Here is a 225,306-nt window from a genome sequence, read left to right as displayed (position 1 = left end):
ACCAGAGCGGTGATCATCTGGTTGTCCGACAGCACACCCTGTTTCTTCGTCCCGGCTTCGAACCGCGCGATCGACTCTTTTGCCTGGCGCTCGGCCTCGACGATCGCGTGGTCGATCACGTCGCCGGCGATGCCGCCCATCGCGCCCGCAGGAATCGCCGGCTCCAGTGCAAACGCGATGCCGGTGAGATGTGCACCAAATACGCTCGCCAGCGAGATGGCATAGTCCGCGGCCGGGTCCTGCGGCCGGCCGGGTGTCAGGTTGACGACGATGTCCTTCGGCATGAAAAGCTCCTCTGCGCCTCTATTCATATGGCGGGCAGCTTTTCTGATGTTGACGCAAGTCAACCGCGGAAGGCCTCAGCCTTTCTGCGGGCCACCGCCGGGCAGGTCGTCATCGTCGAGAACGCGGTGCGCGGCGCCCTCGAGATCCTCGTATTGACCGCTGCGCAGCGACCACAGGAATGCAGCCAGGCCGGCAAGGCCCAGCGCCAGCGCCATCGGCACGAGATAGACCAGGACGTTCATGTGGGCCGCGCTGCCGGAACGACGGGGAGAGTCTGTTCGATGGTGTCCTGGGATTGCGCGTTGTTCTTTGTTCGCGCGCGAAGGGCATTCAGCGTCACCAGAACGGAGGATCCGGACATCGCCGCTGCGGCGATCAGCGGGGTCACAAGGCCGGCAATTGCGACCGGAATGGCAATCGTGTTGTAGCCGATGGCAAGCCACAGATTCTGCCGCATGATCGCGCGCGCCCGGCGCGCGGTCCGAACCGTCGACAGGACCGGATTTAAACTGGTTCCGAGAAACACGGCGTCGGCCTGCGCCTGCGACAGGTCGGCGGCGCTGATCGGCGATATCGAGACACTTGCCGCCGCCAGCGACGGCGCGTCATTGAGGCCGTCGCCGACCATCAGCACCTTGCGGCCTTCGCTCTTCCAGGTCTCGATCATTGCGACTTTGTCGGCGGGGGTCAGTCCGGCGCGCCAATTGGCGATCCCGAGCGATCTTGCGATCGGTTCGACCGCCTGGGGGCGATCGCCGGACAGGATGTGAACTGCCAGTCCGAGTTGCACGAGGCCATCGACGGCTTTGGCGGCGTCCGGGCGCAGCGCCTGATGCACCACAAAGACGGCGTGGCGATCGCCGTGCCGGAAAGCGATCAGCGATGCCTGCGGATGCCGCTCGATGAGAGCGCTCGGCACCTCGACCGAACAAAAGGCCGGACTGCCGAGCCGGGCTTCGACACCATCGACGATCCTGCGTACGCCGCGGCCATATTCCTCGGTGACATCGTCGAGAGGCTTTGCGCCGGTTTGCCGGCGGGCCAGTGCGGCGGCGAGGGGATGACGGCTGGATAATGCAAGTTGTCCTGCAAGCGCCAACGACTGCGGGTCGACGTCGGCGGCATTGATGACATGCGGTTCCGGCAGGGTCAGCGTTCCGGTCTTGTCGAAGACGACGACATCGGCTTCAGCCAGCCGTTCGATTGCATCGCCTGCATTCAGGAACACGCCGGAGCGGAACAGCGCGCTTGCCGCCACCACCTGAACGGCTGGTATAGCGAGCGCCAAGGCGCATGGGCAGGTGATGATCAGCACGGTGATGGCCGTCACCACGGAGGCATGGACCGACTGTCCGGCCAGCATCCATCCGACAAAGGTCAGTGCCGCGGTGGCGTGAACCATGGGCGCGTAATAGCGCGCGATGCGGTCGCTCAGCTTGACGTAACGCGACCGCGCATGGACGGCCTTGTCGAGGAGACGGTCGATGTCGTCGAGGAAGGTATTTTCGCCGGCGGCGGTAACACGAATGGTCAGGGCACCGTCGAGATTGATGCTCCCGGCATAGACCTGCCGATCCGCCCGCGCCTTTGAAGGCGTGGTTTCGCCGGTGATGAGGCTCTCGTCGAGATGCGCGTGGCCGCTGACCACGACGCCGTCTGCCGCGATCCGCTCTCCCGCGCGGACCAGAATGCGGTCGCCGACCCGCAGCACGGCGGACGGCACCTGAACCAGTTCCCCGTTGTCCATCAATCGGAAGGCGGTGTCGGATTTCAGCGCCGCGAGGTTGCCTGCTACGGCGCGGGTCCTGCGCCGCATCATCTGGTCGAGGACGCGCCCGCAAAGCAGGAAGAAGATCAGCATGATCGCGGAGTCGAAATAGGCGTGCTCGGCGGAATGCGCGGTCTCATAGAGCGACAGGCCGAGCGCCAGCAGGATCCCGAGTGAAATCGGGACGTCCATGTTGGTGTGGCGCGCCTTCAGAGCGGACCATGCGCTGCGGAAGAATGGCTGCCCCGCATATGCGGCAGCGGGGAGGGCGATCGCCGCCGACAGCCAGTGAAACAGGTCGCGGGTTTCCGGCGTGATGTCGGTGACGTTCCCAGACCAGACCGACACCGACAGCAACATGATATTCATCGCGGCGAAGCCCGACACCGCGAGGCAGCGCAACAGGAACTTCGACTGGACGGCTTCCTGCTCTTCAACCGATTGAAGGCGGAACGGATTGGCATGGTAGCCCATGCCCTCCAGCAGCCGGATGGCTTCGCCTGGATCGAAGGCGGGATCGCTCCAGGTGAGCGTCAGCCGCCGGTTGGTGAAATTGAGGCGGGCATCGGACAGGCCCTGAACCGTCTTCAATGAGCGCTCGATGCGGCCGATGCACCCGCCGCAATGGATGCCGTCGACGACCACGTCCATGGTCGCGGCTCCGTCGGAGCCACGGCGCGTATAGTGAGAATAATCGAGACGCCGGGTGACGGTCACTGCAGCACCACACGGCTCTTGGTGCGGTACACGCGCTCGCCCGCGCGCGCCACCTCGACAATGAGCGTCCATTGTCCTGCGGTCGCTTCGGTCGCGCCGCGGAAGCCGCTGTCCGACATCCGGGAGAGCGCGATATCGTGGTCAAGCCGCGCATTCAGCGGGTGCGTGAGGCGTGCGGTCACATCGATGCCGTGCACCGGCGCCAGCTTTGCGTCCTTCACGCTGACCGTCAGAACCGCTTCGCCCGCCGGGTTCCGGACGATCCGTCCATCGACCTGCCAATTGAGCGCGGTTTGCGCGACGGCGGCCGCTTCTTCCTGCTTGTAGGCAAGTCCCGCCTTGTAGGAGGACGACGTCTCGGTTCCGGCGAATGTCGTGATCGCAGCGTACATCATGATCGCGTTGACGATTGCGACGATGCCGAAAAATCCGACAAAGCAGACGAGCACGGTCGTCCCGGTCACTTTGCGCGCTGTTTTCGGGGGAACTGCCCTGGATGTCATTTTGCTCGCTCCGGTGCTCGGAAATGATCCCGCGCCTGCGCCCATTCACGCGACTCAAGATCGAGGACGTGGAATACGATCGGCGTGGAAGCCGGCGGGGCGAACTCGTAATTGTTGACCAGCACGCGGAATTCGCGCGACTGATCCGGCCCGACCTCTACAATCCGCTCTGAGCCAAGCGGTAGTCCGACGATTTCAACAACGGCCGCCGGCACACCCTCGACAGACACCGCAAAGCGGCGAGTTTCGAAGCGCTTGTTGAGAATGCGCATGGTATAGCCGTTGCGGATCGCGCCGTCGGCCATCCGGACGAAAACCGGATTGCGGTCGTGGATGACATTCACATCGAAGGCGTGGCGGGTCAGCAGCGCATACAGCATGATGCCGCCGACCGCCGCGATGATCAGCGCGTACATGACGGTGCGGGTGCGCACGATCTTCTGGACCGGAGCCTCACCTGCAATCCGCCGCTTCAGATTGACCTCGCTGTCGTAGCCGATCAGCCGGGTAGGCCGGCCGATCTTCTCCATAATGTTGTCGCAGGCGTCGATGCAGAGGCCGCACTGGATACATTCGAGCTGCGAGCCGTTGCGAATATCCACTCCGGTCGGGCAGACATTCACGCATTGCCGGCAATCGATGCAGTCGCCGGCGGGCAGGCCTTCCAGCCGCAGTTGCTCGCTCTTCTTGACAGAAGCGCGCGGTTCGCCGCGGTCGAACCTGTAGGCGACATTCAAAGCATATTCGTCGGTGAGCGCGGCCTGGATGCGCGGCCACGGGCACATATAGGTGCAGACCTGCTCGCGCATGTGGCCGGCGAGTGTGTAAGTCGTGGCCGTCAGCAATGCGATCCAGCCATAGGCGATCAGCGGCGCATGCCCGGTTGCAAGATCCTTCACTAGCGTCGGCGCATCGGCGAAGTACAGAACCCACGCGCCGCCGGTCCACCACGCCACCATCAGCCAGAGGAAGTGCTTTGCGCCCTTGCGTGCGATCCGTTGGGCCGTCCATGGACCGGCATTGGCCTGAATCTGTTCGCGGCGGTCGCCCTCGACGAAGCGCTCGATGGCGAGGAACAGGTCCGTCCACACAGTCTGGGGGCAGAGATAACCACACCAGACGCGGCCGGCCACGGCGTTCAAGAGAAACAGCGCCATCGCCGCGATGATCAGAAGCCCGGTGAAGAAATAGACTTCCTGCGGCCAGATCTCGATGAAGAAGAAATAGAAACGCCGCCCCGGAAAGTCGATCAGGACCGCCTGATCGGGCGCATCAGGGCCTCTGTTCCACCTGACGAAAGGCAGGAAGTAGTAAATCGCGAGCGTGACGACGAGCACAGCCCATTTGATGCGCCGGAATGTGCCGTGGACGCTCTGCGGATAGATTTTCCGGCGCGCGGCGTAGAGTGGCGGCTCGATCTCGTGCGAGTCATCGGCAGGCGGCTGAGGCGCGTTCCCGGTCGGTCCGGGTGAGGCCTTTGCCTTCTGCCGATGATCGATGACGAGCTCAACCATGATGGCTACTTCTGACCGCCACCGAGTGTGTGGACATAGACCGCGAGCGATTTGATCGTGGTGTCGTCCAGCCTCGGCGCCCAGTGCGGCATCATCGCGCCGCGGCCATTGATCAAGCCTTCGACGATGACATCCTGGCCTGACCCGTAAAGCCAGATCTGGTCGGTCAGGTCGGGTGCGCCGATCTCACGGTTACCCTTGCCGGCGTCGCCATGACAGGCCGCGCAATTGTCGGCAAAGACCTTTTTACCGCGTGCAAGGTCGGCTCCGGCCGCGACCGGCAAGCCCGACAGCGAGCGGGTGTACTCGGCGACGGCGAGAATGTCCGGACGCTCCAGCAGCTTGTCGCGTCCAAAGGCCGGCATCGACCCCTGGCGGGACTTTTCATCGGTCGACCGGACGCCATGACGAATGGTGTAGACGATATCGTCGAGGGTGCCGCCCCAGAGCCAGTCGTCGTCGTTGAGATTGGGATATCCCTTCGCGCCGCCGCCGCCGGCGCCATGACAGGGTGCGCAATTGTCGGCGAAGGCCGCCCGGCCCTGCGCGCGCGCGAAGTCGAGCATCTGCTGGTCGGCCAGTATCTCTTGCAGCGGCGCTGCCGCTATGCGGCTTTCCATCGCTGCGCGCTTCGCGCGCAGCGCCGCAAGGTCTTCTGCAACGGCCGTTCGCGAATTCCAGCCCAGCGCGCCTTGCGTATAGTTGGTCAGAAGCGGCCATGACGGGTACACGATCCAGTAGCCGATCGACCAGATGATCGTCAGGTAGAATGTCCACAGCCACCAGCGCGGCAATGGATTATTCAGTTCGCGGATTCCGTCCCATTCGTGCCCGGTGGTTTCAACGCCGGTGACTTGGTCGATGTCGCGCTTGGCCATGTCAGTCGTCCTCACGCAGGGGCATGCGCGCAGCCTCGTCGAACTTCTTCTTGTTCGACGGCCAGAACGCGTAAACAATAACGAGCAGGAACACCGCCACGAAATAGACGAGGCCCCATGTCTGGGCGAATTCGGCGAGCGTCTTGTAGGTTTCGGCCATCTTTGCCTCAGCGGATATTGGCTTTGTTGTCGTAAAGCTTGAAGTCGACCAGTGTGCCCAGCATCTGCAGGTAGGCGATCAAAGCGTCGGCTTCCGAGATCGCGCGCGGATTGCCGTCGAAATCGCGCGCCTGAACATTCGGGTATCGCTTCTGCAACGCATCGGCATCCGGATGGTCTGCGGCCGCCTGCGACCGCAGGTCGCTAGCGGCATTGGCGATCATCTCCTTCGAATAGGGGACGCCAAGAACCGCCTGCACCTTCAGGTCATCGGCGATGTGCGTGTAATCGAGCTCGTTGCGCGCGAGCCATGGGTAAGCCGGCATGACCGTGCCGGGGACGACCGATTTCGGAGACTTGAGATGGTCGCGGTGCCATTCGTCGGAATACTTGCCGCCGACCCGCGCGAGATCTGGACCCGTGCGCTTCGACCCCCACTGGAACGGCCGGTCATACATGCTCTCGGCGGCAAGAGAGTAATGACCGTAGCGCTCGACCTCGTCGCGCATCGTGCGGATCATCTGCGAGTGGCAATTGTAACAGCCTTCGCGCACATAAATGTTGCGGCCGGCAAGTTCGAGCGGCGTATAGGGCCGCATGCCGGATACCTTTTCGATGGTGCTCTTGAGGTAGAAGAGCGGCACGATTTCGACGAGGCCGCCGATCGAGATGACGATCAGAACGCCGATCAGAAGGACGAGCGAGTTCTTTTCGAAGATGGCGTGTTTCGACCAGAGAGACATGTGAGTTTACTCCGCCGGGACCAGTGCGGCCGAATCGGTTTCCGTGGATTGGGGCGCTTCCTCGCCGGAAGCGACCGTCATCCAGAGGTTGAAGGCCATGATCAGCGCGCCGGCGAGGAACAGGATGCCGCCGATGGCGCGGATAACGTAGAAGGGATGCATCGCCTCGACCGTCTCGATGAAGGAATATTCGAGGAAGCCGAGGCTGGTATAGGCGCGCCACATCAGGCCCTGCAGGATGCCGGACACCCACATCGCCGAGATGTAGAGCACGATGCCGATGGTCGAGATCCAGAAATGCCAGTTGACGAGCTTGAGCGAGTAGAGCTCGCGTTTGTTCCAGAGCCAGGGCACGAGGCAGTAGATCGCGCCGAAGGAGACGTAGCCGACCCAGCCGAGTGCGCCGGAATGCACGTGGCCGATGGTCCAGTCGGTGTAATGCGACAGCGAGTTGACCGCCTTGATCGACATGAGCGGACCCTCGAAGGTCGACATGCCGTAGAACGCCACCGACACCACCAGCATGCGCAGCACAGGATCGGTACGCAGCTTGTCCCATGCTCCCGACAGCGTCATCAGGCCGTTGATCATTCCGCCCCATGACGGCATCCAGAGGATGATCGAGAACGTCATGCCGAGCGTTTGCGCCCAGTCGGGCAGGGCTGTGTAATGCAGGTGATGCGGCCCGGCCCAGATATAGAGGAAGATCAGCGCCCAGAAGTGGATGATGGAGAGCCGATAGGAATAGATCGGCCGGTCCGCTCGCTTCGGAATGAAGTAGTACATGATCGCGAGGAAGCCGGCGGTGAGGAAGAAGCCGACCGCGTTATGGCCGTACCACCATTGCACCATGGCATCCTGGACGCCGGACCAGACGATGTAGGATTTCGGCGAGAAGACGGAAACCGGGATCGCGGCATTGTTGCCGAGATGGAGGACCGCGATGGTTACGATGAAGGCGATGTAGAACCAGTTGGCGACATAGATATGTGGCTCGGAACGCCGCATCAGCGTCACCAGGAACACCATCAGATACGCGACCCAGACGATGGTGAGCCAGAGGTCCGCGTACCATTCAGGCTCGGCGTATTCCTTGCCCTGGGTCACGCCGAGCAGATAGCCGGTGCCGGCGATCAGGATGAAGAAGTTGTAGCCGAGCACGACGAACCACGGCGCAAGGTCGCCTGCCAGCCGTGCGCGGCAGGTGCGCTGTACGACATAGAATGACGTTGCGAGCAGGACGTTGCCGCCGAAGGCAAAGATCACCGCGGACGTATGCAGGGGCCGGATGCGGCCGAACGTGAGCCAGGGAAGATCGAAATTGAGAACGGGGAAGGCGAGTTCCAGCGCCGCCCAGACACCGACGGCAAAGCCTGCGATTCCCCAGAACATGGCGGCGACGGTCGCAAACTTGACCGGGCCCATATTGTAATTCGGCTTGCCGTCGATGGTCAGCGGCGCCCGCGCCGCCGGCCGGTTGAAATAGCGCTCGACGATCGCGAAGACCGCAGCCGCGCTTCCCGCCGCGAACAGCGAGGCATGGAAGGCATATTCCGGTGTATGCGCCATCGCTGCGATGAAGAAGGATAGGAAAGCCGTCGCCGCAAAGGTGAGCGCGAGCGCGCCTTCGCCGATGCTCATCGACTTCAAGGAGCCAGCATGTGTCTGTGGCATGGAAACCTGCGCTGAACGTCATGATCCGCTATGGCCTACGAATGATGGGTTGCGAGGTGTTCCATGTTGATCGAAGTCAACGAGAAGCGGAAAAAAGCCGTGCGCGACGTTGATCAAGCTCAAGGCCGGCACTTCGGAACGCTGTCAAAAGACTGGCAGCATCAGGATCAGGAGGTGCCTATGACCATTCAATCAGGCGCGGACAATTCGGGACTTTTTCATGCGATAGGGCAGGCTTGGAGGCGGTATCGCCAGCGGCGAATGGCCATGGCGGAATTGCAGGCACTCGGCACGGCCGAACTGGAGCGCATGGTGCACGATGCAGGGCTGACTTTCGGCGACGTTCTGGAACTTGCCAAGCAATCCGGCGATTCGGCATCGTTGCTTTATCGCCGGCTCGAACAGGCAGGCATCGACTTTCGGGCGATCGATTCGGGCTTGTTGCGCGACATGCAGCGGTGCTGTTCCTATTGCGAGAGCAAATCGCAGTGCGCCCACGAACTGGATGACAAACCGAAGGCGGCGAGCTGGCCGCAATATTGTCCGAATAAGTTGACGATCGAAGCGCTGGGCTCCGCGAAATGCCATTGAGTTCGGACAGGTCCCGTTCCCTTTCCGCCTCGGCGGGTCTCGCCGGGGCGGTCGTGATGGCGACGCTGGCGACGTCTGCGGCCTTCGCGCAAAATCCAAGTGCTCAGCGCGGCGTCGTGATCGCGCGAACCTATTGCGTCGGATGTCACGCCATCGACAAAGTGAGCCCAAGTCCGCTTCAGGCCGCGCCGCCGTTTCGCGACCTCCACAAGAAATATCCCGTTGAGAATCTGCAGGAAGCGCTGACCGAGGGTATCGTCACCGGGCATCCGAGCATGCCGGAATTTCGCTTCGACACGGGGCAGACCGCGGACTTTATCGCCTTCCTGAATTCACTCCGCTGACACTGTCGGCAAACGATCCTGCCCGAAACGGAACCGATACGAAAAGAGCGGCCGGAAGGACCGCTCTTTTTCTTTGTTCAGGTTGTCCGTTAAGGATTGCTGTCCGCTCCTGCGGCTTGGCTAGACTGACTCCACCGAGATGACGCGGTAGGTGTGCGTCGCATCCGCTTCGCGGACCGAGACATATTCGCCGACCTCGAAGCGCTCGTCCTCAAAGCGATATCCGGCTTCGTCGTCTTCATCGCCGCGAATGTCGTATCGGAAGGCCCAACTCCCACCCGGCCGGTGTACCAGATGGCCGATGTCGTCATTCTCACCCGAGCGGAAGCGCACGACCCGGCAGGAATCCCGGTGTTCTTTCCAGGCGGCGGCATCGAAGCGGCGATCATGATCCAGCGGCGCGACGATGATGTAGCCACGCCCCGCGCTGCCGGCGGGATGTCCCTTTTCGCGGGCAAGTTCCAGCCGGATCTTTCGGAAGCCGCGGGGCAACATGTGCGTCGGCGAAGTCATGATCGCTCCCATGGTGCTGGTCTCACGAGTCGAGATTGATCAAGGCCTGACGGTTGCGCAGAATCATCCTACGCGAAGTCGCCAGTTCGATGGCGGACGTCTGCTGGAACTGGGTGAGCGTGCGCGACACTGTCTCGATCGTCAGACCGAGGAAATCGGCGATGTCCTGGCGCGACATCGGAAGCTCGACCGATTCGCCCGAGAGTCGATTGGAGATGTCGATCAGGAAGGATGCGACGCGCTCCTGGGCAGTCTTCACGAGCAGCATGGCATGGCGGCGAGCCTGCTCAAGCTCTTGTGCCGTATGAGCCCAAAGTTTGTTCGCGACGTCCGGGTTTTTCGCGACGGCGGCGAGCAGGGTTGCGCGCCGGACGACCGTGATGGTGGACGCGGAGATGGCCTCCGCCGAAGAGGCATGATGCGAGCCCAACTCCATGCCGAAGATATCGCCCGGGAAGTAGAAGGCTTCGATCTGACGCCGGCCGTCGTGCAGGATCTTGTAGACCCGGACAGTCCCGGTCAGAACCTTGTAGACATAGTCGGCCGGTTCGTTTTCGCCGTAGATTTCGACGTCCTTGGCGAACGACATCCGCGCGCCGACCAATTCGATCGCCCCGAACAGTGGCTGTCCCGATTGATCCGGCGGGATATGGAAAGCGGGAGCCCGGTTCAGATTGTGCTGGCGGGTGGCTGCCTCGGCGTGCATGGCGTGCTCCTGAAATCAAGGTAGGCTCTTGGTTAAGGTGCATGGACGCCGGGGAAAATTCGGATATTCCACCTAAGGGGAATCCCGGAGGTGGCGCGTCGGCCGGGAATATCGCTAGGTTGCTGTTATTGAAGAGGACTTCTCCAAATCATGCCGGCCGTTAGCTCTCCGAAATGGGTCGTCTACGGCTTTGCGGCGGCCCTGATCGTGGGGGCGCTGGTTGCGCGTGCGATCCTGTTCCCCCAAATCGATGGCGGATCGGTCTACCTGTTCTTGCTGCCGGTCGTGTTGGTCGTCAGCGCCCTAGGGGGGCCTGTTCCGGGTTGCGTCGCCACCGGCCTGATCGTGGCAATCGAAAGCTGGGTGTCGGTCAGAGGATTGTCACAGGCCAGTATCGTCGACGCGACTGCCTTTCTTGCGGTCGGATTCGGCCTTGCCTGGCTGGGCGGCCGCGTTCGGCGGGCGCGACTGGCTGTTGAAGCGACCAATCGCGACCTGGTTGCGCGCGAGGCGCATTTAAAGTCGATCCTGGATACGATCCCGGATGCGATGATCGTGATCGATCCGAAAGGACATATCCAGTCCTTCAGTTCCGCGGCCGAAAGGCTGTTCGGCAGGCAGGCTGACGACGTGGTCGGAAAAAACGTCAGCATCCTGATGCCGTCGCCCTATCGCGAAGGACATGACGGCTATATCGAGCGCTATTTGCGAACCGGAGAACGCAGGATCATCGGTGTCGGCCGGGTGGTCGTCGGCGAACGCAAGGACGGCTCGACGTTCCCGATGGAGCTCGCGGTCGGAGAAATGAAATCGAACGACCGGTTATTCTTCACCGGCTTTATCCGCGACCTTACCGAGCGGCAAAAGACCGAAGGCCGGTTGCAGGAATTGCAGTCAGAACTTATTCACATCTCGCGCCTGACTGCGATGGGCGAGATGGCGTCGACGCTGGCGCATGAACTGAACCAGCCGCTCGCGGCTATCTCGAACTATCTCAAGGGTGCGCGCCGCATACTTGACGGGCCGACCCAGAATGCCTCGGCACTCGTGGCTGAGGCCTTGGACAAGGCGAGCGAACAATCGCTGCGCGCCGGACAGATCATTTCGCGGCTTCGCAATTTCGTCGCGCGCGGGGAGGCCGAACGGAAGGTCGAGAGCCTGTCGAAGCTGCTCGAAGAGGCGAGCGCCCTGGCGCTGGTCGGCGCCAAGGATCAGGGCGTCAAGGTGCGTTTCGATCTCGATACCGAGTACGATCTGGTTTTTGCAGACAAGGTGCAGGTGCAGCAGGTGGTGCTCAACCTGATCCGCAATGCGATCGAAGCGATGTCCGACCTGCCGACGCGGCAATTGGTTATCTCGTCGACCGCCGACGGGCCGTCGATGGTGCGCGTCAGCGTATCCGATACCGGAACCGGATTGTCTCCTGACATTCTCCCGCAGTTGTTTCAGCCGTTTATGACAACTAAGAAGCATGGCATGGGCGTCGGTCTGTCGATCTCCAAGACCATCGTCGAGGCGCATGGCGGACGATTGTGGGCCGAGGCGAATCCGGGAGGCGGAACGGTTTTCCATCTGACACTCAGGCTCGCGGCCAGCGAGGACCTTGGCAATGTCTGAAACACCTCTGGTGCATGTGATCGACGACGACGATGCGGTCCGGGATTCGCTTTCGTTTCTGCTGCGGGCAGCAAATTTCGACGTCGTCACCTATCAATCGGCGACGCATTTCCTGGATACGCTCACCCGGGAGATCAATGGCTGCGTGATTACCGACGTGCGGATGCCCGATATTAGCGGTCTCGAACTACTTAAGCGCCTGCGTGCCAGATCCTGCATCATTCCAGTGATCGTGATGACCGGACACGGCGATATCCAGCTTGCGGTCGAGGCCATGAAAGCTGGCGCTGCCGATTTTCTGGAAAAGCCGTTCGATGACGATCGGATGCTGGCCGCCGTGCGATCCGCCCTGGAGGCGAAGCGCCTGGAAGGCGAGCGCGTGGCCCTCCGCAACGAGATCGAGGAGCGGCTCGAGAGCCTGTCGCAACGCGAGCGCCAGGTGCTCGACGGACTCGTTGCCGGCTCCCCGAACAAGACCATCGCTCACGATCTCGGTATCAGCCCGCGGACCGTGGAAGTTTATCGAGCCAATGTGATGACCAAGATGCAGGCCCGAAGCCTGTCCGATCTGGTGCGCATGAGCCTGCTGGTGCAGACATCGTGACGCTGCGGTGGAAAAGTTGATCCTGATCAAGGCCGGTTCCGGAAATCCGGTCAGTTTTTGCGGATGAATCAGGAGTTGCCGCCGCTAAGGCCTTGTCCGCGCTGCAGGATTACCATGCAGGCCGAACGCTCGAACGCGGCGTCCGGCTACGATAAATTTTCATGTCTGCGGTGCGACCTGGTGCTGTCCTACAGGCGGCCTGACGGTTTCGCGAACCCCCCAAAACAAAGTGGCGAGTTGCCCTGACGGATCGCAGGGCGCTATCTCGACGGCGGGCACAGGGCGCTTCGGCCGCGCCTACCCATTCCGCCCGCTCCCGCGCTTCTAATCAAAGGTTTTCGGCGCTTCGCCCGCCCAGGCCGCCGCAATCAGGGCCCGCAAGGATGTCCGCTCGATCGGCCGTGGATTCCAGTAGGGATTCTGCACGGCGAGATCGGCGGCGCGATCGATGCCGGATTCCGGCATGCCAAGCGATTTCAGACTGCGTGGGCTGCCGAGCCGTCCCGCCAGCTCGATGAGTGCGGATGTCCCGTCGCGGCCGCCGAGCGTCCGCGCGATTGCCGCATCGGCATGCGGTGCGGCTTTGGCGTTATAGGCCATCGCGTATGGCAGGATCACGGTGTGGGTGTCGGCATGCGGCAGGTCGAAAGCGCCGCCGATGACGTGGCAAAGGTTGTGATGCAGCGCCATGCCGACCGATCCAAGGCAGACGCCGCAAAGCCAGGCGCCGTACAACGCCTCCGAGCGCGCGTCGCGATCCTGCGGATTGGCAACGATTGCAGGCAGTGCGCGCCCCATGGCGCCGATGGCCTGCTCGGCCATCATCGAGATGACCGGATTTCGATCCTCGGCGTAAAGCGCCTCGACGGCGTGCGCGATGGCATTGGTGCCGGAGGTTACCGAAAGCCGCTGCGGCAGGCCGACGGTGAAGTCCACGTCGTAGATGACGATCTCCGGGAGCACCTTCAGGGTCCGCTGGGTTACTTTCACGCCGTCCTTGGTTTCCCCGATGATCGGCGTCACCTCCGACCCGGCATAGGTTGTTGGCACGGCGATCTGGGTGAGGTCGGTGCGCAACGCGATCGCTTTGCCGAGGCCGGTCGAGGAGCCGCCCCCAAACGAAATGGTACAGTCTGCGCTGCACTCCAATACCTGTTTCAGCGCGCGTTCGGTCACGTCCGTCGGCGTATGCATCGTTGCTTGGGTGAACGTGCCGGCGGCGAGTGGCCCGAGCGATCGGGCAATCTGGTGAAGGCTTTCCGCCTGTTCCGATGTGCTAAGCAACAATGCCCGGCGGCAGCCTGCGCGCTCGACCTCGGACTTCAGCTTCGAAATGGTCCCGCTGCCGAAAATGACCCGCGACGGAAGGGCATTGTACGTAAACGACTGCATGACGTCTTCAACCTCTGCTGGACGCACAATGTCTCCCCTAACTTTGACGCTTAGTCAAAATCGGGGCGACGTGGCGCCGTGCCGACAAAATTCGCGGGCCGCGATCCCGGCTGTGATTAGCAATTCTTTGAATCGGGCTGGTGCAATGTAGCGGCGTAAGAGCGCCGACTCGCTTATGAATCGTTGTTGCAACGTTCTGCATTCAGGGCACACGGAGAGGTTGCGCATGACGACGGCCACAATGAGCAAACCGGACGGTGATGTGCGCCGCGTGCGAGCGGTAGCTGCCGCGTCGATTGGCAACGCGCTCGAGTGGTTCGATTTCATCATCTACGGTTTCTTCGCCGTTTTGATGGCCAAACTATTTTTCCCCGCGGGCGACGAAACCGTGTCGCTCATGTTCGCGTTGGCAGCGTTCGGTGTTCCTTTCTTCATGCGGCCGCTCGGCGCGATCGTCATGGGCAATTATGCGGATCGCTACGGACGCAAGGCTGCCTTCTCGCTCACAATTCTGATGATGATGGCCGGCACCGCGATTATCGCCACGGCGCCAACCTATGCGACTGCCGGGCTGCTCGCACCATTTCTCATTGTGCTGGCACGATTGATCCAGGGTTTTTCCGCCGGCGGCGAATTCGGAAGCGCGACTGCGTTTCTTGCGGAACAGGATCCGACGAAGCGCGGGTTTTTCGCAAGCTGGCAATTTGCGAGCCAAGGGCTCACCACCGTTCTCGCCACCTCGATCGGCGTAGCCCTGACCGCGACCCTGACAACCGCACAGCTGGAAAGCTGGGGTTGGCGGATTCCCTTTATCATCGGTCTGCTGATCGGACCGGTTGCCTGGTACATCAGGCGCCATGTCGATGAGACGATGGAATTCAAGACGATGCAGCCCAGCGCTTCGCCGCTGAAGGAGGCTTTGTCCGACGGAAAGAAGCGGCTTCTGGTTTCGCTTGGAGTCGTCGCGCTCTGCACGGTGTCCATGTATACTGTTGTATTGTTCATGCCGACCTATGCGACGCGGCAATTCGGGCTGACGACGTCGGTCGGCTTTCTTGGCGGATTGCTGGTCGGTGTTATCCAGCTCGCACTGATCCCGGTCTTTGGAGCGGTATCCGACAAGTTCGGTCGCCGGCCGATCATGTTCGCGTCGGCCGCTGCGATGCTGGTCGTGTTCTATCCGCTGTTCGCCTGGCTTGCCGCTGCTCCCACCTTGCAGACCTTGCTGATCGTTCAGGCGATCATCGGCGTACTAATGGCCGCCTATATGGGTCCGCTTGGCGCTCTGATGGCCGAGCTCTTTCCGGCGCGGATGAGGACCACCGGTTTGTCGATCAGCTATGCGTTTGGGGTCGCAATCTTCGGAGGACTTGCCCCGTTATTCAATACCTGGATCATTTCGGTCACGGGTAACAAGCTGGCGCCGGCTTTCTATCTGATCCTGGCGGCTGCCGTTAGTCTGGTCGCTCTTGCGTTCGCGAAACGGCTCGGTTCGAAATAGGGAAGGCGGCCTTCCCGCACGGGCACGGTGGCGCTGTGTCACCGCGGCACAACCGTATAATACCAAAAGTTGCGTGCAGCACTGCAACGATCTCGGCGCGAGACGGAGGCGTGCTGCAACCTCCCCGTTTATCCGATAACCATCTGTTTTCCGATTCCGGGAACTGCCGGGCTGTGGCGCGCGGCGGATGCCGTCTTTACTGCTCCGAAAGGGCTATTCCTTAACAAATTCAACGAATAGTGCCGTGATGACAGGGGCATATCGGCCCGACCAGGACCTTTGATGAGGCTTGCGGCCGCCATAACGCGCTTCGTGGACCGCCTGAATGGTTCGGTCCCCGACCCGGTGCTGCATTTCGAACTCGTCCGCGCATTGTATGGCGCGACGAGCACGGCGAAGCCTTTGTTCGTGGCCACTGCGGCGGCAACAGCCGTTACGGCCATTGCCGGCCTGCTCAGCGGCGATGTCGTGTTCGCGTTCATCTCCGCTGGCTTTTTGCTGATCGGCGTCGCGCGCGCCGTGGCCGCAAGCTTCTATCATCGCGTCGACCATGATCCGGACGACATCGCTGCCTTGAAGCGCTGGGAATTGATCGCACTCATCGGCGCCTGGGCGTTTTCGGGCCTGGTCGGAATCGCCGGAGCCTATGCGGTCATGTTCCATGCGGGCACCGACGTCGAGATTCTCGTTGGCTGCTGCGTCATTGGCTACATTGCAGGGGTGTCGTCCCGCAATGCCAGCCGGCCGTTGATTACCATCGGTCAGGTCAGCTTCACATGCCTGCCGTTCACGCTGGCATTGATCTTCCGCGCCGACGTCGCTCATCTGGTTCTCGCGACTTTCATCGGTGCACTCTATGTCGGCACGATCATCATCTGCCGGAGCGTGTACGACAACCTCGTGTCGCGTCATCAGGCCTTTCGCCGGATCGAAACACTTGCACAACGCGATTCGCTAACAGGGCTTTGGAACCGTTCAGCGTTTCTCGGTTCGCTCGAAGCAAGATTTTCAGCACCGGGCAGAGACGAAATCGCGCTGATCGCGATTGATCTCGACCGGTTCAAGGACATCAACGACACGCTCGGTCATCCGGTCGGTGATGCCGTCCTCAAGGAGGCCGCGGACCGTATCCGCTCCGCGTTGGTGCCTGGCGATGAGGTGTCGCGTGTCGGCGGTGACGAATTTCTTGTCATGCTGGTTGGACAGCGCGCCCTTGATATGGCCGCGGTTGCCCGGGCGATCCTGGCGAGGTTCTCCGATCCGTTCAAGATCGAAATGACGCGGAGTATCTGCGGGGCCAGTCTCGGTTGCGCCCTGGCGCAGCGCGAAACGACGATGGACGTGCTCTTTCGCAACGCCGACCTGGCGCTCTATGAGGCCAAAAAGCGCGGCCGCAGCCAGATCGTCGAATACACAGCGGAACTGTCCCGCGAATACGAGAGCCGGGTGGCGCTGGAGCAGGACCTGCAGCGTGCGCTCAGCCGCGGCGAGCTCGACGTTGTGTATCAGCCGATTGTCGATCCGAGATCCGGCCGCGCCATTTGTTGTGAGGCGCTGCTTCGCTGGAATCATCCAGAACTTGGTCCGGTGGCGCCGGATGTGTTCATTCCGATTGCCGAAGCGACCGGGTTGATTGTTTCGATTGGGTCCTGGGTTCTGTCCAAGGCCTGCCTGGAGGCAACCCAATGGAATCCTGACATCAAGGTTGCCGTGAATCTGTCGCCTGTGCAGTTTAGACATGGCCGCGAGATTGTCGACAGGGTGAGCGCCGCGCTTGCAGAATCAGGCCTTGCGGCGAGCCGTCTGGAACTCGAGATCACCGAGTCCGTCTTCATCGATGACAACGCGGCAACGCTTGGCATCCTCGAAGAGTTGCGGCGGATGAACGTCGGCATTTCGCTGGACGATTTCGGAACCGGCTATGCGTCGCTCGCCTATTTGAACGACTTTCCGTTTTCCAAGATCAAGATCGACCGGAAATTCTCGCAGAAGGTCGACGAGTCGCCGCGCACCTCTGCGATCGTCAATGGAACGGCGCAAATTGCCCGCGATCTTCGGATGGAATGCGTCGCGGAAGGCGTCGAAACCGAGGTGCAGCTCGAGCGCCTGCGCAGTTTCGGCATCAACGCAATCCAGGGCTACCTGTTCAGCAAGCCGATACCGGCCCGCCAGCTGCGCAATTTGATCAACAATCCAATCTTCCCGGCATCGATCAAGCTTATCGCCAAGAACCCCGATTCGATCGCACAGAAGCGCCGCAAGGTGGCCTCGTAAACCGGCGATCGACCCGGTTGCGGCTCGCTAGTTCGCGTTCAGCAGCCGCTCCAGCACCGCCATCCGCATGAATTTCGAGAGGCGAACCTGCTCGAAATACATGGCATTCGGCAGGGAGTCGCACGACGGATCGATTTCGTCGAAACGCGGCAGGGGATGATAGAGCAGGGCCTTGGAGTTCAACCGCTCGATTTTCTCCGCGGTGATGGCGAAGTGCTTCGGCGTGAAGTGAGGTGACACGTAGTCGGACGCCGGCGGCTCGCCGATTGCCGACATATCGTAAGGCGCCATCATCACTGCGTCGGATTCCACCAAAGCAATGTCGATATCCGCAATGATGCGCAGGCGAATCTGATGGTCCGAGAGCGCCTGCACCAGGTCTTCCGGCACTTCGTAATGCGGGGGCGGGCAGAACAGGATTTCGCGCGGTCCCTCGAAGCGCAGCAACTGGATCAGAGAGCGCACCACGCGTCCACGCGGATCGCCGCCGAAGGCGATGCTCTTGCCGCGCAGGGTGCCGAGGCCGCGGCGCATCGCGTGTATGTCGATCAGGGCTTGGCTGGGATGCTCGTTCCAGCCATCGCCTGCGTTGATCACGGGCACGATCGACGTTGCCGCCATACGCGCCGCTGCGGAGCATTCGTGATGCCGAACCACAATGGCGTCGGCCAGTCGCGATACGACGGCGGCGCAATCCTCGATCGTCTCTCCTATGCTCGCATTGGTACGCGAGGCCGACATATCCTCCATGCCGATGCAATGGGCCCCGAGCGCAACCGAGGCAGATTCGAAGCCGAGCCGGGTGCGGGTGCTGGACTGGAAGAAGAGCAACGCGACGGTGCGCCCGAACAATTGCTGGCGCGGTGCGAGGCCGGATTCGAAATCGTCCGCGGCCTGGCAGAAGTCGTCGACGTCGTCGAGGGTGAGATCACGCGCACTCAGGAGATGCCGCAGCCGACCCGAACGAGTTCGTTCACGCCGGCTCTGAAGTGCCGGCGACGCAACAGAGAGGTACGCCATTGGTTACAGCCCCACCGCATTTGAGGTAAGGAATTGTTAACCTATCCCGTTCGCCAAGTAAATTTACGTTCAAGCTTGCACATGCGGTGCGCTGACGCTGCAGATTCAGACCACGTGATTTCGGTGCGAATTGTTTTTCCTTCTATTGCAGAGAGTTAAGTTGTCGTGGACAGGAAACGCGCGCATGCGTTTCAATCTTGTGTGTTAACCAAGCTGACAAAGTTCCACGCGAGCCGGCGCCTCCGGCACGTGCTTCGCCGAGCTTTCTATTTGTGACAGATCAATCCGGCGGTATTCGAGTATATGAACTCTGTCACCCAGAGCGTGCTAACTCATGCAAGCGCGTCGGTCCGGGACGTGCGGCTTTTCAGCAGCGGCAGACCGAGGAGGGCGAGCACGAAGAGGCCGGTGAGAAGCTTGAGGTCGGACGGCTGCATGCCGAGCGCCAGGGCGAAACTGACCACCTGATAATAGACGATGGCGCCGACCAGCGGCGCGCCGAGCTGGCGCGCGAGGGTCTGTCGGCCGATCAGTTGTTCGCCGACAATGAGCGATGCGAGGCCGTTGACCAAGACGCCGAAGCCCATATTCACGTCGGCAAAGCTCTGGTTCTGCGCCAGGATCGACCCGCCGAGCGCACTCAATGCGCCGGCAATGCCGATGCCGAGCACCACGTAGTAAGAGATCGACAGGCCTTGCGCCCGCGCCATGCTTTGCGAGGCGCCGACAGCGCGCAGGGCAAGCCCCATTTCCGTCTTAAGGAAGCAATAGAGCGCGACTGTGCAGACAATGGCAATCGCGCTGACGAAGGCAATGCGTGCGCCGAGTGAACGCGACCAGCCGCCCAGGAAAATCGAGAACAGGTCATCATAGGTGAACAACGGAATGTTCGGCTTGCCCATGATGCGGATATCGATGCTGTAGAGCATGGTCACGACAAGGATGCCGCACAGGAGGGTATTGAGCCGGAAAATGCGATGGATCAGCGCGGTGGTCGCGCCGGCGGCAAACCCTGCGACGATCGCCATCGCCGTTGCCGATACCGGGTCGCCGCCCGCAGCCAGAACCGCGGCGGATACGCTGGCACCGAGCGGGAACGAGCCTTCCGCGGTCAGATCGGGAAACGACAGCAGCCGGAAGGGGATCATGATCCCCAGCGCAACGAACGCGTAGATCACGCCTTGCAGCAGCGTGACCGGGATCAGGTTGTAATAGGCCTGCAAAATCGCCATCACGTCAGCCCAGCACCATGCGGTCGCTCGTGATGTGAAATCGCTTGATCAGGTGGTCGATGGTCAACGCGGCTTTTTCGGCGCCTTCGGATTGATAAACGATGCGCCCCGCCATCATCATGATCAGGCGGTTTCCGAACTCGATCGCGTGTTGCATGTTGTGGGTCACCATCAGGGCGGTAAGCTTCTCGCCGCTCACGGCTCTCACGGTTTCCTGCATCACCAGTTCCGCGGTCTTCGGATCGAGCGCGGCGCAATGCTCATCCAGCAGCAGAAGTTTCGGTGACGTCAGGACAGCCATCGCAAGCGCCAGCGATTGCCGCTGCCCTCCGGAGAGGGAGCCCACCTTCTGGTCGAGCCTGTTCTCCAGTCCGAGGCCCAGAGCGGCGACGCGGTCCTGATAGCGCTTGCGACTTTCGGCGCTGAGTCCCCAGCGCAGTCCGCTGCGTTTACCCCGGCGCTCCGCAATCGACAGGTTCTCTGCGACCGTCAGCGTGCCTGCTGTTCCCGCCAGCGGATCCTGAAACACGCGTGCAATCCAGGCCGCCCGCACATGCGTCGGCTTGGTCGTGACATCGATATTGTCGACACGGACAGTCCCGGAATCCGCGAGCACCTCGCCCGAAATCGTGTTGAGCAGGGTCGACTTGCCGGCTCCGTTGCCGCCGATCACGACGGCAAAGTCTCCCGGCCGCAGCGTGAGCGATACACCGTCGAGTGCGGCACGCCGGTCCGGCGTGCCCTGGTGAAATGTCTTGTGCAGCCCATCGAGCGCGAGCATGGACGGGACGATGGGCTGCATGTCCGTCATTCAACGACGCATTTGCAGTCGGCGAGGGCGGCCGGAAGCGGCTTGCCGGTCTGCTTCAGCCGGCGGCCGCTGATGACCGCGGTATGGTCCTCGGCGGCAGGCTTATAGTTCGTCAGTTCCGAAGGCTTCTTGCCGCCGAGAATCTCAGCCGCGCGGAGGCCGGCCTGATAGCCGACCTTGCTCCAGGACACCGACATTGCGGCGAGCACGACATGGTCCTGCGCGCCTTGCGGCGAGGAGGAGATGACCGGGATATTCATCCGGTCGGCGGTCGATGCGATCGCCGGCAGGGCAGGCATCAGCAGGCTCGAGGGAATCGCATAGATGAAGTCCACGCCCTGAAGCGCGGCGGCCCGCTGGCCGATATCGCCGACGGCGTCGACCGCCACCGCCTTGAACTCGACTCCCGCCGCCTTGGCCGCCCTCTCGGCCAGGTTCTTGTTGGCGACATCGTTGGCATCGCCCGGATTGTAGAGCATGCCGAAGGATTTCACATTGCCGAGCAGCTTGCGCGCGAAGTCGAGTACGGCCTCCACCGACTGCATGTTGGAGGCGCCGACGAAGCGGGCCGACCCATGCTGCCAGTCCGGAACCAGGCCGGCGGCGACCGGATCGGTGACCGGCGCGAACACGATCGGGATCGATTGGTCGCGCACGATCTTGACCGCGGCCTGGGTCATCGGCGTCGTGATCGTTACCATCAGATTCGGCTTGCCGGCCTCGAGCTTGCTCAGCACCTGCGGCACCAGCGAAGGATCGAAATTGCAATGGCTGTAGTCGTAGGTGACATTCTTCCCGTCGACAAAGCCCTTGTCGGCGAGCGCCTGTTTGAAGCCGGCAATCACCTGTTCGAGGGAGCCATGCGGACCGAAATTGGCGATGGCCACCTTCTTGGTCTGAGCGAATGCGCTGGTCGTGGCCAGCATGGCAACGCCAAAGATGGCGGCGATCGTAAGGGTCTTGCGCATTGGTTTACTCCAGGCCGGCCGGGTTAAGGGATGTCGTGAAATGCGAGGGTCTTGTCATACGAAGTCCAGTGACTGCAGGTTTCCGGTCGCCTTCTGCACCGACCGCAGGGTGGATTGAAACATTTCCGTTCCGGACACGCCGACCGCAGGCTGCCGCTTCACCGTCTGCAGATACGAGCCATCGGTTCCGAAAGCTTCCACTTCCGCAACCGCATGATCGAGGCGCGGATCGGCAATCAGCCGCGCGCGACAGCAGTCGAGCCCGATGGTCGCGAGCGCGCAGGTGACCATGGTGTTGACGTTGCGCGGATAGTCAGCGGCGATTCCGCGAACCGGCCCATCGTACAATACGAGTTCCTCGACAATGCTGTCGGCCGTCCGTCCCGTCCGGCTGAGATCGAGGTTTCGCGGATGCTTGCGGAAGGTGATGGTGACGTCGCGCCACATGTGACGCCACGAGAACAGACTGTCCATGCCGACCAGCGCGCCGCGCGGCAGCAACAGCCGGTGGCCGCTCGCGCCCGCAGCCGCAACGAGTGTCTCGCGGACTGAGTCTTCGGCCAGTGCGGTGACCGACAGCGGCATGTAATCGCTGTGCGCGAGGAAGCCCGCGCCATATTCGACGCTGATGTCCGGATGAGCACATTCGACAATCAGGTCGGGGCGACGGTCTGCTGCGCGCGACAGGTCGTCCAGAATGATCTCGGAGGGAAGCCCGGCGAGCTTGTCGGGTGTCCGGTTGGAGACGAAAGCGACCTCAAGACCAGCGGCCTCATGCGTCTCGATCGCGCGATAAAGCGATGCGCCGATAAATCCGAAACCGATGATACCGACACGTTTCATGCGGGGGTCCGGTGCGAGCATGTTGTCTGGCCGCCGGAATTTAGACTAGCTCGATCCGAAAATATTTTCTATATAGAAAATTATCGCAATAGCGGAGAATTTGGGCATGTCTGCTCCGGCCGCCGTGACGCGGGCCATGGTGATCGAAATGGACCGCAACGACCAGCTGCGGCCGCTTCGCGATGCATTCGTTGTTCCGGACGGTATGATCTATCTGGACGGCAATTCTCTTGGGTTGCTGCCTGTGGCAGCGGCGCGCCGCGCCCGCGAGGTGGTCGAGAACGAGTGGGGCGGCTCGGCGATTTCGGGCTGGAACGATCATCACTGGATCGACCTGCCGCACAGGGTCGGCGCGAAGATTGCGCCGCTGATCGGTGCGGAAGACGACGAAGTGGTCGCCTGCGACTCGACATCGGCCAATCTGTTCAAGGTGCTCGCGGCTGCGCTCTCGTTGCGGCCGGGCCGCCGCACCATCGTCACCAATCGCGGCAACTTCCCAACCGACGTCTATATCGCGGAGGGGCTTGCGGCGTTCGCGGGACATGGTTGTGAGGTCCGCTATGCGGAGCCGTCCGATTTGGCGGCGGCACTCGACGACAATGTTGCGGCCGTGAGTTTCACCCATGTCGATTACAAGTCGTGCCGGATCGAGGACATGGTCGGTATCACTAAGATCGCGCATGAAGCCGGCGCGCTCGCGGTCTGGGATCTGGCGCACAGTGCCGGCGCCATCCCGGTTGCGCTCAACGCGGCGCGTGCCGACTTCGCGGTCGGCTGCGGCTACAAATATCTCAATGGCGGGCCCGGCGCTCCGGCTTTTCTGTTCGCGGCGCGGCGCCATCATGCGCAGATGACACAGCCGCTGACCGGCTGGATGGGGCACGCCTCGCCCTTCACCTTCGATCATCGCTACCAGCCGGCCCCTGGAATTGGCCGCATGCTGACCGGCACGCCGCCGGTGGTGGCGCTGTCCGTGCTGGAAGAATCCGTGGGCCTGATGTTGGATGCAGGCATCGCGCGGCTGCGCGACAAAGGCAAACAGATGACGGCGCTGATGATGGCCCTGATTGAGCGCGAATGCGCCGGCCATGGCCTGGAACTTGGGACGCCTGAAAATCCCGAGGAGCGCGGTAACCACGTCATTTACCGTCATCCGGAAGCCTATGCCATCGTCCAGGCTTTGAAGGCGCGTGGCGTAGTCGGGGATTTTCGCAACCCCGATTGCATCCGGCTCGGGATCGCGCCGATCTATCTGTCGTACGCGGATATCTTCGACGCCGTGCAGCATTTGCGCGAGGTCATGAATAACCGCGAATATGAGCGCGAGTCGTTTCGCGTGCGCGCCGCGGTGACCTGAGGCTTCAGCATGAACGCGCCATTGCAGATTTTCCGCGAGAACGGCGGTCAGGACATTCCGGGCAGCACGCTCGGCGTGCGGCTCGCCGAAATCCGCCGCAGTCGCGGTCTCACCCTCAAGGAACTCAGTGCAAGCACGGGTATCCCGGTCTCGACCCTGTCCAAGGTGCAGAACAGCCAGGCGACACTGTCCTACGAAAGCCTCGTCAAATTGTCGGTCGGACTCGGCGTCGATGTCGGAGAGTTCTTCAGGCTGCATCCGAATGAATTGCGGACGACGCGGCGTGCGATCGAACGCAAGGACCAGGGCCGGCGCGGCTCCGGCGAGCGTTACAGCTTCGAAATTCTGGCGACCGAACTCGCCCGCAAGCGGATGGTGCCCGGCATCCTCACTGTCACCGCGACCTCGCTGGAGGAGATCGGCGGTCTCAGTCGTCACGAGGGCGAGGAATTCATCTACGTGCTGTCCGGCACGCTGCGGCTGCACACCGAGTTCTACGAACCCGCAACACTCAAGGCCGGCGACAGCGCCTATATCGACAGCACCATGGGGCACGCCTATGTCGCCGTCCGCAAGGGCCGGGAGCCGCCGGCCCGCATTCTCGCGGTCTGCTCGCACGCATCCTATTAGGCGGCGCGTCCCGGCTTGACGGTCTGCCGCACCTCGAAGCCTTCGAATTTCGGATGCGACAGATAAAGCGAACCGGTGCTCTCGTTGCCGGCGCGCGCATGCGCCTTGCGAAACGCCTCCGAGCGGGTCCAGTCCTCGAACGCATCGCGATCGCGCCACACCGTATGCGAGGCGTAGAGCGTATGGTCCTCGGCCTCCGGACCCTTGACCAGATGAAACTCGACGAAGCCCGGCACCTCGTCGAGGAGCGTATCGCGCGTCAGCCAGACCTGCTCGAACGCGGCCTCCGAACCTTTCTTCACCTGAAAGCGGTTCATTGCAATGAACATTCGAGACACTCCTTACGCAGCACCGAATTTCACATTCGCCGTCTTGGCATACCAGTCGAGCATCTGTTCGCCGTTCCAGTGCAGGACGCCGTCGAACTTGCTGATATGCTCGTAGATACGCTCCAGCGGACCGATGCGGAACGGCTGTCCGCTGATATAGGGATGGATCGCGATCGCCATGAATTTCGCGCGATGCTCGCTTTCGGCATAGAGCCGCTCGAAGCTCTCCACGGCACGCTTGTAGAGGTGGTCGCTCTCGTGGTGCTGCACCAGCATCATCGGGATGTCGTTCAGTTCCACGGTGTAGGGCAGGGTGACCAGCGGCCCTTTGGCCGTGCGGATCACGGTCGGTTCGTCGTCATAGGCAAAGTCGCCGGTATAGCGGATGCCGGCATCGACCAGATGTTCCGGCGTTTCGAAGGTCTGCGTCAGGCCCGGCCCAAGCCAGCCGACCGGGCGCTTGCCGGTGAATTTTTCGATGATGTCGCAGGAGCGGAAGATCATGCCGCGCTGATCCTCCACCTTGTGGATCGGACCCTGGTCATAGGCGTGGCCCATGAATTCCCAGCCGAGATCCTTGCACTCCTGCGCCACGCGCGGATAATCCTCGCAGACGCGCGCGTTGATCGAGACCGTGGGCTTGATGCCGAGGCGCTTGTAAAGATCGAAGAAGCGCCACACCCCGACCCGCATGCCGTATTCGTGCCAGCTCCAGTTCGGCACGTCGGGCAGCATCGGCTGGCCGGTGGGCGCGGGGAGGACCTGCCGCGCCATCGGGCGGGCGATATCCCAGACCTCGAGATTGACGATGGTCCACACCACCATGCGTGCGCCGCCCGGCAGTTTCAGCGGCGGGCGATCGACGATCGCGGAATAGTCGGCGCGTTGACTCGGTATCATGCTTTCGGTCATTGAATCCTCTCGTGCGGCGGCGCGCATACTAACCTCAGGACCCGGCACGGCAAGGTGCGAGCATGAAACTTCCGCTGACCGGAGGCTGCCAGTGCGGCGCGCTCCGCTACGAGATCCGCGCAGAGCCGTTCTCGGTCTATGTCTGCCATTGCACCGAATGCCAGCGACAATCCGCCTCGGCTTTCAGCATGTCGGTGATGGTGCCGCGGGACTCGCTGGTCTACACCAAGGGCGTGCCGCGCCGCTTCGAGCGGACGGCCGATAGCGGTCGCGTCATTGCCAGCGACATGTGCGAGACCTGCGGCGTGCGGCCGGTCAATCATCCGCTGGCGAACGACAAGGTATCGATCCTCAAGCCCGGCACGCTCGACGACACATCCTGGCTGCACCCGGTCGGACATATCTGGACCAAGAGTGCGCAACCGTGGGTGCCGATCCCGCAGGGTGCCGTGATTCATGAAGGCCATCCTGCTGATGTGAGCGGGCTAATCGCAGCGTGGAGCGCGTATCGCGAAGGGATGCGTCGCGCGGGCACCTCAGGGTGACGGATTTGATATCGCGTACAAACAGACAAAGCTCCGCCGTCCCTGTTCTTTAGCCGGCGCGGGCGCGCCCTTAGTCCCAATTCGCATTCCTTCCCTCAGGTAAACCCAAGGGCGCGCGGAACGCCGGGCCTTCAGCCAAGCCCATGGCCCCATGCGCAAGTGTGTGAAGCGCATGAGATCGTAGTCGCCACGGACCGCCGAAAGGCATCGGCGTTCCGCGCGCGGTGTGAGTGGCTTGCTCTGCGACAACCCCGGAGGACAGACACCGTTGACCGGCATCGCCGGGCGGACTTTCTTGATATCCTCCGCTGGTGACCCACGGCCGGTGAGCCGGATCATCGCAGCTTGGGCCTCCGCTGCACGACGCACGTCTTGCGCCTTACAACGGCCACCGCATCCCGCCCCGCGTCTCATGACGCTGATCAGACGCCCCTTGGACGAGGCGGGATATGAAGACTATATTCCTAAAAGCATAGAAAGTCAAGTGGTGTTAAGACAGCACAGCAGCGTCCGCATGCGGACGGAGTTGTAGTGCCGAGGGGCGGTTTTTCACGCCCGCGCCCTCAATCAGAACAGGTTCATCTCGCGGTTGGTATTGCAGGAGGCGGGCCGGGCTTCGCGTCCGGTTTGTCGTCGTCGGCTTCGTCGTCGGGCTGGTTCTCGGTCGAGAGGAAATCCGAAATCGTCGTCAGTCCGTCGATATGGCTGCAGAAGATCTTGACCGCCACCATCAGCGGGACTGCGAACAGCATGCCGACTACGCCCCATAACCAGCCCCAGAAGGCGATCCCGAGGAACAGCGTCACCGGGTTGAGCGCCAGCCGCCGTCCGACCAGGACCGGCGTCACCACCTGGCCCTCGATGGTGGTCAGCGCAAGATAGGCAAGCGGGGCGAGCAGCGCGTGCGACAACGTCGGCAAGGTTCCGAGCGCAATGGTCCCCACCAGCGCAACCCCGACCAGTGAACCGATATAGGGGATGAAATTCAGCACGCCCGCGAGGACGCCCCAGAGGATTGGATTGGGAATTCCGATGAGCCAGAGCGCCAGGCCGACGCAGATGCCAAGTCCGGCATTGATGAGCGTGATGGTGCCGAGATAGCGCGACAATTCGCGCTCGATATCGAGCGCGATGCCGAGGGCTTTTTTCTTGTCGCCGAATGTCGGCATCGCGCGCACGATCTTGGCGTAGAACAGATCGCCCGACGACAACAGGAACAGCAGCAGCACCAGCGCAAAGATCCCGCGCGCGGCCGCGTCCGGCGCATTCGCCGCGACCGATGATAACAGTCCCGGCTGCGCCACCTCGACCTTTTGCACCTCGGTCGGACTGGGCGTGTCCTGCTTGCCAAGATTTTCGATCTTTTCGGTGACAGCCTGGATATGCTCGCTGGTGGTCCTGAAATCGATCAGCTTCACTTCGATTTCGTTGGCGATCCGTGGAAGATCGGTCAGAAGCGCGCTGAGCGGCGCACTCAGAAAGTAGAACCCAAGTCCGGCGGCTGCGAGCACCCACAGGACCAGCCCGAGTGCGGTGAGAAACTCAGGCACGCGGCGTCGCGCCAGATAGCGCACGACAGGCCGCAGGATCAGCGCCAGCATGAACGCGAACAGCACCGGCAGAAGGAAAGCTCTCGCATATCCCAGCGCGCCGATCAGCGCCAACAGGAACAGGCCGATAACGGCCCATCCGTATGAGACGTGACTGCGCTGGGATACGTCCACATTAGCCTCGCCGCCGGCAGGGAGGCTATTCGGCGCCGATTGAGATGGCCGGTCGCTCACAGCTCGATCGGAAGGCGTCGCATGTCCGCGCAGCGACCGCTACCGGAGCCCGAAAAACGCCAGCACGGCGAGTACGACCACCACCAGTCCGACCAGATAAATGATATTGTTCATGGTACCGCTCCTTGGGTTTCAATCGGTCAACAAAGCCCTCCCTCTCGAAAAGTTCCCTCGTCGCACATGCGGTGGTTTGCGGGATCAGACGCCGCAGCAAAATCTGCGGCGATCCTGCGCTCGGTGCGCGAAACGGTGTCGTGTTGCGGCGTATCGCTCGCGTGAGCGCTTAACGCGCGGACTTGCGATCCGCCTGATGCGCGAGATAGGCGATCACCGCATCGATCTCGCGGTCGCTCATCTGGTCTTCGGCAAAGCCCGGCATGATCTGGCCCGGCCAGCTGCGCACCGCTTTCGGATCGCGGATCAGCGCGTGCAATCCGGCATGCGTCATATAGGCGGTGGGATTCATCGGCCGGTTGAGGTCGGGGCCGACATCGCTGGAGCCTGCGCCGTCGAGCATATGGCAGGGCAGGCACTGGGTGATGAACAGCGTTTGCCCGGCGCGCGCGTCATGCGCTGCCGGCAAGGCGGGATCGACGGCAAGCCGCGGCCAGCGCGCCAGCGGCGACAACTGGCTTTCAAGCCTGGCGAGCTGATAGGGCCATTGCTCGCTGCTGATGGTGTTGGCAATCGGGCCGGTCCAGACAACGTAGAACGGCCCCGCACTCGATGGCTTGCCGGGAAGCGGCGGCCACGGCGCGCCAGGCGGTTCGATCGCGAGCCAGGCGATCGGCTTTGCCGGATCGGTGTTCATCACCAGATCGAGCGGGAGGTGCGCGGCGAAGCCGTCGACTGCGACGGATTCGATGACGCTGCCCTCCGGCGCGCGAAACGGCGCGAGCAATGCGGCCAGCGGGATCGCGCGAAACCGCATCGGCTGTCCGTATGCAATGTCGGCGGCGATATCGACGTCGGTTAGGTCCGGCCGCGCCAGCAGCGCATCGCGCGAGAATGTGCGGGTCTCATCGCCGATGATGACGGTGAGCACCGGGTTTGCGGCGGCGTTCGGCGGTCCCGGCGAAAGCATCATTGCGACGACGAATAGGCCTGCGACTCGTCTGGCCCATCGCGGGATGATCATCGGGAGGTCTCGTGGCAGGTGCGCTCGCACGCGATGCTACCGGAAACGGGGCGTCCGGAACAGGCAGCGGTCACTGGCGTCGAGATTCGCATGCCCGCGGCGCGCGGGCAGACCACTTAGGCGATCGGTGTCGCCGTCAAGCCGCCCTGGCGCGGCGAGGCTGAGCCGCCACCGCGCGCCGGCGCGCTGCGTCGGCGAAATGCGCGTCGAGATCGGCATCGGCGCGGCCGAACCGCCAGCCGCGGACCCGCTCGTCCCAGTCCAGCGCGCAATGCTCGCAGCGGCCGTCATGCAGCCGGAGCTCGGCGATGGTGAGTTCAACGCCGCAGCCATCCATGGCCACGACACCGGTGCAGACAAATCGGCCAGCATTTTTCATGGCGAAACCCGATGCCCAAAACGAATCACTTCACGGTTTTGAGTCTAACCGGAATTGTGAACGAAAAGGGTACGGCTTCGCCTTTTTCCCCGAGCGGCTGGCGACGGGTTCCGCCGTCTTCGGAACGCTACTCCTCGATCCTGAAGCCGGTCGATTTCACCACCGGCGTCCATTTGTCGATGTCGGCGCGCAGCCGCTTGACGAATTCGGCCTGCGAGCCGCCGGCCGGGATATAGGCGAGTTGCGTCAGCCGATCGCGGATCGCGGGCGCGGTCAGCGCCTTGCTGATCGCGGCATTGAGCTGCTCGACGATCGGCATCGGCGTGCCGGCCGGGACGAACATGCCGAACCAGTCTTCGACCACGATCCCGGCGGCGCCCTGTTCGGCGAAGGTCGGCACATCGGGGAGATATTTCGAGCGATCCTTGCCGCTGACCGCGACCGCACGCAGCTTGCCGCCCTGGATATGCGGCAGCGAGTCCGTCACGGTGGTGACGGCGACCGCGACCTGTCCGCTCAGCGCGTCCTGCAGCATCGGTGGCGCGCCGCGATAGGGGATATGGGTGAGGTCGAGCTTGGCGTGATCGGCCAGCATCGCGCCGATGAAATGCATCGGCGAGCCGGCGCTGCCATGGGCGTAGGATCCTTTCGACGGGTTCGCCTTGTACCAGGCGATCAGGTCGGCCAGCGTCTTGACGTCCTGCGGCACCGCGCCGGTGACGATCAGCGAGAATTCCAGCGTGACCAGCGGCGCGACCGGGACGAAGTCCTTGATCGGATCGTAGTTCAGTTTCGAGAAGATCAGCGGATAGAGCGTCATCATCGCCGCCGGCGTCACCAGGATGGTGGTGCCGTCCGGCGCGCTGGCTTTCGCCCGTTCGATGGCAATGCGGCCGCCGGCGCCGGAGATATTTTCAACGATCGCGGTGATGCCGAGATCGGCGCGCATTTGTTCGGCGACAAGCCGCGCCACCATGTCGACAGAGCCGCCGGCGGGAAAGCCGACCAGGAAACGGACCGGCTTCGACTTGTCGATCGTCTGCGCGAACAGCGCCGAGGTGCCGACAAGCGGGGCGGTGAGTGCGCCTGCGATTGTGAGAAGAGCTTCGCGGCGATTGATCTCGCGATTCATGGTGCGTCCTCAGTGTTTCTTGTTCTCAGAATCCGTAAAGCCCGGCCGGATTGTCGACCAGGATGCGCTTACGTTTTGCTTCATCGGCGCCGATGCGCGGCAGCCAGTCGAGCAACTCGTGCGATTGCGGCATGTTGCCGTCCCAGCAACCGACATGCGGCCAGTCGCTCGCCCACAGCAGACGCTCAGGGACTTCGGCCACCAGCGCCTGGCCGAACGGGATCAACGCCGGCCACGGAAAAATCTCGCGGGTGGAACGATGCATCGCGGACAGCTTCAGGAACGCGCGGCCCGATGACAGCAATGCGAGCAGCTCGCTAAAGCCGTCCTGATCGATGCCGCGCGCCGGGTCCCAACAATGCCCGGCCAGATGGTCGAGCACCACCGGCACCGCCAGCGTGGTGCTGGTGCGCGCGATCAGCCGCAATTCGTCGAGGCTCGAAGGCCAGATCGCGATATGCCAGCCGAGATCGGCGACGCGTTTCCCGGCGTTTTTCAGCGTGTCCTCGGTGACGTCATAGCCGAAGGCATGAGAGAGCCGGATCCCGCGGATGCCCTGCGCGTGGAATTGTCTGAGATCGGCATCCGTCATCGACGGCGTCAGCATGATGGTGCCGCGCGCTGCGTCGCCGATCTCGCGGATCGCATCGAGCGTGACCCGCAGATCGGTGCCATGCGCGGAGACATGCGCGATCACCGCGCGTTCCAGCCCCATAATGCGCAGCATGTCGAGAAAGACAGGGAGTGGGGCTTCCGGCGCGGTATAGGCGCGCTGCTCCGCCAGCGGATAGCGGTCATAGGGGCCCATGACATGGACGTGGCAGTCGGTGGCGCCCGCGGGCATTTCGAATGACGGCGCGGTGGCGCTCGGCGCCCCGGGACATGGCTTGGTCAAGCGTTCCTCATATTTCGCTATGGCGAAAATATTATCGTTATAGTGAAACCATATAAATCACGTCGCGCGCGGTCAATCCTTTGCCGGTTTAGTCGCCGCAGCGTCACACGCATCGCGTCGCCTTGCGTCTCGCGCGCGGAGCTTTGGACGGAATCCGTCCCTTCATCGTCAAGTCATCGCTCTGTCATTGCGCGGCTCTCATATCCGCGCCGCTGGCGGGCAGGGGGCCCGTCGGCCGCCTTGCGTCAGGCCAATGGGGAGCGCGCATGTCCATCCAGATCGACGGCATCACAATTCAGAACAACGCCGATTCAACGTTAGCGGGCTCGCTGACGACTCCCACAGGGACGAACGCGCTCAACGTCACATCGATCGGCGCCTATGCCAGCGGCCTCGGCGAGGAAACTGCAGAAGTCGTGGTCTACGACAAGACGCAGCAAAAGCTGTTCGTGATGGCGAATTTCGAGGATGCCGGGACCCCAGGCGACGACGGTCTCGTCCAAATTGTAGATTTCTCCAATCCGGCCGCGCCGACGCTGCTGGGTAATATCGACGTCGACGCCGTCGTCCCCGATTTCGGCGGCATCAACTCGCTGGCCGTGTCGAACAACGTGCTGGCGGTTGCGGTCGAAAACGCGGTCAAGAGCGACAATGGATTCGTCGCGTTCTTCGACGCCACCACCGGCGATCTGCTCAACATCGTCGAGGTCGGTGCGCTGCCGGACATGCTGGTGTTCACTGCCGACGGCCAGAAGCTGCTGGTCGCCAACGAGGGCGAGCGCGATACCGACACTGGTATCGATGCCCCGGGCTCGGTGTCGCTGATCGACCTGTCGGCGGGCGTGGCAAACGCCTCGGTCTCAACCACGGGCTTTGCGGCGTTCGACGGACAGGAAGCGGCGTTGCGCGCGCAGGGCGTGCGCATCACGCCCGGCAAGGACGCCTCGGTCGATCTCGAACCGGAATACATCACGATCTCGAAGGACGGCACCACGGCTTTCGTCACGCTGCAAAAAGCCAACACCGTCGCGCAATTCGATATCACCGGCACCACGCCGTTGCTGGAGCGCTTCGTGCCGCTCGGCTATGTCGACCACGCCATTGCCGGTAACGAAGGCGATTATTCCGATCGCGACGGCGCCGGCTCCGGCGGTTCGAGCCTTGGCGCGATCCAGCCAAGCCTGGCCCCGATCAAGGGCATCCTGATGCCGGATGCGATCGCCACATGGACGATCGGCGGCACCACCTATTTTGCCACCGCGAACGAGGGCGATGCCCGCAGCGACGACAGCGACATCGCGCGCCTGTCGACCCGTGATCTGAACAACGATGTGTTCGGTGCGAACGAGGCGTTACTCAAGCACGAGGATTTGGCGGGGCGCCTCAACGTCTCGACCATCGATGGCGATACGGACGGCAATCCCGCCAACGGCCTCGAGGAAATTTATGCCTTCGGCGGCCGCGGCTTCACCATCTTCAAGCAGGAATCCGACGGCGACGTCGTCAAGGTGTTCGAAAGCGGCGGCGAATTCGAAAAGATCATCGCCGAGCAATATCCGACGCTGTTCAACAACAACCAGACCGGTGACGCCTCGACCTTCGATGCGCGCTCCGACGACAAGGCAGGCGAGCCGGAAGGCATCACCGTCGCCAATCTCGGTGGACGCTTCTACGCCTTCGTTGCGCTGGAGCGGCAGGGCGGCGTGATGGTGTATGACGTCACCAATCCCGACAGCGCGGAATTCACCACGTACCTGCCGTCGTCCACGGTCCACCTTGGACCGGAAACCGTGCAGTTCATCGAGGCGGTCGACAGCCCGAACGGCAAGGCGCTGCTGCTGACCACGAACGAGATCTCAGGGACAGTCGAAGTGTTCGAGATCGAGCCGCAGCGCTACACGCTGCAGCTGCTGCATTTCGCCGACGCCGAGGCTGGACTTCTGGCCTCGACGACCGCGCCCAATCTCGCTGCGCTGGTCGATGCGTTCGACGACGATTTCTCCAACACCCTCATTCTCGCAGGCGGCGACAACTTCCTGCCGGGACCGTTCCTCGCGGCCGGTACCGATCCGAGCGTGGCCGCAGCGATCAATGCCACCACCGGTTCGACCATCGGCAGCACGGTGCCGATCGGCGCGGCCGACATCGCGATCCACAACATCATCGGGGTCGAAGCCTCGACCATCGGCAATCACGAATTCGACCTCGGCTCGAATGCGTTCGCCGCGACCTTCACGCCCGGCAGCGGCTGGGTCGGCGCCGCCTTCCCGTACATGTCCGCCAACCTCGATTTCTCCGGCGACAGCGCGTTGAACCCGCGCTTCACCAACACGCTTGACGGCGCCGGCAATCCGACCGCGACGGATGTCGCGGAAGCAAGCACGCTGAAGGGCCGGATCGCGCCCGCGACCGTGATCGAGAAGGGTGGCGAGAAAATCGGTCTCGTGGCCGCGACCACGCAGATTCTGGAGGCGATCTCGTCGCCCTCCGGCACCGAGGTGAAGGGCTTCCCGACCGGCCCCGGCGCCAATGGTGAAACAGACGACATGGACCTTCTGGCGGCGCAGCTGCAGCCGATCATCGACGAGCTGATCGCCGAGGGCATCAACAAGATCATCCTGATGGCGCATCTGCAGCAGATCGGCAACGAGCAGTTGCTCGCGTCCAAGCTGCGCGGGGTCGATATCATTCTCGCGGCCGGCTCCAATACCCGGCTCGGCGATGATGACGACGAAGCGGTGGCCTTCCCCGGCCATGACGATGTGTTCCAGGGCGACTATCCGCTGACCGTCACCGATCTCGACGGCAAGACCACGATGATCGTCAACACCGACAACGAGTTCACCTATCTCGGCCGTCTGGTGGTCGATTTCGATGCCAACGGCGACATCATCCTTGACAGCATCACGGCGAATGAGGCGATCAACGGCGCCTATGCCTCGACCGAGGAGAATGTCGCGGAAGCGTGGGGCGTCGATGTTGAGGATCTCGACACCACGGCCTTTGCCGACGGCACCAAGGGCGGCGACGTCAAGCTGATCACCGATGCGGTGCAGGGTGTTATCGACGACAAGGACGGCAACGTTTTCGGCTTCACCGATGTGTATCTCGAAGGCGAGCGCGCCTTCGTCCGCAACGAGGAAACCAATCTCGGCAACCTCTCGGCGGATGCCAACGCCTATGCTTTCAAGCAGGCGAGCGCGGGCGACGACACCTTCGTGGTATCGCTGAAGAATGGCGGCGGCATTCGCGCGCAGATCGGCTCGCTGTCGCTGCCCGATCCGGTCACCGGCGACATCGACAAGCTGCCGCCGGCCGAAAATCCTGGCGTCAAGGATGAAGGCGGCGTCTCGCAGCTCGATATCGAGAATTCGCTGCGCTTCGACAACAAGCTGATGGCGTTCGACACGAATGCGCAAGGGCTGAAGGCCATCCTCGAACACGGCGTTGCACTCTACGGCAATCAGGGTCGCTTCCCGCAGCTGGGCGGCGTCAAGTTCTCGTTCGATCCAACCGCGCCCGCCGGCAGCCGCGTGTCCGACATCGCGCTGATCGACGAGAATGGCCGGGTCATCGCCAAGCTGTACGACGATGGCGTGCTGCTCTCGGGCACACCGTCGGTCATCACCGTCGTCACGCTCTCGTTCCTGGCGCAGGGCGGCGACGGCTATCCGATGAAGGCGAACGGCTCGAACTTCCGTTATCTGCTCGAGGACGGCACGTTGTCGGCGCCGGTCGACGAGGCGCTCGACTTCACGGCGGTCCTGCCGGGCAATGCGCTCGGCGAACAGGACGCTCTTGCGGCGTACATGCAGGAATTCCACGGCACCGCGGAAACCGCCTTCAACGACGCCGACACGCCGGTGAATCTGGATACCCGCATCCAGAATATCACCCAGCGCGAGGAGGACGTGTTCGCGTCGGCACCCATCATCGGAACCAGCGGCAAAGAAGCTCTTGTCGGCGGCATCGGCGACGACACGCTCGATGGCAGCGTCGGCAAGCACAAGATGACTGGCGGCGATGGCGACGACACCTACATCGTCGGCAAGGGCAGCAAGGTGATCGAACTGGACGGCGAAGGAGTCGACACTGTCCAGACAGCGATCAACTTCCAACTGCCGAAATTCGTCGAGAACCTGATCCTGACCGGGAATGCCGACCTCAAGGGCACCGGAAACAGCGAAAACAATGTCATCACCGGAAATGCCGGCAACAACAGGCTGCCCGGCGGTAACGGCGACGACACGCTCGACGGCGGGATCGGCAACGACAGGCTCGACGGCGGCAGGGGCAACGACATCCTGACCGGCGGCGAGGGGGCGGATCGCCTGGACGGTGGCGCGGGCGACGACACCCTGCAGGGCGGAGCGGCCAACGACATCCTCACTGGCGGCTCGGGCAACGACACCCTCGAGGGCGGCCTTGGCGACGATGTCCTGAAGGGCGATTCCGGCGATGACACGCTGATTGGCGGCGCTGGCGACGATGTCATGACCGGCGGCTCCGGCAACGATACCTTCGTGTTCGCGCCCGGTTTCGGCAATGACGAAATCAGGGATTTCCGGGGCTTCATGAAGGGCGGTGGCGACGTGATCCAGTTCGACTCATCGATCTTCGCCGATTTCAATGCCGTGCTGGCCGCGACCACAGACAATGGCAACACGCTCACCATTGCCGCGGGTGCGGATTCGATCGTCCTGAAGGTCAAGGATGTCTCGCTTCTGCACGTCGACGACTTCACCTTCGTGTAAGCGTCGCGGCGTTACGGAACGACCGAACGGGCCGGCCTTGCGCCGGCCCGTTCTATTTTCTGGAAATCGGGGGACGAAATTGCGCCGCAGCGCGGGCGGAGCGGTCTAGATCCCGCGTTGCTTTTTCAGCCGGTCAATATGCGCGCCGACATCGGCCGGCAGCGTGCGTACGCCCTGTTCGCCCGCGGCCGCGAGCAGCGGTCGCAACTGCGACTGGGCGAGCCATGCCGGCTCACGCTTCGGCGGAATGATGCGCTCGAAGATCAGCACCATCAGCACGGCCAGCAGCAGAATTCGCACCGCACCCAGAACCGCTCCGGCGGTGCGGTCGGGCACGCTGACATCGTCGCCGGCGGCGAGCCCCACCGCGTTGCGCAGCAAGGCCGCTGTCACGAAGCCGACGCCCAGAAAAACCGCGGCGAACAGCGCGATGCCCGGCCCGTCCGTTGACAGCGGCTGCGTCATGATCAGCGGCGCCAGTTTCGGGGCGACCACCACGGCGACCGGCGCCGCCAGCAGATATCCGAAGATTGTCGCCAGGCTGCGCAACAGCCCGGATCGATAGCCCATGACGACGGCAACAAGCGTTGCGCCGATGACGATGGCATCGAAGATGTTCATGCGCCGCCACGCTAGCGCGGCAGCGTAAACATTCCGCTTAATCGGCTCGGTCAAACGATTCCGCAAAGATTGATCGGGCCCGGCTTGATTATCGGGCGGCGGTACTCAATCTTAACGCCGGAGCGGCATTGTTCCCGCTCGGGAGACGCCAATGCCGCTTCTGTCAATTCTGCTGAATGTGCTGTGGATCGTGTTCGGCGGCCTGTGGATGGCCATCGGCTGGTGGATCGCCACCATCCTCATGGCGATCACGATCGTCGGCCTGCCGTGGGCGCGCGCCGCTTTCAATATCGGCTTCTATGCGCTGCTGCCGTTCGGGCAGAGGGCTGTGTCGCGCGACGAGTATCTGGGCCGGGAGGATGTCGGAACCAGCGGGTTCGGGACGCTCGGCAATATCATCTGGTTGCTGCTGGCCGGCTGGTGGTTGGCGCTCGGGCATGTGATCACCGCCATCGGGCTTGCGATCACCATCATCGGCATCCCGTTCGCATGGGCGCATCTGAAGCTGGCCGGCATCGCGCTGTGGCCGATCGGCAAGATGATCGTACCGGCCGACTGACAGCGGCGAAAGCTGCGAACCCGCAGTGTCGCGTCGTGATAGTATAACAGCGCGCCCCTTTGCTAGCGTGATCCGACTCACACGATGCGGATCACGCGGAGGTTCAAATGGCACCGGTCGACGTTACGATGGTCAAATGCGCATGCAGCGATTGCATCTGCGTGGTGAACACCAAGGCGGCCGTCACCAAGAACGAGCGGCTTTACTGCAGCAAGGAATGCGCGAACCATCACAAGGACGGCGCCGGCTGCCACCATGCCGGCTGCACCTGCCACGGCTGACGAATATTACGCCTGCAGAGGCCGCCCCTGATCAGAACGCGGCGGGATAGACTCCGCCGTCGATCAGGAGGTTTTGCCCGGTGATGTAGCCTGCCTGCTCGGAACACAGGAACGCGCAGGCGGCGCCGAATTCCTCCTTGGTGCCGAAGCGCTTGGCCGGCACGCCGTTCATGCGGTTCACCCGTGCCTGCTCGTAAGACAGGTTCTGGCGCTTGGCATTTCCTTCGAGATTGGAGACGAGTCGGTCGGTATCGAAGGTGCCGGGCAGGATGAAGTTGATCGTCACATTTGACGCCGCGACCGAGCGCGCAACGCCCGCCAGAAACGCCGTCAGTCCCGCACGCGCGCCGGACGACAGGTCGAGCCCGGCCAACGGCGCCTTCACCGTAGCCGAGGTGATGTTGACGATGCGGCCGAATTTCTTGGAAATCATCGGGTCGATCGCCTTCTGGATCAGTTCGATCGCCACCACCATGTTGGCGACCACGCCGTCGATGATCTGCTCGCGCGACAATTCGCGGAAGTCGCGCATCGGCGGACCGGCATTGTTGTTCACCAGGATGTCGGGCTCGGGGCAGGCGGCGAACAGCGCCTTCTGGCCGTCGGGAGTCGCGACATCGGCGGCCACAGGGATGATTTTCGCGCCGGTGGCCTTTGCGATCTCGTCGGCGGCCGCCGCGAGCCGCGCCACGTCGCGGCCGTTGATCACGACCTCGCAGCCTTCCTGCGCCAGCGCCATGGCGCAGCCATAGCCGAGCCCGCGGCTCGAGGCACAGACGATGGCCTTGCGGCCGGCAATTCCGAAATTCATTCCGTGTCTCCGTGTCATCGCCCGCCAACGGGTCCGCGCGAAGCGCGGCCCGTGACAGGCTCCGGCGGGCGATCCAGCACTGATAGCACTTAAGCTGTGCTACTGGATGCCCCGCCTGCGCGGCGCATGACAAGAAGAAATGTGACGGGGCAGATCCGCGCGGCGATTGAACGCAGCTCGTGAGCGCGACTACGACAGCCTCGCGCCCTCGACCGCGCGCATGTCGTTGCCGCGCCATTCGAAGCCGCGGCCGAGCCAGGCATTGACGTAGAGCACCGGCAGCATCAGGTCGCGCAGCATGTAGCTTGCGATCGACCAGCGCGAGACGTGCCAGCCGGCTTTCACTGACAGCATCCATTCGGCGCCATACCAGACCGCCAGGAAAGCCAGTGCCGGCAGAAACGCCGGCAGCCCGGCCAGCAGCGCCGCCGCGACCAGCGCCGTGAGCGGGGCGAGCGAGCCGGAGACGATTTCGATCGAGAAACAGAGCGGGAAGCTTGCGCGTCGCAACCGCGCCCAGCGCCGCTGCCGCTTCCAGACATCGACCGCACGCCGATAGCCGAGCGGCTGGCGGACCGGCGGCTCCATCAGCCGCACCCGCAAGCCGAGATTGCGGACGATCTTGGTGCAGGCCGCGTCCTCCGCCGATTCGGCACCCAGTGCGCGGATGCCGCCGGCGCTCTCGAGATCGCTCTTGCGCCAGAACAGCGTCTTGCCCTGTGCGAAGCCGAAGCCGACGGAGTCGGCGAAGCATTGCCAGCGAGCCTGGTAATTGTTCAGCATCGCGCATTCGACTTCGGCGAAAAAGCCGTCGGGGCGGCAGCCGATCGGCGGCGAGCAGACGAGGCCGGTCTGCGGATCGAATTTCGACAGCAAGCGCTGGATATAGTCACGCGGCAGCAGCACGTTGCTGTCGCAGATCGCGACGAACGGATAGGTGGTCTCGCGCCAGCCCTTGAAGACGTTGTTGAGCTTGGGGTTGTCGCTGATCCGCTCGTCGCCGATGAGCAGACGCGCATCGATCCAGGGATGGTCGGCCATCAGCCGCTGCACCAGCGGCACTGCGGGATCGTCCGGGCGCGCCGCGCAGATGATCAGTTCATAGCGCGGATAGTCGAGCCGGAAGGCCGAGCGCAGCGTATCCTCGATGTAATTCTCGATGCCGCAGACCGGCAGCACGATGCTGACCGGCACCGAATCGTGCGGGGCGTCGAGGACTGGCTGATCGGGCCGGCACTTGCGCATGGCGACCGCCACGCTCGCGAGATGAAGCGCCAGCGCAAGCGCTGCGAACAGGGCCAAAGCGGGAATGACAATGCTCATTCGGTGAATTCTGCCGGGAGGCGATGACATGCTGATGACGAGTCTCAGGCATTGCGCGTAGCGCGTTGTCATCAAACGGCAATGACAATGTGAGACGAGGCGCATAACGAAACGCGAACGGCATTCATGTGCTGATGACACCGACCCGGCCGCGACACTACCGCGCGCTCTTCATTTCCGACGTGCATCTTGGCGCCCGCGGTTGCCAGGCCGGCAAGCTGCTCGACTTCCTCCGCTGGCACGAGGCCGACACGATCTACCTGGTCGGCGACATCATCGATGGCTGGGCGCTGAAGTCGAACTGGTACTGGCCGCAATCGCATAACGACGTGGTGCAGAAGCTCTTGCGCAAGGCGCGCAAGGGAAGTCGCATCGTCTATATCCCGGGCAACCACGACGAGTTCCTGCGCGGCTATTACGGCACCCATTTCGGCGGCATCGATGTGGTCGAACACGCGGTGCACAAGGGCGCGGACGGGCGCAATTACCTGATCGTGCACGGCGACCATTTCGATCTCGTGGTCACGCAGGCGCGCTGGCTCGCATTGCTGGGCGACAAGGCCTACGATTTCGCACTCACCCTCAACCGGATCCTGAACGAAATCCGCCGCGCGCTCGGCCTCGGCTATTGGTCGCTGTCGCAATGGGCGAAGCTCAAGGTCAAGAACGCGGTTTCCTATATCGGCGAATACGAGCGGGCGCTCGCGGCGGACGCGAAGAAGCACGACGCGCAGGGAGTGGTTTGCGGCCACATCCACCACGCCGTGATCCACGACGATTTCGGCATCCGCTACGTCAATTGCGGCGACTGGGTGGAAAGCTGCACCGCGGTCGCCGAGCACCATGACGGACGGCTGGAAATTATCCACTGGACCGAGGAAACGCCCTCGGTCGATATTCCCGAACTCGCCGAGATTCGGGCGGCCTGACGTCCGGAACTCGGCTATGATGGCGGACTTGATTTCCAGCCAATTGCCAGGCCGCATGCTTGGCCGATCGCCGACTTAGGTTCCCGCGAGAGTGATCCCCGATGGATGTTCGGTCCGCCCTGAGCCCCGGTGACCCGGTTGGCGGCGCGTTGCGCGATATCGCCGCCGGCGCCGTCGCTCAGGCGCAGGCGATCCTGACCGATCCGGATCGCGACCCGACTACCAAGGTGCATGACATCCGCCGTGCCCTGAAACGCTGGCGTGCGCTCCTGCGGATGATGGCCCCGCATCTCGGCGAATCCGGGCAGGCTCTGCGATTCCAGGCGCGCGACCTGGCGCGCCGCCTGACGGTGGCGCGCGATGCGCAATCGGCGATCGATGCGCTGGACGATGCGATCGAAGCCAGCGCCGGATTGCCGATCGCGCTGCCGGCGCGGTCATGCGCCACCATCCGCGGCCGGCTCGAAGCGTTGCGTGCGGAAAACGAGCGCAACATCTGGACCGAGGACATCCAGCAAAACCTGTCGGACTACCTGACCGCCGCGTCCTGGCAGGTGTCGCAGTGGGATCTTGACGCGCTCACCTTCGCCGATCTCGCCGACATGCTGACCACGACCTATCGGCGGGCACGCCGGACCTTTCCGCGAAACTGGAGCGAGGCCGAGGGCGAGGATCTGCACGATCTGCGCCGCCGGGTGGTCGAGCACCGCTATCAGATGGAACTGATCGAGCCGGTCTGGCCGCGTTTTGCGCGCCTGTGGGTGGACGAGGCGCAGCGGTTGCGGACACGGCTCGGCAAGTATCAGGATCTCGAAATGCTCACCGCGAAGGCTGAGCCGCACCAGCCGCTGGCGCATTGGCGGTCGAAACTGACGCCGATCATCGCGCACCGGCAGGCCGAGCATGTGCAGGCCGCACGGCGCCTCGCGACCCGGCTGTTCGCGGAACCGCCGAAAGGGTTCCGGCGGCGGCTCGAAGCGCTGTGGGATGCGCAGGAGGACGATTGAATTGCGCGCGGTGCGCGTTACCTTGACGCGATGGACGCCATCACTGCCGCCGATATCGAGAGCGCCGCGGGCCGGATTTCGGGTGTGGCGGTTCGCACTCCGCTGATCCGCTCGCCGCTGCTCGACGAGCGCGTCGGCGCCAGCGTCTATCTCAAGGCCGAAATTCTGCAGCGCATGGGCTCGTTCAAGTTTCGCGGCGCGTATAACCGCTGCGCGACGATCCCGTCCGAAGGCCGCCGCGCCGGCGTGGTGGCCTATTCGTCTGGCAATCATGCGCAGGGCGTTGCGGCGGCGGCGAGGCTGCTCGGGATGCCAGCAGTGATCGTGATGCCGTCCGATGCGCCGAAGCCCAAGCGCGAGCGCACCGCGGCGCTCGGCGCCGAGGTCGTGCTGTATGACCGCAACACCGAGGACCGCGCAGCGATCGCGCAGAAGATCGCCGACAGCCGCGGCGCCATCATCGTGCCGCCGTTCGACGACCCGATGGTGATTGCGGGGCAGGGCACGGTCGGGCGCGAGATCGTGCAGGACCTCGATGCGCTCGGCCTCAAGCCGGATGTGGTGGTGGTCGGCTGTTCCGGCGGCGGACTGGCCGCCGGGATTTCACTCGCGATCAAGACCATGGTGCCGGACGCCGATTTCTATACCGCCGAACCAGACGGCTTCGACGACATGGCGCGTTCGTTCGCGAGCGGGCAGCGCGAACGCAATGCGCGACTGAGCGGCACCATCTGCGATGCGCTGATGAGCAATACGCCGGGCGAACTCACCTTTCCGATCACGCAGCGGCTGATCGGCAAGGGCGTCACCGCAAGCGACAGCGAGGTCGAGGCGGCGGTGGCGTTCGCCTGGCGCGAGCTGAAGCTCGTGGTGGAGCCGGGCGGCGCGATCGGCCTGGCGGCGCTGCTGGCTGGGCGGCCGGATGTGAAGGGCAAGGTGGTGGTCGCGATCCTGTCCGGCGGCAATGTCGACCCGGACCTGTTCTCGCGCATCATCGCGGCTTAGCTCAGGTAAACAGCGCGATCTTTTCCTCGTTGGACAGCGCGTAGAAGTCGGCAAACGGGTCGCGCGGTTCTGTCTTGATGCGTTCCGCCGGCGCCGCAGCGCCGGCCGGTGCCGCGGAGTCCGGCAATTGAGGCGCCGGATATTCGATCGCGGCGGCCCGACATTCCGTAATCTCCACCGAGACGCCGTCAATCTCCGCGACGTCTGCCGATGCGACCTCGATCCGCAGCATCTCGGTTGCGAACGTCCCGGACTGCGGGGCTTCGGAGGCTGACGTCGGCTCGCCTTCTACGCTGCCGGACATCATCGCGCGGTCTTGCGATGCGGCTTCCACAAGCGGCGCATTGTCCGCCGGGGCGATATGACTGACCCCGGTCCCGTTCTCGTTTTGGGGTTGGTCCGGTTCGAGGCTTCCGGCTGTCAAAAGTCCCTCGATCCGCCGGATCGCCGTCAGCAGCGACGTGGTGTCGGCGCTCCGGTTTCGCTGCAGGAATTCCTGCAGGAACGCCCGGCCGCGCGCGCTTTCCGTCAGCGCGGTGAGAATTGTCTCATAATCCGAATCGCCTTGCGGCGAATCGTTCGGTGCCGGGGCATGATTCGCGAGCATGATTGACAATACGCGATCCCGCGACGGTTTTGCCCTGAGGGCCGCATTTTTCTACGCCGCGTCCTACGTTTTGCTCGGGGTGCATCTGCCGTTCTTTCCGGTCTGGCTGCAGGCCAGCGGCTTCGATGCCGGACAGGTCGGCGCGATCCTCGCCGCCACCGCGTTGCTGCGGGTTATTTCGGTGCCGGTCGCGACCGGCGCCGCCGACGGGCGGCTCGGCCTGCGGACCGCAATCATAACCTCGGCGATGGCGACCGCGCTTGGCTTCACCGCGCTCGGGCTGGCTTCGTTGCCATGGCTGATCGTGGCGCTGGCAGTGTTCACGGCTTTCGTCCATGTTCCGTCGGCGGCGCTGATGGATGCCTACACGCTGCGCGGATTGCGCGCGCGGGGCGCCGCCTACGGACCGGTCCGGCTGTGGGGTTCGATCTTCTTCATCCTGGCCAATCTCGGGGCGGGCGTAGCGTTCGACCTGATCGATGCCCGCAACCTGATCTGGCTGATCGCGGTCCCCGCGATGGCGGCCGCCGGCATTTCGCTGATACTGATGCCGCAGCCACCGATCGCCCCGCGCGCCGCCGGCGCCGAACCCGATCGACCGCTGTGGCGCAATCCGCGCTTCGCCGCGATTGTCGTGGCCGCGAGTCTGATCCAGTCCAGCCATGCGGTCTATTACGGCTTCTCGACCATTGCCTGGAAAGCCGCCGGCTTCGACGGCGTGGCCATCGGCGCGCTCTGGGCGCTCGGGGTGACCGCAGAAATCCTGCTGTTTGCGTTGTCGGGCCGCCTGCCGCCGCGCTTCGGGCCTATTCCGCTTTTGATCCTTGGCGGAGCGGGAGCGGCCATCCGCTGGGCCGGACTGGCCTTCGATCCGACCGGCTGGACGCTGCCGCTGCTGCAATTGCTGCACGCCCTGTCGTTCGGCGCCACCCATCTCGGCGCCGTTGCCTTCGTTGCGCACGCGGCGCCGGAAGGCCGCGGCGCAACCGCTCAGGGCTATTTCTCGGTGATGCAGGGCATCACGCTCAGCGCCTCCATGCTGCTCGCCGGCATGTTATATGAGGCGGCCGGCGTCGCGAGCTACGCGGCGATGGCGGTCATTGCGGCGATGGGCGCAGCGATTGCGGTCGTGGTTTGGATGCGGATGCCGGAGACGAGGGGTTAATCTATTCGCACGGGCGATACATCGACATCAGCTCGGAACCCGAAAGATAGACCATTTTCGGTTTCAGGCCGCCGCGCCGCTTCAGCCAGGTGCGGATTTCGCCCGGATAAATGTCCCACAGCGCCTTGGTGCCGGCCTGGCTGAGCACCGGGCGGCCGTTCCGACCGGGATTCCAGGCGGCGTGAAAGCCGAGTTGCGCCCGCTGGGTTACGCAGATGCGGTCGCGCGGCAGGACGCCCAGCACGATGGTGCAGGCCGACAGGCACGGCCCGTCGATCATGACGCGCTGGCCGGTTTTGCGAAGACTGACATACGCGTCGAGATAGGGACCGATCTGCCCGCCCTTGTCGTTGGAAATGCGGACAAGTGCGTGGGCATCCGCAGTTAACACGGCAGCGAATATTGCGCCGCAGATCGCAGCACGCAGCTTCATTCCCCGCGCTCCCAAAAGGTCCCGGGCAAAAGTTAGACGGGAATGGAGCCGGTTGCCAAGCGGTTAAAGGCAATTGCGCGGCCGTGTGCACAATCGGCAACAATGGCGATGGATCGCCTGGTTTCGCCTTACGCGGAGCCAAGCGCCCGGCGCAGCGCGCGCTCCAGATCGCTCAATGCAAACGGTTTTTGCAGGATCGGAACCGCGTTCAATCCGTCCGGAACACTGCTTGCGCCATAGCCTGTGGCAAAGACGAAAGCGATGCCGCGGGCCTTGATCGCTTCCGCGATCGGAAACGTGCGCAGTCCGTTCAGATTGACGTCGAGAATTGCGACGTCGAAGGACAGGTCCTTCGCCTTCGTGAAAGCGTCGTCGAACCGGGTGGCCACTCCGGCAAGCTCGCAGCCGAGATCGGCAAGCGCGTCCTCGACCAGCATGACGATCAGCGCCTCGTCCTCGACCAGGAAAACCCGCCGTCCCGCGAGATCGGGCAATGTGTCGATCACAACCGCTCCTGTCGGGCCAGCCGCTTCAATGCGAACCGGAGATTTCTTGCAATGGAGCGTCGATGGCGCATTCGAGGCCGGCATCGTTGAACGTCAGACGGGCCTCGCCGGCAATATCCTGCGACAGGCCGCGTTCGACCAGGCGCGATCCGAAGCCGCGGCGGGCGGGCGGTTGCACCGCCGGACCGCCGCTTTCCCGCCAGCGCAGCTCGAAACGCTGCGCTTGCGGATCGACGCGCCAGTCGAGCGAAACCCGGCCGCTATCGTTCGACAGCGCGCCGTATTTGACCGCGTTGGTGGCGAGTTCATGGAATGCGAGCGACAGCGCCAGCACGGCTTTCGGCCGCAGCCGCAACCGCTGGCCGTCAACACTGAAACGATCCTGTCCGGAACGGCCGCGATAGGGCGCGATCGCGCCATTCACAACGTCCACAAGGTCGGCGCCTTCCCAATGCTGACGCGTCAGAACGTCGTGCGATTTCGACAGCGCGATCAGGCGCGCCTCGAATGCGGCGCGTCCCTCGGGCAAGCTGTTCGCGTTGCGCAGGCTTTGGGTGGCGAAGGATTGCACGGTGGTCAGCGTATTCTTGACCCGGTGGTTGATCTCGTCGACCAGCAGCTGTTGCCGCCGCTCGGCGACCTTGCGCTCGGTGATGTCCTGAATGAGCTTGATCAGATGCAGCGGCCGGCCGGCCTTGTCGTGGGTGAGGGACACGCTGTTCTGGACCCAGATCACTGAGCCATCTTTTCTCAGGTAGCGCTTTTCGATCACGAAATCGGAGCGGTCGCCATGCTGGAGATCCGCGAGCAGCGCGTTCATGGCGGCACGATCGTCCGGATGGGTCAGTTCCAGCGAATTGAGCGTGCGCAATTCGGCGGCGTCGTAGCCGCACAATTCGCTGAAGGCGTCGTTGCATTCGATGAAGCGCCCCTCGGGTTTCAGGACGGCGACCCCGATCGCGGGTGACTCGAACACGCCGCGCAGACGCTCCTCGCTCTGACGCAGCGCCTCCTCGGCGGCCTGGCGGCGTTCGTCACTATCGGCCCGCTCCAGGCTGAAGCCGAGTTGGCGCGAGACGATGACGGCGAGATCAATCCGGCGCCGGTCGAATTGCTGCACATTGTCGTAATAGGCCATGAACTTGCCGCACAGCGTGCCGCCGCAGGTGAGCGGAAGGAATGCGAGCGCGCGGATGCCTTCGGATCGCAAAGTGTCCCGCAATGCGTCCGGCAAATCGGACTGGTCGATATCGGCGACGAAAATCGGCTCGGGTTCGGTTTCGCCTTGAGCCCATGGCGAGTGGCCGTCGACCGCGTTGCGGTAGCTGTCCGAAAGTCCGCGCCACGCAACAAAACGCATCACGCCATCGCGGTCGAACCGCAGGATGGACGCGGCCTTGCAGTCCAGCGTGTCGATAATGGCATCGAGCCCCGCATCGTAACTGTCGTCCAGCGAGCCCGCGCGGTAGAGCCTGTCGGTGAAGCGGAACAGCGCTTCCTGTTCGCGCGCGCGCCGCGCCAGCGCCCCTTCAGGCTGGTCGGTTGGACCGGCTGCTGAGTTTTCCGAGGGGGCAGGGGACGGTTCTGGATCTGCTGCTGAATTGCGGGGGTCCAGCATCGCTGGCCATTCTCTCCCGTCTTGTTGTGAAACCGGTTTTACGGTCTGTGCCGGTTGACGACACCGACGCGTGACGCTCAAACGCCTAACCCCGGTAGTGGTTCCAATCTACCTTTAACTTCCTCGCCCTTCATCCCCAAAGTGTGGGTGACGCGGGATACACTACGCTGCCCTGATAGACGAGTCCGTCCGGCCGGTCGCGGGCCAGCAGCAGCGGACCGTCGAGATCGACGACGCGCGCGGTCTGCGCGATCAGGATCGCGGGCGCCATCGATAGCGAGGTCGCGACCATGCAGCCGGCCATGATGTCGAGCCCGAGCCGCCGCGCTTCCGCCGCCATGCCGAGCGCTTCGGTCAGCCCGCCGGTCTTGTCGAGCTTGATGTTGACGGCGTCGTATTTGCCGATCAGCGCTGCAAGCGAGGCGCGATCGTGCGCGCTCTCGTCGGCACAGACCGGAACGGGGCGGGCGGTGCCGCGCAACGGTTCGTCGGCATCCGCCGGCAGCGGTTGTTCCACTAGCGTGACCCCGGCTTTCGCACAGGCGTCGAGATTGGCGGCCAGATTGTCCGGGCGCCATCCTTCATTGGCGTCGACGATGAGTTCCGTCTGCGGCACCGCATCGCGGATGGCGGCGATGCGCTCGCCATCACCATCGGCGCCGAGCTTGATTTTCAGAAGCGGGCGCGCGCCGGCATCGCGCGCCGCGTTCGCCATCGCCTCGGGCGTGCCGAGCGAGATCGTGAAGGCGGTGGTCAGCCGATGCGGCGCTGCCAATCCGGCCAATGCCCAGGCCGGTTGTCCGGCCCGCTTCGCCGCCAGATCCCAATAGGCGCAATCGAGCGCATTGCGTGCGGCCCCGGCGGGCATCGCCCGCTGCAGATCGTCGCGGGTCAGCCCGTCCGCCACGCTTTGGACCATGTGTTCGAGCGTTGCTGCGACGTTTTCCGGGCTCTCGCCGTAGCGCGCATAGGGAACGCACTCGCCGCGCCCGAGCAAGCCGTTCTGCGAAAGTTCCGCGACGACGACCCTGGCCTCGGTCTTGGCGCCGCGGCTGATGGTAAACTGTCCCGCGATGGGCCAGGTTTCGATGCTGATTGTGAGCTGTGGCCCGGCAGGGTTAACCATGTGTTTAAGGCTTTGTTAACGTCTCTCGACAGCCGGAGGCGCTCTGTTAAGTATGTGACGGAAATGCGGTTTTTCTCAAGGTGGCACAAGGGGCGGCCGGACGCGGGGCCGCGACGTCAGGCTGCCTGGAGCCGTCCGGGGCTTGCGGGGCGGGGAGTACGATGAGTTCTGAAGCTTTGCTCGCCGCGTCGGTAAGCGGCGACCGGCTGGACCTGTTGGCAGGGGGCGACTGGACCGCGGATCGTGCAAACGATCTGGAACGTCTGGTCATGGCAGCGGCATTGCCGCCGAATACGCCGATCAAGACCGTTCGCGTCAACATGCGGGATGTCGCCAAGCTCGACACCTATGGCGCCTGGCTGCTGGAGCGGCTGCTGCGCGGTTCGCGCGAGCGGGGCGCGGCGACCGTTGTGATCAATCTCGCCGACCAGTTCCGCACCATCGTCGAGACCGTACATCAGACCACGGAACTGCCCGATCCGGAGCGGATCAGGCGCAAGAGCGTGACCGACTGGCTCGCGACCGTCGGCGAGAATATCGCCGAAGTCGGCACGTCGGCTGTCCTTTTCGTGCAGATGCTGGGCGCGGTCGCATTCGCGTTCCTGCGGATATTCTGGCGGCCGCGCACCTTCCGCTTCACCTCGCTGGTGAACCAGATCGACCTGGTCGGCTGGCGCGCGGTGCCGATCATCGTCCTGATCACCTTCCTGATCGGCGCGATCCTGGCGCAGCAGGGCATCTTCCATTTCCGGCGCTTCGGTGCAGACATTTTCGTCGTCGATATGGTCGGCATCTTGGTGCTGCGCGAAGTCGGCGTGCTGATCGTCTGCATCATGGTCGCCGGCCGGTCGGGATCGGCCTACACCGCCGAACTTGGCTCGATGAAGATGCGCGAGGAGATCGACGCGCTGCAGACCATGGGCTTCGACCCGATCAGCGTGCTGGTGCTGCCGCGCATCCTGGCGCTGGTGATCGCGGTTCCGATCCTGACCTTTCTCGGGGAAATGTCGGCGCTCTATGGCGCAGGGCTGGTCGCTTCGCTGTATGGCGGGATCCAGCCGGAAGTCTTTCTGCAGCGGCTGCGCGAGGTGATCTCGCTCAATCACTTCATGGTCGGCATGATCAAGGCGCCGTTCATGGCGATGGTGATCGGCATCGTTGCCTGCGTGCGCGGGCTGGAGACCAAGGGCTCGGCGGAATCGCTCGGCGCCCAGACCACTGCGGCGGTGGTGCAGGCGATCTTTCTGGTGATCGTGCTGGACGGCATCTTCGCCGTGTTCTTCGCTGCGATCGACAAATAGGCGAGGGGAACCATCTCGATGTCAGATACCGGCTTCGATATCCTGTCGCTGTTCGACGACGGCCCGGAGCCGCAACTCGACATTTCGCAGGACATCGCGCTGCGGGTGCGCAACCTGCAGGTCAAGTTCCGGCGCCAGCATGTGCTGAAAGGCGTCAATTTCGACGTCAAGCGCGGCGAGGTGCTGGGATTCGTCGGCGCATCCGGCGCCGGCAAGTCGGTGCTGCTGCGGACCATGATCGGCCTCATTCAGCCGACCTCCGGCACAATCGAAGTGTTCGGACAGGAATTCTCCAAGGCCAAGGAATTGCGCGAGCAATTGATCGAACGGCATTGGGGCATACTGTTCCAGCACGGCGCGCTGTTCTCGGCGCTGACGGTGCGTCAGAACGTGCAATTCCCGATGCGCGAATATCTCGACCTGTCGCCGCGACTGCTCGACGAGGTCGCCGCCGCCAAACTCAAGATGGTGGGCCTGCCGCCGGAAGCCCTGAACAAGATGCCGTCGGAACTTTCGGGCGGCATGATCAAGCGCGTGGCGCTGGCGCGGGCGCTGGCACTCGATCCGGCGATCGTTTTTCTGGACGAGCCGACATCCGGCCTCGATCCGATCAGCGCCGGCGAATTCGATAACCTGATCAGGACGTTGCAGCGCACTTTGGGGCTCACCGTTTTCATGGTAACGCATGACCTCGACTCCCTGCATTCCGTCTGCGACAGGATCGCTGTTCTGGCCGACGGCAAGGTGATTGCCGCAGGGCCGATGTCGACAATGCTGGCCTCGGAACATCCGTGGCTGAAGGCTTACTTCCGCGGCAAACGTGGCCGTGTCGGCTCAACGATGTGAGGTTGGCGTATGGAAACCCGGGCAAATTACATCCTGATCGGCTGCTTCACGCTGGCAGTCATTCTGGGTGCGTTCGGCTTCGTGTACTGGTTCCATCATGTCGGCGGCACCGGCGAACGCATGACCTATAACGTGGTGTTCAATGGTCCGATCGGCGGTCTGCGATCCGGCGCGTCGGTGACCTTCAACGGCATCCGCGTCGGCGAAGTCACCGCGCTATCGCTCGACCCCAAGGATCCGAAAAACTCCGTCGCCACGATCTCGATCGACACCACGACGCCGGTCCGCGCCGACACCGAGGTGTCGCTGGATTCCCAGGGCCTGACCGGCATTTCGGTGCTGGCGCTGCGTGGCGGATCGTCGACCGCAGGACCGGTCACCGCGAAGCTCGACGACGTGCCGCTGCTGACCGCTGGTTCCAGCGCGTCGCAGGACATGATGGCGGCCGCGCGCGACGTGGCGCGGCGGATCGATACGGTGCTCTTGGAAAACCAGCAGGCGCTGAAGAACTCGCTGAAGAATATCGAGACCTTCACCGACATGCTGGCGAAGAATTCGGACTCGCTGTCGAAGTCGGTGAAGAACATCGAGTCATTCACCAACGCGCTGTCGAAAAATTCGGAGAAGGTCGACGGCATTCTCGCCGGTGCTGACCGCGTTCTCGGCAATTTCGAAAACCTCACCGCGGAGAAGGGCGACGTGCCCGAAGCGGTTCGTGCGTTCAAGACGCTCGCGGAGAATCTCGACAAGCGGCTCGAAGGCCTGATCGTCGACGGTCGCCGCACGCTGAATACGGTCGATCGCGCGGTGCGCAATTTCGACGAGAACCCGTCGCGCATTATCTTCGGCGGCGGCAGACCGGCGACGCCGCAGCCGCGGCGGCAATAGACTACGCAGCAGCGTTTACACCGACAGCGCAGGGCGAAAGGCCGGCCGGATTCTCATCCGGCCGGCCTTTGCCTTTTGCGTCTGGGCGGCGCGGGGCATGCGGTGCGTCCGCTTGACCGCTGCTGCGGCGCTCCACTACGATTCGCACAACCGGCCAATCTTACGCCGTAGCGAAAAATAGCAGCCGCGTCAGGCGGCTGCGTGGGGAGGACGCTCATGGTCTCTGCCGCATTGCGTGCAATCGCTTCCGCTGTCGTAATGTTCGCCGCACCTTTTGCGGCAAGCGCGCAGGACTTCCCGACGCGTCCGATCACCATCGTGCTGCCATATCCGCCGGGCGCGTCGACCGAACAGGTGGCGCGCATGGTGCAGCCGATCATGCAGGAGCGGCTGAAGCAGCCGATCGTGATCGAGAACAAGCCCGGCGGCAATGGCAGCATCGGCACGCTTGCGGTCGCGCGCGCGGCGCCGGACGGTTACACCATCCTGCTCACCACCAATGCGCTGATGACGATCGTGCCGAATGTGCAGACCATGCCGTTCGACCCGCTGAAAGACTTCGCGCCGCTGACGACCGCCATTCGCGGCATTCTCGGAATTGCCGTCAACCCGAAGGTACCGGCGAACAATGTCGCCGAGTTCATTGCCTATGTGAAAGCCAATCCGAAGAAGGTGCATTACGGCACCGCCGGCATTGGTAGTCCGCAGCATATGGCCGGCCTGTTGCTGAACCGCGAAGCCGGCACCGATCTGATCCATGTGCCCTACAAGGGCGGCGGCCCGGCGGTGAACGATGCCATGGGCGGACATGTCGAGGCGGTGATTGCGACGATCTCATCCACTCTCGGGCAGCACAAGGGCGGATTGCTGCGGATCATCGGCATCGGCGAGAAGGAGCGGTTCGCCGGCCAGCCGGATATCCAGGCGATCGCCGAGACGGTGCCGGGCTTCGAGGCGACGTCGTGGCTTGCCTTCTATGCGCCGGCCGGTACGCCGAAAGCCGCGATCGACGTGCTCAACCGCGAACTGGTTTACGCACTGAATACGCCCGAGGTGAAAAAGAAGCTGTTCGATCTCGGATTGCCGGTGGTCGCCGACACGCCGGAGGAACTTGGACGCCGCACCCGCGACGAACTCAAATTGTGGGGCGATGTCGCCCGCGCCATGAACGTGCGGGTGGAGTAGGGCGAGCCGGACGGGTCGCGGCCAGGGGGCCGTTTCTCGCGCGACGAAGACTTCCCGCTGCAAACGAAGAGGGGCGCGTCCGAAGACGCGCCCCTCCTGCCGACTCTCAAGGGGAAATCCTGCTCAGTCGAACCGACCCGCCGCGTGTGCCAGCATGGTGTAGACCTTGCCGGTTTCCGAAATGAGATAGGTCCGGACCATCGCCTGACCGCCGCGCTCGTCGCGCGACACGTCTTCCAGCAGCCGCTCGAACTCCGAGATATAGCGGTCGACCGTCGCGCGGAAATTGCGATCCGCGCGGTAACGGTTGCGGATGTCGTCATAGGTGCGCTGACCGTTCATCGTGTAGAGCTGGCGGGTGAAGGCGCCGCGCTCGCCGCGATTGTAGCGATCCCACATGTCGATCGCCGCCTCGTGTTCCACCAGCCGCGCAATGTCGGCCGACAATGCGTCGAGCGAGTCGAGCGGCCGTTGCGGCGCGGCAGGCGGAAGCTGACGGCCGGGTGGCGGGGCCACCGGCGTCTGGCCGTCATCGGCCCGCTGCAGAAGATCCGACAGCCAGCCGCTCTGGTTGTTACGTCCCGCCGGCGCGCTCTGCGGATAGCTTTCGCCACGGGGGGCAGGGGGCGGCGGGGGTGCCGTGCGGACCGGTGCCTGCGGTTGCTCGGGCAGGCGCGCTTGCGGGCGCGCGGGCTCGGCGCGGCCGCCGCCGACCACGGCCAGGACCGGCTCCGACGCGCGGCGCGGTTCGGTCGCCTCGATGCTGCGGCCGTGCCGGCTGACGATGCGATTGAGTTCCGCCAGCGCCTCGATCTGGTCGACGATCACGCGACGCATCTGCGCGGCGTTCTCGGCGGTTTCCTGAGGCAATTCGAGAATGCCGCGACGCAATTCGGCGCGGGTCTGTTCGAGCTGCGCCTGCATCTCGGCAGCCATTTCCTTCATGCCGCTGAGCGTTTCGGCGAAGCGCTCGGTCGACTGCCGGAAGTAATTGTCGGTCTCGCCGATCGACTGCTCGTAGATTTCGCGCATCAGGTCGCTGGTGCGCTTGCTGTCCTCTTCGGTCGCGGCACGAACGAGCTCGAATTGCTCCGCGATCGTGCGGGTGCCGGTGGTGGAGCTTTCCGCAATCATGCGGCCGATTTCGCGGGCGCGGGATTCGGCTCCGTCCAGCGACTGATCGAGCAGTGCGGTGAAGCGCTGCAGCCGCTGCTCCAGGTCCTCGGACTTCATGTCGAGCGTCGTCACCAGCGCTTCCAGCGTGGCGCGGCGTTCCGACACGGTCTCCTCGGTGCGCCGGTTGCTCTTCTCGACCGAATCCACGGCCTCGACGAGCATGCGACCCTGCTGCGCGAATTGCGCCGCAAGTCCGGACAGGTTCTCCAGCACCGCGGTGGTGTCGCTGCGGAACGACTCGACATGGGCGTTGATCTGTTCGCCCACGGTGCCGCTGCGAGCGGTGACGTCGTTCATCGCGTTGGCGAATTCCGTCACCCGGCTGGTCAGCGAATCCTCGATGATCGCCATGTTCTCGTGCGCGCCGGTCAGCACCTCGTGCAACAGCACGTTCGCCTCCCGCATGCGTTCGAACAGGGTCGTGGATTCGCCGCGCAGACGTGCATGCGTTTCCATGACCTGCGCCACCGAATCGTTGGCGATCTGCTGCGTCTGGTCGATCGCTTCGCGGGTGGTGTGCTGCAGGTTCTGCATGGTTTGGTTGACGCGGGCAGTGGCGGTTTCGCCGGCGTCGTTGATCAGGCGGGCCAGCTCGTTGGAATTCTCGAGCATGGTCCGGGTGAAGTCGAAGCCCTTGCTTTCGATCGCACTCACCGCCGAATGCGTGGCCTTCTGGACCTCGCCGGTGAATTCCTGGCTCTTGGCCGACAGCGCCGCGAGCAGGGTGGAGGAATTGGCGTCGAGCACGCGGGTCATCTCGGCCGCGCGGGACGAAACCGCAGCCGCGATTTCATCGGACTTGCCGACGAAGCCGCGGGCGACTTCCGCGCTGACGCTGAGCAGGGTGCGCTCGACATCGTTCGCATTCTGCTTCAGCGCGCTGCCGATGCCGGCCGACACGACGGTCAGCACGCGTTCGACTTCGGCTGCTGCGGTGCGCATCGATTCCGTGGATGCGTTGGCCAGTTGCGACATCGAACGCTCCGCCTCGCCGGTATTCTGGCTGACGGATGTCGCGAGCGATTCCAGCCGGGCGTTGAGCGACTCGGCCGCGGCCTTGGTGCGCGACTCGACCTGGCTGGTCACGGATTCCGACCGGCTCGCAAGCATTTCGGTAACCGCGCCTGTCCTCGCCTCGATCTGCTGAACGATCCTCTCGCTGCGTTCCAAGAGCGCATCGGCTGCAACGCGGGTCCGGCTTTCGACCTGAACCGCGGCCTGCTCGGTCTTCTCGGCGAGAAGATCGGTTGCTGTTCGCGTCCGGCCCTCGATCTGAAGGGCGGCGTGTTCGGCGCGTTCGCCGAGAATGTCGGCGACGGAGCGTGTCCGGCCCTCGATATGCGCCACAGCCTGCTCGGCGCGGTCGGTCATCATGTCGGCGAATGACCGGGTGCGATCCTCGATCTGAGTCGCTGCATTCTCGACGCGGTCGGACAGAACGCCGGCGGCCGATTGGGTGCGGCTCTCGATCTGGATTGCGGCATGCTCGGTCCGCTCGGTCAGCACCTCGACGAACGACCGGGAACGGCTCTCGATCTGGCTGGCCGCCTGCTCGACGCGGTCGGACAGGATGCTCGCGGCCGTTTGGGTGCGGCTCTCGATCTGGGTTGCGGCATGCTCGGCCCGTTCGGTCAGCACTTCGGTTGCAGCACGCGAGCGGTTTTCCAACAGCGACGCGGCTTTTTCCGCACGCTCGGCCAGGGTGTCGGTCACCGACCGGGTCCGTCCCTCGATCTGCAGCGCAGCGGTTTCGGCGCGTTCGGTCACGGCGTCGGTGACCGCGCGGGTGCGGCCTTCCATCTGCGAGACGATCAGCTCGGCACGCTTGGTGAGGTCGTCGGTCGCCGAGCGGGTGCGCCCTTCTATCTGCGATGTGACGTGCTCGGTTCGCTCGATCACGAGTTCGGCGGCGGCACGGGTGCGGCCTTCGATCTGGGAAGCGGCCTGTTCGGCGCGCTCAAGCAGCGCTTCGCTGGCGCCGCGGGTGCGGTCTTCCACCGTCAGGACGGCCTTCTCGGCACGCTCGGTGAGGAAGTCGCCGATCGTCTTGGTGCGCGCTTCGACGTCGATCGACATCTTGTCGGCGCGGTCGGCGAGGAATTCCGCCGCGAGCCGCGAACGGGTCTCGACCATCTGCACGGCCGTGTCGGACCGCTCGGTGATCGCCTGGACCGCGCTTGTGCCCTTGCTCTCCAGCAGGGTCGCGGCGTGGGTGGCCTTCTCGACGATCGCCTCGGCAACGCCAAGGCCGCGGGTTTCGAGCTGCTGGGTTGCCGTTTCGGTGCGGCCGACCAGCAATTCCTCGAATTTCCCGATGCGGGAGTCGAGCGTGTTGGCGACCTCCAGGGCACGGGTGCCGAGAACCTTGTCGATCTCCTGCGCCCGGGCGGCAATTGTTTCGGACAGCGCGTTGCCGCGCGTATCGATGGTGCCGGTAACCTCGGAAATGCGGGATTCGAGCGCGGTCACCACCTCCTTGCCGCCTTCGGCAAGGGTCTTGGCGATCTCGAGAACGCGTCCGCCGAGCGCATCGTTCAGGCTCTGGGAGCGGCTGTCGAGCGCCTCCTGGAAGCGAACGAGCCGCAGATCCAGGGCGTCGGTGATTTCGCCGGTCTTGCCGCCGATCCGCTGGTCGAAATTGTCGATGCAAGAACGCATCGTGTCGGTGACCGATTGGGTGCGGTCGCCGAGCCGCTCCACCAGTTCCGCGCCGTGCAGTTTCACGGTGCGGTCGAACTCGCCGAGATGGCGGGTGATCAGGTTTCCAAGGGTGGAGGAATCGTTCGCAATGCGTTCGGCGAGGGCGGCGCCGCCCTGCGTGAACATCTCCTCAAACGACATCAACCGCGCGCCGAGCATTTCCTTCAGCGCGTCGCCATGGGTTCCGATGGTCGTCGCGATGCTGTCGGCGGACCCGCGGAAGGTCTCCATCACTTCGTCGCTGCGCGACAGGATGGTCTCGGTGATGGCAGAGCCGGTCTGTTCGAGCTTCTGCACCACGTCGCCGCCGCGCAGGCTGAGATCGACCACAAGCGACTCGCCGGTCGCGCGTAGCGTCGCATTTACTTCCTCGCTTCGCATGACGATGTTTTCGGCGGCCTGTGCCGAAATCTCCGAAAGCGTGTCCGCGGTCTGCGCCGATACCTGTGTCAGGCTTTCGGCGGCCCGCGCCGAGGTCTGCAGCAGTCCGGCCGAAATCTCGTTCGCCCGCTCGCTCATCATTTCGGTGATGGTGGTGGAGCGCTGCGAGAAATCGTTGGTCACATTGGCCAATCGCAGCTGCATCATCTCGATGAGGTTCTGCGACAGGACGTCGAACTCTTCGGCGATGGTTTCGGTCTTGAACGCGAGGCTGGCATTGAGCCGCTCGGCCGCGCCGTCGATCGCGCTCGTGGTCGCGAAACCCGAATTCTCGATCGAGGTCGCCGCGGTCAGGCTGATGGCGTCGACCGCCTGCGCGGTTTCCTGTGCGGTCTGCTGCAGACGCTCGAGGATTTCGCCGGCCCGCTCGCCGAGCTGCGCCAGCATCTCGTCGCTGATGCGATTGAGCGTGGTGGTGATGTGATCGGTCTTTTCCTTCAGGTCGCGGGTGATACCATCGGTCGCGGATGCGACCTGCGAGGCGACCTGGTCGCTGATTCCGGTGATGTCCTGGTTCAAGTCGAGATGCACGCCGGTGATGGCGTTGCGCACCTGCTCGGCCTGGCCGATCAGGCTGTCGCGCTGGGTGCCGAGATCGTCGAGCAGGTTGCGGATGCGGACTTCGTTGTCGTTATAGGCGCGCTCGAGGGCCGCGACCTCGCTTTGCACCAGGGATTCGAGTTCCGCCGCACGTGCCAGCGCACGCTCCACGCCGTCGCCCATGGCCGACACCTCGCGGCGAATGGCCTGGCCGACGGTGACGATGGATTCGCGGGCGAGCCCTTCCGGTTCGGAGAGGCGCAGGGCGACCTCCGCCATCGATTGCGACAGCGCGCGCATTTCGCGCGAGCGCTGGATCATGTGCGCGACGGTGAAGAAGAAAGCGATCGGTCCGAAAAATGTGAGGACAAGCGCGAGAAGGGTCGGCGCGAAGCTCTGCTGCAATTGCGGCAGGTAAGGCGCGGTGAGGATGATGGCGAAAACGGCCCAGACCACCGACAGGACGCCGGCCGCAATGAACAGCGGCTTTGACGACGGCACCCGCGTCGATTGCAAAATCTGGCCGACCGACTTCCAGTCGTCGTTGGCGGCTGGCCGGGGTTCGATGTCGGAGGGGCTGTCGGCGATGATCAGCTCTTCGTTACGCTGCGGGGCGGGCTCGCGGGCCGGCCGGCGAACGTCCGGGGCGACGGGTTTGCGGGCCTCTTCGCGGGCAACCGGCGGGGGCGGGGCCGCCTGGGCGGGGCGCGAGGCCACGGAGCCGGTCATCTCCGCATCTCTGACCTTCAGCGCTTCCTGGATCGCCGCCATCGCCGCTTCGGTCGGATCCACGACCTTCTTCGGGTTGTTCGACATTGTTTCCCGCCTCACTTACACAACTGACAAGCGTTCCCCAGGCCTTCCCCGGAACCATCGGGCCGATGCCCAGGTGGTTCGCTGGTCGTCCGAAACTGCCAAGGACAAAGAGCCGCCGACAGCTATCCTACCGGCTGTCCCGGCCGAATAAAACTGTCCGCTTTAACGCCTCCTTAATCATCGTTAACGCCGCGCCGGTCACCCTTGTGTGATTTCGGGACACGTGATGGAACCGCGGCCGGTCAGAGACCGTTAACCGCCCCGAGACTTGGCAGGCGATTCGGCCGAAACGCGGACCATTTTTTACCTCGTTTTGGACGACCCCGGGCCAAAGTGTCGGGATAGGAGCCAAACAGAGCTCCGGAGGCGTGCGATGATCGAAGCAACCCAAACGGCGCTGGCCGCTGTGGCCTCTCCCCCGCTTGTGCCGGGGGATCGGCCGATTGATCTTGTCCACCTGTCCCGCATGACGCTCGGGGACCGGGTGCTGGAGCGGGACGTTCTGGCCTTGTTCGAACGTCAGATCGGTCTTTTGATGGACCGCATCGAAAGCGCATCGGGGCCGGTCGCGGCTGCGGCTGCACATACGTTGAAAGGGTCCGCGCAGGGCGTCGGCGCCTTTGCGCTGGCGAACGCCGCCTCCCGGGTCGAGCAGGCCGCCATGAGTGGCGATGCCGCCGGCCAGGCTGAAGGCGTAGACGGCCTCCGTTTGGCGATCCGCGACACCCGCGCGGAAATTGCGGGGCTCCTCAGCCCCGCCTGATCCAGTTGCGCGGATTATCCGCTCAGAATCCACGTCGGTTTCCGGCCGGTCCCCGATCAAGGGCGCCGGCCAAATTTTTGCCGTCCGGCCCATCGCGCCCCGGCGAACGGATCACTTCCACATTGCAACGAATGGCCGAACCACTAGTCTGGCACCATTGCCTCGCGGAAATGGGCGCCAACCGGGAACGAGCGCCATGCAACCCAGCTTTTTATGCGCCGCTATTCGGACCGCCTTTGTCGCCGTTCTGGCGATTGCCGCGATCATTTCAATTGCCGGAACCGCTGAGGCCAGGCGCGTTGCGCTGGTGATCGGCAATGGCGCCTACAAGAATGTCGCGCCGCTGGAAAATCCGGGCAACGACGCAAACGATGTCGCCGTCACCTTCGAGCGTCTGGGCTTCGACGTCCTGAGGGTCAAGGACGGCACCTTCGACGGCATGCGGCGCGGGCTTCTTGATTTCGCCCGCCGGGCGCGCGGCTCGGAGATCGCGATCGTGTTCTTTGCCGGACACGGCATGGAGGTCGGCGGCGAGAACTACCTCATCCCGGTCGACGCGGAATTGAAGGCCGACGTCGATGTCGACCACGAGGCGATCGCGCTCAAGACGATCACGCCGCTGGTCGAGAATGCATCGCGCCTCGGTCTCGTGATCCTCGATGCTTGCCGCAACAATCCGTTCGCCTCGCGGATGGCGCGCACCGTGCGCACACGGGCCGTCTCGCGCGGTCTCGCCGCGGTCGAACCCTCAGGCAATGTGCTGATCGCGTTTGCAGCACGCGAAGGCACCACCGCCGCCGACGGTCAGGGGCGCAATTCCCCTTTCACGGCTTCGCTGCTCAAGCATCTCGAAACCCCGGGACTGGAGATCAACTTCCTGTTCCGCAACGTGCGCGACGATGTGCTCGAGGCGACGCGCCGTGCGCAATTGCCGTTCGTGTATGGCTCGCTCTCGCGCGACGCGATCTATCTCAAGGCGGCCTTGCCGGTGATTGCGCCGCCGGTGGTGCAGGGGCCCGCGGCCGACGAAGTGGTCTGGAACCTGGTGAAGGACTCGCGCGATCCGGCACAGTTCACGCGCTTCGTGTCGGAATACCCGAAGAGCTCTTTTCGTGTCGAGGCTGAGGCGCGGATTGCGGCCCTCAATGCGGAGGCGGGGCGCAAACCGGGCGCCGATGAGGTGGTGTGGAATCTCGTCAAGGATTCCCGCGATCCCGCCCAGCTTATTCGTTTTGTGTCGGAATACCCGGCCAGCTCGTTCCGCAAGGAGGCGGAGACGCGGATCGCCTCTCTCAATGCGGAGGTCGGACGCCGACCGGGACCCGATGACGTGGTCTGGAATCTGGTGAAGGACTCCCGCGATCCCGCCCAATTCAACCGCTTCGTCAAGGAATTCCCGAAAAGCCAGCATCGCTTCGAGGCCGAGAAGAAGCTCGCCGCGCTGAAGGCGGAGCAGGATGCGGCCACCGCTGCGGCGCAGTCGGCCGCGCAGTCTGCGGCCGCCATGGAGCGAACCGAGCTCGCGCGCTCGGTCCAGTTCGAATTGAAGCGGGTCGGATGCCTGGACGACGCGGTATCCGGCGAATTCGGCGCGCCGGCTCGCGAGGCGCTGAGCAAGTTTGCGAAACATGCGTCGGTCCGGATCGCCAAGCCCGGCGAGATTTCGTCAGAGACGCTCTCGCTGATCCGGAAGTTCGACACGCGGGTCTGCCCGCTGTCGTGCCGCGCCGATGAAAAGGCCGAAGGAGACCGCTGCGTCCGCATTGTCTGCCCGGCTGGACAGATCATCGCCCGCGGCGCATGCGTGGCCGATCCGAACAAGCAGGCGGCGCCGGCACCCCAGCGCCCGGCCGCGGGAGCAGGTGGAGGGGGAGGCGGTAAATGCTTCACGTTCAACAACCGGCGCTTCTGCGAATGACGCGCCTTGTCCTGATCGCCGCCGCTTTGCTGGCGCTGCCGGGCGCCGCAGCCGCTCAGACGGCGAGCGCGCCGTGTTTTGAACTGATCCCGGCCCGCCCGCGGATCGAGCCCCCGCAGCCGATGTTGGTCGACAAGTGCAGCGGCCGCACCTGGCTCCTGATGCGGGCCGGACGCGGCAGTTACCGCTGGGCCGCCATCGATGTCGCCGACGACATGCCCAAGGCGACCGATCGGCCGCCGACCGACAATCAGCCTGCAGGCAAAGCCGACATTCCGTCGGCGCAAAAAGAAGGCGACGGGAAGAAATGCTTCACCTTCAACAACCGGAAATTCTGCGAATAGTCCGCCGCGCGTTAGCGGGGCTTGCGCTCACTGTCGCTCTTGCGACGATGCCGGCGCCGGCCGGTGCGGTCACGCTCGAGGACTTGACGGGCGTTAACCTGCAGGTGCGCGCGACTTACAATATGCGCATCCGGCGGGCCGAGGGGGATTTTTCCACGCAGGCGACCCACGTCATGAAGTTCAAGATCGACGACGAGGGACGCATCATCGGCCAGGTGAATCGCACGGTCACCACACCGCGCGGCCCGCGCACCAATTCTTTTGGAATGAAGGCGCGGATCGGCAAGCCCGGCGAGCCTGCGATCGGGGGGCACGGTCTCTGGCTGATCGATGGCGACAAGCTCGTTCTGCTGCGAGCGTTCGAGGCGGGCGGTTTCAAGGCCGAAATCGATTTCAAGGGCTCCGGTCCGGGCATGACCTGCTCCTACCGCGCGCCCTTCGTGCGCGAGGAGGGCAAGCAGGTCCGCATGAAACAGGGCGTTGTCGGCGGTCCGGTGACGATCCTGAGCGCCACCCAGACCTCGGCGGACTGCAAGGTCACGCGCTGAAGATCGATGCTGGCGCATCCGCGCCGATCCGCTATATACCGGATCGCGCCGGCCGGCCGGTCGGCCGCTCCCCTCTCGCACGCGGACCCTGCAAGCCCAAGATGGCCAAAATCACTTTTATCGATCACGGAGGCGAAAGCCGCATTGTCGACGCCGAGAACGGCTCGACGGTGATGGAAAACGCCATCAAGAGCGGCATCCCCGGTATCGAAGCCGAATGTGGCGGTGCCTGTGCCTGCGCCACCTGCCATGTCTATGTCGACGAGGCCTGGACCGAGATCGTCGGGCCGCCGTCGCCGATGGAAGAGGACATGCTGGATTTCGGCTTCGACGTGAAACCGAATTCGCGTCTCTCCTGCCAGATCAAGGTCTCCGACCAGCTCGACGGCCTGATCGTGCGCACGCCCGAGCGGCAGGCCTGATCCGGGCCCGCCGGGCATTGTCACTTCGCGGGAAAGCCTGATCCGGAACCCCGGGCCGTCTCGGCCGGGGGATGACGCAGGCAGACAGTTTGGATACAAACCATCTCGCAACCAGACCGTTATACATGCCGAAAATCACCTTCATCGAACACGACAACACCGTTCACGACGTCGAGGCCGACCTCGGCGAGACGATCATGGAAGCCGCCATGCGCGGCGGAGTGTCGGGCATCGTCGCCGAATGCGGCGGATCGTGCACCTGCGCGACCTGCCATATCTATGTCGATGACGCGTGGGTCGAGAAGACCGGCGAACGCTCGCTGGAAGAGGACGAACAGCTCGACAACGCCTACGACGTGCGGGCCAACTCACGGCTGTCGTGCCAGATCAAGATGACCGAGGAACTCGACGGGATACTGGTGCGGACGCCAAGCTATCAGGGCAGGTAGACTCATGCTGGACACCTCGAATGTGATCAAGACCGATGCGCTGATCATCGGCGCCGGCCCCTGCGGCCTGTTCGCGGTGTTCGAACTCGGCCTGCTCGATATCAAGTCGCATCTGGTCGACATTCTCGACAAGCCGGGCGGACAATGCGCCGAGCTTTATCCCGAGAAGCCGATCTACGACATTCCCGGCATCCCGCTGGTCACCGGCGACGGATTGACCAAGGGCCTGCTTGAACAGATCAAGCCGTTCGGCCCGCAATTCCATTACAACGAGATGGTGCAGACCATCGAACGGATCGGCGATCCCGCGTTCCGCGTCACCACCAATGGCGGCAAGATCTTCGAGTGCAAGGTGGTGATCGTCGCCGCCGGCGGCGGGTCGTTCCAGCCGAAGCGCCCGCCGATCCCCGGCGTCGAAGCATTTGAAGCCAAGTCGGTCTATTACGCGGTGCGCCAGATGGAGCAGTTCCGCGGCAAGCGTCTCCTCATTGCGGGCGGCGGCGATTCCGCGCTGGACTGGACGCTCAATCTCGCGCCGATCGCAAGCCATCTGACGCTGCTTCATCGGCGACAGGAATTCCGCGCCGCGCCCGACAGCGTCAACAAGATGATGTCGCTTGTGGGCGAGGGGAAGATCGACTTCGTGCTCGGCCAGGTCACTTCGCTCGAAGGGACAGACGGGCAGGTCGAGAAGGCCATCGTCAAGCGCAACGACGGCTCGAATTTCGAGATCGCCTGCGACGCCATCCTGCCGTTCTTCGGACTGACCATGAAGCTCGGACCGGTCGCCGATTGGGGATTGAAGCTGTCCGATAACCTGATCGAGGTGAATACCGAGACGTTCGAAACATCCGAGCCCGGCATTTTCGCGATCGGCGACATCAACACCTATCCCGGCAAATTGAAGTTGATCCTGTGCGGTTTCCATGAGGGGGCGCTGGCGGCGCAGAAGATCCACCGCTACGTCTATCCGGACAAGAAGCTCACCTTCCAGTACACGACCTCGTCCACGAGCCTGCAGAAGAAGCTCGGCGTGGCGTGAGCGCGCGAACGGTCATCGCCCGACCGTCGCCGCTTGAGTTTGTCCCGGCGCGCACCGCGCTGGTCGTCAACGACATGCAGAATGCTTTCTGCTCGCCCGGGGGGTATCTCGAGCGGATCGGGTTCAGCATTGCCGATGCCCCGGCGGTGATTGCGAAGGTGCGATTGCTCTGCGAGGCAGCGCGACAGGCGGGCCTCACCGTGGTGCATCTGCAGAATGGGTTTTCGAAGGACCGGCACGAAGCCCCGCCGGGTGCGCCGATCTTCCACAAGTCGAACGCCTTGCGTTACATGCGCGCGCACCCGCAGACAGCCGGACAGATCCTGACGCACGGCACCTGGGATTACGACTTTGTCGACGGGCTCGCGCCTTGCGAAGGCGATCTGGTGATCGCCAAATCGCGCGACAGCGGCTTTGCCGGCACCTCGCTCGATAGCGATCTGCGCGGCCGCGACATCCGGACGCTGATCGTCTGCGGCATCGCCTGCAATGTCGGCGTCGAGTCCACGATCCGTGCGGCCTATCATCTGGACTATTTCGCGCTTCTGGTCAGCGACGCGACCTTGCCGGCCGGTCCCTCTTTCATCCGCGCGGCAACCGAGCATAATGTGGAGACATTTTTCGGCTGGGTTGCGGACACGCAGGCGGTGGTCTTAGCGTTGCGGCCATGACCGGCATTGTCTGGATCACGGGAGTGCGCTCATGAAGATGATTATAGCGATCACCGCCGCCGCGGTGCTGGCCCTTACGTCCCAGGCGGTCATGGCTCAGGGAAAGAAAGCCGCCAAAAAATCCGCCCAGCCGGCTTGCCTCAACGCGCTCGCCTGCGGCCCGCAGCCGGTGCCGCAGATGCGCAAGCCGAAGTCGCAAAAGTTCATGAAGTCGGCGAGCTGAAGACGCCCATGCGCGCGCTGGACGTCAGCGTGCGCCGTTGGAACTTTTTCCCGCACCAGCTTCGAATGCGATGACTTTGGTCGCGCCGGATAACTCCGGTTGCGTTTGCCACGGCGCGCAATAGTCTGCACCGCTGTTGACTCAGATCGCTTCGGGTTCCCTGCGGAGACAGCATGGCTACCAACATCCAATGGCGGACCGGCGTTTCGGGCGACTGGTTCATCGCCGGCAACTGGGTTCCGAACACGGTACCGGCCACGGGGGACATCGCGACCATCGCCGATGGAATTGCGATCATCGATGCGCCGTCGAATCCGCTGGTCGGTATCGCCATCGTGCTGTCGGCAGACGATACGATCCTGAAAGCGATCGGCGCACGCTTTGAAGGAACCGCTCCGCCGCCGGGCACGTCGGAAATCAATGCAACGCTCACGGTCTCCGGCGCCCTGGCCGATTCCACCGATGCAGTCTTCATCGTCGAGGGCGATACGTCGTTCGACGGTCAGATCTTTGTCGAGGCCATTGCCGGCAGCCTGACGATCCTCGTTCAGAATGACGCGAACGGCAATCCGAGCGTGTTCAAGCTGCTGAATACCGACCAGAAAGCCGCGGTGGTCGTCAGCCAGGAGAGCTTCCTCGATTTCGAGGGGCAGACGATCTTCAACCAGGGGCTGATCCAGATCGAGGGAAGCGTCGAGATTTCCGCCGGCGTGATGTTTACCGGAACGGATAGCGGCGCATTCCTGCTCGAGAATGGCGGCCGGCTGATCGTCGAGGGTAGCGTCGGGGCTTCCCAGCAAGTGGTGTTCATCGACGGCACCGGCCTGCTCACGATGGAGAACATCGCCGGGTTCGACGGTGTCATCGCGTATGCGGAATTGCCGACGCCGTCCGGACAGCCGCATCAGGGCGCCGCCGGCGGGCGGATCGATCTGGCCGGGATCGTGGCGCAATCGCTGACTTACGTCCCGGGCAGCGGAACCGAGCCGGGCACACTCAAGCTGTTTGCCAGCACCGATCCGACCGGGACCCCGGTTGCAGAACTGAAGATGCGGCTGGTCACCGACAACCTCTCGCTGACAAAAACGCAGATGACCAGCGCCGACTTCCTGCTGTCGAGCGACGGGCAGGGCGGAACCATTGTCACATACAATCCGGGAGGCGCGAACTACCTGCTGGAATCGCTGCCCGCGCCGGTGATCGCATCCGCGGGCGATGTCGTATCGCTGGCCAGCATCTTGGAAGGCTCGTTTGGCACGTCGAAAATCCCGTTCAAGGGAATCTGGCTCTATCCGTCGCAACCGTTCGACAACACGTCGACCAATGTCGGTTACTGGGATACGCCGAACCAGACGCCGGAATGGTATATCGGCGGAAAAAAGGTCGAGACCGCTACCTTCGTGAAGGACATCAGCAAGGTCACGCTGCATGTCGGCAACCAGATCGATAATCCCGCCAGCTTCCAGATGCGGCTGACGGATGACAAGAGCGGTCCGGATGCCACGTTTGTCACCTACGATGTGTGGACCGTCGACCCGGTCGTGATCCAGGCCATGCAGATCGCCGGCGTCGTGCCGGGCGCAGCGCCGACCCCGGAAACGATCGTGAAGGCCGCCGAGGCGTTCCTGACGGTGTACGGCGATGGCGTGATCCCGAACACCAATCTGTGCAACTGGATCGCGGATAATGTCGCCGCGGCCGCGGGCGCACCGATGCCGGGGCTGAATGCGTCTCTCGATCCGTCCCTCAACCTGGAAGGCGGCTTCTGGCGCATCGTCTATGCGAGCGACATTCCCAATCCGGTGTCGGACTGGTCCGGTCTCGTTCAACCGGGCGATATCGTGCGCATGGGCTGGTTCAAGCCCGAAGCAGGCCGGATCTCGGGCCATTCGACGACCGTGCTGTCGTACGAGCAGGATGGAAAGATCGAATTCTACGACAACAACGATGGCCAGCATATCGGCCGTCACGAAGCCGCCTATTGGCTTTCCACCGATCCCGAAGACATCACCATCTATCGGCTCGATCCCAACCATCAGTATCTCATCACCGGCACGGACGCGGCGGAAACCATCCGCGGCAGCATCCATGACAATCTGATCCGCCCCGGCGGCGGCAGGGATGTGATCAAGGCGAAGTTCGGCAACACCGAAATCGAAGGGACGTCCGCCGAACTCAACCGGATCAAAGCTCCGGATTTCAATTTCGGAGATTCATTTCACTTCACCGATCTCGACCCGGACCAGACCTCCGTGTCGTTTCGCAATGGACATCTGCTGGTGCATGAGGGCTCCGATCAGGTGGCCCGGATCGACGTGCCGAGGCCGAAGGGTGGATTCTCGTTTGTGGCGACCCCGGACGATGACGGCGGCGTCACGGTCAGGCTGGGTCGCCCCGACATCGAGGTCGAGGGCAACGGCGTGGCGATCGCCGATGGTGACAGGACGCCGAGCGTTGCCGACAATACCGACTTCGGGACTGCATCGGTGGGCGGCGTGGTGGTGCACACGTTTTTGGTGACGAACGAGGGCCTGGCCGACCTGGCGATCTCCAGGCTGAAGATGCCGAAGGGATTTCTACTGGTCGAAGGCTTGCCGGCCACAATCGGCGCTGGCGAGACGGACACCTTCCAGGTGCAACTCGACACCCGCAAGGCCGGTGTGAAGCAGGGCACGCTCAAAATCAAAACCAACGATCCTGACGCGTCCCACTTCGATTTCAAATTATACGGTCTGGTGTCGCCCGACCCTTCGTCGTCGTTCGCGCATGCGCATACGAGCCATTACGGCGACGGAACCGGGTTCCTGAACCATTTCGATCTGATCTAGGACTCGACGCATCTGCGGCCGCTCGTCTCCGGCGACGGCGCAGGTTTCAGGACTTGCCGAGCGTGATCATTCAGCGCGTCGCTCCCGGCGGAATCTGCAGCGGTGCGAGCGGCTCTGCACGCACCTGTTGCGGCGTCTGAAGCCCGAGCACCGCGCGTAAAGCGGGCATCGCGGCATCCGCCATCGCCGCGTGTCCCTCGGCGGTCGGATGCACCGCGCCGCCATAGACCGCGCTGGTCGCGCCCCAGGTGGCGTCATGCAGATCGCTCGGCTGCAGGGCGGTGTTGATTCCCTCCGGGAAGGTCATTGCCGTGAAGTAGCTGTCATTGGCAGTGCGGATCCAGCGCGCGCGCGAGGAATAGGCCCGGAAATCGCGGGCGCGCAGATTGCAGCGCATTGGATCGGTGGCGGCCTGTGCGGGATTGCTCTCGAAGCTTTCGCCATTGTCGAGAAAGCAGGCGCGGTCGAATGGCGGATCGTTCGGCGAGCGCGCGCAGAAGCCGCGATGCGCGAATTCCGCCTGATGCTGATCCACGAAGGTCATGCGGTCCTTGAACTGATCGCCGCAGGCCCCGGCACCGTCGCAGGTCGCCAGCGCGCGCAGACGCGGCAGGAACTCATTCTCCACGAAGTCGGAGGTCTGGCGCAGCCTGTCGGGGTCCACATTGAACGCCGGATGCACGTCGAATCCGGCGCGGCCGCCGGCGCAGACCTGGCCGCCATTCACCATCGCTGGATTGCCGTAGGTCACGAACACCGTCCGCTGCAGGTTGCCGTCGAGATACGGCTTCAGCGCCTCGCGCAATTTTGCAAAATCGCGTGGAAGATTTTTGAGATAGCCGCGCGCATCCGACACATCGGCGATCAGCCCGCCGCGCTTGAACAGCGCGCGCTCGGTCGCGGATTCGGTGATCACGTCGGCGACCAGGCCGGAAAACCAGACGTCGTTGGCGCCGATCGTGAGCAGGATGGCATCGAGCTTGCGCTCGTTGTCGGTCTTGCGGGCAAGGTCGATCGCTTCGCGCAGCCGGACCATCTGCGCCACGTTGTTGCTGGTGCAGTTGCCGGTCGACGGGCATTCGCGCGCGCGCAGCGATCCGAAAAAGCCGGCATCGATGGTCGAGCCGGAACAGGCGAGCGGCAGGAAGGTCACTGCAACTTGCGGATTCTCGATCGCGAGCGCGAGTGCCGCGCGCAGCTGATAGCCGTAGAGCGAGCGGTGACAGGCCGCGCTCCACCAGCGTGCATTCAGCTTGGCCCAGTCGGCGGAGGTGTTGCCGCTGCCGGTCGACGAGGCGGGGTCGCAGGCCTTGTTGCCCTTGAAGCCGGCGCGGCCGGGCCGGAAATACTCGCTCGTTGACCCGGCCAGAAATCGGCGGAAGCAGAACCCGCTATCGTCGAGGGAGATGGCGCGATCGGGATTGCCTTCGCCCGCAGCGATGGAATCGCCCATTCCCGCGATGAGAAAGTCCTTCACCGTAATGTCGGCCGACACACGCTGCGCGGTGCCGTCCGGCAATCCGACATCGACCGTCGCAACCGTGGTGAGCCCGTGCCGCACCCTGATTCGGACCGGGTCGTCGCAGCGGGTCGTGGCCTGGCCGGGCTCGGATTCGCCATCGTCGAAACTCCAGGCGCAGAGCGCACCCGGTGGCACCGCGCCGGCCACCATCGCGGTGATCGGGTGATCGTGGGGACTGAGGTAATTCTCCTTCTGGCCGTCGCGCAGGCAGGATTCCGGCATCCGGCCGGTCTGGTCGACGCACAGATTGTCGACCATGTCGCGCGCCCAGCCGCGGCCATCGGTGGCATGCGCCAGCCGCCGCTCGGCCGACAGAATGCCGTCGCCGCGATAGGCGGCGACATGCCGGCGAAAATCGGCCTCGTTGCGGAACAGCCGGAAGCGGTTGCGCACCTCCCACTCGATCCGCATCGGGCCATCGCCCGGGCCGGCGCCGGTCGCATTCAATTGCAATGGCGCAGGTGCGCGGTTCTGTGCCGCTGCCGGCTGAGCCACTGCGAAAGACGTGAGGACGGCAAGGGCCGCAACAATCGAGGCGCGCATGGAGATCCACAATGAAAACCAGCTTCTCGACTACCATGAAGCTTTGGGCGGAAATAAGGGGATCAGGCCGCCTCGTCCTGCGCGGATTGCCGCTGGCCGCAGCCCACCCGCGGCACGGCCAATGATGCGCCACGACCGGCCCGCCGTCGGGTGGCAAGCCAGCATTCACGGGTGGCCATGACCACAAGCGCGAGGGAGAAGGGCAGGATATAGTAGATCGCGCGCCAGATCAGCAACGTCGCGAGCAGCTCTTCTTTCGGATATTGCGCGAGCGCGATCAGGATCGCGGCGTCGAAGACGCCGATCGCGCCCGGCGTATGGCTGAGAAAGCCGAGCAGCGTCGCCAGCACGAAAATCACCACAAATGGCAGGAGCTCGGCCGGCGGACTGGCCGGGAGCAGCACATACATCCCGACGGCCGCCAGTCCGAGATCCGCGATCCCGATCAGGATCTGCACGAAGGTCAGGCGCGCCGAGGGCAAGGTCAGGGTCACGCCCTTGACGCCGATCTTGCGCGTCCTGCCGACGAGCCAGAGGAGATAGATGCAGATCGCGGCGAGTCCGGTCAGGCCGATGGCGCGATTGACCCAGGGCGGCAGTTGATCGAGCGCGCTCGCTGCGTCCGGCGCGATCGCCATGCCGAGCCCCAGCACGAAGGCATTGCCGAGCCAGAATGTCAGCCCGGTGACGAAGGCGATCTTGGCGACGTCGATGAGGGTGAGGCCCCATGCCGAATAGATGCGAAAGCGGATCGCCCCGCCGGTGAAAACCGTGGCGCCGAGATTGTGGCCGATCGAGAAGCTGGTGAAGGCCGACATCGCCGCGATCCGATACGGCACATGGCGCGCGCCGATCGTGCGCAGAGCGAAGAAATCGTAGAAGGTGATGGTGAAATAGGCCGCCGCCACGAACGCAATCGAGATCGCGATATTGGAGGCCGGCATCGCCGCGATGGATGCCAGCACCCGCTCGGGCTGTACGTCGCGCAGCATTCGAAACAGCGTGAAGCCGGCGAGGCACAACACGATGACGCTGGCGAGAAAGCCCAGTTTATTCCAGCCGACCCGGTCTCGAATGAAGCCCGGAAAAGACGTGATGAATATCCGCATTCGGGGTCCGCAGATGCAGCCATGCGCAAGGAGCGGATTGCCAGACGGACATCCACTCGATTCGTTGCCGCACCATGGGATCGGATCGCGACAGTTTTCTAACAGGCGCCGGAAGTTCGCGGGCCCGCCGTCGTAAAACTGAGACATGCGCGGCGCATCGTACCGCATGCGATTCGACCAGCGATTCCCGATCGAGGAGGCAGGTGACGGACAGCGCCGCGAGCGACGCCATAAGGTGCGCGCGCTGTTTCTGTCGGACGTGCATCTCGGCACCCGCGCGAGCAAGAGCGAGAAGCTACTCGACTTCCTGCGCCATCATGAGGCCGATACCATCTATCTTGTCGGCGACATCGTGGATGGCTGGCGGCTGCGGGCGCGCTGGCATTGGCCGCAGGCCCATAGCGATGTGATCGGCGAATTGTTCGCCGCCGCGGTGAGGGGGACGCGGATCGTCTATCTCCCCGGCAACCACGACGCGTTCCTGCGCGACTATCCCGGCAAGCATTTCGCCGGCATCGTAGTGGCGGAGACCGCCATCCATGTCGCGGCCGATGGCCGGCGCTATGTTGTGACCCATGGCGATCACCTCGATCGCGCGGCGCAGGTGCCGCACCGCATTGCCGCGATCGGCGGAGGGTTGAACGCCGCGCTGTTCGCACTCAGCGACCGCTGGAATCGCGCGCGCATGGCGGTCGGGTTGCCCGGCTGGTCGCTGTCACAATGGGCGCGGCGGCGCGTCAAGGAAGGGATCGATTATCTGGGCCGGTTCGAGCGCGAGATTGCGGCACTTGCCGCAGACCATAGCGCTGACGGTGTGATCTGCGGCCATGTCCATCATCCTGCGATGCATGACCGGCTGGGCGTCCGCTACATCAATTGCGGCGACTGGCTGGAAAGCTGCACCGCGGCAGTCGAGCGACTGGACGGAGCCTTCGAAATCAGAACCTGGCCCGCCACAACGAATGTACCACAGGCGAGGTCGCGTGTGGGCAGCCTGCAGGAGGCATGATGCGCGTTCTCGTCGCAACCGACGCGTGGCACCCTCAAGTCAACGGGGTGGTGCGCACGCTGTCAACGCTGGCGGCGACCGCGCCGCGTCATGGCGCCGAGATATCGTTCCTGACGCATGAAGGCTTTCGGACCTTTCCGCTGCCGACCTATGCGGATATCCGCTGTGCGCTGCCGGCGCCATGGACGGTTGCGAAGCGGATCGACGCGCTGAAGCCGGACGCAATCCATATCGCGACCGAAGGGACGATCGGTCATGCGGTGCGCCGCTATTGCATCCGGCGCGGCATCGCCTTCACCACCAGTTTCCATACCCGGCTGCCGGAATATGTGGCGGCCCGTGCGCCGATCCCGGAAGCGCTGGTCTGGCGCTGGCTGCGGCGCTTCCATGGCCATGCCGAGCGCGTGATGGTGTCGACACGGTCGCTGATCTCGGAATTGTCGGGGCGGGGTTTCGGCAATCCGGTGCTATGGCCGCGCGGAGTCGACGGCGAGGTGTTCGCGCCGCGCGAGCCGGCGCTCGATCTTTTGCCGCCCGATCTCCCGCGTCCGATTTTCCTGACCGTCTGCCGGGTCGCGGTCGAGAAGAATATCGAGGCGTTCCTGTCGCTCGATCTGCCGGGGACCAAGGTCGTCGTCGGCGATGGCCCGATGCGGCCCGAGCTGATGCAGCGTTTTCCAGACGCGGTGTTTCTCGGCGAGCGGCACCGCGACGAACTCGCTGCAATCTACTCGGCCGCCGATGTGTTCGTGTTCCCCAGCCGCACCGACACTTTCGGACTGGTGATGTTGGAGGCGCTGTCCTGCGGTGTGCCGGTTGCGGCCTATCCCGTACCGGGTCCGCTCGATGTGATCGGCGAAGCGCCGGTCGGCGTACTGGATGAGGACCTGCGGGCTGCTGCCTTGCGGGCGCTCGCGATCGACCGTGACGCGTGCCGCGTCTTTGCCAGCCGCATGACCTGGGACCGCTGCGCCCGGATGTTTCTCGACAATCTGGCGATCGTGCGCCGGAGCGCGAGCGCCGGCGAGCACACCCGGCCGCTGTCCTCCCGGCTCGGTGGCGCTTTCAGCGCCGAAGCAACAGGTGTTCCAGCGCGTCCGGATCCTGCAGCTCGATAAAGCGAACGGCGAAGCCCTCGCGGAAAATCCGCACCACGCGTCCGATGACTTTGCCGACCGCAAGAACGTCGCCGATTTTCGGCTCGATCTCGGCCGACACCGCGACGCCCGACGCCGACATGTCCATGACGAAACAGTCGCAGACGCGCCCGTCGGCGAGCATCACGCTGGAATGCGGGTGTTTCGGAACGAACCGCTTGTGACGACGGTCATCCGGAAGATTGAGATGCTTGCGCATTTCGAGCCAGAGAATCCTGGCCACAAGGCGTTCGCGCTGCTCTTCCGCCAGCACCAGACTCATGACGAACCCATCGTCGTTGAGCCGGACGATCTGCCCCTCGAGCTTTCCGAGTTCGTTGAAGCTCGCGATGACGCGCTCCCCGATCGGGCCGGAAACCGGCACCATGACCGCAAGGTCGTAACAGGAGATGTCGACTGTCCGGCAGGAAAACTCGCGACGCTCTCCGCGGGTATTGCGCCGGCTCGCCAGCGAATAGCGGCCGAGAATGGTCGCGCTGGTGCGGGCGAAGCGATTGCGTTCGATAATCGTGATGTCGTTCGGGTCGATGTCGGATAACGGCAAGATCGGCCTCGCTCGTTGAAGAGCCCGCTGAATGCCATCGGGAATCCGAACAGCAGCCTGCGAATATCGTTTAAAATGCAACGAGAATATTTCCAGAACAGCATTTGTGCGTGCGATCGATGTGAATCGGAACTGCGACTGAACAGTCAATCGCGCCGGCGCAAGCGCGGCTCGCGGGGTTCCCGACGTCCGAAAAATCCCGCAAACACCGTACCTGACACTCACGTCGACGCGTCACGCGCCGCGCACCTTTTGTCCGTGAAGCGCGGCTGAACGCAGACGCGGCGGTTCCGTCCGACGCTGCGAATTAGCCATGACGATGAGTTGTCGTGGAACTCTGCCTCGTGGTCACCGCGCAGTCATTTGCTTGCGCGGAGCAGGGCGATCTGCCGTTCCAGATCGGCTTTGAAATCGTAGTTGGGTCTGCCGAAGCTTTTGTCGCGGCGGCTGATGAAGGTCCGCTGCGTGCGCCGGATAGCCGCTGCGCTTTTCGAGTCGGCCCGAAGCAGCGCCGAGCGATAGGCCTGGTCGACCTCCCAATCCAGCCTTCGCAGCGTCGGGTCGGAGCAGATGGCTTTTTCAACCGCGCGCCTGGCGCTCCGACAATCGAAAGTCGGCGTCTTTGGAGCGGCTTCGGCATCGCGCTGCGCGATCTGATTGCGGATTGCGGTGCGGTTCTCGGCCGCCGTCGTCATGCGCGGGTTGAGCTTGAGGGCCTGTTCGTAACTCGACAATGCGGCTTCGAGATCGCCTTTGCGCTTGTAGGCCGCCCCGCGATTATTCCAGGCGAGAGCGAATGTCGGATCGAGTGTGATGGCGTCGCCATAGTCGGCGATCGCCCGGTCCAGGTTACCTTTGAATTGATAGGCGTCGCCGCGGTTGGTGTAGAATTTGGCTTCCTTTTTCAGGCTGATGGCCTTGTCGTAGTCCGCGATGGCGAGATCGTAATCGCGATTATGTGCGTAGCTGAGGCCCCGGTTGTCGTAGAATTCCGCGCGGTCCGGCTCGAGCTTGATCGCCTCGCTCTGGTCGGCGATGGCGCGATCGTTGCGGCCCGCTTTCTTGTAGGCGGCGGCGCGGTTCGAATAGCTGACGGCGTGTTTCGGATCGAGTCGGATCGCCTCGCTGTAATTCTCGATGGCGCGCGCGTAGTCGCCCTTGATGTAATAGGCGACGCCACGGTCGGCATGGGCCTGCGCATAATTCGGATCGAGGCGGATCGCTTCATCATAGTCCTCGATCGCACGGTCCGGCTTGCCGGAGCGGACGAACAGCGTGCCCCGGTTTTCGAAGGCCACGACGCTGTTCGGGTCGAGCTCGATCGCCTTGTTGAGGTCGGCGATGGCGCGGTCCACGTCGCCCTTGTCGTCATAGGCCTCGGCGCGGCTGATAAACAGCGCGGCCCGGTCGGTCGCGGACGCGTCGGGCCGGCTTTCGATTGCGGTGTTGCAGGCGGCGATGCGGGCGTCGGGCGTGGCGTTGATCGATGCACCGCAGGAGGGAGGCAGATTGGCGGGCGCGGCCGCTGGCCGGTTGGTTTCGGTCTGGGCATGGGCAGACGCGGCGATCAGGCAGGCAGCGACGGTCAGCAACAGGGTTCGGGCGGGCATCGCATAATTCCTACAAAATGGCTCGACCGGGCACGAGATTCTGCCACGGCCGGTCAGGTTGGTCGATCCGGACCCGAAAGTGGTTCAAACCGGCGTTTTGGCTCGGCGAACGCCCTGCTTGACCCCGGGGCCGACTTCCGGCGAATTGTCGGGCTATGTTCATCACCTTCTTCACCGAACTCAAATCTGCCGGCCTGCCGGTCACGCTGCGCGAATATCTCACGCTGATGGAGGCGATGGACGCCGACCTCGCCTCGCGCAGGGTCGAGGATTTCTATTATCTGTCGCGCGCGGTGCTGGTGAAGGACGAGCGCAATCTCGACAAGTTCGATCGCGTGTTCGGCAGCGTCTTCAAGGGCCTCTCGCTGATGGAAGAGGCGCTAAGCGCCGAGATCCCGGAGGACTGGCTGAAGAGCCTCGCGGAGAAATATCTAACTGAAGAAGAGAAGAAGCAGATCGACGCGATGGGCGGGCTCGACAAGCTCCTCGAGACGCTGAAGAAGAGGCTCGAGGAGCAGCAGGGCCGCCATCAGGGCGGATCGAAGTGGATCGGAACGGGGGGCACCTCGCCGTTCGGCAATTCCGGCTACAACCCGGAAGGCATTCGCATCGGCGGCGAAAGCAAGCACCGCCGCGCCGTGAAGGTGTGGGACAAGCGGGAGTTCAAGGATTTCGACGACGAGGTCGAGATCGGCACCCGCAACATCAAGGTGGCGCTGCGGCGCCTGCGCAAATTCGCCCGCACCGGCGCGCCTGACGAACTCGATCTCGACGGCACCATCAAGGGCACCGCGCACAAGGGCTATCTCGACATCCACATGCGCCCGGAGCGGCACAATGCGGTGAAGGTGCTCTTGTTCTTCGACGTCGGCGGCTCGATGGACTGGCACATCAAGGCGACCGAGGAATTGTTCTCGGCCGCGCGTGCGGAATTCAAGCACATGGAGCATTTCTACTTCCACAATTGCCTGTACGAGCGGGTGTGGAAGGAAAACCGGCGGCGCTATCAGGAGACCACGCCGACCTTCGACGTGATGCATAAATATCCACACGACTACAAGGTCATCTTCGTCGGCGACGCGTCGATGTCGCCATACGAGATCGCGATGCCGGGCGGCTCGGTCGAGCACATGAACGAGGAGCCGGGGCAGGTGTGGATGGACCGGATCACGCGGACCTATCCGGCCGCGGTGTGGCTCAACCCGGTGCCGGAAGCGGAATGGGACTACACCCAGTCGATCCGCATGATGAGGCAACTGATGGGCGGGCGGATGTATCCGCTGACGCTGGAAGGGCTCGATCGCGCGATGCGGGAGCTGGTGCGGTGACAGGCCAGGCGGAAAGGGATATCGTGAAGAAATGGGTGATCTTCTGAAGAAGGCCTTCGAGAGGGCGCTGACATTGCCCGCGGACCAACAGGACGCGGCCGGCGCCGCGTTGCTTGACTATCTGGATGATGCGCGCTCGCTGCAATTGAACGACGAACAGGTTGCCGAGGTGCGCCGCCGTCTGTCCGATCCCGCGCCCCGGCTTTTGAGCGTTCAAGAGGTCAGGGACCGTTTGGCACGCCTCGGCTGATGAGGGTTGTCTTCGACGATAGGGCCGTCGAAGATTTGGAAGACATCTATCGCTTCATATCCTCTGAAAACCCGCATGCCGCCCGGTCGGTCGTTGACCGTATTGTCGCAAGCGTTGAACGGCTCGCGGACTTCCCACGCATGGCCCGAGACGGGAGGGTCGAGGATACGCGTGAATGGGTCATCCCACGACTGCCTTACATCGCCGTGTATCGGGTCGATCCGGGCCGAGAAGAGCTTGTCGTTATCGGCATATTCCACGGGGCGCGCGAGCGGCCCGAGCGAGCCTGAAACCGCGAGACCAACTCACCCCAACCGCCTTACCGGGTCCGGCCTGACCAGCGGATCGATGGTGATGGTCCCGATCGCCCGCGACACGCATGCGCAAAGCTTTTTGTTCTCCGCCTTCTGGTAATCGCTGAAGAACACGTCGCGGTGATCCACCGTGCCCTCGACCGCCACGATGTTGAGCGCGCAGACGCCGCATTCCCCGCGCCGGCAATCGGAAATCACGCCGATGCCGGCGTCTTCCAAGGCATCCAGGATGGATTGTGTTTCCGGCACCACGATCTCGCGGCCGCTATCTGCGATCCGCAGGCGAAACGGCTCGGCGGCAAGCGTGCCGCTGGAGCCGAAGGTCTCGAAGCGCAAGTCCGCATGAGGCCTGCCGAGTTCGCGCCAGATGCGCCGGGCGTCATCAAGCAGGGGCAGGGGACCGCAGACCGCGGCGATGCCGCCGGGCGCGAGCGCCGACAATGCCGAACGAAGATCGAGCCGCTGCCCCTCGCTTGAGATGAATGTCTGCAGACGGTCGCCGAGGAGCGCTTGCAAGTCGTCGGCAAATGCCAGCTCATCCTTGCTGCGCGCACAATAGGCCATCCGCAACGACGCGCCGCTGCGCACAGCCTGATCCGCCAGCGCATGCACCATGCCGACCAGCGGGGTTATGCCGATGCCGCCCGCGATCACGAGATAATCCGGGCGGCCGAAGTCGATATCGAAATGACTACGCGGGCTGGAGATCGTCAGCTGCGCGCCTTCCGCCAGAGACCACATATAGGCCGAGCCGCCGCGGCTCTCGGGACTGCGCTTGACCGCGATGCGATAGGCGTCCGGCATGGCCGGACCGATCAGCGAGTAGGAGCGCGTATCGGCGCGCTCGCCGATCATCACGGTGACATTGAGGTGGCCGCCGAGCGGAATCTGCGCGGGCGTGCCGTGCGCCGGCACCAGTTCGAACAGGCGAATGGTCGGGGTGATGTCCCGTACGCTACGCACACGCGCGGTGGTCCAGGTCTCGACGACACGCATGATTGTCGCCTTTTATTCGGCTGCGCGGAGCGCGGCGGGCGTTTCGTTCCGGATCATGCGCTCCTGAATGCGGCGCGCCCACATTGCGCCGCCGTCGATGTTGAGATTGTAGAACACCGCGTCCGGATTATCCTCCATCGCCTGTTGCTGCGCTTCCAGCATGGCTTCGTCCTCGCCGATGATCGCCGCGTTGCGGTCGCGGGTTTCGGTGGTCAGGCGCTGGTCGGTCAGCTTGAAATTGCGCCGCACCACCCAGAAGAAATGGCTGCGGCCTTCGGTCTCCGGGGTGATGAAATGGCAGACGCGCAGATTGACGCCCTTCGAGCGATCGCCCTGCGGCGCGCCGGTGCCGGCCAATGCGACGCCGACATCGAGGACGACGGCGGCCGGCGCTTCGAAATTGATGTATTGCCAGCGATCGACCTTCACCGGGCCTGTAGCGCCGAGTTGGAAGGCCCAGAACGGCGGCGGATCGATGTTGAGCATCCAGCGCGTGACATGCGCGGTGCGCTCGCCATGAGTGACTTCGAACGGCGCTTCGGCCACCGCGGAATTGCCGATCGAGGTGCGATGCACGAACGACTCGTGCGTCAGGTCCATCAGGTTATCGACCACAAGCCGGTAATTGCAGGCGAGCGGCGTCAGTTTGCCTTCGCCGGCCCAGGCGGGATCGTCGACCCAATGCATGTCCGGAATCGTTGCCGGATCGGCAAGCGCCGGATCGCCCATCCAGATCCAGGCGAAGCGATATTTTTCCACCACGGGAAAGCGTCGCACGCAGGCCGACGGATTGATCGTCTCCTGCGAGGGCATGAAGGTGCAGCGCCCGTTGGGGTCGAACTTCAAGCCGTGATAGCCGCATACGACATCGTCACCCTCCAGCCAGCCCCTGGAGAGCGGCACCAGGCGGTGCCAGCAGGCATCTTCCAGCGCTGCGATCTGGCCCGCCGCGGTGCGGTACATCACGACCTTCTTGCCGCAGATCGTGCGCGGGATCAGCGCGCGCTTGACCTCGTAATCCCATGCCGCGACGTACCAGGCGTTATACGGGAACGAGCGAGTGGGTTGCGGCGTCTGCATGTTCCTCACCTCAAGCCTGTTTTCGACCGGCTCATTGTTGACGGCCCCGTCTGAATGCGGCGGCTCGTGAGGTCGAATTGTAACAATGTGAGGCCGGCTGTGCCAACGGCCTCAGCGGCAATCCTGACGCGGCCTGAAATTCAATCGGCGCGCGGCCTCCGCGAGTTCGCAACCCTCGCAATAACGGGCGTCCTTATGGTCGATCCAGTTATGCGCGTAGATATGCTCGGGCGCGATGTTGTAGCGCTGCTGCAGGAACGGCAGGAGTTTCATCAGCGCGTCATGCTGCGCTTGTGTCGCGGGCTTGCGGATATCGGGAAAGTTGCCGGAAAATTCGATGCCGAAGCTGTTGTCCTTCACCACGCGTCGATAGGTCGTGAGATTCGGGATGAATCGGTTGTCCTTGCGGTTGGCGCCGTCGCCATGGGTCGGAATGGCAGTCTCCGGCACCGACCAGTAGATAACGCCATCGGTCTCGATCCACAGCGTGGTGCCGCGCTTGGCAGGATGTTTGGCCTGGGCAAACGCTGCGGTTTTCGCGGCGCCGGGCGGCCCTTCCATCTGGTGGACGATAATGTGCTTCCAGTGCCGCGCCTGCGCCGGGTCTCCAAGCGGCGCCAGATAGACAATGGTCAGACCGGCGATCTGGGGCGTACCGGAGCTTGCGGCGAGAGCGCACAGGTCGTCGGCCTGTGCGGGCTTTACGCCGTGCAGCAGCAGGGCCGATAAAACGGCAGCAACAATCACGCGCATGGCGCAGCCCGACAGGATTTGGAACCGATGATAGCGCCGACGGAGCAGGGTCCCATCGTCATCTTCGTCGACGCCGATGCCTGCCCGGTCAAGCCGGAAATCTATCGGGTGGCGGAGCGGCACGGACTGAAGGTGTTCGTGGTCGCCAATGCCCCGATCGCGGTGCCGCGGGAGGCGTCGATCGAGCGCGTCGTCGTCCCCGGGGGAATGGACGAGGCCGATCACTGGATCGCCGAGCGGGCGCGGCCGGGCGCGATCGTCGTCACGGCGGACATCCCGCTCGCCAGCCGCAGCGTGAAGGCGGGCGCGGTGACGATTGCGCCCAATGGACGCGTTTTCACCGAGGATGCGATCGGGATGGCGCTGGCGACCCGCAATCTGATGGACGATTTGCGCTCGGCGGGTGGTGTCACCCGAGGGCCGCCTCCGTTCTCGTCTAAGGATCGCTCCGCGTTCCTGGCTGCGCTGGATCTCGCCATCGTGCGTCTCAAACGGGCTGGCTTCGTTGCGGCATGAGTGCGTTGCACAAGTTTGCCTGACATACGGGGTTCCGGCGCGTGCTTCCAATGCAACACCTGGGAAAATCCCGTCCGTCCGCCTCGACTCTGGCTTGGGTCTGCCGTCATGATGCGAATCTGCTGGTGGAATCGCCGCCGGCTTGGATTCGGCTGACCGGCGACATCCCAAAAAGCCGGCGGTCCTTGGGGGTGTTCAATGCGAAAAATCGGATTTGTGCTGGCGGCACTGGCTGCCGGGTTTTTGATGACCGGCGGTACCGCGCATGCGCAGCAGAAGCGCCCGAAGGTCGTTGTCACGGCCAAGCCGGTCTACGGCTTCGGCAGCTGGTGGGCGACGATGCCGTGGACGGTCCGGGATCCGAGACTTGCCGATTCGAACCTGGTGGTTGGCGCGGGCTCGACGGCTGCGTATTTCGCGATCAAGTCAGGCCATAAGAACGTGGCTCACGGCATTCACAGCGGCTTTGGCGCCTATGCTGCGACCAGCTTCGCCTGCGCCGCGGTGTCGCCGATCGTCGGCACCATCGTGACGCAACGTGAACTGACTCAGCGCGAAGTGTTCGTCTCCACCGCCAACTGCGTAGTTCCAGTTCTCGGCGGATGGTGGATGAATGCGGCGTTCGATCATTACGGCTGGGACAAGCCGAAGCGTCGCGTCGCCCGGCGCTAATCGCGCGCGAAAATCTTTCGACCAAAAGCCGGCCCTCGTGGCCGGCTTTTTTTTTAGGGGCACGCGGTCGGCTCGTTTGCATCCCGATGCGTCGCCGAGGCCAGACGCGCAGCGGAGTTCCGTCCGGTCAGCGCTCGTCCTGGTCGGTGACCACCCACCAGCTTTGATAGGGGGGATCCTCGTCGGTGGTCCGCGGAATGTTATTGAGTTCCGAAGTATCGAACGGCGCGCGTGAAGGCTTGCGATCCTCTGAACGATCCTGCCGCTGCTCTTGGTTTCCCGGATCTATCATGGCCAGACGGTTGCCCTATCGAGACGGGCCATTGCTCCCTTGCTGACGGCGTCCCTGTGCGGGGCAAATGTCTGCTGAACGCGTTGGTTCCCAGGCGCCAATAACGAATGCGTCAGGAACATCGCTGTGGCTGCCACGTTGGGTTGCTGGACGCCCGGGGCGTCCGTCATCGCAACATCAACAAGAATGGGAGCCCCCGATGGGCCTGTTTTCCGCTGACATCAAGACAATGGACGACCTCTATGTCCATCAGCTTCAGGATATCTATTACGCCGAGAAACAAATCCTGAAGTCGCTGCCCGACATGATCGGCAAGTCGACCGATCGTGATCTGAAGACCGGTCTGCAGAAGCATCTGCAGGAGACCGAGAATCACGTCGCCCGCCTCGAGCAGGTGTTCAAGCTGCACAACCTGAAGCCGAAGGCAGTCGACTGTCCGGCGATCGACGGCATTATCGACGAAGCGAAGGAAGTCTCCGGCGAGGTCGAGGACAAGGAAGTGCTCGATGCCGCGATCATCGCATCCGCCCAGGCGGTGGAACACTATGAGATCACGCGCTACGGCACCCTGGTGGCATGGGCGCGTCAGCTCGGACGCGACGACGCCGCTGCGATCCTCCAGAAGACGCTGGACGAAGAGAAGGCGACCGACAAGAAGCTGACCAGCGTCGCCGAAAGCAAGGTCAATCGCAAAGCCGCGAGCTGACAGCGTCGGGCTGCTGACAAAGCAAAAGCGCCGGATCGTCCGGCGCTTTTTTTTGATCGTCCTGTGGCGATACGGATCAGCATCCGGTCCCGGTGCAGGGCGACGTGCCTGGCCGGGTGACGATCGGCGATCCGCTGATATTCGGAACGCTCGGGCGCGAGGCTGCGTTCGGATTGCCGGGGCTGACAGCGCCAGGAATGCCCGGCTGTGCGGACGAACCGGTGCCGGTGGTGCCGGCCGGGCCGGACGTTGAGGGCGTGACGCCGGGCGCGGGTGAGCCGCCCGGCTGGCTGGGAGCGGTTCCCATTCCACTCGGCGATCCTGCAGTCTGGGCGTGGGCGGCGGTGGCAACGATTGCAGCAAATCCGGCCGCCAGCAGCGTTTTCGCAAGGCGCATGGGCTTTTCTTTCTCTCCGTTGGATAAGGTCTCCTTGCCAACGACCGGCCGGCTGCTGCTGTTCCCGCAGGCGGCGCGTCCAAATGGGGCAATATCCTTCCGCGAGGCGGCGTGTGCTATGACGGCGCCGCCGAGCGGACGGTAGTGGAGGGGGCGAGTTTGGACGAGGCGGGGGCGGATCATTCAGACATCGTCTATACGTACAAAGCCTCCCTGATGGGCGGAGCCTGGATTCTCCGTCTTGCGCCCGAGGCGTTGCACTGGTCGATCGGGACGTTATCGGGACAGGTACCCTATGCGACGATCCGGCGGATCAGGCTCAGCTTTCGTCCGGTGACGATGCAGTCCTACCGTTTCCTCGCGGAAATCTGGGCCGACAGAGGCCCGAAAATTTCGATCGCGTCGACGTCATGGAAGTCGCTGATGGAGCAGGAGCGTCAGGACGAAGCCTATTCGCGCTTCATCAGCACCTTGCATGAACGCATTGCCGCTGCTCATGGGAAGCCCGACCTCAGGGCGGGTGCGCTTCCCTTCCTCTATTGGCCGGGCGTCGCGATTTTCGTCGCGCTCTGCGTCATGGGCGTGTCGCTGGCGTTCCGCGCCATGCAACTGGGCGAGGTTGCCTTCGGCCAACCGCTGGATTGGGGCCAGATCGCCGCGATCCTCGCGCTGGTGGCGATGTTCTTCTGGCTGCTCTGGCAGATGGGCAGCTTCTTCAAACGCAATATGCCGCGGCGCTACACCCTCGACGCGGTGCCGGCGGATCTGCTTCCGAAGACGCCGAACCCGGTCTCATGAAGCATTGCGCTCATCCCGCAACACCAGCACCGAGCAATTCGCGTAGCGCACGACATGGCCCGCATTCGATCCCAGAAAATAGCTGCGCATGTCGGGCCGATGCGATGTCATGACGATCAGGTCGGCATCCATCGCTTTGGCTTCTTCGATCACCTCGTGATAGATCCCGCCCTGCCGCACGATGCCCGACACGCGATCCGCGGCGAGGCCGCATTCGCCGGTCAGTTTCGCCATCCCGTCTTCCGCGGATTTGCGCTGCTGAGCGTCGAAATCCGGCGGCACATATTCCGCGAGCATCACCGGTGTCATCGGCAGCACATGGACGATGCGGATCGTCCCATTCGCACCGCGCGCCATGGCACAGGCTGTCTCGATCGCCGGACGCGCAAGGTCCGGCTCGGCAAGGTCCACAGGCACCAGGATCCGTTTGAACATGATCGGCTCCTCCCCATCTGCCCGGTCAGTCTAGTCGCTTCCTGCGCCGATCGCACGCGGCGTGACAAAGCTGTCAAGATGCCCGGTGCCGGGCCGGACATTCGCCCAGTCGTCGATATCGAGGTCGATCACGGCCAGCGCTCCGGTCGGAAATTTCTCCGACAGCGTTTTGCGGATGCGTTTGTCGCCCGACTCAACCAGAAGATTTGCGGTGTCATGGAATCCCGGATTATGACCCACAACCAGCAGGGATCGGGCGGATGGCGGCGCGTCCGCAATGGCCGCCAGGATGTCGCGCGGGGAGGCTTCGTAGATGCGGTCTTCGAAATCCGCCGGCGGCTGGCGCGGAAACATGCCGGCCACGAGGCGCCAGGTTTCGCGCGTGCGGGTCGCTGTGGATACGATCGCATGATCGGGAATGATATCGTGATCGGCCATGTAGCGGCCCATCAGCGGCGCCGCCTTGCGGCCGCGCGTGGCCAGATCGCGGTCATGGTCGGATTGCCCCGGCAGCGACCAGTCGGATTTGGCGTGACGGAGAAGCATCAGGCGGCGCATGAATCGCGTTCCACGGGGCAGGGGGGCAATGGTGCAAGAGACTAGCACGAGCCCACAATTCGGCGATGCGCAGCCGAAAGCCGCACCGGTTGCCGCGATGGATAGCGACTATGGCGAGACTTGGTTCACCTTGACCGGTGACAGCGCGGCGCCGCGTCCGTCGCTGACGCATGATATCGATGTCGATGTCTGTATCATCGGCGGCGGCCTTGCTGGGCTGACGACAGCACTCGAGATCGCGCGCCGCGGATGGTCCGTTGCCGTGCTGGAGGCGCGCCGGGTTGCCTGGAATGCATCGAGCCGAAATACCGGCTTCGTCCGCCCGGGCTTTTATCAGCGGCCGGAGACGCTGGTCGAACGCGTCGGCGAAGATCATGCACGCGAATTATGGCTGCTGTCGCAGAATGGCGCCGACTATATGCGCCGGACAGCCGGAGATATCGGCGGCCGCGATCTGGTTCAGGGCGAGGGCTGGCTGCAGGTTTCCAAGATCGACCGGGCAGGCGAGATGTCCGATGCGGCCGAGCGGCTGCGAGCGCTCGGCGCCGATGTCGAACTGTGGCCGGCCAAGCTGGTGCGCGAGAAGGTCAAATCCCCCCACTATTTCCAAGCCATTCATTTTCCGACCGCCTTCAACATTCACCCCTACAATTATGCGCTCGGGGTTGCTCGCCTGGCCGAGCAGGCGGGTGCCCGCCTGTTCGAGGGAACGCCGGCGATCTCGATCGATCCCGCAGGCGTGCGCAAGCGCGTGATCACGGCACAGGGGCGGGTGCGCGCCTCGCAGATTGTATTCGCCGGCAACATCCATCTCGGCGCGATGCTGCCCGAGGCCGCCGATACACTGATCCCGCTTCACACATTCGTCATGGTGACCAAGCCGCTTGGCGACACGCTGGCCTCGGCGCTCGACTATCCCGGAGCGGTCAGCGATTCCGGATCCTCGGGGCATCATTATCGGATCGTCGGCGGCGACCGGCTGATGTTTGCCGGGGGGTTGGCAACGCGACCGTCCAACCCGGATCGTCATGCCCGCTGGCTGCGCGCCGATCTGCGGCGCCGTTTTCCGCAGCTTGGATCGGTCGATATCGACCATGCCTGGGGCGGGGCGATCGGGGTGACCGTCCATGGCATGCCGCAGATCGGCGAGGTTGCACCGGGCGTCTGGCTGGCAAGCGGGTTCGGCGGAGTTGGGCTGAATACCAGCGCCATGGCGGCGAAGCTGATCACCGGCGCCCTTGTCGATGGCGATGATCGCTTTCGGTTGTTCGAGCCGTTCGAACTGATCTGGTCGGGCGGGCGCATGGGAGGCGTCTTCGCAAAGTATTTTTACGCAGCGCACCGGCGCTACGAGGAATGGGCGTCGCGGCGCTCGCGGCGCAATGAGTTGTGGCTGATCGAGAACGAGCCGCGGTTGAAGAAAGAGGCTGAAGAAGCGGCCGAGCGCGCCCGCATTCGCGCCGAGGAGGCGGCAGTCGCCGAGGCGGCGCGGATCGAGCGCGAAAAGCTCGAGGCCGAGCAGGCCGAGATACGCCGCATCGAGCGCGAGCGGATCGCCGCGGAAAAGGCCGAAGCCAGGCGCGTTCGCGCCGAGGAAAAAGCGGCAGCGAAGGCGGAAGCCGCTCGCCTGAAGGACGAGCAGCGAGCGGCCGCGCGCGCCGAAAAGGAGCGCATCGCCGCCGAGAAAGCGGAAGCGAAGCGTCTCGAAGCGGAACGGCTTGCGGCCGAACGGGCGGAGGCGGAGCGCATCGAAACGGAGCGCCGCGCAGCGGAACAGGCGGATGCCGAGCAGCTCCAAGCGGCCTACCGCAACGCCGAGCGCGTGGCCGAGAATGCGGCGCGGCTCATCGCGGAGGGGTCGTCCGTCCCTTCCGCGCCTGCGGATGGAGCGAGCGCTACGCCCGCAGCACCGGACACCTCACCGCCGGATGCGACCGCGCCGCAACCACGGCGCTAGCCACCCGCACATGACAATGCGCCGCCGATGTCGATCGGCGGCGCATTGCGGTAACTGCAGATCCTTCTTTCGGACGGGTCGCTTATTGCGGAAGGATCACGGTGTCGATCACATGGATCACGCCGTTGTCGGTCGCGATGTCGGCCGTCACCACTTTCGCGTTGTTGACCATCACACCGCCCTTGGTGGCGTCGACCTTCACCGTCTGGCCCTGAACGGTCTTGGCGTCCGTCACCTTGCCAGTCAGTGCGGAGCTCATCACTTTGCCTGGCACGACGTGATAGGTCAGCACGCCGACGAGCTTGGCCTTGTTTTCCGGCTTCAGGAGCGTTTCGACGGTGCCGGCGGGAAGCTTCTTGAACGCTTCATCCGTGGGCGCGAAAACCGTGAAGGGTCCGGGGCCTTTCAGGGTATCGACCAGACCGGCAGCCTTCAGCGCTGCCGCCAGAGTGTTGAACTGGCCGGCCTTGACTGCAGTATCGACGATATCTGCAGCGGACGCTGCGCCTGAGCCGAGCGTCAGGGCGGCGCATACAGCCAGGATGTGGCGGGAAACACGACGAGTCATAGCGGCTTTCCTGTTTCTCTCTGTGATTGGATTGTTCGACGAAAACATCCGGGCTCGGCTCCTGCCGCAGCGAGCAAGCGATGCTCGGAACAAGATCGAACGGACGCGCGAGATACGTGCGCGATCCTGAACGGGTTTTCGCGATCACAGGATCGTTATTGCGGACTGCGTTACCGGCTCAGGTTAAGCGCGCAATGTGTGAGCGTGCATGCACGCTGCGGCGTCTTATCGCAGGCGCCGCGATGACGCAGGTGATGCGTTTTGCAATGTTCGTGTTGCGCTATCAGCGCCCGTCACGCCGCGCCATGAATGCCAGCCGTTCGAACAGATGCACGTCCTGCTCGTTCTTCAGGAGCGCACCGTGCAGCGGCGGGATCAGCTTCTTCGGGTCGCGCTCGCGCAGCGTTTCCGGGCCGATATCCTCGACCATCAGAAGCTTCAGCCAGTCCAGCAATTCCGAGGTCGACGGCTTTTTCTTCATGCCCGGCACGTCGCGGATCTCGTAAAATAGTTTGAGCGCCTCGGCGACCAGCCGCTGTTTGACGCCCGGAAAATGCACATCGACGATCGTGCGCATCGTCTCCGGGTCCGGAAAGCGGATATAATGAAAAAAGCACCGGCGCAGAAATGCGTCCGGCAATTCCTTTTCGTTATTGGACGTGATGACCACGATCGGGCGCTGCTTCGCCTTCACGGTCTCGCCGGTCTCGTAGACGAAGAATTCCATCCGATCGAGCTCCTGCAGGAGATCGTTCGGGAATTCGATATCGGCCTTGTCGATTTCGTCGATCAGCAGCACCGGCCGGGTCTCGCGGACGAAGGATTCCCAGAGCTTGCCGCGCTTGATGTAATTGCGGATGTCCTTGACCCGCTCGTCGCCGAGCTGGCTGTCGCGCAGGCGCGAGACGGCATCGTACTCGTACAGACCCTGCTGCGCCTTGGTGGTGGATTTGACATGCCATTCGAGGAGGTCTGTCCGGACCGCCTTGGCGATTTCCTGCGCCAGCACGGTCTTGCCGGTGCCGGGCTCGCCCTTGACCAGCAGCGGCCGCTGCAGGGTGATCGCCGCATTCACCGCGACCTTCAGATCGTCGGTCGCGACATAGCCTTTGGTGCCTTCGAAACGCATGAATTGTCCCTGGATGATCAGCCGGATCGACATTAGAGCCTGATCTCGCAGGTGCAAACCGTCCCGGAAAAATTTGCCGGGCCCGGCAAAGCTGGCCGCGTTCCGCAACCAGTGCTCCGACTCAACATATTGATTTTGCAAGACAAATTATATGGCACGCTGCTTGCGATGTTCCTGTCGCAAGCTTGCGGCCGTCCGTCCAGTCGGTCGCCCCGGCCGTTCTGGAGGAATAGGTAATGGGTATCTTCGGCGCACTGAATACCGCGGTCACCGGAATGCGCGCGCAGTCTTACGCGCTCGAAAATGTCTCCGGCAACATCGCCAATTCGCAGACCACCGCCTTCAAGCGGATCGACACCAGCTTCCAGGATCTGATCCCGGACAACATCCCATCCAAGCAGCTTGCCGGCGGCGTGATCGCGAGCGCGCGCGCCACCAACACCGTGCAGGGCGACATCCAGGGCGCCTCGGTCGGCACTTTCATGGCGATCAATGGCGACGGCTTCTTCGTGGTGCAGAAGCCGACCGCGGTGCAGGACAACACGCCGGTCTTCGGCGGCGCCGATTACTACACCCGCCGCGGCGACTTCCAGCCGGACAAGAACGGCTATCTCGTCAACGGCGCGGGCTATTACCTGATGGGCCTGCCGATCGATCCTGCAACCGGCAATCCGACTGGCAGCATTCCGCAATTGCTGCAATTCCAGAATGACTTCCTGCCGGCGCAGCAGACGTCGGCGATCCAGTATCGCGCCAATCTGGCCGCCTTTCCGAACACCAACAATGCGGACCCCGATATCCCGGGATCGGAACTGCTCAACCCGGCAAATTTCTCCGCCAATCCGATTTTCGGTCCGCCGGCACCGGCGCGCATCCTGGGCTCGGGCGCAAACCTGCTCCCGGATGCGGTCGCAGTCGGAACCGGAAGTGTCGACATCTCCACCTTGTCGTCGGCCGGCGGCACCATTGAAATCAATGGCACCTCGATCGCGATCACTGCCGGCAACAACGCGACCGACGTGCTGGCCGCGATCAACGCCCAGTCCGGCACCACCGGTGTCACCGCTACCATGAACGGTGCGAACCGCATGGTGCTGACCAGCGCCAATGCCGACACCAATATCGAAATCGGCGGCGCATCCACGCTGTCGCTGCTGGGCGAGCTTGGACTGAATGTCGGCAACACCAACGCCACCAATCTCCTGACGCAGAATGCGGTGGGAACCGGTCAGACGATGGTGATTCAGGTCGGCGGCAACCCGGCTCTGACCATTACCTTCGGCGCCGGCGTCGGTCAGGTGTCGACCCTTGCCGAGCTTTCCACCGCGCTCGCCGGCATCACCGGCGGCACCGGCAGCGTCAATACCACCAATGGCAACGTCACGATCACCGCGGCCAACATGACCGACACGATCACGGTCGACGGCACCATGACGCACTCGGTCTTCGGCATTCTGACGCGCACCGGCCTGCCGTCCAACGGCAGCGTGATCGCCAATGACGAGCGGGCGTTCCTGGATTCGTCACTGGGTGGCGGCGCCATCACTGCCTACGACGTCTCCGGCACGGCGGTGAACATCCAGATGCGCTGGGCGAAGGTCGATTCCCAGCTCACTGGCGGCTCCGATACCTGGAACCTGTTCTATCAGGTCAATTCCAACGCCACCGGTACGGAGGCCGCTTGGACCAATGCCGGCGTCAACTACAGCTTCGGCCCGAACGGCCAGATGAGCCCTCTGGTTTCGACTTTGCAGTTGAACGATGTCGTGATCGACGGGATCAGTCTGGGCAACATTCAGATCACGCATGGTTCGGGCGGCATCACGCAGTTCGCGGATCCGAACGGAAATGCGCAGGTCAATCTGCTCCAGCAGAACGGTTATCCGGCGGGCGAACTGCAAACGATTTCGATCAGCGACAAGGGCCGCATCGTCGGCGCCTATTCGAACGGTCGCACCATCGACCTCGCGGACATCACGCTGGCGAACTTCACCGGTGCCGATTTCCTGAAGCGGATCGACGGCGGCGCGTTCGCGGTCACGGATGAGTCCGGCACGCCCACCTACGGCGCCAGCGGCAAGATCATCGGCTCCGCGCTCGAAGGGTCGAACACCGATATCGCGGACGAATTCACCAAGCTGATCGTCACGCAGCAGGCCTATTCCGCAAATACCCGCGTGATCTCTACCGCCAACGACATGACCCAGGAACTCCTGAACATGCTCCGCTGAGTGTGGTGGCGGGCCCTAGGACGACGTCATGAGCCTGACACAGGCGCTCAACACCTCCACCGCCGGCTTGCGCACCGTGCAGGCCGGGCTCGCTCTGATCGCCTCGAATGTGGCGAATGCGGAGACGCCCGGTTATGTGCGCAAGAACCTGGTTCAGACGACGACGTCCGCCGGCGGCGCCGGGGTCAGCGTCCGCGTCTCGGCCATCAATCGCGAGCTCGACATCTATCTGCAGCGGCAATTGCGCACCGAAGCGTCCGGCGGAGCCTATGCCGACCTCCGCGCGCAATTTTTCTCGCGGCTGCAGCAGATGTATGGCGAGCCGGGCGCCGATGCCACGCTGGAAGTGGCCTATAACGACTTCACGACCACGCTGCAGGCGCTGGCCACCTCGCCGGAATCGGCCTCCGCACGTACCGCCGTGATCAGCTCTGCCCAGGTGATGGCGCAGCAGCTCAACGGTATGTCCAACCAGATCCAGGCGTTGCGCAGCGATGCCGAATACGGGATCAGCGACGCGGTGGCGCGCGCCAACAACGCGATGACGCGAATCGCCGACATCAACCGGCAACTGGCGGTCAACACCACACCCGACGCCGCAGCGGCGACCCTGCTCGATCAGCGCGACATGTATATCGACGAGCTGGCGCAGTTGATGGATATCCGGGTGATCCCAACCGATCACAACCAGGTCACGGTCTTTACCAATTCCGGCGTTCAGCTGGTCGCCACCGACGCGGCACGGCTTGCTTTCGATATGCACGGGTCGATTTCGCCGAACGCGCAATGGACCCCGGACGCGGCGACCCGCGGCGTCGGGACGATCACGCTGACCACGCCGACCGGCGGGCAGGTCGATCTGCTCGCCAGTAACGCCATCCGTTCGGGCGAGATCGCTGCCTTCGTCGAGATGCGCGACTATATCCTGCCGGAAGCGCAGGCGCAGCTCGACGCGATCGCGGCCGCCATGGCGTCAAGTCTTTCCGACGTGACCACGCCCGGAAATGCCGTCACCTCCGGCGCGCAGGCGGGGTACGATATCGACACCGCCGACATGCTCGCCGGCAACCGGATCAACCTGACCTGGACCGACACGACGACGGGACAGCAACATCAGGCCACCATCGTGCGGGTGGACGATCCGGCGGCGCTCCCACTGTCCAATGACGTGACCGCAACGGCCGGCGATACCGTGATCGGAATCGATTTTTCCGGCGGGCCGGCTTCAGTCGCCGCGCAGCTCAATGGCTATTTCAACGGCAAGGTCAACTTCTCGAACCCGTCCGGGACCACGATCCGGATTCTCGACGACGGCGCCGCCAACAATTCAACTGTCGATGCCGTCAGCACCACCGTTACCCGTACCGGCTTCGGCAGCGGTGATGCGCAACTGCCGTTCTTCACCGATGCGTCCAATCTTTATACCGGGGCGATAACCTCGACCGGCGCGCAGAGCGTCGGACTAGCCGGACGGCTGACGGTCAACGCGCAGCTTCTCGCCGATCCATCGAAGCTCGTCATGTTCCAGCCGGGCGTGGCGGCGGGCGACGCGACCCGGCCGAACTTCATACTCGACCAGTTGCACGATGCGGCGCTCACGTTTTCGTCGGGGACCGGGATCGGATCGTCCGCGTCTCCGTTCTCCGGGACGCTGTCGTCGTTCCTGCGTCAGGTGATCAGCTATCAGGGTGAAGCCGCAGAAAATGCGTCGAACCTGGCAGCCGGCCAGGCGGTCGTGGTGAATGCGCTGAAGGAGCGCTTCGCTGATGTCTCTTCGGTCAATGTCGACGTCGAAATGGCGAACCTGCTGACCCTGCAAAGTGCCTATGCCGCCAACGCGCGGGTTATGTCCGTGGTCAAGGACATGATGGAACGCCTGATGAGCATCTGAGGCCGCAAATGAGCATCGTCAATGTCGGCACGAGATCTTTGCTGTTGACCCAGTCGCTGGTCGGTCAGCGGGCGCAGCTTGGCGATCTGCAGCGGCAGCTCGCGACCGGAAAGCGTGCCGACGATTACGCCGGTATCGGCATCGATCGCGGCCTGACCGTAGGACTGCGTTCGCATCTCTCGGCAATCGGCTCCTACGGCGATACGATCAAGAGCGTCGGTGTGCGGCTTTCACTCGCGCAGACCGTACTCAGCCGCGTTGGCGATATAGGTCGCGAAATGAAGGCGGCTTCGGCGCAGATGACCTCGGCTGACGGGCGCAGCACGACCCAGGCATCGGCCTCCTCAGCGCTGGGCGAGATGCTTGGCCTGCTGAATACGCGGGTCGGCGATCGCTACCTGTTTTCCGGGCTGGCGAATGACAGGCCTGCGGTGCAGTCGCTGTCGCAGGTTCTCGACGGCGAGGGCGGGCGTGCCGGCCTCAGGCAGATCGTGTCCGAGAGATTGCAGGCGGATCTCGGGGCCAGCGGGCTCGGCCGTCTGGCGGTGTCGTCGCCGTCGCCGACCGCGGTCGCAATCAGTGAAGAGGCGCCGGCGACAGCCTTCGGCTTCAAACTGGCGGCGATCTCGTCGTCGCTGACCGGCGCGACGGCCACGGGGCCGGCGGGCATGCCGCCCCAGGTTTCGCTCGACCTTGGCGCGACAAATCCGGCGGCCGGCGAAAGCGTGCGGTTCACATTCGATCTGCCCGATGGGTCGAGTGCGAGCATCGTGCTGACCGCAACCGCCTCGGCACCCCCGGCCGCTCGCGAATTCTCCATCGGTGCAGACAGCGCGGCCACCGCGGCAAACCTGCAGGCGGTGCTGAGCACCGAGCTCGGCCGTCTGGCCCGGACAGACCTGTCGGCGGCCTCGGCGCTCGCCGCTTCGAACGATTTCTTCAACATCGACGACGCCAATCCACCGCAGCGGGTTGACGGTCCTCCGTTCAACACCGCAACCGGACTCGTCGCGGGAAGCGCGACCGATACCGTGATCTGGTACACGGGCGAGGCCGGCAGCCAGCCGGCGCGGACCACGAGCTCCGGCCGGATCGATCAGTCCATTAGCGTGCAATATGGTCTGCGTGCCAACGAGGAAGGGATCCGCTGGCAAATGCAGAACATCGCCGCGATGGCGGCGATCTCCATGCCCAGCACCGATCCGGATTCGAAGGAGCGAGCCGCCGCACTCGATGCGCGGCTGCGCACAGCGCTCGACGTGCCGTTGGGGACCCAGAGCGTGCAGGCGATCCAAGCGGATCTGGCCGGTGCGCAGGATTCGGTCGAGGCCGCCAGAAAGCGACACCAGCAGACCGACGCCACGCTTGGCAACCTGCTGGAAGAGATCGAAGGCATCAGCAACGAAGAGGTTGCGGCGAAGATACTCGCGATGCAAACGACCTTGCAGGCTTCGATACAGACCACCGCGAAACTATTCCAGATAAGCATCCTGAACTATCTGTAGGCCAGGCGGCGATCGTATCCCTCATTGCCAGTCTGGCAGCACTGCGCCGCGCGGCAGGCCGCCTGTTGAGGGCCGCATCGTTCATCCTTGGGCAGACATGGAAATGGCCGGGACTCAGCCCGGCCATTGATGCATCGCGAATCTGTGGCGGCAGAATCAGGCGTTGCCGCTCAGGCCGGCCGCAAGCTGGCGATTGATGTTGATCAGGCTGCGCAGGCGCTCCGGCTCCGGATTGCCCATCACGTTGAGCGTGTGGTTCATCACGAAGATGCCGATATTAGCGATGTTCTGACGAACCTCGGCCGGCAGCGGATTGTCGGTATTGGCAGCCGACGTCAGGAAGATGGTCCAGAGCTTGCGGTTGAACAACAGCGCATGATCAAGTCCGGCGCGCTGGCTCTCCCAGTGATCGTGGACGTTCTGGAGCCGCGATGCGGCGCGCAGCAGCAACTGCGCTTCGAGTTCACGCGGACTTGCGGTCTGCTGTGCCACTGCTCCGTAGGCTTTGGCCGCGCTTTGCATGCGATAGAAGCTCCTGCTCGTATTCGATCATTTTCTTCGCTGATTTCAACGCTTTATACAGTTCGCCCGTTAAGATTTGATTGTTGATGTCGGCGATGTAGGGCCAGGCGCTGGGCGCGGCCTTGACGATGTCCTGCATCAACGCAAAGTAGACTTCATGCTGCTGCGCGGGATCGCCGCCGATATACATGAGCTGCACCGCAAGATAGATGCGCTTGGCCGGCGTGTCGGCGCGCTCCGCGGTCATGATATCGCGCTCGCGAAGGATCGGTGCAGTGCCGTCGATCAGGAAGCGCGCACGCTGGTCGCCGTTGGTGATCACGCTCTCGCCGATCAGGATGCGTTCGCCGGGCTTCAGTTCGACCTTGAGCGCCATCACGGCCTCCATCGGGTTTGGACTTTATCGTTGGACCTTTATGGTTAATGCTGCGTAAACAAAAACGGCGGGGCTCTCGCCCCGCCGCATCAATTCTTCGCGTGTCTGTCGGATTAGCCGAACAGTCGCAGCACCGCCTGGTCGGCCTGCGCCGAGAGCGACAGCGCGGTGGTGGAGAGCTGCTGGCGGGTCTGCAGCGCCAGCATGTTGGCGCCTTCCTCGTTGGTATCGGCGAGCACCAGGTTGTCGGCGCCGGTTTCCAGCGTGTTGATCAGCTGCTTGGTGAATTCCTGACGGGTCTGCACCGTGCCGAGCTTGGAGCCGAAATTGGTCGCCTGCGAACGCAGCGTCCGCAGCGCGCCGTCGACCTGTCCGAGAACCGTATCGATCGAGCCGTTGGTCTGGAATTCGCCGCCGGCCAGCGCCGTCATTCCGAGACCGGTCGTGGTGAAGGTGACGCCCGTGATGTTCAGGAAGCTCGAGCCGTCCTCGTTGAAGATGACCTTGAGGTCGTCGCCATAGAGCAGATTGACGCCGTTGTAGGACGCGTCGCGCGCCAGGGCATCGATCTGGCTGAGGATTTCGTTGAACTGGCCTTCCAGATTGGCGCGGACCGTGTTGGCCGTCACCACCGTGCCGGTCGGCGTGTTGGCGCCGATATTGGCTGCGGCAAAGAACGACGCCGCGTTGGTGCCGCCGATCGTGATATCTTCGGAGCTGGTCGAGGTGATCGCGATCTGGTCGGTGCCGTTGATCGTCGCGGTGACGCCGGTGAGGCTGCCGAGAGCGGCCAGCAGGTCTGCCCGGGTCTCGACGTTGCCGGCGCCGAACTGGATCGTTTGGGCCGTGGCGGATCCGACCTGAACGGTCAGCGTGCCCGAGAGCGCGCCGATCGTCGCGTTGGTCAGGCTCGATGTGGTGGTGGTGCCGAACACCGAGTCCGAACCGTTGCCGGAGATGGTCAGCGTATCGGCGGGGTTGTTGGCCGTCACTTCCAGATTGCCGCTGCCGTTGATGGCAACGGTCCAGGTGGCGGCGCCACCGTTCAGCGACGCGATGACGTCGTCGACGTCTTCGGTCGCGGCGGTGGTGACGGTGTGGGTGACGGTGTTGGTGCCATCCGAGATCGTGATCGTTTCGCCATCGGCGATACCGAGCGAAGCCAGCGTGCTGGCGCCGGTGATGCTGCCGACCGAACCGGTTGCCACGGCCGCGTCGTCGGCGATTGCGGCGTTGCCGTTGATCGCGAGCGCATAGGTCGCCGCCGGCGCAGTCGTCTGCTGGGCCTGCTTGGCGATCGATTTGGCCGATTCGACCAGCTTGGTGATCGCCGTGATGCCGTGGTTGGCCGCCTCGATGGTCTTCTGGGACTGGCCGATGGCGTCCAGGAGCGAGTTGAGGTCGCTGGCGCGATGGTTCAGCGCCTGCGAGGTGAAGAAATTGAAGGGGCTGTCGAGTGCCGAATTGACCTTCTTGCCGGTCGCAAGCCGGTTCTGGGTCATGCTCATCAATTCGGCCGTGCCCTGCAAGGACAGGAGGTTTTGCCGCACGCCGGCTGAAAGTACGACATCACTCATTTTCGGCGTCCTTCTTCACAATGGAAATTTGTCCGCGCTCAATGCGGTTCCAGTCATAATGATCAGGTAACCCTAATGTCGGGTAAAAAATTGGTTAATGATCAGTAAACGCTTTGCGCCGGACAAAAAAAGAAACGGCGGGGACTGGCCCCGCCGTTTCCGCCGATCTGAAGTTGAAGCGAACGCTTAGAACAGACGCAGCACCGCCTGGTCGGCCTGCGCGGAAAGCGACAGCGCCGTGGTGGAGAGCTGCTGGCGGGTCTGCAACGCAAGCAGGTTGGCGCCTTCCTCGTTGGTGTCGGCCAGCACGAGACTGTCGGCACCAGTGGTCAGGGTGTTGATCATGTTCTTGGTGAAGTCCTGACGGGTCTGCACCGTGCTCAGGTTCGAACCGAACTTCGAAGCCTGGGAACGCAGGCTCGTCAGCGCGGCGTCGAGACCCGTGATGACCGCGTCGATCGATGAGTTGCTCTGGAACTCAGACGCCGACAACGAGCTCAGGCCAAGACCGGCGGAGTCGAAGGTGACGCCGGAAATGGTCAGCGACGACGTGCTGTCTTCGTTGAACACGACCTTCAGGTCATCTCCGTTCAGCAGGTTGATGCCGTTATAGGAGGCATCGCCGGCCAGCGAATCGATCTGCGTGAGCAGGTCGTTGTACTGGGTCTGCAGGTTCGCACGGGTCGTGCTCGGCGTTCCGACCGTGGCAGTCGGAGCGTTGGCGCCGATATTGCCCGCAGCGAAGAACGACGAAGCATCGGTGCCGCCGATCGTGACCGAGTCAGAGCTCGTCGAGGTGATCGAGATCTGATCCGAACCGTTGATGGTCGCGGTGACCCCGGTCAGTCCGCTGAGCGCGGTTACCAATTCGGCGCGGGTGTTGACCTGAGCACCACCAGAACCGAAGGTGATCGTCTGAGCCGCAGCCGAACCGGACTGCACGGTCAGCGTGCCGGTGAGCGCGCCGAGCGTAGCGTTGGTCAGGCTGGACGTGGTGGTCGTGCCGAACACCGAGTCCGCACCGTTGCCCGAGATGGTCAGGGTGTCGGAGGCGTTATCGGCGGTCACTTCCAGGTTGCCGCTGCCGTTGACGGCCACGGTCCAGGTCGCGGCGCCGCCGTTCAGCGAGGTGATGACGTCGTCGACGTCTTCGGTCGCGGCGGTGGTGACCGTGTGGGTGACGGTGTTGGTGCCATCCGAGATCGTGATCGTCTCGCCATCGGCGATACCGAGCGAAGCCAGCGTGCTCGCGCCGGTGATGGAGCCGACCGTACCGGTTGCAACAGCCGCATCGTCAGCGATCGCCGCGTTGCCGGTGAGGGCGAGCGCGTAGGTGGTGGCCGGGGCCGCCGCCTGCTGGGCCTGCTTGGCAATCGACTTCGCGGATTCGACAAGCTTGGTCAGCGAGGTGATGCCCTGATCGGCAGCTTTCAGCGTCTGCTGCGCCTGGCCGATCGAATCCAGCAGCGAATTCAGGTCGCTGGCGCGATTGTTCAGCGACTGCGACGTGAAGAAGTTGCTGGGATTGTCGAGGGCCGAGTTGACCTTCTTGCCGGTGGCGAGGCGGTTCTGGGTCAGGCTCATCAGGTCTGCGGTCGACTGCAGCGAGAGCAGGTTTTGACGGACAGACGAAGACAGAGTGATATTGGAAGCCATAGTGTCTCAACCTTTCTGGTCGTGGTGCTATCTGCGATCCATCCGGATCGCTCGCGGTGATGACATGGCTCCCATCAAAGCCGCGTAAAAAAGCATGGTTAACGAGTTGATACGCGATGAATGCAAGCGCATGTTCTGTAAAGCGTTGCTTTATGTTTTGGTAACGTGTTGCCGCGGCAATTCGTTAACACTTGCTGGCCGGCTTGCTGCGGCGCAATGGTCCGCCGATGAGCGTCAGACCTGAAAGTCCGCATGCTGGGTGTCGTCGTCCTGCGGCTCCGCCTGTTGCAATGCGTTTTGGCCATAGGCTTTCTGCCGCAGCAGGATCTCGTCCTTGCGTGCGCGGCGGCGCCGTTCGCGCTCCTCGCGCTCGCGTTCGAGCACTGCGTGGCATTGCGGATCGAGACCAGGATCGCGGGTCAGCGTGTCTGGCGCATGTTGCGGCACGGATGCCTGCTGCGAGGCATTGACGCTTTGCGACGGCGATAGCTCGGTGCGCACCACGTTACTTCGGCCGACAACGGTTCGCGAGACGCTGTCGCGCGGCCTCACCGTGTGGCTTGTGTCCAAGGTCACCTCCCGGCGCATGTCGCGCACGAACCAGAGCGGGATGACGGGACGCTAGTACCGGGACTTTAACTTGCTGTTAGGAGATTGGATAAACCTGCATTGATTCGCGTTACGCGACGTGAGCCATCATAGGACGCGGCTGACAGCGAGCGGCTGCCCGGCGCTTGCACCCGGTGCATTGGTCCGGCCAGTCGCGCCATAGGTCGAGGGCGCGCTCTTGCGTGCGAGCTGGTCCGAGACACCGCGCATGATGCCTTCCGACACCGCATGCGCGGTGGCGAGGACGGTCAGATTGATCTGCAGCAGGGCCCGAAATTCCTCATGTCTGCGCCGCAGCTCGGCGAGCGACGGCTCGTGTTGCGGCCCCAATGCCGACAGCGTCGCCTTGAGATGGCTGGTCCCGGCATAATAGCGGTTCGCCAGATCCGCTTTTTCGGCCTGGAGCTGCGTCGCCTGGGCGAGCTTGCCGGCCCGCACCAGTTCGGTTTCCTGTGCAACGATGCGCAGGATGTCGTCCATCGTCGCTGTCAGGTCCGACATGACGATGCCAGGTTGCGGATGCGCTGTCATGGTCGTGCCTCTGCCGCTGCGCCGCCGGCGCTACGGTCCTCCTGCTGCGCCATCAATGTGCGATAGACCTCCGGTGCGATCCCGACGCCGCCCTGTTTGGCGAACGTCTTCGCGTATTCGTCGGTCAGGAATGAGCGCCAGACGCCGAGCGTCTTGCTGCCGCCCATCGGGCCTTCGCCATCCATGGCCGTGAACATCTGGCTGAACATCGTGTTGAGATAAACCGCCTCGAAGTCTTCCGACGCCTGGCGGGCCTTGGCGTTTTTGACAGCAGGCGACTTGGCGTCACCGAGCTGCTGCTGCGCGGCGAGAAGGGCCGCGACCGACTTCACGCTCGATGCCGTATTCAGGTCAAAAGCAGTGCTCATCACATCACCTCGATATCGGCCTGGATCGCACCGGCGGCCTTGATCGCCTGCAGGATGGCGATCAGGTCGCGCGGGCTCAGGCCCAGTGCATTCAATCCGTCCACGAGTTGCTGCAGCGAGACGCCGGCGCGCACGATCGCAAGCTTGCGGCCGTCTTCCTGCACGCCGACCTGAGTCCGCGGCACCACCACCGTCTGCCCCTCCGAGAACGGCGCCGGCTGGCTGACTTGCGGCGCTTCCGAAATCGTCACGGTGAGATTGCCCTGAGCGACCGCGACGGTGGACACCCGGACGTCGCGTCCCATGACGATCACGCCGGACCGCTCGTCGATCACGATCTTGGCGGTGAGATCCGGTTCGATCTGCAATTGCTCGATTTCGGTCAGCAGCGCGACCATGTTGCTGTCGCTCTTGCCCGGCAGGGTGAGCTGCACGGTCGACTGATCGAGCGGCTCGGCGGTCGCCGAGCCCATGAAGTCGTTGATCGCGGCGGCGATCCGCTTCGCAGTCGTGAAATCCGGATTGCGCAGCGCCAGCCGCACCTTGTTGAGCCGGTTGAGCTGGAAGTCGATCTCGCGCTCGATGATGGCGCCGTTGGAAATGCGGCCGACCGTCGGCACGCCGCGGGTGATCTTGGCGGCTTCACCCTCGGCCTGGAAACCGGCGATCGCGACCGAGCCTTGCGCCACCGCGTAGACATTGCCGTCGGCGCCGAGCAGGGGGGTCACCAGCACGGTGCCGCCCTGCAGGCTTTTGGCATCGCCCAGGGCGGAGACGGTCACGTCGATGCGGGTGCCCTGGGTGCCGAAGGGCGGCAGATTTGCCGTCACCATCACCGCGGCGACATTGCCGGTGCGCAATTGCTGGCCGCGGATGTTGACGCCGAGCCGTTCCAGCATCGCCTGCAGCGACTGGCGGGTGAACGGAATATTGTTGAGGGTGTCGCCGGTGCCGTTCAGGCCGACAACCAGTCCGTAACCGATCAGCTGGTTCTGGCGGACGCCCTCGACATTGGCGAGATCCTTGATGCGGGACGTGGCTTCGGCCGGACCCGCAACAGCGATCAGCACCAGGGCCGTAAACGCGGCGCGCGCAATTTCAAATGTCCTCGACATCATGCTCCCCACGAGGGCCGGACCTCGCGGAGTACAATGCGAGCGGCGTGCCAGACCGTCCGCTGGCATCAACGCATTGATACGTAATGGTTTTTCGAAATCCGCCCGGCAGTCCGACCGGCTTGGAGGCGGCACGGCCTGCCGCCGCCCGGCAGCTTTTGCCGCACGATTTACGCTTGGTTAACCATGACGGTCCAAGCTCACGGCATGCGAGTTTCAGCCAGTTCGACCCATTCGACGATGCGGGATGCCCCGCTGGCCCGTCGCGCCGGCGGCGGGGGGTTTTCGCTCGGCGACGGCGCAAGCGGTGCAACCCGGTCGGGGGCCGGACATCTGCAGGCGATCTCCGGGCTCGACGTTCTGGTCGCGCTGCAGGGGGTCGAAGACAAGACCGAGCGCCGCAAGCGGGCCGTGCGGCGGGGGCAAACCGCCCTGGATGCGCTGGATGCCCTGAAGGTTGGCGTTCTGACCGGTTCGCTTGACCAGCCGGCGCTCAACCGGCTCAAGGCGGCGGCAGCCGACCTGACCTCGGACACCGGCGAGCCGGGTTTGGATCGGGTTATGGCCGAGATCGATCTGAGGGTTCAGGTCGAGATTGCCAAGTTATCCCGCCGCTGACCGCTTGCGGGCCGGTCGTGCTCTAAAGTTGTGCGATTCCAAGTACATATTATGACATACTCTGCGGCATCGCAGAATAAATCGCAGTTGTAGGGCCCAGCGTGCCTCGCTATAAGCTCGCCCGCGTGAAGGGGTGACTCGCGCACGCGGGAGTAGAACGGAATGTCGGCTAAGCTGAAGGACTACCGGCCTACGGAAAAAGAGCCGTTCATGAACGAGAAGCAGCGCGATTATTTCCGCGCAAAGCTTCTGGCCTGGAAAGAGGATATCCTCAAAGAGGCGCGCGAGACCCTGCAGCATCTGCAGGATGAGAACCAGAACCATCCGGATCTCGCCGACCGCGCGTCCTCCGAAACAGATCGTGCAATCGAATTGCGCGCCCGCGATCGTCAGCGCAAGCTGATCGCAAAGATCGATGCCGCACTCGCGCGGATCGACGAAGGAACCTACGGCTATTGCGAGGAAACCGGCGAGCCGATCTCGCTGCGCCGCCTCGAGGCCCGTCCGATCGCGACCTTGTCGATCGAGGCGCAGGAGCGCCATGAGCGGCGCGAGCGCGTCTATCGCGACGATTGAGGGCTTTCCTGCGCGCCGCTCAGAACGGTCCGTTTCTCATCGGGCGCGGCGCTTGATTGACAATTCAGGTTCGCTCCCGCAGGTGCTGGACTGCGCAACGCAGGGCAGAGCATGGCCGCGGCTGAGACGAGCACCGAACTGATCCAGGTTGTTGCGCTGCTCGGCGCCGGTGTGATCGCCGCCCCGGTCTTCATGCGACTCGGCCTCGGTTCGGTCCTCGGCTATCTCGCCGCGGGCCTGGTGATCGGGCCATTCGGACTCCAACTCTTCACGCATCCCCAGGCCATCCTGCATGTGGCCGAACTGGGCGTGGTGATGTTCCTGTTCCTGATCGGACTGGAGATGCAGCCATCGCGGTTATGGGGATTGCGCCGCGAAATCTTCGGGCTCGGTCTCGCTCAGGTCGCGTTTTGCGGACTGTTGCTGACCGGCGTCGGAATGGTGTTCGGGCTTGCGCCGAAGGTCGCCTTCTTCGCTGCCATGGGTTTCGTCCTGACCTCCACCGCCGTTGTCGCTCAGGTCCTCAACGAGCGCGGCGACACCGGCAGTCCGGAAGGCCAGCGCATGATCTCGATCCTGCTGCTGGAGGATCTCGCCATCGTGCCGCTGCTGGCGCTGGTTGCCCTTCTTGCGCCGGGCGGCGAGGGCAGCGGGGAGCCGGCATGGCTCTCGATCGTCATCGCGATTGCGGCGGTGATCGTCCTGCTTGCGGCTGGACGCTGGCTGCTCAATCCGGTCTTCGCGCTGCTCGCAGCCGCGCGCGCGCGAGAAGTGATGACCGCCGCCGCCTTGCTGGTCGTGCTCGGCTCCGCGCTGCTGATGCAGGTCGCCGGCCTGTCGATGGCGATGGGTGCTTTCGTGGCCGGCGTGATGCTGTCGGAATCGTCGTTTCGTCACCAGCTCGAAGCCGATATCGAGCCGTTTCGCGGCATCCTGCTGGGCCTGTTTTTCATCGGCGTCGGCATGTCGCTCGATCTCTCGGTGCTGATGACTGACTGGCGCTTCATGATCGCCGGCGTCATCATCTACATGGTCGTGAAGTCGATCGGCATCTATGTCGTGGCGCGGCTGTTCAAGGCGCCGAACCACGAGGCGATCTACCGCGCGGCGCTGTTCTCGCAGGGCGGCGAATTCGCGTTCGTGCTGTATTCGGCCGCCGCAGCCGCGGGCATCTTCACCGGCCGCGTCAACGCGCTCATGACCACGGTGGTGATCATTTCGATGGCGCTGACGCCCATCGCCGTCATCGCGCTTCGCTGGCTGACGCCAAAACGCGCGCAATCGCTCGATGGCGTCGAAGAACCGCGCGATCTCGCGGCCAGTGTGTTGATCATCGGTTTCGGCCGCTTCGGGCAGGTCGCCAGTCAGTCATTGCTCGCGCGCGGCTATGACGTGACGATCATCGACAACGACACCGAGATGATCCGCAGCGCCGCCGATTTCGGCTTCAAGGTCTATTACGGCGACGGTGCGAGGCTCGACCTGCTGGAATCGTCGGGGGCCCGCAAGGCAAAGCTGATTGCGGTCTGCGTCGACAGCCGCCATTCCGCGACACGTATCGCGGAAATCGTCATGGACGATTTTCCTCAAGCGAAGCTGATGGTGCGTTCATTTGATCGCGAGCACGCGCTCGAACTCGTGCATCATGGCGTCGAGACGCAGGTTCGCGAAACCTTCGAATCGGCGATGAAGTTCGGCGAGATGGCGCTGCGCGAACTCGGCGTTCCGGACGCCGAGGCTGCGGAGATCGCAGACGAACTGCGCCGGCGCGATGCCGAACGTTTTGCCCTGGAGGTCGCTGGCGGTTTCGGCTCCGGCCGCGATCTGATGCATGGCAACGTGCCGAAGCCGACGCCGTTCACCAAGCCGAAACAGGCGGGCCGCGTTCTGGGCGAGCAGCCGCCGCTCGATCAGGTCTAGTCGAGGGGCGACCCGCGGCGCATCAGGTACCACGCGAGCGCTGCCGGAATCCCGAAGATCGGGATGAAGGCGCCGATCTCGTTGAGCACCGGAATTCCGACCCGGACATGACCATAGAGTCCGTTCAGAATGGAAACCACCAGCCAGATCCAGATGAAATACCAGCTGCCGTCAAAGATGAGCCCTGCGAAGCGCGGTCCGTAATGCATGACGGCAAGCAATGCGACGCCGATGGCGACGAACATCAGGATATGCATGGCAAGATTATTCCTCCGGCCGGCGCAACCATAACAAGCGTGGCAGACAAAGCGAGCGCGGCCTCCGGCGGGGAGTGTGCCGGAGGCCGCGTCATATCGCCTTCCCGACGTATAGCCAGGTCGGCGTGGGAGCTCATGTCATCTCGGCGGGCCGCCGAAGCGCGTGGTGCCGACCGCTAGAACGGCAGCAGGATATCCATGACCTGCTGTCCGTAACGGGGCTGCTGCATGTCGGTGAGCTGGCCGCGTCCGCCGTAGGCGATGCGGGCCTGCGCGATCTTGGTCGATTCGATGGTGTTGTCGCTCTCGATGTCTTCCGGTCGCACGACGCCGGCGACGACCAGCTCGCGCACTTCGAAATTGACGCGCACTTCCTGACGGCCTTCGATCACGAGGTTGCCGTTCGGGAGCACCTGCGTGACCACGCCGGCAATATTTGTATTGATTTCGTCCTTGCGATCGGTGTTGCCCTTGCCGTCCATCGTGGTGAGGGATTCAGTGGCGATCAGCGTGCTCGGAACCTGCGCCTTGATCAGCCCGGGCAGCGCGGTCTTGCCAAGGAAATCCCTCACGGCTGCTTCGTCGCCCGCCGTGCGCCGGCGCTGCGTCTCGTTCTCGACCTTGGCTTTGTCGTCGATCTTGACCTTCACGGTCAGGATGTCGCCGACCTGGTGGGCGCGCTGATCCTTGAAAAAGGCGCGCGAGCCGTTTCGCCACAGCGAGTTCGGGTTGAACGAGGCCGGTTGCGGCATTGGCATCGGCATCTGCACCGGCTTGTAGCCTGGCGCGGTGGTGGGGTTGTCGATCGGGGAGAGCGGGGGTGCTTCGCCGATCGTTTTCAGGCGATCGATCGAAGAACAGCCGCCAAGCAATGCTGCAACCATGACAACGCGGAGGTTTCGCAGCGGCGAACGAAAAACGGGCATGACTTTACTCTGCCTTGATGGTGGCGTTACGCGAGGTGGCGTCCGAATTGGTGTTGTGGTTCTGCATCGCGCTCACGATGCGCGGTGTCAGCGACGTCACCGTGATCTGAGCCGGCCCGGTCACGACGCCCTGGATCACGCGCTTGGACTGGATGTTCAGGACGTTGACGGTATCGCCGAGCGCGCCGACGTCCTCGGCTTTCCCGCGCGCGGTCAGCACGATGCCCGGCACCTCGTAGACGATCAGCACCGGCTCGTTGCGCTTGACCAGCTGAGGACGTGAGAGATCGGTGCTGCGGATCACCTGACCGGCACGCACGTTCTGCTGCAACGCCATTCCGATCGCGGCCTCCAGTGCACGGACGCTGTCAGCCTGCACTTCGGATTTCGGCCGCCGTTCGATGGCGACGTCGGTATCCCGCAGCACCTCTCCGCGCGCAATCGGGCGGGCGAGCACCACGGCCTCGAGGGTCTCCTGGGCGGTGCCGGTGACACGGATCTGCGACGCGCCGGCCCGCAGCGTCATGTCGAACCGGCCGCCGCGCGGTTCGAATGTCACTCGTGCCGGGACCAGCGGCCCCGATTGCGTCGGATCCAGATGCAGCGTCGGCGCCGGTACGTCGAGCTCGACGGCGATGTTCGCGACCTCGGAGAGGCGCAGCCGTTCCGCGGCAATTTCGGCGACCCGGTGCTTGATCTCGTTCGCACCGACCATGCGACTGGCGCGGGTCACCGACACTTCCGACAGGCCGTCGGGATCGACGGCGACATTGTGGGGCCGCAGCGCCTCGATCACATGTGCGATCCGGACACTGCCGGTCTGACCGAGGTCAGGGGCGCGAAACACCGCGATGTCGGCCTTGGCCGAAGCGACATCGGCAACCAGATCGCCGATGCGGACGAGTTCGCCGGAGACGAGGACGGTCGGCCGCAGCGTCTGCGCGGTGGCGGACGTAGTGGCGAGCACGATAGCGGCCAGCGTTGCAAGTCGCGTCAGCATCGGTCCTGCTCCTTATCGCATCATGCCGGAGGTGGATTGCAGCATCTGGTCGGCGGCGGACACGACCTTGGCGTTCATTTCGTAGGCGCGTTGCGCGGCAATCAGGTCGGAGATTTCGCTGACGGCCTCGACGTTGGCCTGCTCGAGCGAGCTCTGCAGCAGGCTGCCGAAACCGAGCGTGCTCGGGGTTCCGAGTTGCGGCGTGCCGGATGACGGCGTTTCCAGAAACAGGTTGTCGCCGATGCCCTGCAGGCCTGACTTGTTGACGAACACCGCGACCTGAATCTGCCCGGCTTGCGTCGGCGTGGTCGATCCGGGCGGCGTGACCATGACCTGGCCCTGCGCGTTGATCGTCAGTCCGGATGAATTGACCGGGATCGTGATCGCCGGCTGCACCAGATTGCCCTGGGCGGTGACCAGACGGCCGGTGGCGTCGATCGCGAACGAGCCATCGCGCGTATAGGCGGTGCGGCCGTCGGCCATCGTGATAGGGAAGAAGCCTTCGCCGCGGATGGCGACGTCGGTTTCCTTGCCGGTGGTCAGGATCGCGCCCTGTGTCATCAGGCGCGGCGTGCCCACCGTCTTGACGCCGGAGCCGAGTTCGACGCCGGACGGCAGGATATTGCCCTGTTCCGATGTCTGCGTGCCGACCCGCCGCACCTGCTCGTAGAGCAGATCCTGAAACTCTGCGCGTTGCCGCTTGTAGCCGGTCGTGCGCATGTTCGCGATGTTGTTGGAGATGACCTGGACGTTGAGTTCCTGGGCCATCATTCCGGTCGCAGCGGTGTGAAGCGCTCGCATCAGAGGTCCTCGTTGTTACGCCGGTACTTCGGCCAGGCGCTCGATTGCCGAACGCCGGGTATCGCCGTGCTTCTGCAGGAGGTCGGCAACCTGGGTGTATTGGCGGCTGACCTCGATCATCCGGGTCATTTCGACGATCGCCTTGACGTTGGATTGCTCGAGCGCGGACTGGATGACATTGGGGAATTGGGCAGGGGTCGGCTGCATATCCGCGGGTGCGGAAAAGTTGGAAGAGCCGTCTTTATTCAAACGATGCGTGCTCGCGAATTCGACAAGCCGCAGTTTGCCGCGCACGCCCTCCGGCACGGCAATGGTGCCGTCCCGGCTGATCGTGATGTCCTTGTCGTTGACCTGGAACTGGATCGCGCCGGATTCGCCCAGCACCTTGTGTCCTTCGGAGGTGATCAGTTCGCCAGCCGCGTTGATCTGAAACGACCCGTTGCGGGTGTAGCGTTCGCCGTTCGGTGTCTGCACGACCATGAAGGCCTTGCCATCGATCGCGACATCGAGCGGATTGCCGGTCTGGCGCATCGGACCCTGGCTCAGGTCATGCCAGGTCGAGCGGTCGTGTACATACGACATCTTTCGATCGGCATGCGCGAAGTCATTGTGGCGCGCGGCCGGCATCGTGATTTCTTCGAACACCGCCATGCCGCCCTTGAAGCCGGTGGTGTTGATGTTGGCGATGTTGTTCGACACCACATCGAGTTCGCGCCGCAGCGACATCTGCCGCGACAACCCGATCAGAAGAGCATTCCCCATCAGAGTTCTCCCCAAGCCCGCCGCGGCGATCACCCTCCCGAGGCGGTCATCCGCAGTTTCCGCCGGCTCTCCCAAGCCCGCGGACAGCGAATACTCTGCAGCGGCCGTGCCAAGTCGGATTGTTTCGAAGAAACAAAGGTTTAGCTAAAATCCCGCTCACGGAGGGGCCGGCGCGACGGCAATTCCGGCAGGGCCGACCCGGCAAAAAGTTCCTGGCTGGCGCCGGTTGGAAAGTTTTCGTTAACCATCGTGGCCGTAACGTCCTCGCACAGGTTGCGACGGCTTCATGGCAAGCCCGCGCCACAGGGGGCATATGTCATGGCCGACAAGAAGAAGCGCGCCGAAGCCGAGGAGCCGGCCGACGATGCCGCGAAGTCGGCGGCGGCTCCGAAGTCGAAAAAGAAGCTGATCGTGATCGGCGCCGCGGCTTTGCTGGTGCTGGGCGGCGGCGGCGGGGCGGCCTTCTTCATGATGAAGAAGAAGCCTGAACCGGTGGTGGCCGCGCCCGTGGTGAAGCCGCCGGCTTTCCTCGATCTGCCCGATACGCTCGTCAATCTTTCGAATACCGGCGCCGACCGGCCGCAATATCTGAAGGTGAAGATCGTCCTCGAATTGCCCGATGCCGCGATGGTCCAGCAAGTGCAGCCGGTGATGCCGAGGGTGATGGATTCCTTCCAGACCTACCTGCGGGAATTGCGGCCGACCGATCTCGACGGCTCGGCCGGTCTTTACCGCCTGAAGGAAGAACTGACCCGGCGCGTCAACTACGCGATCGCACCGAACCGCGTTAACGCCGTTCTGTTCAAGGAAATCGTGGTCCAGTGACGACATCCGATCAGGAACCGGTCGCAGCGGATTGGGGGCTTCCCGCCGACCCCGGCGGCGAGTCCGACGTCACCACGTCGCCGCCGCCTTCGGCGAGCAGGCCCGCAAGCGCGTCCGGCATCAGCGACCAATGGGCCGCGATGGTCGACGAGAACAAGCTCAGCCAGAAGACCTCGTCGGAGCGCGTTCTCAATCAGGAGGAGATCGACGGGCTGCTCGGTTTCAGCCTCGCCGACGTCAACTTCAACGACAATTCCGGCATTCGCGCCATCATCGATTCCGCGATGGTGTCCTACGAGCGTCTGCCGATGCTCGAAATCGTCTTCGACCGGCTGGTCCGGCTGCTGACGACGTCCTTGCGCAATTTCACCTCCGACAATGTCGAGGTCTCGCTCGATCGCATCACATCGGTGCGCTTCGGCGACTACATCAACTCGATCCCGCTGCCGGCGATCCTGGCCGTGTTCAAGGCCGAGGAATGGGACAATTTCGGGCTGTTCACGGTCAATTCCAGCCTGATCTATTCGATGATCGATGTGCTGCTCGGTGGGCGGCGCGGCTCCGGCGCGATGCGGGTCGAAGGCCGGCCCTACACCACGATCGAAACCAGCCTGGTCAAGCGCATGGTCGAGGTCATTCTCGCCGATGCGGAACAGGCGTTCAAACCGCTGTCGCCGGTCCGCTTCAACATCGACCGGATCGAGAGCAATCCGCGCTTCGCTGCCATCACGCGCCCAGCCAATGCGGCGATCCTGGTGCGCTTGCGCATCGACATGGAAGACCGCGGCGGCAGCGCCGAGTTGCTTCTGCCCTATGCGACCATCGAACCGATCCGTGGCGTCCTGCTGCAGATGTTCATGGGCGAGAAGTTCGGCCGCGACCAGATCTGGGAAGAGCATCTGGCGACCGAGATCGGCCAGGCCGAAATCAGCGTCGATGCGGTGCTGTACGAGCAGCGTTTGCCGCTGCGCCAGATGATGGGGCTGAAGGTCGGCGATACGCTGCCGCTCGAAATCCGTCCCGATGCAATGATCACCTTGCGCTGCGGCGATGTTCCTCTGACCGAGGGGCGCATGGGCCGTGTCGGCGATCGGGTCTCGGTGCGGGTGGCCAAGCCGCTCCGCAAGCCGAAGATGACTTACGCCATGTTCGAGAATGCCGACGACACCAAAAAGCGCGTGGAGGCACCGTGAGCTACGGATTCGGACTGACCATTGAATCGCTGGTGGCGATCCTGCTGCTGTTAACGATTCTCTATTGCGCGCGGCTGAACAAGCAGATCGAACGGCTCAAGGCCGACGAAAAGCTGATGAAGGCGAGCGTGACCGAACTGGTGCTGGCGACGGAACGCGCCGAAAGGGCGATCGCCGGCCTGAAGCTGACCGCCAACGAGGCCGAAGGCACGCTGGGCGCGCGGTTGCGCGAAGCCGAGGCCTATTGCAAGGCGATGGCCACGAGCCTGAACGCCGGCGAGGATGTGCTGAGCCGGCTGCGCAAGATCGCCTATGCCAACAATCTCCTTGGCGGCGATGCCCAGTTGGAGCCGGAGCCCGCACCGCCGCCGGCGAATGATGCAAAGGCCGTCGCTGCCGCGGCCCAGGCCTTTGCTGACCGGGCCCGCGCCCGCGCCAATGGTCAGGCGGCATGACCCATCTGCTGCATCGTGTGCGTCTTGTCCCGATCGTGCTGGTCGCGGCCACCGGGCTGTTTCTGCTCAAGGTGACCGGCATCATAATGGCCGGCGGCTATACGCTCGGTGCCGGTCATCAGGCGAAGAGCGACCGCGCGCTTCGTGAAGCGACCGTGGTCACGCGGCCGTCGCAGCCAGGATCGGAGCAGCAGCGTCCCAAGTCCTGGGCGCAGGACGTGTTCGGCTATCCGGATGTGACCGGTTCGGTCGGCGCCAGTCGGGAGCCAGCCAAGGATGCACCCGCTCCGAAAGTGCCGGCGACGCCGCCGAAAACGCCGGGCGGCACCGTGGTGCAGCTTGAGTCCACCAACGTCTCGCCGTCCGAACGAGCCTTGCTGGAACGGCTGTCGGAACGGCGCAAGGAGCTCGAGAAGCGCCAGAGCGAGCTGGAGATGCGCGACACCCTGCTCAAGGCCGCCGAGAAGAAGCTGGAAGAGCGTCTCGGCGAGCTGAAGCAGGCCGAGGAGCGGATCGTCGCTGCCACCCAGCAGAGGGAAGAAGTGGAGCTGCACCGGTTGAAGAATCTCGTCACCATGTACGAGAGCATGAAAGCCAAGGATGCCGCGAAAATCTTCGACGGGCTCGACCTGAAGCTGGCGACCGAGGTCGCCAAACTGATTCAGCCGCGCCGCATGTCCGACATTCTGGCGCAGATGTCGCCTGAGGCGGCGCAGCGCCTTACGGTCGAGCTAGCCAGCCGCCCGGCCGGCGATGGCCATACGCCAACGAAGCAGGAACTGCCCAAGATCGAGGGCCGTCCGAGCGGTTCTTAAGCTGCACGGTTAACGCTCGTTTAATGCCCCCGCGGGTAGGGTTCAGGCCTGTAGGAGCCGACCACGGCGCGAGCGTAGATGACCGTTCTCAATGCGATCTGCCGGTTGACGCGGATCGGGCGGGTGCGTCCGATGCGTACGGTGCTTTGCGCCGTGGCGATCGCTGCCTGCACCAATCTTACTGCGCATGCACAGACCGTCGGCGGCGACGTTCATGTCGAAATGTCGCAAGGCTTCGTCCGCATTCTCGTGCATCTGGCGGAGGAGGTGGAGTCCGACGTCCACGTCGCGGGCAACATCGTCGTCGTCCATTTCAAGCGGCCGGTCGATGCCGGCATCGAGAAGCTGACGCATAGCGCGTCGAATATCATCGGTGCCGCCCGCCGCGATCCGGACGGCAGAGGATTTCGTCTCGCACTCAGCCGCAAGGCGACGGTCAATTCGATGGCTGCAGGTGAACGCCTCTACATCGATCTGTTGCCGGAGACATGGAAAGGCTTGGCGCCTGGCTTGCCGAAAGAGGTGATCGAGGAATTGTCGCGCCGGGCGCGGCTGGCGGAACGGTCCATGCGCGCGCAGCGCGACAGCGCCAGGCGCGAAGAGCTGCCGGCGCGCATCCGGGTCGCGACACAGCCGACCTTCACACGCTACGTGTTCGAGCTTCCCGATGTGATCCCGGTGTCCGCCGATCGTGGCACCAGCGACATCACGCTAAAATTTGCCGCCCGGCTGAAGTTCGATTTCGGCGACCTCAAGGCCAGGCTGCCGGGTACGGTGAAGGCGGTCGAGAGCTTCGATCAGGCCGATACGGTTGCGGTCCGCTTCGTGCTGAATGGCAAGGCCGATATTCGCACGTTCCGCGAGGACAAGAATTACGTCCTCGATGTTGGAAGTTCGGATGCCAAGGAAGCGGTGGCCCCCGCTCGTACCGACGACGTCTCGCAGTTGATGAGTGAGGTTGCGAAGAAGGGCAGCCCGCTCGCCGGCGCGGAACCCCCGCAGACCATTGCCGCCGCGGCACCGCAAGCGGCGAAGGCGGAGCAGGGGGTTGCCCCACCGCCCGCTGCTGCACCTGTTCCCGAGGCGGCCCGAGCCGCATCGCCCCCGAAGGCTGCCGCTGCGGCCGCGGTTGCGGCACCGCGCGTGGCTGCGGCGCCGGCTCCCGCTGACAGTCAGCGCCAACCGGCGGCCAAACCCGCGCCCGAGAATCCATCGCGTCCCGCAGTCGCACCTACGCCGCGTGACGCAACCGCGCCAGCGCCGCGGCCTGCCATCGCGCCTGCGCTTGGAGTGGCACCCGCTGATGGCAACAGTCAGGTCAACGTCGAGGTCGGTCGTCAGGCAGACAATCTGCGTCTGACCTTTCCATTCCCGGTTCCGACCCCGGCCGCGATCTTCCGGCGTGCCGGCACCTTGTGGATGGTCTTCGACGCGCGCAGTCCGATCGCGCTGCCGGATCTCGAAACCGGTTCGGGCGGCATGATCCGCCACGCATTGGGCACGGCATTGCCAGACGGCTACGTGGTCCGGCTGATGCTGGACCGCCCAAGACTGGTCGGTGCGACAGCGGAAGGCAACACCTGGACGATTACCGTCGGCGATTCCATTGCCATCCCAAGCGCGCCCCTGTCGGTCGATCGGACCATGGCCAATGCGGCGCGCCCAAGCATTTCGATTCCTCTGGAACAGGCGCGCGAACTGCATCGCATCGCCGATCCCGAAATGGGCGACAGCCTGCTGGTGGTGACGGCGCCCGGGCCGGCGCGCGGCTTCATCAAGCCACAGGATTTCGTGGAATTCCGCGCGCTCGCGTCCACGCATGGCGTGGCGCTGCAGCCGCTCGCAGACGACGTGCAGGTCGAACTGGTCCCGGACAATATCGTCATTGCCCGGCCGGGCGGCCTGACATTGTCGGGACCGGGGGCCGCAGCGCGTTCGGCATCGGTTCACAAGTCGATGGTGTTCGATCCGCAACTCTGGGGCTTCGACCGCCAGTCCGACATCACCGAGCGTCAGAACAAGCTCACCGCGGCTGCCGCCGACATGGGCGAATCCAAACGCAATATCCCGCGGCTCGAACTGGCCCGGTTCTTCCTGTCGCGCGACATGTTCCCCGAGGCCAAGGGCGTTCTGGATGTCGCGCTGTCCGAAGAGGGCCCGACCGCCAGCGATCCGTCCGCCCTCGTGCTGCGGGCCATCACAACGCTCATGTTGAACCGGCCCGAGGATGCGCTGAAGGAGCTCAATCATCCGATGCTCGGCGACCAGCTTGATGCGCCGCTGTGGCGCGCCGTCGCTCAGGCCCGGCTCGGCAAGTGGGAACAGGCCTCGCGCGGGTTCAAGAGCGCTCAGGGCGCCATTACAACGCTTCCGCTGGAGCTGCAGCGCGTCGCTCTGAAGGAGGCGCTGCGGGCAGCCATCGAGGTGCGCGATTACGAAATCGCACAGCATCTGTTGAGCGAGTTCCAGACCGTCGGCTCGGCCACCGAGATGCAACCGGCCATGGCGGTCCTGCAGGGCCGTCTCGCCCAGGGTCTCGGCAAGAACGCCGAGGCGCTGCGCTATTTCCGTCAGGCTGCGGATTCGGACGACCGCCCGTCCGCGGCGCAGGGACAATTGCGCAGTCTGTCGCTGCGCTATGACACCGGCGACCTGAAACGCGCCGATCTGATAGGCGAACTTGAGACATTGACGACGGTCTGGCGCGGCGACGACACCGAAATCGAGGCGTTGCAGAAATTGGCGCGGCTCTACACCGAGGAGCAGCGCTACCGCGATGCGTTCTATGTGATGCGCTCGGCCCTCAAGGCACATCCCAACGCGCAAGCGAGTCGCCGCATCTATGACGAGGCCGCGGTGACCTTCGACTCCCTTTTCCTCGCCGGGCGAGGCGACGCATTGCCCGCGATCGAGGCGCTGGGACTGTTCTACGATTTCCGCGAACTGACCCCGATCGGGCGCCGTGGCGACGAGATGATCCGCCGACTCGCAGATCGCCTGGTTTCGGTGGACCTGCTGCCGCAGGCAGCGGAACTGCTTCAGCATCAGATCGACAACCGGCTGCAGGGCGCCGCGCGCGCGTATGTCGCGACCAGGCTGGCGGTGATCTATCTGATGGACAACAAGCCCGCCCGCGCGCAAAGCATCCTGCGTGCGACCCGCTCCGCCGAACTGAACACCGACCTGCGCAATCTGCGGCTGCTGCTCGAGGCGCGCGCGCTGTCGGATACCGGCCGTCATGACGTCGCGCTCGAGGTCATCGAGAATATCGACAATCGCCAGGCGGTGCGCCTCCGCTCCGATATTCTCTGGTCCGCCAAGCGCTTCAACGAATCCGCCGAGCAGATCGAACTCATGTATGGCGAACGCTGGCGGGACTTCGCGCCGCTGTCGGATATCGAGCGCGCCGATGTGCTGCGGGCGGCGATCGGCTATTCGCTCGCTGCGGATACGATCGGCGCCGAGCGCCTGAGAGAGCGCTACGAAGCCAAGATGCGCGAAAGCCCCGACAAGCGATCGTTCGAGATCGCGACCGCGCCTCAGGCGTCAAACAGCACGGAATTCGCCGAGCTCGCGAGGACCGTTACTAATTTCAGCGCGTTCGATACATTCCTGCGCGATATGCGAGAACGCTATCCGGAGATCGGGACTCTGTCCCCGGACGAAACCCGTCAGCAGCTTCAGGATCACTCGCGGGCCCGCTTCGACCCGGAACCGACTGCGTCGATTACGCGACGCTGATTCAGCAGCACTCCATCGCAGACAGCCGCTCCCAGTTTTTGATTATTGTATTTCCAAAGTGAAGTTGTTCTTGTTCGTGGCGCTTTAACAAGCGCGACGACAAATCGAACGCACGATCAACAACTCTCCATCAAAAGCACTTTACTCCGCATCGCAGCGTTGATGCATTCGCCTGCGTTGAATCACGCGAGACAATACTTCGATCAACAAGATCCTCGCGTGAATATGGGGGCATTATGCGATCGAGTGACAGGGCCGCGGCTGCGGCGATCAGGACCTTTGCGTCAGCCGCGGTTTTGACCGGCGTGGTTGCGGCGCTGCCGGCGCAGGCACAGACCTCGCTTCCGACCATCGATGTACAGCGCGCGCCGCGTGGAACTGGAACTTCGGTCAGCCAGCAAACCCGCGGTACGCCGGCTCCGGCGCCACAGCCAGCCCCGGCGCCTGTTGAAAATGCGTTCAGTGAGGTCGACGGCTATCTCGCCAACCGCAGCGCCACCGCCACCAAGACCGACACGCCGATCAGCGAGATTCCGCAATCGATCACGGTCGTGACGGCGGACGAAATTCGCGATCAGGGCGCAACGACGTTGCAGGAGACGCTGCGCTATGTGCCCGGTGTCTACGCGGACGCATATGGTCCGGACTCGCGCAGCGATGGTGAACTCGTGCGCGGCACGACGCCGGTCACCTATCTCGACGGGATGCGGCTGATCAATGGCGGCTACTGGAACCAGTACCGGCCCGACCCCTATACGCTGTCGCGGGTCGAGGTCTTGCGCGGCCCGGGATCGGTTCTGTACGGCGACAGCCCGTCCGGGGGACTGATCAACGCGGTCTCCAAGCGGCCGCAGGAAAAGGACCACCACGAACTTGGCGTGCAATATGGCAGCTTCGATCGCCTGCAATTCCAGACCGACCTGACCGGAAAGCTGACCGCCGACGGCCAATGGCTGTATCGCCTGATCGGCATCTACCGCGATGCCGATACCCAGACCGATTTCGTGAAGAACGATCGCCAGACGGTGATGCCGGCAATCACCTGGCGGCCGACGAAGGATACGGACTGGACAGTGATCGGCCTCTACCAGAAGGACAAGACCGGTTCGTCGACGGCGTTCCTGCCGCTCAACGGCACGCTGTATTACAATCCCAACGGCCGGATCCCGATCAACCGGTTCACCAGCGAGCCGGGCTGGGACAAATACCAGACCACGACACAGGCGATCACCAGCCTGTTCGAGCATTCGTTCAGCAATAACTTCAAGATCTTCAGCCGTTTTCGTTATTCGCACGACGACGGCATCTACCAGACCATGTACCCGGATAATTACTCCAATCCGTTCAACCCGTACGTGAACGCGTCACAGCAAAGCGTGTATCGCTATACTTACGGGCTAAACACCAGCCGGAATATGCTCACCGCCGACACCGGCGGGCAATGGGACTTCGCCACCGGTACGGTGACGCACAAGGTGCTGTTCGGAGTCGACATCCGAAATCTCACCGAACAGTCGAGCAGCGGCTACGGCTACGATATCAATCCCTTCAATCTCTATAATCCGGTTTACGGTCAGGCGACGGCTTATCCGGTGCTGCTCCAGGATCCCGGCATCCGCCAGCAGGTCACCGGCCTTTATATCCAGGATCAGATGCGCTTCGGGCAGTTCCTGGTCACGGCGGGCGTCCGCCGCGATGAACTGAAATCCGAGGCGGAAGGGATTCCGAGCCAGGAGGATGCGGCGACAACCAAGCGACTCGCGGTGATGTACGAAACGTCCTTCGGCCTCAACCCGTACGTCTCGTATTCGGAATCGTTCAATCCGATTCTCGGCTCGAATATCTGCGCCGGGTTCTGCAAGCCGGTCGAGGGCAAGCAATACGAGGCCGGCTTCAAGTACAAGGTCTCCAACAGCGCGGTCTTCAATGGCGCGGTCTATGAGATCCAGGAAAAGAACCGGCTTACACCCGGACCCGTCCCGTTCGTCTCGATCCAGACCGGCGAGAACACGATCCGTGGATTGGAACTCGAATATATCGGCAGCATCACGCCCGATCTCGATATCATCGCCTCGTATTCGTATATCGATGCGAAGATCACGCAGGGCGCATTCGCCGGCAGCCAGGTGGAGAGCGTACCGCGGAACTACGCCTCGCTGTGGGCCAAGCACAAGCTGACGTTGTTCGGCGTGTCCGGGTTCAGCATCGGCGGCGGCGTGCGCTACATCGGCGAGTCGTGGTCGACCGGCGCATGGCCGACGGCAAACGACGTTTACACGGTCACCACGCCCGCCCACACATTGTTCGATGCGATGTTCGCCTATGAGGACAAGAACTGGCGGTTCCAGGTGACCGGCACGAACCTCGCGGACAACATCTACTTCGCAAGCTGCCTGGCGCGCGGTGACTGCTTCTACGGCAATCGCCGTAATGTCATCGGAACGTTGACCTACAAGTTCTGACGGAAAGAGAATAAAGCATGCTCAGTCGCGGCTCGGTAAAAGTCTGGTCCAAAATCCATACCTGGACCAGCATGATCAGCATGGTGTTTCTGCTGCTGCTCTGCGTCACCGGGCTGCCGCTGATCTTCAACCATGAACTGAACCACGCGCTTTACGACGAGGTGGAGCCGGCCGCGCTTCCGGCCGATACGGCTCCGGCCAATCTGGACAGGATCGTCGAGAACGGGCTCGCCCGAAATCCCGGCCATGCCGTCCAGTTCATGTTCTGGGATCGTGACGAACCCGAACTGATCTGGCTCAGCATCGGCAAGGCGGTCGATTCCAACCCCGACCAGAACCGATTGCTGAAACTCGATTCGCGCACCGGGGAATTTCTCGAAGAGGTCGATTTCCGAAACCGCCTGACCTACGTGATCTACCGGCTGCATGTCGATATGTATGCCGGACTTCCCGGCAAGCTGTTCCTCGGGCTGATGGGCTTACTGTTCTGCGTCGCCATCGTCTCCGGCGTGGTGCTGTACTGGCCCTCCACACGCAAGCTCGATTTCGGCGCCATGCGCCGCGACCGGCCGCGGCTCGTGCACTGGCTCGATCTGCATAATCTGCTCGGCGTCGTCACCGTGGTGTGGGCGCTGACGGTCGGCTTCACCGGCGTGATCAACACCTGGGCCGACCTGATCTTCAAACTCTGGCAGAACGACCAGCTTGTGGCGATGACGCAGGCCTACAAGGATCGCGGGATGCCAGCGGGACCCACATCGGTGGATCAAGCGGTGGCCGCCGCGCGCGAGGTGATGCCTGGCATGAAGCCGTCCTTCGTCGCCTTTCCCGGCAATCCCTTCTCGAGCAAGAGCCACTATGCCGTCTTCATGCGCGGCGAGACGCCGCTGACATCGCGCCTGCTGCGTCCGGCCCTCGTTGAGGCCGAGACCGGCAAGCTGACCGACAGCCGCGAATTGCCGCTTTACACCAAGGCGCTGCTGGTGTCGCAGCCGCTGCATTTCGGGGACTACGGTGGCATGCCGCTCAAGATCATCTGGGCGGTGCTGGATATCGCGACCATCGTCGTTCTGGTCACCGGACTGTATCTCTGGGTGGTGCGGATCAGGCGCCGGCGCGCGGCGCGCCCGGCCGTTCGTGCCGCTTACGCCGCCGCGCAGCGCTGATCGCCGTCGATCCCGATGCAGCGTTCTGCGTTACAGGTCTTTGCGGTTCCAATCGTGCTCGGCGTCCTGAGTGCGGTCGGACTAATCGCGGCCCTTCTCGGCGACAACGTATGGGATGCGGTGTCGTGGCTGACGCTGGGCCTGCCCTGCGTCGTGATGGCGTGGTTCTGGTTCGGGGCAGGGCGGAGACGATAGCAAAGATGCATCGGCCGGATTTCGCGCCGTACGCAGACGCTTCAGGACGATGACGAGTCGACGACGACACTGCCACCGGTTCCGGATTTGCCGCTGACGATGCTGCGGCGCTCCGCCTCGTCGAGATAATCGCGCATCGACATTCTGGCGTGCTCATCCGACATTTGCTTGAGTACGTCCTTGATCCGCTCGAGTGCGGCGAGACAATCGGGATTGTCGGATCGCCGCTGCTCGACATGGACCAGCGAGCTGATGATCTGCAACTGGTTGCCGATGCGATGGTTGATCTCGCGGATCAGCGCGTCCTTCTGTTTCGTCCGTTCGGTGACAAGGCGCTCAAGCTCCGCCCGTTGCTGCCGCGGCGAGGGCAAATCCTTGATCTGCGGGATGATATACGCGAATGCCAGTGCGGTCCCGACCGACACCAGCGCGGTGAACGCGGTGACGAACGCGTGCAACCGCAGGAGCTCCGCGCCGGCAAAGGCCGACCACGCATGCACAAGATGGGTGAGGCCGCAGGCCACGATAAAGACTACGAACAGCAGCCAGAGCCATGGATAGGGGATGTCCGCGCGGCGGTGGCGCAGGACCACGGCCATCGTAACCGGAATCGCGAAATAGGCCGACGCGATCGCCAGGTCGCTGACAACCACGACCCAGAACATGGTTGCGTCGGAACTGCAGATTTCCAGAATGCGTTGGATCATCCCGTCCCCCGGACTGCCGAGCTTACAATATTTCCAGGAAATGCGATGGCGGTAACAGCGGAGCGTCAATCCGGTTCCAGGTGCGACGCCGAAGCCTTTCGAGATACGCGGAACAGGGATGGCTGTTTGCGGCGTGAAGCGTCTGCGCGCTTAGCGCTGGCGCACAGTTCCTTCGAGGAAGCCGGAGCGCGAACTCGTTCGCGAATGGACGCCGTAAGAGGACAGGCCCTCAGGGGTAACGAGAAGGCACCGCTTTAAGTCCCGTAACTCTGTATCAGACTGCCCGCGACCAGCGTCCAGCCGTCGACCAGCACGAAAAAGATCAGCTTGAAGGGGAGGGATACCACGACCGGCGGCAGCATCATCATGCCCATCGACATCAGGACGGATGCGACCACGAGATCGATGATCAGGAATGGCAGGAATAGCAGGAAGCCGATCTCGAAGGCCCTTTTCAGCTCCGAAATCATGAAGGCCGGAATCAGGATGCGCAGCGACACATCTTCCGGCGTTGCCGGCTTGGCTTCGCGGGACATGTCCACGAACAGTGCGAGATCTTTCTCGCGCACATTTTTCAGCATGAAGGTCTTGAACGGCCCGGTCGAGCGTTCGAAGGCCTGCTCGGTCGTGATCTCGTTGTTCAGCAGTGGACGGACGCCGGCGTCATAGGCGTTCTGGAAGGCCGGCCCCATCACGAAGGCGGTGAGGAACAGGGCAAGCGCCACGATTACGGCATTCGGCGGCGCTGTGCCGGTGCCAAGCGCGGTGCGCAGCAGCGACAGCACCACCACGATCCGCGTGAAAGAGGTCATCATCACAAGGATCGACGGCGCAAGCGACAGCACCGTGATCAGCGCGATGAGCTGGATCACGCGCTCGGTCAGGCCAGCGCCTTGTCCGAAATTGATGCTGACATCCTGCGAGAAAGCAGGGCCGGCGATGCTGAGGAGGCTTACGAGGACCGCGGCTCCCGTCAACAGACGGACGCAAGCCGCGTTTGGTCTCGTCAGGAAGGTTTCCCCGAAGGACGGCCGAGAAGGCTCGCCATTTCTTCCTCGATGCTACCGAAGACGTCATCGGTCTTGCCGGGCTTGACGTCAGCGGTGGTGGCTTCCGGCTCGATGGTGACGATCGGGGCGGTGGCGGGAGCCGCGACCGGCACGGCTTGCTGGGCGGCCGGTGCGACCGGTGGTGCAATCGGCGGCGCGACCGGTGGGGCGACCTGAGGCGCAACCGGAGGCGCGGCGCGCGGTGCATCTGCCGATGGCTTCACCGCAGGCGCCGGGCGAGGGGCCGGAGCAGCAGGCGCGGGAGACGGCCGGCGCAGCGCAGCCTCAAGCCGCGATGCCATGTCGGCGAGATTCTGATCGGCCTCTGCGTTGGCAGGCGCCGGAGCGGGTTTCGGACGCGGCGCCTCGATCGCCGTGGCGGGGGCGACCGGTTCGGCCGGGCGAACCGACAATTCGGCGGCGAGGCCGGCGAGGGCGTCGGCCGAGCGCGAGCGCTTCGGCGCGGCTGCCACCGGTGCCGCGATTGCTGGTGCCGGTGCCGCTACTGCCGGCTCCGGCGGCAGCGCCCAATGCGATGCATCGTCGAGCGAACCGGGCCGCGATGCGCGCGCCGGACGCGGCGCGACCTCCGGCTGCAACGGCCAGGCGGTCTCTTCCGCCGGCGCAGGCCGCGCAAGGTTATCGGCGGGCGAGGATACCCGCGACGTTGCGGCCTCGCGGGTGCTCTGACCCCTGACGATGTTGGCTTCTACGACGATGTCCGTCGGGCCCCCGATCATGATGAGGTGCTCGGTATTGTCTCTTCTGATCAGAACAAGCTTTCGTCGGCCATCGACGGCTCCGGCTTCGATGACCGCCAGCCGCGGCGCACGCCCGCGCGCGCCGGTCCCGCCGAGCGCCCCGGTCCCGAACCTGCGGATCAGCCAGGCAGTCACGCCAATCAGCGCGAAGACCACCACGAATGCGATGAAAAAACGAACGGGAAGCGATGTTCCTTCGCCGAAAAGGCTATCCATCGGACCTACCGGGCCTCCCTGCTGCGGGGCGAAAGAACGCGATTTCGCCCGTTCGGTTAAGGTCTCGGCAATCTTTGCCGCCCCAAGCACTAACGAAGTCTTAACGCGCCCGGTCGCCCCTTATAGCGATTCTCGGGCGATTTCGTTGCAAGACTTCGCAAATTGGTAAATCGGGCATCCGAGGCCAAAGCATGGCCGCGGCCGCATTAACCAGACATTAACCATATACCCGGCAAAGATTGCCGGTGTTTTCATGCTCGAAGAAACCGCGATGCCGATCTCAAGATTGCCGATCCTCGACATGCTCCGCACCAAAATGCAGTGGCATCAGGAACGTCAGCGTCTGCTCGCGGAAAATATTGCCAATGCCGACACGCCGAAGTTCCAGCCGCGCGATCTGACCCCGCCGACCTTCGACCGGTCCACCTCGATCGCCCAGCCGGTCGCCCTGCAGCGGACGAGTTCGGCACATCTCGCCAGCGCGATGAGCGCGGGTACCGGAGTCTTCCAAAGCACGCCGGGCGGGTCGGAAACGCGGCCCAGCGGTAACGGCGTAAGTCTCGAAGAGGAAATGCTCCGGGTCGCCAAGAACCAGATGGACTACCAGGCGGCCACGACGATCTACAGCAAGAGCCTCGGTCTCGTGAAAACAGCCATAGGCAAGCGATAAGGGAGGGAAGGGTGGATTTCATCAAGTCGATCGCCATCGCCGCCTCCGGTCTGCGCGCGCAGTCCGGCCGCATGCGGGTGATCTCGGAAAATATCGCGAACGCCGATTCGACCTCGCACAATGCGTCGGCTGATCCGTATCGCCGGAAGATACCGAGCTTCACCAGTGAAATCGATCGCTCCCTCGATGCGCGGGTGGTCAAGCTCGGCCCGGTCCACACCGACAAGTCTGCATTCTCGACCAAGCATATGCCCGGGCACCCGGCGGCGGATGCCAGCGGCCATGTCAAGTTTCCCAACGTCAATACGCTCGTGGAAATGACCGACATGCGCGAGGCGCAGCGATCCTATGAGGCCAATATCAACGTCATCAGCGCCACGCGGCGGATGCTCCAGCGCACTATCGAAATTCTGAAAGCCTGAGGAGGCGCGATCATGCAGTCGGCGGCAAGTGCGGCAAAGGCCTACGCGACGCTCGCGAAGCTCGGCGATCCGGCGGGCGCCGCGTCCAAGATCAAGGACACCGCCGGCGGCGAGAATTTCGGCGCGATGCTGAAGGACGCCATGACCTCGGTGAACCAGGCCGCACGCGCGTCCGATAATCATGCGCATGCGCTCGCGACCGGAAAGGCCAATGTCGTCGACGTGGTGACGGCGGTCGCCGAATCGGAGGTCGCGGTGGAAACCCTGGTCGCTGTGCGCGACCGGGTGATCGCCGCGTATGAGGAAATCATGCGGATGCCGATCTGAGCGAGCGCAACAGCAGAAGAAAAAGCAATGACAGGTCCTGAAGTCCTCGATGTAGCGCGCGATTCGATCGTCACGCTGGTGCTGGTGGCGGCCCCGCTCATGCTGATCGGACTGGCGGTCGGTGTCGTCATCTCGCTGTTCCAGGCGCTGACCCAAATCCAGGAAATGACGCTGGTCTTCGTCCCGAAAATTCTGGCGATCTTCGTGGCCATGCTGGTGGCGCTTCCGTTCATGGCCGACTCAATGCAGGGTCACATGATGCGGATTTCCGCACGCATCGTGAACGGGGGATGACAGGCGCGCGGCAAGGGCAAGACGCCTTGTCGCAGCGGCGGTGAGAAGCCATGCGGGTCGACATTTCCATGCTGCCCGCCCTGGCCGCCACGTTCATGCTGGTGTTCGCCCGCATCGGCACCATGGTGATGCTGCTGCCGGGCCTCGGCGAAATGAGCATGCCGGTGCGGGTGCGGTTGACGATCGCGCTGGTGCTGAGCGCGATGTTCCTGCCGCTGCATCGCAACGCCTACAATATCGATCTTCGCGAATTCGGCCCGGTCCTCTTCATGCTTGGGCATGAGATCCTGATCGGCGCCATTCTCGGGCTGGTCGCGCGGCTGTCGATCTCCGCCCTTCAGGTCGCGGGTGCGGTGATCGCCCAGCAAATGGGGCTCGGCTTCGTCACCGCGATCGACCCGACGCAGGGCCAGCAGAATGTCATCGTCGGCAACTTCCTCGCGCTGCTCGCCCTGACGCTGATTTTCGCCACCGACATGCATTACCTGGTGATCGCCGCGCTGAACGACAGCTACCGCATCTTCGCGCCGGGTGCCGCGATCATGGTCGGCGACGTGGCGAAACTGATGACCGATACCATCGCCGGCGCTTTCAAGGTCGGCATCCAGCTCAGCGCGCCGTTTCTGATTTTCGGCCTGCTGTTCAACCTTGGCCTCGGTGTGCTGTCGCGGCTGATGCCGCAGATGCAGGTCTTCTTCGTCGGTTTGCCGCTCTCGATCCTGATCGGAATGCTGATTCTCCTCGTCGTGATCGGAGCGATGATGGGAACCTTCCTCGAGTTCTTCGGCGCGGTCCTGCGCCAGATCGCTCCCTATTCCTGAACGAAAGACAGCGGGATGGCCGAGCAAAGCGAAGACAACGAAAAATCAGAAGACCCAACACAGAAGCGGCTGGACGACGCGCTCGAGCGCGGCGATGTCGCGAAAAGTCAGGAGGTCTCGACCTGGTTCGTGCTGGCCGGCGGAACGCTGATGCTGGTGGCCTTTTCCGGCTCGATGGGGGCGAGCCTGAAAGCGACAATGGCCGGACTGATCGCGAATGCGCATCAGATACCAACCGACGGCGCCGGCCTCGTCCGTCTGTCCAGCCGGATCGGCTCCGAGGTGATCGCGGCCATCGCGATCCCGATCCTGCTGGTCGCGCTGTTTGCGGTCGCCGGCAACATGATCCAGCACCGGCTGGTCTGGTCGACCGAGAGCCTCAAGCCCAAGTTCTCGAAAATCTCGCCGGCCGCCGGCCTGAAACGGCTCTTCTCCAAGGTCGCGCTGGTCAACTTCGCAAAGGGTATCGCCAAGATCGTGCTCCTCGGCACGGTGATGACGATGCTGCTGTGGCCCGAGCGCGACCGGCTCGAAATGCTGGTCACGCTCGATGTTGCCGCGATCCTGCCGTTCACATCGTTCTTCTCTTTGAAGATGCTCGGCTTCGTGGTGGTGATCATGGCCTTCATCGCGGCCGCCGATTTCTTCTTCCAGTACCGGCAATGGTACGAAAAACAGAAGATGTCGCTGCAGGAGATCAAGGAAGAGTTCAAGCAGAGCGAAGGCGATCCGATGATCAAGGCGCGGATCCGCCGCATTCGCGAGACGCGCATGCGCAAGCGCATGATCGCCGCGGTGCCGGACGCCTCGGTCGTGATCATGAACCCGACCCACTACGCGGTCGCGCTCAAGTACGAACGCGGTGACAACGCGCCGCTCTGCGTCGCCAAGGGCATCGACACGATCGCGCTCAAGATCAGGGAGGTCGCGGAGGCGCATAACGTGCCGGTGGTCGAGAACGCGCCGCTGGCCCGCGCACTGCACGCCACGGTCGAGGTCGATCAGGAGATTCCGTCCGAACATTACCGGGCAGTGGCCGAGGTCATTGGCTACGTGATGCGGCTGCGCGGCGGGCGAAGGAATTGACGGTATGGCGCCGGACCCGACTTTCGTCAGTCCCCGCGCAGGCGGGAACCCGGTCTGTTTGGCTCCGGGTCGCCGCTTTCGCGGGGACGAACGGGACAGGGCGGGGGCGTAAAGGCCCCTTGCGGATCACCTCGTGCATGAGGCATCAGGAATCATGGCGGCAGCAGATTTGGGCGAGATGAAGCTTCATCGATCGCAACGCGGCGGCAGTATCGGGCTGGTGCTCCTGATTGCCGTTGTGCTGGTCGGCGCCGCGGTCGGGCTGTTGCAGGTCGGGCGCGGCAATGCCGCTCTTTATATCCTTATCCTGCTTGCCATTCTGGGCACCGTCGGGGTGTTTTCGCTGTTCGCGCTTGCGTCGGGAATTCTGCGCTTTGCCGGGCAGGAGAGCGAAGGCTCGGAAATCCGCGGCCTGGTCGACGGCGCCTTTGACGGCATTCTGGTCACCGATGCCGGCGGCCGGATGCTCTACGCCAATGAGGTCTATCTCCACCTGATCGGTGCTGCGAGCGCGAAGGACGTCCGGCCGATCGAGCGGGTTTTTCTCGGCGATCCCGACGTATCGGAGGCGGTTTACCGGCTGCTGAAGGCTGCGCGCGAGGGACGCCGGCTGCAGGAGGAGGTGCGGGTCGGCGGGATGCCCGGAGAGCCGGGACGCTGGCTGCGGTTGCGGGTCCGGCCGGGCGGGCGTCCGGATGGCCGCGGGCGCAAGGACCGGACGACGATCTGGAGCGTCGCCGACGTTACGCGCGACCGTGAAAAGCAGGAGAATGTCTTCCAGGAATTGCAGCACGCGATCGATTATCTCGATCACGCGCCGGCCGGCTTCTTCTCCGCCGATGCCGCGGGCAATATCGTCTATCTGAATGCCACGCTGGCAAGCTGGCTCGACCAGGATCTCGCGGAAGTCGGATCCGGCGGTCTGAAACTCGCCGACATCGTGCCGGGCGAGGGGGCTTCGCTTCTGTCGCTGCCGCCGATGCCGGGCGAAGTGAAAACCGAAGTCCTCGACCTCGACTTCAAGACCCGGAGCGGCCGGTCGATTCCGGTCCGGCTATTCCACAAGGTGGCTTTCGGCGCCGACGGTGCGCCCGGACCGTCACGGACGCTCGTGTTGAACCGCGCGCGTGGCGAGGACGAGGATGCGCAACGCGCCGCCGAAGTGCGCTTCATGCGCTTCTTCAACAATACGCCGATGGCGATCGCGACCGTCGACCGGTCGGGTCGGATCGTCCGCTCCAATGCCCTGTTCGCGCGCATGTTCCAGGGCGCGGGCGAGGCCGAGCGCAGCATCCTGTCGACCGTGGCGGAACGCGAACGCGGCGCGCTCGAACAGGCGATTGCCATGGCCAGCGAAGGCCAGGGCGATATTCCTCCCGTCGAGGCGGCCTTGTCGGCAGGGGCCGAACGCTTCGCGACCTTCTTCGTCACCGCGATCGACGAAAACGGCGACCACGATTCGGAATCCGCGATCATCTACGCGCTCGACAACACCGAGCGGCGGGCGCTGGAAAACCAGATCAAGCAGCAGCAGAAGATGGACACCGTCGGCCAGCTCGCCGGCGGCATCGCGCATGACTTCAACAACGTTCTGTCGGCCATCATGATGGCGACGGATTTCCTGCTCGGCGCCCACAAGCCGACCGATCCGTCCTTCGCCGACATCATGCAGATCAAGCAAAATGCCAATCGCGCCGCCTCGCTGGTGCGTCAGCTGCTGGCCTTCTCGCGCCGGCAAACGCTGCGGCCGCAGGTGCTCGATCTCGGCGAGTCGCTGTCCGATCTGACGATCCTGTTGCGGCGGCTGATCGGCGAAAAGGTCAAGCTCGAGGTCGTGCATGGCCGCGATCTGTGGCCGGTGAAGGTCGACCTGTCGCAATTCGAACAGGTCATCGTCAATCTCGCGGTCAATGCGCGCGACGCGATGCCGGATGGCGGAAGTCTCACGGTCCGGACCGCGAATGTGCCGTCGGGCGATCAGCGCATCGCGTCCTACAAGGGGATGCCGAACGGGGACTATGTTCTGGTCGAGGTCAGCGACGCCGGAACCGGCATGCCGCCCGAGGTCATGGCGCAGATTTTCGAGCCGTTCTTCTCCACCAAGGAAGTCGGCAAGGGGACCGGGCTGGGCCTGTCGACGGTCTATGGCATCGTCAAGCAGACCGGCGGCTTCATCTACGTCGATTCCGAACTCGGCAAGGGCTCGACCTTCCGCATTTTCCTGCCGCGCCATATCGCCGAAAAGGAAGAACCGGCCGAAAAGCCCGCACCCGAAGCCGTCGCGGCGGCGGGGGCTGTGGCACAGGCGGCGCAGGCCGATCTGACCGGGCGGGGCACCGTGCTTCTGGTCGAAGACGAGGAAGGACTGCGGGCGCTCAATGCGCGCGGGCTCGCATCCCGCGGCTATACGGTGCTGACCGCATCCAACGGCGTCGAGGCGCTCGAGGAGCTCGAACGCAACGAGGGCAAGGTCGATATCGTGGTGTCCGACGTCGTGATGCCGGAAATGGACGGCCCGACGTTGCTCCGGGAAATGCGGAAAAAGAACCCGGATCTGAAAATGATCTTCGTTTCGGGCTATGCCGAGGACGCCTTCCAGAAGAACCTGCCGCCCGGTGGGCAGTTCGCGTTCCTGCCGAAGCCGTTCACGCTCAAGCAACTGGTCGAACAGGTGAAGACGACGCTGGCGTCGTGAGATTAGAGCGGGTTACCAGCCGTTATAGGCCGGACCCCAGCGGCCGGCGCGGCGGCAGACGAAGCCGATATAATCGCCGTACCAGGGATGGACGCTCGTGATCACGGCATATTTGCCGTAGCGCATGCAATGGGCGCCGGCCATCTGCAGGGCGACCTCATCGGCGCCCGGGCGGTAAGGGATGATCCCGCCAGTATCGTTGCCTTTCACGCCGTAGCCGCCCCACAAGAACACCTGCAGCACGATCCCGGCGGCAAGCGCGCGGAATGCGGGCCTGTTCGATCGCGGCATCTGCATCGGTAGTTCCCCCACTTGCGAGCGACGATGTCGCACCCGCCTATCCCCAGTGGCAGATATTATGTCAGGTGAAACGGCGCGGCTCCAGTGCCGGGGCGACACGGTGCGGGACTTATCATCGGCATCCGCGTTGCCTATATGTCCGCCGAACGAACGTGGTCTGGGAGGACCTTCAATGCCGGTGTTGTGGAAATTTCGCTATATCCTGAGCGGCCTAGCCGCCTTCGCATTGCTCGCGGTCACGGTGATCGACGCCGACGCCGCTCGTCGCGGCGGAGGTTTCGGCAGCCGGGGCAGCAAGACCTACCAGGCGCCGCCCGCGACTCAGACCGCGCCGAATGCGGCGTCTCCGATCAACCGCTCGGTCACGCAGCCGCAGGCGCCGCGTCCGGGCAGCGTCGGCCAGGCCGGCGCTGCGGCGAAGGGCGGGCTGTTGAACCGGCCCGGTTTCATGGGCGGCCTGATGGCCGGCTTCCTCGGAGCGGGCCTGCTCGGCCTGTTGTTCGGCAATGGTCTGCTGGGCGGTCTGTCCGGTCTCGCCGGTTTTCTGGGGTTGCTGATCCAGGTCGTGCTGGTGGTCGTGGTCGCGCGGCTGCTCTGGTCTTGGTGGCAGCGCCGGCAGCAGCCGGGCTATGCCACGGCCGCGGGTCCGTCGATGCGGGACAATGCCGGTTACGATCGCCAGCCGGCGCAGCCGGCCTATGGTGGCGGCAGCGGCACGGCCGGCCTTGGAAGCGCTGGCCTTGGCGCCGGCGTTCCGATGGTTGGCACCGAGGATCTCGAACTCACCGCGGCCGACTTCGATGCCTTCGAGAAGCTGCTCGGCGACGTCCAGGCCGCTTATTCGGCTGAAGACCTCAACAAGCTGCGCGTGCTGGCGACGCCGGAAATCGTCGGCTATTTCGGCGAGGAGCTTGCCGAAAACGCGAGCAAGGGCGTGGTCAACACGGTCGGCGACGTGAAGCTGCTGCAGGGCGACCTTGCGGAAGCCTGGAGCGAGGGCAATACCGAATACGCCACCGTCGCGATGCGCTACACGTCGACCGACTACACCACGCAGCGTGCGACCGGCACCATCGTCGAGGGCGACAAGGAGCCGTTCGAGCGCACCGAATTGTGGACCTTCCGCCGCTCGCGCGGCGGCGAGTGGATGCTGTCGGCGATCCAGGAAGCCTGACAAAAGAAGCCTGAAATCAGGAAGCCTGATCGCTCGACGTGCGATCTGAAATGCAAAGCCCGGCGTGATCCGCCGGGCTTTTTTCTTGATGCGGTCCCTTGGTCCGCGTTCGCCTCAGCGCATCATGCGCCAGATCCACAGCACCGCGGCTGCACCCACGATCGCGCCGATGAAGGCGGCATTGCCCGGCGCGGCCAGTGCGACCGCGTGATAGCCGATGAACGCGCCCGCAATTCCCACCAGCGAGCTCGTCGCCATGCCGCGCGTCGAGCCCGCGATCTGCCGCGTGAGCCAGCCGGGTCCCGCAATGCGGTCGAAAATCAGGCCGGCGACGATGCCGATGGCGAGGATGATGATGAGCGTCAGTGCCGGGTCGATGCGCATGGCGGTGCTCCAGGAAAGGGTTTTCCCACGCTAGGCGCTTTTTGCGACGGCCGCCGGGTCTGCCGCCGCCATCCACGCCTATTTATAAGCAAACCCAAAACCGCTGGGCCCGGCCGCTCAGCCGGCAATCCTTGCGGCATCATTGCGGCAGGCTCCCGAAATCCCGCCCAGCCCCCGACATGAAATCGGCCGAACCGTCGGTTTCCCTTGTCGCGTTCCGGGGGAGGGACATCGGCCAGACATGCGACCGCGTCTTGTCATTGCATCCGTGTTGCTCGCGGGCCTGATCGCGCATGCGCCGATCGCGCCAACGGCGGCGGCTCCGCAGCGTCCGGCCGACTTCATCTCCTCCGACGAGGTGCTGACCTGGATCAACGCCTATCGGCACAAGCCCGATCCGCGGCGCTTGCCGGCCGCGGTGCAGGCGACCAGCCGTTTCGGCGGCCTGCGCGATCCGGAAAGCGCCGGTGTGTTCGTGGGATTCATCGCCGGCGTGATCGGTGCCAATCCGGATATCGCCGGCGACCTGATTGCGAAAAGCTTCCCGGTCAACCCCGAGGATGACTGGGCGCTGGTGCGTGCGATCGCGCATTCCGGTCTGCCGGACTGGAAGCACGTGCTCGCCGAAAATGCCTATCGCATGCCGGCGCGCAAGGTGATGGTGCAGAAATTCATCGACGGGTCGCTGCCGACACTGGGGGCGACCGTTGCGCAGACGCCGCCCACGGCGACCGATAAGATCAAGACGCTGTTCTCGCGCGACAAGCCGAAGGGACCGATGGTCGACTGGGCGCTGGATGCGTCGCCGGAAGTGCTCGACATGCTCTGGGGCAAGTTCTTCGCGACCGGCGATTACGGGCCGATCCTGCGCATCGTCGGCATGCTGCATTGGTCGAAGAACCGCGACAGCGTCGACAAGCTCACGCTCGGGGTGATGGCGAAATACACGCTGGCGAGCAATTCCGCGCGCGATCCGAAATTGCTGGCGATGCTGAAGCGCAGCGCCCGTCATCAGGACAAGGAGACCGCGGAGATCGTCAAGCAGATCACCGATGCCGCCGATAGCATGCAGCTGTCGGCGATCCGCAAGGAGGCGCTGGGCGCGATCGAGGACCTGAAGCGCAAGGGTCCCGGAAGCAAACGCGACATGATGACCGCGGGCCGGATCGGCGAGGGTGCGATTGCGCTTGGCTGCATCGGCGCCGCGGCCACCGGCACTGTCGCGCTCGGCCTGCCTTGCGTAGTCGGCGGCGCGATTGCCTCGGCGGCGATGCGGACGTGGTCCGGACAGTAGACGCGCCGCTTGTGTTGTTGTGGTCGCATCCTCCCGCGGTCGCGTTATGACCGACCGGGGTCGCCTTTATTGACCTGACCCCGGTTCCGGTGCTCTGGTTTCGTCCTCACAGGTGGCGGGGCCTTTCGTGAAACGTCTCCGGATCATCCACAACACCGAGTATCACTACAACGCGCCGGTCAGGTTCGGACCGCATCGCGTCATGATGCGGCCGCGCGAGGGACATGACGTGCGCATTGTTCATGGCCGTCTCGACGTGGAGCCGCAAGCGACCGTGCGCTGGCTGCGCGACATCTACAACAATTCCATTGCCATCCTGACCTTCGCCGAACCTGCGACGGTACTGCGAATTCTCGGTGAGGCGGATATCGACTATCTGCGCGACAATCCGATCGAATGCCTGATCGACCCGAGCGCGCGGCTGTTTCCATTCCAGTATGCGCCGGAGGAGCAGGTCGAACTGGTCCAGTATCGTCTTCCCAGTTATCCCTATGACGGCACCAAGCTGCGTGACTGGCTGCAGGCGCTGTACCGGCCGGGGCAGGCGATCGAGACATTCGATCTGCTGAACGATCTCAACAGCCATATCTACAAGTCGCTGACCTACAACAACCGCGACGAAGCCGGGGTGCAGACGCCCTGCGATACGCTGGCGCGCGGCACCGGCTCATGCCGCGATTACGCGGTGCTGATGATGGAGGCGGCGCGGCACTGGGGTTTCGGTGCGCGCTTCGTTAGCGGCTATATCCAGATGGCCGAAGGTCAGCACGGCGCCACTCACGCATGGACCGAGATCTACATTCCCGGTGCCGGCTGGCACGGTTTCGATCCGACCAACAACAAGATGGCCGGCAGCGAACATATCGCGGTCGCGGTATCGCGCGCGCAGGAGAAGGCCTCGCCGGTGTCCGGCATGTGGGACGGGCCTGCGAATGCGTTCAGCCACATGACCGTATCGGTTCAGGTCGTGGCGCTGTAGCGGGGCCGAACGGCGCGGTCGCAGCGCCGCCGATGGTGCCGGAACCCGAGTTCAAGACCGGCGTTGGCCTTTGAAACCCGACAACGAGAGCCGACGTCATGATCGAAAGAAATCCACCTGACCGCCGCGCCCGCACCGGGGTTTGGATCGGATTTGCTGCGTTTTGCGTGATCCTCATTGTTGGCGCGATTGCGATGCTGGTGACCTTCGGAGTTCCAGGCACCACGGGAGGTACCTCGCCAAGCCAGCAGCAAACGTCAGGCGCGCCGCAGCCGACCGTCGACATCCAAGACGGTACGACGCGGCAGAACACCACGGGTTACGGCGACAAGTCCGAGCAATAGATATTGTGCGATCAGACTGCGACCTTTACGGGGTCATATTCGAACACCCAGTCGTAGCGCTGCTTGACCTTGGCTTCCTGCCACTCGGTGTCGACGTAGCGGGCAGCCCCTTCGGCGTTTCCAAGCGCGGGATTGTGGAAGCGTGTGGCATTGTCGTTGGCGGCGCGGACCAGGCGGGCGGTGCGATCGCGCCTTGCATCCTCGTAGGTCTGCAGCGCCACGGGAATATCGTCACAGGCGTCGAGGCAGCGAGCGAGGACAACACTATCCTCGAGCGCCATGTTGGCGCCTTGTGCCATCATCGGAAGCGTCGGATGCGCGGCATCGCCGAGCAAAGTCACGCGGCCCATTGTCCATCGGTCGAGAGGTTCCCGTCCGAGCAGCGCCCATTTGTACGGCGTCTCGATATTGCGGATGAGGGTGTGAACGTCCTCGTTCCAGCCCGGAAAATCGCTCAGCGCCTCTTCCGTCGTGCCGCGTTCGGTCCAGCTTTCCACGCGCCAGTCGTTGCGTTCGATGGCGCCGCCGACATTCATGAGCGAGCCGCTACGGACCGGATAATGCACGACATGGCCGCCGGGTCCGACCCAGTTGGTGCCGACGAGGCGTCGCATCCGTTCGGGCAGGCGTTCCATCGGCACCAGTCCGCGCCAGATCATGAGCCCGGTGAACTGCGCCGGCATCTCGCCGAACAATGCGTTGCGAATCCTCGAATGTACGCCGTCGGCGCCGATCAGCGCATCGCCCTGAAACCGGGTGCCGTTCTCGCACAGCGCGGTGACGCCGCTCGCGTCCTGCTCGAAGCCGGTGACGCGGGCGCCCAGCGTGATGGCGTCGGGCGCCGCGGCGGTCACCGCATCCAGCAGGATGCGGTGCAGATCGGCGCGGTGGATCATGAAATAGGGTGCGCCATAGCGTTCGCGCGAGACCGCGCCGAGATCGAACAGCTTCCAGGTTTCGCCGGTGCTCCACAGCCGGATTTCCTTGCCGGCAGGCTCGCACCACACCTGCTTCAATGCAGGCTCGAGCCCGAGCGAAAACAGCGCATGCGCGCCGTTCGCCGAAATCTGCACCCCGGCGCCGATCTCGGCGAGTTCGCGCGCCTGCTCGATCACATGGACGCGCATGCCGCGCCGGATCAGCGCCAGCGCAGCGGTGAGTCCGCCGATGCCGGCGCCTGCGATCAGGATCGTGGAACGGGTGGTCATGGTTGAATCGGCATTGTCATGGCGCGGAGTTTTCAACTCCGTTGAGGCTCGCGCAAGCGCTAATCCGCATGGCCGGGCAGCGCGAAACGCGCGCGGTGTGTGTCGTCATTGCGGGTGCGGATCAATCCGGCTGGCGCGGTCAGGGCGTGCTTTTGGCCGCCGGCGCGTAGATCGCGCGCAGCTGCTGGTTGACGCCGGCATGCCGTTCGTCGACACGGCGCGCCGCATCGCTGATTTCGGTCAACGCCTGTGTGGCGGTGTCCTCAGCATGCTGTTGCGCCCGGGGGATCGCCGGCGGGATCAGTCGGGTTGGTGGGACGACGACGTCGACCGGGCGGGATGCGGCGGGCTGCTCGTTCGCCTGGCGCACCGGGTGCGGCTCGGCTTGCTGTTGCACAGGCTGAGCGGGAACAGGCTGCGGTTGCGACATCAGCCGAGCAGCGGCGACGAAGGGCACGACCTCGACCCGCCGCGGCGAAGCGGCCGGCCGCTCGGCGCGGGCAGCGGAATTGTCGGCGGGCTGAACCAGCAATGTGGTGAGCGCCGCGATCTCGGCCTTGATCGCTGCGATTTCCCGCTCGGCGCGGCTCAGGGCGGCATCCTTGCCGGCAAGCTCGCTACGCAGGCTGGCAATCTCGCGCTCGCCGGTGCGCAGGGTGGCGTCGCGGGTTGCGAGTTCGCGCTTAAGCGCCGCGATCTCGCCCTCGACCACGCCGAGGGTCGCGTCCTTGTCGGCGGAGCCGCGACGGATGGCGCTCAGAGCGTCATTGGCGGCACGCTCGCGCGCTTCGGTTTCGCCGAGGCTTGCCTTGATCGAAATGATGTCTTTTGTCGCGCCGGCGAGCGCGGAATCCCTCGCTTCAAGTTCGCGGCGCAACGACGCCCGGTCGCGCTCGGCGATCCGCAGCGCCTCGTCTTTCGCCGAAAGATCGCTGCGCACGGTCGCGACGTCACGCAGCGCCGCCTGCAAGGAAGTCTCCTTCACCGCCAGTTCGCGCTTCAGGACGGTGATCTCGCCTTCGGCGGTGCCGAGCGTCACGTCCTTGTCGGCGAAGCCACGCTTGGCCTCGCGCAAGCCGTCGCGTGCGGATTGTTCGCGGGTCTCGCTCTCGCGCAGCGCGGCGGTCACCGTTTCCAGTTCCTGCTTCATCCGCTCGATGAGCTGGTTCTTTTTCGCGACATCGGTCGCATGCGCGACGGTCTTGTCCCGGAGCTTTTCGATCCGGAGTTCCAGATCGCGGGTCGCTGCGGCGAAGCCGGCGCGTATCGTGTCCTTCTCCGCGCGGATTTCCTGCATCGACAGTGGAAGATCGTCATAGCGCTGGCGCGCGAGCCGGGCCGCACGGTTATGCACGGCGGGCAAAACCATCAGCGCGGTGAGCCATGCAAGGCAAAAGCCGATGCCGCCGAACATCAGATATTCGAGTGGGATACCAAACATGAACGCGTCCGCCACAGCTACTCGGGGTTAGCCGTCGCACGCGGCGGTTTTGGCTTCAAGCCGCGCGCGGCATTAACCTGAACGCGGGAACCGGCGCGGCGACCGAATACCGCCGGACTGCGTTATGGTGGCGGTATCAAATCAGGGAATTAAGGCGGGCACCATGCGCTACGAGCTTTATTATTGGCCGGAAATACAGGGTCGGGGCGAGTTCGTACGGCTCGCGCTGGAGGAGGGCGCCGCCGATTATGTCGATGTCGCGCGCGCACCCGGCGGCCAGGACCAGATGATGGCCCTGGTCGGGGGACGGGGCGTGAAAACCCCGCCATTCGCGCCGCCGGTCCTGAAAGCCGGCAGGCTCATGATCGCGCAGACGGCGAACATCCTGCTCTATCTTGGCGACCCGCTGCGTCTTGCACCGACATCAGAAGCCGGCCGGCTGTGGGTGCATCAACTGCAACTTACGATCATGGACTTCGTGGTCGAGATTCACGACACCCATCACCCGATCGGATCGGGGCTGTACTACGAGGACCAGAAGCCGGAAGCGGCGCGCCGCGCGGACGATTTCCGTGCACACCGGGCGCCGAAATTTTTCGACTATTTCGAGCGCGTGATGGCGGCATCCGGCGGCCCCTGGCTCGCCGGCCGCCGCTGTTGCTATGCCGACCTGTCGATGTTCCAGATCGTGGAAGGCATGCGCTACGCCTTTCCGAAACTGAGCAAGCGGCTGGCGAAAAAGCATCCGCGGCTGACCGATCTTGCGGCGCGTGTTGCCGCACGCCCGCGGATCGCTGCCTATCTCGAAAGCGAGCGTCGGATTCCGTTCAACGAGATGGGACTATTCCGCGCTTACAGCGAGCTCGACGGGTGAGTGATCGCGGCAGGGATGGGCTATCAGTGGGCAGCCGAATTCTTGACTCGCTCCGGGCGCTCCAACATTGTCGCTGCAACTCAACGACAACAATGGGAAGACGCCTTTGAAACTCCTGAGCTTCCGCTGGAAGGATCGCGACCGGCTCGGCTTTGCGCTCGACGACGACCGCGTCGCCGATCTCGGCGAAATCGCAACCGCGCTCGGACGCGAGCCCTATGCCGACATGCTGGCGCTGATCGAGGCGGGCGATGCCGGCACGCGCTTCCTGCGCGATGCGCAGGCTTTCGCCAAGGACCAGCCGGGGAAGCTGACGACGATCCCGGAAAACGAGATCGTCTATCATCCACCGGTGCGGCGGCCCTCGAAAATCTGCGGCGTGGCGCTGAACAATTCGGCGAGCAACGAGCGCAAGATCTCGGCGCCCGATCATCCGCTGTTCTTCCTGAAGCCGGCGTCGTCGCTGGTCGGGCACAACCAGCCGATCGAGGTCTACGATTATTACGGCTCGGTGCATCCGGAGCCGGAACTGGCCGTCATCATCGGCAAGACCTGCCGCCATGTGGATGCGAAGGACGCGCTCGACGTCGTTTACGGCTATTCGATCCTGAACGACATGACCGGCAATTTCATGCGCTCGCAGGACATGGTGCATTACTACGCGCTGTATCCGTCGAAGGAGGATCCCACCAAGGTGGAGCGGCGCGAGCAGCATCTATCCTATACCGCGCGCTACAAGGGCTCGGACACCTTCGGTCCGTTCGGTCCCTATCTCGTGACCAAGGACGAGGTGCCCGACCCGCACAAGCTCGACGTGCTGGCCTGGCACAAGGACGAGTTGATCGCCGAGGATTCGACCGCCTTCTATACCTACGGCGTCCCAGACGTGATCGCCTATATCACCCGCTACCATTCGCTGTGGCCGGGCGATGTGATCTCGATGGGCACCGCGTTCCGTCCCGGTGTCGCCAAGCGCAGCCTGCATACCGCCAACATCACGGCCTATGGCGGACCGGTCAGCATATCGATTACCGGGCTCGGAAAACTGGTCAATCCGGTGCGAAAGATGGATGAGGTCGCGGCGCACGCGGCGGAGTGAGCGCGCGGCTGCCGCGGCGTTTGGCACGGCCACGCGACGCGGTATAATCGCGCATGTCAAACACTCCGATCCTGAACTGGCTGCACGATCTCCCGTTTCTCGCCGGACTGGCGATCGTATGCGCCGTGTTCATTGTGCCGACGCTGGTCGGTTCGTACCTGCTTCAGCCCAAGGTCGCGAAGCTGTGCCGTGGCGAGCGCGACATCAATACGATCCTCGGCTTTCTGCTCAACGCTTTTGCGCTCTATTTCGGCGTGCTCCTGGCGCTGTTGTCGATTGCTGTCTTCGAGAACCACAACAAGGCCGAGGACGCGGTCGTTCGTGAGGCCGCCGGCATCATCAAGCTTTACCGCGACATCAGCAGTTATCCCTCGAATTCACGTCCCGAAATTCTCGACGTTCTCGATCGGTATGTCGACGAGGTCACGGGACCCGGCTGGGACTTGCAGGCGCAGGGCAAGATCAATCCTCGGGAGATCGAGATCCTGACCTCACTTCACCGCGCAGTCGGCGCGTTCGTGCCCAACGACATGGCGCATAGCGTGCGGTACGCGGAAACGCTACGGGTGCTGGACGATTTCGTCGAGGCGCGGCGACTGAGGATTTCAGCGGGTACCAGTTCGATCCCGCGGATCATGTGGTTTGTGGTTCTGATCGGTGCAGTGATGAACACAATCCTGATCTGGATGTTCGATCTACGGCCGTTCACCCACGCGTTGATCGGCGGTGCGCTTTCGATGTTCATCGCGCTGGTGATCTACATGATCGCGGTACTCGATGCGCCTTTCAAGGGCTCTTATGGCATCAAGCCGGACGCGATCTTGGCGGTGCATGCCCAAAGCAAAATGCACCGGTGAGCAGGGGCGCGACTGCGCCCCCACTCAACGGCCGAACTCAGCAGACGTTGGCAACCTGCCATTGCGGGCCATAGGCTGTCATCACCTGCACGTTACGATAGCAGCCGTTATTGTAGTAATACGGCGCGGCAACAGCCGCTGCAGCCGCAGCGCCGGCGCCGACCGCGACCGCGGCGGGAACGCCCCAGCCGTAAGCGCCATAGCCGCCATACCATTTGCCGTTGCGCCACTTGCCGTTATTCCATTTGCCGCCGTTCCAGCCGCCGCCATGCCAGCCACCAACATGCCAGCCGCCGCCGCCGTGCCAGCCGCCGCCGCCGTGCCAGCCGCCGCCGCCGCGGGCCTCGCTTTGATCCGGCGCAGCCAGCGCCACCACGGCCACCACGGCCGCACCCATCATGATTTTCTTCAGCATATTGCACTCCCTGCCGGGACTGATGATCGCCCCGCTTTATGTTGCGGATGCTCCGACAAAATGATGAGCGCTTTTGCTACCAAGGGGGGCCGCGCAGCAGCCGGAGGCGGCGATCTTTGGCGTTGCAATGAATACGGTGTGAACGCGCGCGTGCAGTTTGTCTGAATCGGCCGCGGTCTGCTGCCGGTTCAATTGGCCGGATGAAATTCCGAGCCGTTCCAGTACAGCGTCAGGGTGCAGCGCTCGCTGCCGTTGCGTCCGCACAGCGTGCCGTGCAGGTCGATCCGCATCGCCGGCCGCTTGGCGAGGGTGAGAAAGGTGACCTTGCGCGCGAGCTTGTTCCACACCGGCACGTAGCCCTTGTCTTCTTCCGAGGCGAAAATTTCGGTCTGGCAGCCGCCGGTGCCGCAGAACATGCTGACGCGGTCGCCGCACTGGAAATGGTCGTAATTCAGGATGTAGTCCGGCTTGCCGTCGGCATTGATGTCGCGGACGGTGAGGAATCCCGGCTTGTAGAGCGGCCTTTCGCCGGCCTCGCATTCCTTCAGGTTCGTCTCCATCGCGTCGGTGACGATCTTCGGCAAATCCGGCGGCAGCGTCTGCTGCTTTTGCGCGGATGCCGCGGACGTGAATGACGCCGCGGCGATAACCACCAGGAGGGTGGCGCAGTGAAGGCGCGACGTCATGCGGAAATCCTCTGCGGTGCAGTTTCCGACAGCCCCCGGACGGCCTCGATGCAGATCGCGTGCGCGGACGGGTCACCCGCGATCTTGTGATGCAGGGCGGTCATCGGGATGGTGGTCAGATCACCGGTGAAGTCCGGCGCCGCATGCAGCCGGCCGTGGCCGATCGGATTGAGCCAGTTGGTCGAGCGGAAGCAGATGGCGCGGCGCACATTGGCATGGAGCGGAGGGCAGGCGAAGGCACCGAGCGAATTGTATCCGGGCGCGGGCTCGAACGCGATCATCAGGTCCCAAACGATATCGCGCGCGCGGGCGGCCATCCGCGTGATCGCATAGACGCCCATCGAATGGCCGATGCAGACCTTGAGCGCAGACGGATGCGCGCGGGCATCCGCGGCGACCTTGCTCTGCGACAGCCAGTTGGCATGCGGTGGCAGCACCGTGACGCCCGCCAGCGCGCCGAGCTTGTCACCCAGCACATCGATGCCGCGCGAATAGCCCACCCCGCGCGGGAAGGGCGCACCGATATAGCCATACCAGGAATAAACGCGGATCGACATGCGGGATGGATTGCGGGACCGACGACTCATCCTAACACGGCTGGCGACCCCGGTTTCAAGGTGTCCCGCTCATTGCGGCCGCCGCTCGTCGTCGCTTCGCGTCAGCGCATAGACGGCGACCACGAACACGATCAGGAACAGCGCCACCATCGCCTGCACGATACCGAAATTCGGCGCATCCTTGGCGACGAACCAGCCGGCGATCACGCCCGCCGGAATCAGGATCAGACGGATCAGCCAGGCTATCATGGTTGCGATTCTCTTTCGGTCGCCGTGATGCGGATGCCGGTGTCCTATCGCTCCCGTGCGGGCGCGCCATGCGCTATCTCAACACGCCGCGCGGCCGCCCCGCCAGTGCGCCGGACCGGATATCCCGGCTTTCCCGCCACCGGCATCCGGGATCGCCGCCTGCGACCCTGCGCCCCGGATTGCGCTTCCGCGCAGTCGGGCTAGTTTGGCGGGCAGATGACCGAGAAGCCGCAGATCCTCGCCGACAGTGCCGCCGCCGTGCTGAACGCGCATGTGGTCGTCCGGTTTTTTTCCGAGGTGCTGGCAACGGGCGACGCCGCGCGCGCGGCCGGATTTCTCTCTGGTGACTTTGTCGATCAGGATGCCGCACCGGGTGCTGCGACCGGGGCCGACGGCGTGATCCAGAAACTGGCGGCGCTGTGGCATGCGTTTCCCGATGGCCGCTTCACGCTCGAACGTGTGATCGCCGCGGGGGATAGCGTGGCCGCGCGCTCGGTCTTCACCGGCACGCAACGCGGACATTTCGGGCCGCTGGCTGCGACCGGGCGGCCGGTGAGTGTGAGTTTTTCCGACTGGTACCGGATCGCCAGCGGCAAGATCGCCGAACACTGGCACAATTTCGACGAAGCCGGGCTGATGCGGCAGCTCGGCGGTGGTTGAGGCAGAGGTGACCGCGGCACCCGCCGTGTGGCGCTGCGTCGCACGGTCAATGGCCGGTTGCGGGCCCGCGAGCGAACCCGCTATAGGGCGAGCATGAAAGCTTTCGCCAGCGCGGCCACGTTGCTTGCGTCGATTGTCTTGCAGCCGCCTGCCTTCGCTGAAACCGACAAGCTTCAGCAGGCCATCACCTACGTGTTCACCGGCAGCATCGCGCCGCAGAGCCGTATCGCGATCGTCGATCGCAAGCCTTGCGTGGTGGTCGTGTCCGAGCCGGAGAACAACCGTGCGGTCCGCTATCACCTGAGCCGGTTCAAGCCGGACCGGTTCCGGTTCGAGACCCGCTATATTGGGCGGACGCCGACCTATCAGCTCTATGTCGAGGGCGACGAGGACGTGGTCGAGTTCCTCAACACGGACAAGACGGTGTCCCATGGTCATCGCACCGCGCGCTTTGCGCTGCCGGGCGATATCGACCAGAGCAAACGGGCGCTGCAGCTCATCGCCGACGAGTGCAAGCCGGACAAGCCGAAGCCGCTGTTTTAGGCGGGGTTCGTAGGTTGGGTTGAGCTTAAGCGAACCCCAACATTGGCTTCAGCTTGCTTCGATGGGATTCGCTGCGCTCGACTCAGCCTACAGGCTTTTGCAGCCACGCTATGTCGGCTCGCCCGGCGAAAGGGCGAGCCGACATTCGATCTGCGCAAACGCGGACGCCTTGCAATAACGGCTCCCTTCCTTCCCCCCGCCACCGAAATTCTCTAGAACCATTCCGAACCGGCCGTCCCGTTTGGCCGCCCTGAAAATCTAGAGAATCCGCCCATGAACGCCCCCGTTACCCCGCCGATCCCCGCCTATCGCCACACTCCGCTGTTCCCGCTCGGCAAGGACAACACCCCCTACCGCAAGCTGGACGTGACCGGCGTGCGCACCGAAAAGGTGCTGGGCCGCGACGTGCTGGTGGTGCCGGAGCAGGCGCTGAAGCGGCTCGCCGAGGAAGCCTATGCCGACATCAACCATTATCTGCGGCCGGGGCATCTGCAGCAGCTGCGTAATATTCTCGAAGACAAGGAAGCCTCCGACAACGACAAGTTTGTCGCCTTCGACTTCCTCAAGAACGCCAATATCGCCGCCGGCGGCACGCTGCCGATGTGCCAGGACACCGGCACCTGCATCATCATGGGCAAGCGCGGGCGCAATGTCTGGGTTGAGGGCAACGATGAAGCCGCGCTGGCCGAGGGCGCGCGCGACGCCTACCTGAAAAAGAACCTGCGCTATTCGCAACTCGCGCCGCTGTCCATGTTCGAGGAGACCAACACCAAGTCGAACATGCCGGCGCAGGTCGAGCTCTATGCCGACGGCGATGACGAGTACAAGTTCCTGTTCGTCGCCAAGGGCGGCGGGTCGGCCAACAAGACCTTCCTGTTCCAGGCGACGCCGTCGATCCTGACGCGTGACCGCATGCTGGCCTTCCTGAAAGAGAAGGTGCTGACGCTCGGCACCGCTGCGTGTCCGCCCTATCATCTGGCCATCGTGATCGGCGGCACCTCGGCCGAGCTGAACCTGAAGACGGTGAAGCTCGCCTCCTGCCGCTATTACGACACGCTGCCGACCAAGGGCTCCGAAGACGGCCACGCCTTCCGCGACCTGGAGATGGAGCAGGAAGTGCTGAAGATGACGCAGTCGCTCGGTGTCGGCGCGCAGTTCGGGGGAAAATATTTCTGCCACGACGTGCGGGTGATCAGGCTGCCACGGCACGGTGCATCGCTGCCGATCGGGCTCGGCGTGTCATGCTCGGCCGATCGCCAGGCGGTGGGCAAGATCACGAAGGACGGCGTGTTCCTCGAGGAGCTGGAGCACAATCCGGCGAAATATCTCCCCGAGATCGATGAATCCACGCTCGGCGGCGCGGTGGTGCAGATCGACCTGAACCGGCCGATGGACGAGATCCGCAAGACCTTGTCGCAATATCCGATCAAGACGCGGCTGTCGCTCACCGGCACCATGGTGGTCGCGCGCGATCTGGCGCATGGCAAGCTGCGCGAGAGGCTGGAGCAGGGCAAGGGCCTCCCGGATTATTTCAAGAACCATCCGGTCTATTACGCGGGCCCGGCCAAGACGCCGGCGGGCTATGCCTCCGGATCGTTCGGTCCGACCACGGCCGGGCGGATGGACAGCTATATCGATCAGTTCCAGGAGGCCGGCGGCTCGCTGATCATGGTGGCCAAGGGCAATCGCTCGCCGGCGGTGCGCGAGGCCTGCAAGAAGCATGGCGGCTTCTATCTCGGTTCGATCGGCGGCGCGGCGGCGAACCTCGCCGAGCATTGCATCAAGAAGGTCGAGGCCATCGAGTTTCATGAACTCGGCATGGAAGCGATCTGGCGGATCGAGGTGGAGAATTTCCCGGCCTTCATCATCATCGACGACAAGGGCAACGACTTCTTCCAGGCGCTGAATCTGGGGTGAGGGCGGCCGCAATCTCCATTCATACGCGGCAATGGGTCCGCGCAATGCGCGGCCCGATGACAAGCTCCGGCGGGAATCCAGCATAAGCATTCTGGGTCCCCGCTTTCGCGGGGACGAACGGCCGATGGGTTGGTGCGTCGCTTCTGGGGACGCATCATTCGCCGGATTGAAATTGGCTTGGCTTTTGCTTATGCCTTTCCCCGTACAAGCAACATCGATTCTGTCCGGACCATGCCCCGCGCTCGCAAACCCTTCCGTCGTGCCTATCGCGTTGGTCGCTCCCGCACAGGGCTCGGCTGTTTCGCCACCAAGGAAATCGAGAAGGGCCAGCTGATCGATACCTATCGCGGGCAGCTGCTCAACAACGAAGAAGCCGAGAAGCGCGACAACCGCTACATGTTCGAGGTCAATTCGCGCTGGACCATCGACGGGTCGAACCGGCGCAATCTGGCGCGCTATTTCAACCATTCCTGCCGTCCCAATGCCGAAAGCGACGTGAAGGGCCACAGGGTCATCGTCGTGGCCCGCAAGAAGATCAAGCCGGGCGAAGAGATCACCTACGATTACGGCAAGGACTACGTCGACATCTTCATCAAGCCGGTCGGCTGCCAGTGCGAGAAGTGCCGCGAGAAGCGGGCCGCCGAGCGGGCCGAGGCGCGCGCCAAGAAGCTGCGGGCGGAGCGCCGCGCCGCTGCGGCCGGCAAGAAGCCGCAGGTCAAGCGCGGAAAGGTCGGCGGCTCCAAGGTCAAATCGAAGGCGGCGACCAAGGCCAAATCCAAGACCAAGGTCAAATCTAAGGTTAAATCCAAGGCCAAGCGCAAATAGCGCAATCAGCCCCGCCGTTATGGCGGGTCTTGCTGTGTCCCGGCAGGCCGCTGAGCCGCGTCGGGTCCGAACCCCCACGAATTCCGGGATTTGAGGGCCTCCCATTCGTTGGGAGGGCGCCCGGTCGCGCGCGCCGAACCCCACCTCATTGGCGGACCACTCATCCGTATCGGGCGCAGGGCGCGCCAGGACGGGGAGGGTCAGATGGCCAACTTACTGAAGCCGAGCGTGGACCAGCTGGTATTCGCTCATGCGCCGATCGCGCAGCCCGCTCGCGGGCGCGCAGCTGGGGATTACAGCGTCAGCTTCCTGGGGCAGGACGAGCCGGCGGAACCGGTCTCCAGAATGCTGGTGATCCGCGTGGTGGCGATGACGGCGGTCCGGATCGCGCTGTTTGCAATCGCCGGACACATCTAGCGGTGGCGCTTCGACTTCGGCATTCGCTTTGCGAACGCGCGGCGCCGTTCAATTCGCGCTCAGGAGGTCGATCTTGGTATTGGCCTGCAACAGCCGGTGCGCCAGCAACTGCGCAAGGTTGCGGACGATGATCTCGGCGGCGGCGGGCCGGCGGGCGCGGAAGTCGTCGAAGGCCTGAAGCGGAACGCGCCGGCACAGCACGGCATTGTCGGCGAACACATCGGCGCTGCGGGGTCCCCCGATCAGGGCCAGTTCACCGAACGCGGTCCCCGGCACCAGCGTCGCAAGCCGGACCCCCTCGGCGAGCTTCACGCTCACCATGCCGCGCTGAAGGAAGAATATGGAATCGGACGGCTCGCCCTTGGCGATGATGCGTTCGCCGGGATGGCAGCTCCTCGTTTCGCACAGGCTTTCGAGATCGGCGAGATCCTCGTCCGACAGGCCCTTCAACAGCTCCTGCTCGCCCAGTGCCACCTCGGTGATCTGGCTGAAGCCGCCATATCGGAAGATCACCTGATCCTCGGCCCATTCGATCGCCTCATCGAGCTGTGAGAATGTCCGGATCGCACCGGAATCGGCGAGGAAGGTCTGCAACAGCCGGAAATTGCGGGACTCGCGCTCGATCCCGGCGAGGACAGGGCGGGTGCCGTTGGCCGCCAAGCTCGCGAACAGGTCGGCCAGCATCTTGGCGGCGGCGCTGGTGATCAGGGGCACCCGCCGAAGATCGAGCACGGCGAATTGTCCGGCGTCGCGCGAGAGCAGGCGTCGCGCGAGATAGTCGGCATTGGAAAAAGCCAGCGTCCCGGTCAGTTCGAGGATCCGGATCGAGGAGGTGCGGTCGTCCAGCAACCGCTGCTCGTGTGGCTGGCGGCCGCGGCGCTGCAACCGGCCAACGTCGTAATCGGCGACGACGCAGGTGCGCACATCGTTGGCGCGATTGAGCACATGCAGATCGAAATGCGCCGACAGCGCCTCGTAGAGCCGCAGGCCGCGCGCGGAATTGCCGTGCTCGTCAAGCAGCGGCGAATAGGTCCCGAGCCCGATCTGCGAGGGGAGCGCGGCGACGATGCCGCCGCCGACGCCGCTTTTCGCCGGCATGCCCACCCGATAGGTCCATTCCCCGGCATAATCGTACATGCCGGCCGAGGTCATGATCGACAGGGTCCGGGCCACCGCGAGCGGCGAGATCACCTGCTCGCCGGTGACCGGATTGACGCCGCCGTTGGACAGGGTTGCCCCCATCACCGCAAGGTCGCGCGCGGTGACCAGGATCGCGCATTGTCGGAAATAGACGTCGAGGACCGCGTCCACATTCTGTCCGACGATGCCGTAATTGCGCAGCATCCAGCCGATCGCACGATTGCGGTCGCCGGTCGCGCTCTCGGACTGGTAGACGGCTTCGTCGACGTCGAGATCGCGCCCGGCGAAGCGGCCGAGCACGCTGCGGATCACCTCGAAGGCCCCCGCGCCCTTCGCCTGATAGATCAACCCGGAGCAGGCGATGGCGCCGGCATTGACCATCGGGTTGAACGGCTGGTTCTTGGCGTTCAGCCGGATCGAGTTGAAGGCTTCGCCGCTCGGCTCGACGCCGACGAAGGATTCGACATGATCGGCGCCGAGGAGTTCGAGCGCGAGCCCGAATACGAAGGCCTTGGAGACCGACTGGATGGTGAAAGGGAAGGCCGCATCGCCCACCTGATAGACATGGCCGTCAATGGTGGCGATGGCGACGCCGAATTTCGCCGGATCGGCCTTGCTCAATTCCGGGATATAATTGGCGACCGCCCCGGAAAAATCGTCGCGGAAGCGGGCATGCGCCTGCTCGAGGAAGGCGAGCAGCGGCGGCTTGGGAGCCTGGCTTTTGCTCAGGGCGTCGACAGGCACGGCAACATTCATCGAACAGGCCACCAGCGGGGAGAAGGGATCGGAGACATGCAAGCCTGATGCCTGCGGTTCCATTGTACGCGGGCAGGGCGTAGCAAGGGAACCGGTTTGACGGCAATGGCCATGCGACCCTTTGCGCAGCCGTGTTAATCTCCGTCGGTATCCTGACGAGAGGTCCCCACGAAAGGTCTCCCATGCGCGTCCGTCTGTCTCTTGCCGCCCTTGCCGCTATCCTCGCCCTGACCCCCACCAGCCCGCTTTTCGCCCAGATGAAATCCGAACTACCGCCATTGCCCGACATGCGGTTCGCCGAAATCCCGGCCGCCTCGCGGGCGAATTACCAGGGCGACCGCTTCAGTTATCTGGAGGCGGGCCAGCCCGACGCCCCGGTAGTGTTGCTGTTGCACGGTGTGGGAGCCAACGCCATGCACTGGCGTCATCAGCTCGCCGGACTGTCCGACCGCTACCGGGTGATCGCATGGAATGCGCCGGGCTACATGATGAGCGACGGCTTCGTGAAGGACGTTGCCGAGTGCAAGGACTATGCGGACGCGGTGCGCGACTTTCTGACCGCGCTGAAGATCGAAGGCGGGGTCAATATCGTCGGCAATTCCTTCGGCAGCCGGGTCGGGCAATGCTTCGCCATGCATTACCCTGAGCGTGTCACCAAGCTGGCGATGACCGGCACCGGCGTCGGGCCGAAGGACATGCCGGAGGAGCAGAAGCAGAAGATCGTTGCCACGCGTGAAGCGCAGGTCGCCAAGGGCTTCTACGGCTTCGGCGCGCGGGTAGATGCGCTGCTCGGCCCCAATGCCTCGCCCGAACTGAAAGCCGAGGTGCAGCGGGTGCTGCGCGCGACCATGCCGCGCGGCTTCATGCATGGGGTCAAGCTCGGCATGGTCAACGGCTACAGCGCGCCGGAAGCGGGCGCGAAGCTCACCATGCCGGTGCTCATGATCCAGGGCCGGACCGACAAGGTCAATCCAGGGGATAAAAACGCCGATATCCTCATCAAGTATCTGAAGAACGGCAAGCTGGAATATCTGAAAGAGATCGGCCATCTGCCGGAAGTCGAGGTGCCAGACACCGTCAACAAGATGCTGCGCGATTTCTTCGGATGAGGCGCCTCGCATTCGCATTCGCATTGTCCGCGGTCGCAGTCTCGTCTGCAACCGCGCAGGACAATTACCCGTCGCGTCCGGTCACGCTGATCGTGCCATTCGCCGCCGGCGGTTCGACCGACGTGATCGCGCGCGTGGTGGCGGATGCGATGCGCGGTCCGCTCGGCCAATCGTTCGTCATCGACAATCGCGGCGGCGCCGGCGGCTCGATCGGCACCGCTGCGATCGCCAAGGCCGCACCCGATGGCTACACCATCGGCATGGGGACTGCCTCGACGCTCGCGATCAATCCGGCGGCCTACAAGTCCTTGCCCTATGACGTCGACGGACTGGAACCGGTCGGACTGATCGCGCAGGTGCCGAATGTCATCACCGTCAATCCGAAGCTGGCGGCGAAAACATTGGCGGAACTGGTGGCGCTGGCGAAAGCCGAGCCCGGCAAACTCACCTACGGTTCGGCGGGCAACGGCTCGGTCAGCCACCTGATGGGCGAGCAGTTCAAGCTCGCGACCGGGACCGACATCATCCACGTCCCGTATCGCGGCGTCGGCCCGGCGCTGAACGATGCGGTCGGCGGGCAGATACAGATCATGTTCGACAATCTGCCGACCTCGCTGCCGCTCATTCAGGACGGCAAGCTGCGGGCGCTCGCGGCGTCGTCGCCGAAGCGGCTGGATGTGCTGCCGGATGTGCCGACCTTTGCCGAACTGGGCTTCGCCGACCTCGACTGGATGGCCTTCTTCGGCCTGATCGCGCCGGCCAGGACGCCGAAGCTGGTGATCCACAAGCTCAATGCCGCGCTCGGGGCAGCGCTTGCCGATCCGCAGGTGCGGGAGACACTGGCGAAACAACAGGCGGAGCCGCAACCTGGAACGCCTGACGATTTTGCCGCGCTGATCCGGGTGCAGCTCGAGCGCATGAAGCGCGCAGTGACGGCGGCGAAGATAGAAGTGAAGTGACCGGTGCTTGCTTCCGTGCCGACCTTATCCTGCCGGGCTCAGCATTTCCGATAGGTCACCGGATCGGCCGGGTTATATCCAATCGCCCGTCGCACCAGCAACGTATCGTCCGGAAGCGGGGTGATGAGAAGATAGGACGGCGCTTCCTGATGTCCGGTTCTGACTTGCGTGCACATCGAACGCGCGGAATAGACCGGACCGAAGCGCGCGGCTGTCACGGTGACCCAGGCAATGTTGCAGGCCGTATCTGGCATGCCGATGGTTCGGGCGGCGATGTCCAGCCGGTCCCTGCTTTCGGACGTGCAGGCCTCGGCGTTTGGGGCCCACGCTCCTTGTATTCTGTCTGGCAGATTGAGAATACGGACGTCGGACGCCGCGGCGGGGGTCCCGAACGCAACCGCGGCTACGGCCATCATGAAAGCGTGTGAGATGCGCATCGATCGGTTCTCCGCATGCTTGCGGTTATCGTGCCATGTCGATGTTAAGGGACCGGTATTCCGATTGGATGTATTCTCGCGATCCTGGTTTCGCGCCGGTAAAAAAGTTCAGGAAAATGCGATCGGTCGCGAGCGGCTTGCGTCTATGCACGAACGCGCGGCAGCGTGACCAGCGCACGCAACCCCTGCGGCTGCCGGTTGCTCAACACCAGCGTGCCGCCCTGCGCCTCGATCACCGTGCGGGCGATCGCCAGCCCCAGTCCGACGCCGCCGGTATCGCGATTGCGCGAACTCTCCACCCGGTAGAACGGCTCAAACACCTTGGTCAGTTGATCCTTGGGAATGCCGGGACCGTCGTCTTCCACCGCAATCTCCACCGCCTGCGGCAAGTCTGACAGCAAGACCCGCGCGCGCTGGCCGTACTTGACCGCATTCTCGATGAGATTTGTCAGCGCACGCTTGAGCGCCGCCGGCTGGCAGTCGATCGAGACCGGGGGCGACTGCGTCATGGTGACGTCGAGGCCGGCATCGGCCATGTCGTCGGTTACGCTCTGAACCAGAGCGGTAACATCGGTGGTGCGCCGCGGCTCGTCGGCGGCCTGCTCGCGCGCATAATTCAGGGTCGCGCCGATCATCGCATCCATGTCGGCGATGGTTGCGAGCATCTTGTCCCGCTCCTCGGCATTGTCGACATTCTCGGCGCGCAACCGCAAGAGCGTGAGTGGCGTTCGCAGATCGTGAGAGAGCGCGGCCAGCATGCGGGTGCGGTTCTCGATCAGCGCGCGCAGCTTCGTCTGCATCGCGTTGAAAGCGGATGCCGCCTGCTTCATCTCAATCGTGCCGGATTCGGGCATCGGCGGCGCGTTGACGTCGCGTCCGAACCGGTCGGCGGCCTGCGCGACGGTGGCGAGCGGCGCGGTCATGCGGCGAACGGCCCAGACCGAGATCGCAACGATGAAGAGAGCCATCACCAGCATCGAGATCAGGTATTGATACGAGAAGCCGGCATTGCTGGAGGGCAGGTTGGTGGCAAAGAACAGCCATTGTCCGTCGGCGAGCGGCACCGCCACCTCGAGATCGAGCGCCCGCATCATCGGCCGCCGTTCTCGGTCGTGTCCGCGTCCGTAGCGCTCGTCGCCGTCATGCTCGCGCATCATCCGGCCGCGACCGGTTCCGAATTCGCTGCCGAAGCCTCTGCCGGGCTCGGCGTGAGGCGGGCGGCCATGGCGGCGGCCAAAAGGCGGGCCCTCGACATTATCGACCGCGACCATCGGCTCGCGCGCCGGCGGCAGCCGCAATTGGCGGATGAGATAGTCGCGGATCACATCGGCAACCGGCCCGGCATCGCTGGTGGTCAGCGGCTGGGTTGTCGACAGCGCCACCGTCAGGCTGCGATCGCTTAATCCCGTGACGAGGCGCTCGCGCCAGTCGGCCGGCATGTCCTCGACCAGCCGGGATACGTTGGCGATCCGCTGCGCCGTCGCCAGCCCGCCGACCGCACGCACCGCGCTTTCGCGATCGAGCGAATAGATGAACGAGCCGATAGCATGCGACACGATCAGCCCCGCCAGCAGCAGCAGCAGCGTCTGGCCGAACAGGCTCTTCGGAAGAAGGCCGCTGGGCAGGAACCGCGTCATTGTGCGGTCACCGCCGCGGTGAAGGTATAGCCGCCGCCCCAGACCGTCTTGATGATTTTCGGATCGGCCGGATCGCGTTCGATCTTCTTGCGCAACCGGCTGACCTGGGTGTCGATGGCGCGGTCGAAATTCGCGGCGGCGCGGCCGCGTGCGAGATCGAGCAGTTGTTCTCGGGTCAGCACCCGTTGCGGGCGTTCGACGAAGGCCATCAGCAGGTCGTATTCGCCGGTCGAGAGCGGCACGGTGACGCCGTCGTCGCGGGTCAATTCCCGTGCCGCGGTGTCGAGATGCCAGCGGTCGAAGCTGTACCTTCCTGCCGCCGTCGGCAAGGCTTCGCTCTGCCGGCCGCGGCGCAGCACCGCACGGATGCGCGCAATGAGTTCGCGGCTGCCGAACGGCTTCGGCATGTAGTCGTCAGCGCCCATTTCGAGACCGAGCACGCGGTCGATCTCGTCGCCCTTGGCGGTGAGCATGATGATCGGGATGTCCGATTTCGCGCGCAGGGCGCGGCACAGCGACAATCCGTCCTCGCCCGGCAGCATCAGATCGAGCAGGATCAGGTCGATGCGTCCGTCCGCCAGCACCTTGTGCATGGCGCGCCCATCGGCGGCGGAACTGACTCGAAATCCCTCCTTTACAAGCGCACGCGTGACCAATTCGCGAATTTCGCGATGGTCGTCGACGATCAGAATGTGCGGCCCGCCGGACATGCCGCCATTATAGGAAAGACCGTGGGTTAATTTTTGGAAATGTTGCAACCGCCTTTGTCCAAGGGGGTTGCCGTCACACTCTGTCACACAATAGGCGGTGTCTGAAAAACTTCGGTCAAACCGGCCGTCCATGTTTCGGGCATGCAACGCTGTGGTTGCGGCAATCCGGGAGACAAAAGATGAAACGGACATGGGTGATCCCCGCCATGCTGGTTGCGGGAGTCGCGGGCCTGGGCGGGCTGACATACGCGGCCTCGGCGCAGAACGGCGATGGCTGTGGCCAATGCTACATGCGCGGCGAGGGAGACGACGGCTGGAGTGGACAGCGGTGGCGCAATGACAATGACGGCCGCGGTGGAAACGACGAGCGCCGCCCGCGCTGGCGCGATCGCGATGACGACAGCCGTGGCTATGGTCCGCGCGCCGGCGGGGATGGCAACGAGAATTGCGGTCCGCGCGGCCGTGGCTACCACGGACGCGGTCATGGCATGCATCACGGATACGGGTATGGCCGGGGGAGGGACGACATGGACCGCGGACCCGATCGGGACCGCGGATACGACCGCCGCGAAGGCCGGGGGTATGACAACGATCGCGATTATGACCGGCGCGAAGGCCGTGGCGGCGGCTGGCGAGAGGGCCGCAGGTTTGACCGGGACGATGCAGATCGCGGCCATCGTGGGCATGGCTACCACCGCCATCATCAGCGCCAAGAAGGTCGCGGCGGACCGGGCATGGGCCGTGGCTTCGATCCGGCGCGCCTGGAGAGCGTAAAGAAAGAAATTGGGGTCACTGAGGCGCAGGAGCAGGCCTGGACCAAGTATACGGCGACGTTGAAGGAGGTGGCCGATGCCCGCAAGACGCGCCGCGAAAGCATGGACCACGGTGCCATGCGCAGGATGTCGACCGAGGAGCATCGCCAGTTCCGCGACGCCATGATTCAGCAGCGCCGCAAGGAGCAGGACAGTGTCAACGCCGCGGTCGACGAGCTGATCAAGTCATTGGACGAGAAGCAGGTGGCGATTGCGAAGGAAGTGCTCCCCGGCTATGCGTTCGGTCCGTGGATGCGCGGCGCCGGCATGGGTTGGGGCGGCGGCCGCAATCGCTGAGGCTGACATTTGCTGTGAAAGTTTACTGAAAAGGCCGGCGGGCGACCGCCGGCCTTTCTTATGCGCGTCTGGTTTTGCTCTGAGTGCGGCCAATCACCACTTCATGGTGCATTTGGCCGCATATCGGTCCTGATGATCCTTCAGCGCCGTGCCGACGGTCTTGAGGGTAAAGGCATCACCGTCCTTCACCGCCTCCTGCAGATAGAAATTCTGGATCGGGAAGTGGTTGTTGCCGTACTTGTAGGGACCGCGAACCGAATCGTAGTTCGCCTTGCGCATGGCATCGCGCATCGCGTCCTTCTTCGTGAGGTCGCCGCCCGCCGCCTTGACCGCGCTATCGATCAGCTTCGCCGAGTCGTAGGCCTGGGCCGCGTAAAAGGACGGTTCACGGCCATACTTCTTCCTGAAGTCCGCGACGAACGTCTTGTTGGCGTTGTTCGGCAGGTCGGCCACCCAGTGCTGCGCGCCGGGCACGCCCAGCGACAGATCCTTCAGGCGTGGCAGCGACAGCGCATCGACGATGAAGGAGGTATAGAGCGGAATCTGCCCGCGCAGGCCGGACTGCGAATACTGAGTCAGGAATTGAATGCCGGCCGCGCCGGGATAGAACGCGAAAATAGCGTCCGGCTTGGCGGCGCGCGCCTTCGACAACTCAGCCGAGAAATCGAGCTGGTCGGGCCATTTGGTGTAGTCCTCGCCGACGATCTTGCCTTTGAAGTTCGCCTTGAGGCCGGCAATCACGTCCTTTCCGGCGGCATAGTTGGGTGCGATCAGATACGCGCTCTTGACCCCCTTCTCATTCATGAATTCGCCGATCGCCTGTGGCACCTGATCGCCCTGCCAGGAGGTCGAGAAGAACCAGGGCGAGCAGAGGTCACCCGCGATCTGCGAGGGCCCGGCATTGGCGCTGATGATGAAGGTGCCAGAGTCCACCGCCGATTTGTATGAGGCGAGCAGGACATGCGACATCATATAGCCGGTGAGGAAGTTGACCCTGTCGCTTTCGATCAGCTTGTCGGTCTTCTGCTTGCCGATGTCCGGCTTGAGGGTGTCGTCCTCGTAGATCACCTCGACGCCGAGACCGCCCATCTTTCGGCCGAGATGATCGAGCGCCAGTTCGAAGGCGTCGCGCATGTCGTTTCCGACGACGGCCTGCGGGCCGGTGAAGGTGGTGACGAAGCCGATCTTCACCTTCTGCTGCGCACTGGCCGGTAGTGTGACGGCAACGGCCAGCGCCGCCCCCGTCAGAAGCTGCTTGAGCATCTCGTTCTCCCTATGTAACTGCGCCGTTTGCCGGCGCTTGGCAGTTCAGTTCCAGAGCTTCTTCGACGCGATGTCGGCGCCCTCGCGCATCGCCTTGAATTTTTCCCAGACCACGGTGTCGTGCACCTCGGTGCGGTACAGTGCCTGCGAGGAGAAGCCGCAATCGCCGCCCGCCATCACGTTTTCGCGCCCGACCAGCTTGGCGAACCGGATCAGCCGCTCTGCGATCAGTTCGGGATGCTCGACAATGTTGCTGGCATGGGTGATCACGCCGGGGCAGAGCACGGTGCCGTCCGGCATCTTCACGGTCTCGAACAGGTGGTATTCGTGCTCGTGACGCGGATTGGCGGCCTCGAACGAATAGGAGCCGGCTTTGATGGACAGCACGTATTCGATGATCTGGGCGAGCGACGCCTCATAGAGACGCGGCCCCTCGTTGATGCCGTAGTGTGGAAGCGCACGCGTTCGCGCGGAATGCCGTTGAGGGCGGTGTTGACCGCCTCGGCATAGATTTGCGCGCGGCGCTTCATCTGCTTGTCGTCGAGGCCGGGCTCGACGAAAATATCGGGCAGGAACGGATCGTCGATCTGAACCAGGATGCCGGAATCGGTGATGGCCTTGTATTCCTTGCCCATCTCCGCGGCGAGGGCGTGGAAATACTCTTCGTCGGACTTGTAGTATTCGTTCACGCCGACGCCTGACGGTGCGGTTGCCGGCAGAAAGACGTGTTCGTCCGGAATGCCGGCCGCTTTGGCCGCGGCTTTCACATTGGCGATGTCGCGCTGCACCGCCTTCTCGCCGCGATACTTGACCGGGCCGACGCAGACCACCGGATTGATCGGCACGATCGCGCCGCCCAGCATCGCCTGCTTGAAATATTCCTGGTAATATTCCGGGAAGGCTTCGACCTCCTTCTGGAACAGCACCATCTTCTGGCCCTTGCGCGCCTCAAAGCCTTCCAGCCGCTCCTGGATATAGGTGAAGAAGCCGGGCTTGGAGAATTCGCCGTCGGTGACGATATCGATGCCGCAGTCCTTCTGCTTCTGCACGCTGGCCTTGACCGAGTCGGCGAGGATCTTCTCGAACGCCGCTTCGTCGATTGGTTCGCCGCTGAACTTCTTCTTCAGGATATCGAGCAGCTTGTGCGGCCGAGGCAGGCTGCCGATATGCGTGGTCTGAATGCGATCCTTGTTCTGCTGCAGCGTCACGAGCGTCTCCCGGTTATTGTCTTGGTGGTTTAGCGAATTGGAAGGCGGCCGCCCTTGAGCGCACCGGTGCGTTCGATCTTTGCCCATTCGCGCAGGAACGATCGGTAATAGGGCATGTTCTTTTGCCAGATCGAGTTGATCGCCATTCCGCGCACCACATAGAGCGTTGACATGATGGTGAAGGAGGCCTGTTCCTCGCTGTAGCCTGCGCGCATGAAGGCGTTCAGCCAGATCTCGTTCATGGTCTTGCGATAGTCGTTCATGAAGATGTCGAATGGCGCGTTCATCAGCGGATCGCTGCGCGCGGCGATCATCATTTCCGAGGTCGGGATGAATGTGTCGCCAAGATAGACACGCTCGCAATCGGCGATGAAGGCCTTCAGCGGATCCTTGCGGGCCGCGGCGCTGTTTGCGGCTTTGCGCCCGCTCTCGACATGCCGTTCGTAGATATGGGCGCCGGCGGCGATCACGAGATCGGCCTTGGTCGAGAAATGATGCATCAGCGCACCGTTGGAAAATCCGGCGCGGGTTGCGACCTCCTTGGTGGTGAGCCCGTGATAGCCGCGCTCCTGCAGCAGCTCGATCGTGGCGCGCAGAAGCTTTTCACGCGCCGCCTTGGAGCGAGATTCCTGGGTGCGGCGGGGAGGGCGGCGTGAGGCGCCGGGCTTTGCCGGCCGCAAAAGCTCCGGTGAACGACGCAGGTCTGGACGCGTGGATGCGCCGCTCCGTCTCATCGATGTCCTCCCGTTCCGGCTCTGTTGGCCGCGGTCGGAGGATCATGACGGTCGGGCGCGACCCGAGTCAAGTTACATAGCGACCGCTCGGTATGTAATGTGCCCCGGCGGAGCGGCGCCGACGGGTCGTGCCGCCATTACGTCAGCTGGGAGCGGGCGGTTTCCACCCGCGACTCCCGCAGGAATTCGACGAAATCGGTGCCGCCGGTGCCGATCGTGCCGGGGCCGACATGGGTGCTCGCCTGCTTGATGATGTATTGCGACGTCAGGCCGATATGCTTGCGGCGAAATTCATCGGTAGCCGCGATGCAGGCATTGTAGGCATCGCGCAGCGCGGGTGAGCCGTTTTCCGCGCGCGTCCGGATCGTACTGGTCTGGCGCAGCGCTGCGACCAGAGCGCGGTGCTTCGGCGGCATGTATTGCAGCATGGCGTCGAGGAAATCGCGCGTGTTCGCGTGCTCGTGCCGGATGCCGAGCCCTGCGTCGAAGGATTGCAGCAGCGAGCTTTGCGCGGCGCTGCCGCCGGCCCAGATCTGCGGTGGCGTAGACGTGCCGGCATAGGTGAGGCCGGGTGCGGGCCAGCCCGCGAGATAGGGCCGGATGCGATGATAGAAGATGTGCGGGTCGCAGCGCTCGGTCATGCGCATCAGCGCGGCACTCATCTGCCGGACGCAGGATTCCAGTGCGATGAGCTCTTCCGCAACGGCGTTGTCGTCGCCGCTTTGCGCGGCCGCAACGGCGTCGGCCAGCGCAACGATGGCCGGCGCACCCGCAAGCTCCACGCCGAGCGTCGCCAGATAGAACCATTTCTCGTCGAACGAGCCGGTGAAGGTGAACTGGGTATCGACATTGTCGAGCGCGAGCGGGCGGGCGGGATCGAGCCTGCGCCAGTTGTTCAGCACCAGCGTCGCATGCATCACGATGGGCGGGCGTCCGAGCCGCTGCGACAGCGTCATCAGCGGCACCGCTATGTTGCGGGGCAGGGTGAAGTCCGGATCCTTGCCGCCCCAGACATGCGCCATGGTCAGCGCCGAGAGGATCAGCATCCCGCGCTCGGCTTCGTCAGCATCGGTCAGGGCGGCGACGTCGAGTTCGGGCAGGGCGGCGAGGAAGCGCCGGATCTCCTGATTCATGATCAGCGCCGGGATCATCGGCGCAAGATTGTCGAGCGCGCGGAATGCTTCGGGCAGCCGGTCGAGCGGATCCTGCTCCGGCACGAAGCCGCGCGTGCAGCTGACGCCGTAGGCGGTGAGGTCGATGGATCGCGGCGCGGTCATGGCAGTGAATGGATGGCCCGGCCGCGGGACGATTGCAAGCCGGGGCTAATCCTCCTCCCGCAGCGCGGGAGGGGGAGGCGACACGCTCAGTTCTTCTTGGCCTTGTCGTAATAGGTGAGGTCGTAATATTTGGCCGGATCGGTCAGCTGCTTCTTCGGCTCGCCATATTCGCTGCGCAACTGCAGCGCGGTCTTCACGCCCTCCACATTCAGTGCGGCATTCCGCTCAAAGCCGTTGTTGGGATGCAGCAGGATATCGTAGGACTTGGCCGCAAGGTCTTCGGACAGACTGGGCACATTCTTGCGCAGGATGGCGATCGCTTCCGCCTTGTTGGCCGGATTGTAGAGCCAGTCCAGTCCCTCGCGGTAACCGCGGATATAGCCGATCAGTTGCGCTTCGTTCGCCTTCGCCCATGACCTGCGGGTTGCGCCGACAAGGCCCTGATAATTGCCGAGCGCTTCGGACCCATCGGCCAGGCGGGTAAATCCGGCCGCTTCCGCATTCACTTCGAACGGCGAGATCAGCAGGGTCGCGGCGTGTTCCTTCTTCATCAGCGCCTGATAGCGTTGCATCACGCCACCGGCCCGGACGAATTCGAACTCCTCCGGCTTCAGCCCTGCATTGTTGAGGATCTTGCGCAGCACGAAGGCATAGCCGGTGGTCAGCGCATCGACCGAAACCTGCTTGCCACGCAGATCGGCTATGGTTTTCACCTCCGGAACGGCGATCAGCCGCAGAAAGCCGTTGTCGCCGCCCATGAAGGCAAAGATATCGGGCTCGACATCGGTCTTGGTCGCGCCCTGGCCCTCGCTATAGGCAATGACATTGTCGATCGCGGTCATCGCGATATCGAACTTGCCCTCTATCAAACCCTTGAGCTGAAACTGCGAGTTCGGCGTGGGCGTGATGTTGAGCGTCACGCCGTGCTTGTCGAAAAAGCCCTTCTCCTGGGCGGCCCAGATCGGCCAGTTGAAGCCGCCGGGGAATACGATGACCTCGAGGGCCTTCGTTCCCTGAGCGGATGCGCTGCCGATACCAACGGTGGATATGGCGGCCGCCGTCACGGCGGCACGAACCAGTTTCTTCATCAGGTGTTTCCCTTGGTGTTGTTTTCTCCCGCGGTCATGGTGCACGACCGCCCCGATCTTTTCTACAAACAAACAGCCGCGCCTGATGGTTTGCGTATGAAAAAATGCCGCAACCCTTTCAGGTTGCGGCATTCGTTTTTTCGTATTGCCGGAACAGCGGTAGAGATGCGGAACCGACTAGTCGATCTTGATGCCGGTCTTCTTGACGACGTCGTTCCAGACCGCGAGGTCGCGTTTGATCTCGTCGCTGAATTTCTCCGACGTCCCGCCGGTGGGCTCGGCGCCCTGCTTGGCAAGCAGCGTCTTCAGTTCGTCGGTGGCGAGCGCCTCGTTCACAGCCGCGTTCAAGCGCGCGATGATTTGCGGTGACGTGCCCGCCGGCGCCAGCAGGCCGGTCCAGAGGCCGGTGGCATAGCCCTTGACGCCGCCTTCATCGATGGTAGCGACGTCGGGCAGGGCCTTCGCGCGTTGCGCGGTGGAGACACCGAGAATCTTGATCTTGCCGCCGCCGGCATGCGGAAGGACGGCTGGCATGGTCGAGATCGACAGATCGAGCGTGCCGGCGAGCAGGTCGGTGATGACCGGCGCGCTACCCTTGTAGGGAACGTGCGTCATGTCGGTCCCGGTCATGGAGGTGAGCAACGCCACCGCGAGATGCGTGGTCGAACCGGGGCCGGCCGAGCCGTAATTCAGTTTTCCGGGGTTCTTTCGCGCATAATCCAGAAGCTGCGCCACCGTCGCCACCGGCAGATCCTGTTTGACCGCGAGCGCCAGCGGCACGGTGGCGACGGCCGCGATCGGAGCGAAGTCCTTGATCGAATCGTAGGGAACGTCTGCCTTGACGTTCGGATATTGGGCGATCTCAGAGGACGATCCCAGCAGCAGCGTGTAGCCGTCCGGGGCCGCGCGCGCGACCTGGGTAGCACCAATGCTGCCGCCGGCTCCGGTCCGGTTCTCGACCACAAAGGGCTGGCCGAACTTGTCCTGAAGTTTTTGTGCGATGGCGCGGCCCACGACGTCCGATCCGCCACCGGCGGCGAACGGCACGATCACCCGCACCGGCCGGTCGGGATAGGTTTGCGCCAGAGCTGCGCCTGGCACCATCAGGCCTGCAACCGTCAGGCAGATGGCGGCTGCGAACTGACGCCGGCGAAGGAAATGTGGTCCACTCATTTAATTCTCCTCAGGTCGCGTCCTGCGGTGCATGGATCCACAGATCGAGCTGCACCGTACATCCGGGAACGATCAACGGTGCTGGAACGCGCGCCGCGCTGATCGGAAGGGGAACACCTGGCAGACGTCGCTGCCACACTTTGAGGGCCGGCAGGACATCGTCAAGATCGGTGTGCACTTGCAGGATTCGGACCACGTTACGCAGGCTGGCGCCCACTTTCGCGCACACCTCTTCCGCGCAATCGAGCAGATAGTCCATCTGCGCTTCGATGCTGGACGAGAGGTAACGCTCCCGCGGATCGACCTTCGCTTCGGCGATCAGTCCGTCGGCGTCCGCGGCTAGCATGCCGGAGAAAATGAGAAAGTCGCCGCAATGGATCGCGGCCGGCTGCCCCTGGCACACGGCGAGCCCGGCGCGGCCACCATCGATCCGTTGTACATGGCGTTCGGTCGTGGCCACCAGATTGATCTCGATGCGGGAATCCTCGATCGCGAAACCGGGCTTGCTGGTCGGTGTGATTGCGGTCGCAGGAGCATGGCCACCGAACGCGTCGTTCCATACCTGGTTGAAAGCCGGGACATCGTCGATATCGCGCAGGAACACATTGGCCTTGACCACGTCCTGCAGGGCGAGGCCTGCGCCTTCCAGCGCAGGGATCAGCTTTTTCTCGATGACATATTTCGTCTCGAGCTGAATGCGATTGCCTTTCCACAAATGGCCTTCGGGCGTCTTGGCTTCAGCCGCGACACCGTCGAGGTCGCCCTTGCCGCTGGCGGCGAGAAAGCCGGCGACGAAGACCAGATTGCCGGCCTTCACCACCGGTACGAACGACGAGGTCGAAGGCACGTCGAGCCCCTTGGGAAAAATCGGCTCGACGTCCGGACCGCCGCGCGCGACCGCGATCATGTCGGTCATCATCGTGGCGCCGGGGACGAGCGTCTGCGGCTGCAGGACCGATGTGCTGGGCGCGATATAGCTGCCGCAGGCGTCCCGCCGGGCCTGATGGAAAAACGGCACGGCGCGCCAGTCCTCGAAAAACTGGTCGCATCGCACGATCCGCGAGACGTCGGACTCGCCTTCGGCGAGGATCGCGGCCGCCTTACGCCAGATGGCCCTGGACTGGGTCAGGGCCGCAGGCTCTCCCGACAGCGGCCGCCCGGGATCGCCCAGTTCGTCGGGCAGAAGCCCGGAGACAAAAACCCAGTTGCCGGCGCGGATACCGCCCGCCAGCGGAATGCGGCTCGTGCCTGCTTCGCGAACGGAGAGAGCGTGTGTCGATGCGTTTGGAGACATGCTTCCTGTGACCGGTGATAATCGATCGCCTTGGTAGCAAATCCCAGCCGCAGGAGTAGCGCAATCTGCGCATCGTCGCAGAGTCCTCGACCGGACGGCGTTAAAAAAAATGCCGCAACCCGGAGGTTGCGGCATGAGGTTTCCTTGTCGCTTGGGAGGACAAGCCGAAACGTAACTCTAGGCCGCGCGCCGCTCGATATGCTTGCCCTGGAAGTGCGGCGCCACTTCGCTCATGAAGCGGTGCATCTCTTCCTTGGTCTGCTGGTGCGGCTTCATGCCGACGTTGAAATAGAGGATGACTTCGTCGAAGCCGGCGGCCTCCACCTTCTTCAGGATTTCGGTGATGCGCGCCGAATTGCCGATCAGCACCGAATTCTCGGTCAGGTCCTCCGGCCTCACCTTGTGCAGCCGCTCCACCATGTCGATGAAATAGCGGTAGCTCGGCGGCGCGGTGCGCGGATCGCCCGGGAAGGAGGGGATCACGCATTCCTTGTAGTAGCGGATCTGGCGCGCGCGCTGCGCCTGTTCGCTCGCGGCGTCGTCGGCGAAATGGGTGAAGTAGCTGCACATCAGGCGCTGCGGCTTGGCGCCGTATTTGGCGCAGCTCTCGTGGTAGAGATCGGCCACCTGCTTCAGTCCGCCGAAGCTCATCGCGGCGGCGAACGGCGCGACGATCAGGCCGCAGTTCAGCCGTGCGGCAAGTTCGATCGAGGGCTTGGAGAACGACGCCACATACATCGGCATCGGCTTCTGCAACGGCTGCGGGGTGATCCGCACGTCCTCGAACTGGTAATGCTTGCCCTTGTGGTCGATGCGCTCGCCACCGGAATTCCAGAGGTTGCGAAGAACCTCCATGCCTTCGTCGAAGATCGACTGGTTGTCCTCGAAAGAAATGCCGAACGGCAGATATTCGCGCCGGTCATAGCCGCGGCCGGCGGCGAAATCGACGCGTCCGCCGGACAGAAGGTCGAGCGTCGCCCATTGTTCGGCGACGCGGATCGGATTGTGCAGCGGCAGCACGGTCACGGCCGGCGCGAGCCGGATATGCTTGGTGATCGCGGCGATGTAGGCCAGCACCATCTCGGGCGAGGAATTCACGCCGAGCGAGTTGAAGTGATGCTCGCCGATCCAGGCCGAATGCATGCCGAGCTGATCGGCATAAAGCGCCTCGGCGGTGAGATCCTTCACGAACGTGTTGGCATCGCGCGTGTTGCCTTCGTAGTGATTGTCCGACAGCGTGAAATAGCCGAATTCCATCCTGGTTCTCCCTTTAGAGCGTTGTTCTTGAAACAGCCGTGCGCGATGCGGTTCAGCCGACCGGCACAACCCAGTCGACGCCTTCTCCGAGCCCAACCGTATATTGGCCGTCCTGGTATAGCAGCGGCGCGACCTGGCCGCGCACCGCCACGTGATGGACTTTCCCGATCACGATCGAATGCGTGCCGTAACTCGAGATGGCGTCGGTTTCGCAGAAGATGTTGGCCTGAGCCGGGATCAGATAGGGCATCTCGTCGTCGTCGCTTGCCCATTCGCCGCACAGGAAGCGGTCCGGGCCGGGTGTGCGGCCGCTGAACGCATCGGCGATATCGATCTGGTGAGCATGCAGCATGTTCACGCAGAACCGCCCGGCGCGGATCACCGGGTCATGAAACCGCGAGGTGCGGTTGACGCAGAACAGAAGCGAAGGCGGGCTCATCGATACCGATGTCACCGACGTCACGGTGATGCCGTGGCGGATATCGTCGTGCTGGGTCGAGATCACGCTGACTGCGCTGGTGAGCCGGCGCATCGCCTTGCGAAAATTGCCGCCGAGGTCGTGTGGATAATGATCCATGGCTGCGCTCCCGTGATGGCCGATGACCGGCTCTTGTTGTTCTCATTGGCAGCGATCATACTTGCACGTGCAACAGTTGTAAATGCAATATTTGGACAGGATTGCTGACCTTTTGACAGGCGGCTTTTGCCTTGCAAGAGACTGCACGAAGCCCTGACTGGAGCGCCGAATGGCTGGAAGTCCGCATCTCGATCTCTCCGAGTATCTGCCGTATCTGGTCAACCGCGTGGGCGCTGGCTTCGTCGCCGGCTACGAGCGTGAGCTGGCGCAGCACGGCGTCACTATCGCGATGTGGCGGGTGCTGGCCGGATTGTCGACCGGCGACAAGCATCGCCAGATCGATGTGGCAGAGATTACCTCGATCGATGTGTCGACCATCTCGCGTCTGATCACGCGGCTGGTGAATCTCGGGCTCGTCACACGCACGCGATCCGACACCAATAACCGTGAAGTGAATGTGGAACTGAGTCCGAAAGGCCGTGCGCTGGTCAACCGGCTGATTCCGCGCGCTCGCGAACTCGAGGCCGCGGCGACCGCCGGCATTCCGGACGCGGATCTCGCGGTGACGCGGGAAACCTTGCGGCGCATGTATCACACCATGGCCGCGGATATTGAGGTGGCCGACGTGGCGCCGCAGAAACTCGCGAAGAGCGGATAGTCCGGGCCGCCCCACGCCAGGTGCGCTCGCCCCCGTTTGATCTAGCGCAATGAGACAGTGACCCGCAGACGCGATCCTCCGGCATGGAGGATGCGGCATGAAGGTGCGCGACGTCATGACGAAGCCGGTCGTCTCGATCGATGCCGAGGCGCCGATCAGCCTCGCGATCCGGCTGATGCTGCAGAAGAAGATCAGCGGACTTCCGGTCGTCGATGCGGCCGGCAATCTCGTCGGCGTTGTGACCGAGGGCGATTTCCTCCGTCGCGCCGAGACCGGTACCCAATTTGCGCCACCGCGCTGGCTGGAATTTCTGATGGGGCCGGGGCCGCTGGCGCGGGATTACGTCAAGGCGCATGGCCGCAAGGTGTCGGAGGTGATGACCCGCGACGCCAAGACCGTGGACGAGGACACCCAGCTCAACGATGTGGTTGCGCTGATGGAACGCAATCACATCAAGCGCGTGCCGGTACTGCGCGGCAAGAAGCTGGTCGGCATCGTGAGCCGGGCCAATCTGTTGCGTGCGCTGGTCAGCTACCTGCATCCTGCCAGCGCGCCGGCGAACGGCGACGCTACGATCCGCGAGGCAATCCTGCGCGAATTGAACAACGAACGATGGGCGCCGGTCGCGACCGTCGATGCGATCGTGCGTCAGGGTGTGGTCACGCTCTCCGGCTTTGTGCTCGACGAACAGCAGCGCGCGGCGATCAAGGTGCTGGTCGAGAATGTGCCGGGCGTGAGGTCCGTGCGCGACGACCTGGTCTGGATCGATCCGATGTCAGGCGTCACCATCGAGCCGGAAGAGCCCGCGCAGACCGGCTCGTTGAAGACCGGCGCCTGACGCCGGGCCCGAGGATTGGGACAATCGGGGCCTCAGAAAGAGACCCCGGTCGTGCCGGGAGGATGCCCCGCTGTGGCTGCCGCGGGGCATTCTTTTTTTCGGCTCACCGATACCGCTGCGCGATCAGATGGTCGAGCGACAGCTTGCCCGGACCCTGCGCCATCAGGATCAGGAAACAGGCGGCCCAGGTGCCGTGCGTCGGCCACGCTTCGGGATAGACGAAGATCTCGATCACCAGCGTCATGATCAGGAGCGCGAGTGCGGCGAACCGGGTCGCAAATCCGAGCACCAGCAGCACCGGAAAGAAATGCTCGGCGAATGTCGCCAGATAGGCGGCGAGAGTCGGGTCGACAAGCGGCAGTTTGTATTCGTCCTTGAACAGGAACAGCGTGGCATCGGTGATGTGCCAGCCTTCGACCTTGGTCTGTCCCGAGCGCCAGAACACCGCGGCGATCGACACCCGGGCGACCAGCGCGATCAGCCAGTAGGGCATCGCCGCCATCAGCGCATTGGCGCGGAGGATCAGTCCGGCCAGGCCGGGTTGCGAACGCATGGTGAGCGGGGTGTCGGTCATGATGTTCAACCTTCTTGCGGCGAAGCGGCGGCAGTGAATGCGGATACGGCGCCCGAACCGACGAGACCTGCCAGATTTGCGGTAAGGTCGAAGCGGGCATCGTCTGATGCGGCGTTTGCGGCGGCTTCGGCGAGCGTCGCACCGTCGGCCAGCGCGCGCAGGAACGCGGCGCCGCCCGGCGGCAGCGAGCGCACGGTCACACCGAGCGTAGGCCGCAATATCAATGCGTCTTCTGCTGCGTCCGGGTCGGCCGGCCCGAGTTCGATCTCGCCTGCATTCATCGCCCAGATCGTCACCACCGGATAAGGCGATCGAAGCACCTGCAGCGACGGATGCAGCGTCAGGCGCAGCGTGCCGATGGATTGCGGGTCGAGATCGGAGAATTCCGACGCCGTGAGCGGCTCCGCATCCGCCGCGTGATAAGCGCGTGTGCGCGCGGCTTCGAGGCGTGCCACATCGGCCAGATACGGCAATTCCGCCGCCGGCTCGAAGGCGGCGATGAAGTCGCCAAAATCGTCGCCATAGGTGTGCAGGATTTTCGAGCGCGGCAAATACGCCGACACGAACAGGCGCGCCATGGCGGCAAAGAATTCGTCGCCGACGATGCGCTCGGTGGCGGGAAACTTCGCGCGCAGCGCGTTGACGAGGCTGACGACCACATTGTTGCGATAGACCGCGAAGCGCTTCTGTGGATGCCGCACGCTGTGCGATGTCAGTTCCGCCGGCACCGGCCGGTCGGGATCGAGCAATGCCTGCGCGAAATCGGTCTGGAGTTCGGCGAACATGTCAGGCGGCCCGGCGCTTCGTGGCATTGGCGAGGATCGCGCCGGCGGCACGCGCCTCCGCGGCCAGAACCGGCCAGTCCGGCACGTCATTATCCCATTCGATCAGGGTTGGCAGCGGCCCGGTGCGGGCGATGACGCTCTCGTACAGGGCCCAGACCGGATCGGCGACCGGCGCGCCATGCGCGTCAATCAGCAGCGGTGCGCCGGTCTCGTCGGTTTGCGCGTCGTGTCCGCCGAGATGGATTTCTTTCACCCGCGACAGCGGGAACGCCGCGAGATAATCCTCCGCGGAGGTGCCGTGGTTTGTTGCTTGCACAAACACGTTGTTGACGTCGAGCAGGAGCCCGCAGCCGGTGCGACGCGCGATCTCCGACAGGAATTCGGTTTCGGGAGTCGTCGAGCCCGCGAATTGCAGATAGGTCGAAGGATTTTCCAGCAGCATCTCGCGGCGTAGCGTGTGCTGCACCTGATCGATATGCGTGACGATGCGGTCGAGCGTTTCGGGCGTGTAGGGCAGGGGCAAGAGGTCGTTGAGATAGACCTCGTCATGCGACGACCAGGCGAGATGTTCGGAAAAGCTCGCCGGCTCGTAGCGCTCGCATAACGCCTTCAGACGCGACAGGTGATCGGTATCGAGCGGTGCGGCAGAACCGATCGACAATCCGACGCCATGGATCGACAGCGCGTAATGTTCACGCAATTGCCGCAGCATTGCATGCGGCGGTCCGCCCGCGCCCATGTAGTTCTCGGCATGCACCTCGACAAAGCCGATCGGCTGTTCGCCGGCGACGATCGCATCGAAATGCTGCGGCTTGAAGCCGACGCCCGGTCTATCGGGAAGACATGTGCGGTGCATGAGATAGGCTCCGGCAAAAGCCGTCTGTCGTTCGTGCACGAGTTGGCCTTCTCCCTCCCGAAAATCGGGAGGGAGAAAGACCGACGGGCCTTAGCTCTTGATCGGCTGCAGCGATCCCATGCCCTTCGGGGTCTTCATGGCCGCGCAGGTGCCCTTGGGCACGAGCTTCCAGGCGTTACCCTGGTAGTCGACCTTGGACGTGCCGGCGCAGGTGGTGCCGGGGCCGGCGGCGCAGTCATTCTTCCCGGCGAGCGAGACGCCGTAGCACTTCTCCTGATCGGCCTTCTGCGCGGTGGCCGGCGTTGCGGTGATCGCGAGAGCCGCGGCAAAGGAGCCCGCGAGCGCGGCGGCTGCAAATTTGGTGTTCATCCCGTTATCCTCCAGAAGGAAAGCTGGTCGCCCTGCACGGTGCAGCGGCGCGGGCCGGACAACCCGGCCTTGTCGGATGTTTCGCGATGGGGCCGGCCTATGTTACGCGCTCACGGGCTCGTGTTCGCCGGAACGGAGGCTACCGGTTCGGCAATGCTGTCACCGGCATGTAACAATGTGCCTGGCGGGACCGAAGAGACGGGAAGAGGCGGCTTGAAGGATCGCGAGGCGCAATGGGCGGACCTGATGCGGGCGGCGCTCGCCGGTGACGGCGCGGCCTATGAACGCTGTCTGCGCGAGATGGCGCAGGCCTTGCGTCCGCTGGTGCGCCGCGGGCTCTATCGCGTCGGTGCCAATCCGGCCGAGATGGAGGATGTGGTGCAGGATATCCTGATCGCGGTGCATCTGAAGCGGCAGACATGGGACGCAACCCGTTCGATCGGACCGTGGATCTCAGGCATTGCGCGCTACAAGATCATCGATGCCGCGCGCCGCCGCGGCGGCCGCATCGATCTGCCGATCGAGGATTTCGAAGACGTGCTCCCCGCTCAGGCAGAGCCTGAATCCGTGAACGACCGCGACGTCAGCCGCTCGCTCGAAGCGTTACCGGAGGGGCAGCGCAAGGTGGTGCGGGCGATTGCAATCGAGGGCTCATCGATTGCGGTCACGGCGCAGACATTGAACATGAGCGAGGGCGCCGTCCGGGTGGCGCTGCATCGCGGACTGGGAGCCCTGGCGAAACGCCATCGCGACGAGACATGAAGACCGACGATCTCATTCGTGCGCTCGCCGCCGATCGCGAACCTTCCGGACCTGCGCCGGGCAGAGCGCTTACGCTTGCCGCTGCGCTCGGCATCGTACTCTCGGTGCTGCTCTTCCTGTGGCTGGTGCCGCTTCGGCCCAATCTCGGGGAGGCAGTGATGTCCTTTCCGTTCGCGCTGAAGCCGATCGAGATGGGTATTCTGGTCGTGGTCTCGGCGATTGCGGTACTGCGACTGGCCAGGCCCGGTGCGCCGCTCGGCTGGACGCTACTCGCGGCAGCTGTCGTGCCGGCGATCATGGTGGCCGGGGTTGCCGTCGAACTGATGCAGGTGCCGCGTTCGGAATGGCTGGTGAAGCTTGCGGGCGTTCACTGGTACATGTGCGTGCTCAACATGGTGCTGCTGTCGCTACCGATCCTGGCGGCGCTTCTGTTCGGATTGCGATACGGCGCCCCGACGCGGCCGGTGCTCGCCGGCGCTGGTGCCGGACTTCTCGCAGGCGCGCTGGCGGCAAGCCTTTACATTGCGCATTGCCCGGACGATTCGCCGCTCTTCGTCGCCGCGTGGTTCACGCTCGCGATTGCGATCGCGACCGGGATCGGCGCGCTAGCGGGCCGCCGATTGCTGCGCTGGTAAGGCGCGCGCGCCGGACGCATCCTGCCTGACCGATGCGCGGCAAACGCCGGACGGCCTGCGCATTGTGCTCTCGTCGAGGATGCAGGCGCTTGCGGGCGACACCGTCGTTGCCTGAGCCACGACCATGGGGCGGTTGTTTCTGGTGTCGAAACACTGCTCCGCATGCGCGGCGGTTGAAATCAGCAGGCTGAGGGCGGCGGTAGTTCCGAGCGGGAAGGTCCGGCGGGACCAGGCGTTCATGAGAAGCGCAAAGCGTCCCGATTCATGGTCGGCTGGCATGTCTGCTCCTTCAATGTCGGTTGCATCCACGTGGCGGCCTCGTTCGCCGCGTGCAATGTCCGCGTCCCCGTCTTTCGAAACCGCTCAGCGCCGCGCTCAAATTCGACGAAAAGATTTGGCGAAGGCAGCGGGAAAACACGTGCGAATGCGTCGATTATTGCGTGCATCGGGCGGCGGGGGATGCGGCCATGTTGCGCTGGCCAGCGCATGCAAGCCCGCTAATAATGTCGCTGGACATGCCACAGCGAGGTCATCATGTTGCGCCGAACCGAACCTACCCACTCACTGAGCCGCCGTAACTTCATGACCGGAACCGCCGCAGGTCTCGTCGCCGCATCGCAAGTCCCGACCGAGCAAGCCCAGGCCCAGACGGCTTCGCCGCCGGCGGCCGCGCCAAAAGGCCCGCCGGTCTGGCTGGATCTCGATCAGAAAGCGCTGGACGACGCCTACGACCAGGCCAAATACGCCCCCAACAGGCTTCAGGTCGTCGGGCGCTACCGCACCAACAGCGACCTGACGCGCAAGCGGCTTGGCGCGCCGAAGCGGCTGAGCTACGGCGCGACCCCGATCGAGGCTTTCGATCTGTTCGCGACCAAGGCGCCGAATGCGCCGATCAATGTGTTCCTGCATGGCGGCGCCTGGCGCGCGGAGCTTGCGCAGTATTACGCGTTCCCCGCCGAAATGTTCGTCAATGCCGGTGCCCACTACATCTCTGTCGATTTCAGCAATGTCACCGAGACCGACGGCGACATCATGCCGATGGCGGACCAATGCCGCCGCGCTGTTGCATGGATCTACAAGAATGCGGCGAGCTTCGGCGGCGACCCGAACCGCATCTATCTCTCCGGGCATTCGTCGGGCGGCCATCTCGGTGGCGTGGTGATGGTGACCGACTGGGAGAACGACTTCGGCCTGCCGAAGGACATCATCAAGGGCGGTCTGCTGGTCTCGGGCATGTACGACCTGAAACCGGTGCGGCTGTCGGCCCGCTCCAGCTACGTGAAGTTCACCGATGCGTCGGAGCAGGCGCTGTCGTCGCAGCGCCATCTCGACAAGCTGAATGCGCCGGTTATCGTGGGCTATGGTGCGCTGGAGACGCCGGAATTCCAGCGCCAGAGCCGCGATTTCGTCGAGGCGGTAAAGAAGGCCGGCAAGAGCGCCGAGCTGATCAAAGGCGATGGCTACAACCATTTCGAGTTCATCGAAACGATGGCCAATCCCTACGGCCAGCTCGGCCGCGCGGCGCTTGAGCAGATGAAGCTCGCGCCGGGTTAGTTGCGCGGCGCGATCAGGTCGCTCCGAGGTGGATATTTGCGTCTTTTGACATGTCGGTGCCGCGACCTTCTGCCTTTTTGATAATGCAGCGCGGCTGCTGCGGCTGTTAAGGTTCCGCAGGGGGAGTCGTGGATGCTGGGCGACTGGCTGCGCCGAATGACCGACCGTGCGTTTGCACCCATGTCGATCGGCGCCTTCGTGTTTGCAGGTGCTTGCGTCGCGGCAGCGACCGCACTCCGCTACGGGCTGGGTTACGTCAATCCCGACCTGGTGCCCTACGCGGCCTATTTCCCGGCGGTGCTGGCGGTCGCATTGTTTGCGGGGGCGCCCGCCGCGATTGCAACGGTTCTGGTGTCGATCCTGGCCGTCGGGTGGCTGTTCGGGCCGCCGGGCTCTCTCACGCGCCTTGAGGTATTGAATGCCGGTCTGTTCACGCTTGCCTGCGCGATCATCGTCGTGTTGGCGGAGGCCTACCGGCAACTGGTCGACCACTACCGGCTTCAGGAAAAACAGAAGAACCTGATGCTGCGCGAGCTCGAGCATCGCGGCAAGAATACCTTCTCGGTGGTAGAGTCGATCGTGCTGCAGACGCTTGCTCACGATCCGGATACGGCCAAGGTCATTACCGGCCGCATCCGGGCGGTATCGTCGACGAACGACATCATCAGCCACGCCGCCGATCTGCAGCCCGATCTGCACACCCTGATCCGGGCGAAATTCGAACCGTTCGGAGAGTTTCGCGCCAATCTCAGAGGCGCGGATATCAAGCTGCCGGCGGATGCGGCGCGCAACCTGTCACTGGTATTCCACGAACTCGTCACCAATGCGATCAAGCACGGTGCGCTCTCGCGTCCGGAGGGGCGTATCGAGATATCCTGGAGCACCGACGATACGCATCTCACCATCGACTGGGTCGAGCGGGGCGGTCCGCGTACGTCGCCCCCCGAGCAGCGCGGCTTCGGCTCGCGTCTGGTCGCCGGCTGCGTGAAAAGTCTCGGCGGCAAGGTTGATGCCGCGTTTCCCGCCGAGGGCCTGGAATGCCGGCTGCAGATTCCACATGGCCGCGTGTCGGCCGGTCAGCGTGCCGCTAGCGGCCAGAACAGCGCGATTAGCGGCACGCCTGCGAGTACGACATAGACCGAGAGCGGCAGCCCGAGCTTCCAGTAATCGGTGAAGCGATAACCGCCGGCGCCCATCACCAGCGTGTTGGATTGATGCCCGATCGGGGTGAGGAAGTCGCAGGCGGCACCGATGGCGACCGCCATCAGGAACGGATCGGGTGACAGGCCGAGATTTGCCGCAAATGCAGCCGCGATCGGCCCCATCACCAGCACGGTCGCCGCATTGTTGAGAAACGGCGTGACAGCCATTGCCGCGACCATGATCAGCGCCAGCATCCCGAGCGGCGGCAGCGCGCCGGCCGCGGCCGACAGCCAGCCCGCGATAACATCGGTTCCGCCGGTGGTGCGCAGCGAGTCCGAAAGCGGGATCAGCGCTCCCAGCATGACCAGGATTGGCCACTCGACCGCGTCATAGGCTTCGCGCAGCGAAATGGCCTTGAGCAGAATGATGATTGCGGCCGAGGCAAAGAACGCGATGGCGACCGGCACCAGATGCAGCGCCACCAGAAGCATTGCGACGGCCAGCACGATCACCGGAATGAAGCCGCGGCGGCCGCGGCCCAGCGCCAGTCCGCGCTCGGCCAATGGCAGCACGCGCAACGCGCCCAGGGCTTCCGGCATCGTGTTCAGATCGCCCTGCAAAAGCACCACGTCGCCTTCCTTCAGCCGGACCGACCGCAATTGATGCGCGATCCGCTTTCCGGCGCGACTGACCGCGAGCAGGTTGACCTGATAGGTATCGTAGAGGCGCATCCGTGCCGGGGTGTTGCCGACCAGCAGCGATTCCGGCGTCACGATCGCCTCCATCACACCGATATCGTCGGACGGCGTGTCGGTCTCCTTTGTCACCTCATCGCGCACCAGGGTCAGCTTGGCGGCGCCGACCGCACGTTCGAGCGCCGCCGGTTCGCCTTGCAGGATGATGACGTCGCCCGCCCGCAATTTCATCGCGCCCGATGGCGAAGAATTGCGTTGCCGGCGGCGGAGGATCGCCAGCACCTCGACCTCGTTGTCGGCGAGCGCCTCGAGGTCCTTGACGGTCTTGCCGGCAAATTCGGACTCCTCCGGCACCGACACTTCGGTGGTGTAGCCTTCGAGATTGAAAGCCGCGTCCATCGAGGCCGCGCCCTTGCGCTCGGGCAGCAGCCGCCAGCCGAAAGCGAGGAACGCCACGCCGCCGATCGCGAGCAGGGCACCGACCGGCGCGAAGTCGAACATGCTGAAGGGCGTGCCGAGCACTTCCTCGCGGACGCGAGACACGATGATGTTCGGCGAGGTACCGACCAGCGTGACGATGCCGCCGAGCAGCGATCCGAAAGCCATCGGCATCAGCATGGCGGAAGCGGGTGTGCCGGTCTTGCGCGCGAGCTGGAAGGCGACCGGCATCATCATCGCGAGTGCGCCGATATTCTTGACGAAGCCGGAAAGCGCTGCGACGACCGCGGTCAGCATGAAGACCTGAATTGCGGGCGTGGTCAGGTAGGGCGCCAGCGGACGCAGCAGTGTCTCGATCACGCCCGAGCGCGCCACAGCAGCGCTGACGATCAGGGCACTGGCGACGATGATGACGATGTCGTCGGCAAAACCGGAAAATGCCTTGTCGGTCGGCACGATGCCGGCGGCGACGCCGGCCAGCAGCGACATGACGGCGACCATGTCATAGCGCAGCCGTCCCCAGACGAACAACGCCATCATGCCGGCGAGGATGGCGAAGGCGAGGATCTGTGGTGTTGTCATTCAGGGGTCCGGTGCGGGCGACAGGCAACGCCGCACCCCGCGCCGGGTTCCCTCCCGACAAAGCGCCTGGTCAGTTCATGTGGCTCGGCAGCCAGAGCGAGATCTGCGGGAAGGCGATCAGCAGCGTCATGATCACCGCTTCGCAGGCCAGGAACCAGTAGCAGCCGCGGAAGATGGTGGTGAGCGGGATCTGGTTGTTGAGCGCGCCGGACACCACATAAATGTTAAAGCCGACCGGCGGCGTCAGCAGCCCGATGCCGATATATTTCACCACCAGGACGCCGAACCAGACCAGATCGAGTTCGAGGGCCGCAAACATCGGCACGAAAACCGGGATGGTCAGCAGGATCATGCCCAGCGGATCGAGGAACATCCCGAGCACAAGATAGATCGCCGATACCGCAATCACCAGCAGCAACGGATCGACCGCCCAGCTTCCAACCAGTTCGGTAAACAGCACGCCGCTGCCGGACAGCGCCAGGAACTTGGTGTAGATCACCGCGCCGATGCCGATAAAGAACAGTTGCGAAGTGGTGCCGATCGCATCCTTGAAGCTGTCGACGAAGCCGTGCCACGACAGCTTGCGCTGCGCGACGCCGATCACGATGGCGATCAGCGCGCCGGCCGCGCCGGATTCGGTCGGCGACACCACCCCCCAATAGAGCCCGCCCATCACCGCGACGATGAGAACGAGGATCGGCCAGATTTCGCGAAGCGACGCCCAGCGCTCTTTCCATTTCTCGTCGTTGCTTGCGAATTCGACCGGAGGGCCGAGCTTCGGATTGAGCCAGCAGCGCACGACAATCATGATCATGTAGACGCCGGCGGTCAGCAGGCCGGGCAGAATGCCGGCGAGCAGCAGTTTCGCGATCGAGACTTCCGCGAATACGCCATAGACCACGAACAAGATGGAAGGCGGGATCAGTGCATCAAGCGTGCCGCCGGAGGCGCAGACGCCGGTCGCGAGCGCCTTGTCATATTTGTTCTTGAGCATTTCCGGCACGGCGAGACGCGCCATCACCGCGGCGGCGGCGATGCTCGAGCCGGACGCGGCGCCGAATCCCGCGCAGGCCCAGTTGGTCGCGACCGCGAGCCCCCCGGGCAATCCGCCGAACCAGGCATAGGCGGCGCGGAACAGCGCCGCGCCGATGCCCGAATTGGATGCGATCGCGCCCATCAACAGGAACATCGGGATCGCGGACAGATCCCAGTTCGCCGCGAACACGAACGGCGTGTCGCGCAGCACGCTGAGCGCGACATTGAAATTGCGCAGATACCACAAGCCCAGAAAGGCCACGCCGCCCATGGCGACGCCGATCGGGACCCGTAGCCCGATCAGGATCAGCATCATGACGATGCTGCTGCCGGCGACCTGGAGTGTGGTCACGCGCCTTCCTCCACCGGATGAGGCGCGGGCGGCCGCGGACCCTTGATGATGTCGTCGATGGTCTTGACGATCAGGTACAGCGCCATGAGCCCGGATGCGACCGGCGGCAGCCAGCGGCTCGGCCAGACCGGAATGAAGGATGTGCCAGCCTGCCAGACTTCATGGATGCGGGTCTGGTTTATGGCCTGCGAGCCGGTCTGGTAGATGAAGATGCTGAGATACAACAGCACTACGACTTTCACCGCGATATCGAGCCAGTGCGCGAAGCCGAGTGGCATCAGACGCGTGAAGATGTCGACCGAGATGTGAGTGTCGTTCTTCGCCAGATAGGCCCATGGCAGATAGGCGACGATCACCATGTAGTAGGCGGACACGATTTCGGTCGTGCCCTCGACCGGCTTGCCGAAGAAATAACGGCCGGTCACGTCGGCCGAGACGTGCAGCATCATCAGGAAGCCGGCAATGAGAGCGATCCAGAGGAAGAACTGGATCGGCCATTCAAGCCATTTCAGAAGGCGGTCCATGCCGGCAACGGGTGCTGGAAGCGAAAGGAAGGTGGGCCGCGACGCGAGTGACGTCACGGCCCGGCAATGATTGTCAGAGCTTGTTGACGTCGACCTTCGAGAAGATCTCGGTGTTCAGCGCGTCGACGAACTTGTTGACGTCGCGGCCGATCGCCGGCGAGAGCTTGCGCCACTTTTCCAGGTTCTTTTCATACGCATCGATGATCGCGCCGGGATCCTTCAGGCCGAAGCTCTTGCCGGTCTCGACGTTCCGGGCCTTCTGCACCTTCTGATACTCGGTGGCGATCGTCTCGAAATCGGCATCGGGCTTGATCATCTGCACGCCCTTGTCCTTGATGACCGCCTGCAGGCCTTCCTCGTTTGCCACAATGAAGTTGCCGATCGCCATCTCGGCGCTGAGCTTCACCGCTTCTTCGAGATGGACCTTCTTCTGTTCCGGCGTGAGCTTGTTCCACGCATCGCGGTTCATGAAGAAGCCGAGCGCGGGTCCGCTGAGGCCGAGCGGCATGTCGACGACGTATTTGGCGAAGTCGGCATAACCGAAGGTACGCAGCCAGTCGGCAATGCCGTGCTGGCAATCGAGACCGCCGCGCTGCAGCAGGCTCACGGCCTCGACCAGCGTCGCGCCGACCGGGACGGCCCCCGCCATCTTGAGCATGTCGGCATTGCCGCCGGCGGCGCGAACGCGCTTGCCCTTCAGGTCGGCGAGCGACTTCACCGGCGTCGTGCAGGCCAGGAGATAAGCCGACGAGGTCCAGCCGCCGAGCGAGACCGCGTTCAGCTTCTTGACCTCATCGAGGCATTCCGGACAGTTGAAATAAACCGTCTCGAGCGCTGCGCCGGTCGATGCGACGACGTCATTGTGGCCGAGCACGATGGTCGAGTAGAGCATGAACATGGCCGGCACGGTGTTCGGCACATATTGCGGGATCGCAAGACCGGCCTGGACGAGGCCGTCCTTCACGCCGGTGAAGGTGGTCTTGCCGTCGACCAGCTGGCCGCCAGGGATCAGCTTCCATTTCACCTTTCCGCCGGTCTTTTCCTCGATCGCCTTGAACATGCCAGGCATGACCTTGGCGTTCTGGTATTCGCGGGCAGGCGTCCAGCTGCCGTAGATGAGTTCTTGAGCGGGTGCGGGCTGCGCCGCGATCAGGCCGCCGGCCAGCGCAGCGGCGGACAACAACATCGAGCGATGTGAAACCATCGAATCCTCCCTGTGTAAGCCGATTTCGTTTTCGGTCTTGAGACGCAGGCTATAGTTTGAGGTCCAACAATTCAATCGCCTTCCTGCACAAAGTCTTGCCGTTAACCGCCCGCCCAATTCGGGCGTGAGGCCGGGCTTTGGGCCGGCGTCGCCTGCGCCATGTGCCGGGCCCGGTGCCGTCGTTCGATCGACGTGTCGGCGCTCGTGCTGCGCGCTGACGTCACTGCGCGAATTGCTGCGGAACGCCGATCGGCCGGCCCACCAGCTTGTAGGTGAAGGTCAGGGCTTCGCGCTGGAATTGCGGGTCGTCGCGCAATTTATTGAAGCGCTCATTGTCGGCGCGCTTCTTCTCCGGATCGGTTTCCTTGAGCCGCCGCTTGTTTTCCGCGGCGGTGGGCCCGGTCACTTCCCGGAAGACCCGCTGGCGCTCCTCCGCGTAGCGATCAAGCAGGTCATCCGGCGCTGCCCGTTTGATGACCGCGGGCAACGCGTCGCCTAACAAGTCGGCGTCCAGCAGACCGGAGGTCAGACCCAGGCCGCCAAAGGGATTGCAGACATGGGCGGCGTCGCCCGCCAGCAGCACCCGGCCGACTCGAAAACTTGCCGCACTGCGCTCATGAACCCGGAACGGCGCGAACGCTTCCAGCCGATAGGTGCCGTCGTCAGGCAGCAGGGCACGGTAGTGATCGGCGATTCGCGACTTGACGCCGTCCTCGGGAAGGCTGGCATCTTCGCCATAGGTCACGCGCCACAGGCCATGCCGGTCGACCTTGACGATCACCGCCCAATGCACAGGATCGATGATGAAATTCGCACGCGCATAGCCGCGCGCCTCGAAATCGTAGACCACGTTGGTGGAGACTAGCCGCTCCGGATGGGTGTAGCCCTCGAACGAGAGGCCGCTCGCGCGGCGCACCGTGCTGCTGCCGCCATCGGCGCCGATCAGCCAGTCGCAGCGCAGCTCCCGTGTCTCGCCGCCGGTGTCGATTGCCAGTGTCACGCCGTCGGCGTCCTGCTTCACGTCCATAACACGTGAATTCCAGCGCACGGTGGCGCCGGGAATGGTCAGGAAATTGCGCAGGATCGCGCTTGCGAGTTCATGCTGCGGCATGTGCAGGTTGAACGGATAGGCGGTGTCTTCCGGCGTCAGCACCGACATGTTCGGCGCCGCCAGAATGCCGCCGTCGACGGTCCGGAACTGGTAATCCTGCTTCAGGATGCCCGCGGCCTTCAGTTCGTCGAGCAGCCCGAGCCGGTCCAGCATCTCCACTGTCGGCGCGTGATAGACCACCGCGCGGGGCCACTGGATGATGTCAGGCTCGCAGTCCAGCACCAGCACCGGAATTCCGGCGCGCGCGATCTTCAGTGCGGCGACCAGTCCGACCGGGCCGGCGCCGGCAACGACGACACCGTCAAAGCGCTCGCTCATGCCGTCCCCCAGACGTCGCGGGCGGTCTCGACAATCAGGGCGAACTTGGCGAATTGCTCGTCGATGGTGAGAATATTGCCTTCCGCGGTGGAGGCGAATCCGCATTGCGGCGACAGGCAGAGCTGTTCGAGCGGCGCGTATTTCGCGGCCTCATCGATGCGCCGCTTCAAAGCGTCCTTGGTCTCGAGCTTGCCCGACTTGGTGGTGACGAGGCCAAGCACCGCCATCTTGCCCTTGGGCAGGAAGCGCAGCGGTTCGAATCCGCCGGAGCGCTCGTCGTCATATTCGAGGAAGAAACCCTCGACGTCGAGGTCGCTGAACAATGCCTCCGCGACATGCTCGTAGCTGCCTTCCGCCATCCAGGCCGACTTGTAATTGCCGCGGCAGGTATGGGTGCAGATGGTCATGTCCGACGGCCGGTCGGCGACGCAGTCGTTGAACAGCTTGATGTAGCGCAGATGCTGGGTCTCGGCGCCGTCGCCCAGCATGGCGCGGCGCGCCGGATCGTTCAGGAAAGACAGCGAGGTGTCGTCGAGCTGCAGATAGGTGCAGCCGAGCGCGGCCAGGCCTTCGATCTGCTGCCGGTAGATCTTGGCGAGATCGTCGTAGAACATCTCCCATTCGGGATAGACGTTGCGGTCGACGCCGCGGCCGGCGGGATAATGCATCATCGACGGCGAGGGGATCGTCAGCTTCGGGATCGCTTTCGAGGCGACCGACCGGAGGAACGCGAAATCCTCGGCGAAAACCGTATCGTCGAGATACATGCGTTCGCCGACCCGATAGGCCACGAATTCGAAATCGGTGCCGCCGGTTGCCGACCGGAATGGCACCTTGACCTTTTCCGTGAGCTTCTCGATCCCGCCGATCGCGTATTTGAAATCCATGAACCAGTCGACGCGGCGGAACTCGCCATCCGTCACCGCCTGCAGTCCGATGTCTTCCTGCCGCCGGACAACCTCGCGGACGGCCTCGTCCTCGATACGGCGCAGTTCCTCGGTGGAGATCGCGTCGCGTGCGCGCTCCTCGCGCGCCTTCAGCAGCGATGGCGGACGCAGCAGGCTGCCGACATGATCGGCGCGGAAGGGCGGGCGCGTTCGGGGGGGCATTGCGGGCGTTTCCTTATCGTTTTCTTTTTCGTTAGCGTGGCGACCGGCAGGTGGCAACCGGCATGTCCCACACATGTCAGATGTGCTTATTTTGCCTTTGCGTTTGACTTGATGACAATCGTTGCAAAATTCCGCTGAGCGGCATGAGCAAGACGTGAAGAGGGGGATACGTGGCCACAATCGTTGTTACGCATGGCGCCTGGTCGTCGGCCTGGGCCTGGCAGAAAATGCGGCCACTGCTGCGCGCCGCGGGCCATGACATTTTCACCCCGAGCTATACCGGACTTGGCGAGCGCGCTCACCTTGCATCGTCCGCGATCGATCTCGACACGCATATCGCCGATGTGCTCGGCGTGCTGCAATGCGAGGATCTGCGCGATGTGGTGCTGATCGGGCACAGCTATGGCGGCATGGTTGCGACTGGTGTGACCGATCGTGCGGAAGGCCGCGTCGCGAAGCTTATCTATCTCGATGCGTTTGCGCCGAAGGATGGGCAAAGTCTGTTCCAACTCGTCGGCGCCGAGACCGAAGCGAAGATGCGGGCAGGCGCTGCGGCCGGCGACGGGTGGCGCGTGCCGTCCAACCCGATGCCGCCGGATACGCCGGCGGATTATGCGGCTTGGGCCGCGTCACGGCGGATTCCACATCCGATGAAATGTTTCGAGCAGAGACTTTCATTGTCCGGCCGGCCGCTTCCGGTCGCAGGCTACATCTATTGCACACGGCTCGCGCCGGGCGACGTGTTTCGGCAATTCGCGGATCGCGCCAGGGCCGAGGGCTGGCCCTATGCCGAAATGGACGCGAGTCACAATCCGCACATCACCTGCCCGGAGGCCTTGCGGGATGTGCTGCTGGGAATGATGAAATAGCTTAGCCCGGACGGAGCGGAGCGACATCCGGGAGCGGTGTCGCTTCGTATGCGTTCAATCCTGCTGCGGCTCGGCGGATGAATGCCGGCATGAGCGGGGCGATCGGGCGGGCCGCCCTGATCCCGGCCTCGGACGCTGCGAGTTTCTGCACGGGCAGCGTGTCTATGGCCGACGGCGGCATGAATGCATGAGCCGCCGCGATACATCGCGCGATGACTTGATCGCGCGAAGCGGATAAGAGGGGGTGAAAGTCCACAAGGTTCCCCGATCCCGCATGACCTACCGCTTCATTGGAAAATCGCTGCCGCGCACCGAAGACCTGCGGCTCGTCCGCGGCCTCGGCCGCTACACCGCCGATCTCGCCTCGCGCGACGCGTTGCGCCTGTTCGTGGTGCGCTCGCCGCACGCGGCCGCCCGCATTGTGAAAATCGACACCGCCGATGCCGAACGGATGCCCGGCGTGCATCTGGTCCTGACCGGCGAGCATCCCGATATCGCCGCGCTCGGCTCGATCCAGTCCAAGGTCAAGCGCCAGGCCCCGGGTGGCGCGCCGAATTTCGAGCCGCCGTATCGCATCCTGTCACGCGAGCGGGCGCTTTATGTCGGCGATCCGGTCGCTGCGGTGTTCGCCGAGACGTTGGACCAGGCGAGGGATGCAGCCGAAGCGATCGCAATCGAATGGGACGCGCTGCCGGCCGTCACCGAAACCCGCGTTGCGGCGAATGAGGGCGTGGCCGAGCTGTGGCCGCAATCGCCGCGCAATGTCTGCTTTGTGTTCGATGCCGGCAACCGCGATGCGGTCGAGCAGGCCCTTGCGGGCGCGAAGCACACGGTCAGCGTGACCTATCCGATCAACCGCATCACCGCGGTGACGATGGAGCCGCGCACTGCGCTGGGCCAGTACGATTCGGTCGCAGAGGCCTATACGCTGCATTGCGGATTGCAGAATCCGCATGCGGTGCGGGAGAGTCTCGCCAACGATATTTTCCGGATCGCCGGCAATCGCGTGCGCGTGGTGTCACCCGATGTCGGCGGCGGCTTCGGACTGAAGGAGGCTGCGTTCCCGGAATATGTCCTGACGCTGGTCGGCGCGAAACTGACCGGCCGGCCGGTGCTGTGGGCCGCCGATCGTGGCGAAAGCTTCCTGTCCGACTTCCACGCTCGCGACGCGCATGCCACCACGACGCTGGGCCTCGACGAGAAGGGTCATTTCCTCGCGCTGAAAGTGGAAACCACCGCCAATATCGGCGCCTACATCTCGCCGATGGGTCTGCATGTCCCGACCAACAATCTCGGCGGGCTTGCGGGCGTGTATCGCACCCCGCACATCCATTCCCGCGTCACCGGCGTCTTTTCCAACACGCCGCCGACCGCACCCTATCGTGGGGCCGGCCGGCCGGAAGCGACCTATGCGATCGAGCGGGTGATCGACCTCGCCGCCAAGCAATGCGGCTTCGATCCGGTGGACCTGCGTCGGAAGAACCTGATCGCTCCCGACCAGATGCCGTGGAATACGAAGTTCGTATTCACCTACGATTCCGGCGAATTCGAGCGCAACATGGATGACGCGCTCGAGCTTGCCGAATGGACCGGCTTCGCCGATCGCCGCAAGGAGGCGAAGACGCGCGGCAAGCTGCGCGGCATCGGCATCGCCAATGCGATCGAGATTTCAGCCGGGCCTGCGCCCGCGCCGATGCCGGAAAGCGCCGAGATCAAGTTCGACCAGACCGGCGCCGTGACCGTGTCGATGGGCACGCATTCGCACGGGCAGGGGCACGAGATCACCTTTGCGCAGATCGTTGCGGATTTCCTCGGCATCGACACCGACGACGTGCGGGTGCGCTATGGCGACACCGACGTGATCGAATTCGGCACCGGCACCTTCGGCAGCCGTTCGGTGATCACCGGATCGAACTCGCTGCGCATTTCCGCCGACCGGTTGATCGAACGCGGCAAGGCCATCGCCGCCGTACATTTCGAGGCCGATGCCGGCGACATCGTGTTCGAGGCCGGACAATTCGCGATTGCAGGCACCGACCGTCGCATCGGCATCAAGGACGTGGCGAAGCTGTCCTATACGCTGCGCGATCCGTCACTCGGCGGCGCGTTCGGCTTCTCGGAGAAAACCATCGCCGCGCCGAAGGCCGCGACGTTTCCGAACGGCTGCCATGTCTGCGAGGTCGAGATCGATCCTGATACCGGGATCTGCCAGGTCCTGAATTATGTCGTGGTCGACGATGTCGGACGTGTCGTCAATCCGATGCTGGTCAAGGGCCAGGTTCATGGCGGTGTGGTGCAGGGGGTCGGACAGATCCTGTTCGAGAACATCGCCTATGACGAGGGCGGCCAGCTTCTGTCCGGCTCGTTCATGGACTATGCGATGCCGCGCGCCGCGCATTTCCCGCCATTCATCTGCAAGGCAAACGAGGTTCTGACCCCGATGAATCCGCTCGGCGTCAAGGGCGCGGGGGAGGCGGGTACGGTCGGAGCATTGGCGGCGGTGATCAACGCCATCGTCGACGCGCTGTCGCCCTATGGCATCGAGCATATCGATATGCCCGCAACGCCGGAGCGGATATGGCGAACGATCAACGACGCGAAGGCCGCGGGCTGAGAGCGGCGCTGCTGGCGCTGCCGCTGGCGGCGCTCGCCTGCGCCTGTTCGCGTGAGCAGCCGGCGGTGATCACGACCGAGCCGAACACGCCGCCGGTCAACTACAAGGCCGAAATCATCGCCTATCTGCGCACCTATCTGAACGACCCGACCGGCGTCCGCGGCGCATTCATCGCCGAGCCGGAATTGCGCAACATTCCGGGTACGCCTGCGCAGCGCTACATGGTCTGCCTGCGGTTCAACGCCAAGGACTCGACCGGAAAGTACGAAGGCAGCCGCGACCTGATGGTGGCGTTTCTGGCCGGGCGGCTCGATACGCTGGTCCCCGCGCGCAAGGAGCAATGCGAGAAGGCGAACTGGCAGCCATTTCCGGAGCTGGAAAAGCTGAGGCGGTAAATCCAATTGTTCTGGCCAGCAGGTCGGGGTTATCCACAACCGCGGTATCGGGGTCACGGTCCTGTAACAGGCAACCCCTAGACGAGCCTTGCGCCGGTCCAAATTGGTTCGGCCCCGTTCGTCAAGTCCCCTCAACGGTCCTGATCGCAATGCGATCCGGACCGTTTTTTTTGGCTATGACACTTTCGCCCTTTTTTCCGGCGCCTCCGCGGCGCGATAGACGGCGAGCGCCGCATCGGTGCCGGATCCGGCACGGAAGCCAGCCTGCCGCAGGCAAACCTCGAGCGCGGCAAGACACATCAGCACGCTCTCCTTGCGGCAGACATAGCCCATGGTGCCGATGCGCCAGATCTTGCCGTGCAGCGGCCCGAACGACGTTCCGATCTCGATGCCGAAATCGTTCAGCATCATGGAGCGCACCGCGTCGCCATTGACGCCGTCGGGAATATAGACGCCGGTGACGTTCGGCATCTTGTTGGCCTGATCGCCGAACAGTTTCAGCCCCATCTCGGTGAGACCTGCGGTGATCGCGTCGCTGGCAAGCCGGTGCCGGGCAAAGCATTCGTCGAGGCCTTCCGCGAGCACGATGCGGATCGCCTCGCGCGCGGCATAGAGCATCGATGTCGCCTCGGTGTGATGGTTGAGCCGCATTTCGCTCCAGTAATCCATGATCATGCCGAGATCGAAATAGTTCGACTGGATCACCGGGCCATCGCCATCGACGAAATTGGCCGGGCGAATGCCGCCCTCCACATGCCGCCTGCGCTTCACCACCTCGACGATGCGCTCATTGACGGTGACCGGCGAGGAGCCGGGCGGTCCCGACAGGCATTTCTGCAGACCGGACGACGCAGCATCGACGTGCCAGGCATCGATCGCGACATTCATCCCGCCGAGCGAGGCGGTGGCATCGGTGTAGAGCAGCACATCGTGCTTGCGGCAAATCGCGCCGATCTGATCGAGCGGCTGCGCCATCGTGGTCGAGGTGTCGCCGTGCACCACCGCGAGCACGCGCGGCTTGTGCTGCTTGATCGCCGCTTCGATCTCGTCCGGCGTGAACACCGTTCCCCAGTCGCGCTCGATGGTGGCGACCTCGCCGCCGCAGCGCTTCGATATCTCCGCGAGTAGAAAGCCGAATCGCCCGAACGACGGCACCAGCACCTTGTCGCCCGGCGAGATGATCGACACGAGAATCGCCTCGACGCCGGCGCGCGCGGTGCCGTCGATCAGCAGCGACCATTTGTTTTTCGTCCGATAGAGCTGGCGGATCAGCTCCATCGTCTCGTTCATGTAGGCCGTGAAGGCCGGGTCGAATTGCCCGAGCATCGGCATCGACATGGCGCGCAGGACGCGCGGATCGACGCCGACGGGGCCCGGACCCATCAGCAGGCGGGGCGGCGGATTGAGGTCGGAGAAGAGGGTGGTCTTTTGATGATCGCTCAAAGTTAAACCGCCGCACCGCGCGGCTTGGCCAGATCCGACTTCGCGCGCGGCACGTAATCCCCTGCACCGAGCGTGCCAACCAGCTTGCCGTCGCGCACCACGAACCTGCCTCGCACCATGGTCGAGACCGGCCAGCCCTTCACCTTGATCCCTTCGTAGGGCGTGTAGTCCGAGCCGCCATGCATCAAGGACTGCGAGATCGTTTCCTCGCGGTCCGGGTCCCAGATCGCGATATCGGCGTCGGCGCCGACCGCGATCGTGCCCTTCTTCGGATAGAGCCCATAGGTCTTGGCGTGATTGGTTGCGGTCAACGCCACGAATTCGTTCAGCGAGATGCGGCCCTTGCCGACGCCCTCTGAAAACAGGATCGGCAGTCGCGTCTCGACACCCGGAATGCCGTTCGGCACCCAGCGGAAACTTGTGCGGCCTTTCGGCGTCAGCTTGCCCTTCGGGTCGTCGTAGCGGAACGGACAATGGTCGGACGAGAACAGCGAGAAGATGCCCTGCTGCATGCCCTGCCAGCACGCTTTCTGGCTGGCCTCGTCGCGCGGCGGAGGCGAGCAGACATATTTCGTCCCCTCCATGTTGAGGCCTTCCAGGTCCTTGGCGGTCAGCACCAGATATTGCGGGCAGGTCTCGCCATAGACCTTCAGACCGCGCTGCTGCGCCCGTCGGATTTCTTCCATCGCCTCGCCGTTCGAGACATGCACGATCATGATCGGCACGTCGATCAGTTCAGCGAGCGAGATCGCACGGTGCGTTGCTTCGCGCTCGACCGGAATCGGCCGTGACGTTGCGTGGTGATGCGGCTCGGTCTTGCCGGCGCGCTCGAGGCGATCGGTCAGGAAGCGGATGGCGTCGTAATTCTCGGCATGGATCATAACCAGCGCGCCGGTGTCGCGCGCCACGCTCATGACGTTGAGCATTTCCATGTCGGACAGCGCGAGGCCTTCGTAGGTCATGAACACCTTGAAGGAGGTGTAGCCGTCATGCACCAGCGCCGGCAGCTCCTGGCCGAGTACGGCGTCGGTGGCATCGGCAATGATGAGATGGAACGACACGTCGATGTAGCACTGGCCGTCGGCCTTCTTGTGATACTCGGTGACGACCTCGCGCAGCGACTGGCCCTTCTGCTGCATGGCAAAGGGCAGCACCATGGTGTTGCCGCCAAATGCAGCCGAACGCGTCGCCGAGGCGAAATCATCCGCCATCACGATGTCGGGGCCGGAGGGCTGCGAGATATGGACGTGGCTGTCGATGCCGCCGGGCAGCACCAGCTTGCCGGTCGCATCGACGATCTCGTTCGCCGTACCGAGGTCGGCGCCGAGCGCCGCGATCCGGCCGTCCTTGATGCCGATGTCGCAGGCGAAGGTGTCGGAGGCGGTCGCGATGGTCCCGCCGCGGATGATGGTGTCGAACGTCATGGTGCAATCCCGATTGCACCCGTTCTAGAGCATGACGCGGAGAAGTGCGAAGCGGTTTTCGGACCACGTCATGCGCGGCCCCGGAGCGGATCGGGGGCAGGGATCATGCGGTCGCGGCTGAACGCGCGGACCGTCTAGCGCTTGGCGGCGCTGGTCTCGGCAAGCCGCGTCCTTCCGGCCTTGCCCCTGTCGGTGGGCGCGCGATCGGCGATCTTGGCGGGCTGCCGGGTTTTGGCCGCGGGCTTGTCGGCGACTTTTGCGATCGCCGGCTTGCTCTTGCCGCCTCGGCCCTTGGCCAGCAGCTTGCCGCGCTTGGCCTTGGCGGCGGCGGCCAGCCGGGCCTTTTCGGCGGCAGCCTTTTCAGCGGCGGCCTTGGCGGCGGCGACGCGGGCCGCCACGATCACCTTTGCGACCGGCGGCTCCAGCTGGACCGCGAGCTTCGCGGGCTCGGCTTCCCGGGACAGATCCGCGACGCCGTCACAAGGCGCGCGCGACGGCAGGTTCACCGCCAGTTCGATCTGGTTTTCCTCGGTCCATTTCTCCGGTTCGTGCCCGGTAATGGACTTCACGTATTGCCGCGTCTCCTGCGGGAGGTTGCCCCGGCGGGCCAGCCAGTCCATCACCCGGCGCGCCCCGCCATTATAGGCAGCGGCCGCGAGGCCGAGATTGCCGAACGTCTCGACATGCTCCTTCAGGAAGCGCGCCGAATGCGGCAGCGCATCGAGCGCATCGAACGGATCGCGCAAGCCCCGCTCGGCCGCAACCGCCGGCATGAATTGCGCAACGCCCTGCGCTCCGGCATGGCTGACCGCGCGCTGCTTGAACTTGCTTTCCTGCCAGATCAACCGGGCAAAAAATCCAGCCGGGATGCCATGGGCCTGGGCGGCAGAGGCGAGGGTATGGCAAAGCGATTCCAGCGGAACATCGGGCGGCGCCACCGGAGGGCCTTCCGGCTCGCGCAAGGCGGCCAGCTCGGCCTCGATCAATTCGCCTGGTACCGGGTTAAGCTGCACCCGGAAATCCACCTCGGTCGGAGCCGGCATGTCGAAAATTCGGGTTTGCCTGAAGCTCGGTTCGGCACCGATGCGCCAGTTTTGAACGGGAATGGCTTCCGAGCCGATATGTGTCGTTCCGGCGACCAGTGCGGCGCTGACGATCGTGAGCGCAAGTTTCATGCGCGCAAAATCTCCCCCGGCCGCGAGGAAGGCCGAAGGCCCGTCGCGCAGCTCACCTGATTGTCGTCTGAGGTGTCCCCTCGATGAAGTTTCGGTGATGCTGGGGAAAGCGGACACTTTTGTGAAAATGATGCGTTCCTGAGAAGGTCTTATCGCGAAGCCGGAACCAAATCGCGGCTGCTTTTTCGCCGCAATTCTAGCCCGCCGCGCGGCGCTCGTGCGCCGGGCGTCCCGCGATCTCGGCATATTCCGCGATCGGCTGCGGCCGGCCGATCAGATAGCCCTGCATCTCGTCGCAGCCTTCGCTGCGCAGCATCGACAGCTGCGCCTGGGTCTCGACGCCCTCCGCAACCGTGGTGAGGTCGAGGCTGCGCCCTAGCCCGAGCACTGCGCGAACGATAGCCAAGGATTGCGCATTCCGCTCCAGATTCGCGATGAAGGTCTGATCGATCTTGATCTTGTCGAACGGGAAAGACTGCAGATAGGAGAGCGACGAATAGCCGGTACCGAAATCGTCCATCGCGATGCGCACGCCGAGGGCCTTGAGCCTGCGCAGGATCGACACCGCGCGCGAGTAATCGTCCATCAGCGCGCCCTCGGTGATTTCGAGAACGAGCCGCTCGGGCGCAAGGCCGGTCTCCAGCAAGACCGAATGGACGATCGTCACAAGCTCCGGACGACGCAGCTGTACCGGCGACAGGTTGATCGCGATCTGCAATGGCTTGCGCCATGATGCCGCTTCGCGGCAGGCCTCGCGCAGCACCCATTGGCCAATCTGGTCGATCAGGCCGCTTTCTTCCGCCAGCGGAACGAAGGTGTCGGGCGGCACGAAGCCGCGGCGCAAGTGATCCCAGCGCAGGAGCGCTTCGAAACCGATGATCTGTCCGGTGACGCGCGCCTGCGGCTGGTAATAGATCTGCAATTCGTTGCGCGACACCGCGAGTGCGAGGTCGGCCTGCAAGGCGCGCCTGTCGTGCAGCATGCGGTCCATGTCGGCCTCGAAGAAGCGGACAGCGCTGCGGCCTTCGGCCTTGGCGCGGTAGAGCGCCGCGTCCGCATTGCGCAGCAACGCGACCGCATCAGTGCCGTCGGCGGGATAAATCGCTATTCCGACGCACATCCCGAGCCGGACCTTCCGTCCGTCGCAGTCGATGTCCTCGCTGACAGCGTCCACCAGCCGTTCCGCCATGGCGGTCGCAGCCTCGGGCATCGTCCCGTCCACGCAGATCGCCATGAATTCGTCGCCGCCAAGCCGCGCGAGGAAGGCGTCGCCGGCCGCGCCCCGCATTCGTCTTGCGATTTCGAGCAGGACATTGTCTCCGGCTGCGTGACCGTAGAGATCGTTGACCTCCTTGAAGCGGTCCAGATCGATGCACAGCAGCGCGAATTGTGTGTCGGACGCCGCGGCCTGCTCAACGGTCTCCGCGAGCTTCATGTTCAGAGAGGCGCGATTTGCGAGATCGGTGAGCGGGTCGTGATGGGCGAGATGCGCGATGCGGGTTTCGTTGCGCTTGCGTTCGGTTACGTCCTCGATGACCGTCAGGAGATATTCCGGCTCGCCACGCTTGCCGCCGATTGCGACGCGCTTGGATGCGACGTCGCGGAGACGTCCATCCAGAGTACGCGTAACGTGGAAGTCGACTGTCATCTGGCCGGTGCGCAGGGCTTCTTTGTCCCGCGCGACAATTACGGCGGCCTGCTCCCTGTCGAAAATCTCTTCGGTGGTCTTGCCGATCAGTTCATTTCGCGGGGCCCCCAGAAGTCCCTCGCCGGCGCGGTTCACGAAGGTGTAGACGCCAGTCTTGGCGTCCTTCACCACCAGCATTTCCGGAATGTTTTCGATCACGGCGTGCAACATTTTGCGCGCGCGCTCGAGTTCGCGCTCGCTGCGGTTTTGCTCGGTCACATCCTCGATGACGTTCAGGATATATTCGGGCGTCCCGTCCTTTGCGAAGATCACAATCCGCTTGGACCGAACATCGCGCGCCCGCCCGTCGAGCGTGACCACCGAGCGGCTTTCAATCGTGAATTGGCCACTGCGAATAGCTTCATCGTCGCGCGCGCGGACGTGGACGGCTTCGGATTCCGGGAAAATGTCCTCGCAGGTCTTGCCGACGAAATGCCTTTTTTGGACACCGAACAGCTTTTCGCCGGCGCGGTTGACGAAAACATATTCCCGGGTGGTTGCATCCTTGACGATCAGCGTCTCCGGAATGTGCTCGACCATGGCGCGCAGCATGTTGCGCGTCTGTTGCAGTTCCTTTTCGTCGCGTCGGCGCTCGGTAATGTCCTCGTGGGTGGCGACCCAGCCGCCGTCACCGGTCGGCCGGTTGGTGACGCAATAGGTCCGGGCGTCGCCCAGGTCGGACATCCTGGTCATCGTTTCGCCGGCGTTCATTTTCCGGCGCAGTTCGTCCAGGTACGTGTCGATGTCGTCGAAGAAGGTTCCGGCAGCGGTGCGCAGTTCAAGCACGCGCCGGATCGAAATTCCGGGTTTGATCTGATCGGCCGGGAGGCTGTAGAGGTCGACGAAGCGGTCGTTGCACACGACAAGCTCGCCCGCCGAATTATACATGACCAGGCCCTGGATCATGTGACTGACCGCGGTGTCGAGCCGCGCGTTGGCCTGTTCAAGCTCCGTCGTTTTTTCTGCAAGCCGGGCTTCGCGCTCGAGCAGCGAGGCCTTGGAGGCGGCAAGTTGCGCGAATTGGTGGTACAGCGCGTAAATCAGCAGCAGTGCGCATATCAGGGCCAGCGCCGCGCCGAGTCCGATCGCCGTTGCACGGTATTTCCAGCTGGCCAGAGCAGCGCTTTTCGGGACCCCGACATTCACGACAAGCGGCAAGTGCTTCAGCGGCCTGACCGACATCAGACGCGGGATACCGTCAAATCCTCCTGTCGATTCGAAATGCCCGCCGCCGTCCCGCACCACGCGATACCATTGTGAGGTGGCGGGTAGCCGGCGGCCGGTGATCCCGTCGATGTCGGGATAACGAACGAGAGCCAAGCCGTCGTCACGCAGCAATGCGAAAGCCTGCTGTCGTGACGCGTTAATCGAGCGATAGATGTGCTGGAAATAGGAGGGGTTGACGGCAGCAAGGACGAGACCGAGGAAGTCCCCTTCCGGCCCATTGATGCGCTTCGCAAAGAAGATATTGGGCTGTCCGCTGACGCGGTTTTGCAGAACGCTGCTGACGTAGAGCTTCGAATCCTGATGGTCGCGCGTATGGATGAAATAGTCGCGGTCGGAAAAATTGCTCGACACCACCGGCCAGCCCCGCGACGCATTGACAAATTGACCGTCCTTGTCGAGCAGCGCAATGACTTCGGTCTGCGGCAGCCGCGTCAGCCTTTCCGCCAGATATTCGTGGGTGAGTTTGCTGCGGATCGACGCGTTGTAGTCCCCGCCTGGGAGTTCGCTCTTCTCACTGACCCGTTCGGCGATCTCCGACATCGCGATGTCGATTGCCTGCACCGCTCGCGCGGTCTGTTCCGCCAGCACGATCGCGAGGTTGTTGGTGTCGTTGATGGCATCGTTGATCGCGTCGTTCCGCAAAGCGGCGAGCGTGGCCGCGATGGCGACCACCGCGACCCCGATCAGGCCGAGCGCCAGCAGCAACAATCCGCGAAACGAAAGACGAGGCAAGAAGGAGAACAAGGTCCGCGCTCCCCGGACTTTTTGTCGTTGCCTCCGTCATAGCGGGCGCGCTTTTTTGAAACGTGAAAAGCATCGTGCAATTCAAGATTGTTCTGAATCAATGCTTACTGGAAACGCACCAAGTGTTTGCGGCGCCGCGGTCGGACTTCGTTAACCAACGCGCGGCGCCGGACCTGAACATCTCAGGGCATCGGGATTTCGCCCACGTCCTTCGGCACCTTGTAGCCGCGCTGCACTGCGGGGCGTGCCGCGATCGTGGTGTACCAGCGCTTCACGTTGGGGAATTTGTTCAGGTCGACTTCCTGCCATTCGAAGCGCGAGATCCACGGCCAAATGGCGATGTCGGCAATCGAATAGTCGCCGGCGACGAAGTCGCGGCCTTCCAGCCTGCGGTCGAGCACCCCATAGAGCCGTTGCGCTTCCTTCGAATAGCGCTCCTCGGCATAGGCCGACTTGCCCTTGTTGTACTTCACGAAATGGTGGACCTGGCCGAGCATGGGGCCGGGGCCGCCCATCTGCCACATCAGCCACTCGATCACGCGGTAACGGTCTTCGCCCTGCTTCGGCAGCAGCTTGCCGGTCTTGTCGGCGAGATAAATCAGGATCGCGCCGGACTCGAACAGCGACATGCCGGTGTCGTTGTCGACGATGGCGGGGATGCGATTGTTCGGCGAAATCTTCAGGAAGGCCGGTGCGAATTGTTCATCCTTGGAGATGTCGATGGCGTGTGCCTTGTAGGGCAATCCCATTTCCTCGAGCGCGATCGAGGCCTTGCGTCCGTTCGGCGTCGTCCATGTGTAAAGATCAATCATCGTTTCCTCAGTTTATTTTCGGTAGCCCGGGGACACTGCAGTAGCAGCATCATGACTAGCGCGGCAGCGTATTTTTCGCGACTCTGCCATCTTTCATGATGACGAAAAAGTTTTTCGCTGGGTCGGCGATGAGCCCGATATTCTCCAGCGGATTGCCGTCCATCAGGATCAGGTCGGCAAGCGCGCCTTGCTCGACCACGCCGAGCTTGCCGGGATAAGGGCTGCGCAACCCGGACAATGCCAGCATTTCTGCGTTGGTCGAGGTCGCCATCTTCAACAGCTCTGCGGGGGTGTACCAGCGGGTCATCTTGGCGAGCATCGCGCCCTGGCGATGGGCCAGTTGCGGCGAGAACAGAATGTCGGTGCCGAAGGCAGTCTTGACGCCGTATTGTTTCGCAAAGCCATAGGCGCGATCGGTGCCGGCCACGACTTGCGCTTTCTTGTAATGCTGGATCGAGCCCGGCGGGAACGGTACCGCATCCTCGTCATCGAGGAACGGCTGGATGCTGAGCCAGATGCCCTTGTCCGCCATCATCTTCGCGGTGGCTTCATCCATCAGATGGCCATGGTCGATGACTTTGACGCCGGCCGCGATCGCGCGCTGCATCGCAGCGGAGGTGTAGGCATGCACCGTGACATAGGTGCCCCAGTTCTCCGCCGCCTCGACCGCCGCTCGCAACTCGGCCTCGGTGAAGGTCGAGACATCGATCGGCGAGTGCGGCGAGGAAACGCCGCCGCCAGCGGTCAGCTTGATCTGCGATGCGCCCAGCATGAGTTGCTCGCGCACCCGCATGCGCACCATGTCCGGGCTGTCGGCAACCATGGCGCCGCCGATGATTTCCATCCGGCTGAGCGGTGCGCCAAGCGCGCGCGGGATTTCAAACGTCTGGCGGAAGTCGCCGTGTCCGCTGGTTACGGTGATCATGGCGCCCGACGGATAGATGCGCGGGCCGGCCACCAGTCCCTGATCGATGGCCTGCTTCAATCCGAAGGCTGGCCCGCCGAGATCGCGAACGGTGGTAAAGCCACGCATCAGCGTGTCCGTGGCTTCCAGCGCGGCGAGAATATTGACGTAGCCGACATCGCCCGTGATCGCCTGTTGTGCGGTGGGACGCACCAGGATCGTGTGCCAGTGCGCATCGATCAGGCCAGGCATCAACGTGCGGCCGCCGCCGTCGATCACGGTCGTTGCGGCATCGGTTACGATACGCTCTGTGGAAATGCGTTCGATCGCATTGCCTCTGACAAGAACATTCGACAGCGCCGACAGCGCTGCGCTCTTGCCGTCAAAGATGCGGACATTGTTGAACAGTGTTTGCGCGCTTGCGGGCACGCTGGACACTGCGCCCAGCACGGCGATGCAGAACAGGCGGGTTAGCAGATGCGTCACGTTGTTCTCCCGGCGTCTTTGACAGACGGTATCGCACGGGAGCGCGCGCGGACAGGCCCGGAATTTCGCGCGGATTTCGGCGTCAGTTTTTCTTCTGCTGCGCCTTCAGCTTTGCGATCGCGGCCCGGATCGGGCCGAACGGTCCGTACATATGCTGCTTCTGGCTGAAGCCGTCGGCATAGGGACCGTAGGGAATATCGACCGGCTTGTTCAGGCGGTCCGGAAAATCCTTGTCGAGGTCGGCGCGTTTGGGGCGCGGCTGCGAGATCACATAGGCGCCGACGTCCCAGGCGTCCTGCTGCGAGACCCGCGGCAGGGTATAGCTGGTGCCGTTCGGCATGTTGAAATGCACGAAATTGGCGATCGTGATCAGCGTCGCCATGCCGGCGCCGTCGTTGAAGGAATCCGGTCCCCAGAGCGGTGGATTGAGGTAGCCGAAATTCGGCAGATTGCGATTGCGCAGCACGCCGCGTCCGTCGGCCTGATGGCAGGGCGCGCAGCTTTTTTCGTAAACCGTCTTGCCGCGCACCGGATCGGCGGCGCGCTTCAATTCCGGCATCTTGCCCGCACCGAGACCGGACAGCTTCTCGCCGCGCTTGGCGCCGGTGGACAGGAAATTGATATAGGCGACGAATGCCTGCATCTCCTCGGAATCGACCGGCAGGGGCTTGCCGTTCATCGACCGCGTCATGCAGGAATTGATGCGGTCCTGAATCGAAATCTCCTTGCCGGCCTCGAACGAATATTGCGGAAACAGACCCTCCAGGCCCCAGAGCGGGATGCCGAATTTCTTGGTGCCGGCATTCAGATGACAATTCGAGCAGGCGAGGTTGTTGCCGGCATAGCGCTTGGCCTCGTCCGGGACCGCGGGGCCGATGTGCGCATAGGTCGCGGTGACCAGATCGCGGCCGCGGCGGATCAGCATGCCGGCGGCGTCGTAGGGCAGGGCGCCGATCTGCGGCACCGACCAGGCAGGGTCCGCGGGCGAAGACAGATCCTGCGCCGACGCGGGATGGCCGAGTGCGAACAACGCAAGCAACGCAGCGGCGAGCCCGCGCATGCGCTGCAATGTGTCCGGTGCGTCAGCTGCCGCGATAGGTCGCGTAGCTCCATGGCGTGACAAGAAGCGGCACATGATAATGGCCTTCCGGCTCGGCAATCGAAAACCGGATCGGCACCACATCGAGGAACGGCGGGTCCGACTGCGCGGTCGCGTTGCCGGCGAAATAGTCCGATACGGCGAAGTTCAGTTCATATGAACCGATTCGCAGCGGGCCGTCTGCCATCAGCGGCCGGTCGGTGCGGCCGTCGGCATTGGTCAGCGCCTCCGCCACGAGCGCCCGCGCGCTGGCGCCGACTTCATAGAGTGACACCTTCACGCCCTGTGCCGGCTTGCCGCTGACATTGTCGAGCACATGCGTCGACAGCCGCCCTTCGGTCTTCGGTTTGCCCGGACCGTCGACACGGGCGACCAGGCGCAGCCGCGTGATCAGTCCGATCTCGTCGAGCGCTGCCTTGCGTTCGGTTTCCGGATCGTTCGACAGCCGCCGCTCGAACTCCCTCAGGATCGAGTCACGGGTGTGCCGCCGTACGCAGATGATGAACGGGAATCCGAATTTCTTCGCATAGGCCGCATTCATGACGGTGAATGTCTTGAATTCCGCATCGCTCAGGCGGTCGAGTCCGAGCGAGCCCTGTTCCGCTTGGGAATCCGCCGTGATGTCGAGGCGCTTCACCTTGGAGCCGAGTTCCGGATGGGCGCGGATGAAGCCAAGCTGGCGTTCGGCCGGGCTCGCCCGGACCACCCCCATCATCGCCTCGTGCAAGGCGGCGACCGTCGGGAACGGCCTGTAGCCGAACACCGCGTCGGCCACCCAGGAGGCGTGCTCGAACACATCGCCAATCGCGCCCGAAAAGGCGGGAAAGGGAAGCGAATTCAGCGATTCCAGGGTGAACAACTTGGTCATGGTCCACGACAATAGCCGATGAGACCAGAAACGTCATTGATAACAATGACGAAATTCCGCTATTGGGAATATTCCCCCGCTGCATTAGTAAAGAACGGGGGTAACTTTCGGCCCCGCCCAAAAAATCGCTCACATCCATTTGAACCGGGTCCGGATCTCCCGCGACCAAACCATGAGCCGGCCGTCCCGATGCAGCAAACATCAGACGAAGTCCTGATCCAGCGGATCGCAGGCGGTGACCGGCTCGCCATGCAGGTGCTGTTCGCGCGGCACCATGTACGGGTCTACCGGTTCGTCCTGCGCCTGGTTCGTAACGAGTCCACGGCGGAGGATCTGATCAGCGAGGTCTTCCTCGATGTCTGGCGTCAAGCCGGGCGCTTCGAGGGCCGCTCTGCGGTTTCGACCTGGCTGCTCGCAATCGCCCGGTTCAAGGCTCTTTCGGCCCTGCGGGGACGCAAGGAGTCGGCACTGGACGATGAGGTTGCAGAGGCGATCGAGGATGTCTCCGACACCCCCGAAGCCGCCATGCAGAAGAAGGATACGAGCGTGATCCTGCGAAAGTGCATCGAAACACTGACGCCGGATCATCGGGAGATCATCGATCTCGTCTACTACCACGAGAAGTCCGTGGAAGAAGTCGCCGAGATCGTCGGTATCCCGGAGAATACCGTCAAGACGCGCATGTTCTACGCGCGGAAAAAATTGGCGGAATCCCTGAAGGCGGCGGGAATCGAAAGAGGTTGGCCATGAACACGGCAATGAATAACGCGCCGGAGCGCGAAGAGATCGAAACCCTGCTGCCCTGGTATGCCGCGGGAACGCTGAGCCGCCGTGACGCCGCGCGCGTCGAAAGGGCGCTCGCCAACGACAACGAGCTTGCGCGCCAGTTCGAACTGGTACGCGAGGAGCTCGGCGAAACCATCGGCGTCAATGAATCGCTCGGCGCGCCGTCGGCGCGCGCGATGAAGTCCCTGTTCGAGAAGATCGACGCCGAGCCTGCGCGTGCGCCGGCCGCGGCCTCGTTCAATCTGATGGGCCGCATCTCCGAATTCATGTCGAGCCTGTCGCCGAAGACGCTCGCCTATGCCGGCGGCGTCGCCGCGATCGCCCTCATGCTGCAGGCCGGTGTCATCGGCACGCTGATCGGCGAGCGCACCGGCACCGCGCCCAATCTCGCCTCGGCCCCGGCCACGGTGACGGCCAGCCAAGGCGTCGAGACGCTCATCCGGTTTTCGCCGCAGGCGAATGCGGCTGAGATCGCCGAATTTCTGAGCGCCAACAAGGCCACGATCGTCGGCGGTCCCGCCGACGGCTTCTTCCGGGTCCGGGTTCCGGCGAAGAAGGAGCAGACTGCCGAAATCGTGAAAAAGTTCGGCGACAGCAAGGTGGTAAGCTTCGTCGTTCCCGCGACCAACTAACGACGCGGCGAACGTGCCCCGGATTGCCGGGGCACGTTTCGGTATCGACCTCGCGGAGGTTTCGCCCATGCAGTTCGAGCGTAAACAGATCGCCATCGCGTTCACGGCGCTGGCCGTATGCGGACTGGCTGCGACGCCGCTGTCTCCTGTATCCGCCCAAGGCTATTATGGCGGCGGCTATTCCGGCGGCGGCCGCTACACCGTGCAGAGCGCACCCGCCAATCCGCAGCCGCGTCGGACAGTGAAGCCGCGCGCGCCGCGCGAGGCTCAGGCAAGCCCGAAGTCGCAACCGACCCGATCCGCCAACCGTCCGGTGCCCGGTGTGGATGAGCCGGCTCAGCCGCCGACAGGGTCGCGCCAATCCAGCGGATTGCCGCCGGCTGACGAACGCCGCTTCGTGACCAACGAAGTCGTGATCGAGGTTGCGGGCCGTCCCAGCCAGCAGGAGGTCGAGGCGCTGGCGCGTCGGCACAGCCTGAACCGCCAGGAGTCGCAGAGTTTTGAACTCAGCGGCACCACCATGTTCCGCTGGAATATTCCCGACGGCCGCAACGTCGCGTCCGTGATCCGCAGCCTGGAGGCGGACCGGACCATTCTCTCGGTGCAGCCGAATTACCGTTACATGCTGCAGCAGACCAAGAACGCAGACGGCATCCAATATGCGGTCGACAAACTGCGCCTGCCGCGGGCGCACGAGATCGCGCGGGGTAATCGCATTCTGATCGCGGTGATCGATTCCGGCATCGACGCCGATCATCCCGAATTGAGCGGGACCGTGGAAGACTCATTCGATCCGGCCGGTGGAGACGGTGCGCCGCATGCGCATGGCACCAGCATCGCCGGCGCCATCGTCGCGCATTCGAAACTCACCGGCGTTGCCCCCAACGCCAGGATCCTCGCGGTTCGCGCCTTCGATCCGGTGTCCGGCAGTGCCGAGGGCACCACGTTCAGCATCCTGAAGGGGCTGGAATGGGCGGCCGGGAAGGGTGCGCGCGTGATCAACATGAGCTTTGCCGGGCCGAAGGATCCGATCATGGCGCGCATGCTTGCGGCTGCGGGCAAGCGCGGGATTGTGCTGATCGCGGCGGCGGGTAATGCCGGCCCAAAATCGCCGCCGCTATTCCCTGCCTCCGATCCCAATGTGATCGCGGTGACTGCGACCGATCTGAACGACAAGCTGTTTCAGGGCTCCAACCGCGGGCATCACGTTGCGGTCGCGGCACCCGGCGTGAACGTGCTTCTGCCCGTTCCGGGTGGTGGCTATGGCATGACGACGGGGACGTCGTTCGCGGCGGCACATGTCAGCGGCATCGCCGCGTTGCTTCTCGAACTTGAGCCCGAGTTGAAGCCGGATGCGGTTCGCCGGGTGCTGCTGTCGACCGCCCGCGACTTGGGGCCCGCCGGCCGCGACAAGGATTTCGGCGCGGGACTTGCGGATGCCTTCGAGGCTTTGCGATCGATCGGCGGTCGGTCGGATGCCGTTGCCGGCGGCACCACGCAAGGCGGCGGCCGTTAATCTTGCATCGATCGGGAACGCGGATAAAGCGGCGGAGCGTATTGGCCGTCAGTGTGATGCTGGCATTGATCATGCCGGCTACCGGTCAGCGCGGTCCGCAACCGGTGCACCTTTCGGACGGCGATTCCTTCTCGCTCGGCCGCGAGCGCTACCGGCTTCAGGGCATCGACGCGCCGGAATTGCATCAGGAATGCAAGGACACGTCCGGCCGACCCTGGCCCTGCGGAATTCGCGCACGCTCGGAGCTCCGCCGCATCATCGGGACCGACCCCGTCCAGTGCCGGGTGGTGTCGACCGATCGCTACGGCCGCAACATCGCGGTTTGTGAGGCGGGTGGCCGCGACCTTGCCGAGGAGATGGTTCGCGCGGGGTTCGCGACCGTTCTCGAGAGACGCGGTTCCAGTCCCTATCGCAGCGCCCAGGCCGAAGCCCGCGCCGACAAGCGCGGGATATGGGCGGGAAGTTTCGAGACGCCGGGCGACTGGCGGCGCTCCAATCCGCGGAGCGGTGACGACGCCGCTCCGCCGTCGCCGTCGCCGCGCGACTGGCTGGCGAACAAAGCCGCCGAACTCTGGCAAGCGCTGATGGACTGGCTGCGCCCGTTCTTCGCAGGCTGATGCCGCCGGCAAAGTTTTGGCCGCCCGGCCATTGAACCTTGCGCCGCCACCGAACGACCAATGGATACACAGATTGCGGCGCCGCCTCGCGGCACCGCCCATCGTGTGACCGGTGCACGCGCCCCTTCCACCCTTGTACCGGTCCGCTTGACCCGTCCGGCATGTCCCCGCCGGGCGGGTCTTTTCGTTTCGGAATCCGACCGTTTGCCCTTAACCGCCAACTGAAAAGTGAGCGGCGGGCGTCTTCGCATGTATTTTGATATTCTGTAAATTGCCGCAACTGCGATAGAATTCCGGCCGATCGGCGGCCAAGACACTGGCCGCGCTTCACGTTGCTTTGACCCTTTGAACGCGATTTGCAGACGCCGACACCAACAACCGACACGGCGTGTCACGCCGCACGTCGCAACGATTTGCAATGGGAGACCACAATGAGCGGTCGTCAACGAGTGAATGGCCCGGTTCAGGGTTTGGCTGTCGCGGCCGCTTTCGGCCTCAGCCTGACCTTCGCCGGTGCCGCCAATGCTGCTCCGCCGAGCGATCCTGTCGCCAAGGCGGCCTATGGTGTTCTCGAGAAACACTGTGCCCGCTGCCACCAGACCGGCCAGTTGAGCCAGAAGGATCTCGATGGCGTCGAGCACAAGCGCGAAAACGCCGCGAGCAATTTCGGCAACGTCATGAATCTCGAGGAGATCGCGTCCAACCCGCATTACGTTCTGCCGGGCAATGCCAAGGCGTCGCGTCTCTTCACCGAAATCATCAACGAGAAAATGCCCTACGACTGGGCCAACGGTCAGGGCAAGTTCGATCCGGTGTCCCCCGACGAACTTGCAGCACTTGAGGCCTGGATCAACGGCCTGAAACTGAGCTGCGATCCCAAGGCCTATGTCAGCCATAGCGACATGATCGGTATGATCGCGGCCGATATCGAACGCGAGCGCCTTCCGCAGCGGCGCAAGGGCATCCGCTACCTGACGCTGACCCATCTGGCGAATGCCTGCACTGACGAGAAGGCGATGAAGGTCTATCGCCAGGCGGTGATCAAGCTGCTCAACAGTTTGAGCCGCTCTCCCGATGTCGTTCGCTTCCAGGCGATCGATCCGGGCGAGACCATCATCCGCGTCAATCTCGACGAGCTGAATTGGACCTCCGACGACTGGGAAACCGTCCTGAAGTCCTATCCGTACAAGATGCAGCCCGACACCAGCTTCAAGAACCTGCTGGTCTCGGCGACCGACAGCAAGATGCCGTATGTGCGCGCCGACTGGTTCGCCTTCACGGCGTCGCGCCCGGGCATGTACGAGAAGCTCCTGAAGCTTGCGCCGGACTTCAACAAGCTGGCGAAGGACGAAGGTGTCGACCTTGAGGAGAATATCCGCAAGTTCATCGCCCAGCGCGCCGGCTTCCAGGTGTCGGGCGTCAGCCGCAACAACCGGCTGATCGAGCGGCATCCTTCGCGCAACGGTTACTTCTGGACCTCGTATGACTTCGCCGGCAACAAGGGCCGGCAGAGCCTGTACGAGCATCCGCTCGGCCCGAAGGGCAAGAATGCGTTCGAGCATGACGGTGGCGAAACCATCTTCAGCCTGCCGAACGGCTTCCAGGCCTATTACCTGAACACGGCTGACGGAAAGGCCCTCAACACCGGCCCGACCAACATCGTGCAGGACAAGCGCGCCAAGGACCTCGCGGTCACCAACGGCATCTCCTGCATGGGCTGCCATGAGTTCGGAATGATCAAGGCCAAGGACGAGATCCGCAAGATCGCGCTCGGCGGCCCGGGCGGCAAGGCGTTCTCGCGCGCCGAACTGCGGGAGATCGACGGGCTCTATCCAGAAAACGAGCGCATGGACAAGATTCTCGACGGCGACGCCAAGCGCTTCCAGGATGCCATGTACCGTGCCGGTCTCGATCCGAACCTGAACTATAACGGCATCGAGATGATCACCGCGCTGTCGCAGCGTTACGAGCAGGACGTCGACCTGACCATGGCGGCGGCCGAACTCGGCATGACCAAGGATGAGTTCCTGCAGGCCACCAGCGGCGGCTTCAAGCCGGACCTGATCCCGACCATCCGCCGCCTGCAGCAGAACTCGATCCCGCGCGACCAGTTCGAAGTGAAGTATCGCGACCTGGCCGAACTGGGCGACGAGGAACCGATCGACGAGGGCGTGCAGTCCGCTTCGAACGACCAGAAGAATGGCATCGCCAAGGTCAAGACCGATGTCGATTTCTCGCTGACCTCGGACAAGGACACCTACAAGCTCGGCGATACGCCGGTCTTCACGGTGGTTTCGTCGAAGGACTGCTTCCTGACGCTGACCAATATCGACGAGAAGGATACCCTGACGGTGCTCCTGCCGAACAAGTTCCAGCAGGATAACCGGATCAAGGCGGGTGTTCCGGTCAGCTTCCCCGGTCCGAAGGCGCCGTTCATCTACAAGCTCGGCGACAAGGGCAAGGAAACCGTCATGGCCGTGTGCAGCGACAAGCCTGAAGTCGACGGCATCAAGCACGACTTCAACAAGGCGCCGCTGACCGAGGTCAAGAACAGCACCCGTACGATCGGCGAGCGGATCTACAAGCAGGGTCCGACCCGCAAGATCACGATCCTGCCGGCCGGCGGCGGCTCGTCGGCGCCGGAAAAGGTGGCCGAGGCGCCTAAGGCGTCGGGCAGCGACATCAAGCGAACCGCGATCAAGATCGACGTCCGCTGACGCAAAGACCGGCGCCGCCTCGCGGTGGCGCCGAAATGATCAGGAGCCCGCCCGCGATTCCTCGCGGGCGGGCTTTACCATTTCCGCAGGACGTGCAGTCATGGCGCTTGGGACGGGCGTTGGGCAGGCGTTTGTTGGCAGCGAACATGAGTGCGGAGATCATCCTCGAAACGCGGGATCTGACGAAGGAATTCGCCGGTTTCGTCGCGGTCAATGGCGTCAACCTGAAGGTGGAGCGGGGCACCATCCACGCCCTGATCGGTCCGAACGGGGCCGGCAAGACCACCTGCTTCAATCTCCTGACCAAATTTCTCAATCCGACGCGCGGCCAGATTTTATACAAGGGGCAGGACATCACCGCGATGCAGCCGGCCGATGTCGCGCGGCTTGGCGTGGTGCGCTCGTTTCAGATTTCGGCGGTGTTTCCGCACCTCACGGTGCTGGAAAATGTCCGCGTTGCACTGCAGCGCAAACGCGGTGGCTCGTTCGATTTCTGGCGCTCGCGCAGCGTGCTGACCGAATTCAATGACCGCGCATTATCGCTCATAAACGATGTCGGGCTATCCGGTTTCGCCAATGTGCCGGCGGTGGAATTGCCCTATGGGCGCAAGCGCGCGCTCGAAATCGCCACCACGCTCGCGCTCGATCCGGACATGCTGCTGCTGGACGAGCCGACCGCCGGCATGGGTCACGAAGACATCGACCGCATCGCCACCCTGATCAAGACCGTGTCGGCCGATCGCACCACGCTGATGGTCGAGCATAATCTCTCCGTCGTCTCCAATCTGTCGGACAAGATCACGGTGCTGACGCGCGGGCGCATCCTTGCCGAGGGCGATTACGCGACGGTCTCGGACAATCCGGAGGTCCGCGAAGCCTATATGGGGACCGGCCATGCTTGATCCGCGCACGGCACTGCTCTCGGTCGAGAATTTGCAGGCCTGGTACGGCGAGTCGCACATCCTGCACGGCGTCAATTTCGAGGTTTATCCGGGCGAGGTGGTGACGCTGCTCGGGCGCAACGGCGCCGGCAAGACCACGACGCTGAAATCGATCATGGGCATCGTCGCCAAACGCACCGGCCATGTCCGCTTCGAGGGCCTCGAACTGATCGGCCTGCCGTCGAACCGGATCGCGCGGGCCGGCATCGCGCTCTGCCCGGAGGAGCGCGGCATCTTCGCCAGCCTGTCGGTCGAGGAAAACCTGATGTTGCCGCCGGTGGTCAAGCCGGGCGGCCTGTCGCTCGAGCGCATCTTCGACCTGTTCCCGAACCTGAAGGAGCGGCTCGGTTCGAGCCAGGGCACCAAGCTGTCGGGCGGCGAGCAGCAGATGCTGGCCATTGCCCGAATTTTGCGCACCGGTGCGCGCCTGCTGCTGCTCGACGAGCCGACCGAAGGTCTTGCGCCGGTCATCATCCAGCAGATCGGCAATACCATCCGCACGCTCAAGGCTCAGGGATTCACGATTTTGCTGGTTGAGCAGAACTTCCGCTTCGCGGCCACCGTGGCGGACCGCTATTATGTGATGGAACACGGACGGGTAGTAGACAAACTGCTCAGTTCCGAACTCGAACAAAGTCTGGATAAGCTGCACGACTATCTGGGCGTATAAACGGCGCAACAAAAGCGTCACAAAAGGAGGAAGGAATGTCACGTCTTTCAGCAAGGCACGCTCTGGGAGTTGCCGCATTCGCAGCCGCTTTGTGCGCTGGTACCGCGCATGCGCAATTCAGCGACGGCGTCATCAAGATCGGCGTCATGAACGACATGTCCGGCACCTATTCCGATCTGTCGGGGCAGGGCTCGGTGATCGCCGCGCGCATGGCGGTCGAGGATTTCGGCGCGGCCGCCAAGGGCATGAAGGTCGAAATCGTCGGCGCCGATCATCAGAACAAGCCGGACGTCGGCTCCAACGTGGTGCGCACCTGGATCGATGTCGACAAGGTCGATGCCATCGTCGACGTGCCGACCTCCTCGGTCGCGCTCGCGGTCAATCAGATCGTCAAGGACAAGAACAAGGTGTTCCTGGTGTCGGGCGCGGCCGCGTCCGATTTGACCGGCAAGGCCTGCACGCCGAACACCATCCACTGGACCTATGACACCTGGGCATTGGCGAACGGCACCGGCAATGCCATCGTCAAGACCGGTGGCGACACCTGGTTCTTCCTCACTGCCGATTACGCTTTCGGCCATGCGCTGGAGCGCGACACCTCCGCGGTGGTCGAGAAGAATGGCGGCAAGGTGGTCGGCAAGGTCCGCCATCCGTTCCCCGGGCAGGATTTCTCCTCGTTCCTGCTGCAGGCGCAGTCATCCAAGGCCAAGATCATCGGCCTCGCCAATGCCGGCGCCGACACCACCAACGCGATCAAGCAGGCAGCCGAATTCGGTATCGTGCAGGGCGGCCAGAACCTCGCCGCGCTGCTCGCCTTCATCACCGACGTGAATGCGCTGGGCCTCAAGACCGCTCAGGGCCTTGTCATGACCGAGGCCTGGTACTGGGATCTGAACGACAACAATCGTGAATTCACCAAGAAGTTCATCGCCCAGAACAAGGGCTCCTATCCGACCATGGTGCATGCCGGCGTGTATTCGGCGGTGACGCACTATCTCAAGGCGCTGGAAGCGCTGAAGAGCGATGCCGACGGGGCCGCGGTGGTGGCGAAGATGAAAGAGATGCCGACCGACGACAAGCTGTTCGGCAAGGGCGAGGTGCGTCAGGACGGCCGCAAGATTCACCCGATGTATCTGTTCGAAGTGAAGAAGCCGGCCGAGTCGAAGGGGCCGTGGGACTATTACAAGGTGCGCGCCACGATCCCCGCCGATCAGGCGTTCCGCCCGATGAGCGAGGGTGGCTGCCCGCTGGTGAAGGGCTGAAGACCTCGTGCCCCGGACGCGGCGCCGCGTGAAACGGTGCGCCGCTGATCCGGGGCGCAGTTGACCGGGGACCCATGGGTCCCGGGTCTGCGGCGCAACACTTGCGTGCTGCGCCGCGCCCGGGACGCGAGACCACATAATGTTCGAACTCTGTGTTCCTGAAATCCTTGGCGGCCGCTGCATCCCCTCGCAGGCGTTGTTCGGCCAGCTCCTGCTCGGCCTGATCAACGGCTCGTTCTACGCGCTGCTCAGTCTTGGGCTGGCGGTGATTTTCGGCCTGCTCAACATCATCAATTTCACCCACGGCGCCCAGTACATGATGGGCGCCTTTGCGGCCTATTTCCTGTTGCAGTTTTTCGGCGTCAATTATTTCGCGGCGCTGCTGATCGCGCCGATCATGGTCGCGATCACCGGCATCATCATCGAGCGCTTCCTGTTGCGATGGCTCTATCACCTCGATCATCTCTACGGCCTGCTGCTGACCTTCGGCCTGGCGCTGATCATCCAGGGGTTGTTCCGCCAGCAATACGGCTCCTCCGGCCTGCCGTATCAGGTCCCGGATATCCTGCAGGGCGGCCGCAATCTCGGCTTCATGTTCCTGCCGAACTACCGCGCCTGGGTGGTGGTGTTCTCGCTGTTCGTCTGCCTCACCACATGGTTCGTGATCGAGCGCACGCGGCTCGGCGCCTATCTGCGCGCGGCAACCGAAAATCCGACTTTGGTGCGCGCCTTCGGCATCAACGTGCCGCTGATGATCATGCTGACCTACGGCTTCGGCGTCGGCCTCGCCGCGCTGGCGGGCGTGATGGCGGCGCCGATCTACAGCGTTAACCCGCTGATGGGCGCCGACATCATCATCGTGGTGTTCGCGGTGGTGGTGATCGGCGGCATGGGCTCGATCATGGGCGCGATCGTCACAGGATTCGGGCTCGGCATCGTCGAAGGACTGACCAAGGTGTTTTTCCCGGAAGCCTCCAACACCGTGATTTTCGTCATCATGGCGATCGTGTTGCTGATCCGGCCGGCGGGCCTGTTTGGACGGACGGCGTGACATGACCGAACATGCCATCAACGCCCAGGTGACCGCCGCGTCCGCGCAAACCTCGCGCAGCGAGGTGATCGGCTTCCTGATCCTCACCGCGTTTGTGATCGCGGCGCCGGCCTTCATCTATCCGGTGCTGATGATGAAGATCCTGTGCTTCGCGCTGTTCGCCTGCGCCTTCAATCTGCTGATCGGCTATGTGGGCCTGCTGTCGTTCGGGCATGCGCTGTATTTCGGCTGGGCGAGTTATGTCGCTGCCTATGTCGCCAAGTCCTGGGGCTTCACGCCGGAACTCGCGATCATTGCCGGCACGCTGGTCGGCGCGGTGCTGGGGCTGTTCGCCGGGGCGCTCGCGATCCGCCGTCAGGGCATCTATTTCGCGATGATCACCCTGGCGCTGGCGCAGATGATGTATTTCTTCGCGCTGCAGGCGCCGTTCACCGGCGGCGAAGACGGCATCCAGGCGGTGCCGCGCAACCGCTTGTTCGGGCTGATCGACATCAACAATCCGGTCGGGATGTATACGCTGGTTGCGGTGGTCTTCCTCGGCGGCTTCCTGGTGATCTACCGCATCATCAATTCGCCGTTCGGCGAAGTGCTGAAGGCGATCCGTGAGAACGAGGCGAGGGCGATATCGCTCGGCTACAAAACCGAGCGTTACAAGCTGCTCGCTTTCGTCCTGTCGGCGGCATTGTCGGGCACCGCGGGCGCCACCAAGGCGCTGGTGGTGCAGCTCGCATCGCTCACCGATGTGCATTGGTCGATGTCGGGTGAAGTCGTGCTGATGACGCTGGTCGGCGGGCTCGGCACCATCTTCGGCCCGGTCGTCGGCGCCTTCGTCATCATCTACATGCAGAATGCACTGGCCGAATTCGGTCAATGGGTGACCATCATCCAAGGCGCGATCTTCGTCGTCTGCGTGCTGCTGTTCCGCCGCGGCATCGTGGGTGAGCTGGCGGGCCTGCTGCGGATCAGGCTGTAGGTGAGGTCTTGCTTTCCCTCTCCCCTTTGGGGGAGAGGGTGGTCCGGCCGAAGGCCGGACCGGGTGAGGGGGCTTTGCGGACGGTGGTTAAATACGAACGCCCGCCACTTGCTACATCGCGCGCACGATCCATGCGCCGCGACATGACCGATGCCGAGAGAAAGTTATGGTTTTTGCTGCGAAGCCGCAGGCTCGGTGGCGCCAAATTCCGACGCCAGGCGCCGGTCGGTCCTTTCATCGCGGACTTTGTTTGCCTCGGAAGCAAGCTGATCGTTGAGGCTGATGGCGGGCAACATTATGTGTCGGACAGGGATGCGAATCGAGACCGGTGGCTGATGGAACAAGGCTATGTTGTTGTCCGCTACGCGAATAATGACATCCTGAGCAATCCGGACGGTGTGCTGAGCGATCTCGTATCGAAACTGACGGCTCCCCCTCACCCGGTCTCGGCCCGCTACGCGAGCCTCGACCACCCTCTCCCCCGGAGGGGAGAGGGAAAGGGCAGCGAGACGTAATTGGACTCCACTGTCTTCGCCGCCGTGCTGTTCGCCGCCGCCTGTCATGCCGGCTGGAATGCTGCGATCAAGACCGGGCTCGATCCGCTCACCTCGACCGTGCTCATCACCACCGGCGCCGGGCTGGTTTCGCTCGCGCTGCTGCCATTCGCAGGATTGCCTACGGCGGTCGCGTGGCCATGGGTGATCGCGTCGGTCGTCATCCACTTGTTCTACTTCATCGGTCTGAGCGAAGCCTATCGCACCGGCGATCTCGGGCAGGTCTATCCGCTGGCGCGCGGTTCGGCGCCGCTCATGACCGCGGGCGTCACCGCCTCGTTGCTTGGCGAGCGGGTCGGAGCGGCCGGCTGGAGCGGCATCGTCATCCTTGCATCCGGCGTGCTGCTGCTGTCGCTGCGGGGCGGCCGCTTGATGCAGCCGCCGGACCGGCGCGCGGTCGGCTTTGCATTGTTCACCGCGCTGACGATTTGCCTCTATTCGGTGGTGGACGGCATCGGCGGACGGACTGCGGGCAATCCGCATGCCTATACGCTGGCGATGTTCATCGGCAACGCGCTGGCGATGATCGTTTATTTCCTGATCCGCCGCGGTCCGTCCGCCATAGCGCCGATGCTGAAAACATGGCCGGTCGGCCTGGTCGGCGGCGGCCTGCAGCTTCTGTCCTACGGCATCGTGATCTGGGCGATGACGCTGGCGCCGATCGCACTGGTGGCCGCGCTACGCGAGACCAGCGTGCTGTTCGGCGCATTGATCGCGGTCGTGTTCCTCAAGGAGCCGCTGCGCCCGGCGCGCATCAGCGCGGCGCTGATGATCGTTTGCGGACTGGTGCTGATCCGGATGAGCTAGCGCCGGCGGGCGTGGGGCCGCCGTCAATTCCATATCGCTTAGCAAGGTCTTCCGGCTTCGCGCCCATGCGATAGCGCAGCCGCATCATCCATCGGTCGCGCAATGTCCGCCACAATCCCCCGCGATCGTAGCGCTCGCCCGGCACGGTGACCCGCGAGGCCACGCAGATCGGCGGCGAGATGGCGTTCAGCCGCTGGCACAATTCGATGTCTTCCAGCACCGGCAGATGGCTGAAGCCGCCGATCCGGAAAAAGGTCTCGCGCTGAACGAAGATCGCCTGATCGCCGGTGGCAATGCCCGACACCCGCGAGCGCCAGTTCAGCCAACGCGACACCAGCGGCAGCAGCATGTGCCGTCCGGCGATGCGCAGGTCGAACCGCCCCCACACCGACGTGTCGCGCGAACGGCCGACCATCACTTGGGTATCGGCGTCCGCCGGCAGCGTGGTATCGGGGCGCAGGAACAGGAAGATGAAACCGTTCGCGACCTTGGCGCCCTCGTTCATCTGGCGGCCGAGGCCGTGCGGCGCGCGGATCACTTGGTCGGCGAGCGGCCGCGCCAGCATCGCAGTGTCGTCGGTCGAGCCGCCATCGACCACGATGATCTCGACATTGCGGTCGCTGAACGGTCGCAGTGCTTGCAGCACCGGACCGATGCGGCGCGCGTGATTGTGCACCGGGACGATGATCGACAGTACGGGTGGCGATTTGCGCGCGGTGGTCATGGCTCCCCCGTAGCATCCGTAGCCTGCATGAGCGAAGCGACATGCGGGGTCTTGCGGTCCCGGATTTCGCTGTCGCTTATCCGGGCTACAGACTCAACATGCAGGAGCAGACCTTACCTTGACGGCGCCAGCGCGGCATTGGCGGAGGAATAGGGCAGGCCGATCCGTCCGAAGCCCGGCAGTTTCAGCGCCGGATTGCGGATATCGAGCCCGGCGACAAGCCCGCCGAGATTGAACTCCAGCCCCTCGATCCAGCCGGCTTTCACGCCGAGCAGCCCGTAAAGGCTGGCCTCGATGCCGGTGCCGGAATCGGTCAAGCCGAGATAAGGGCCGGGACGGAAATCGCGGCCGATCGCGTTCGGCGGCAGCGTCGCCTGGATCTGCGGCACGTCACGCAGGATCGCCGCGACGAAGGAATTGCTGTTCGGCCCGGGCCACAGACGGTAATCGCCGTAATTGGCGTAGCGGTAATCCTTCACGGCCTTTTCGATGGCCGGGATGACGGCTTCCGCCTGCTCGCCCTTGATGTCGGCAACGACGGTCGGCGGCGAGCCGTACCAGCGCCCGTCCGGCGCCCAGCCATTCAGCCGTACCGGATTGCCCCAGCCGACCACGTCGTAGCGGGTCCAGCTTTTCGCGCCGGGCCGCTTGAACACCACCCAGCTATGCACCGCGACCGCCCCCTTCAGCCCGCCAGTGCGGCCTGACAGAAACAGGACGCGGGCCTCCGGATGCGCGGCAGCCGCGGGCAGGGCGCCGATGCTGGACCAGTCGGCATTGCGCCAGCCGCTCGGGCGGTCTTCGAACGCGAACAGGGCAGCGCGTGCCGCGACCGGCAAGAGAAACAGGGCGAGAATGGTGAGCATGATGATCTTGCGCCAGGATCGGCGGCGCGCGAGCGGTGACTCCATGGCGGTAAATTAGGAATCGATTTGCGGCACCACAAGGGCGGTGATCCTCACCGCACCCGGTTCCCGCTCAACGTCACGTGTGCGTGCTTGCCGACGCCATCCCGGGTCATGTCGCCGGTGACCCGCTTTTCCCATTCCAGGCCGACCACCGCGCCGCCCTTGGCGTCGGCGATCAGGTTGTTGGCGATCAGCGCCGTGCCCGATCCTTTCACCACGCTGACCGCGACTCCGATATTGGTCCCGCGCATCACGTTGTCGCTGACGATCACGTCGCGCAGATAAGGGCCATAGCCGGCCGCGATGCCGATCACGGCGGTGTTCTCGATCACATTGCCGGTGACCACGCTGTCGGCCGCGATGGCGATGCCGGCGCCGCGATCTTCGCTCACGCCGGCGGTGATATTGCGGATCAGATTGCCCTGAACCACCGCGAGCCGGCCGCCGACATCGAAATTCGTCACCGAGATACCGAGCGTTGCGCCGTCCACGGTGTTGCCGGTGATCACCGCGCCCTCGAACGAGAATTCCGAATAGATCGCGACTTCGCCGAGGCCGGTGCAGATATTGCCGGCGATCTGGATGTTCGACGCCGAATTCCCGCGCACCGCCGAGAAGGCGCAGCCGTCGATGCGGTTGCCGCGCACCAGCACGTTGGCGGCGCGGTAGACGCTGATGCCATTGCCGTAGGGCCCGTCGCCGCCGGCATCGGCGCGGGTGTCTTCGATGCGGTTATCGGTGACGATGGTGCCGTCATTGCCGAATGCCGTGCGCCAGACCTGAATCCCGTTATTGCCGGAGCGGCGGATCACGTTGCCGGCGATGCGAAGTCCGGTGGAGTCGATCGCGAACAGCGCGCCGTCGCCGGCATCCTCGATCACGCAGCCGGTCACCGCACCCGAGCAGCGTTCCAGTGTGATCGCATTGCGTCCCGCATCGACGATGGCGCAATCGGTCAGACGGACATCCTGCGCATCCACCAGATGCACCAGCGCGCGGCCTTCCGCCGGCTTCGCCTTCAGCCCGTCGATGACCAGTCCGGTCAGGTCGATGTTTTCCGCCCGCTCGCCGACGAACAGCGAGCGCGCATGCGCGAGCGACAGCCGTGTCGCGCCGCGCGTGCCGGAGATCCTGGCATGCGGCGGCAACCGTAACTCCGCGACACGATAAGTGCCGGCCGGAAGGATCAGCGTGGTGCGCGCCTGCGCCGCGCGATCGATCGCACGCTGCAAGGCTTGCGACTGGTCCTGCGCGGAATCGGGTTTCAGCCCCAGTTGGCTGGCATCGAGGCCAAGAACGGGCGCTGCTGCCGCCGGGGCAGCCGCGCCCGCAGCCCCGAAGGCGCTGGCGGCGATGATGGTGCGGCGGTTGACCGGCATGGCGATGCTCCCGGCGTGATCGGGTGGGGCATCAACATAAGCCCTTGGCCGCCGTCGTGGATCGGCCTGGCGCGCACAATCGCGCGGCAGGGTTAAGGGCCGGAACTCGCCGCCATGCAGGCGGTCAGGGCATCGACTCGCATCCGACCGCGCCGCGCGACACCACCCTTGTCTTTCCGCCGGTCTCGACGATGACCTCGGTCGCATAGACCACGATGCTCGGATTGTTGCGCGGAGCGTTGTCGCGGCCATACGCCTCGTTGCAGATCTGCGCCGGCGGTGCCGGCAGATCGGCCGGCACCAGCTTCTCCGTCACAAGCTGCGCCCAGCATTTTTTCGCGTCCTGCATCAGCGAGCAGGGCGCATTGACGCCGCGCCTGTAGCGCAGGCGAAGGTTGCCATTCTCGAGGCTGAGGGTCTGCAATACCGGATGGCTCATGGCGGTGTCGCGCAGGAGGATGTGTCCGGTCTTCGTATCGATGATCACGAACCCGGTCGCGCCATGGGGATCGAGATCGGAGAACAGGAGATACGATCCCTTCCGTCCGTCGAGAGTCATGCCGGCGGTGTCGAGCAGGGTCTCGCCCGGAACCGCACCGGCTTTGCAGGCCGCCTTCGGATTTCGCACGATCGCCGCATTTTCGGATTCGGGACCGTCCTGGGTCTCCCGCACCATCAGGTCGGAAAAATAGGTGCAGCGGATTTCCGTCGAGTCGTCGGGCTTCGGGTTGATGCTGCGGACCGCCGCGGGCTTGTCGAATTGATCCGGCGTCTGCGCTAAGGCCTGTGTGCCGGCGAGCAGGATGGTGCATCCGCTGAAAACGGCCAATATGCGCAGCACAGAACGCAGGGGCAGGAGCGTCATCGATCAACCTCACGGATCGAATGTGTCTCGCTTAACTGCGCGACGCAATCAAGCCGGGAGTGACGACGCCCTGCTGCCACCTGCCGCTACATGATCTGGAACGTGTTGCGTCCCGGATTGGCGCGGAACACGCCGCCGATGCAGCGGCCGGACGGGTCGACTGCGATCCAGGGATGCGTGGCGAAGGTGCTTTGCGTGTAGTTCTGACCCGGGTTCAGGGTCTTGTAGTGCTTGCGCCCGCCCTTGTAGTCCAGCCAGAAGATGTCCACCCTGCGGCCCGACAGGTTCTGGAATTCCAGTGCCGATTTCTGCGCACTATTGTCGGAGCGGACTGTACCGGGGGCAGGGCAGCCCGGTCCGGCGACTGGACCGGGCGGCGTTGCGCCCGCGGTCCTGATCACGCATTTGATGGTGATCGCTGGCCGGTTGCAGCCGTCCTTCCAGAACTCGACCTCGGTTCCGTTGCGATGCTGACCGCAATAGCTGCCGGCGCCCGGGCAGGTGCAGCGCAAGCCGTGAACGCAGAGCGGATTGCTCGCCGTGCCGGCGGTGGCTGCCTTGACCCGGAACGGGCCGCCCACCTGCACCCATTCGACCGAGGTCTGCGCAAATGCCGGCGTGTGGAAGGCGAATAGCGTTGCTGTCACGATTGCTGCGACAACAGCGAGCGTGGCTGACTTCATGTTGGGTTTCTTTCGTATGCGGTGTTGTTGTTGCGGCGATGATCACAGTCGGATCGTCGCCGCAGCTGGCTGGGGCCTGATATTCGATACTATCTCTTCGCGAAGACTGCTGTGGCGTCCGGAGCACGCGCAGGCGGCGCGAAGTCTTCCCAGAACCGCGCATGCATCTGATTGTTTCTGGGGTTGAGCTCGAAATAGTTCTTGCCGTTGGTTGAAAAGCTCAGGCTGCCGTCGGGGCCCTTCGCCACCGTCACGTTGCGGCAATCCTGCTTGTAGCAATAGACCGCGCTCGTCGATGACTTGAGCTCGAACGAACTGGTGTTGTTCGGATCGCGCTTCGACTTGAGCGCGCCCTTCCAGTCCCAGCGGGCCTGATAAACGTTGCCCTGCGGCCGGCCGCCGCCGCCCTGGTTGGCGAGACATCCCTGCAACCGGCCGCCCCAGCTTGCGAGCGCCCTGTCGACATCGGCGCGCGGCTTGGTCCGGCACCAGTCGAAATGCCCGACATGATTGCGATGTCCGGCGGGCCAGCCGGCGCATTTCGCCTGCAGCGCACGCTCGGTGGCGGAGACCATTTTGGCTGCATACTCGTTGCAGAAGTCGAAGTTGTCGCCGCGTGCGGGAGGCGGCGGTGCCTGCCGGAATTGCGCCACGGGAGGCGGCGGCGGTGCCTGCTGGAATTGCGGCGCCGGCTGCGCGACCGGAGCCGGCGCCCGGCGGCGCGGCTGGCCGAGCACTTTCTCGTCGCGGCAATCGAACAGGGCATTGAGCGCGCGGTTGCTGCCATTGATCTGATACGGCCACTGGCGCCGGTCCGTCAGGGATTTGATGAGCAACTGCCGCGCATTCATCATTTCGTCGGCGGAGCCGGGCTGGTCGGTGGGCTCCACGATCCGGATCCATTCGAAGCCTTCACCGTCGGTGATCATGTTTCCGACGGTGCGCTGCGCCGACGAATTGGGCACATCGAATATGTATTCGAGGTCGAAACTCTTGCGGTTGTCGGCAAGCATGTTCTGACCCTGGAAGTCGATGGCATACAGGTTTGCGCCCGACACGACGCGAAGCTGGACGCCCTGGTCATAAACCCGCGTCACCTGGCAGAAGGCGGGGATCTGACGCTGGCGCTCGGCCGGCACGAACTCGACGATCCAGTCGCCGAGCGTGGCGTAGGTCTGCACATTCGTGGGTGCCACGTCCCGCTGCCCGAAGGCCGGGGCGCCGAACGATGCAGCCAGTACTAGAATTGCAGCAGCGGATGCGGCAGTCGCCGCCACGTTCCGCGCCTTGACGGTTTTGTCCAACCAGGACGCAGTCATTGACACTTTCCTTTGTTGCTCGCTCGCGCATCCATGCGGACGTGCGGAAGCACGTCGCTTTGCTTTGCAAGCGTACGAATGGCTCGTTGTGGGTTGAGGCCGGCTGAGGAGTTTCAGTCAGCGCAATCGGCAGCCGGTCACCGACCGGCCGTTGAGACAGCTAATGAAATCGCCCTTGGTTCTGAAATTACGCCCCCGCAAAACCCGTCTGACGCACCCATGCCAGCGGCCCGGAGCATTGGACAACACGTCCTGAAGCGGAATCGCCGTTATTGGTGAACCGGCTGACGGCGCTTCCGGCGCAGCGTTGCGATCATGGTCTCGATGATCGCTTCGCCTGCCGCCAGCAACGCATCCGGCGTGATGCGCAGTGAAGGCTCCGGCACATGAATGAAAGCTGAAAGTTCCACGCCGTGTGTTTCGCTCGCGCGCGTCGCATGCCAGAGAATGTAATTGCACAGATAATCACCGGCATTGCGCGACAGCCGCGCCGGCAATCCGGCGCGCTTTATAGCGCGCAGCAAGCCCGCAGTCGGTGCACGTACGGCGAGGGTGCGAGCAGCGGCCGCCTCGATTGCACATGGGCCGTGTGTGAAACCGCCTGCATCGGGATAATGCGAGATGCGATTGCGTGCGAGCGTCTCGACCCGGATCGCGCGCGAGCGCGTGGCCAGCCCGAACATGACGATCGCGTTCGGCTCGAAAGTCTTCAGCAACCGCGGCAGTGCGCGGTCCACCGTATTGTAGCGGGTCGCAAACACATGCGACTTGACCGTGGCCCCCGACCAGCGCTTGCGCCCGAGTGCGCGAACGAGCGGACCGGTCGGGTTGTCGGGCGCGCCGGGAAACGGGCCGAAACCGGTGACCAGAATCCGAAGCGGCCGGCTGCGGGAACGTGCGTGAGCGGCGGGGATTGACTTCCGGACCTTGCGTTTCAACCGGGACTTTTTCGTCATGGCCCTGACTGCGTTCGCGATCAACTGCTCCCTGAAAGGGATAGAGAACGAGGAGAAATCGTCAACCGACGTGCTGATCCGGCAATTACTGGACGCATTGGCCGGTCACGGCGTGTCCGGCGGTGCAATCGTGCGCGCCGCCGATCACGATATCAAACCCGGGGTCGAGAGCGACGAAGGGGAGGGGGACGCGTGGCCCGGCCTGCTCAGAGGGATCCTGGCCGCCGACATCCTCGTCATCGGCACCCCGATCTGGCTCGGCCAGCAATCCAGCATCTGCAAGCGGGTGCTGGAGCGCCTCGATGCCATGATCCATGACATGGACGACCGCAAGCGCATGAAGACCTACAACCGGATCGCGCTTGTCGCGGTGGTCGGCAACGAGGACGGCGCACATCACGTCTCGGCCGAACTCTATCAGGCGCTCTCCGATTGCGGGTTCACGATTCCCGCGAACGGCATGACCTACTGGGTCGGCGAAGCGATGCAATCGAAGAATTACAACGAATTCCGGTCCGCCCCGGACAAGGTCGCGGTGGCGACGGCGATGGCCGCCGCCAACGCTGCGCATCTGGCGCGGCTGCTGAAGGGAAACAATTATCCCGGCGTAACGTGAGCGGTGACGCGCGCCGTTACAGCCGCTTACGCATCCGCATCAGCGGCACCGGCGTGCCGCCACTGGCATCGCTCACATCGGCGACGGCTAGGTAACCGCAGGCGCGATACAGCGGCACGCCGGCCATCGTCGCCATCAGTTCCGCATGGATGAAGTTCTCGGCGCGCGCAGCAGATTCGCACAAGTCCAGGATCAGGCGGCCGACGCCGCGGCGGGTGAAGTCAGGATGCGTGTACATCGCGCGCACGCGCGCGGGATCCTTCGCCGGATTGAGCAGCGCCGGGTCGCGTCCGGGCGAAGCATCGCTGCCATAGAGCGTGGCGCGCCGGCTCCAGCCGCCGCAGCCGGCCAACTGGCCGTCCTGCTCGACGATGAAATAGGTGCCGTCGTCGATCAGCTGGGTGTCGATGCCCATGATCGTGCGGCTGGAGGCGATCTGCGCCGGATTGAGGAACGGCTTCTGCAATTCGCCGATCGCGAGTTCCATCAGCGCGGTCAGGGCCGGGAGATCGTCGCGGGTGGCGAAGCGGTGCTGCAGATTGACTTTTTGCGTGTCGTTCGCTTTCGGGTCGTCGGTGTCCGGGTCAGTGGGTCTCGCGTCGTTCGCTTTCACGTCATTCATTCGCATTCATAATCCCATGGCGCTTGCGATCTCCTCGACCGCGAGCATTGGCGACAGCTGTCCGGCCGCCACCGCTTTTTCGAGTTGCGGCAACCTGCCCTTGAGTTCGGGATCCGCCCGCAGTTTCGCGAACAGCCGCTCTTCGAGCATCGACCACATCCATGTGACCTGCTGATCGCGGCGTTTCTTGGCCAGCGCGCCCGACGCGTCAGAAGATTGCCGATAATTGCAGATGGTCTGCCAGATCGCGGGCAGCCCGTCGCCCGTTAATGCGGAATAGGTGATCACCGGCGGCGTCCAGCCGTCGCTCGCGGGCTTCAATATATGCAGCGCCGCGCGATATTCAGCCGCGGCTTGCTGCGCGCGCCGGATATTGTCGCCGTCGGCCTTGTTGACCGCGATCATGTCGGCGAGTTCCACCACGCCCTTCTTGATTCCCTGCAATTCATCGCCTGCGCCGGGCAGCATCAGCACCAGGAAGAAATCGGTCATGCCGGCGACGGTGGTTTCGGACTGGCCGATTCCCACCGTCTCGACCAGGATCACGTCGTAGCCGGCGGCCTCGCACAGCAGCATGGTTTCGCGGGTTTTCGCCGCCACGCCGCCGAGCGTGCCGGAGGACGGCGATGGACGGATAAAGGCATTGTCATCAGCGGACAAACGCTCCATCCGGGTCTTGTCGCCTAAGATCGAGCCGCCGGTGCGGGTGGAGGAGGGGTCGACCGCGAGCACCGCGACCTTGTGCCCGCCGCGGGTCAGGAAAGAGCCAAGCGCGTCGATCGTGGTCGACTTGCCGACGCCCGGCGAGCCGGTGATGCCTATGCGGATCGCCTTGCCGGTTTGCGGCAGCAGGTCCTGCACCAGCTGATGCGCCTGCTTGCGGTGATCCTCGCGCCGGCTCTCGATCAGCGTAATGGCGCGCGCCAGTGTGGCGCGATCGCCGGAGCGGATGGCGTCCGCCAGTGTTTGGGTGTCGCTCGTCTTCGAGTTCACGATGGTCAGGAACGCTCAGGGCTTCGTGCGTAACGCTTCGTCGCGTCAGCGGCAAACGCGGATTCGCTTCCGGCGCAAGCCATAGCACAAGTGTGGGCTAGCGCGCAGCGATCCTAGTCCGGACACAGCTTGTTCTCGTCCAGCAATTGGCGCGTCGGTCCGGTGGCCCAGTCGCAGGTCGGCTTGGCCACTTCGCGCGCCTCCTGCAGACGGTCCCCCGCCAGGGTGATCGCCAGCGCGACCTGCATATGCATCGCAAATTCGGGGTTGATTACTTTGCGCCACAAGTCGACCTCGGCCAGGCCGGCGCGCAACTCGTGCTCCGCCGTGGTTATGTCCCGGGCGTCGATCAGATCGATCGCGCGGAAATAGCGCGGCCGTGGATCGCGCGGATATCTGGCCATCAGGTCGGGCGCGCGCTCCCGCCATTCGGTTGCGTTCTTCGGTGTTTCGCTGTCGGGGATCATCGCCGCGCTGATGAGGCCTTCGCGATAGTTTTGCGGTAGCGGCGTGAAAGCGAAGATGAACGCCGCCAGCCCCGCGAGACCGATCGCAGCGCCTGCACCTGCGAAGCGCGGATGCGGCTCGTCCTTACGCCAGATTGCCAGCAGCAAGGCGCCGACCACAAGGCCGCCGAGCGCGCCACCGGCGTGAGCCGCTATGTCGACCTTGCCGCCGGACGACGTGACCGGCACCATCGACGCCACCAGGACGTAAATCGAATTGGTGAGGAGGACGGTGCGATCTGCCCCCTTCGGAAAATGGAAGGCGAGCACCAGCAATGCGGCGAACAGCGCCATCACCGCGCCGGAGGCGCCGACCGACACCAGATTGTCGAGATTGAAGACGAGCGAAAACAGCGCGCCGGAGATCGCGCCGATGACGAAGAGGGCGGCGAGCCAGGCACGCCCGACCAATCCCTCCAGAATGCGAGCCGAGATGTAGAGTGCGATGCAATTGAGCGCGAGATGCATCGCATCGGCATGCAGCAGCGGACCCGAAAACAACCGGAACCATTCGCCCTGCATCACCAGCGGGCGATAGATGCCGCCGAAGGCCAGCAACGTCGCGATCGAGGGCTGCAACATGCCCGTCCATGGGCCGACACTGAATACGATCTCGGCGGCAAAAATCCCGCACAGCACGCCGATGATTGCCACGGTGAGATAGGGAAAGCGGGGCGTGAGATCGACGGCGACCGTCTGCGGTGGGGCGATCTGCTCGCGTGGCGATGTCATCATTTTGTGGATGAAGCGCCTGTAGGGCGACAGGCTGCCGAACCGCGCATTGGTCCAGACCGATTTCTGCTGCGGATCGACGATCCAGCCGGATGGCTGCATCTTCGAGAACAGGCCGGACGCCTTGATTTGGGAGAGCCGTGCGCGCTGATCCTCGTCCTGTGGTCCGGCCTCCATGATCATGAGGGCGACGAGGTCCTGACTGAAATAGCTTGAGCCGGTTCGTTTCAGACAAGCCCTGCCGATCTCGGCCGTTGCCTCGGGCGACATGTCGAATGTCTTGCCCGGATGCGTTTCACGATCGACCATCGCCAGGATGGTGAGGGAGTTTCCGTCTGCGTAGGACAGCAGGTGATCGCAATGGGCAGCGAGGGGGGCGGCTTCCGGGATATCGCACGGCGCGAAGCCGCGCTTGGCGATGAATTGCCTGGCGAGATAACTACAGAAGGTGTCGGGTGCGTCGGGGAGGATGGAATAAGCAGGCGCAATCTCTGCAACGTCTGTCACGAACATCTCCCCCAATGCCGGACGAGTGTCACTTCGATTGGACGCGCGCTCAACCTGATCAGGTTCGAATATCGATCAAAGACTCTTGAGCGGCGGGAGGGGGGAGGCCGGGAGCGGCGGTGCGCCGCGCCGGATTACTCCGCCGCCTTTTGGCCGTAGCCGAGCCGCTTGTTAAGCTTGCGGATCAGGTCTTCTGCCGCTTCCGCGATCACGGTGCCGGGCGGGAAGATGGCTTCGGCGCCAGCTGCTTTCACCGCATCCCAGTCCTGCGGCGGCACCACGCCGCCGACCACGATCATGATGTCGCCGCGGCCCTGCTTCTCAAGTTCTGCCTTAAGTTCAGGAACGGCGGTCAAATGGGCGGCAGCGAGCGAGGAAAGTCCGACGATATGCACGTCGTTTTCGACCGCCTGGCGCGCGGCTTCGGCCGAGGTGGCGAACAGCGGACCGATATCGACGTCGAAGCCGAGATCGGCGAAAGCCGACGCGATCACCTTCTGGCCGCGGTCGTGGCCGTCCTGGCCGACCTTGGCCACCAGGATGCGCGGCCTGCGGCCCTCATCCGTTTCGAATTGCGTGACGAGCTTCTGTACACGCTCGACGGCGTCGGACATTCCGCCGACCTCCCGTTTGTAGACGCCGGAAATCGCCTTGATCTCCGCGCGGTGACGCCCGAACACCTGTTCGAGCGCCGATGAAATCTCGCCGACCGTGGCCTTGGCACGCGCCGCATCGACCGCAAGGGCCAGCAGGTTGCCGCCCTGGTTCGCGCCATTGGTCAGCGCGGTCAGCGCAGCCTCGACCGCCTTCGGATCGCGTTCCTTGCGCAGCCGCGCGAGCTTGTCGAGCTGCAGCGTGCGCACGGTTGAATTGTCGACCTTCAACACGTCGATCTGCGCTTCGCTCTTCGGCTTGTATTTGTTGACGCCGATGACCGATTGCACGCCAGCATCGATGCGGGCTTGGGTCTTGGCGGCGGCCTCTTCGATGCGAAGCTTTGGAATGCTTGCCTCGATCGCCTTGGCCATGCCGCCGAGCGCTTCGACCTCCTGGATGTGGTCCCAGGCCTTTTTCGCAAGTTCGTAGGTCAGTTTCTCGACATAGAACGAACCGCCCCACGGATCGATGATGCGCGTGGTGCCGCTTTCCTGCTGCAGCACAATCTGGGTATTGCGTGCGATGCGCGCGGAGAAATCGGTCGGCAGCGCCAGCGCCTCGTCCAGCGCATTGGTGTGCAGCGACTGGGTGTGTCCCTGCGTTGCCGCCATCGCTTCGATCATGGTGCGCGGCACGTTGTTGAACACGTCCTGCGCCGCCAGCGACCAGCCCGAGGTCTGACAATGCGTGCGCAGCGACAGCGAACGCGCATCCTTCGGGTCGAACTCCTTCATCAGCTTGGCCCAGAGCAGGCGCGCGGCCCGCATCTTGGCGACCTCCATGAAGAAATTCATGCCGATCGCCCAGAAGAAGGACAGCCGGGGGGCGAACTTGTCGATCGGAATGCTGGCGGCAATGCCGGCGCGCGCATATTCGATGCCGTCGGCGAGCGTGTAAGCGAGTTCGAGATCCTGCGTCGCGCCGGCCTCCTGCATGTGATAGCCGGAGATCGAGATCGAATTGAATTTCGGCATGTTCTGCGAGGTGAACGCGAAGATGTCCGAGATGATGCGAAGCGACGGCGCGGGCGGATAGATATAGGTGTTCCGCACCATGAACTCTTTGAGGATGTCGTTCTGGATGGTGCCTGCGAGCTTCGCCGGCGCCACGCCCTGTTCTTCCGCCGCGACGATATAGAGCGCGAGCACCGGCAGCACCGCGCCGTTCATGGTCATCGACACCGTCATCTGGTCGAGCGGGATGCCGGAGAACAGCGTGCGCATGTCGTAGATCGAGTCGATCGCGACACCCGCCATGCCGACGTCGCCCGACACGCGCGGATGATCGCTGTCATAGCCGCGATGGGTAGCGAGATCGAAGGCGACGGAGAGGCCCTTCTGTCCGGCGGCGAGGTTGCGCCGGTAAAAGGCGTTGGAATCCTCGGCCGTGGAGAAGCCGGCGTATTGCCGGATGGTCCAGGGCTGGTTGACGTACATGGTCGGGTAGGGCCCGCGCAAATAGGGCGCGATGCCGGGCCAGGTGTCGAGGAAATCGAGCCCGGCGAGGTCGCCTTCGCCAAAGGCGGGCTTCACCGGAATGCCTTCGGGCGTGATCCAGTCAGGCGCGGACGCGCTGTCCGCAGCCGCGATCTGCGGGGTCTGCCAGTCGATGGATGCGAAATCAGGCAGCCGGCTCATGGGTCTTCAACGCCTCAATCGCCGCAACGATAGCACATTTTGTGCATTGCATCACGCGGCTTTGCTGAGAGAGCGATGGGCATCCCGAAGCGTCGCGAGGACGTCGCACCCGGCAAAAATGAAGGTCTGCACGCCGGCTTGTTTAAGCGCTTCGGCGAGATCGCCCGGCCGGCCGGCGAGGTAGACATGCCTCGCACCGGCCGCGACGAGGGCGCGCGCCGCTGCTGCCGCCTCGCTGGCATACACCTCGTCCGACGAGCACAGGCAGACGAGCGCTGAGCCTGACGCCTTGAACGCCGCGGCCAGATCGCCGCCTGAGAACTCCACCGCTTCAATCCCGCCGGCCTCGAAGAAATTCTTCGCGAAGGTCGCGCGCGCGATGTTGTCGGCGGGCTTGCCGAGCGTGGCGAGGAAGACTTTCGGCCGCGCGCCGGTCTCTTTCAGAATGGCGTCCGATGCATCACGCAGGGCCTCATAGGGTTCGGCGAGGCGGATATTCGGCAGCGCCGCGGACTCGCCCGACTCCGTCCTTGCTTGAAGGCGAGGGTTGGGCATCAGCACTTGCACCGCAGCTTCGTTCAAGGATGGAAATTCGCTGGTCCCGGTAAGCGGGTCCTTTCGGGTCGCGACCGCCTTTTCGCGCGCGATACGAGTCTCTGCGACCTGTTTTTGAATTAAGCCGGATGCAAGTGCTGCTGCAACACCTCCGGCTTTCTCGGTCCCCTGGAACAGCGACCATGCGCTGCGACACAACTCATCGGTCAGCGCCTCGATGCCGCCCGAACCAGCCGCCGGGTCCGCCACCTTGGCGAGGTTCGACTCCTCCAGCAGAACAAGCTGCGTATTGCGCGCCACCCGCCGCGCAAAAGCGTCAGGCAGACCGAGCGCCGATGTGAACGGCAGCACCGTCACCGCATTGGCGCCGCCGAGCCCCGCCGCAAAGGTCGCAATCGTCACCCGCAGCATGTTCACGTAAGGATCGCGCTGCGTCATCATCCGCCACGCCGTCTCTGCGCCGATGAAGATGGCCTGCGGCGCCAATCCGCTCGCTTCCTCCGCGCGCGCCCAGAGCTTCCGAAGCGCGCGGAATTTCGCCATGGTCATGAACTGGTCGGCGTCGGCGCTCATGCGGAAGAAGATCATCCGCCGCGCGTCTTCGAACGGCACGCCGCCCGCTTCCAGCGCGCGCGAATAGGCGACCGCGACACTCAAAGCATAAGCCAGCTCCTGCGCCTCCGACCCGCCGGCGTTGTGGATGACGCGCGCATCGGCCGCAGCGAACGGACCGCGGAAGCCTTCGTCGGCCAGCGCTCGGGTCATGCGGGTGAATAGCGGCGCGATCTCGCTCCACGGCATCGGTGCCGACGAGCCCGCCGCCATCAGCCCGATCGGATCGAAACCGATACGCAGATCGCACGCCGTGGGATCGAGCTTGCGCGCCTTGATGATCGCGGCGACATGCGCCGGCACATCTTTCGCTTCGCGCGTCAGCATGAATTCGATCGGCGCGCCGGCATCGAGATAGACGCCATCGAGCAGCGTCGCGATCCCGTCCGCCGAGACGTCGATGCCGAAGTCCTGCGATCCGATCGCACCGGGGCAGACCAGCACGAGGCCGTTGGCGCCGTTTTCGAGATCCTCCAGCGCCTGCCGGTTGGCCTCTTTCGGAGCGGGGTGATCGACCCGCGCCATGATCTGCCACGGCATGGCCGGCGCGCGCCCGGTCAGGACGTTTGCATCGTCCCTGCGAGCATAGAGCGGCTCGATCCTGAGGCCGTCATAGGTCTGGCTGACCAGCTTCTTGTCGAATGGTGCGCCTTTGAGCACGCCGTCGACGAGCTTCAGCCATTGCTCACGGGTCGCGGGGGGAAATTCGGCGGCGAGGCGGAGGTCGGTCATGACAGCAAAATGCCACGAGCCAACGCTCCGCGCCATCATCCTCGCGTAGCAGGCCGGAAAGAGGGGCCGCGATGCCCCGAGGCGTCGCGGCCCCTCCTGTCCCGGTTACTGCTGGGTGCCGGTTACGTCCGGCTGCTCGGCCGGAGCAGGACCCGCATCCAGCGCGGGCTCATCCATGCCCGGCGATCCCGCACCGGTGGTACCAGAACCGGTGGTGCCGGATTCGATATCGCTGGCGTCATCCATGGACGCGACCTGCACGCCGAGAGCCGACAGCGTTTCCTGATCCAGGTCGGCTGTGGTCGACAGGTTCTGCTGGGTCTGGAATTCGGTCAGTGCCTGCTCGGTCTGAGGACCCCACTGGCCGTCCACATCACCGGGGTTGAATCCCTGATCGCTCAGCGCCTGCTGGATCTGCCGGATTTCGGACTGGCTCAGGTCGTCTGGCGAGACGCGCTGCGCGCCCTGCTGCATCCCGGGCTGCTGCTGCCCGCTCTGATAAGTCTGCTGCGCCGAGCCGGCGGCTGGCTGGCCTGCGGCGCTGCTTTGACCGCCGGCCATTGCGGGAGCCGAGAGGATCAGTGTTGCGGCGGTTGCGAGCAGGTAAGGTTTCATGAATAGTCTCCGTCAAATTCGCCGTGCCCTTGTGTTGCCAATGCATTGCGGTGGCGATCGTTCTGATCAAGCGTATGCAGATCGCTGCGGCAAAGTGGCTGCGGCACGTTTGACGCGAAGCGCTCGCGTCATCGTGATGGAGGCAGGCGCGTAACCCCTTCGCAATCCATGCGCCCGCATGCATCACGAAGCGGCACATTCGAAATTGTCGCGTCCGGCGCGATTTCCAGAAGCGGAACCAAGACGAACGCGCGCTGGAACAGCCGTGGATGCGGCAAGGTCAGCATCGGATCGTCGAGCACGATGCCGTCGTAATCGATGATGTCGATATCGAGCGTGCGCGGACCCCAACGGGTTTCGTTCTTCCGGTCGCGGCCGAAGGCGCGCTCCACCTCGTGCGCACGCTCGAGCAGGGCATGCGGCGACAGGCTGGTCTCGACCGCGATACAGGCATTCACGAATGGCGGCTGGTCGGTCACGCCCCAGGGCGGCGTGCGATATTCCGACGACCGCGCGCGCAGCGTGACGTTGTCGCCATCGCACAATGCGGCGATGGCGCGGGCGATGGTGTCGCGCGCATCGCCGACATTGCCGCCGAATGCGACGAAAGCGTGCGGCATCGACCGCTATGTCCCCCGGCTGCGGGTGATGATCACGCCGACATCGTCGAACGTCGCGGCAATCGGCGCATGCGGCTTGTGCACGGTGATGCTGACGCGCGTAACCCGCGGAAATGTCTGCAGCAATGCATCGATTACCGCGCCCGCGGCGGCCTCGATCAGCTTGTAGCGTTTGGCGCAGAACGCCTCGGACGCAATGGTCGCAACCTGGCCGTAGGAAACGGTGTGCCGCAGCCGGTCCGAGCGCGCCGCCTCGTCGAGATCGATATCGAGCTTGATGTCGAGCTTGAAACTCTGGCCGACCTTGCCCTCGTGCGGCATCACGCCGTGATGGGCGTGCAGGGCGAGCCCGGAGATGAAGATGGTATCGGTCTCTGTCACGTCGGGCTCCCCGTCACTTCGTGCTGCAGTCACTTCGTGCTTCAGTCATTTGGCTCTCCCGATCGCTTCCGCGACCCGAAGCGCCTGCACGGTTTCGAACACGTCATGGGTGCGCACGATCGTGGCGCCTTCCTGCACGGCCATGAGGTGGCCGGCAATCGAGCCCCCCAGCCGCTCGCCCGGCTCCGACGGCACGATGGACGAGATAAAGCGCTTGCGCGACAGCCCGATCAGGATCGGAAGACCGAAACAGGAAAGCTGCGCGAGTTTCGCAACCGCGATGACGCTCTGTTCCGGCGTCTTGCCGAACCCGATGCCGGGATCGATCACGATCTGAGCGCGGCCGACACCGGCGGCGTCGGCAATCGCCAGCGAGCGCTCGAAATAGCGGAGCATGTCGTCGACGATGTCGATCGCGGGATCGGCTTCGTCGCGGTTGTGCATCACGATCACCGGCACGCCATGGTCGGCCACCACGCGCGCCATGTCGGGATCGCGCTGCAGCCCCCACACATCATTGGCGATGGCAGCGCCGTTGCGGATCGCCCAGTCGAGGACCACCGCTTTCATCGTATCGATTGAGACCGGCCGACCGAGGCCAGCGACGGCGGACAGCACCGGTTCGAGCCGGGCCTGTTCGATCTCGGCCGTGACCGGCCGCATGCCGCCATAGGGCCGGGTCGATTCCGCGCCGACATCGATAATGTCTGCGCCTTCCGCCACCATCTCCGTGGCGTGCGCGATGGCGACCTCCGGATCGACGAAGCGGCCGCCGTCGGAAAAGGAATCCGGTGTGAGATTGAGAACCCCCATCACCGTGGCGCGGTGGGGGGAGATCAGGTCAGTGAGCGCAAGGCGGCTCGCGGGCTTGGGTCCGGACGCGGTCATGGTCTGCGCTTTGGGGCGCAGGAGCGGCCGCCTGTCAACCGGAGAGTGTGAACCGGTCGCTTTGTGGGTCCACGGCTTTCGGCGGGCTGTCGGCCCGGCTTATGGACCAGGCCTAGCGATAGGTGATTTTCGGCGGCAGGGTCTTTGCGGCTGCGACCCAGCGGCCGACCGCCTTTTCCGTCGGCACCAGCCGGACCAGCTTGCGCTTGTCGTTTTCCTCCCGCATCGCGGCCGCGAGCTTGGCCGGGTTGCGGTACTTCAGTTCGCGCACGGTATCGACGCCGACCCGGCACAGAAGCTCGGCGTAACCCGTGCCGAGACCCTTGACCCTGAGCTTGTCGGCCAGGTTGGCGAAGCGCAGCAGCTCGCGCGGCTCGATTCCGGTCTTCAGCGACAGCGCTTCACGATCTTTTGCGCTCTTGGTGGCTTCCAGCAGCTTGTCGGAGGTCCGAATGCCCGCGGAACGCAGGCAATCGATCACCTCCGGATCAAGACAATCAAGATTTTTAAGCGATTTCGACACAAGGCTGTCCCCGAAACAGTCCGACAGTTTTCCGGTCAGGCGAATTGCGAGAGACCCGGGATTGCACCGACCATTTCGTCGACCTGGTCTGCCCCCATCTTTTCGCGCGCGAAGGCCAGCAGGGTACGGGCGACGCCCTGCACCTCGCCCATGCCCAGACCGAGTCCCATCAACTGGGTCCCGACGCCCATGATGCCACCCATGCCGAAGGCGCCTCCCGAGGGAGCTGCAGCCGCAGCCTCGGCCGCACCCGGCATCGCGTCGATCAACGGTTTGATTTTGTCCGCCGGCGCTTCCTTGATCAGAAACGCCAGAATGATTCCGACCGCCTGCTCAGCGACCTGACGGTCGATGCCGAGTTCGGCGACGAGTCGCCCGACGAGCTCGTCCATGTGTTTGCTGCCCCCTCCCGCACTGACGGCGGGTAATGAACGGACATTGATAATGGAAACATCCACAAAGGAAAGTGACTGCCTGACAAATATGCAACTGTGTGACACGCTGGCCACTATGCGATAACGGCACACACATAGATGTTGGGTTCACTTCGGCACCGCAGACGTTGACCCGGCGCTGGCGACGCATCAAAAATGCGTTTGATTTCGAAAGGATGCGGGGCGATGGCAAAGCGAGCCAGCAAGTCGGCGAAGAAAAAATCGGCATCGGTGTCGGTCGAAGCCGATGCGACCGCAGACGCCTCGGTCGAACCGAAAAACGGCGCGAAGGCGGCCAAGGCAAAGCCTGGTGCGACGGCTTCTGTAGCGCCACCGGTAAAATCTGCGGAGCAAATCGAGCCCGAAGGCACGATCTTCGTCGGGCAGAGCGTCAAGCCCGAGCGCATTCTGCTGCGCATGGCCAACCGTCACGGCCTCGCCACCGGTGCGACCGGCACCGGCAAGACCGTGACCCTGCAGGTGCTGGCCGAAGGCTTTTCACGCATGGGCGTTCCGGTCTTCGCCGCCGACATCAAGGGCGACCTGTCCGGAATTTCGATGATCGGCGAGGCGAAGCCGTTCCTGGTCGAACGTGCGCAGAGCATGGGGCTCGAATTCCAGCCGGACGATTGCCCCACCATTTTCTGGGATCTGTTCGGCGAACAGGGCCATCCAATCCGCGCCACCGTCTCCGAGATGGGACCGCTGCTGCTGGCGCGGCTGCTCAATCTGAACGACGTGCAGGAAGGCGCGCTCAACATTGCGTTCCGGATCGCCGACGATCAGGGGCTCGCGCTGCTCGATTTCAAGGATCTGCGGGCGATCCTCGAGGCGATCGCGCCGTTCGGCACCAAGAAGGAGGCGGAAGAGGGCACCGGCAACCCGCAGCTCGACGAGATCAAGCGCGCGGTCGCGAGCTACGGCAACGTCACCAAGCAGACCGTCGGCACCATCCAGCGTGCATTGCTGGTCCTGGAGAACCAGGGCGGCGAGAAATTCTTTGGCGAGCCCGCGCTTGAACTGAAGGACTTCATGAAGGTCGACCGCGACGGCCGTGGTTATGTCAGCATTCTCGCGGCCGAAAAGCTGATGGGCAATCCGCGGCTTTACGCGACCTTCCTGCTTTGGCTGTTGTCGGAATTGTTCGAGGAACTCCCCGAAGTGGGCGACCCCGACAAGCCGAAGCTCGTGTTCTTCTTCGACGAGGCGCACCTTCTGTTCGACGAAGCGCCCAAGGCGCTGCTCGACAAAATCGAGCAGGTGGTGCGGCTGGTGCGCTCCAAGGGCGTCGGCGTCTATTTCGTGACGCAAAACCCCCTCGATGTGCCGGACAAGGTGCTGGCGCAGCTCGGCAATCGCGTGCAGCACGCATTGCGCGCCTTCACCCCGCGCGACCAGAAGGCCGTGCAAACCGCGGCCAACACATTCCGTCCGAACCCGAAGCTCGATACCGGGCAGGTGATCATGGAACTCGGCAAGGGCGAGGCGCTGGTCTCATTCCTGGAAGAGAAGGGCACGCCCTCCATGGTGGAGCGGACGATGATCCGTCCGCCGTCCGGCCGGATGGGGCCGATCACGCCGGAGGAGCGCGCCGCGATCATGGCGAAGAGCCCGGTCAAGGGAAAATACGACACCACGATCGACACCGAGTCCGCTTATGAAAAGCTCACCGCGCGGGTCGCCAAAGAGGTGGCGGAGGCCGGGCAATCCGAGGATGGCGGTGGCATCACCGGCTGGATCGGCTCGATCTTCGGCACCAACCGCAAGCGCGGCGAAACCCTGACCACGAGCCAGCAGGTCGCGCGCAGTGTCGCCCGCACGGTGACCACCACCGTCGTCGGCGGCGTGGCGGCCGCGATCGGCAAGCAGATCGGCGGCCGTGCCGGCGCATCGGTCGGACGCTCGATCGTGCGCGGCACGCTGGGCGGAATATTGCGGCGATAAGTGTCTCGTGTCCCGGACGCGATGCAGCACGCAGCGAAAAGCGGAGTGATGCATTGCAGAGCCGGGACCCATACTCGATAGGTCCCGGTTCTGCAGCGCACCGTTTCACGCTGCGCTGCGCCCGGGACAGGAGCGCGGAGCAAG

The 225,306-nt window shown here is 63.7% G+C and carries 219 protein-coding genes (1 of these 219 only partly in view); 99 read left to right on the top strand and 120 right to left on the bottom strand.

Going from position 1 to position 225,306, the window contains the following annotated elements; genetic code table 11:
* From AC5I5I_RS06120 to ccoN, 9 genes are all read right to left on the bottom strand, one after another.
* Positions 1-284 carry the beginning of a universal stress protein gene (locus AC5I5I_RS06120; protein ID WP_495970924.1) on the bottom strand. It extends 547 nt beyond the left edge of the window, so only the first 284 of its 831 coding nucleotides appear in the window; the start codon lies at positions 282-284; the stop codon falls past the left edge of the window.
* A 75-nt stretch (positions 285-359) separates the two neighbouring features.
* Positions 360-527, bottom strand: coding sequence for a cbb3-type cytochrome oxidase assembly protein CcoS (gene ccoS / locus AC5I5I_RS06115; RefSeq protein WP_495970922.1), 168 nt, complete (start codon positions 525-527; stop codon positions 360-362).
* Positions 524-2,770, bottom strand: coding sequence for a heavy metal translocating P-type ATPase (locus AC5I5I_RS06110; RefSeq protein ID WP_495970920.1), 2,247 nt, complete (start codon positions 2,768-2,770; stop codon positions 524-526). Before AC5I5I_RS06110 ends, ccoS begins: the two co-directional genes overlap by 4 nt.
* A complete protein-coding gene (locus AC5I5I_RS06105; protein ID WP_495970918.1) occupies positions 2,767-3,234 on the bottom strand; it encodes a FixH family protein in 468 nt (155 codons plus the stop codon). Before AC5I5I_RS06105 ends, AC5I5I_RS06110 begins: the two co-directional genes overlap by 4 nt.
* A gap of 35 nt (positions 3,235-3,269) precedes the next feature.
* Complete coding sequence (gene ccoG, locus AC5I5I_RS06100; protein ID WP_495970916.1) at positions 3,270-4,787, bottom strand: cytochrome c oxidase accessory protein CcoG; 1,518 nt, start codon at positions 4,785-4,787, stop codon at positions 3,270-3,272.
* Between the two features lie 5 nt (positions 4,788-4,792).
* Positions 4,793-5,665, bottom strand: a complete 873-nt coding sequence (gene ccoP / locus AC5I5I_RS06095) for a cytochrome-c oxidase, cbb3-type subunit III (RefSeq protein WP_495970914.1) — start codon at positions 5,663-5,665, stop codon at positions 4,793-4,795.
* 1 nt (position 5,666) lies between these two features.
* On the bottom strand, positions 5,667-5,825 hold the full coding sequence (locus AC5I5I_RS06090) for a cbb3-type cytochrome c oxidase subunit 3 (RefSeq protein ID WP_495970912.1): 159 nt from the start codon (positions 5,823-5,825) through the stop codon (positions 5,667-5,669).
* A gap of 7 nt (positions 5,826-5,832) precedes the next feature.
* A complete protein-coding gene (gene ccoO / locus AC5I5I_RS06085) occupies positions 5,833-6,567 on the bottom strand; it encodes a cytochrome-c oxidase, cbb3-type subunit II (RefSeq protein WP_495970910.1) in 735 nt (244 codons plus the stop codon).
* Between the two features lie 6 nt (positions 6,568-6,573).
* The gene (ccoN, locus tag AC5I5I_RS06080) at positions 6,574-8,208 is read right to left on the bottom strand and encodes a cytochrome-c oxidase, cbb3-type subunit I (protein WP_495971144.1); all 1,635 of its coding nucleotides are present in this window, start codon (positions 8,206-8,208) and stop codon (positions 6,574-6,576) included.
* Positions 8,209-8,304: 96 nt separating this feature from the next.
* Here ccoN and AC5I5I_RS06075 point away from each other — a divergent pair, with 96 nt between their 5' ends.
* Both AC5I5I_RS06075 and AC5I5I_RS06070 read left to right on the top strand, forming a co-directional pair.
* Complete coding sequence (locus tag AC5I5I_RS06075) at positions 8,305-8,832, top strand: DUF6455 family protein (RefSeq protein ID WP_495970908.1); 528 nt, start codon at positions 8,305-8,307, stop codon at positions 8,830-8,832.
* A 56-nt stretch (positions 8,833-8,888) separates the two neighbouring features.
* A complete protein-coding gene (locus AC5I5I_RS06070) occupies positions 8,889-9,176 on the top strand; it encodes a c-type cytochrome (protein WP_495970906.1) in 288 nt (95 codons plus the stop codon).
* Between the two features lie 120 nt (positions 9,177-9,296).
* Here the strand turns inward: AC5I5I_RS06070 and AC5I5I_RS06065 are convergent, their stop codons facing one another.
* Together AC5I5I_RS06065 and AC5I5I_RS06060 are read right to left on the bottom strand one after the other, a co-directional pair.
* Entirely contained in the window at positions 9,297-9,689 is a 393-nt protein-coding gene (locus AC5I5I_RS06065) for a hypothetical protein (RefSeq protein ID WP_495970904.1), read from the bottom strand.
* Between the two features lie 22 nt (positions 9,690-9,711).
* Positions 9,712-10,395, bottom strand: coding sequence for a helix-turn-helix domain-containing protein (locus AC5I5I_RS06060; protein WP_495970902.1), 684 nt, complete (start codon positions 10,393-10,395; stop codon positions 9,712-9,714).
* A 150-nt stretch (positions 10,396-10,545) separates the two neighbouring features.
* Here AC5I5I_RS06060 and AC5I5I_RS06055 point away from each other — a divergent pair, with 150 nt between their 5' ends.
* Both AC5I5I_RS06055 and fixJ read left to right on the top strand, forming a co-directional pair.
* Positions 10,546-12,012 (top strand): PAS domain S-box protein, encoded by a 1,467-nt coding sequence (locus AC5I5I_RS06055; protein WP_495970900.1) that lies wholly within the window; start codon positions 10,546-10,548, stop codon positions 12,010-12,012.
* Positions 12,005-12,616, top strand: a complete 612-nt coding sequence (gene fixJ / locus AC5I5I_RS06050) for a response regulator FixJ (protein ID WP_495970898.1) — start codon at positions 12,005-12,007, stop codon at positions 12,614-12,616. The genes AC5I5I_RS06055 and fixJ overlap by 8 nt, the downstream gene beginning before the upstream one ends.
* A 324-nt stretch (positions 12,617-12,940) precedes the next feature.
* On the opposite strand, the gene AC5I5I_RS06045 is transcribed toward fixJ, so the two are convergent.
* Positions 12,941-14,008: a maleylacetate reductase gene (locus AC5I5I_RS06045; RefSeq protein ID WP_495970896.1), complete on the bottom strand. Its 1,068-nt coding sequence runs from the start codon at positions 14,006-14,008 to the stop codon at positions 12,941-12,943.
* 226 nt (positions 14,009-14,234) lie between these two features.
* On the opposite strand from AC5I5I_RS06045, the gene AC5I5I_RS06040 reads away from it, so the two are divergent.
* Entirely contained in the window at positions 14,235-15,509 is a 1,275-nt protein-coding gene (locus AC5I5I_RS06040; protein WP_495970894.1) for an MFS transporter, read from the top strand.
* Between the two features lie 282 nt (positions 15,510-15,791).
* On the top strand, positions 15,792-17,783 hold the full coding sequence (locus tag AC5I5I_RS06035) for a putative bifunctional diguanylate cyclase/phosphodiesterase (protein ID WP_495970891.1): 1,992 nt from the start codon (positions 15,792-15,794) through the stop codon (positions 17,781-17,783).
* Between the two features lie 27 nt (positions 17,784-17,810).
* On the opposite strand, the gene AC5I5I_RS06030 is transcribed toward AC5I5I_RS06035, so the two are convergent.
* From AC5I5I_RS06030 to AC5I5I_RS06010, 5 genes are all read right to left on the bottom strand, one after another.
* Positions 17,811-18,803 carry an aspartate/ornithine carbamoyltransferase family protein gene (locus tag AC5I5I_RS06030; protein ID WP_495970889.1) on the bottom strand — a complete coding sequence of 331 codons (993 nt, stop codon included), beginning with the start codon at positions 18,801-18,803 and terminating at the stop codon, positions 17,811-17,813.
* Positions 18,804-19,135: 332 nt separating this feature from the next.
* On the bottom strand, positions 19,136-20,035 hold the full coding sequence (locus tag AC5I5I_RS06025) for an ABC transporter permease (RefSeq protein WP_495970887.1): 900 nt from the start codon (positions 20,033-20,035) through the stop codon (positions 19,136-19,138).
* Positions 20,036-20,039: 4 nt separating this feature from the next.
* Entirely contained in the window at positions 20,040-20,816 is a 777-nt protein-coding gene (locus tag AC5I5I_RS06020) for an ABC transporter ATP-binding protein (protein WP_495971142.1), read from the bottom strand.
* Positions 20,817-20,842: 26 nt separating this feature from the next.
* On the bottom strand, positions 20,843-21,814 hold the full coding sequence (locus tag AC5I5I_RS06015) for an ABC transporter substrate-binding protein (RefSeq protein ID WP_495970885.1): 972 nt from the start codon (positions 21,812-21,814) through the stop codon (positions 20,843-20,845).
* A gap of 54 nt (positions 21,815-21,868) precedes the next feature.
* The gene (locus AC5I5I_RS06010) at positions 21,869-22,657 is read right to left on the bottom strand and encodes an aspartate dehydrogenase domain-containing protein (RefSeq protein ID WP_495970883.1); all 789 of its coding nucleotides are present in this window, start codon (positions 22,655-22,657) and stop codon (positions 21,869-21,871) included.
* Positions 22,658-22,763: 106 nt separating this feature from the next.
* Between AC5I5I_RS06010 and kynU the strand changes: the two genes are divergently transcribed.
* Together kynU and AC5I5I_RS06000 are read left to right on the top strand one after the other, a co-directional pair.
* Positions 22,764-24,014: a kynureninase gene (kynU, locus tag AC5I5I_RS06005; RefSeq protein WP_495970881.1), complete on the top strand. Its 1,251-nt coding sequence runs from the start codon at positions 22,764-22,766 to the stop codon at positions 24,012-24,014.
* 9 nt (positions 24,015-24,023) lie between these two features.
* Entirely contained in the window at positions 24,024-24,644 is a 621-nt protein-coding gene (locus tag AC5I5I_RS06000; RefSeq protein WP_495970879.1) for a helix-turn-helix domain-containing protein, read from the top strand.
* On the opposite strand, the gene hmuQ is transcribed toward AC5I5I_RS06000, so the two are convergent.
* Positions 24,641-24,973, bottom strand: coding sequence for a heme-degrading protein HmuQ (gene hmuQ / locus AC5I5I_RS05995; RefSeq protein ID WP_495970877.1), 333 nt, complete (start codon positions 24,971-24,973; stop codon positions 24,641-24,643). The genes AC5I5I_RS06000 and hmuQ overlap by 4 nt on opposite strands.
* A gap of 12 nt (positions 24,974-24,985) precedes the next feature.
* Positions 24,986-25,885 (bottom strand): polysaccharide deacetylase family protein, encoded by a 900-nt coding sequence (locus tag AC5I5I_RS05990; protein WP_495970875.1) that lies wholly within the window; start codon positions 25,883-25,885, stop codon positions 24,986-24,988.
* A gap of 62 nt (positions 25,886-25,947) precedes the next feature.
* Here AC5I5I_RS05990 and AC5I5I_RS05985 point away from each other — a divergent pair, with 62 nt between their 5' ends.
* Positions 25,948-26,430 carry a GFA family protein gene (locus tag AC5I5I_RS05985; protein ID WP_495970873.1) on the top strand — a complete coding sequence of 161 codons (483 nt, stop codon included), beginning with the start codon at positions 25,948-25,950 and terminating at the stop codon, positions 26,428-26,430.
* 578 nt (positions 26,431-27,008) lie between these two features.
* On the opposite strand, the gene AC5I5I_RS05980 is transcribed toward AC5I5I_RS05985, so the two are convergent.
* The 5 genes from AC5I5I_RS05980 to AC5I5I_RS05960 form a co-directional block, all read right to left on the bottom strand.
* The gene (locus tag AC5I5I_RS05980) at positions 27,009-28,154 is read right to left on the bottom strand and encodes an AI-2E family transporter (protein WP_495970871.1); all 1,146 of its coding nucleotides are present in this window, start codon (positions 28,152-28,154) and stop codon (positions 27,009-27,011) included.
* A gap of 343 nt (positions 28,155-28,497) precedes the next feature.
* Positions 28,498-29,352, bottom strand: coding sequence for a c-type cytochrome (locus tag AC5I5I_RS05975; protein ID WP_495970869.1), 855 nt, complete (start codon positions 29,350-29,352; stop codon positions 28,498-28,500).
* Positions 29,353-29,488: 136 nt separating this feature from the next.
* Positions 29,489-29,731, bottom strand: coding sequence for a hypothetical protein (locus AC5I5I_RS05970; RefSeq protein ID WP_495970867.1), 243 nt, complete (start codon positions 29,729-29,731; stop codon positions 29,489-29,491).
* A gap of 127 nt (positions 29,732-29,858) precedes the next feature.
* Positions 29,859-30,863: a Bug family tripartite tricarboxylate transporter substrate binding protein gene (locus AC5I5I_RS05965; protein ID WP_495970865.1), complete on the bottom strand. Its 1,005-nt coding sequence runs from the start codon at positions 30,861-30,863 to the stop codon at positions 29,859-29,861.
* A gap of 25 nt (positions 30,864-30,888) precedes the next feature.
* Positions 30,889-31,758 (bottom strand): amidohydrolase family protein, encoded by an 870-nt coding sequence (locus AC5I5I_RS05960; protein WP_495970863.1) that lies wholly within the window; start codon positions 31,756-31,758, stop codon positions 30,889-30,891.
* Between the two features lie 266 nt (positions 31,759-32,024).
* Between AC5I5I_RS05960 and AC5I5I_RS05955 the strand changes: the two genes are divergently transcribed.
* On the top strand, positions 32,025-36,512 hold the full coding sequence (locus AC5I5I_RS05955) for a choice-of-anchor I family protein (protein ID WP_495970861.1): 4,488 nt from the start codon (positions 32,025-32,027) through the stop codon (positions 36,510-36,512).
* 105 nt (positions 36,513-36,617) lie between these two features.
* Here AC5I5I_RS05955 and AC5I5I_RS05950 read toward each other — a convergent pair whose 3' ends face one another.
* On the bottom strand, positions 36,618-37,133 hold the full coding sequence (locus tag AC5I5I_RS05950; protein ID WP_495970859.1) for a CvpA family protein: 516 nt from the start codon (positions 37,131-37,133) through the stop codon (positions 36,618-36,620).
* Positions 37,134-37,284: 151 nt separating this feature from the next.
* On the opposite strand from AC5I5I_RS05950, the gene AC5I5I_RS05945 reads away from it, so the two are divergent.
* On the top strand, positions 37,285-37,692 hold the full coding sequence (locus AC5I5I_RS05945) for a YccF domain-containing protein (protein ID WP_495970857.1): 408 nt from the start codon (positions 37,285-37,287) through the stop codon (positions 37,690-37,692).
* 107 nt (positions 37,693-37,799) lie between these two features.
* Positions 37,800-37,973, top strand: a complete 174-nt coding sequence (locus tag AC5I5I_RS05940; protein ID WP_495970855.1) for a metallothionein — start codon at positions 37,800-37,802, stop codon at positions 37,971-37,973.
* A gap of 31 nt (positions 37,974-38,004) precedes the next feature.
* On the opposite strand, the gene AC5I5I_RS05935 is transcribed toward AC5I5I_RS05940, so the two are convergent.
* Entirely contained in the window at positions 38,005-38,784 is a 780-nt protein-coding gene (locus AC5I5I_RS05935; protein WP_495970853.1) for an SDR family oxidoreductase, read from the bottom strand.
* A 189-nt stretch (positions 38,785-38,973) separates the two neighbouring features.
* Positions 38,974-40,107 carry a glycosyltransferase gene (locus tag AC5I5I_RS05930; RefSeq protein WP_495970851.1) on the bottom strand — a complete coding sequence of 378 codons (1,134 nt, stop codon included), beginning with the start codon at positions 40,105-40,107 and terminating at the stop codon, positions 38,974-38,976.
* Between the two features lie 134 nt (positions 40,108-40,241).
* Here AC5I5I_RS05930 and AC5I5I_RS05925 point away from each other — a divergent pair, with 134 nt between their 5' ends.
* From AC5I5I_RS05925 to AC5I5I_RS05915, 3 genes are all read left to right on the top strand, one after another.
* Positions 40,242-41,036: a UDP-2,3-diacylglucosamine diphosphatase gene (locus tag AC5I5I_RS05925; protein ID WP_495970849.1), complete on the top strand. Its 795-nt coding sequence runs from the start codon at positions 40,242-40,244 to the stop codon at positions 41,034-41,036.
* A gap of 101 nt (positions 41,037-41,137) precedes the next feature.
* Positions 41,138-42,043: a CHAD domain-containing protein gene (locus tag AC5I5I_RS05920; RefSeq protein WP_495970847.1), complete on the top strand. Its 906-nt coding sequence runs from the start codon at positions 41,138-41,140 to the stop codon at positions 42,041-42,043.
* A gap of 30 nt (positions 42,044-42,073) precedes the next feature.
* On the top strand, positions 42,074-43,048 hold the full coding sequence (locus tag AC5I5I_RS05915) for a threonine ammonia-lyase (RefSeq protein ID WP_495970845.1): 975 nt from the start codon (positions 42,074-42,076) through the stop codon (positions 43,046-43,048).
* 1 nt (position 43,049) lies between these two features.
* Here the strand turns inward: AC5I5I_RS05915 and AC5I5I_RS05910 are convergent, their stop codons facing one another.
* On the bottom strand, positions 43,050-43,655 hold the full coding sequence (locus AC5I5I_RS05910) for a hypothetical protein (RefSeq protein WP_495970843.1): 606 nt from the start codon (positions 43,653-43,655) through the stop codon (positions 43,050-43,052).
* On the opposite strand from AC5I5I_RS05910, the gene AC5I5I_RS05905 reads away from it, so the two are divergent.
* Complete coding sequence (locus AC5I5I_RS05905; protein WP_495970841.1) at positions 43,654-44,820, top strand: MFS transporter; 1,167 nt, start codon at positions 43,654-43,656, stop codon at positions 44,818-44,820. The genes AC5I5I_RS05910 and AC5I5I_RS05905 overlap by 2 nt on opposite strands.
* A 1-nt stretch (position 44,821) precedes the next feature.
* Here AC5I5I_RS05905 and AC5I5I_RS05900 read toward each other — a convergent pair whose 3' ends face one another.
* The 4 genes from AC5I5I_RS05900 to dgcA form a co-directional block, all read right to left on the bottom strand.
* Entirely contained in the window at positions 44,822-45,253 is a 432-nt protein-coding gene (locus AC5I5I_RS05900) for a hypothetical protein (protein WP_495970839.1), read from the bottom strand.
* A gap of 128 nt (positions 45,254-45,381) precedes the next feature.
* Positions 45,382-45,759 carry a response regulator gene (locus AC5I5I_RS05895; protein WP_495970837.1) on the bottom strand — a complete coding sequence of 126 codons (378 nt, stop codon included), beginning with the start codon at positions 45,757-45,759 and terminating at the stop codon, positions 45,382-45,384.
* Positions 45,760-45,784: 25 nt separating this feature from the next.
* Positions 45,785-47,377: a sensor histidine kinase gene (locus AC5I5I_RS05890; RefSeq protein WP_495970835.1), complete on the bottom strand. Its 1,593-nt coding sequence runs from the start codon at positions 47,375-47,377 to the stop codon at positions 45,785-45,787.
* A 130-nt stretch (positions 47,378-47,507) separates the two neighbouring features.
* Entirely contained in the window at positions 47,508-48,503 is a 996-nt protein-coding gene (gene dgcA, locus AC5I5I_RS05885) for an N-acetyl-D-Glu racemase DgcA (RefSeq protein ID WP_495970833.1), read from the bottom strand.
* Between the two features lie 161 nt (positions 48,504-48,664).
* Between dgcA and AC5I5I_RS05880 the strand changes: the two genes are divergently transcribed.
* From AC5I5I_RS05880 to AC5I5I_RS05865, 4 genes are all read left to right on the top strand, one after another.
* Positions 48,665-49,804: an ABC transporter permease gene (locus AC5I5I_RS05880; protein WP_495970831.1), complete on the top strand. Its 1,140-nt coding sequence runs from the start codon at positions 48,665-48,667 to the stop codon at positions 49,802-49,804.
* 18 nt (positions 49,805-49,822) lie between these two features.
* On the top strand, positions 49,823-50,650 hold the full coding sequence (locus AC5I5I_RS05875; protein WP_495970829.1) for an ABC transporter ATP-binding protein: 828 nt from the start codon (positions 49,823-49,825) through the stop codon (positions 50,648-50,650).
* 9 nt (positions 50,651-50,659) lie between these two features.
* A complete protein-coding gene (locus AC5I5I_RS05870) occupies positions 50,660-51,538 on the top strand; it encodes an MlaD family protein (RefSeq protein WP_495970827.1) in 879 nt (292 codons plus the stop codon).
* Positions 51,539-51,754: 216 nt separating this feature from the next.
* Positions 51,755-52,723, top strand: coding sequence for a Bug family tripartite tricarboxylate transporter substrate binding protein (locus AC5I5I_RS05865; protein WP_495970825.1), 969 nt, complete (start codon positions 51,755-51,757; stop codon positions 52,721-52,723).
* 123 nt (positions 52,724-52,846) lie between these two features.
* Here the strand turns inward: AC5I5I_RS05865 and AC5I5I_RS05860 are convergent, their stop codons facing one another.
* Positions 52,847-58,396 (bottom strand): apolipoprotein A-IV repeat region-like domain-containing protein, encoded by a 5,550-nt coding sequence (locus AC5I5I_RS05860; protein ID WP_495970823.1) that lies wholly within the window; start codon positions 58,394-58,396, stop codon positions 52,847-52,849.
* Between the two features lie 373 nt (positions 58,397-58,769).
* On the opposite strand from AC5I5I_RS05860, the gene AC5I5I_RS05855 reads away from it, so the two are divergent.
* The 10 genes from AC5I5I_RS05855 (at position 58,770) to AC5I5I_RS05810 (ending at position 67,604) form a co-directional block, all read left to right on the top strand.
* The gene (locus AC5I5I_RS05855) at positions 58,770-59,159 is read left to right on the top strand and encodes an Hpt domain-containing protein (protein WP_495970821.1); all 390 of its coding nucleotides are present in this window, start codon (positions 58,770-58,772) and stop codon (positions 59,157-59,159) included.
* 196 nt (positions 59,160-59,355) lie between these two features.
* Positions 59,356-61,077: a caspase family protein gene (locus tag AC5I5I_RS05850; protein ID WP_495970819.1), complete on the top strand. Its 1,722-nt coding sequence runs from the start codon at positions 59,356-59,358 to the stop codon at positions 61,075-61,077.
* Positions 61,074-61,421 (top strand): hypothetical protein, encoded by a 348-nt coding sequence (locus AC5I5I_RS05845; RefSeq protein WP_495970817.1) that lies wholly within the window; start codon positions 61,074-61,076, stop codon positions 61,419-61,421. The genes AC5I5I_RS05850 and AC5I5I_RS05845 overlap by 4 nt, the downstream gene beginning before the upstream one ends.
* A 47-nt stretch (positions 61,422-61,468) precedes the next feature.
* Positions 61,469-61,969 (top strand): hypothetical protein, encoded by a 501-nt coding sequence (locus tag AC5I5I_RS05840; protein WP_495970815.1) that lies wholly within the window; start codon positions 61,469-61,471, stop codon positions 61,967-61,969.
* 101 nt (positions 61,970-62,070) lie between these two features.
* Positions 62,071-62,391, top strand: a complete 321-nt coding sequence (locus AC5I5I_RS05835; RefSeq protein WP_495970813.1) for a 2Fe-2S iron-sulfur cluster-binding protein — start codon at positions 62,071-62,073, stop codon at positions 62,389-62,391.
* A gap of 125 nt (positions 62,392-62,516) precedes the next feature.
* Entirely contained in the window at positions 62,517-62,840 is a 324-nt protein-coding gene (locus tag AC5I5I_RS05830) for a 2Fe-2S iron-sulfur cluster-binding protein (protein WP_495970811.1), read from the top strand.
* A 4-nt stretch (positions 62,841-62,844) separates the two neighbouring features.
* Positions 62,845-63,882, top strand: a complete 1,038-nt coding sequence (locus tag AC5I5I_RS05825; protein ID WP_495970809.1) for an NAD(P)/FAD-dependent oxidoreductase — start codon at positions 62,845-62,847, stop codon at positions 63,880-63,882.
* A complete protein-coding gene (locus AC5I5I_RS05820; RefSeq protein WP_495970807.1) occupies positions 63,879-64,553 on the top strand; it encodes a cysteine hydrolase family protein in 675 nt (224 codons plus the stop codon). The genes AC5I5I_RS05825 and AC5I5I_RS05820 overlap by 4 nt, the downstream gene beginning before the upstream one ends.
* A 31-nt stretch (positions 64,554-64,584) precedes the next feature.
* Positions 64,585-64,776, top strand: coding sequence for a hypothetical protein (locus tag AC5I5I_RS05815; RefSeq protein WP_495970806.1), 192 nt, complete (start codon positions 64,585-64,587; stop codon positions 64,774-64,776).
* Between the two features lie 173 nt (positions 64,777-64,949).
* Positions 64,950-67,604, top strand: coding sequence for a choice-of-anchor D domain-containing protein (locus AC5I5I_RS05810; RefSeq protein ID WP_495970804.1), 2,655 nt, complete (start codon positions 64,950-64,952; stop codon positions 67,602-67,604).
* 70 nt (positions 67,605-67,674) lie between these two features.
* Here the strand turns inward: AC5I5I_RS05810 and AC5I5I_RS05805 are convergent, their stop codons facing one another.
* The gene (locus AC5I5I_RS05805) at positions 67,675-69,669 is read right to left on the bottom strand and encodes an SGNH/GDSL hydrolase family protein (protein WP_495970802.1); all 1,995 of its coding nucleotides are present in this window, start codon (positions 69,667-69,669) and stop codon (positions 67,675-67,677) included.
* A gap of 62 nt (positions 69,670-69,731) precedes the next feature.
* Positions 69,732-70,778: a putative bifunctional lysylphosphatidylglycerol flippase/synthetase gene (locus AC5I5I_RS05800; RefSeq protein WP_495970800.1), complete on the bottom strand. Its 1,047-nt coding sequence runs from the start codon at positions 70,776-70,778 to the stop codon at positions 69,732-69,734.
* A 145-nt stretch (positions 70,779-70,923) separates the two neighbouring features.
* Here AC5I5I_RS05800 and AC5I5I_RS05795 point away from each other — a divergent pair, with 145 nt between their 5' ends.
* Positions 70,924-71,787 (top strand): UDP-2,3-diacylglucosamine diphosphatase, encoded by an 864-nt coding sequence (locus AC5I5I_RS05795; protein WP_495970798.1) that lies wholly within the window; start codon positions 70,924-70,926, stop codon positions 71,785-71,787.
* The gene (locus tag AC5I5I_RS05790) at positions 71,787-72,905 is read left to right on the top strand and encodes a glycosyltransferase family 4 protein (protein ID WP_495970796.1); all 1,119 of its coding nucleotides are present in this window, start codon (positions 71,787-71,789) and stop codon (positions 72,903-72,905) included. The genes AC5I5I_RS05795 and AC5I5I_RS05790 overlap by 1 nt, the downstream gene beginning before the upstream one ends.
* Here AC5I5I_RS05790 and AC5I5I_RS05785 read toward each other — a convergent pair.
* Together AC5I5I_RS05785 and AC5I5I_RS05780 are read right to left on the bottom strand one after the other, a co-directional pair.
* The gene (locus AC5I5I_RS05785) at positions 72,853-73,488 is read right to left on the bottom strand and encodes a PilZ domain-containing protein (protein ID WP_495970794.1); all 636 of its coding nucleotides are present in this window, start codon (positions 73,486-73,488) and stop codon (positions 72,853-72,855) included. The genes AC5I5I_RS05790 and AC5I5I_RS05785 overlap by 53 nt on opposite strands.
* A gap of 359 nt (positions 73,489-73,847) precedes the next feature.
* Entirely contained in the window at positions 73,848-75,098 is a 1,251-nt protein-coding gene (locus AC5I5I_RS05780; RefSeq protein ID WP_495970792.1) for a tetratricopeptide repeat protein, read from the bottom strand.
* A gap of 155 nt (positions 75,099-75,253) precedes the next feature.
* On the opposite strand from AC5I5I_RS05780, the gene AC5I5I_RS05775 reads away from it, so the two are divergent.
* Genes AC5I5I_RS05775 through AC5I5I_RS05765 form a run of 3 tightly spaced genes read left to right on the top strand, consistent with a single transcriptional unit; the run spans position 75,254 to position 76,966 of the window.
* Positions 75,254-76,426 carry a vWA domain-containing protein gene (locus AC5I5I_RS05775; protein WP_495970790.1) on the top strand — a complete coding sequence of 391 codons (1,173 nt, stop codon included), beginning with the start codon at positions 75,254-75,256 and terminating at the stop codon, positions 76,424-76,426.
* Positions 76,427-76,457: 31 nt separating this feature from the next.
* On the top strand, positions 76,458-76,676 hold the full coding sequence (locus AC5I5I_RS05770; protein ID WP_495970788.1) for a hypothetical protein: 219 nt from the start codon (positions 76,458-76,460) through the stop codon (positions 76,674-76,676).
* Positions 76,676-76,966 carry a type II toxin-antitoxin system RelE/ParE family toxin gene (locus tag AC5I5I_RS05765; protein ID WP_495970786.1) on the top strand — a complete coding sequence of 97 codons (291 nt, stop codon included), beginning with the start codon at positions 76,676-76,678 and terminating at the stop codon, positions 76,964-76,966. The genes AC5I5I_RS05770 and AC5I5I_RS05765 overlap by 1 nt, the downstream gene beginning before the upstream one ends.
* A gap of 15 nt (positions 76,967-76,981) precedes the next feature.
* On the opposite strand, the gene AC5I5I_RS05760 is transcribed toward AC5I5I_RS05765, so the two are convergent.
* The 3 genes from AC5I5I_RS05760 to AC5I5I_RS05750 all read right to left on the bottom strand — a co-directional run bounded on the left by AC5I5I_RS05760 (position 76,982) and on the right by AC5I5I_RS05750 (position 79,819).
* The gene (locus AC5I5I_RS05760; RefSeq protein WP_495970784.1) at positions 76,982-77,986 is read right to left on the bottom strand and encodes a PDR/VanB family oxidoreductase; all 1,005 of its coding nucleotides are present in this window, start codon (positions 77,984-77,986) and stop codon (positions 76,982-76,984) included.
* Between the two features lie 12 nt (positions 77,987-77,998).
* A complete protein-coding gene (locus tag AC5I5I_RS05755; RefSeq protein ID WP_495970782.1) occupies positions 77,999-79,066 on the bottom strand; it encodes an aromatic ring-hydroxylating dioxygenase subunit alpha in 1,068 nt (355 codons plus the stop codon).
* A gap of 111 nt (positions 79,067-79,177) precedes the next feature.
* On the bottom strand, positions 79,178-79,819 hold the full coding sequence (locus AC5I5I_RS05750) for a peptidoglycan recognition protein family protein (protein ID WP_495970780.1): 642 nt from the start codon (positions 79,817-79,819) through the stop codon (positions 79,178-79,180).
* A gap of 27 nt (positions 79,820-79,846) precedes the next feature.
* Here AC5I5I_RS05750 and AC5I5I_RS05745 point away from each other — a divergent pair, with 27 nt between their 5' ends.
* The 3 genes from AC5I5I_RS05745 to AC5I5I_RS05735 all read left to right on the top strand — a co-directional run bounded on the left by AC5I5I_RS05745 (position 79,847) and on the right by AC5I5I_RS05735 (position 82,005).
* A complete protein-coding gene (locus AC5I5I_RS05745) occupies positions 79,847-80,335 on the top strand; it encodes a YaiI/YqxD family protein (RefSeq protein ID WP_495970779.1) in 489 nt (162 codons plus the stop codon).
* Positions 80,336-80,533: 198 nt separating this feature from the next.
* Positions 80,534-81,007: a hypothetical protein gene (locus AC5I5I_RS05740; protein ID WP_495970777.1), complete on the top strand. Its 474-nt coding sequence runs from the start codon at positions 80,534-80,536 to the stop codon at positions 81,005-81,007.
* A 491-nt stretch (positions 81,008-81,498) separates the two neighbouring features.
* The gene (locus tag AC5I5I_RS05735) at positions 81,499-82,005 is read left to right on the top strand and encodes a YciE/YciF ferroxidase family protein (RefSeq protein WP_495970776.1); all 507 of its coding nucleotides are present in this window, start codon (positions 81,499-81,501) and stop codon (positions 82,003-82,005) included.
* 76 nt (positions 82,006-82,081) lie between these two features.
* Here the strand turns inward: AC5I5I_RS05735 and AC5I5I_RS05730 are convergent, their stop codons facing one another.
* The gene (locus tag AC5I5I_RS05730; RefSeq protein WP_495970775.1) at positions 82,082-82,402 is read right to left on the bottom strand and encodes a hypothetical protein; all 321 of its coding nucleotides are present in this window, start codon (positions 82,400-82,402) and stop codon (positions 82,082-82,084) included.
* A 159-nt stretch (positions 82,403-82,561) separates the two neighbouring features.
* Here AC5I5I_RS05730 and AC5I5I_RS05725 point away from each other — a divergent pair, with 159 nt between their 5' ends.
* A complete protein-coding gene (locus AC5I5I_RS05725) occupies positions 82,562-83,200 on the top strand; it encodes a hypothetical protein (RefSeq protein ID WP_495970773.1) in 639 nt (212 codons plus the stop codon).
* Here the strand turns inward: AC5I5I_RS05725 and AC5I5I_RS05720 are convergent.
* Together AC5I5I_RS05720 and AC5I5I_RS05715 are read right to left on the bottom strand one after the other, a co-directional pair.
* Complete coding sequence (locus AC5I5I_RS05720; RefSeq protein ID WP_495970771.1) at positions 83,195-83,635, bottom strand: universal stress protein; 441 nt, start codon at positions 83,633-83,635, stop codon at positions 83,195-83,197. The genes AC5I5I_RS05725 and AC5I5I_RS05720 overlap by 6 nt on opposite strands.
* 30 nt (positions 83,636-83,665) lie before the next feature.
* Positions 83,666-84,193 (bottom strand): SixA phosphatase family protein, encoded by a 528-nt coding sequence (locus AC5I5I_RS05715; RefSeq protein ID WP_495970769.1) that lies wholly within the window; start codon positions 84,191-84,193, stop codon positions 83,666-83,668.
* Positions 84,194-84,224: 31 nt separating this feature from the next.
* On the opposite strand from AC5I5I_RS05715, the gene AC5I5I_RS05710 reads away from it, so the two are divergent.
* Positions 84,225-86,150 (top strand): NAD(P)/FAD-dependent oxidoreductase, encoded by a 1,926-nt coding sequence (locus tag AC5I5I_RS05710; RefSeq protein ID WP_495970767.1) that lies wholly within the window; start codon positions 84,225-84,227, stop codon positions 86,148-86,150.
* A gap of 82 nt (positions 86,151-86,232) precedes the next feature.
* Here AC5I5I_RS05710 and AC5I5I_RS05705 read toward each other — a convergent pair whose 3' ends face one another.
* Together AC5I5I_RS05705 and AC5I5I_RS05700 are read right to left on the bottom strand one after the other, a co-directional pair.
* On the bottom strand, positions 86,233-86,718 hold the full coding sequence (locus tag AC5I5I_RS05705) for a fasciclin domain-containing protein (RefSeq protein WP_495970766.1): 486 nt from the start codon (positions 86,716-86,718) through the stop codon (positions 86,233-86,235).
* A 283-nt stretch (positions 86,719-87,001) separates the two neighbouring features.
* On the bottom strand, positions 87,002-87,847 hold the full coding sequence (locus AC5I5I_RS05700) for an AAA family ATPase (RefSeq protein WP_495971140.1): 846 nt from the start codon (positions 87,845-87,847) through the stop codon (positions 87,002-87,004).
* Positions 87,848-88,083: 236 nt separating this feature from the next.
* Between AC5I5I_RS05700 and AC5I5I_RS05695 the strand changes: the two genes are divergently transcribed.
* From AC5I5I_RS05695 to AC5I5I_RS05685, 3 genes are read left to right on the top strand one after another with little or no spacing between them, the layout of a single operon-like run.
* Entirely contained in the window at positions 88,084-90,078 is a 1,995-nt protein-coding gene (locus AC5I5I_RS05695; RefSeq protein ID WP_495970764.1) for a flagellar hook-basal body complex protein, read from the top strand.
* Between the two features lie 28 nt (positions 90,079-90,106).
* The gene (flgK, locus tag AC5I5I_RS05690) at positions 90,107-91,969 is read left to right on the top strand and encodes a flagellar hook-associated protein FlgK (protein ID WP_495970762.1); all 1,863 of its coding nucleotides are present in this window, start codon (positions 90,107-90,109) and stop codon (positions 91,967-91,969) included.
* Between the two features lie 8 nt (positions 91,970-91,977).
* On the top strand, positions 91,978-93,474 hold the full coding sequence (locus AC5I5I_RS05685; RefSeq protein WP_495970760.1) for a flagellin N-terminal helical domain-containing protein: 1,497 nt from the start codon (positions 91,978-91,980) through the stop codon (positions 93,472-93,474).
* Positions 93,475-93,630: 156 nt separating this feature from the next.
* Here AC5I5I_RS05685 and flaF read toward each other — a convergent pair whose 3' ends face one another.
* The 8 genes from flaF to AC5I5I_RS05645 form a co-directional block, all read right to left on the bottom strand.
* Positions 93,631-93,996: a flagellar biosynthesis regulator FlaF gene (gene flaF, locus AC5I5I_RS05680; RefSeq protein WP_495970758.1), complete on the bottom strand. Its 366-nt coding sequence runs from the start codon at positions 93,994-93,996 to the stop codon at positions 93,631-93,633.
* On the bottom strand, positions 93,938-94,372 hold the full coding sequence (gene flbT / locus AC5I5I_RS05675; RefSeq protein WP_495970756.1) for a flagellar biosynthesis repressor FlbT: 435 nt from the start codon (positions 94,370-94,372) through the stop codon (positions 93,938-93,940). Before flbT ends, flaF begins: the two co-directional genes overlap by 59 nt.
* A gap of 113 nt (positions 94,373-94,485) precedes the next feature.
* Positions 94,486-95,949, bottom strand: a complete 1,464-nt coding sequence (locus AC5I5I_RS05670) for a flagellin N-terminal helical domain-containing protein (protein WP_495970754.1) — start codon at positions 95,947-95,949, stop codon at positions 94,486-94,488.
* A 186-nt stretch (positions 95,950-96,135) separates the two neighbouring features.
* Complete coding sequence (locus AC5I5I_RS05665; protein WP_495970752.1) at positions 96,136-97,605, bottom strand: flagellin N-terminal helical domain-containing protein; 1,470 nt, start codon at positions 97,603-97,605, stop codon at positions 96,136-96,138.
* A 234-nt stretch (positions 97,606-97,839) separates the two neighbouring features.
* Positions 97,840-98,175: a hypothetical protein gene (locus AC5I5I_RS05660; RefSeq protein WP_495970750.1), complete on the bottom strand. Its 336-nt coding sequence runs from the start codon at positions 98,173-98,175 to the stop codon at positions 97,840-97,842.
* Between the two features lie 126 nt (positions 98,176-98,301).
* Complete coding sequence (locus tag AC5I5I_RS05655) at positions 98,302-98,745, bottom strand: hypothetical protein (RefSeq protein ID WP_495970748.1); 444 nt, start codon at positions 98,743-98,745, stop codon at positions 98,302-98,304.
* Positions 98,742-99,113, bottom strand: a complete 372-nt coding sequence (gene flgJ, locus AC5I5I_RS05650; protein ID WP_495970746.1) for a flagellar assembly peptidoglycan hydrolase FlgJ — start codon at positions 99,111-99,113, stop codon at positions 98,742-98,744. Before flgJ ends, AC5I5I_RS05655 begins: the two co-directional genes overlap by 4 nt.
* The gene (locus AC5I5I_RS05645; RefSeq protein ID WP_495970744.1) at positions 99,113-100,231 is read right to left on the bottom strand and encodes a flagellar basal body P-ring protein FlgI; all 1,119 of its coding nucleotides are present in this window, start codon (positions 100,229-100,231) and stop codon (positions 99,113-99,115) included. Before AC5I5I_RS05645 ends, flgJ begins: the two co-directional genes overlap by 1 nt.
* 183 nt (positions 100,232-100,414) lie before the next feature.
* On the opposite strand from AC5I5I_RS05645, the gene AC5I5I_RS05640 reads away from it, so the two are divergent.
* From AC5I5I_RS05640 to AC5I5I_RS05630, 3 genes are all read left to right on the top strand, one after another.
* Positions 100,415-100,846, top strand: a complete 432-nt coding sequence (locus tag AC5I5I_RS05640) for a flagellar assembly protein FliX (protein WP_495970742.1) — start codon at positions 100,415-100,417, stop codon at positions 100,844-100,846.
* 162 nt (positions 100,847-101,008) lie between these two features.
* A complete protein-coding gene (dksA, locus tag AC5I5I_RS05635; protein ID WP_495970740.1) occupies positions 101,009-101,422 on the top strand; it encodes an RNA polymerase-binding protein DksA in 414 nt (137 codons plus the stop codon).
* 111 nt (positions 101,423-101,533) lie between these two features.
* Positions 101,534-103,342, top strand: coding sequence for a monovalent cation:proton antiporter-2 (CPA2) family protein (locus tag AC5I5I_RS05630; protein WP_495970738.1), 1,809 nt, complete (start codon positions 101,534-101,536; stop codon positions 103,340-103,342).
* On the opposite strand, the gene AC5I5I_RS05625 is transcribed toward AC5I5I_RS05630, so the two are convergent.
* The 5 genes from AC5I5I_RS05625 to flgF form a co-directional block, all read right to left on the bottom strand.
* Complete coding sequence (locus AC5I5I_RS05625; RefSeq protein WP_495970736.1) at positions 103,339-103,599, bottom strand: hypothetical protein; 261 nt, start codon at positions 103,597-103,599, stop codon at positions 103,339-103,341. The genes AC5I5I_RS05630 and AC5I5I_RS05625 overlap by 4 nt on opposite strands.
* Positions 103,600-103,775: 176 nt before the next feature.
* On the bottom strand, positions 103,776-104,525 hold the full coding sequence (gene flgH, locus AC5I5I_RS05620; protein WP_495970734.1) for a flagellar basal body L-ring protein FlgH: 750 nt from the start codon (positions 104,523-104,525) through the stop codon (positions 103,776-103,778).
* A gap of 4 nt (positions 104,526-104,529) precedes the next feature.
* Positions 104,530-105,525, bottom strand: coding sequence for a flagellar basal body P-ring formation chaperone FlgA (gene flgA / locus AC5I5I_RS05615; protein ID WP_495970732.1), 996 nt, complete (start codon positions 105,523-105,525; stop codon positions 104,530-104,532).
* A 12-nt stretch (positions 105,526-105,537) separates the two neighbouring features.
* Positions 105,538-106,326: a flagellar basal-body rod protein FlgG gene (flgG, locus tag AC5I5I_RS05610; protein ID WP_495758567.1), complete on the bottom strand. Its 789-nt coding sequence runs from the start codon at positions 106,324-106,326 to the stop codon at positions 105,538-105,540.
* A gap of 15 nt (positions 106,327-106,341) precedes the next feature.
* A complete protein-coding gene (flgF, locus tag AC5I5I_RS05605) occupies positions 106,342-107,088 on the bottom strand; it encodes a flagellar basal-body rod protein FlgF (RefSeq protein ID WP_495758566.1) in 747 nt (248 codons plus the stop codon).
* A gap of 318 nt (positions 107,089-107,406) precedes the next feature.
* Here flgF and fliL point away from each other — a divergent pair, with 318 nt between their 5' ends.
* The 8 genes from fliL to AC5I5I_RS05565 all read left to right on the top strand — a co-directional run bounded on the left by fliL (position 107,407) and on the right by AC5I5I_RS05565 (position 117,940).
* Positions 107,407-107,913: a flagellar basal body-associated protein FliL gene (fliL, locus tag AC5I5I_RS05600; protein WP_495970729.1), complete on the top strand. Its 507-nt coding sequence runs from the start codon at positions 107,407-107,409 to the stop codon at positions 107,911-107,913.
* A complete protein-coding gene (gene fliM / locus AC5I5I_RS05595) occupies positions 107,910-109,106 on the top strand; it encodes a flagellar motor switch protein FliM (RefSeq protein WP_495970727.1) in 1,197 nt (398 codons plus the stop codon). The genes fliL and fliM overlap by 4 nt, the downstream gene beginning before the upstream one ends.
* Complete coding sequence (locus tag AC5I5I_RS05590; protein ID WP_495970724.1) at positions 109,103-109,561, top strand: DUF6468 domain-containing protein; 459 nt, start codon at positions 109,103-109,105, stop codon at positions 109,559-109,561. The genes fliM and AC5I5I_RS05590 overlap by 4 nt, the downstream gene beginning before the upstream one ends.
* A complete protein-coding gene (locus AC5I5I_RS05585; protein WP_495970722.1) occupies positions 109,558-110,376 on the top strand; it encodes a MotE family protein in 819 nt (272 codons plus the stop codon). Before AC5I5I_RS05590 ends, AC5I5I_RS05585 begins: the two co-directional genes overlap by 4 nt.
* Positions 110,377-110,454: 78 nt before the next feature.
* Positions 110,455-114,117, top strand: coding sequence for a tetratricopeptide repeat protein (locus AC5I5I_RS05580; RefSeq protein WP_495970720.1), 3,663 nt, complete (start codon positions 110,455-110,457; stop codon positions 114,115-114,117).
* Positions 114,118-114,353: 236 nt separating this feature from the next.
* On the top strand, positions 114,354-116,579 hold the full coding sequence (locus tag AC5I5I_RS05575; protein WP_495970718.1) for a TonB-dependent siderophore receptor: 2,226 nt from the start codon (positions 114,354-114,356) through the stop codon (positions 116,577-116,579).
* Between the two features lie 17 nt (positions 116,580-116,596).
* A complete protein-coding gene (locus AC5I5I_RS05570) occupies positions 116,597-117,745 on the top strand; it encodes a PepSY-associated TM helix domain-containing protein (RefSeq protein ID WP_495970716.1) in 1,149 nt (382 codons plus the stop codon).
* A gap of 15 nt (positions 117,746-117,760) precedes the next feature.
* Positions 117,761-117,940 (top strand): hypothetical protein, encoded by a 180-nt coding sequence (locus AC5I5I_RS05565; RefSeq protein ID WP_495970714.1) that lies wholly within the window; start codon positions 117,761-117,763, stop codon positions 117,938-117,940.
* Positions 117,941-117,981: 41 nt separating this feature from the next.
* Here AC5I5I_RS05565 and AC5I5I_RS05560 read toward each other — a convergent pair whose 3' ends face one another.
* From AC5I5I_RS05560 to AC5I5I_RS05550, 3 genes are all read right to left on the bottom strand, one after another.
* On the bottom strand, positions 117,982-118,647 hold the full coding sequence (locus AC5I5I_RS05560; protein ID WP_495970712.1) for a histidine kinase dimerization/phosphoacceptor domain -containing protein: 666 nt from the start codon (positions 118,645-118,647) through the stop codon (positions 117,982-117,984).
* Positions 118,648-118,901: 254 nt separating this feature from the next.
* Positions 118,902-119,624, bottom strand: coding sequence for a flagellar type III secretion system pore protein FliP (fliP, locus tag AC5I5I_RS05555; RefSeq protein ID WP_495970710.1), 723 nt, complete (start codon positions 119,622-119,624; stop codon positions 118,902-118,904).
* A 29-nt stretch (positions 119,625-119,653) separates the two neighbouring features.
* Entirely contained in the window at positions 119,654-120,673 is a 1,020-nt protein-coding gene (locus tag AC5I5I_RS05550) for a flagellar biosynthetic protein FliO (RefSeq protein WP_495970708.1), read from the bottom strand.
* Between the two features lie 271 nt (positions 120,674-120,944).
* Here AC5I5I_RS05550 and flgB point away from each other — a divergent pair, with 271 nt between their 5' ends.
* The 7 genes from flgB to cckA all read left to right on the top strand — a co-directional run bounded on the left by flgB (position 120,945) and on the right by cckA (position 126,988).
* A complete protein-coding gene (flgB, locus tag AC5I5I_RS05545; RefSeq protein WP_495971138.1) occupies positions 120,945-121,343 on the top strand; it encodes a flagellar basal body rod protein FlgB in 399 nt (132 codons plus the stop codon).
* An 11-nt stretch (positions 121,344-121,354) separates the two neighbouring features.
* Positions 121,355-121,765 carry a flagellar basal body rod protein FlgC gene (gene flgC / locus AC5I5I_RS05540; protein WP_495970706.1) on the top strand — a complete coding sequence of 137 codons (411 nt, stop codon included), beginning with the start codon at positions 121,355-121,357 and terminating at the stop codon, positions 121,763-121,765.
* Positions 121,766-121,777: 12 nt separating this feature from the next.
* Positions 121,778-122,092: a flagellar hook-basal body complex protein FliE gene (gene fliE, locus AC5I5I_RS05535; RefSeq protein ID WP_495970704.1), complete on the top strand. Its 315-nt coding sequence runs from the start codon at positions 121,778-121,780 to the stop codon at positions 122,090-122,092.
* Positions 122,093-122,119: 27 nt separating this feature from the next.
* The gene (gene fliQ, locus AC5I5I_RS05530) at positions 122,120-122,386 is read left to right on the top strand and encodes a flagellar biosynthesis protein FliQ (protein WP_495970702.1); all 267 of its coding nucleotides are present in this window, start codon (positions 122,120-122,122) and stop codon (positions 122,384-122,386) included.
* A gap of 50 nt (positions 122,387-122,436) precedes the next feature.
* A complete protein-coding gene (gene fliR / locus AC5I5I_RS05525) occupies positions 122,437-123,207 on the top strand; it encodes a flagellar biosynthetic protein FliR (RefSeq protein ID WP_495970700.1) in 771 nt (256 codons plus the stop codon).
* A gap of 15 nt (positions 123,208-123,222) precedes the next feature.
* Positions 123,223-124,293, top strand: a complete 1,071-nt coding sequence (flhB, locus tag AC5I5I_RS05520; protein ID WP_495970698.1) for a flagellar biosynthesis protein FlhB — start codon at positions 123,223-123,225, stop codon at positions 124,291-124,293.
* A gap of 178 nt (positions 124,294-124,471) precedes the next feature.
* Complete coding sequence (gene cckA, locus AC5I5I_RS05515; RefSeq protein ID WP_495970696.1) at positions 124,472-126,988, top strand: cell cycle histidine kinase CckA; 2,517 nt, start codon at positions 124,472-124,474, stop codon at positions 126,986-126,988.
* A 12-nt stretch (positions 126,989-127,000) separates the two neighbouring features.
* Here the strand turns inward: cckA and AC5I5I_RS05510 are convergent, their stop codons facing one another.
* A complete protein-coding gene (locus AC5I5I_RS05510; protein ID WP_495970694.1) occupies positions 127,001-127,285 on the bottom strand; it encodes a hypothetical protein in 285 nt (94 codons plus the stop codon).
* A 175-nt stretch (positions 127,286-127,460) separates the two neighbouring features.
* Between AC5I5I_RS05510 and AC5I5I_RS05505 the strand changes: the two genes are divergently transcribed.
* On the top strand, positions 127,461-128,462 hold the full coding sequence (locus AC5I5I_RS05505) for a TIM44-like domain-containing protein (protein WP_495970692.1): 1,002 nt from the start codon (positions 127,461-127,463) through the stop codon (positions 128,460-128,462).
* A gap of 114 nt (positions 128,463-128,576) precedes the next feature.
* Here the strand turns inward: AC5I5I_RS05505 and AC5I5I_RS05500 are convergent, their stop codons facing one another.
* Positions 128,577-128,846, bottom strand: coding sequence for a transglycosylase (locus AC5I5I_RS05500; RefSeq protein WP_495970690.1), 270 nt, complete (start codon positions 128,844-128,846; stop codon positions 128,577-128,579).
* Between the two features lie 241 nt (positions 128,847-129,087).
* On the opposite strand from AC5I5I_RS05500, the gene AC5I5I_RS05495 reads away from it, so the two are divergent.
* The 3 genes from AC5I5I_RS05495 to AC5I5I_RS05485 all read left to right on the top strand — a co-directional run bounded on the left by AC5I5I_RS05495 (position 129,088) and on the right by AC5I5I_RS05485 (position 131,463).
* On the top strand, positions 129,088-130,140 hold the full coding sequence (locus tag AC5I5I_RS05495; RefSeq protein WP_495970688.1) for a hypothetical protein: 1,053 nt from the start codon (positions 129,088-129,090) through the stop codon (positions 130,138-130,140).
* Between the two features lie 127 nt (positions 130,141-130,267).
* Complete coding sequence (locus AC5I5I_RS05490) at positions 130,268-131,119, top strand: transglutaminase family protein (RefSeq protein ID WP_495970686.1); 852 nt, start codon at positions 130,268-130,270, stop codon at positions 131,117-131,119.
* 98 nt (positions 131,120-131,217) lie between these two features.
* Positions 131,218-131,463: a hypothetical protein gene (locus tag AC5I5I_RS05485; protein ID WP_495970684.1), complete on the top strand. Its 246-nt coding sequence runs from the start codon at positions 131,218-131,220 to the stop codon at positions 131,461-131,463.
* An 11-nt stretch (positions 131,464-131,474) separates the two neighbouring features.
* Here AC5I5I_RS05485 and AC5I5I_RS05480 read toward each other — a convergent pair whose 3' ends face one another.
* Complete coding sequence (locus tag AC5I5I_RS05480; RefSeq protein WP_495970682.1) at positions 131,475-132,671, bottom strand: FAD-dependent monooxygenase; 1,197 nt, start codon at positions 132,669-132,671, stop codon at positions 131,475-131,477.
* A 139-nt stretch (positions 132,672-132,810) separates the two neighbouring features.
* The gene (locus AC5I5I_RS05475) at positions 132,811-134,112 is read right to left on the bottom strand and encodes a coiled-coil domain-containing protein (protein ID WP_495970680.1); all 1,302 of its coding nucleotides are present in this window, start codon (positions 134,110-134,112) and stop codon (positions 132,811-132,813) included.
* A 163-nt stretch (positions 134,113-134,275) separates the two neighbouring features.
* Between AC5I5I_RS05475 and AC5I5I_RS05470 the strand changes: the two genes are divergently transcribed.
* From AC5I5I_RS05470 to AC5I5I_RS05460, 3 genes are all read left to right on the top strand, one after another.
* Positions 134,276-134,986 carry a glutathione S-transferase gene (locus AC5I5I_RS05470; protein ID WP_495970678.1) on the top strand — a complete coding sequence of 237 codons (711 nt, stop codon included), beginning with the start codon at positions 134,276-134,278 and terminating at the stop codon, positions 134,984-134,986.
* A gap of 106 nt (positions 134,987-135,092) precedes the next feature.
* Positions 135,093-136,085, top strand: a complete 993-nt coding sequence (locus AC5I5I_RS05465; RefSeq protein ID WP_495970676.1) for a fumarylacetoacetate hydrolase family protein — start codon at positions 135,093-135,095, stop codon at positions 136,083-136,085.
* A gap of 53 nt (positions 136,086-136,138) precedes the next feature.
* The gene (locus tag AC5I5I_RS05460) at positions 136,139-136,942 is read left to right on the top strand and encodes a bestrophin-like domain (RefSeq protein WP_495970674.1); all 804 of its coding nucleotides are present in this window, start codon (positions 136,139-136,141) and stop codon (positions 136,940-136,942) included.
* 37 nt (positions 136,943-136,979) lie between these two features.
* On the opposite strand, the gene AC5I5I_RS05455 is transcribed toward AC5I5I_RS05460, so the two are convergent.
* The 4 genes from AC5I5I_RS05455 to AC5I5I_RS05440 form a co-directional block, all read right to left on the bottom strand.
* A complete protein-coding gene (locus AC5I5I_RS05455) occupies positions 136,980-137,357 on the bottom strand; it encodes a hypothetical protein (RefSeq protein WP_495970672.1) in 378 nt (125 codons plus the stop codon).
* Positions 137,358-137,545: 188 nt separating this feature from the next.
* Positions 137,546-138,043 (bottom strand): hypothetical protein, encoded by a 498-nt coding sequence (locus tag AC5I5I_RS05450; protein ID WP_495970670.1) that lies wholly within the window; start codon positions 138,041-138,043, stop codon positions 137,546-137,548.
* Entirely contained in the window at positions 138,040-138,600 is a 561-nt protein-coding gene (locus AC5I5I_RS05445; RefSeq protein WP_495970668.1) for a hypothetical protein, read from the bottom strand. The genes AC5I5I_RS05450 and AC5I5I_RS05445 overlap by 4 nt, the downstream gene beginning before the upstream one ends.
* Positions 138,601-138,669: 69 nt before the next feature.
* On the bottom strand, positions 138,670-138,849 hold the full coding sequence (locus AC5I5I_RS05440; protein WP_495970666.1) for a hypothetical protein: 180 nt from the start codon (positions 138,847-138,849) through the stop codon (positions 138,670-138,672).
* 216 nt (positions 138,850-139,065) lie between these two features.
* Here AC5I5I_RS05440 and AC5I5I_RS05435 point away from each other — a divergent pair, with 216 nt between their 5' ends.
* From AC5I5I_RS05435 to AC5I5I_RS05415, 5 genes are all read left to right on the top strand, one after another.
* On the top strand, positions 139,066-139,509 hold the full coding sequence (locus AC5I5I_RS05435) for an ester cyclase (RefSeq protein ID WP_495970664.1): 444 nt from the start codon (positions 139,066-139,068) through the stop codon (positions 139,507-139,509).
* A 93-nt stretch (positions 139,510-139,602) separates the two neighbouring features.
* On the top strand, positions 139,603-140,052 hold the full coding sequence (locus AC5I5I_RS05430; protein WP_495970662.1) for a hypothetical protein: 450 nt from the start codon (positions 139,603-139,605) through the stop codon (positions 140,050-140,052).
* A 273-nt stretch (positions 140,053-140,325) separates the two neighbouring features.
* Positions 140,326-141,969, top strand: coding sequence for a fumarate hydratase (locus tag AC5I5I_RS05425; protein WP_495970660.1), 1,644 nt, complete (start codon positions 140,326-140,328; stop codon positions 141,967-141,969).
* A 231-nt stretch (positions 141,970-142,200) separates the two neighbouring features.
* Positions 142,201-142,794, top strand: coding sequence for an SET domain-containing protein (locus AC5I5I_RS05420; protein ID WP_495970658.1), 594 nt, complete (start codon positions 142,201-142,203; stop codon positions 142,792-142,794).
* A gap of 204 nt (positions 142,795-142,998) precedes the next feature.
* A complete protein-coding gene (locus AC5I5I_RS05415) occupies positions 142,999-143,211 on the top strand; it encodes a hypothetical protein (protein WP_495970656.1) in 213 nt (70 codons plus the stop codon).
* 48 nt (positions 143,212-143,259) lie between these two features.
* Here the strand turns inward: AC5I5I_RS05415 and glsA are convergent, their stop codons facing one another.
* Entirely contained in the window at positions 143,260-145,107 is a 1,848-nt protein-coding gene (gene glsA, locus AC5I5I_RS05410; protein WP_495971136.1) for a glutaminase A, read from the bottom strand.
* A 182-nt stretch (positions 145,108-145,289) separates the two neighbouring features.
* Here glsA and AC5I5I_RS05405 point away from each other — a divergent pair, with 182 nt between their 5' ends.
* Both AC5I5I_RS05405 and AC5I5I_RS05400 read left to right on the top strand, forming a co-directional pair.
* On the top strand, positions 145,290-146,216 hold the full coding sequence (locus AC5I5I_RS05405) for an alpha/beta fold hydrolase (protein WP_495970654.1): 927 nt from the start codon (positions 145,290-145,292) through the stop codon (positions 146,214-146,216).
* Positions 146,213-147,175, top strand: coding sequence for a Bug family tripartite tricarboxylate transporter substrate binding protein (locus AC5I5I_RS05400; protein WP_495970652.1), 963 nt, complete (start codon positions 146,213-146,215; stop codon positions 147,173-147,175). Before AC5I5I_RS05405 ends, AC5I5I_RS05400 begins: the two co-directional genes overlap by 4 nt.
* A gap of 38 nt (positions 147,176-147,213) precedes the next feature.
* On the opposite strand, the gene AC5I5I_RS05395 is transcribed toward AC5I5I_RS05400, so the two are convergent.
* The 3 genes from AC5I5I_RS05395 to AC5I5I_RS05385 form a co-directional block, all read right to left on the bottom strand.
* On the bottom strand, positions 147,214-147,429 hold the full coding sequence (locus AC5I5I_RS05395; protein ID WP_495970650.1) for a hypothetical protein: 216 nt from the start codon (positions 147,427-147,429) through the stop codon (positions 147,214-147,216).
* 326 nt (positions 147,430-147,755) lie between these two features.
* Positions 147,756-149,249: an ATP-binding protein gene (locus AC5I5I_RS05390; RefSeq protein ID WP_495970648.1), complete on the bottom strand. Its 1,494-nt coding sequence runs from the start codon at positions 149,247-149,249 to the stop codon at positions 147,756-147,758.
* Positions 149,246-149,959, bottom strand: coding sequence for a response regulator (locus AC5I5I_RS05385; RefSeq protein ID WP_495970646.1), 714 nt, complete (start codon positions 149,957-149,959; stop codon positions 149,246-149,248). The genes AC5I5I_RS05390 and AC5I5I_RS05385 overlap by 4 nt, the downstream gene beginning before the upstream one ends.
* A 179-nt stretch (positions 149,960-150,138) precedes the next feature.
* On the opposite strand from AC5I5I_RS05385, the gene AC5I5I_RS05380 reads away from it, so the two are divergent.
* A complete protein-coding gene (locus AC5I5I_RS05380; protein ID WP_495970644.1) occupies positions 150,139-151,068 on the top strand; it encodes a Spy/CpxP family protein refolding chaperone in 930 nt (309 codons plus the stop codon).
* Positions 151,069-151,161: 93 nt separating this feature from the next.
* On the opposite strand, the gene AC5I5I_RS05375 is transcribed toward AC5I5I_RS05380, so the two are convergent.
* The 10 genes from AC5I5I_RS05375 to AC5I5I_RS05330 all read right to left on the bottom strand — a co-directional run bounded on the left by AC5I5I_RS05375 (position 151,162) and on the right by AC5I5I_RS05330 (position 160,939).
* Entirely contained in the window at positions 151,162-152,331 is a 1,170-nt protein-coding gene (locus AC5I5I_RS05375) for an ABC transporter substrate-binding protein (protein ID WP_495970642.1), read from the bottom strand.
* A 45-nt stretch (positions 152,332-152,376) separates the two neighbouring features.
* Positions 152,377-152,718, bottom strand: coding sequence for a hypothetical protein (locus tag AC5I5I_RS05370; protein WP_495970640.1), 342 nt, complete (start codon positions 152,716-152,718; stop codon positions 152,377-152,379).
* Positions 152,634-153,539 (bottom strand): hypothetical protein, encoded by a 906-nt coding sequence (locus tag AC5I5I_RS05365; RefSeq protein ID WP_495970638.1) that lies wholly within the window; start codon positions 153,537-153,539, stop codon positions 152,634-152,636. The genes AC5I5I_RS05370 and AC5I5I_RS05365 overlap by 85 nt, the downstream gene beginning before the upstream one ends.
* A gap of 29 nt (positions 153,540-153,568) precedes the next feature.
* Positions 153,569-154,273, bottom strand: a complete 705-nt coding sequence (locus AC5I5I_RS05360; protein WP_495970636.1) for a TetR/AcrR family transcriptional regulator — start codon at positions 154,271-154,273, stop codon at positions 153,569-153,571.
* Positions 154,274-154,410: 137 nt separating this feature from the next.
* A complete protein-coding gene (locus AC5I5I_RS05355; protein WP_495970634.1) occupies positions 154,411-155,550 on the bottom strand; it encodes a PrnB family protein in 1,140 nt (379 codons plus the stop codon).
* Positions 155,551-155,636: 86 nt separating this feature from the next.
* A complete protein-coding gene (locus AC5I5I_RS05350; RefSeq protein ID WP_495970632.1) occupies positions 155,637-156,638 on the bottom strand; it encodes an ABC transporter substrate-binding protein in 1,002 nt (333 codons plus the stop codon).
* Positions 156,639-156,815: 177 nt separating this feature from the next.
* On the bottom strand, positions 156,816-157,811 hold the full coding sequence (locus tag AC5I5I_RS05345) for a Bug family tripartite tricarboxylate transporter substrate binding protein (protein ID WP_495970630.1): 996 nt from the start codon (positions 157,809-157,811) through the stop codon (positions 156,816-156,818).
* 10 nt (positions 157,812-157,821) lie between these two features.
* Complete coding sequence (locus tag AC5I5I_RS05340; RefSeq protein ID WP_495970628.1) at positions 157,822-159,105, bottom strand: RidA family protein; 1,284 nt, start codon at positions 159,103-159,105, stop codon at positions 157,822-157,824.
* A gap of 177 nt (positions 159,106-159,282) precedes the next feature.
* Entirely contained in the window at positions 159,283-160,362 is a 1,080-nt protein-coding gene (locus AC5I5I_RS05335; protein ID WP_495970626.1) for an LLM class flavin-dependent oxidoreductase, read from the bottom strand.
* 52 nt (positions 160,363-160,414) lie between these two features.
* Entirely contained in the window at positions 160,415-160,939 is a 525-nt protein-coding gene (locus tag AC5I5I_RS05330; protein WP_495970624.1) for a flavin reductase family protein, read from the bottom strand.
* Positions 160,940-161,108: 169 nt separating this feature from the next.
* Between AC5I5I_RS05330 and AC5I5I_RS05325 the strand changes: the two genes are divergently transcribed.
* Positions 161,109-161,597 (top strand): MarR family winged helix-turn-helix transcriptional regulator, encoded by a 489-nt coding sequence (locus AC5I5I_RS05325; protein WP_495970622.1) that lies wholly within the window; start codon positions 161,109-161,111, stop codon positions 161,595-161,597.
* A gap of 97 nt (positions 161,598-161,694) precedes the next feature.
* A complete protein-coding gene (locus AC5I5I_RS05320; RefSeq protein ID WP_495970620.1) occupies positions 161,695-162,435 on the top strand; it encodes a CBS domain-containing protein in 741 nt (246 codons plus the stop codon).
* Between the two features lie 103 nt (positions 162,436-162,538).
* Here AC5I5I_RS05320 and AC5I5I_RS05315 read toward each other — a convergent pair whose 3' ends face one another.
* The 4 genes from AC5I5I_RS05315 to AC5I5I_RS05300 all read right to left on the bottom strand — a co-directional run bounded on the left by AC5I5I_RS05315 (position 162,539) and on the right by AC5I5I_RS05300 (position 165,019).
* On the bottom strand, positions 162,539-163,009 hold the full coding sequence (locus tag AC5I5I_RS05315; RefSeq protein WP_495970618.1) for a DoxX family protein: 471 nt from the start codon (positions 163,007-163,009) through the stop codon (positions 162,539-162,541).
* A gap of 5 nt (positions 163,010-163,014) precedes the next feature.
* The gene (locus AC5I5I_RS05310) at positions 163,015-163,794 is read right to left on the bottom strand and encodes an HvfC/BufC N-terminal domain-containing protein (protein ID WP_495970616.1); all 780 of its coding nucleotides are present in this window, start codon (positions 163,792-163,794) and stop codon (positions 163,015-163,017) included.
* Position 163,795: 1 nt separating this feature from the next.
* A complete protein-coding gene (bufB, locus tag AC5I5I_RS05305; RefSeq protein WP_495970614.1) occupies positions 163,796-164,650 on the bottom strand; it encodes an MNIO family bufferin maturase in 855 nt (284 codons plus the stop codon).
* A 90-nt stretch (positions 164,651-164,740) separates the two neighbouring features.
* Positions 164,741-165,019, bottom strand: a complete 279-nt coding sequence (locus AC5I5I_RS05300) for a BufA1 family periplasmic bufferin-type metallophore (RefSeq protein ID WP_495970612.1) — start codon at positions 165,017-165,019, stop codon at positions 164,741-164,743.
* A 213-nt stretch (positions 165,020-165,232) separates the two neighbouring features.
* Here AC5I5I_RS05300 and AC5I5I_RS05295 point away from each other — a divergent pair, with 213 nt between their 5' ends.
* Positions 165,233-165,781: a sigma-70 family RNA polymerase sigma factor gene (locus AC5I5I_RS05295; protein ID WP_495970610.1), complete on the top strand. Its 549-nt coding sequence runs from the start codon at positions 165,233-165,235 to the stop codon at positions 165,779-165,781.
* Entirely contained in the window at positions 165,778-166,416 is a 639-nt protein-coding gene (locus AC5I5I_RS05290; protein WP_495970608.1) for an NrsF family protein, read from the top strand. The genes AC5I5I_RS05295 and AC5I5I_RS05290 overlap by 4 nt, the downstream gene beginning before the upstream one ends.
* On the opposite strand, the gene AC5I5I_RS05285 is transcribed toward AC5I5I_RS05290, so the two are convergent.
* On the bottom strand, positions 166,387-166,725 hold the full coding sequence (locus tag AC5I5I_RS05285) for a hypothetical protein (protein ID WP_495970606.1): 339 nt from the start codon (positions 166,723-166,725) through the stop codon (positions 166,387-166,389). The genes AC5I5I_RS05290 and AC5I5I_RS05285 overlap by 30 nt on opposite strands.
* 273 nt (positions 166,726-166,998) lie before the next feature.
* Between AC5I5I_RS05285 and AC5I5I_RS05280 the strand changes: the two genes are divergently transcribed.
* On the top strand, positions 166,999-167,970 hold the full coding sequence (locus tag AC5I5I_RS05280) for an alpha/beta hydrolase (protein ID WP_495970604.1): 972 nt from the start codon (positions 166,999-167,001) through the stop codon (positions 167,968-167,970).
* Positions 167,971-168,102: 132 nt separating this feature from the next.
* Positions 168,103-169,107, top strand: a complete 1,005-nt coding sequence (locus AC5I5I_RS05275) for a sensor histidine kinase (RefSeq protein WP_495970602.1) — start codon at positions 168,103-168,105, stop codon at positions 169,105-169,107.
* Here the strand turns inward: AC5I5I_RS05275 and AC5I5I_RS05270 are convergent.
* The 6 genes from AC5I5I_RS05270 to AC5I5I_RS05245 form a co-directional block, all read right to left on the bottom strand.
* Complete coding sequence (locus AC5I5I_RS05270; protein ID WP_495970600.1) at positions 169,047-170,828, bottom strand: SLC13 family permease; 1,782 nt, start codon at positions 170,826-170,828, stop codon at positions 169,047-169,049. The genes AC5I5I_RS05275 and AC5I5I_RS05270 overlap by 61 nt on opposite strands.
* Before the next feature lie 70 nt (positions 170,829-170,898).
* A complete protein-coding gene (locus AC5I5I_RS05265) occupies positions 170,899-172,215 on the bottom strand; it encodes a TRAP transporter large permease (protein WP_495970598.1) in 1,317 nt (438 codons plus the stop codon).
* Positions 172,212-172,739, bottom strand: coding sequence for a TRAP transporter small permease (locus AC5I5I_RS05260; RefSeq protein ID WP_495970596.1), 528 nt, complete (start codon positions 172,737-172,739; stop codon positions 172,212-172,214). The genes AC5I5I_RS05265 and AC5I5I_RS05260 overlap by 4 nt, the downstream gene beginning before the upstream one ends.
* A 73-nt stretch (positions 172,740-172,812) precedes the next feature.
* Positions 172,813-173,943 carry a C4-dicarboxylate TRAP transporter substrate-binding protein gene (locus AC5I5I_RS05255; protein ID WP_495970594.1) on the bottom strand — a complete coding sequence of 377 codons (1,131 nt, stop codon included), beginning with the start codon at positions 173,941-173,943 and terminating at the stop codon, positions 172,813-172,815.
* Between the two features lie 220 nt (positions 173,944-174,163).
* Complete coding sequence (locus AC5I5I_RS05250) at positions 174,164-175,372, bottom strand: FAD-dependent oxidoreductase (RefSeq protein WP_495970592.1); 1,209 nt, start codon at positions 175,370-175,372, stop codon at positions 174,164-174,166.
* Positions 175,369-176,481 (bottom strand): 5-methyltetrahydropteroyltriglutamate--homocysteine S-methyltransferase, encoded by a 1,113-nt coding sequence (locus tag AC5I5I_RS05245; protein WP_495970590.1) that lies wholly within the window; start codon positions 176,479-176,481, stop codon positions 175,369-175,371. The genes AC5I5I_RS05250 and AC5I5I_RS05245 overlap by 4 nt, the downstream gene beginning before the upstream one ends.
* A gap of 170 nt (positions 176,482-176,651) precedes the next feature.
* Between AC5I5I_RS05245 and AC5I5I_RS05240 the strand changes: the two genes are divergently transcribed.
* From AC5I5I_RS05240 to AC5I5I_RS05230, 3 genes are all read left to right on the top strand, one after another.
* Entirely contained in the window at positions 176,652-177,350 is a 699-nt protein-coding gene (locus tag AC5I5I_RS05240) for an alpha/beta fold hydrolase (protein ID WP_495970588.1), read from the top strand.
* Positions 177,351-177,624: 274 nt separating this feature from the next.
* Positions 177,625-179,964, top strand: a complete 2,340-nt coding sequence (locus AC5I5I_RS05235) for a xanthine dehydrogenase family protein molybdopterin-binding subunit (RefSeq protein ID WP_495970586.1) — start codon at positions 177,625-177,627, stop codon at positions 179,962-179,964.
* The gene (locus AC5I5I_RS05230) at positions 179,928-180,359 is read left to right on the top strand and encodes a hypothetical protein (protein WP_495970584.1); all 432 of its coding nucleotides are present in this window, start codon (positions 179,928-179,930) and stop codon (positions 180,357-180,359) included. The genes AC5I5I_RS05235 and AC5I5I_RS05230 overlap by 37 nt, the downstream gene beginning before the upstream one ends.
* A gap of 174 nt (positions 180,360-180,533) precedes the next feature.
* Here the strand turns inward: AC5I5I_RS05230 and AC5I5I_RS05225 are convergent, their stop codons facing one another.
* The 8 genes from AC5I5I_RS05225 to uraD all read right to left on the bottom strand — a co-directional run bounded on the left by AC5I5I_RS05225 (position 180,534) and on the right by uraD (position 192,228).
* Positions 180,534-181,802: a pyridoxal-phosphate-dependent aminotransferase family protein gene (locus AC5I5I_RS05225; RefSeq protein WP_495970582.1), complete on the bottom strand. Its 1,269-nt coding sequence runs from the start codon at positions 181,800-181,802 to the stop codon at positions 180,534-180,536.
* Between the two features lie 2 nt (positions 181,803-181,804).
* Positions 181,805-183,226, bottom strand: a complete 1,422-nt coding sequence (gene hydA, locus AC5I5I_RS05220; protein ID WP_495970580.1) for a dihydropyrimidinase — start codon at positions 183,224-183,226, stop codon at positions 181,805-181,807.
* A 134-nt stretch (positions 183,227-183,360) separates the two neighbouring features.
* Positions 183,361-184,401, bottom strand: coding sequence for a lytic transglycosylase domain-containing protein (locus AC5I5I_RS05215; RefSeq protein WP_495970578.1), 1,041 nt, complete (start codon positions 184,399-184,401; stop codon positions 183,361-183,363).
* Positions 184,402-184,597: 196 nt separating this feature from the next.
* The gene (locus tag AC5I5I_RS05210; protein WP_495970576.1) at positions 184,598-188,059 is read right to left on the bottom strand and encodes an EAL domain-containing protein; all 3,462 of its coding nucleotides are present in this window, start codon (positions 188,057-188,059) and stop codon (positions 184,598-184,600) included.
* A gap of 182 nt (positions 188,060-188,241) precedes the next feature.
* Entirely contained in the window at positions 188,242-188,871 is a 630-nt protein-coding gene (locus AC5I5I_RS05205) for a glutathione S-transferase family protein (protein WP_495970574.1), read from the bottom strand.
* A 55-nt stretch (positions 188,872-188,926) separates the two neighbouring features.
* Positions 188,927-190,261: a metal-dependent hydrolase family protein gene (locus AC5I5I_RS05200; protein ID WP_495970572.1), complete on the bottom strand. Its 1,335-nt coding sequence runs from the start codon at positions 190,259-190,261 to the stop codon at positions 188,927-188,929.
* Positions 190,262-190,343: 82 nt separating this feature from the next.
* On the bottom strand, positions 190,344-191,321 hold the full coding sequence (locus AC5I5I_RS05195) for a c-type cytochrome (RefSeq protein WP_495970570.1): 978 nt from the start codon (positions 191,319-191,321) through the stop codon (positions 190,344-190,346).
* A gap of 22 nt (positions 191,322-191,343) precedes the next feature.
* Entirely contained in the window at positions 191,344-192,228 is an 885-nt protein-coding gene (gene uraD / locus AC5I5I_RS05190) for a 2-oxo-4-hydroxy-4-carboxy-5-ureidoimidazoline decarboxylase (RefSeq protein ID WP_495970568.1), read from the bottom strand.
* 189 nt (positions 192,229-192,417) lie between these two features.
* Here uraD and AC5I5I_RS05185 point away from each other — a divergent pair, with 189 nt between their 5' ends.
* The 12 genes from AC5I5I_RS05185 to AC5I5I_RS05130 all read left to right on the top strand — a co-directional run bounded on the left by AC5I5I_RS05185 (position 192,418) and on the right by AC5I5I_RS05130 (position 204,754).
* A complete protein-coding gene (locus AC5I5I_RS05185; RefSeq protein ID WP_495971134.1) occupies positions 192,418-192,978 on the top strand; it encodes a sigma-70 family RNA polymerase sigma factor in 561 nt (186 codons plus the stop codon).
* On the top strand, positions 192,975-193,646 hold the full coding sequence (locus AC5I5I_RS05180) for a hypothetical protein (protein ID WP_495970566.1): 672 nt from the start codon (positions 192,975-192,977) through the stop codon (positions 193,644-193,646). Before AC5I5I_RS05185 ends, AC5I5I_RS05180 begins: the two co-directional genes overlap by 4 nt.
* A gap of 67 nt (positions 193,647-193,713) precedes the next feature.
* Complete coding sequence (locus AC5I5I_RS05175) at positions 193,714-195,162, top strand: S8 family serine peptidase (RefSeq protein WP_495970564.1); 1,449 nt, start codon at positions 193,714-193,716, stop codon at positions 195,160-195,162.
* A gap of 56 nt (positions 195,163-195,218) precedes the next feature.
* Entirely contained in the window at positions 195,219-195,779 is a 561-nt protein-coding gene (locus tag AC5I5I_RS05170) for a thermonuclease family protein (RefSeq protein ID WP_495970562.1), read from the top strand.
* A gap of 431 nt (positions 195,780-196,210) precedes the next feature.
* Positions 196,211-198,496 carry a DUF4384 domain-containing protein gene (locus AC5I5I_RS05165; protein ID WP_495970560.1) on the top strand — a complete coding sequence of 762 codons (2,286 nt, stop codon included), beginning with the start codon at positions 196,211-196,213 and terminating at the stop codon, positions 198,494-198,496.
* A gap of 146 nt (positions 198,497-198,642) precedes the next feature.
* A complete protein-coding gene (locus tag AC5I5I_RS05160) occupies positions 198,643-199,398 on the top strand; it encodes an ABC transporter ATP-binding protein (RefSeq protein ID WP_495970558.1) in 756 nt (251 codons plus the stop codon).
* On the top strand, positions 199,391-200,107 hold the full coding sequence (locus tag AC5I5I_RS05155) for an ABC transporter ATP-binding protein (protein WP_495970556.1): 717 nt from the start codon (positions 199,391-199,393) through the stop codon (positions 200,105-200,107). The genes AC5I5I_RS05160 and AC5I5I_RS05155 overlap by 8 nt, the downstream gene beginning before the upstream one ends.
* Positions 200,108-200,142: 35 nt before the next feature.
* On the top strand, positions 200,143-201,369 hold the full coding sequence (locus tag AC5I5I_RS05150) for an ABC transporter substrate-binding protein (RefSeq protein WP_495970554.1): 1,227 nt from the start codon (positions 200,143-200,145) through the stop codon (positions 201,367-201,369).
* Positions 201,370-201,508: 139 nt separating this feature from the next.
* Positions 201,509-202,420 carry a branched-chain amino acid ABC transporter permease gene (locus AC5I5I_RS05145; protein ID WP_495970552.1) on the top strand — a complete coding sequence of 304 codons (912 nt, stop codon included), beginning with the start codon at positions 201,509-201,511 and terminating at the stop codon, positions 202,418-202,420.
* A gap of 1 nt (position 202,421) precedes the next feature.
* Complete coding sequence (locus AC5I5I_RS05140) at positions 202,422-203,393, top strand: branched-chain amino acid ABC transporter permease (RefSeq protein ID WP_495970550.1); 972 nt, start codon at positions 202,422-202,424, stop codon at positions 203,391-203,393.
* Positions 203,394-203,536: 143 nt separating this feature from the next.
* On the top strand, positions 203,537-203,908 hold the full coding sequence (locus AC5I5I_RS05135) for an endonuclease domain-containing protein (RefSeq protein WP_495970548.1): 372 nt from the start codon (positions 203,537-203,539) through the stop codon (positions 203,906-203,908).
* Positions 203,909-204,754 carry an EamA family transporter gene (locus tag AC5I5I_RS05130; protein WP_495970546.1) on the top strand — a complete coding sequence of 282 codons (846 nt, stop codon included), beginning with the start codon at positions 203,909-203,911 and terminating at the stop codon, positions 204,752-204,754. It begins immediately after the preceding gene.
* Here the strand turns inward: AC5I5I_RS05130 and AC5I5I_RS05125 are convergent.
* The 7 genes from AC5I5I_RS05125 to AC5I5I_RS05095 all read right to left on the bottom strand — a co-directional run bounded on the left by AC5I5I_RS05125 (position 204,702) and on the right by AC5I5I_RS05095 (position 211,588).
* Entirely contained in the window at positions 204,702-205,478 is a 777-nt protein-coding gene (locus AC5I5I_RS05125) for a TIGR04283 family arsenosugar biosynthesis glycosyltransferase (protein WP_495970544.1), read from the bottom strand. The genes AC5I5I_RS05130 and AC5I5I_RS05125 overlap by 53 nt on opposite strands.
* Before the next feature lie 113 nt (positions 205,479-205,591).
* Positions 205,592-206,389, bottom strand: coding sequence for a DUF3750 domain-containing protein (locus AC5I5I_RS05120; protein ID WP_495970542.1), 798 nt, complete (start codon positions 206,387-206,389; stop codon positions 205,592-205,594).
* Positions 206,390-206,436: 47 nt separating this feature from the next.
* Entirely contained in the window at positions 206,437-207,765 is a 1,329-nt protein-coding gene (locus AC5I5I_RS05115; protein ID WP_495970540.1) for a TIGR03808 family TAT-translocated repetitive protein, read from the bottom strand.
* 124 nt (positions 207,766-207,889) lie between these two features.
* Complete coding sequence (locus AC5I5I_RS05110; RefSeq protein ID WP_495970538.1) at positions 207,890-208,630, bottom strand: hypothetical protein; 741 nt, start codon at positions 208,628-208,630, stop codon at positions 207,890-207,892.
* An 86-nt stretch (positions 208,631-208,716) separates the two neighbouring features.
* On the bottom strand, positions 208,717-209,313 hold the full coding sequence (locus tag AC5I5I_RS05105; RefSeq protein WP_495970536.1) for a VHL beta domain-containing protein: 597 nt from the start codon (positions 209,311-209,313) through the stop codon (positions 208,717-208,719).
* Positions 209,314-209,402: 89 nt separating this feature from the next.
* The gene (locus AC5I5I_RS05100) at positions 209,403-210,632 is read right to left on the bottom strand and encodes a hypothetical protein (protein ID WP_495970534.1); all 1,230 of its coding nucleotides are present in this window, start codon (positions 210,630-210,632) and stop codon (positions 209,403-209,405) included.
* 269 nt (positions 210,633-210,901) lie between these two features.
* On the bottom strand, positions 210,902-211,588 hold the full coding sequence (locus tag AC5I5I_RS05095) for a pyroglutamyl-peptidase I (protein WP_495970532.1): 687 nt from the start codon (positions 211,586-211,588) through the stop codon (positions 210,902-210,904).
* Between AC5I5I_RS05095 and AC5I5I_RS05090 the strand changes: the two genes are divergently transcribed.
* Positions 211,587-212,204 carry a flavodoxin family protein gene (locus AC5I5I_RS05090; RefSeq protein ID WP_495970530.1) on the top strand — a complete coding sequence of 206 codons (618 nt, stop codon included), beginning with the start codon at positions 211,587-211,589 and terminating at the stop codon, positions 212,202-212,204. The two genes, AC5I5I_RS05095 and AC5I5I_RS05090, sit on opposite strands and share 2 nt — an antisense overlap.
* Positions 212,205-212,220: 16 nt before the next feature.
* Here AC5I5I_RS05090 and AC5I5I_RS05085 read toward each other — a convergent pair whose 3' ends face one another.
* The 11 genes from AC5I5I_RS05085 to AC5I5I_RS05035 all read right to left on the bottom strand — a co-directional run bounded on the left by AC5I5I_RS05085 (position 212,221) and on the right by AC5I5I_RS05035 (position 223,176).
* The gene (locus AC5I5I_RS05085; protein ID WP_495970528.1) at positions 212,221-212,826 is read right to left on the bottom strand and encodes a GNAT family N-acetyltransferase; all 606 of its coding nucleotides are present in this window, start codon (positions 212,824-212,826) and stop codon (positions 212,221-212,223) included.
* A gap of 6 nt (positions 212,827-212,832) precedes the next feature.
* Positions 212,833-213,819 (bottom strand): methylmalonyl Co-A mutase-associated GTPase MeaB, encoded by a 987-nt coding sequence (gene meaB / locus AC5I5I_RS05080; protein ID WP_495970526.1) that lies wholly within the window; start codon positions 213,817-213,819, stop codon positions 212,833-212,835.
* Between the two features lie 113 nt (positions 213,820-213,932).
* Entirely contained in the window at positions 213,933-215,564 is a 1,632-nt protein-coding gene (locus AC5I5I_RS05075; protein ID WP_495970524.1) for a rhomboid family intramembrane serine protease, read from the bottom strand.
* 134 nt (positions 215,565-215,698) lie between these two features.
* Positions 215,699-217,858: a methylmalonyl-CoA mutase gene (scpA, locus tag AC5I5I_RS05070; protein WP_495970522.1), complete on the bottom strand. Its 2,160-nt coding sequence runs from the start codon at positions 217,856-217,858 to the stop codon at positions 215,699-215,701.
* A gap of 51 nt (positions 217,859-217,909) precedes the next feature.
* Entirely contained in the window at positions 217,910-219,757 is a 1,848-nt protein-coding gene (locus AC5I5I_RS05065) for a methylmalonyl-CoA mutase family protein (RefSeq protein WP_495970520.1), read from the bottom strand.
* Positions 219,758-219,862: 105 nt separating this feature from the next.
* Positions 219,863-220,372 carry a peptidoglycan-binding domain-containing protein gene (locus tag AC5I5I_RS05060; protein ID WP_495970518.1) on the bottom strand — a complete coding sequence of 170 codons (510 nt, stop codon included), beginning with the start codon at positions 220,370-220,372 and terminating at the stop codon, positions 219,863-219,865.
* Between the two features lie 128 nt (positions 220,373-220,500).
* Positions 220,501-220,992 (bottom strand): 2-amino-4-hydroxy-6-hydroxymethyldihydropteridine diphosphokinase, encoded by a 492-nt coding sequence (gene folK, locus AC5I5I_RS05055; protein WP_495970516.1) that lies wholly within the window; start codon positions 220,990-220,992, stop codon positions 220,501-220,503.
* Between the two features lie 6 nt (positions 220,993-220,998).
* Positions 220,999-221,373 carry a dihydroneopterin aldolase gene (gene folB, locus AC5I5I_RS05050; RefSeq protein ID WP_495970514.1) on the bottom strand — a complete coding sequence of 125 codons (375 nt, stop codon included), beginning with the start codon at positions 221,371-221,373 and terminating at the stop codon, positions 220,999-221,001.
* A gap of 45 nt (positions 221,374-221,418) precedes the next feature.
* Positions 221,419-222,261: a dihydropteroate synthase gene (gene folP / locus AC5I5I_RS05045; RefSeq protein WP_495970512.1), complete on the bottom strand. Its 843-nt coding sequence runs from the start codon at positions 222,259-222,261 to the stop codon at positions 221,419-221,421.
* 112 nt (positions 222,262-222,373) lie between these two features.
* Positions 222,374-222,784, bottom strand: a complete 411-nt coding sequence (locus AC5I5I_RS05040; RefSeq protein ID WP_495970510.1) for a DUF4332 domain-containing protein — start codon at positions 222,782-222,784, stop codon at positions 222,374-222,376.
* Positions 222,785-222,819: 35 nt separating this feature from the next.
* Positions 222,820-223,176: a DUF2267 domain-containing protein gene (locus AC5I5I_RS05035; RefSeq protein WP_495970508.1), complete on the bottom strand. Its 357-nt coding sequence runs from the start codon at positions 223,174-223,176 to the stop codon at positions 222,820-222,822.
* A 228-nt stretch (positions 223,177-223,404) separates the two neighbouring features.
* Between AC5I5I_RS05035 and AC5I5I_RS05030 the strand changes: the two genes are divergently transcribed.
* Positions 223,405-225,162 carry a helicase HerA-like domain-containing protein gene (locus AC5I5I_RS05030; protein ID WP_495970506.1) on the top strand — a complete coding sequence of 586 codons (1,758 nt, stop codon included), beginning with the start codon at positions 223,405-223,407 and terminating at the stop codon, positions 225,160-225,162.
* The last annotated feature ends 144 nt before the right edge of the window (positions 225,163-225,306 follow it).

This window comes from Pseudorhodoplanes sp., assembly GCF_059499825.1.
The sequence above is the reverse complement of the archived record's forward strand: the minus strand, read 5'-3'. Positions and strand labels throughout refer to the sequence as shown.

Bases quoted from the DNA above. Each gene is read 5' to 3' on its own strand.
- ccoS (WP_495970922.1), bottom strand. From the start codon at position 527: ATGAACGTCCTGGTCTATCTCGTGCCGATGGCGCTGGCGCTGGGCCTT.
- ccoG (WP_495970916.1), bottom strand. From the start codon at position 4,787: ATGGTTGAGCTCGTCATCGATCATCGGCAGAAGGCAAAGGCCTCACCC.
- ccoP (WP_495970914.1), bottom strand. From the start codon at position 5,665: ATGGCCAAGCGCGACATCGACCAAGTCACCGGCGTTGAAACCACCGGG.
- AC5I5I_RS06090 (WP_495970912.1), bottom strand. From the start codon at position 5,825: ATGGCCGAAACCTACAAGACGCTCGCCGAATTCGCCCAGACATGGGGC.
- ccoO (WP_495970910.1), bottom strand. From the start codon at position 6,567: ATGTCTCTCTGGTCGAAACACGCCATCTTCGAAAAGAACTCGCTCGTC.
- ccoN (WP_495971144.1), bottom strand. From the start codon at position 8,208: ATGAGCATCGGCGAAGGCGCGCTCGCGCTCACCTTTGCGGCGACGGCT.
- AC5I5I_RS06075 (WP_495970908.1), top strand. From the start codon at position 8,305: ATGTTGATCGAAGTCAACGAGAAGCGGAAAAAAGCCGTGCGCGACGTT.
- AC5I5I_RS06070 (WP_495970906.1), top strand. From the start codon at position 8,889: ATGGCGACGCTGGCGACGTCTGCGGCCTTCGCGCAAAATCCAAGTGCT.
- AC5I5I_RS06065 (WP_495970904.1), bottom strand. From the start codon at position 9,689: ATGACTTCGCCGACGCACATGTTGCCCCGCGGCTTCCGAAAGATCCGG.
- AC5I5I_RS06060 (WP_495970902.1), bottom strand. From the start codon at position 10,395: ATGCACGCCGAGGCAGCCACCCGCCAGCACAATCTGAACCGGGCTCCC.
- AC5I5I_RS06055 (WP_495970900.1), top strand. From the start codon at position 10,546: ATGCCGGCCGTTAGCTCTCCGAAATGGGTCGTCTACGGCTTTGCGGCG.
- fixJ (WP_495970898.1), top strand. From the start codon at position 12,005: ATGTCTGAAACACCTCTGGTGCATGTGATCGACGACGACGATGCGGTC.
- AC5I5I_RS06045 (WP_495970896.1), bottom strand. From the start codon at position 14,008: ATGCAGTCGTTTACGTACAATGCCCTTCCGTCGCGGGTCATTTTCGGC.
- AC5I5I_RS06040 (WP_495970894.1), top strand. From the start codon at position 14,235: ATGACGACGGCCACAATGAGCAAACCGGACGGTGATGTGCGCCGCGTG.
- AC5I5I_RS06035 (WP_495970891.1), top strand. From the start codon at position 15,792: ATGAGGCTTGCGGCCGCCATAACGCGCTTCGTGGACCGCCTGAATGGT.
- AC5I5I_RS06030 (WP_495970889.1), bottom strand. From the start codon at position 18,803: ATGGCGTACCTCTCTGTTGCGTCGCCGGCACTTCAGAGCCGGCGTGAA.
- AC5I5I_RS06025 (WP_495970887.1), bottom strand. From the start codon at position 20,035: ATGGCGATTTTGCAGGCCTATTACAACCTGATCCCGGTCACGCTGCTG.
- AC5I5I_RS06020 (WP_495971142.1), bottom strand. From the start codon at position 20,816: ATGCTCGCGCTCGATGGGCTGCACAAGACATTTCACCAGGGCACGCCG.
- AC5I5I_RS06015 (WP_495970885.1), bottom strand. From the start codon at position 21,814: ATGCGCAAGACCCTTACGATCGCCGCCATCTTTGGCGTTGCCATGCTG.
- AC5I5I_RS06010 (WP_495970883.1), bottom strand. From the start codon at position 22,657: ATGAAACGTGTCGGTATCATCGGTTTCGGATTTATCGGCGCATCGCTT.
- kynU (WP_495970881.1), top strand. From the start codon at position 22,764: ATGTCTGCTCCGGCCGCCGTGACGCGGGCCATGGTGATCGAAATGGAC.
- AC5I5I_RS06000 (WP_495970879.1), top strand. From the start codon at position 24,024: ATGAACGCGCCATTGCAGATTTTCCGCGAGAACGGCGGTCAGGACATT.
- hmuQ (WP_495970877.1), bottom strand. From the start codon at position 24,973: ATGTTCATTGCAATGAACCGCTTTCAGGTGAAGAAAGGTTCGGAGGCC.
- AC5I5I_RS05990 (WP_495970875.1), bottom strand. From the start codon at position 25,885: ATGACCGAAAGCATGATACCGAGTCAACGCGCCGACTATTCCGCGATC.
- AC5I5I_RS05985 (WP_495970873.1), top strand. From the start codon at position 25,948: ATGAAACTTCCGCTGACCGGAGGCTGCCAGTGCGGCGCGCTCCGCTAC.
- AC5I5I_RS05975 (WP_495970869.1), bottom strand. From the start codon at position 29,352: ATGATCATCCCGCGATGGGCCAGACGAGTCGCAGGCCTATTCGTCGTC.
- AC5I5I_RS05970 (WP_495970867.1), bottom strand. From the start codon at position 29,731: ATGAAAAATGCTGGCCGATTTGTCTGCACCGGTGTCGTGGCCATGGAT.
- AC5I5I_RS05965 (WP_495970865.1), bottom strand. From the start codon at position 30,863: ATGAATCGCGAGATCAATCGCCGCGAAGCTCTTCTCACAATCGCAGGC.
- AC5I5I_RS05955 (WP_495970861.1), top strand. From the start codon at position 32,025: ATGTCCATCCAGATCGACGGCATCACAATTCAGAACAACGCCGATTCA.
- AC5I5I_RS05950 (WP_495970859.1), bottom strand. From the start codon at position 37,133: ATGAACATCTTCGATGCCATCGTCATCGGCGCAACGCTTGTTGCCGTC.
- AC5I5I_RS05945 (WP_495970857.1), top strand. From the start codon at position 37,285: ATGCCGCTTCTGTCAATTCTGCTGAATGTGCTGTGGATCGTGTTCGGC.
- AC5I5I_RS05940 (WP_495970855.1), top strand. From the start codon at position 37,800: ATGGCACCGGTCGACGTTACGATGGTCAAATGCGCATGCAGCGATTGC.
- AC5I5I_RS05935 (WP_495970853.1), bottom strand. From the start codon at position 38,784: ATGAATTTCGGAATTGCCGGCCGCAAGGCCATCGTCTGTGCCTCGAGC.
- AC5I5I_RS05930 (WP_495970851.1), bottom strand. From the start codon at position 40,107: ATGAGCATTGTCATTCCCGCTTTGGCCCTGTTCGCAGCGCTTGCGCTG.
- AC5I5I_RS05925 (WP_495970849.1), top strand. From the start codon at position 40,242: ATGACACCGACCCGGCCGCGACACTACCGCGCGCTCTTCATTTCCGAC.
- AC5I5I_RS05920 (WP_495970847.1), top strand. From the start codon at position 41,138: ATGGATGTTCGGTCCGCCCTGAGCCCCGGTGACCCGGTTGGCGGCGCG.
- AC5I5I_RS05915 (WP_495970845.1), top strand. From the start codon at position 42,074: ATGGACGCCATCACTGCCGCCGATATCGAGAGCGCCGCGGGCCGGATT.
- AC5I5I_RS05905 (WP_495970841.1), top strand. From the start codon at position 43,654: ATGATTGACAATACGCGATCCCGCGACGGTTTTGCCCTGAGGGCCGCA.
- AC5I5I_RS05910 (WP_495970843.1), bottom strand. From the start codon at position 43,655: ATGCTCGCGAATCATGCCCCGGCACCGAACGATTCGCCGCAAGGCGAT.
- AC5I5I_RS05900 (WP_495970839.1), bottom strand. From the start codon at position 45,253: ATGAAGCTGCGTGCTGCGATCTGCGGCGCAATATTCGCTGCCGTGTTA.
- AC5I5I_RS05890 (WP_495970835.1), bottom strand. From the start codon at position 47,377: ATGCTGGACCCCCGCAATTCAGCAGCAGATCCAGAACCGTCCCCTGCC.
- dgcA (WP_495970833.1), bottom strand. From the start codon at position 48,503: ATGGTTAACCCTGCCGGGCCACAGCTCACAATCAGCATCGAAACCTGG.
- AC5I5I_RS05880 (WP_495970831.1), top strand. From the start codon at position 48,665: ATGAGTTCTGAAGCTTTGCTCGCCGCGTCGGTAAGCGGCGACCGGCTG.
- AC5I5I_RS05875 (WP_495970829.1), top strand. From the start codon at position 49,823: ATGTCAGATACCGGCTTCGATATCCTGTCGCTGTTCGACGACGGCCCG.
- AC5I5I_RS05870 (WP_495970827.1), top strand. From the start codon at position 50,660: ATGGAAACCCGGGCAAATTACATCCTGATCGGCTGCTTCACGCTGGCA.
- AC5I5I_RS05865 (WP_495970825.1), top strand. From the start codon at position 51,755: ATGGTCTCTGCCGCATTGCGTGCAATCGCTTCCGCTGTCGTAATGTTC.
- AC5I5I_RS05860 (WP_495970823.1), bottom strand. From the start codon at position 58,396: ATGTCGAACAACCCGAAGAAGGTCGTGGATCCGACCGAAGCGGCGATG.
- AC5I5I_RS05855 (WP_495970821.1), top strand. From the start codon at position 58,770: ATGATCGAAGCAACCCAAACGGCGCTGGCCGCTGTGGCCTCTCCCCCG.
- AC5I5I_RS05850 (WP_495970819.1), top strand. From the start codon at position 59,356: ATGCAACCCAGCTTTTTATGCGCCGCTATTCGGACCGCCTTTGTCGCC.
- AC5I5I_RS05845 (WP_495970817.1), top strand. From the start codon at position 61,074: ATGACGCGCCTTGTCCTGATCGCCGCCGCTTTGCTGGCGCTGCCGGGC.
- AC5I5I_RS05840 (WP_495970815.1), top strand. From the start codon at position 61,469: ATGCCGGCGCCGGCCGGTGCGGTCACGCTCGAGGACTTGACGGGCGTT.
- AC5I5I_RS05835 (WP_495970813.1), top strand. From the start codon at position 62,071: ATGGCCAAAATCACTTTTATCGATCACGGAGGCGAAAGCCGCATTGTC.
- AC5I5I_RS05830 (WP_495970811.1), top strand. From the start codon at position 62,517: ATGCCGAAAATCACCTTCATCGAACACGACAACACCGTTCACGACGTC.
- AC5I5I_RS05825 (WP_495970809.1), top strand. From the start codon at position 62,845: ATGCTGGACACCTCGAATGTGATCAAGACCGATGCGCTGATCATCGGC.
- AC5I5I_RS05815 (WP_495970806.1), top strand. From the start codon at position 64,585: ATGAAGATGATTATAGCGATCACCGCCGCCGCGGTGCTGGCCCTTACG.
- AC5I5I_RS05810 (WP_495970804.1), top strand. From the start codon at position 64,950: ATGGCTACCAACATCCAATGGCGGACCGGCGTTTCGGGCGACTGGTTC.
- AC5I5I_RS05805 (WP_495970802.1), bottom strand. From the start codon at position 69,669: ATGCGCGCCTCGATTGTTGCGGCCCTTGCCGTCCTCACGTCTTTCGCA.
- AC5I5I_RS05800 (WP_495970800.1), bottom strand. From the start codon at position 70,778: ATGCGGATATTCATCACGTCTTTTCCGGGCTTCATTCGAGACCGGGTC.
- AC5I5I_RS05795 (WP_495970798.1), top strand. From the start codon at position 70,924: ATGCGCGGCGCATCGTACCGCATGCGATTCGACCAGCGATTCCCGATC.
- AC5I5I_RS05790 (WP_495970796.1), top strand. From the start codon at position 71,787: ATGCGCGTTCTCGTCGCAACCGACGCGTGGCACCCTCAAGTCAACGGG.
- AC5I5I_RS05780 (WP_495970792.1), bottom strand. From the start codon at position 75,098: ATGCCCGCCCGAACCCTGTTGCTGACCGTCGCTGCCTGCCTGATCGCC.
- AC5I5I_RS05775 (WP_495970790.1), top strand. From the start codon at position 75,254: ATGTTCATCACCTTCTTCACCGAACTCAAATCTGCCGGCCTGCCGGTC.
- AC5I5I_RS05770 (WP_495970788.1), top strand. From the start codon at position 76,458: ATGGGTGATCTTCTGAAGAAGGCCTTCGAGAGGGCGCTGACATTGCCC.
- AC5I5I_RS05765 (WP_495970786.1), top strand. From the start codon at position 76,676: ATGAGGGTTGTCTTCGACGATAGGGCCGTCGAAGATTTGGAAGACATC.
- AC5I5I_RS05760 (WP_495970784.1), bottom strand. From the start codon at position 77,986: ATGCGTGTCGTCGAGACCTGGACCACCGCGCGTGTGCGTAGCGTACGG.
- AC5I5I_RS05755 (WP_495970782.1), bottom strand. From the start codon at position 79,066: ATGCAGACGCCGCAACCCACTCGCTCGTTCCCGTATAACGCCTGGTAC.
- AC5I5I_RS05750 (WP_495970780.1), bottom strand. From the start codon at position 79,819: ATGCGCGTGATTGTTGCTGCCGTTTTATCGGCCCTGCTGCTGCACGGC.
- AC5I5I_RS05745 (WP_495970779.1), top strand. From the start codon at position 79,847: ATGATAGCGCCGACGGAGCAGGGTCCCATCGTCATCTTCGTCGACGCC.
- AC5I5I_RS05740 (WP_495970777.1), top strand. From the start codon at position 80,534: ATGCGAAAAATCGGATTTGTGCTGGCGGCACTGGCTGCCGGGTTTTTG.
- AC5I5I_RS05735 (WP_495970776.1), top strand. From the start codon at position 81,499: ATGGGCCTGTTTTCCGCTGACATCAAGACAATGGACGACCTCTATGTC.
- AC5I5I_RS05730 (WP_495970775.1), bottom strand. From the start codon at position 82,402: ATGCGCCTTGCGAAAACGCTGCTGGCGGCCGGATTTGCTGCAATCGTT.
- AC5I5I_RS05720 (WP_495970771.1), bottom strand. From the start codon at position 83,635: ATGTTCAAACGGATCCTGGTGCCTGTGGACCTTGCCGAGCCGGACCTT.
- AC5I5I_RS05715 (WP_495970769.1), bottom strand. From the start codon at position 84,193: ATGCGCCGCCTGATGCTTCTCCGTCACGCCAAATCCGACTGGTCGCTG.
- AC5I5I_RS05705 (WP_495970766.1), bottom strand. From the start codon at position 86,718: ATGACTCGTCGTGTTTCCCGCCACATCCTGGCTGTATGCGCCGCCCTG.
- AC5I5I_RS05700 (WP_495971140.1), bottom strand. From the start codon at position 87,847: ATGCGTTTCGAAGGCACCAAAGGCTATGTCGCGACCGACGATCTGAAG.
- AC5I5I_RS05695 (WP_495970764.1), top strand. From the start codon at position 88,084: ATGGGTATCTTCGGCGCACTGAATACCGCGGTCACCGGAATGCGCGCG.
- flgK (WP_495970762.1), top strand. From the start codon at position 90,107: ATGAGCCTGACACAGGCGCTCAACACCTCCACCGCCGGCTTGCGCACC.
- AC5I5I_RS05685 (WP_495970760.1), top strand. From the start codon at position 91,978: ATGAGCATCGTCAATGTCGGCACGAGATCTTTGCTGTTGACCCAGTCG.
- flaF (WP_495970758.1), bottom strand. From the start codon at position 93,996: ATGCAAAGCGCGGCCAAAGCCTACGGAGCAGTGGCACAGCAGACCGCA.
- flbT (WP_495970756.1), bottom strand. From the start codon at position 94,372: ATGGCGCTCAAGGTCGAACTGAAGCCCGGCGAACGCATCCTGATCGGC.
- AC5I5I_RS05670 (WP_495970754.1), bottom strand. From the start codon at position 95,949: ATGAGTGATGTCGTACTTTCAGCCGGCGTGCGGCAAAACCTCCTGTCC.
- AC5I5I_RS05665 (WP_495970752.1), bottom strand. From the start codon at position 97,605: ATGGCTTCCAATATCACTCTGTCTTCGTCTGTCCGTCAAAACCTGCTC.
- AC5I5I_RS05655 (WP_495970748.1), bottom strand. From the start codon at position 98,745: ATGACAGCGCATCCGCAACCTGGCATCGTCATGTCGGACCTGACAGCG.
- flgJ (WP_495970746.1), bottom strand. From the start codon at position 99,113: ATGAGCACTGCTTTTGACCTGAATACGGCATCGAGCGTGAAGTCGGTC.
- AC5I5I_RS05645 (WP_495970744.1), bottom strand. From the start codon at position 100,231: ATGATGTCGAGGACATTTGAAATTGCGCGCGCCGCGTTTACGGCCCTG.
- AC5I5I_RS05640 (WP_495970742.1), top strand. From the start codon at position 100,415: ATGACGGTCCAAGCTCACGGCATGCGAGTTTCAGCCAGTTCGACCCAT.
- dksA (WP_495970740.1), top strand. From the start codon at position 101,009: ATGTCGGCTAAGCTGAAGGACTACCGGCCTACGGAAAAAGAGCCGTTC.
- AC5I5I_RS05630 (WP_495970738.1), top strand. From the start codon at position 101,534: ATGGCCGCGGCTGAGACGAGCACCGAACTGATCCAGGTTGTTGCGCTG.
- AC5I5I_RS05625 (WP_495970736.1), bottom strand. From the start codon at position 103,599: ATGCATATCCTGATGTTCGTCGCCATCGGCGTCGCATTGCTTGCCGTC.
- flgH (WP_495970734.1), bottom strand. From the start codon at position 104,525: ATGCCCGTTTTTCGTTCGCCGCTGCGAAACCTCCGCGTTGTCATGGTT.
- flgA (WP_495970732.1), bottom strand. From the start codon at position 105,525: ATGCTGACGCGACTTGCAACGCTGGCCGCTATCGTGCTCGCCACTACG.
- flgG (WP_495758567.1), bottom strand. From the start codon at position 106,326: ATGCGAGCGCTTCACACCGCTGCGACCGGAATGATGGCCCAGGAACTC.
- flgF (WP_495758566.1), bottom strand. From the start codon at position 107,088: ATGGGGAATGCTCTTCTGATCGGGTTGTCGCGGCAGATGTCGCTGCGG.
- fliL (WP_495970729.1), top strand. From the start codon at position 107,407: ATGGCCGACAAGAAGAAGCGCGCCGAAGCCGAGGAGCCGGCCGACGAT.
- AC5I5I_RS05585 (WP_495970722.1), top strand. From the start codon at position 109,558: ATGACCCATCTGCTGCATCGTGTGCGTCTTGTCCCGATCGTGCTGGTC.
- AC5I5I_RS05580 (WP_495970720.1), top strand. From the start codon at position 110,455: ATGACCGTTCTCAATGCGATCTGCCGGTTGACGCGGATCGGGCGGGTG.
- AC5I5I_RS05575 (WP_495970718.1), top strand. From the start codon at position 114,354: ATGCGATCGAGTGACAGGGCCGCGGCTGCGGCGATCAGGACCTTTGCG.
- AC5I5I_RS05570 (WP_495970716.1), top strand. From the start codon at position 116,597: ATGCTCAGTCGCGGCTCGGTAAAAGTCTGGTCCAAAATCCATACCTGG.
- AC5I5I_RS05565 (WP_495970714.1), top strand. From the start codon at position 117,761: ATGCAGCGTTCTGCGTTACAGGTCTTTGCGGTTCCAATCGTGCTCGGC.
- AC5I5I_RS05560 (WP_495970712.1), bottom strand. From the start codon at position 118,647: ATGATCCAACGCATTCTGGAAATCTGCAGTTCCGACGCAACCATGTTC.
- AC5I5I_RS05550 (WP_495970708.1), bottom strand. From the start codon at position 120,673: ATGGATAGCCTTTTCGGCGAAGGAACATCGCTTCCCGTTCGTTTTTTC.
- flgB (WP_495971138.1), top strand. From the start codon at position 120,945: ATGCCGATCTCAAGATTGCCGATCCTCGACATGCTCCGCACCAAAATG.
- fliE (WP_495970704.1), top strand. From the start codon at position 121,778: ATGCAGTCGGCGGCAAGTGCGGCAAAGGCCTACGCGACGCTCGCGAAG.
- fliQ (WP_495970702.1), top strand. From the start codon at position 122,120: ATGACAGGTCCTGAAGTCCTCGATGTAGCGCGCGATTCGATCGTCACG.
- fliR (WP_495970700.1), top strand. From the start codon at position 122,437: ATGCGGGTCGACATTTCCATGCTGCCCGCCCTGGCCGCCACGTTCATG.
- flhB (WP_495970698.1), top strand. From the start codon at position 123,223: ATGGCCGAGCAAAGCGAAGACAACGAAAAATCAGAAGACCCAACACAG.
- cckA (WP_495970696.1), top strand. From the start codon at position 124,472: ATGAAGCTTCATCGATCGCAACGCGGCGGCAGTATCGGGCTGGTGCTC.
- AC5I5I_RS05510 (WP_495970694.1), bottom strand. From the start codon at position 127,285: ATGCAGATGCCGCGATCGAACAGGCCCGCATTCCGCGCGCTTGCCGCC.
- AC5I5I_RS05505 (WP_495970692.1), top strand. From the start codon at position 127,461: ATGCCGGTGTTGTGGAAATTTCGCTATATCCTGAGCGGCCTAGCCGCC.
- AC5I5I_RS05500 (WP_495970690.1), bottom strand. From the start codon at position 128,846: ATGCGCATCGACCCGGCACTGACGCTCATCATCATCCTCGCCATCGGC.
- AC5I5I_RS05495 (WP_495970688.1), top strand. From the start codon at position 129,088: ATGCGACCGCGTCTTGTCATTGCATCCGTGTTGCTCGCGGGCCTGATC.
- AC5I5I_RS05485 (WP_495970684.1), top strand. From the start codon at position 131,218: ATGATCGAAAGAAATCCACCTGACCGCCGCGCCCGCACCGGGGTTTGG.
- AC5I5I_RS05480 (WP_495970682.1), bottom strand. From the start codon at position 132,671: ATGACCACCCGTTCCACGATCCTGATCGCAGGCGCCGGCATCGGCGGA.
- AC5I5I_RS05475 (WP_495970680.1), bottom strand. From the start codon at position 134,112: ATGTTTGGTATCCCACTCGAATATCTGATGTTCGGCGGCATCGGCTTT.
- AC5I5I_RS05470 (WP_495970678.1), top strand. From the start codon at position 134,276: ATGCGCTACGAGCTTTATTATTGGCCGGAAATACAGGGTCGGGGCGAG.
- AC5I5I_RS05460 (WP_495970674.1), top strand. From the start codon at position 136,139: ATGTCAAACACTCCGATCCTGAACTGGCTGCACGATCTCCCGTTTCTC.
- AC5I5I_RS05455 (WP_495970672.1), bottom strand. From the start codon at position 137,357: ATGCTGAAGAAAATCATGATGGGTGCGGCCGTGGTGGCCGTGGTGGCG.
- AC5I5I_RS05450 (WP_495970670.1), bottom strand. From the start codon at position 138,043: ATGACGTCGCGCCTTCACTGCGCCACCCTCCTGGTGGTTATCGCCGCG.
- AC5I5I_RS05445 (WP_495970668.1), bottom strand. From the start codon at position 138,600: ATGTCGATCCGCGTTTATTCCTGGTATGGCTATATCGGTGCGCCCTTC.
- AC5I5I_RS05440 (WP_495970666.1), bottom strand. From the start codon at position 138,849: ATGATAGCCTGGCTGATCCGTCTGATCCTGATTCCGGCGGGCGTGATC.
- AC5I5I_RS05435 (WP_495970664.1), top strand. From the start codon at position 139,066: ATGACCGAGAAGCCGCAGATCCTCGCCGACAGTGCCGCCGCCGTGCTG.
- AC5I5I_RS05430 (WP_495970662.1), top strand. From the start codon at position 139,603: ATGAAAGCTTTCGCCAGCGCGGCCACGTTGCTTGCGTCGATTGTCTTG.
- AC5I5I_RS05425 (WP_495970660.1), top strand. From the start codon at position 140,326: ATGAACGCCCCCGTTACCCCGCCGATCCCCGCCTATCGCCACACTCCG.
- AC5I5I_RS05420 (WP_495970658.1), top strand. From the start codon at position 142,201: ATGCCCCGCGCTCGCAAACCCTTCCGTCGTGCCTATCGCGTTGGTCGC.
- AC5I5I_RS05415 (WP_495970656.1), top strand. From the start codon at position 142,999: ATGGCCAACTTACTGAAGCCGAGCGTGGACCAGCTGGTATTCGCTCAT.
- glsA (WP_495971136.1), bottom strand. From the start codon at position 145,107: ATGAATGTTGCCGTGCCTGTCGACGCCCTGAGCAAAAGCCAGGCTCCC.
- AC5I5I_RS05405 (WP_495970654.1), top strand. From the start codon at position 145,290: ATGCGCGTCCGTCTGTCTCTTGCCGCCCTTGCCGCTATCCTCGCCCTG.
- AC5I5I_RS05400 (WP_495970652.1), top strand. From the start codon at position 146,213: ATGAGGCGCCTCGCATTCGCATTCGCATTGTCCGCGGTCGCAGTCTCG.
- AC5I5I_RS05395 (WP_495970650.1), bottom strand. From the start codon at position 147,429: ATGCCAGATACGGCCTGCAACATTGCCTGGGTCACCGTGACAGCCGCG.
- AC5I5I_RS05390 (WP_495970648.1), bottom strand. From the start codon at position 149,249: ATGACGCGGTTCCTGCCCAGCGGCCTTCTTCCGAAGAGCCTGTTCGGC.
- AC5I5I_RS05385 (WP_495970646.1), bottom strand. From the start codon at position 149,959: ATGTCCGGCGGGCCGCACATTCTGATCGTCGACGACCATCGCGAAATT.
- AC5I5I_RS05380 (WP_495970644.1), top strand. From the start codon at position 150,139: ATGAAACGGACATGGGTGATCCCCGCCATGCTGGTTGCGGGAGTCGCG.
- AC5I5I_RS05375 (WP_495970642.1), bottom strand. From the start codon at position 152,331: ATGCTCAAGCAGCTTCTGACGGGGGCGGCGCTGGCCGTTGCCGTCACA.
- AC5I5I_RS05360 (WP_495970636.1), bottom strand. From the start codon at position 154,273: ATGAGACGGAGCGGCGCATCCACGCGTCCAGACCTGCGTCGTTCACCG.
- AC5I5I_RS05355 (WP_495970634.1), bottom strand. From the start codon at position 155,550: ATGACCGCGCCGCGATCCATCGACCTCACCGCCTACGGCGTCAGCTGC.
- AC5I5I_RS05350 (WP_495970632.1), bottom strand. From the start codon at position 156,638: ATGAAGAAACTGGTTCGTGCCGCCGTGACGGCGGCCGCCATATCCACC.
- AC5I5I_RS05345 (WP_495970630.1), bottom strand. From the start codon at position 157,811: ATGAGTGGACCACATTTCCTTCGCCGGCGTCAGTTCGCAGCCGCCATC.
- AC5I5I_RS05340 (WP_495970628.1), bottom strand. From the start codon at position 159,105: ATGTCTCCAAACGCATCGACACACGCTCTCTCCGTTCGCGAAGCAGGC.
- AC5I5I_RS05335 (WP_495970626.1), bottom strand. From the start codon at position 160,362: ATGGAATTCGGCTATTTCACGCTGTCGGACAATCACTACGAAGGCAAC.
- AC5I5I_RS05330 (WP_495970624.1), bottom strand. From the start codon at position 160,939: ATGGATCATTATCCACACGACCTCGGCGGCAATTTTCGCAAGGCGATG.
- AC5I5I_RS05325 (WP_495970622.1), top strand. From the start codon at position 161,109: ATGGCTGGAAGTCCGCATCTCGATCTCTCCGAGTATCTGCCGTATCTG.
- AC5I5I_RS05320 (WP_495970620.1), top strand. From the start codon at position 161,695: ATGAAGGTGCGCGACGTCATGACGAAGCCGGTCGTCTCGATCGATGCC.
- AC5I5I_RS05315 (WP_495970618.1), bottom strand. From the start codon at position 163,009: ATGACCGACACCCCGCTCACCATGCGTTCGCAACCCGGCCTGGCCGGA.
- AC5I5I_RS05310 (WP_495970616.1), bottom strand. From the start codon at position 163,794: ATGTTCGCCGAACTCCAGACCGATTTCGCGCAGGCATTGCTCGATCCC.
- bufB (WP_495970614.1), bottom strand. From the start codon at position 164,650: ATGCACCGCACATGTCTTCCCGATAGACCGGGCGTCGGCTTCAAGCCG.
- AC5I5I_RS05300 (WP_495970612.1), bottom strand. From the start codon at position 165,019: ATGAACACCAAATTTGCAGCCGCCGCGCTCGCGGGCTCCTTTGCCGCG.
- AC5I5I_RS05290 (WP_495970608.1), top strand. From the start codon at position 165,778: ATGAAGACCGACGATCTCATTCGTGCGCTCGCCGCCGATCGCGAACCT.
- AC5I5I_RS05280 (WP_495970604.1), top strand. From the start codon at position 166,999: ATGACCGGAACCGCCGCAGGTCTCGTCGCCGCATCGCAAGTCCCGACC.
- AC5I5I_RS05275 (WP_495970602.1), top strand. From the start codon at position 168,103: ATGCTGGGCGACTGGCTGCGCCGAATGACCGACCGTGCGTTTGCACCC.
- AC5I5I_RS05270 (WP_495970600.1), bottom strand. From the start codon at position 170,828: ATGACAACACCACAGATCCTCGCCTTCGCCATCCTCGCCGGCATGATG.
- AC5I5I_RS05260 (WP_495970596.1), bottom strand. From the start codon at position 172,739: ATGGACCGCCTTCTGAAATGGCTTGAATGGCCGATCCAGTTCTTCCTC.
- AC5I5I_RS05255 (WP_495970594.1), bottom strand. From the start codon at position 173,943: ATGGTTTCACATCGCTCGATGTTGTTGTCCGCCGCTGCGCTGGCCGGC.
- AC5I5I_RS05250 (WP_495970592.1), bottom strand. From the start codon at position 175,372: ATGAGCGAGCGCTTTGACGGTGTCGTCGTTGCCGGCGCCGGCCCGGTC.
- AC5I5I_RS05245 (WP_495970590.1), bottom strand. From the start codon at position 176,481: ATGCCCCCCCGAACGCGCCCGCCCTTCCGCGCCGATCATGTCGGCAGC.
- AC5I5I_RS05235 (WP_495970586.1), top strand. From the start codon at position 177,625: ATGACCTACCGCTTCATTGGAAAATCGCTGCCGCGCACCGAAGACCTG.
- AC5I5I_RS05230 (WP_495970584.1), top strand. From the start codon at position 179,928: ATGGCGAACGATCAACGACGCGAAGGCCGCGGGCTGAGAGCGGCGCTG.
- hydA (WP_495970580.1), bottom strand. From the start codon at position 183,226: ATGACGTTCGACACCATCATCCGCGGCGGGACCATCGCGACCGCCTCC.
- AC5I5I_RS05215 (WP_495970578.1), bottom strand. From the start codon at position 184,401: ATGAAACTTGCGCTCACGATCGTCAGCGCCGCACTGGTCGCCGGAACG.
- AC5I5I_RS05205 (WP_495970574.1), bottom strand. From the start codon at position 188,871: ATGATTGATCTTTACACATGGACGACGCCGAACGGACGCAAGGCCTCG.
- AC5I5I_RS05195 (WP_495970570.1), bottom strand. From the start codon at position 191,321: ATGCGCGGGCTCGCCGCTGCGTTGCTTGCGTTGTTCGCACTCGGCCAT.
- uraD (WP_495970568.1), bottom strand. From the start codon at position 192,228: ATGACCAAGTTGTTCACCCTGGAATCGCTGAATTCGCTTCCCTTTCCC.
- AC5I5I_RS05185 (WP_495971134.1), top strand. From the start codon at position 192,418: ATGCAGCAAACATCAGACGAAGTCCTGATCCAGCGGATCGCAGGCGGT.
- AC5I5I_RS05180 (WP_495970566.1), top strand. From the start codon at position 192,975: ATGAACACGGCAATGAATAACGCGCCGGAGCGCGAAGAGATCGAAACC.
- AC5I5I_RS05175 (WP_495970564.1), top strand. From the start codon at position 193,714: ATGCAGTTCGAGCGTAAACAGATCGCCATCGCGTTCACGGCGCTGGCC.
- AC5I5I_RS05170 (WP_495970562.1), top strand. From the start codon at position 195,219: ATGCTGGCATTGATCATGCCGGCTACCGGTCAGCGCGGTCCGCAACCG.
- AC5I5I_RS05165 (WP_495970560.1), top strand. From the start codon at position 196,211: ATGAGCGGTCGTCAACGAGTGAATGGCCCGGTTCAGGGTTTGGCTGTC.
- AC5I5I_RS05160 (WP_495970558.1), top strand. From the start codon at position 198,643: ATGAGTGCGGAGATCATCCTCGAAACGCGGGATCTGACGAAGGAATTC.
- AC5I5I_RS05155 (WP_495970556.1), top strand. From the start codon at position 199,391: ATGCTTGATCCGCGCACGGCACTGCTCTCGGTCGAGAATTTGCAGGCC.
- AC5I5I_RS05150 (WP_495970554.1), top strand. From the start codon at position 200,143: ATGTCACGTCTTTCAGCAAGGCACGCTCTGGGAGTTGCCGCATTCGCA.
- AC5I5I_RS05145 (WP_495970552.1), top strand. From the start codon at position 201,509: ATGTTCGAACTCTGTGTTCCTGAAATCCTTGGCGGCCGCTGCATCCCC.
- AC5I5I_RS05140 (WP_495970550.1), top strand. From the start codon at position 202,422: ATGACCGAACATGCCATCAACGCCCAGGTGACCGCCGCGTCCGCGCAA.
- AC5I5I_RS05135 (WP_495970548.1), top strand. From the start codon at position 203,537: ATGACCGATGCCGAGAGAAAGTTATGGTTTTTGCTGCGAAGCCGCAGG.
- AC5I5I_RS05125 (WP_495970544.1), bottom strand. From the start codon at position 205,478: ATGACCACCGCGCGCAAATCGCCACCCGTACTGTCGATCATCGTCCCG.
- AC5I5I_RS05120 (WP_495970542.1), bottom strand. From the start codon at position 206,389: ATGGAGTCACCGCTCGCGCGCCGCCGATCCTGGCGCAAGATCATCATG.
- AC5I5I_RS05115 (WP_495970540.1), bottom strand. From the start codon at position 207,765: ATGCCGGTCAACCGCCGCACCATCATCGCCGCCAGCGCCTTCGGGGCT.
- AC5I5I_RS05110 (WP_495970538.1), bottom strand. From the start codon at position 208,630: ATGACGCTCCTGCCCCTGCGTTCTGTGCTGCGCATATTGGCCGTTTTC.
- AC5I5I_RS05105 (WP_495970536.1), bottom strand. From the start codon at position 209,313: ATGAAGTCAGCCACGCTCGCTGTTGTCGCAGCAATCGTGACAGCAACG.
- AC5I5I_RS05100 (WP_495970534.1), bottom strand. From the start codon at position 210,632: ATGACTGCGTCCTGGTTGGACAAAACCGTCAAGGCGCGGAACGTGGCG.
- AC5I5I_RS05090 (WP_495970530.1), top strand. From the start codon at position 211,587: ATGGCCCTGACTGCGTTCGCGATCAACTGCTCCCTGAAAGGGATAGAG.
- AC5I5I_RS05095 (WP_495970532.1), bottom strand. From the start codon at position 211,588: ATGACGAAAAAGTCCCGGTTGAAACGCAAGGTCCGGAAGTCAATCCCC.
- AC5I5I_RS05085 (WP_495970528.1), bottom strand. From the start codon at position 212,826: ATGAATGACGTGAAAGCGAACGACGCGAGACCCACTGACCCGGACACC.
- scpA (WP_495970522.1), bottom strand. From the start codon at position 217,858: ATGAGCCGGCTGCCTGATTTCGCATCCATCGACTGGCAGACCCCGCAG.
- AC5I5I_RS05065 (WP_495970520.1), bottom strand. From the start codon at position 219,757: ATGACCGACCTCCGCCTCGCCGCCGAATTTCCCCCCGCGACCCGTGAG.
- AC5I5I_RS05060 (WP_495970518.1), bottom strand. From the start codon at position 220,372: ATGAAACCTTACCTGCTCGCAACCGCCGCAACACTGATCCTCTCGGCT.
- folK (WP_495970516.1), bottom strand. From the start codon at position 220,992: ATGCCGCACGCTTTCGTCGCATTCGGCGGCAATGTCGGCGATGCGCGC.
- folP (WP_495970512.1), bottom strand. From the start codon at position 222,261: ATGACCGCGTCCGGACCCAAGCCCGCGAGCCGCCTTGCGCTCACTGAC.
- AC5I5I_RS05035 (WP_495970508.1), bottom strand. From the start codon at position 223,176: ATGGACGAGCTCGTCGGGCGACTCGTCGCCGAACTCGGCATCGACCGT.
- AC5I5I_RS05030 (WP_495970506.1), top strand. From the start codon at position 223,405: ATGGCAAAGCGAGCCAGCAAGTCGGCGAAGAAAAAATCGGCATCGGTG.